Below are 230,686 nucleotides of genomic sequence, written 5' to 3'. Positions count from 1 at the left end.
TCCGTTTGTTTCGAATCACGGCCTCTAATTTATTTGGCCAGCTTGTCGAAGTAAAAACAACTGCAACTACAACCTGCAAGTATGGCGAGTTGTTAGCAAGACATAGCCAACCTAGCAATATTAATTTGATCAAATTGAAACCACTGCGTGGTACAGGTTTGTTGATCATGGATCCCAATTTGGTGTTGTACACCGTTGATAATCTCTTTGGTGGTGGTGCACGTTTTCCAGTATCAATCGAGGGTCGTGAATTTACGGCTACTGAGATGCGGATTGTAAGTACATTGTTGAAAACTTTCTTTGGTTCCTATAAAGAAGCATGGGCCCCAGCATACCCTCTTGAATGCGAGCACGTTAGCTCAGAAATGAATTTATCATTCGTCAACGTTGCGATGGCAAGCGAGTTGATGTCAACCACCACTTTCACAATTGTGATTGGTGAAACGAATTACGAGATTGAGTTGTGCGTTCCCTACATGACGCTCGAACCAATCATGGATGTCTTGACATCACAGACTCAGGGCATGGTCTCTGAGCATGATCATATCTGGGAACTGAGTTTGCTAGAGCAGGTACAAGCAGTTGAAGTAGAGGTAGTTGCTAATTTAGGTAATAAAACCATGTTGATGGAAGAAATTATTGCCTTAAAGAATGGCGACGTTATCCCCTTATCTTATTTAGCAGAAATTCCTGTGACAGTAGATAACGTACCTGTATTGTCCTGTCGCTATGGGATATACAACAACCAATACTCATTGCGAGTTGAAAAACTCTTAAAACCTGACGCATCTGAATACATTAAAGGAGCCAATGATGGCAAATGAAATTGAATCCGGCAATCAAGAGGGCGCCGAAGTGTTTAATGAACTGGAAGGGGGCGAAAAGTCCCAGCCACAGGAAAAGGATTTGGAATTTATTAAAGATATTCCAGTCCAGTTGTCTGTAGAAATCGGCCGCACAAAAATTCCAATTAAGACACTGCTGCAGTTGACGCAGGGCTCTATTGTTGAGTTAGATGCTGCTTCAGGTGACCTGATGGATATTCTGGTCAATGGCACGATGATTGCTAAAGGCGAAGTAGTGGTGATTAATGAAAAGTTTGGTATTCGCTTGACTGAAATCATTACACCAATTGAGCGCATTCGTAAACTCAATAAGTAAGCGATCTACATAAGCCGGAAAATAGGAATATGACACTCTTCAAAACACGTAACTGGGTAATACTATTAAGCCTCTTTTTTGCCGAAGTGGCGATCGCTCAGACTGCTCGTGTGCCAGAGTCGGATGGTAGTCCGTTTAGGGTGATTCTGGGCCTTATTTTAGTATTGGGCTTGATTGCTGGGTTAGCTTGGGCGATGAAAAAACTCAATCATGCCAAAATTGGCAATCAATCTGTCGCAAAAATTGTTGGTGGTGTGAGTGTGGGGCCGCGTGAGCGTGTGGTGGTTGTTGAAATTGGAGGCAATTGGGTGGTTGTTGGCGTGGCCTCAGGCCAAGTCAATAGCTTGGCTAATTTCAAGGTATCGGATCTTGATTTTAGCGATGGTTACGAAGAGACGCCATTCTATGAAGATGAGGCTATGCCAAACTCTCAGCAGAGCAGTCGTGCGCAACGCCAACCAGAACCCCGTTTTCAATTCAGAGCTGAATTTGATGAAGAGCAATCTTATGATGCATCTAAATCTCCAGAAGATACTCGCAATTTTCAAAGCAGCTTTAAACCACAAACCAATGCTGCCAAATTTCACAAAGAGAATGTGAAGCGGTTTTTACGAAAAATCTTAAAAGTGGGTGATGGCAATGAGTGATTTAACAGAATTCAAACCCATTTCTCTTAACGCAAAGACAATATTTTGGGCGCTATGCTTAGGTTTTGCATTGGCTTGTATTTTTTACACAATTCCAAGTTATGCAGCGAATAATTCATCCCTGAATGTTTTATCTAGCTCTGCTGGACCTGGCGGTAGTCAGAACTATAGCTTGAGTCTCCAGACTCTGATTCTGCTCACTTCTTTATCTTTTTTACCAACCGTTTTATTAATGATGACCAGTTTTACGCGCATCATTATTGTGCTCTCTCTTTTGCGTCAGGCGATTGGTGCACAGGCAACCCCACCTAACCAAATCTTGTTGGGCTTAGCTTTATTTTTAACCTTTTTTGTGATGGGGCCAGTATTTGATCGAGTCTATAACGAGGCGTATCAACCGCTCAACGACAACAAGATCACCATGCAGCAGGCTCTAGAAAAAGGTTCCGTACCGATTCGAGAGTTCATGCTTAAGCAAACCCGCGAAACTGATCTGGCTTTGTTCTTAAATATGTCTGGCAAGAAAGTCGCTTCACCGGATGACATTCCGATGAGTGTTTTGGTGCCTAGCTTTATGACTAGCGAACTGAAAACCGGCTTTCAGATTGGCTTTAGTATTTTTATTCCTTTTTTGATCATTGATATGGTGGTCGCTAGTGTGCTGATGGCCATGGGCATGATGATGGTCTCACCAGCGATTATTTCATTACCGTTCAAACTCATGCTGTTTGTGCTGGTTGACGGGTGGCAGCTCTTACTGGGCTCCTTAGCAGCCAGTTTTGCTTCTTAAATAATGGTAGTAAAAACTAAATAAACAGATAAAAATAGATAAATAAGACTAGGACTACAGTCATGACTCCAGAATCAGTAATGAATATCGGACGCCTTGCAATGGAGACAACCCTCATGGTTGGCGCACCTTTGCTCTTAGTATCGCTAGTATTAGGTTTGATTATTTCAGTCTTTCAGGCAGCAACCCAAATCAATGAAGCGACTTTGTCTTTTATTCCAAAACTACTGGGTATATTGCTAACACTTTTGATAGCAGGGCCTTGGATGATTTCTGTTCTAGTGACCTATATGCGCGGTATGTTTAGTAATTTCTCGCTCTTGATGGGCTAAAACCATTTATTTCTACCCATGCTGACGCTCAATAGCGAACTCATCCAAGCTTGGGTTGTCATGATCCTAATACCGCTCACGCGGATTCTGGGCTTTGTGGCCATCGCTCCCTTTTTTGGTAATCAAGCAGTCTCACCGCAAATTAAAGTGGCTATGGGTATTTTGCTCGCCATGGTGATTGCCTCCGCAGCACCAGCAATGCCCAATATTGACTTACTCTCCTTGAGTGGTGTTTTGATTGTTATCGAGCAATTAATCATAGGCTTGGCAATTGGTTTTATGGCACAGATTATCTTTAGTGCCATTGAGTTTGCCGGGCAAGTGAGTGGCATGACTATGGGATTTGGTTTTGCAACCAATTACGATCCTCAATCGGGCGGCACAACCGTGGTGATTAGTCAACTGATGGGTATCTTAGCGCTGCTAGTCTTCTTAAGTATGAATGGTCACTTGATTATGATTTCTGCGCTACTGCAGAGCTTCTATGACTTTCCTGTCACTCCGCAAGCCCACATGATAGATGGCATGATGATTGCTCTATGGGGTGCTAAGCTATTTAGTATCGCTTTGCAACTCTCACTGCCCATCGTTGCAACTTTACTCATTACTAACCTTGCCTTAGGTATTTTGACAAGGTCTTCTCCACAGCTCAATATTTTTGGCATAGGTTTTCCGTTGACCCTATTAGTCGGATTCTTAGTAATCATGTTGATGCTGCCTACTCTAGCTGCCCCTTATCAAATCGTGATTGAGCAGGGGATTGAGGCTAGTAAAAATATGTTGAAACTTAGATAAGGATTAAATGATGCCTTCCACAACTAGTCAGAATACTGAAGAAATCTTTCAAGCGGCCTTTGATCTTCACCAGCAAGGAGATGTTGAACGGGCTAAGAGGATCTATGAGAGCATACTTCTTGTCGAGCCTAATCATTTTAATAGCTTGCATATGCTCGGGGTAGCCCTTATTGATGAAGATCCATCATTAGCGGTTGCGATGCTTAGTAAGGCAATTGAAATTGACCCCACTTTTGCCGAATGCTTTAACAATGCTGCAACTGCGCTCATTAAGCTTGAACAATATTCATTGGCTATTGATTGCTGCGATCAGGCAATTGCCCTTAAGGGCGACTATTGGGAGGCTTATGCTAATCGTGGTGAGTCTTTAAGAGGCATGCAGCTCTGGACCGAAGCTTTAATTAGCTATGACTTGGCAATTGATTTAAAAAAAGATGAAGCCAGGCTTTACTCCAATCGAGGTAATGTTTATGGTGAATTAGGAGATCTAGACAATGGGCTAATGGATCTTAATAAAGCCATTACGCTAGATTCTGCTAATTCTGAGGCTTATTTAAACAGAGGAAATTTATACCAAGACCTTGGTATGTTGGATTTAGCCTCCCAAAATTACACTAAAGCAACTGAATTAAATCCCAATCTAGCTGATGCACACTTTTGTCTTGCCTTATTGCAACTTCAAAAAGGCAACCTTGAAGAGGGATGGACAAATTATGAATGGCGTTGGAAGCGAAAAAAACTGGATAGTAAGCCAATTGTTACTTCAAAACCAAAATGGCAGAAGGATAGTGAATGCCAAAGGGTTTTAATTTGGGCGGAACAAGGAGTGGGAGACCACATCTTTTTTTGCAGCTTATTAACCGAAATGAGTAAATTGGTTCCAAATTTGCTATTACAAATTGACGAGCGCTTAATCCCAATATTCGAGCGATCTTTCCCAAAAATCAATTTTTTCCCAACAAGCTCCATAATTGATGAGTCTCTTTATGACTTACAGATACCAATTGGCGATCTAGGGGCAATATTTTTATGTAAAAAAGAGAATTTTGATAATGAGAAAAGCGCCTATTTGTTTGCTGACAAGGATCGGGCAAGCAAAATTAGACAATCTCTATGCCCCAATGAGGAGACTTTGATTGGCATTTCTTGGAAGAGTAAGAATAAATTATCTGGATTGAAAAGATCAATAAATCTCTTAGAGTTGGCAAAAAATCTTCATGCACCTGGCGTGAAGCTCGTTAATCTTCAGTATGGAGATGTGAAAGATGAGCTAGAAGAATTAAAGCGAAATCATGGAATAGAAATTATTCAATGCCCAGAGATCGACAATATGAATGATTTGGATGGCTTGGCTGCACTAATAGAAGCCTGCGATAGAGTGGAGACTGTTGATAATACGACGGTTCACATCGCAGGGGCAATTGGAAAAGAAACTGTACTACATCTAAACAGCCGAAGTAATTGGAGATTTTCAACTGCAAGAAATCATTTCTTCTACAGCAGCGTAAAAATTACTTAATAGAAAATTTAACAAACAAAAAAATAAACTATCTTTCACGTGAATCAGCCTTGAAGCATTATAGCTAAATGGATATATAAAAGTGTGGCTATTGAGGTTTTGAATGATCTCATTAGAGTCAGTAATTTTCTTGTAATATATATTTAGAATCCAATTCGTATTCTTTTTTAGAGCCGCCTAAATATGGCTGCCAACCTTTAATGCTTATGTCATTAGACATCAATGATGCTACAAATCGATAAGCTGATTCTCGAATCCTTTCTTCAGGCACTATAGAATTAATAAATTCTAGAAGTTTATTGGGATCATCTGTTATTGGCTGGTATAGCAAAACCCCTGGTAAATTTGCAGAATAAAGCGAATAGTCTATTAAGCAGACTACCTTTTTACCTAAATTCATAGCTTCTAGTCCAGTAGCGCTTCCCAATGTAATAACTAATTCTGATTTTTTCATACACTCGTAAGTATCAATGCTCGATGTAGGTGAAAAATATAAGACATTGTCGAATGGAGAAGATAAATTTTTATAAGTTTCCTCTTGTAAATTGAAAGCTGAATTTGGATGATCTCGAATAATTAGTAGATACTTGTCAAAATCTTTCAATTGAAAATTTAAAATAAGTCGAGAAATTACTTGAGAAAATTTTGGTGACATTTCCTGATCTTGAATACTTACATTTTCATCCTCAGTGCTCAAAAATAATGTAATGATTTGCTTACTTGTTTCAGGGATAAACTCACCTTTTTTTTGCATATTTGTGAATGACACGCCAGGCATAGATCTAAGGGGGTGATCTAAATAATTCCTTATATCCTCAATATCTTTTCTAGAATAAATATCGGACTTATCATTAAGAGCATTCCTTGCATCATTTTTCCAGTGATGTGGCAGTCTATTAGGAAAAAGACCAATTTTAAGAGGGCTGGTCCCTCTCTCGTGGGTTGCATAATCTAAATTTAAATCCTTAAAAGCTTGTATAAATGCCGCCTCATATGGGTGTCTTCCATTAAAAACTAACCCATAGTCATATTTCCCTGTTTTAATAAGTTCTGTTACACTTTCATAGAAACAAATGCTCAATACATAGTACATCTGAATTTTTGCAAAAATACTAGGCTTTGTTACATCCAAATCCTTGGTGTAATAATCTATTAGCGTCGAATAAATTGCTTTTCCACATTCAAAATTTTTATACTTTAATTGAGTTAGCTGATCAATATCATTTACCGTTGGGAATGACAGCCCAAGGTTATTGTAAGCAGTTTCTATAGTTTCAAATATGAAATCAAGTTTTTTAATTCTATGTGAAATTTTTTGAAACGTAGCGTTACTATAGGAAATACAACCATCACATTTTCTTACATCCGAGTCTTGATTAAGTTTACATATCTTAAAAGCTTTATTACAGACTAACATAGTCACTCTATTTTTATTTTTAGATAGGTAATCCATTATTGCAAGTTCCATCTCAGTATGGAGCGGCCATAATCTCATTGAAGAAAAGCTGAGAACAGACTTGTTCGTTAAAGTTTCTAATACTTCTTGAGATGACATGGCTAATATCCTTAAATAGCTGACTAATTATTAACTGAAAAAGAGGTGGCCGGAAGTCCTGCGTTATATATTTCATGCATCCTAAAAAATGCGCTTTCAAGGTTTCTTGTATATCTCTCTGTATTAAATAATGGCTTGGTTTCTTTTTCGTGAAAAAGCAGCTTCTTAAGTTTTTGTATTTCTTCTGGGTTGTTTCCTAGGCGAATCGCCAGTTTTTTATACTCCTCTATGGAATCTGTAATTAACTCGTCAAGTCCCACCGAATGAAGTAGGCTAGATGCTACCCTACTGGCAAAAGATTTGCCGCGGTAAGTAATTATTGGTAGACCCATCCAGAGAGCATCACTTGCTGTTGTGTGGGCATTATATGGCCACGTATCAAGAAATATATCAGCACAATTATGCCTTGCTAAATGAAGACTACTGCTTGTACGTTCTGCAAAGACAATTCTATGTGGGTCAACACCACATTTAATAGCCTCTTTATGGAGATTTAAAGTTGCTATTTTATTGTCTTCTAGTAGCCATAAAACACTATTGGCTACATTTTTTAATATATCCATCCACGCTTCAAAAATGACCGGAGTAATTTTAAAGCTATTATTGAAGCAGCAAAAAACAACTCCTAACTCAGGGAGCTTCAACTCCTCACGAGTGAAGATATGTTTTGATATTTCTTTCTTTCTATCGTTAGGCTGATAGGAATCTGGAAGATATGCAATTTTCTCATCGTAAAAGCATGCACTTTCATCGGGAATGATCATTTTGTCCGCAATAATATAGTCAATATTTTCATTACCCATCGTTCCTGGGTATCCTAAATAATTAACCTGAATGGGTGCGGCTCCATAGGCAAATACTCTTGTTCTATTGCCTTTAGTGTAGCCCGATAAATCTATTGCAATATCTATTGAATTTTCTCTTGAAAGCTCAGCAATTTTTGTGCTACTAGAATTTTCCACCTCAAAAAAATAGTCAAATGTATTTTTGAGCCTTATTGTCATTTGATCAGCAACTTTAGGACCAAATGAAAATGCATAAATTTCAAATAACTCCCGATTGTGAAGCTCAAATACTTCCGCTATTAATCTGCTGACAGCATGATCATTGAAATCTGCTGAAAAATAGCCTAATCTAATTTTACTTTTAGCTAATTTAGTACTTGGTTGATTACATGCTGATCTTTCGCCATTAAATTTCTTTGAAAATTGTAAAGCAATTTTTTGATGAATTTCTGGTTCATCAATTAAAGATAGCACTCCAAAAGCTCCAAAATCATCACTATTTTTATCAATGCTCTCATTTAATTTACTAATAGCTTCTGATAAGTTATCCCAATTACAGCAATGCATACTATGGTGAATAATCAAACCTTTAACGTATATAGAGTTAGGATTTATTTCAAGCGCTTTTCTATAGAAAATAATTGCGTCTTCTAATAGCTTATTCTCTGCAAGAATATCCGCCAATGATTTGTATATATCATCATTCCTTGGTTCTAGCTCAATAGCCTTATAGCAATATTCAATTGCTGCCTTAATATTCTGATTTCTTTTGTTGAGCATTGCAAGCTTAATATAGCTCTTTACATATTTACGATCTAATTCTTGCGTCTTTAAATAATCTCGAATCGCAAATTCATACTTACTAAGAGCCTCATTAGCAATACCCCTTTGAAAGAATGCATCTGTATATTTATCATTTAGAGTAATTGCTTTATTGTAATGAGTAATTGCCTTATCAATTAATTCTAATTTTAAAAAAATATTGCCAAGATTATAGTGAGCTGCACTGTAAGATGGATCAATTTTTATTGCAATATTTAATGCATCTATTGCCTCTTCGTATCTTGATAACTCTTTATAAGACAAGGCAATGTGAGAATAAGCTTCTGCCCAATCTGGTTTAATAATTATTGCTTTTAGAATCCATTGAATTGCAGTTTCATAATTTTTATTTTGGTATTCAATGAGGCCGAGATAATGTATTGCTTCAGCATTTTTATCATCTAGATTCAATAATTTTTCATACAAGCATTTAGCTTCCTGGATTTTTCCATTTTGGTGTAGCCGAATTGCTTCGTCTCTTATTGCTGAGACTTTTTGATGTTTCATGGGCATAAAAGCTCAGGCTCTAACTTAAACTTATTAATTAGCGCCTTTTTTACGTCTTGGATTACTGAATCCCAATTCTCTGGACTATTTTGTCTGAAAATTGTTGCGCTGGGATACCAGGGGCTATCAGAGCGCTCAAGCATCCAGCGCCAACAATTGTCGTATCGATTCAATATCCAAACTGGTTTATTTAAGGCTCCAGCTAAATGAGCTGTTGATGTATCAACGGCAATTAGTAAATCAAGATTCTCGATAAATGCTGCGGTATCAGAAAAATTATTGAGTTCACTTGTATAGTCTATTACCTTAGGGCCATCCCAATTTGATAGGATTAGATCTTTTAGCTCTAAAACTGCATTATCCCCTTTTTGTAGGCTGTAAATTTCAATATCTAAGTCTTTTAATCTTGAAAATTTTTCTAATGGAATATTGCGTCTTTGATTCACTAACTTTAACTTCGGATCATTTGGTCTGAAACCTCCCGACCAAACAAGCCCAATTCTTGGTTTGTTTTTAAGGCCTAATTTTTTATGCCATGCCTGCTTTTTATCTTCATTACACTTCAAATATGGCACTTCATTAGGTATAGTTTCAAGCGTAGTATTAAAAATGAACGGAAGGCTTAGAAGCCTGCAATAGAAATCATGCTGCGGAATATCTTTGCCGCCTTTCACAATCACTTTGAATACATCAGCAGACTCTCTAAATAATTCTATTAGTGGCTCATCAACTGATAGTATGATTTCAGCCCCAAGTTCTTTTATCTTTTTTATATATCTAATAAATTGAAGGCTATCTCCTAGGCCCTGTTCACTAAGTATGAGGAGAGTTTTGTTTTTTAAATCCTCTCCAGACCACTGTGGAGTATAAAATTGCTCAGGAAACACTCCAGCTAGTTTTGGATTCTTGTATCTCCATTCGTATTCACTGAATCCTTTTTGATATTCCCCTGCTTGTAATAATGCTTGAGCGTATCCCCAGTGAGCGTTAGGATCGTTTGGGTTTAATAAAATAGACTTTTCAAAGTTTGCCAATGCGTCATCCAATTTATGTTGGGCATACGAGACATTGCCTTTATTGGTATATATTTCGCATTGGTTCGGATTTAGTGCGATTGCTTTATTGACATCAACTAGTGAATCATTGATCCGATGCAATTCAAATAATATAGCCGAGCGATTATTAAATACATTCCATTCAATGAAATTTAAGGCGATTGCCTGATCATATTGAGCAAGAGCTTCTTCTAGAAAATTTAATTCATAAAGAGCTAGGCCTAAATGGTACATAACTCTACCATTTTTGGAGTTTAATTTTATTGAGCGTTCGTAATATTGTATGGCAGTTTCAAAATCTTTTATTTCGAAACAAGTGATACCAGTGAGATGTAGTAATTCAGCATTTGATGGTTGCGCCTTTAATATATCAAGAAAAATACTTTGAGCTTCGATAAATTGTTTATTTTCAAGGCACTCCAATCCAGTTACGAGTCGGCCATGAAGATCTGAAAAGTTATTTTTCAAAACTTTTAATTTGGACTTCATTTAACGTGCCTTGATTAATTGATCTTCTCGTAAGGCTTTAAAACTACCTCTAGCGAGGTAATAACTAAGGGGAGATACTCCATATTCTTCGTTTGAATGATGCCATTCAGAATTTGTATGTTGGTGCTGTAAATTGCTTTTAGCATTGTGCGATGCTGTGAATTTAGTTTTTCATTCAAATTTTCCTGTACCCACTGAATTCCTTGGCATACCTCTAGCAGTTTTATGTGCGATTCAACCTCGTTTAATTCATTTCTTTGAATTTTTTTTAAAATCATGACAACAGATTCAAACCACCTTTTTTCAAAGGCAGGGCCTTCCAAGTTATTATCAACGGCTACATAAGCATTAATTTTGTTAACATTTGTAAACATGATTATCTTCTTGGGTAGTACCTTTATGAATTATCGGAATATCGATAGAATTGCCGATGCCTCGGTATTCATTTGACTTACCAGATAATAGTCGATACTTTGTTGATTGTTCAATTGTTGTAATTTTGCCTGTAGTGCGGTTGCATCTACATTTTGAATTGCATTGACTGTGTTTGTGAGTCCATTTTTTAGAGCTATTACGTTAGCAAGCTGGGCATTTAGGCCAACTTGACCAGCGCTGATGGTTGATTGTGCAGTTGTAATGGTTGTAAGCGCTGTTGTTAAGATTTGCGTTGCATAATCTGCATTACTTACTTGTGATGCGCTAACAGCGACGGTCCCTGGAGATGCGATAGCAGTGTAGTAGGTAAAGCTAATTGTTCCAGCGCTATTAGTACCCGATGAATAATTTTGCAAAGTCCCGGCATATGCCCCATACGTTGTTGAAGGGCCTGTAGTAGCACCGTTTGACAATGAAGCAAAGGCTGCTCCAGCTTGAGATGCAGTAAGTGATTGATTAGCAACAAAAGTGAGTCCTGCAACTGTAAACGAGTCTCCTGCAGACATTGCTGTAAATGTAATGCTGTCTACTTCGGCTGTTGATCCAGCCCCTGCTGTTACTACAGTAGGGGTAGGTGTTGTCACAGTACCACGAGTGGATGCACCACTCAATACGGACAGCGCGGATAGGGTGGTTGCCAGACTAGGTATATCGACACCTGCAATGCCAGTAGTGGATGAGGCCGTACTAGCGTTTCCAGAAATTCCAGTTGTCACGGTAAAACCAGGTGTTCCGGCGAGCAAATTATTGCCATTCACTGAAGAGTTTAATTCAATACCTCTAATCTGTGCCGCTAGATTCTGAAAGGTTGTATTAAGACTATTTTTGTCAGAGGTTGTTAAACCTGCACTAGATGCCTGGGATGAAAGCTGTTTCATTTGATTTACGATGCTGACAATGGACGATAGCCCTGTTTGAGCAACTGTGATCACATTCTGAGCGGCTGTAATGTTGTCTGCAGCAACTCCCCAGCCAGTGGCTTGAGCATTTAATCGTGTTACTACCCCATTTTGAGCTGGATTTAAGGTTTTTATTCCGCTCATTAATTGGTTTTGAACAGAAACAATCTCTGTTTGAACATTGTTAACGCTGTTCGATAAGTTTGCTGCTAACGAAGTAATTGATGACATTTTATGCTCCTGAGCATGTTTTTCACAATTTGGACATCCTGCTTATTGGTTGCCCAATCCTGATATGTTGTCATCTTAAGGGTAAATTTATGCCCTCAAAGCAAGAAAAAAGCCGGGATATACCCGGCTTTTCTATAAATCAACTACTTTATTAGCGGAAAATCGACAAAATTGCTGCTGCTTCCGTATTCATCTGGCTAACCAAGTAGTAATCAATACTTTGTTGGTTATTCAGTTGTTGTAATTTTGCCTGCATCGCTGTTGCATCGATGTTTTGAATCTGAGCCACCGTATTAGATAGCCCTGTCTTCAATGCTTGGGCATTCGAGCTTTGAGCATTCAGACCTGTTGCGCTTGCACTCAGTGTTGACTGGCCAGTGGAAATAGTCGTTAGGGCAGTCGTGAGGATCTGAGTAGCGTAGTCTGCCTTGCTTGCATAGGCGCCAGACGATACAAGTGTTGCAGCAGCTGCTACCGCGGCAGCAGTAGCTGTAAACGATACGGCACCTGCTGTGTTAGCGCCAGAAGTGAACGTAGATACAAAGGTACCGCTATATGAACCAAGCGAGGTTAATGTTCCTGAAGTTGCGCCAGCAGAAAGACTTGCAAATGCAGAAGCGGCTTGTGTGTTAGTTAAAGCTCCATTAGCGGTAAAGGTTAAGCCACCAACTGTAATCGACTCACCAGCAGCCATGGCAGTAAAAGTAACTGTATCGACCTCAGCTGCAAGAGTTGTACCTGCTGTTGTCAAGGTGGGAGCAATGCTTGTAATTCCAGTGGTACCTGAGCTTATGTTTCCAGAAGTAATAGATAACGCAGCCAATGTAGTTGCAAGGCTTGGAATATTGACTCCAGCAACACCAGTTGTTGAGCTAGCTGTAGAGCTATTACCACTTATCCCTGTTGACACAGTAATACCAGTTGCATTGGCAAGTAGGTTATTACCATTAACTGAGGCATTTGTGCCAAGTGAAGCTACTTGCAACGCAAGGTTTGCAAAAGTAGTGTTAAGGCTAACTTTATCACTTGTGGTTAATCCTGCGCTAGATGATTGGGTAGACAAGGATTTCATTTGGGTAACAATGCTTGCGATAGAAGATAACGCACCTTGCGCAACGGTAATGACGTTTTGGGCTGTTGCAATGTTATTTGAAACTACACCCCAGGCAGTAGACTGAGCTGATAAACGTGTTACTACACCGTTTTGTGCTGGATCTAAAGTTTTAGTTCCTGAAGCAAGCTGATTTTGTGTATCAACAATTGCAGCTTGAATTGATGCTACAGAGTTTGATAGGGTTTGTGCTAAACCAGTTAATGGCATTGGCATGATTCTTTTCCTTTAGTTAATATGCGCAGTCAAGATGGCTGCGACAAAGATTTGTTTATGCACCATGCATAAATCAAACCAACTTACGAAAAAGCATCAGTGCGTAGTACGTAGACCACATCAACAGAGCTCTGCGCTAATCATTAGATCAGCTCATTTGAATACTTCCGCAGAAGCATTCGTTCTATATATTCTTTAACGGTTGGGTTTTGTAAAACTTGAGTCTAACTGATGCCCTGATGATTAATTCATTGGGCAGAGATTAGATCACTATCAAGAAGATGGCGTGAGTGTGACTAATTTTAAATTCTTATAGGCAATCGGATCAAGCTGGCTAATGAGTTGGTAGTTAATATTTTGCTGGCTTTGTAATTGCGTGAGTTGAGAATTTAATTTCGTGATGTCTACGTTTTGCAAAGTATCGAGTGATTGTTGAGCGCTGCTTGACAGGCTCGATAATTTGGTTGTTTGTGCTGACAAACGATTTGCTGTTGCTTTAAGAGAGGCCTGACCGCTAGTTATTTGGGCTAAAGCGCTATTTAGCGCAGACATCGCTGATTGGGCATTGCTGGGTGAGTCTAGTTTGATATTGCTTAAAAGGCCAGTAGTCATCATGCCATAGACATCAACACTGTTAACGAAAGATCGTGATGCAGAAGTTTTATCAGTACCGGTTATTACATTCATGCCGGCACTTCCACTGAGTAAATTAGTACCGTTTACTGAAGCGCTGGTAGCCAACTTACCAACTTCTGTTACCAGTTGCTGAAAGCGGTAGTTCATATTGGTGCTATCAAATGAGGATAGCTTGGGATTTGTTGCTTGGGTTGCGAGTTGCTGCATTTGATTCATCAATTTTTGAATTGATGTGATTCCGGTTTGCGCAACACTTATAGTATTTTGTGCTGCTGTAATACTCGCTTGAGGGTTGTTATAACTTTTGACTGTTTCTGAAAGTTTTGTAGCTGTATTTTGTTGGTCTGTAGTGAGCGTATTTTTCCCACTCGCTATTTCAGATTTAATTACATTTATTTTTGACTGAAAATCCTTCACATAATTTGTAAAGGTGGTGACTAGTAGACTTTTAGCAATACTCATGATGGGTAGTATGGAGTCTTGCTAGGTTTAGTTTTCATTAAGTGCATGTTGATTTTGCACTTAAAGATATATTATTTTGACTTTAAAAAGGCAATAGCATCCTGGACCATGCCATCAGCAACTTTGCCTGAGTCAACTGAGAACTGACCGCTTTCAATTTCACTGCGGATCATATCCACTTTTTTAGAATCAAACACGGGGCTATTCGCGATTGTTGCTTGCAATGCCTGAAGCTGACTAGATAGAGTAGTGATATCAGCAGCAGGGGGATTTACTGAATTAGAACTTGGCCCAATAGTTGAAGTAGGGTTGCTTTCACTCGCAGTAGGTTTTTCCACTACGGTGTTCAGCGCGGTCTTCAAGTTGTCATTAATTTTCATGGGAATACTTTAGCCTAATTTTGGTAGTCACACCTAGTTAATAAGTCTAATGACTGGTTTTAAACTACTTCTACATCCTCTTTAACGGCTGTTAATTAATTAACTTGAGCAAAATCGAGCTTTACCTCAGTTTTAACTTTATCTACTTGATCCACCAACCTCAACTATGCCGTTTTCTTTGGCGATTCCATTCAATACACTGCCATTACTGACCTTAACCTTAACTAATTCTCCTTCGGAGGCTTCATTCAGAGCCTGGCCGTCGGTGCTGATAGAGAAGCCTTTACCACCACTGGAAACTCTCACAGATTGCCCTTTTTGAACAATCAGGGGCATTTTGAGCATCTCTTTTTTGAGGACGGTGCCTGCTACCAGGGACATTCTGGCGGTTTGACCGATGATGCGGTTAAATTCCGTAAAAATGCCGGTTGGTAGGGTAGTTAAATCACCTTTTTGAAGCTGTAATTCATTGGCGGTGATGATTTGACCCTGGCCAATCGGGGCTCCAGCGACAACATAGTTGGCAATGATGCTCACATTAGCCTGGACATACACGGTCCAAGGCTTAGGTTGTCCGCAGCGCACACCCACGGTCGTTCTGCCCCAAGCAGCGCTATTGGGTGGAAAAAAGGCCTCTGGAGAAGGGCAATAGCTCAATTGGGCGCCTTCTTCCATGGGGGTCACAGTAATTTCTGGTTTACCAGGTGAACCTGCACTTTGTGTGGTCAGAAAGTCTTTAACCTTCTGATTGATCACTTTCAGGCTTTGGAAAGCGGGAGTTTGTGCCTGAGCCCAGCTAATTTTGGGGTAGAGCACTAAAAAGGCTATTAGGACGCTGGCAATCATCCCAATCATGAGGGTCTCAAAACCTTGTAAAAAAGACCCAAAAAGGGGCTTTTGAGGGTTTTTCTCAAGTTGTAAGGGCGATTTATGTGATGTGCGCATGCTTAATTCCAGTCCAAAAGGATGGCGAAAACATGATTTTAGGATTTTGGGAGCCAGTCAATGCCTCAATTAGCCTAACTATTACCCCTTTTATTGGCAGATCAAGTTTGGGGGTGGCAAATTACATTAGTGAAAATGCCGTTAATAGGTATTTGCAGTGCTACAGAACCTATTACGGCTGACTTGAGGATTTCTTTAGGGAAATTGGAGAAATAAATGGATAAATTAGACGCGCTCTTTGATTTTAATGCAACCGCCCTGCGGGTGAGGGCCCAACGCCAGGAAATTCTGGCGGCCAACATCGCCAATGCGGATACCCCGAACTATAAGGCACGGGATATTGATTTTGCCACTTCCCTTAAAAAAGCCTTGGAGGCCAATGTGGCAAGCGCAGCCAATAATGCTGCGGTGAGTTCTAACGGCAATATGTCGCTCGTTACTACTCATGGCAAACATATTCCAGGTGGTAATAGCGGAGTTAATGAAGCCGATTTACTATATCGCCCCTTAATTCAGGGAAGTGTGGACGGTAACTCGGTCGACGGTGAGGTAGAGAGAACGGCATTCGTGGATAACGCAATCCATTACGAAGCCAATATCACAATGCTTAATGCCCAGATTAAAGACATGGCTGCAGCACTCAGCCCTACAACCTAATACATTTCGATAGAACGGTAAATTCACATGGCCTCTTTACAAAACGTTTTTAATATTTCTAGTTCAGCGATGAGTGCGCAGTCTCAGCGTTTGAATACAGTCGCCAGTAACTTGGCAAACGTAGATAGTGCAACAAGCTCTAACGGTCAGCCTTATAAATCTAAGCAGGTTGTGTTTGAGGCAACCCCGGTTGGTACGTCAGGTCATCAAGGTGTCAAGGTCAATAAGGTAATTGAAGACCAGTTACCACCGCGTATGGTGCACGATCCAGCAAATCCACTGGCAGATAAAGATGGTTTTGTAGCAATGCCAAACGTCAATGCAACACAAGAGATGGTGAATATGATTTCAACCTCACGTTCATATCAAAACAACGTTGAAACAATGAATGCTGCAAAGTCAATGTTGCAAAGAACTTTAACCATTGGTCAAAACTAATAGGATTTCAATATGAGCACAATACAAAATAATACGGCAACTAACGGTTCGAATAAAGCAGCATTAAGTGGTAGTGCTAATGCAGCCTTAAATGCAACTGCTAGTTCCGCGGCGCAGATTCAGGATCAGTTTATGACCTTGTTAGTTGCGCAAATGAAATATCAAGATCCTACTGATCCGATGAAGAGTGCAGAGATGACCAGTCAGATGGCGCAGATCTCCACAGTAGAGGGCGTTAATAAACTCAACGGCTCTATGAATTCTCTATTAGCTCAAATGCAATCGAGTCAAGCATATCAGGCCTCTAGTTTGGTAGGTAAGAGTGTTTTGGCTCCTGGTAATACGCTCAGCTTACTCAAAGGTCAGGCTGCATTTGGCGTGCAGTTGGATGCACCTGCATCATCCTTAAAGGTCAATATTTTGAACAGTGCCGGTCAGTCTGTTGATGTAATTACATTGGGACCACAGCCAGCGGGTACAGTGCCATTAGCTTGGGATGGTAAAGATAGCAATGGCAATAAATTACCTGATGGTAAATATACCTTCCAATTGGCGGCAAGTATCGCTGGTAAAAATGTAAACCCAACTGGCTTAGCGGTAGCTAACGTAACCGGCATTATTAATCCTACAGCTAAAACCAGCACTCAAATCATGTTGGATAACAACACGACCACCAATATTTCTGATGTGGCTCAGATACGCTAATTGCTTACTATTACAACTATTCATCATTAAAGGATTCGTATGTCACTGATTGAAGGATTAAGTGGATTAAATGCTGCTTCTGAACAATTGAGCGTGTTAGGTAAAAACATTGCCAATAGTGCAACTGTTGGCTATAAGTCTGCAAGTGTCGATTTTACAAACGTACTGGCATCGCATTTGAATTCAGCTAATTCCGGAATGTCTACGCAAACTGGGGGTGGAGTACTTGCATCCAACGTCACGCAATCATTCTCTCAGGGTGCTATTAGTAAAAATACCTCACCCTTAAATGCAGCTATTAGTGGACAAGGGATGTTTGTTTTAAAAGATCCAGTTCTTGGTAACACTGTTTACACCCGCAATGGTCAATTTACAGAAAATAGTACCGGCTATTTAGTGAATGGCTCAGGCTATAAAGTTTTGGATATCACAGGCACTGCTATTCAGTTACCCGTTTCTCCTAATGATGTTAGCCCTACTTCAACACAAACCTATCAGGTTGATACCGTGGCTTTTACTTCTTCATTGTCACCTTATGGTACGGTTACATTTGGTGGTCTGACTTATACCAATACAGATGGTTCAACACTTACTGCTGCAGAGGTTGCGGCTATATTTACTGGTTTATCTGCGGGCGATACTTCAACGACGATTGCTGCCCGATCTGCTGCTGCTGTAGCGGCAGGTGGTTCAGCAAATGCAGCAATTAGTAGCGGAATCTTTTCCGGGGTCTTGGGTAATTTCAACACCACAACTGGCACAGTTCCTGATACTTACTTAGGCATGCAGCTATCGGCAGCAACTCAAGCAAGTGCGCAGCCCATTGCTGTTACCTATGATAGTTATGGACCACAAACTACAATTAGCGTGAGTTCATCAGGCTTTTTAACCGGTTCAGATCCCATTGTAGAGACTACAACAGCTGGTACTGATTATGGTTATTTAAACTCGATGGCGATTGATACAGAGGGCAATATTGTTGGCACTTATAGTGATGGCAGCACTTACACTCTAGCCCAAATTGGTGTTGCAATGATCCCAAGCAACACTGGTTTAAAGCAAGTCGGTAACGATACTTGGATGCAAACCTCAAAATCTGGCGTACCTGTAATTGCCGCTGCCAATTCGCTCGGTAGAGGCACTATTGTTGGCTCTGCTTTAGAAGACTCCAACGTAAACCAAACCACCGATATGGTGGCTTTATTGGCCGCTCAACAGGCTTATCAAGCAAGCGCCCAAGTAGTCAAAATTGAAAATCAAATCTACCAAACTCTCATTGGTATGAACGGCTAAGACCAATAAACGTGACTAACAGAGATAGAAGCTAAGGAGCATATATGGATCGTGTAATTTATACCGCAATGACTGGAGCCCAACATATTTTGGACCAGCAAGCAACGAACTCCAATAATTTGGCTAACGTATCTACTACTGGTTTTAAGGCGCAGATCGATGCATTTTTATCTGTACCGATTCAAGGTGGCAGTCTAGATACACGCTCCTTTGTAGTAAATGCATCTGGCGGCACTGACTTTTCCCCTGGAGCTATTAAACAAACTGGTCGCACCTTAGACGTAGCCATCGAAGGTAAGGGTTGGTTTAGCGTGCAACGCCCTGATGGATCAGAGGGCTTGACTCGTAATGGTTCATTCAAGATTAGTGAAAATGGTATTTTGCAAACTGCCGGTGGCCGCAACGTATTAGGCGGTGGCGGACCGATCACGATTCCTCCGAACGTCAATATTTCGATTGGTGCTGATGGCACGATCTCAAGTGTTGATCCTGCAATCAGTGGCGGTCCTTCTACCCCAATTGATGTCATTAAGCTTTCAAATCCTGATGAAAAAAGTTTGGTACGTGGTGACGATGGCTTATTTAAGTCTGCTAGCGGGGCTGGTTTTGTAGCCGATCCTACAGTCAAGGTAGTTAATGGTGCTTTAGAAGACAGTAATGTGAGCGTCATTCATAGCATGGTCAATATGATTTCTTTGGCACGCAGTTTTGATATTCAAATGCAACTGATGAAGAATGCTGAGAATAGCGACCAACATGCCGCTCAAATCTACAATTTAAGTTAATACTTTATGTGTCAAGATGCACCTAAATTAAAGGAAACAAGATGATACGCTCGCTCTGGATTTCAAAAACTGGCCTAGAAGCACAACAAACCCAAATGGACGTAATCTCCAATAACTTGGCGAACGTCAGTACTTCAGGCTTTAAAAAGTCACGTGCGGTATTTGAGGATTTGCTATATCAAACCCTACGTCAGCCCGGTGCGCAGTCATCACAACAAACGCAACTACCTTCTGGTATGCAGATTGGTACTGGCGTAAAGCCTGTTGCTACTGAGCGTATCTTTACCCAAGGTAACTTGCAGCAAACTAGCAACAATACCGATATCGCCATTAACGGCAGCGGTTTTTATCAAGTCTTGATGCCTGATGGCACAACCCAATATACCCGTGATGGTAGTTTTCAGATTAATAGTACTGGTCAGTTAGTGACTTCTAGTGGTTACACAGTTCAGCCACCGATTACGATTCCAGCAACCGCCCAAACCGTGACGGTTGCAGCTGACGGTGTGGTTTCCGTCACCTTGCCAAATACAGTAGCACAGACCCAGGTTGGTCAAATTCAGTTAGCAACTTTTATTAATCCAGCAGGTTTGAGTGCCAAAGGCGAGAACCTCTATGCTGAAACTGCTGCTTCCGGTACACCAAACCCATCGAATCCTGGCGCCAATGGCACTGGTGTTTTAGTTCAAGGTTTTGTGGAAACTTCTAACGTGAATGTCGTTGAAGAGATGGTCAATATGATCCAAACTCAACGGGCTTATGAGATTAATAGTAAAGCGATTACAACATCCGATCAGATGTTGCAGCGCTTGGCACAATTAGGTGGTTAATTCAAATGCGTTCACCATTTAATTCTCACTTGAGCGCTTTATCTTGCGGCTCTACTATCAGAATGATCAGTGCTATCTCGGCACTATCGATCTTGGGAGCTTGTGCAGTAACGCCCTCGACAATCACGCAAAATCCGGGTCCAGGAACTACCCGTTCTTACTCTGGACAGTCTGCGCCTGGAACCATTTATAGCACTGGGAACTATCGACCTATCTTTGAGGGTAATCGTGCGCGTGCTGTAGGGGATATCGTGACTGTGGTTGTTGCTGAAAGCACTACATCTAAAACGACTTTAAATAATTTATCCTCTAAAACCTCTGCATCTACTGCTACTGCAAAAGATCAGTTTGGCAATACGGTTAGTCCAACTTGGAGTTGGGCTAACGATCTTTCGAATGAGAATAAAGGTGGAGGCCAGCAAGACAACACCTTCACAGGAAGTATTGCTGCGACTGTGCTTGAAGTGTCACCAACAGGTTACTTAACCGTAGCGGGCGAGAAGCAAATCGGCTTTGATGAAGGCGCTCAGTTCATTCGTTTTTCTGGAACTGTGAATCCAAAAATGATTACTGTTAACAATACTGTGGATTCCAATACAGTAGCTGATGCCCGTATCGAGTATCGCACTAACAACACTATGGATAGCTCTTACATGGCAAGTTCGATCACCCGTTTTTTCAAAACTATGATGCCTTTCTAATTGCTTATGCTATTGCCAACCAGAACCCACCGTTTTTCATTATTTAGAGCAGAGAAAACTCCGCAATGGCAAAAAAGCCTAGTGGCGTTTTTAGTCGTCTGTGCTGGTGTTTTGGCAAGCATGGTGATTGCTCCTACTGCACATGCAGAACGTATTAAAGATTTAGCCAATATTCAGGGCGTCCGTAGTAACCAATTAATTGGTTACGGCTTAGTAGTGGGCTTGGATGGTACTGGTGACCAAACTACCCAAACACCATTTACTCTTCAGACTACTTTGAATATGTTGCAGTCCTTAGGCGTCACTCTGCCTCCAGGTACCTATTCACAAATTCAGTTGAAGAACGTTGCTGCGGTCATCGTGACTGCCAACTTGCCACCATTTGCACAAATTGGTCAAAACTTAGATGTAACTGTTTCTGCTATGGGTAATGCAAAAACATTACGTGGCGGCACACTCCTATTAACACCTCTAAAAGGTGCTGATGGACAGGTTTATGCCATGTCGCAGGGTAACGTGGTGATTGGCGGCGCAAGTGCATCTGCTAATGGTAGCTCTGCTACTATCAACCAGCTCAATGCTGGTCGTATTTCTGCGGGGGCGACTGTTGAAAGAACTATTCCTAATAATTTGTTGGGCATGGAAATGGTGAGCCTTGAGCTAAGACATTCTGATTTTTCTACTGCCAGTATCGTTACCTCTGCAATTAATAAGCGTTTTGGTAAACCCATTGCGTTTGCTCAAGACTCTAGAGTGATTCAGATTGACCCGAATACCGTAGAAAACGGTAACCGCGTGCAATTTTTAGCCGCCCTAGAAAGTATTGATGTGATTCCGGCCAAGGGTGAGGCCAAGGTCATTCTGAATGCGCGTACTGGTTCGATTGTGCTTAATCAAACAGTGGAGTTAGAGAACTGCGCAGTTGCACATGGTAACTTGACTGTCGTTATCAGTACAACACCGGTGATTAGTCAGCCAAGCGCATTCTCGAATACGGGTAGAACTGTTGAGTCTGCGGTATCGCAAGTAAGCTTGAATCAAGACCCTGGTAATGTGATTCAGTTGGCTGGTGGTGCATCATTATCTGATGTGGTTCGCGGACTCAATGCTGTTGGTGCCACGCCACAAGACTTGGTTGCTATCTTGCAGGCCATCAAAGCAGCTGGTTCGCTACGTGCTGAACTTGAGATTATTTAAGTCACAGCACAATGGCATTGCCTAGCAACTCTATTTCGGCGTCTGATGCTAGTAATCAGCTGGCATTAGATACCAATAGTTTATCTAGCCTCAAGAAATCCGCCAAAGAGAACTCCCCTGAAGCCATCAAGGGTGTTGCTAAGCAGTTTGAGGCGATCTTTATCAATATGATGCTCAAAAGTATGCGTGAAGCCAGCCCACAGGATGGCCCCTTTAATACTGAGCAAAACAAACTCTACACCTCGATGTTCGATCAGCAGTTGAGCCAAAAGCTCTCATCGGGCAAAGGTATTGGATTGGCAGATGTATTGGTCAAACAGCTTACTAAAGCCGCAGGCATACCAACGGATACACTGAAGCCAGGGGATGAGCCTATTAGTTCTAAAGCTTTAGGTCTAAATCGCTTTGATCCTAATACCAGCTCAAAAGTGGCTGCCTATACCTCAATGGCATCCATGTCTAGCGCTAAAGCGAGCCCGTCTTTCATAGATAAGGTCTCCAAACTCTTTACTTCGCTAGAGGATGCAGGTGAGGCAATGGCTTCTTCTGTGGGTAGCACTCTGAAAGAAGCAGTTAGTTCCTTTACGAGCAAAATGGCTAGCCATGCACAGCAGGCTAGCAATGCTTCTGGACTACCGGCACACTTTATGTTGGGTCAAGCTGCTTTAGAAACAGGTTGGGGTAAAAAAGAAATTAAAGGGGCTGATGGCACCCAGAGTAATAATCTATTTGGCATAAAAGCAACCGGTGGTTGGACAGGAAAAACAGTTTCAGCGGTCACCACTGAATATATCAATGGTGAAAAGCAACAAAGAGTCGAAAAATTCAGGGCCTACGATTCTTATGCGGATTCATTTAAAGATTTTGCAAACTTGATTTCTAGTAATCCACGCTACCAGAACGTTCTCAACAACCTCGGTAACATCAATAGCTATGCTGATGCAATGGCAAAAGCAGGGTATGCAACGGATCCTGATTATGCTAAGAAGTTGGCCAGTGTGATTAAGAAGATAAATAATTTATAAAAGATTATAAGATAAAGAAATCACACTCTATGCCACGAGCGCTCAATATACCTCAACGTAAATTACCAGTTTTTAATAAACCAGCTAAAAAAGTGTCAGACTCAGATGCGAGTAAGTTATTTAGTGATGGGATTGCATTTGCCCAACAAGGAAAATTTCAGGAAGCCGAGATCAATTTTCTGAAAGTTCTGGAGATGCATCCACTCCATTTAAATACTTTGCAAATTCTTGCAGAAATTATGGTGCAGACTAAGCGATATGATTTGGCGACTGAAATGTTATTGAAGGCTGCGACGGTTGACCAGGGAAATCCGCAAATTTTCTATAATCTAGGATTAGTTTATCAGTTACAGCGTAAGCTAAAAGAGTCGATTGCAAGCTACAAGCAAGGTCTAGCTATATATCCAGAGAATAAAGAGGCTCACTCAAACCTCGGCCTTGCTTTAGCTGATTTAAATGATTTTACTGGCGCAATTACTTATTATGATTATGCGATAACCATTGATCCAGATTTTGCACAAGCTCATAATAATCGTGGTGTAGCATTAGCTGAGCTTAAGCGATTTGACGAAGCTATTGCAAGCTACGATAAAGCAATTCACCATAAGCCTGATTACGCTGAAGCATATAACAATCGGGGTTTGGTATTGCACCGACAATCTTTTTATGATTTAGCCATTGCAAGCTACGATAAAGCTATTCATTTAAAGCCAACTTATGCTGAAGCACACAATAACCGTGGCGTAGCTTTTGCAGAGCTTAAAAATTTCGATTCAGCCATGCTAAACTATGATGCTGCCATATTGATCAATCCAACATATATGGAGGCTTACTCAAATCGAGGCACTGCTTTAGCAGAAAGAAAAGATTTTGAGGGAGCCATTGCAAGCTACGATAAGGCTATTCATCTAAAGTCTGATTATGCTGAGGCATACAATAATCGCGGCTTCGCATTTGTAAAGCTAAAAAAATATGTTGATGCCATAGCAAACTTCGATAGGGCAATCGAATTAAACCGCAATTATTCTGAGGCTTATAACAATTTTGGTATTGCATATTTAGAGCAGCATCAGTATGACCTTGCGCATTTAAAATTTGATAAGGCTATTGCTCTTAATCCGCAATATGCTGACGTATATTCAAATTTAGCAATGTTATTTACCCTACAGAAACAATATGATCTTGCTATTAAGAATTACGATATAGCTATCAATTTAAAGCCTAATTGCGAAGATTTTATTGTGCATAAATCTTTTGTAATGTTAGTTAAAGGTAATTTTGATGAGGGATTAAAGCTTTATGAGAATCGAAAGATAAGATTACCCTCAGGTATAGATGAATCAAGATTCCGCAGTAAAGCATGGGATGGCACTCAACCTTTGAGTGGTAAAAAGATTTTGATTCATTTTGAACAAGGTTATGGAGACACAATTCAATTCTGTCGATTTTTACCACTGATTACTAAGCTTGGTGGAGAAATTATTCTTGAAGTCCAAAAGCCATTGAGAGAGCTGTTCAGAGGAATGGAAGGCGTTAGTTTAGTAATAGGGGAGGGTGAACCCATACCAGATTTTGATTATCAATGTTCACTCATGAGTCTGCCATTTATCTTTAATCAAAATTTAGAGTCAATTTCAGGGCAAGCCCCGTACATAAGTAGCATTGAGTCAAGGGCATCACATTGGCAAAATAAGTTAGGCGAAAAATTGAAGCCAAGGATTGGCTTGGTTTGGAGCGGTAATCCTGAGCATAAAAATGATAGCAATAGAAGTATTCATCTTAAGGACTTAATTCCGTTCTTACCTGATCAATTTCAGTACTTCAGTTTACAAAAAGACATTCGGTTGGCAGATGCTTTAACGTTAAATTCAAGCCCTCAAATTTTAAATTTGACCTCTGAGTTGAGTGATTATGCTGAAACGGCTGCACTAGTTCAATGTATGGACATCGTTATTACAGTGGATACCTCAGTAGCGCATTTGGCTGGTGCTATGGGTAAAGAGACCTGGGTACTCCTGCCGTATGCGCCTGATTGGCGCTGGTTATTAGACAGAGAAGATAGCCCCTGGTATTCATCAATGACATTGATAAGACAAGATACTCCTGGAGATTGGAGCTGTGGCTTACAGAAGGTAAATAATATGCTGTCTATGATCTCTGGGAATTAGTATTTCAATTTTCTGCGAGATCAGTTCTAACATTTTCTAAAACAGTTTGCCAGTCTCCAGTATTTACTTGGCGGTATAACTTCACGCAGGAATACCAAGGGCTATCCTTTCGATCTAGTTGCCAACGCCAGCAAGAATCTAAGCGATTTAAAATCCAAGTTGCTTTGCCTAAAGCTGCTGCCAAGTGAGCTACCGAGGTATCCACTGTAATTACCAGGTCAAGCGTCTGGATTAATGCTGCGGTATCACTCATATCACTTAAGTCATCACCAAAAAAACGAATAGCAGGGTTGGATTTTAGGATGGCAATATCATCCTCTTTAACTATTTTTTGTAAACAGATATATTCGTATTTATCTGGCAGCACGATTGTTATAAATTGAGATAAGGGAATACTTCTTGCCAAATCTTTTGTGAAAGCCGATACGCTACTCCAAACAATCCCAATTCGTGGTTTTAGTTTGGGCCCCAGGATTCTCTCCCAATGTTCAATTATCTGGGGATCAGCAATTATGTATGCTCCAGGACTGGGAATAGTTTCTATAGTAGTTTTAAAGAGATGAGGCAAGCTCATTAGGGCGCACTCATAATCTACGTCGGGTCTTTGTTCGCCTTCAGTCAGTACTTGCGAGCAACCTTCGAGGTTGCTTAAAAGCCATTTCAATGTCTCTGGGACCTGCAGAATTACTTTTGCCCCATGCCTTGCAACCAAGGGTACATAACGGCAGAATTGAATGATGTCACCCAAGCCTTGCTCACCGTGGAGGAGTATGGATTTATTTGCCAGAGATTGGGTTCCATCCCATATGGGATTGGTGAAGCGGATATCTTGTAACTCTTTAACGCCACCTCTAAAACGCCACTCATAGAGCTCAAATCCTCCCAATAAGTCCCCCTTCATCAATAAGGCTAGACCCTTGTTAAACAGCGCTTCTGGATTGTGACCCGTGATCTTTAGGGCTTGATCATAGTTGACAATTGCTTGGTCTGGGAATTGCTGAAGATAGTAGGCAATACCTCGGTTGACATAGGCTGCTTCATAATGAGGATCAAGATTAACTACTTTCGTGTAATCCATAATTGCTAATGCGTATTCTTCAAGTGACTGATAGGCGATTCCTCTGTTGTAATAGGCATCAATAAAATCTGGATTTAACTTAATTGCTTGATCATAGTTAGAAATAGCTTTGGATAGTTCTTCAATGGTGTGATAAGCAATGCCTCGGTTGTAATAGGCGTCTACATAGTCAGGCTTAAGGAGTATGGCATGGTCATAGTTTTCAATTGCCAAGGGTACCTGATTCATTTTATTGAAAAGTACGCCTAGGTCAAAATAGGCGACAACAAGATCAGGTTTGAGTGCGATCGCCTGGCTAAAAGACTCTAAAGCATCAGGAATTTTCTCTAATTTTTGCAATATGCGCCCATGGTTTTGATAGGCGAGTGCATTTTTAGGCTCTAATATGATTAATTGCTTAAAGTTATCGGATGCTAAAGATAGTAGACCTAAGTTATGCAGGGCGATACCTCGATCGTGATAAACGTTGCTGTAGTTCGGATTTATAGCAATGGACCGATTAAAGAGATCTAATGCTTCTCGCGGTGCATTTTCTTGTAAAAAAATATTGCCTAAAAGATGCAGTACATAAATGTTGTCCTCATCCTGCGCTAAGTACTCTTGATAGATTTTTTTTGCACCATCTAGGTCACCCCCTTGGTGCATTTTTATAGCCTCTTGCAATTGATCTGCTAGGCTCATTACATCCATTCTTTGAGTGGTAACAACTGTTCATCAATAAATGCTTCCAGTATGAAGCGGTCTGCTCCACCTAAATCAGGGTTGATGTACTTATACAAAAGAAAAGTAATCATTTGAATGGCATTTTTACGAAAATCATTCGGAAACATCACATTTACTTGCAAGTTCGAGGCTGCTAAGACGCTTTTGGAGTCAAGGGATCTGAGTTCTGGAATCAGCAATTTTTGACTATCCATCATTTTCGTTAAAGCAATCTTGTATTCAGCACCACTTCGCATGGCGTCATTAAAAGCCTGAGATAAAAGTCGGGCAGCTCTTTTATCTGCCACTCTGATTTTGGAGGTATTTGTTTTCAAGGAGTTTGGACCATCAGGTTCTGGAATATCACCCCATTCTAGGGGATGTTATAAAATTGTCTATATTTAAGAATTTGGGTCAAACCCCTTAATGCTATAACCATGCCTGACTTAACCGAATCGCAACTAATCGAAAGATTATGCAGAACCTTTAATACTCAGTTTTCTGGTAATCGTAATGCCATGCAAGCTCTGGCAACGACTATTGAACTCTCTACAACTTTGCATCCTGGATTACGAGGTCTGAATGGCAAGGATTTCTTGTCCGCATTCACAGATCGTATGAATGTTTGGCATCCTGATGAGATACGAGTTCTAGCGATTGATATGATGATTCATTTGATCAAAGAAAAAATCACTACGGATTCATCAAAAAAAGCCCTCGCCAGTGAGATTGACGGCTACTTATTGCCTATCCAGTTTTGGTAATCTGAGTAGGCTAATTAAGGCTGAATACTTAAAATAAATAGCTAACATTCAAGCTATTTTTTTAAAGCCATTTCTTTCATTTTGTCCCGCATGCCCTTTAGTTCAAACTCGACACTTTCTACGCGGGTGCTAACACTGACCACTTTTTCGCGGGTCGATTCAAAAGCATCAATTGCATTACGGGCTTCTGCCTGATTTTCTTCAATGATTCTAAATAATGTCTTGAAAGTTTTTTCTTGCTTATCAATAGCATCACTCAGCTTGACCACGAAAGCAGCGATACCGATCACCATGATGATCAAAATAACGAAGAGGAGGGGGCCGAGAAGATCGAGGAATGACATAGGGTGAGGATTATAGCGTCAGTATGTTTAAGTAGTTACAGGCGGTACTCAAATCACTATTTTATTGGCTCTTTGTTTCCATGGGCTGAGTCTGGGGCTGCACCGCTGGTTGCACTAACTTAGCCGGTGCAATGTCTGAACCGGGCTGTTGGACAGAATCGTTCAATAGCAAAATTGAAACCCTTCTATTTTTTGCTTTCCCTGCCACAGTGTCATTTGAATCTATAGGTCTGGATGAACCAAAACCGGTTGCACTCAAGCGAGACTCGCTAATACCTTTTTGATTCAAGATATTCAGAACAGTAGTGGCCCTGATAGCAGAGAGCTCCCAGTTGGAGTTAAAGGCTTTGGTATTGATGGGTTGATTATCGGTATGACCTTCAATATCAATTGCTTGATCACTTTTAGCCAAAATAGGGGCAATTTGTGCCAGCGTATTGAGCGCAGCAGGGCTAGTGACACTGGCTGAGCCGGGGCTAAATAAATAGCTATCAATGATGTCAATACGCACCCCTTTAGAGGTTTGCATTACCCCGATTTTACCGTCTTCTATCAGTGGTTTTAATGCCTTAGTCAGGTCTTTCTCAACCCGATTCATCTTCTCACGCTTGATAAAAGCCATGTCACGTTTGAGCCTGATCAGACCCAAGGGGTCAATGAGGATGGGGCTTGCGTCAGTTTGAGTCCCTGCAATATCACCGTTAGATTTAACTTTGGTAGCTATCTTGTTATCCCCTTCGGTGGCTTGCAATGGAGCAAAGGCGGATATTAGGGAATTAGATAAGGCGTCATACTTTTTTTCATTAATGCTGGAGCTGGCATACATCACTACAAAAAACGCAAAGAGCAGGGTAATGAAGTCGGCATAGGATACCAACCAGCGATCATGGTGTTCGTGATCTTCTGGGCGCTTACGTCGCTTGAGGGATGGGTTTTTAAAGGAGGTATCCAGACAAACGGTCCTCTATCACCTTGGTATGTTCGCCATAAGCAATTGATGCCAAAGACTCAACAAGCATCTCGTATTTAGAAACTTCAAGTTGTAAAAGCGTTTTGAGCTTGTTAGCAATCGGAATGAAAACCAGGTTTGCCAATCCCACGCCATAAATCGTCGCAACGAAGGCAATGGCAATGCCGCTTCCTAGTAAGGTCGGGTCAGAGAGGTTTTCCATTACATGGATCAAGCCCATAACTGCTGCCAAAATACCAATCGTGGGGGCGTAACCACCAGCAGAGTCCCAAATCTTGATGGCATTGCGCTCATGAAGTTCATATTGGTAAATATCGTTAGCGCCGATTTCTTTAATGGTTTGCGGTGGCGCACCGTCGATAGCTAAACGCAGGATCTTCTTAACAAAAGGATCGGGAGTCTCAACCATAAAGTTCTCGAGCTTTAAGACGCCTTCTTTTCGGACGACCATGCTCCAGTGAGAAATCTCCATCGCCAAAGCCGTGCGTTGATCAACAGGTTCAACAAAGACATATTTGAGTTTAGCAATTCCGCTCCGAAAATTCACAGGGCGACTTTGCAGTAATACTGCGCCAAATGTACCAAAGGTCACAATGAAAAAGGCTGAAGGCTGCAGGAGTGATCCAATTCTGCCGCCATCAATCGATTGACCAATCAAAATTCCGATTAGCGCAAGTGCAATACCGCCTAGGCTGGCCCAGTCCATAATTTCTCTTTTAAGGTTGCGCGTATCCGAGCGACTGCTTGGCTATGCATTTGGGAAACACGAGATTCGGTGACACTCATCACAGCGCCAATTTCTTTTAAGTTCAGTTCTTGTTCGTAATATAGGCCCATCAATATTTTTTCACGTTCTGGCAAGGCGTCGATCGACTCTTTCAGAGCCTCTTTAAAGTCCCTGGATAGTAGGCCGTTGATGACATCACTTTTATTATTCTGAATAAAGCGATCGAGAAAGTGATCCTCTTCTTCATTCTTATGAACATCTTCAAAGTAGATTAGCTGGTGTCCACCACAGTCCGTCAGAATCTGGAAATAATCGGCAATGTCGATCTTGAGCTTTTTAGCTACTTCGCTTTCGGAAGGGGCTCTGCCAAGACTATGTTGTAAGCTGGCAATCGCTTTTTCAACATCACGCATCTGTTTGCGAATATTGCGCGGCAACCAGTCGGCACTGCGAAGCTCATCCATGATGGCGCCATGAATACGTTGAGTCGCATAGGTCTTGAACTGGGCACCTTGGTTATCTTGGTACTTACCGGCGGCATCTAGTAAACCCATCATGCCTGCTTGGATCAAATCATCTGCCTCAACACTAGCCGGTAACTTGGCCTTGATTTGATAAGCCATTTTTTTGACTAGGTCGGCGTATTGGTGGACCAGTGTTTCTTTTTGGTCTGTTTTTCCGTCGGCCTTATACATAATTTTATTGAGTGGGGGTTACACCAAATTGGGGGGTAAAAAGAGGGTCTCTAGTTATCGTTTGCGTCATTGCTGGGAACAAGTCTAAAACTACTGGACTTACCCAATTGTTACTAAGTGTACTAAAACCAATGATTTCCAGTTGAATCTGTGAAAAAGTCCGGCTGGCATGCTTTAAGTTACGAAAAACCGTCTTTGCCGTCTCCGCATTTTGGGCGCTGACGATAATGCCAAAAACCCGGTTTTCAGGACTTTTGGCTAGCAATTTAATGATCCCAAAAGCCCGTTTTATAGACTCAGAGCTTTGCGCCAATTTGAGTACGATTTCGTGTTGATTTAAGAGCGCCAAGGGGAGCTCCTGAGCCTGGTCTAGGCTCATATCGATAAAGTGGATATTGCGTCCACTGATATCCTTAGTCAGATCTTGGAGGAGCTGACCTTTACCTTGGGCCAGTTTTCCACTTAAGCTTTTAATAGGGCAAGCCTTGGTAGGCATCAAAATCCGCCTGAGACCTTCTGCTTGATCGCGTGGATTAAGCATATTGAACATGCCCTTGTGTTATCGCTGTAGATTTACTAAAAAAAGCAGGCAAGTCTTCTGGTCTGACAATCGAGAGGGGATCGCTAGAGTCTTCCTGCTTGAATGCCTCTTCAATCAAAGCGATTTTATCGACTAGAGTAATGTCTTCTGGAACACGTTGACCATTGGTGAGATACAGGACTTTCAGTTTATTTTGCAGAATCACATTAATGACGCCGCCTAAACCAATCGCTTCATCTACTTTAGTGATAATGCAGCCATCCAAACCTCTGCCGGCAAACGCCTTGCTGACGTTATTGAGTGTATCCAAGGTACCACTAGCATTTAGGCAAATGATTTTTTTGATATCACGTGATGCCTCGCACAGCATGTCAAGCTGACTATTGACCATCTTGTCTTTTTGGCTTAAACCAGCCATATCGATGAGGACAAGTTTCTTGTCTTGTAATTTCTCAAGAGTCTGTTGTAATTCTTGAGCATCTTTTGCAGCAAACACTTCAACACCCAAAATCTTGCCATAAATACGCAATTGCTCATGACCGCCAATACGATAGGTATCAGTGCTTACCAAGGCAATGTCTTGATTGCCATGTTTAAGCACAAAGCGTGAGGCAATTTTGGCAATCGTCGTAGTTTTGCCCACGCCAGTAGGTCCAAGCAAAGCATAAATACCATGTTGGTTCATGATTTCTGCTTCATTTTCTAGGGCTTGCATATTCTTGGCCAGTAAATTCATTGCCCAAGGCTTGGCTTCTTTAGCCGAAAAATCAGAAGGGAGTTTGCTTATCACGCGTTTAGCCAGATCTAGATTAAAGCCAGCAGATAAAAATTGGCTCATCAAATCTCGTTTATTAGGGCTGAACTCAAGGGTGCTATTAGAGAGAGTCTCCAGTTGTGCCTGGAACTGATTGCGCATCTCGCGCATTTCTTTAAGCATCCCCTGAATCTGAGGATGATTGATGATCTCGACGGGCTGCTCTTTAGGCGCCATGACTTCTGCATGAGTGGTAGTCAACTCTACAACAGGGGCAGCTTCCTTAGAACTAGATCTACCATTGAGTAAATCGACAGTAGCCTGCACTTTTTTAGCTTGCAATACTTTTTCTGCTTGTTCCTTAGCGGTAGGCGCGCTACCCAGCAGGTTTGACCCAGGAAGAACGCTGGATTCACTGCGCGCCAAAATTTCTGTCCAGCCGTTAATCGAGCGATTAGAAATAATGGTAGCGTCTTCACCAAGCTCTGCTTTGACTTGCATCAAAGCCTGACGAGTCGTTTTGGCTAGAAATTTTTTCATGGTCATACTGAACCTCCAATTAAGTTGGCAACACGGATAGTTTTGGAATCGGGTAATTCTTCATGAGAGAGCACACGTAAGTTGGGCGTAACTCTCCTCAAAAATTTGGCTAAGGTCGCGCGCAAGGGTGAGGCAACGAGCAATACCGGGGAATGGCCGTTTCTCTCTTGTGCTTTAGCTGCTTCATTCGCTTCATTGGCAAGGGTTTTAGCAATACCAGGCTCAATTGAGCTGCTTTCGCCAGAGCCGGTCACTGCTTGCATCAATAAACGCTCAAGGTTGTTTTCTAATGAAATCACTGACATCTCATTACCATTAGGGAAGAGCTGTTGCGTGATTGCGCGACCCAATTTGATTCTGACTTTTGCAGTCAGATCGGCAGGATCTTGTGTGTGGGGTGCATATTCAATGAGCGTTTCCATGATGGTGCGCATATCGCGGATCGTGACACCTTCAACCAAAAGATTTTGGAGTACTTTTTGTACTACTGATGTCGTCAACAACTTGGGAATGAGGTCTTCAACCAATTTTGGCGACTCTTTAGCAAGTAGAGTGACTAATTGCTGAACCTCTTGATGTCCCAGTAATTCTGAGGCATGCATACCAATCACATGATTGAGGTGAGTGGCGATCACTGTACTTGCATCGACTACGGTATAGCCTTTGCTTTGGGCTTCTTCGCGTAGTGTGTTGTCAATCCAGGTGGCAGGTAAATCAAATGCAGGATCAGAAGTGACCGGGCCTGGTAGTTCACCAGTCACATTACCAGGATTAATAGCTAAAAATTGACCGTAGTGAGATTCTCCTTTGGCAACCTCTACGCCCTTAAGCTTAATGACATAAGCTGAGGGCTTGAGCTCAAGGTTATCGCAAATATGCACTGGTGGCGTTAAAAAACCCACATCTTGTGCAAACTTTTTACGTAGTGCCTTAATGCGTTTAATGAGATCACCGCCGTGACGTGAATCAACTAAAGGAACTAGGCGAAAGCCTACCTCAAGACCCAATGCATCGACTGGCATGACATCATCCCAAGTGGCATCAATAGACTCTTGAGCCACATCTTGGCTTGCATTTGCTTCTGACTCCAGTAATTTTTTAGTTTGATTCTTTAATGAATAGGCAATACCGGCAAGAGTGGCTGCAAGTAGCAGGAAGGCCAAATTCGGCATACCTGGAATGAGGCCCATGCCACCAATAATAATGGCCGTGATATTGAGAATCTTTGGATTGGTAAAGAGTTGCTTGGTTAACTGCGTGCCAATATCTTGATTATTCGCAACGCGTGATACAACAATACCGGCCGCAACTGAAATGATGAGCGATGGAATTTGGGCTACTAAGCCATCACCAATAGCTAGTAAGGTGTAATTTTTAACCGCTTCATTAAAGCTTAAGTCATGCTGGAGCATACCGACAATCAGGCCGCCCAGAATATTAATGACGATCACCAGAATGCCGGCAATCGCATCGCCACGAACATATTTCGAGGCACCATCCATGGCGCCATAAAATTCAGCTTCTTGACCAATTTCTGCACGGCGGCTACGCGCCTCATCTTGACCGATTAAGCCTGCATTGAGATCGGCATCAATTGCCATCTGCTTACCGGGCATCGCATCTAAGGTAAAACGGGCGCCCACTTCAGCAATACGGCCAGCACCTTTAGTTACTACTGTAAAGTTAATGATGGTCAAGATAATAAAAACCACAATACCAACAGCGTAGTTACCGCCAATCAGGAAGTGTCCAAAAGCTTCGATTACCTTACCGGCCGCAGCAGGGCCTGTATGGCCTTCCGTTAATACTAAGCGGGTAGAGGCTACGTTTAAGCTCAAACGTAGCATCGTGGTGACTAAAAGCACTGTCGGAAAGGCTAAAAAATCCAGCGGCTTAGCAGTTTGCAGTCCGATCATCAAAACCAAGATGGACAGGGCAATATTGAAGGTGAATAAGAGATCCAAGCCAATTGCCGGAATCGGCAAAATCATCATGGCCAGTAACATCACGATGATGATAGGACCTGCAATCGTCTTGCTATTGAGGTTTTTGAGGGACTCTAAAAATTGTGTGAAGTTCATGATGCAAGCTCAAGTTGCTTAGTGTTAGATAGCGGGTCTAATTCATCTGGCACAACAATATTGTGTGGTTGAGTTGGGTAAGCGCCACTGCGACCGTTGAAGTTCTTGACCTGGAATACAAAGGCCAAAATCTCAGCAACAGCAAGGTATAGAGATTCTGGTATTTCTGCATCAAGTTCAGTATTAGCGTAAATAGCGCGCGCAAGTTTGGGTGATTCCAATATCAAAATTTCATGCTCTTTAGCAATTTCTCGAATACGTAACGCCAAGGTATCTGTCCCTTTAGCTAGGAGCATCGGAGCTCGCATATCACCTTCTTTGTATTGAATGGCAACAGAGTAGTGCGTAGGGTTGGTGATAATGACATCTGCCTTTTGTACATTCGACATCATGCGGCGACGTGACATCTCTCTTTGTTGTTGGCGAATCTTGGCTTTGATTTCAGGGTTACCGTTACCTTCTTTAGATTCTTGCTTTAATTCTTGGCGGCTCATCTTGTGCTTTTCAGCATAGCGATAGAGTTGATAGGGCACATCCACTAAAGCGATGACTACCAAAGCACCCACAATAAAAATGAATGCCTTGACAAGAAATAAGCCAGTCTTTGCAAGACCTACTTCAACTGGAACCAGGGATAGGGTAATGAGTTGAGGAAAATCCGCAGAAATCACAAAGTAAGCCACCACACCAATGAGTGTTGCCTTGGCAATAGATTTAACGAGCTCCACTAGGGAGTTTTTAGAAAAGAGATTGCCCATGCCTTTGATGGGATCAAGTCTTTCTAAATTGGGCGTGAGTAATTGAGTGCTAAAGTTCCAGCCGCCAACCAATACTGGCGCTGCAAGGGCGGCAATCATTAGTGCAAAGCCAAGCGGTGCAAAGGCGATTAATAAGTCAATTACCTGGTCCGATATGCGACCAAGACCAGCTTCTGTATTGAATGCCAATTTGCTATCAAAAGTTAGTCCACTACTGAGTAGATCTTTTAATGCGGAGTTAAGGTGATAACCCAACCCCCAGACTGACATGCCGGCAGTAAACAGCAAGACGCAAGTCGCCAATTCCTTGGAGCGAGGAACGTCACCCTCTTCGTACGCTTTTTCTAGTCGCGTCGACGAGGCCTGTTCTGATTTTTCTAAATCGCTTTCTTCTGCCACCGCTACACCTTAAAAAGGGATTAAATTGCTGATAAATGATTTTCAGCGAGCGGGGCTTAAATGAATTGCTGGAAAAGGGGGGTGAACCCCCCTTAATTCAAGCTTCTAAAACCCAGTTTATTGGTAATGGAAGGCCAAAAACATCCGATTTAGAGTGATTTTTGGGTATAGCGACGACCCAAAATGAGGCTTAAAACAGCTTCCAGTCAGGGTCTTTTTCAGCAGGATTTGCTGCGGGATTTTCAAGTTCTGGACTCTTTGGCGCATCAAGTGAAGCAGTCTTGACGGGGGTATTTTGAGGTGCTGAAACTGTCAAATGACCAAAAGTCTCGGCTAAAGCATTGGCATGTTGCAAGAGCATTTCTCCGCTGAGAGCCGTATCTTTCATGGTTTCGACATTTTTCTGGGCAATTTTTTCGACCTGGGACACGGCGCCATTCACCTCGTAGAGGTTCAGGCTCTGATCTAAAGAGGCAGTCGTAATGTTGGCGCTCATATCAGCAACATATTGCGTGGAGCTGGCAATACGCTCAACGACCTTATTAATGCCATCTATTTTCTCAGAAGGAATTCCTGCTTGAGCTACTTCAGTACTTAGGGCGTTAGCCATTTCAGTACTGGATACTGCCATGAGCCGAACTTGCTTAGCGTTTTCAGCATTTTGTTTGGTGCTTTCACCCAAACCTTGCATCTTCAGGTTGGAGGTTTGCAAGACTTGAGCCTGCTCTTCAGCGCCTTTGATCAGGCTTGCATGGTAAAGCGTTAATTCCTTAGCTAGCTTCTGAATTTCTACCCCTTGAACTTGGGCAATACTACTGAACTCTTCCATTTTATCTAGCAGTTGATTCATGGTCTTGTTGAGTAAATTGACTTCTTCCAGTTCGCTATCAACTGATAGCCGTTTACTTAGATCATGGTTTTGCAACGCTGCTGGGATTGTTTGAGCTTGCGCTAAGGCTTTTTGAAGAGCTTGCTCAATAGTGCGCTGCGCAGATTCAGATGCTTGACCTTTTTGCATTGCCAGATCAATAGTAGTGTTGAGTTCTTGAGCGAATTCATAAAAAGCACCACGATGTTGATCTGCATCTCGACGACCTAAAAGCTTGCCGTCTTGCAGGGCAGTATTCAAAATGCTGGTATCTAGTATGAATTGCTTCCACTCGCCCTGAATCGCCTTGATAGCTGCCATTGCACTGCTATGATCACCTGCACTCAATGCAATGCGGTAATCTAATTGGCCGCTAGCGATATAGCCTGCAGCCTTCGTTAATTCTTCAGGACTAGCGCCTAAACTATGTTTGAGAGTTCGAGAGATTTGAGCAGCCAGGCTCAGCATGATTAGCATGCCGACAGCAATAATTATCAGCTTGTCAGTTGGCAAGCTGTTATTGGAAGAGGGGACGCTTGATTTTGCTGAGGGAGCATCTAAGGAAGCTTCGTTTGGCCGATTGGCTGGCTCACTTACAGAAGTTACGGGAACCGAAGGGGCTGCAGGATTTACTTCAGAAACACTTTTCTTTTGTAAGGCAATCAGTTTTGCGCTCGCTTGTGCCTTGATAAGGGCATCTAGATCTGTCATCACTTGCGTTTGCAAGCCTTGAGTGCGAGCAAGTAATGCGCTGGCTTGCGATAAATAATTGACTTGCAAAAGGTCAACGGCAGGTTTGATAGATTGGTTAACCAGCTTGTCAAAATCGCTTGTAAATTGGCTTGCTACCGTTTTTTCTTCAGCGCTTAAAGGCTGCGCTAAGAAGGACTGCCACATAGCATTCATCTGTGCAAGATCTTGAGTGACGCGTTCCGCTAGATTACGCACTTCTTCTGAGACGGGATCGGGGGATTTTTTCTCTGCGTATGCGGTATTTAAGAAGATACGATTTTGTGCAATCAGCTCTTTGAGCTTATTTAAATCAACGGGTGCAGGCGTATCCGCTTTTGGTGATTCAGATGCAGTGTTGGTTGATGATGAGGAGCTTGACGACTTTAAAGTTATCTTGAATTCTGGAGTCCAGCTTTGGGTATTGATTAAGAGCAAGCCTGCCATAACAAGCGCGGTCAATAACATGCCGAGCAGGCTAACCTTGACTGGCAAGTAAGGAAGTTTCGAAAGTCCGGTATTGAGTTTGATCATGATTTACATTATTACAAATAAACGGAAGGGTAAATAACTCAATTGAAGTGGCTAAGCCTCAGGGTTTAACTTCTGTCTTAGCCGCTGGCTTCACATCTGGCTTGGCGTCTACCTTAGTGGTTGGCTTTGCCTCAGGAGCTGAAGTTGGGGCGCTTTTAGGGCCTGAAGCTTGTATACCTTTTTGTACCCCTTCAGCATTACCAGCTTCAATGGACATATTTTTCTCTATGCGCTCTTGCGCTTTTTTGTTCATCACAATAATGGAGATGCGGCGATTAATGGGGTTTAGTGGATCTGTCTTGTCATATAAAACTGCAGAAGAAAGACCAATCACTTGGAGTAATTTAGTTTCGTCCATACCGCCGTTAACCAATTCTCGCCTTGCAGCATTCGCTCTGTCGGCAGACAGTTCCCAGTTGCTATAAGACTTTTCTTTATTAGGGAAGGGCAATGCATCGGTGTGACCAGACAAAGTAAGTTTGTTCTCAACACCATTGAGTGACTTGCCAATCGTTTTCATAATCTCCCGCGCATAAGGCTGGAGTTCATCATCGGATAAGGCAAACATGGGTCTTTTCAGGTTATCCACAATCTGAATGCGTAAACCGTCATCAGTAATATCAATGAGAATTTGTTTTTTCAAGCTTTGCAGTTGTGGGTTATCTTGAATAACAGATTCCACTTTGGTTTTCAGCTGCTTGAGGCCTTCCTCATCCAGCATCTTTTGCGGAGATTTATCGCTGTTGTCATCTGCTTTAGAAACTTCACCGTCTTTACGCGTCAGATCTTTACCGCCGCCAACGAAAATACCGCTTGAACCAGTAGTGCTAGGTCCGGTAGATACGATTTTTTCAATCGGCATCTTGAAGTATTCAGAGATGCCTTTTAACTCTTCTTTTGATACCGATGCTAAGAGCCACATCAGCAAGAAGAAGGCCATCATGGCGGTTACGAAGTCTGCATAAGCAATCTTCCATGCACCTCCGTGTGCCCCACCAGCAACTTTTTTAATACGTTTTACAACAATGAGGGGCTTATCTTCTTTGCCGGCCATGAATTAACGCGTTTTAGCGCCCTTAATATATTCTTCGAGTTCAAGAAACTCAGGACGCTCAGTTGAAGTCAATACTTTACGTCCAAACTCAACAGCAATGGTTGGCGCGTAACCGTTTAAGCTCGCTAGCAAAATCACTTTAGCGGTTTGGAGCATCTTGGAAGATTCATTCAGTTTTTGTTCTAGGATGGTTGCCAGTGGGCCAACGAATCCATAGCAGAGCAAAATGCCCAAGAAGGTTCCGACAAGGGCGTGTGCAATCATGACGCCCAGTTCATTGTTTGACACTTGACCTACTGATGACATGGTGTGAACCACACCCATCACAGCAGCCACAATACCAAAGGCCGGCATACCGTCAGCCATTTTTGCAACAGCATGACATACTGCGTGACCTTCGTTGTGGTGGGTCTCAATATCCACATCCATAAGGTTTTCAATTTGAAATGGCTCCATATTGCCGGAGAGCATCATGCGTAAGTAATCGCATAAAAAGTCCATCAAATGATGGTCTTTCATAATCTTTGGGTATTTGGAGAAGATGGCGCTGTTCTCTGGATTCTCAACATCCTTTTCGATGGCCATCATGCCGTCTTTACGAATTTTGGTCAAAAACTCAAACATCATGGCTAGCAAATCTAAATAGAGCGCTTTGCTGTAGCTCGATGGAGCCAGCACAGTTGGCAAGGCTGCGACCGTTGCTTTAATTGTTTTGAGATCATTGCCAACCAGAAAGGCGCCAAATGCTGCGCCGCCAATCATTAATAGCTCGATTGGTTGAAGTAGGGCTGCAAGATGGCCGCCGGCCATCATAAATCCGCCGAAGACTGAGAAAATAACGACTACGTAACCAATGATGACAAACACAAGAAGCCCCTTTTTGCCTGAATAACAGAAGAATACCTGTAATTACGACATTTAATTGCCTGAATAAAGCAAGATTATGGTGCCTGTCTTTCCGTTACGTGGGGCGATATTGACCCATTTGGTAGACGAAGCATTGGCGCTGATCGGAGCTAAAGCGTATTTTCTGGGATTCAGCAATGCCAGGCACAGGGAATTCATGGCTAATTAAGAGACTTTCACCATCCATCTCTATTAGAGCTTTTTCCCAAAGCTCAGGCATAGCAGCGGGTGAAAGATAGGCAAAAATCAGATCATAGTTAGCAAAATCCACTTTTTCATAGTTGCCAAGGCGAAAACGAACCCGTGAAGCGAAGAATTTAGACTGAATGACGCTAATCAGCCAGGGTAAAGGGGCTATTTCAATGCCTTCAACGCAAGATTCTGGTCGCAGCTGAGCCATGCGGATGGCAAAGTTGCCTAGGCCGCTGCCAATTTCTAAAATTCTGAGCTGTTTGCCCGGCAAAAGCTCAGAAACGGCATTCCAAACCTCTGGTTTGGAGGGGTAAAAAGGCACTTGAGTTAAAAAAACCGACCAAAAAAGGGCTCCAGTGAGAATAAAACCAAGCAAAAAGTAGCTAGTCGGGATTTGCAGAGCGAGCGCCGCCCAGATGGCCAAGGGAAAAAGCAGGTGAATATAGCGCCACCAGTGCGCCATTTTCAGTCGAATGCTTAAAAAATAGGCAAATGTACCTTGCGCTATGAGCAAGGTTCCAAGGCTAGGGAAAAAAAGAGGTAACAAATCTGGGAAATGAAGAGTTATCTGTATTAGTAGCCAGCACAGGCCGGCAGCCATTACAAAAGCGCAGCCTTGTATGAGCAGGGCGATTAGCGCAGGCGGAAACTTGCTAAATGAAAAATGCTTTGCCATCAAATCAGAAGCTTCTGAAAAATCATTTCGCTAAATCCTCATCAATCGCAATTTTGAGCCGTAAAGGGGATATAGGATCCATACAAGCGGGCTGTATTAATAAGTGCGGCATCTAAACGTTTGTGGGCATTGAAGTATTCAAGTGAAGCAGTGTAGGAATTTTGGATTAGGGTTATGTTGCGCTTAAATTATCTTTCATTATTGATTGTGAGTCTTCTGATTTGTTCAGGATGCACTCCTGCGAGCTCGCCTTACGCAGTCAATTGCGATAACTGCAACTCACAGCCTTACTACTCAGTCATGATTATTCAACCAGGGATGTCCAGTGATTTTCCGGTGAGTTATCGCGTTCGATTGCCAGAAAGCAATGCCAAACTCAATAAAATGGCGCCAACTGAGACCGTTAGCTCTAGATCGGTTGCGCAATGAAATTACATTTGAATCCTTTCGTATTTTTAGTTCGTGTTGCACTTACATGCGCCGTGTTTTCCTTGGGTGTGCATGCACAAACCCAAGCTGGCCAAGAAAAGACTGTCTCGCCTTACCCATTTCGTTATGAGACTATTTCTCTTGTGCCCAGCACCTCCTCGACAGGGGCACTAAATACAGCATCGATGTTTATTGCTGAGCAGTTAGAACGCAATCTTTCTCCGGAGATGAGAAGCCGCGCCTTAGTGGTAACTGATTTTGTGGCGCTCAATACTTTGAATGAGACTTCTCAATTGGGTCGACTCTTGGCGCAAAACTTAATGCATGAAATGCAGTTAAGAAATTGGTCTGTCACAGACATTACCTTCAGAAAAAATATTCTGATTGAGGCTAGCGGTGAATTTTCTCTGAGTAGGGATGTTAAGCAGCTGAAGCCCCCTGTTCAAACTGGCAGCATTATCACTGGTACTTATGTGAACACTGCCGAGGGCTTAATATTGAATGTCAGAATGATTCAAGTGATTAGCGGCGCAGTCGTTTCTACGGCGCAAGTGAAGTTACCCGCTGATCGTCTGATTTCGCATTTGTTGGATGGCCCCCCAAGACCACCAACCATGCCAGTTCTAAATCTTACTAATTAATTGTTCTAGCACCCACTAGTAGAATACGACTTTTATTGATATTCTGAATCGATATGTCTATTCGCCAACAACCTCACCAAATTCTTCGCCTTACCAATCTTCCGCTCGCTATTGTTTTGCTCTGTGCGCTTCTGGGCCTTTCAGCCTGTGGAACTACCAGCCGCAGCGATGCACAATGCCTTACTTTTGAAGATAAGCTGCAGGCAACTGATTTGACTGTCTTGGTATCTGGTATGGCAACCGAACTCAATACCTCCTTACCTAAATTTGATCCTAATGGCCCGGATGAATACGGGGTTCTGCTTGTTGCCGATTTTGTGAACGTCAATACCCTCAAAACAGAACCTAATGTTTTGGTGATGAGCGAGATGATGCGTAGTTATCTTGCGCGCATTCCTGGTAAGAAGGTGGTGCAGGTTGAATTTGGGAAAGATATTCGGATTAGTGATACCGGCATTGTGTCTTTGACTCGCAAGATTGGCCAAACTGGCAATACGAAAGTTGGTGCAAGTCAGGTGATTGTTGGAACTTACCTGAATCTGCCTAATAAGTTGGTCATTAATGTCAAAGCTATTGATCCAAGCAATCAAATTATTAGTGCAGCTATTGTGCGAGAGTTGAACTACTCATGCAGCGGCGGTAAATTAAGGCTAGATAAATAGTCTGCTATTTAATCCATTGAGAGAGCTGATTTACCAGCTCTCTAGGGTCAACAGTCTTAGAGATGCAGCCATTCATGCCATGATCAAGGCATTGCCGAGAGGTATCTGCGCATACTCTGGCACTCAACCCAATAATCGGTAAAGACTTTAGATGTTCTTGTGCTCGAATTTGTTTGCAGGCTTGCAAGCCATCTAATACCGGCATCTGAATATCCATTAAGACTGCATCATATTGCTTGGTCTTTAATAGCTCTAAAGCATCTTGGCCATTACTGGCAACATCGATACGCGCACCAAAGATTTCTAAGAATTCTTTGAGTGCTTCTTGAGCGATCACGTTATCTTCAGTTAATAGAATCATCCGGTCTTGCAAAGGCTTAGCCTGAAGATCTTGCTGTAGAGGTTTTCTATTTGGGTTTGATTCAGTATTTTCAAGGTATTGCCTCAAGCGAATGCGAGTTGATGCAAGCATCTCTAAAAAATCATGATAGTTCTGAGTTTGCAGTTGACCAAGCCTTAAGTCGGCTTCCAAAAATTCGCTGGCGGCAAATACTTCTTCGGCGCCGATAGCGCTGGCAGACCCTTTAAAAGTATGAATACGACTTGATGCAGAATGGTAATCATTCATGGCAATGTCATGTTGCAGACCTGCGCTGCAATCGCGGCAATCCAATATAAACAGATTAAGTAGTTTATGAGTCAGTGGGATATCGGCCAGTAAATGCACTAGGTTTTTGAGCTGAAAGCCTGGCAAATCTTCCAGCGATGTACCGGTGGTGCTTTGCTCATGCGCAATATCCCGGAGGGAGATGTTTGAGTCAGAGCTAGAGACCTGCAATTGAAAAATCCAATTTGCTAATACTTGGTACAGTTTTTCTGGATCGATAGGCTTACTAATGAAGTCATTCATCCCATGATCAAAGCATTTCTGAACTTCATCAGCAAATACGCCCGCACTCAACCCAATAATCGGTAAAGACTTTAGATGTTCTTGTGCTCGAATTTGTTTGCAGGCCTGCAAGCCATCTAATACCGGCATCTGAATATCCATTAAGACCGCATCATATTGCTTGGTCTTTAATAGCTCTAAAGCATCTTGGCCGTTACTGGCAACATCGATACGCGCACCCGCACGCAATAAAAATTGCTTAATTACTGTTTGGTTGATGAGGTTGTCTTCAACAATCAGGACTTGAGATTTTGCCAACACCAAATGGGGGTGATGTTTTAAATCTCCGGCAGATGTTGTGTTGTTTATATTCACAGATTCACCCTAATTTCTTGTGAAATCAGCGCGGTACATCTTGATATCTTGATCTGCTGTGTCAGCAGTGGGGCGGTGTAATGGTTGATCCATGCCCATGACATCGCCTAATGTTTGAATGCTTTGCGGTGCTAACAAATCTAGTCTCCGTTTGTACTCAAGCCTTATAACTTGGGCTTTTGCTGGCCATTTGAATGGCTACTTTTTGATTGCTTGCCAAGATCTACAGCAGGATTTTGAAGCTGAACAATTACTCTTTGAGAAGCATTCTATACGCTCTTGTAAGTAATTTCCTTACTAAATTTGTAGCATTTATCTCATTTAGAAAAAAATTGGGTCGGGCAAACTACATCCATCGCGAAAGTACTAAATCGCACAAATTAAGTGAGATAGAACATGCAACTGATTGATAAATCACAAGAAAGCATTATGACAGAAATTCGTGAAGCGAATCTGAATTATTTGATGCTGGCTCAACAGATGATTCAAGCAGACAAGGATCAGGCTGTTTTCCGCCTTGGTGTCAGCCAGGATATCGCTGATTTAATTGGGGATTTAAGCAATTCTCAACTGATTAAGCTGGCTAGCTCCAACATGATGTTGATGCGCTTTCGCTTTGATGATGCTGCTATGTTGGGTATGCTGACCAAAAATACTAAGGGTTTATCCCAATCTATCGTCCACAGTTCAATTTTGATGGCTGGCCAAAAAGCCGAAGCCATTGCCTAAGTTCTGCAATATCCAATATCTTTAGCGAAAGCGGAATTTAGAATATGAAAGTCAAAAGCATTGTTGGTGAAACTGAGCAGCTGCAATTAGCGATTCAGTTAATTAATTTAGGTGCTCGCTTACAGTTGCTGGAGTCACACACCTCTTTATCCCGCGAGCGTTTGACGAAGCTTTATAAAGAATTAAAAGGGATTTCGCCGCCAAAAGGCATGCTGCCATTCTCAACCGACTGGTTTTTGACTTGGCAACCGAATATTCATTCTTCTTTATTTCTCAATATTTACAATTTCTTAAAAGAAAATACTGGTGTTACTGGTATTCAGGCGCTGATTAAGTCCTACCAACTTTACCTTGAGCAGTACCACATCATTGAGCAGGCAGACGACCATCCGATCAGCGATGAGCCAGTTATCAGCTTGATTCGTGCATGGACGCTCATTCGTTTTGTAGAGCAAAAACTGCTCAAAACTGAAACGTGTTCTTGCTGCAAGGGTAAGTTTGTAGTTGATGTGTATGACCTACACGAAGACTACGAGTGCAATCTATGCAACGTCCCCTCAAGAGCAGGTAAGTACCAGAAGAACAAGAAGTATCTGCTAGCTGCCTAAGACTTTTGAATTAATAGGCTTTACCAAGCTGTAAAGCCTTCTCAAAGCAGCATTCCTCGTGGAGATTTGGAAATAAGGCTATTAAGTGCCTTTTTTCTACCCATTAAAAAAACAATCCTAAATTAACATGGTTTAGTCATCGAAGCCTTTAATTTTATTGTGTTTTTTAATATGTATGAATAATTCGATTGCTTCCTTAGCATCTCACCTGCAAAGTGCAGTCAGTGATGTTCAAGCTCGCTTAAACACAACGCATAATCAACTTGCATCTGGTAAAAAGGATTTATCTGATCAAGACACTAGCATTGTTGCAAGATTATCTGCGCAGGCATCCAGTCAAACAAGTGTCCAAGGCAACATCAAAAACGCCAATAATATTGTTGACGTCGCCCAAAGTGGACTAAGTTCCATTGCATCCATTTTGACCCAAATGCAATCTCTAGCTACTCAAGTATTGAACGGAATAAATAGTGATGCAGATCAAACGATGCTGTACAACACGTTCTCAAATTTAAATTCACAGATAACAAAAATAGCCGATACCACGAGCATTAATGGCAATAATCTTTTATCAGGTAATCAAACCATATCGGTTGTGAGTGGATCTGATGGTGTAAACAGTAAAACGACTTTAATACAGGGTATCGATATCTCGACCTTGCAAACGGCTCTCAATGATTTATCTTTTGCAGTTGAAAGCATTGATACGACATCTACGTCAACTGTGACAGGTGCTATCGTAGGTTCTGGAACCTACGCCCAACAAAGCATCAGCTTTAATGCGATGGCTAATGGTGACTCTGCCACAGTAGGTGGCCTTACCTTTACAGCCAACTCTGATTTAACTGCAGCACAAGTCGCTAGTATCTTTTATCAAAAGATTGCCAATAGTACTGATAATGCTGCCGGTACCTTTACGAATAGTTTTCAGGGCGGTTACAACCTGGCAAGTCCAGGATCGGGTAGTAGCGTTACGTTTACTGCCTCAGCAACGGGTGCTAACTCGATTGCTGCCAGTGGCAATATTGGCAGCTTAACGACACCTATTACTTCATCTAACGTTGCTAGTACTCGAACTGGCGTAACTTATGTAGCACCAACCTACGCCCAACAAAGCATCAGCTTTAATGCGATGGCTAATGGTGACTCTGCCACAGTAGGTGGCCTTACCTTTACAGCCAACTCTGATTTAACTGCAGCACAAGTCGCTAGTATCTTTTATCAAAAGATTGCCAATAGTACTGATAATGCTGCCGGTACCTTTACGAATAGTTTTCAGGGCGGTTACAACCTGGCAAGTCCAGGATCGGGTAGTAGCGTTACGTTTACTGGATCAACTACAGGACCCATGAGCTCCATTGGTGTCAGTGCAGCCCTATCCACAAGAACCCCACTAAGCTCATCAAGTGTGTCAACGATATCGTCCGGCAGCCCTTCGTCAGTAGCTCAGTATTCAGTAACATTTCCTGCTGTTGTAGCAGGTGATACTGCCACAGTGGGTGGTTTGACATTCACAGCAAGTGTTAATTTAACGCCAACTGAAATTGCAAGTATCTTTGCAGCAAAAATTAACTCCAATACAAGTAGTAGTTACGGCAGTTTTAGTAATTCCTTTGTGGGCGGGTTTACAGCTTCAGCATCTGGAACCTTAACCTTAACGGGTAACTCTAATGGGGCTAGAACTTTGGATGTAAGTGGGCGCACTGCTAATGCAACAATTACCCAAGCCTCTGATGTCAATACTTCAGCGACGGGTAGCTACTCTAATTCAGGCACTTATGCTCAGCAGTTAATTCAGATGCGCGCTTTATCTGCTGGCGAAACTGAAACTTTAGGGGGGCTCACCCTTACTGCCAATTCATATATGACAGCAACTGAGGTTGCTATTGCATTTTTAAATAAACAGCAATACAACTCAAATCCCCCCTCAAGCGCAGGCTCCTTCAATGGAACTAGCTTTAGTTATAGCGGGCAGTTCTCTTTAAATGCCTACAACATAACCAGTGGCCAACTTTATGCCTATGGTACTAGTACGGGATCTAGAGATTTAATTCCTGCTTCTGGTAGCGTGGTCGGAGGTAGTGGCAATACTGCTTTAAGCACCTCAGATGTGACGACACTTGTAACTGGAACTGCTAGTACAGCCGGGGCTTATGCGCAACAAACCGTCCAATTTCACGATATGTTTCCTGGAGAAACAGTCACACTTGGCGGAAGTCTGACATTTACGGCGAATACTTTTGTTAATGCAACTACGGTTGCTAACAATTTCTCGGCGCGTATGAGCAACTCCTATAGCTCTCCATCGGGAGGATATTTCAGTGGCTACTTCTACAATAGTTTTAGCCCTAGCACTATCTCTAACGGTGCTTTATCAATCATTGGGACATATTACGGACCACAAAGTGCTATATCAGTAAGTGGAAGTTCTGGTTCGATTACCGGCAGCAGCGCCTATTTATCCTCCTCCAACGTCACTACAGTAGCTGCTGGCTCTGCTGGTACTACCGGCGTTCTTGCTCAACAGACCGTGTCTTTGAATGCGCTAAATGCAGGCGATACCGCCACGATTGGTGGTCTTACCTTAACTGCAGCTGCTGATTTAACCAGTACCCAAGTTGCTGCAATCTTCGCTAGCAAGATTGCAGGTACTAATCCATCGGCTAGCTTAGGATCGTTTAATAGCACTTCATTTATTGGCGGCTTTACTGCTGCAAGCTCTACTAATGTCCTCACCCTAACAGGCTCAACTGATGGACCGATGAGTACAGTAAGTGTGAGTGGTGCTGTGACTAATCGAGTAGCTTTATCCTCCTCCAACGTCACTACAGTAGCTGCTGGCTCTGCTGGTACTACCGGCGTTCTTGCTCAACAGACCGTGTCTTTGAATGCGCTAAATGCAGGCGATACCGCCACGATTGGTGGTCTTACCTTAACTGCAGCTGCTGATTTAACCAGTACCCAAGTTGCTGCAATCTTCGCTAGCAAGATTGCAGGTACTAATCCATCGGCTAGCTTAGGATCGTTTAATAGCACTTCATTTATTGGCGGCTTTACTGCTGCAAGCTCTACTAATGTCCTCACCCTAACAGGCTCAACTGATGGACCGATGAGTACAGTAAGTGTGAGTGGTGCTGTGACTAATCGAGTAGCTTTATCCTCCTCCAACGTCACTACAGTAGCTGCTGGCTCTGCTGGTACTCCTGGTGTTTATGCGCAACAGACAGTGAGTGTGAGCGCAATGACTTCTAGTGACACTTTTACTATAAGCGGTCTTACCTTTACCGCTGCATCAGCATTAACAGGCGCAGAAGTGGCTGCGCTCTTTGCAAGTAAGATTACTTCAGGCAGCGATCCATCGTCTAGCATTGGATCCTTCAGTGGAGATTTTGTAGGAGACTTTAGCGCGGCAAGCTCTAGCAATATTCTTACCTTAACGGGCACTTCGTATGGACCGATGAGCACAGTGAGTGTGAGCGGGTCAATCTCTGGTGCAGATAATGCAGATACTGCTATTGGGGTGATCAACACATTTTTATCACAGGTAACTAGTGCACAATCATCTTTATCAGCAGCCACTGATAAACTTGATCTTGCCTATACCTCTAGCACTGAAGTAGCCGAGAGCTCAAAAAAATCGGCAGATGCTATTGAGGGCATTGATTTAACTGCTTTGCAAGCTAATCTGCAAGCCCTTAGCGTCCAACAGAGTCTTGATTTTCAGGTGATTGCTCAGATGAATGCAGCCGCATCTTCATTGCTATCGATCTTTAGATAATTGCCTGCTAAAAATCTACGATAGACAAAAGCCGACAACTTACTTACCCGGGCTTATTTTCATCATTTTCATCTTGATGGGCCTCAAACTGTTCGGGTAGGCCTGCGATCTTCAGAATGGCATTAGCAGTATGGTGCGAGAGTATTTTGCTATCAAATGGAAAATAAATCCCTGTAATTGGTGAGAACCAAATATCGTGGTTACCACGGTGAGCTGGCGCATGATAGTTGCAGCCAGCCTCTTTCAGTATTGCCAGTAAATCTGAAGAAAAAGAGTTGCCTCGATAAGATCCGATAACTTTAGTCATGGTGACGCCTCAGATGGTATGTGAGCTATTGAGGATTTACGGGCTAGCACTTCATACACAATTTCAGCTTGGTCAGTCAGTTTATTCAAAAGCATGAGTTCTGGAATCATGGAAGAGAGCTTATTAAAGAGGATTTCAATCGAGTCAGCCTCGGTTGCTAATCCCTGCACATCATCTGAGGTCGCAGACCAGATACTCGCATCGTTGTCCCATTCTGCGCGGATAAAAAATACTTTTTGCATGTGCTCCTCCAGTAACCAGATTGGTGCGACTTCAAAACATTCAATAATGCTGCAAAGATAATATAATAGAATGAGGTGAAAATCGCCTATTCGGTCTAAATTTCCTATATAAATCAGTCACTAAGCTATGAAACCTACCAATATCCTAATTGTTGATGATACTGCCGAAAATATTGATTTATTAAAGGCTGTATTGGAGAGCCGTGACTACGCTGTAAAAGCGGCATCTAGTGGGGCCGAGGCTCTTAAGTCAATAGAGGAATCCATTCCAGATCTCGTGGTGCTAGATGTGATGATGCCGGAGATGTCTGGATATGAAGTGTGCCAAGCTATCCGTCAGAAACCACAAACTGCATTGCTGCCAGTGGTCATGCTGACAGCGCTTGATCCTTCCAGTGAGAAGGTCAAGGGCATAGAAGCTGGAGCAGATGACTTTTTAAGCAAACCGATTAATCAGGCCGAGTTACTGGCGCGCGTCGATTCCTTGCTGCGCATTGCCGGCTTGCAAAAAGAGATTGCTGATAAAAATAGTGAGTTACTGCAACTCAATCAAGATTTAGAGAAGAAAGTAGCGCAGCAAGTACAAGAAATCGAAAGCTTGAATAAGTTAAAGAGATCCTTGCCCACTGAAGTCGCCACCAAAATTGTGGCTGATAAACAAGAAGATATATTACAGCCGCATCGTAAAGAAATCACCATTGTGTTTTTTGAGTTGCGTGGCTTTGGTAATTTGGTAATGGAAAGAGAGCCTGAAGAGGTCATGATCATTCTGAGTGAGTTTCATCAAATTCTAGGCAAACTCATTAGTCAATTTAACGGTACGGTACAGCGTTTTTCATGCGATGAAATCGTTATCTTTTTTAATGATCCCATTCCAGTTGATAACGCCCCAATGCAGGCAATCAATCTTGCAAAACGATTTCAAACTGCTTTTAGTAATCTCAAAACTCGCTGGGTCCAAAAGGGCTACAACCCATCTCTATCACTAGGGGTTGGTGTTGCAACCGGCTTTGCCACCTTGGGTATGATGGGTTTTGAAGGGCGGGAGGACTATACAGCGATTGGCGCAGTCACTGAAATTGTTTCTCGGTTATGCCGTGAAGCCAGGGCTGGTGAAATCCTCTTGGATATGCGGACTCAGTCTCGCTTAAATGCAGATTCTGGTGTTAAACCCCGTGGGTCTATTATGTTTAAAGATATTGATAAATCCATTGAGGCTTTCAAAATCGCTCAGTAGCAATCCACTTCAATCCATTTGATTGGGAGTAAGAAATGCAGACACCCGAAAATCCGCAAAATGAAGCAGAAAGACTTGCCGGCTTGCGCCAGTTAGAAATTCTAGATACTGAACCTGAAGAGCGTTTTGATCGGGTTACTAAATTAGCGCGATCCGTATTTAATGTACCGATTGCACTCGTTTCATTGGTTGATAAAGACCGGCAGTGGTTTAAATCTAGTTGCGGTTTAGATGCCTCAGAAACCCCGCGGGATATTTCTTTTTGTGGGCATGCGATTTTAGGTGAGGGTATTTTTCTGATCCCTAATGCACTAGAGGATAGCCGCTTTAAAGATAACCCTTTAGTGATTGGCAAACCATTTATCCGTTTCTATGCTGGAATACCGCTTTATCTACCCGGCGGTTTGGCCGCTGGCACGCTCTGCATTATCGATACTGAGCCAAGAATATTTTCTGAAAAAGAGCAGGAACATTTGAAAGATCTTGCACTGGTAGTTGAGCAAGAGCTCATATCTCACTTTGCCGGCTAAGCGTGATAGTCCCAAAAAATTCTCTGAATTGCAGGCGATCAATTGAAAAGTAACCGCTTAGTTATTATCGCCTCTGGTGTAGCGCTGGGTTTGTTAATTGTTGCGATTGCTGTAGCCGCCAGTTTTTATTTGAAATTCAATGCGGAATCAGACTGGAAGAAACAAACAGATAATATCTCCCTGACATTATCAGAGCACGCGGCGCAAACGTTTATCTCGGCAGAAGTTGCGCTCAAGAGTATTTATAGTGCCTTGCCGCAAAGTAGCCTTACTAGTGAGGCAGCATTAAAGCAATATGCCTCCCAAAAATCAGTGCACTTATTGCTTGCGGAAAAAATTAGCTCAAACCCCTTAATTGATGTGGCCTCAATTGCTCTAGTAGATGGAAGCGTGGCTAATTTCTCAAGATCTTATCCGCCACCATCAATTAACTTATCGGAGCGTGATTATTTTCAGTGGCTTAGAGACCACCCAGAAGCGAAAATTTATTTCAGTATCCCTGTTAAAAATAAAGGCACCGGTAAATGGGTATTTTATGTAGCTAAGAGACTGCAGTCTCCCAATGGAGATTTTATTGGCACTTTGCAAATTGGAGTCTCAGCAGAGAATTTTTCTGAATTCTATAAGAAGGTGATTAGCAATCTAGGGGATGGTGCCTCGGTTGCCTTGTATCGCGACGATTTCTCTTTAATGACCTCATATCCCTTTAAGGAAGATTTAGTTGGTAAACAAATTTTGACCAGTAGCACTAAGAAACTGATGTCAGAACAAGGGATTGATCACGTGGTTGCAGAAGTGAGTTCTCAGAGGGTCATTCAAGATGGACTTTCTGAGGTTCGCATCGTGGCTCCAAGGCGCGTAGCCAATTTCCCTTTTATTGTTACGCCCGTAGTTGCTGACACTATCTACCTCAAGACCTGGCTCAGAGCGCTCTATTCAATTTGGCTGATCGCCATTCTCAACTTAATCTTGCTATTCATTTTTATCAAAATGATTTTGAATCGGAATCAGCAAATTCATAATGAGCTGATTCAAATTAGTAAGGCTGAAAGTGCTCTAAGAGAGTCCCAGAAAATTATTGAGAATCAGAACTTGGAGCTTGATAGTAAGGTGCGTGAGCGCACTTTGGAGCTTGAGAAAAATCAAATTCGCTTACAAGAAAGTAATCTTTTATTAGAAAATGCAAATCGACATAAATCTGAGTTTTTAGCCAACATGTCGCATGAGCTGAGAACCCCCCTCAATTCCATTATTGGATTCTCAGAGCTTCTCAAAGAAAAAATCTTTGGTGATATCAATCCCAAACAGACTGAATATGTCAAAAATATTTATAACTCAGGCAAACATTTGCTGGATTTAATCAATGATATTTTGGATCTATCTAAGATTGAATCTGGTGAAGTCAATGTCTTCAGGGAAATTTTTTCACTCAATAAAGCCATTCAATCTTGTGTCGCGATTGTGTCTGAACGAGTCAAGAAGAATAAATTAAAACTCTATGTTTATATTAGCGAAGGTGAAAACCTGATCTATGCTGATGAGCGAAAAATGAAACAAATCTTGCTCAATCTTTTAACTAACGCTGTTAAATTTACCCCTGAAGGTGGCGAGATTGTGGTGCAAGCAGAAAGTACTGAGGCTGGCATCCAAGTCATAGTTAAGGACTCTGGTATTGGCATTGATCCTAAGGATCAAGAGAAGATTTTTGAAGAATTTAAGCAGGTTGAAAATCATTACACCAGAAAGCTTGAGGGTACTGGTCTTGGCTTAGCGATTGTGAAGCGCCTGATTGATCTACAACATGGTTGGCTCAAGCTTGACTCAGCATTGGGTGAGGGCTCGAGCTTTACATTCTTTATTCCTAAAGTGGAATCAAAGGCTTCAGAATGACCCATGTATTAATAGTCGATGACAGCCTGTTAAATTTGAGTTTGGCTAAAGACATTTTGCAGTCTTCAGGTTACGAGACCAGTGAAATTGACTGTGGCGAGGATTTACAAGGACAACTTGAAAAGCAAGTTCCAGATTTGGTATTAATGGATATTCAGCTGCCTGGTATGAGCGGTTTTGATTGCTTGAAGCTTATGCGCTCTGATAATCGCTATGCTGCCATTCCTGTGATTGCTTTTACTGCTTCAGTCATGCAAGAGGACAAGCAAGCCATTATGGATGCTGGTTTTAATAGCCTAATAGAGAAACCCATCGGTTTTAAAGACTTCCTCAGCACGATTGCATCTACACTGCAAAAGTCCGCTTCCTAAATGATCAATTCCCTAGAATAAAGTTTTACCAAATTGATAGGCCAACCTATAATTTGACAGTATGACTAGCTCTAATCATTCTTCAGATATCACCGTTCCAGCGGCAAAGTTAGCCGAAGAGCAATCTTTTTCTATATTGGGTCGTGAGGAATTTGCAAAACTAGCTGGGGTTGTTATTGCAAATACCAACGATATTGTTGTCATTACTGATATTCCTACTGACAACCAAGAGCCACGAATTGTGTATGTGAATGAGGCTTTTGTGCGGGAAACAGGATATTTGGCAAATGAGGTGTTGGGAAAAAATCCTCGCATTCTTCAAGGCCCAAGATCTGACCCAGAGACGAAGGGCAGAATTTTTGCAGCTCTTAAGGAGTGGAAGCATATACGTGAAGAAATAATCAATTACAGAAAAAATGGTGAAGAGTTTTGGCAAGAACTCAATATTTTTCCCATTGCCAATGAAGCGGGTTGGTTTACCCATTGGGTATCAATTCAGCGGGACATTACTGAGCGCAAATTATCCGAGCAGATCATTATTGAAACCAAGAATCGCCTTGAGCTGGCGGCCCGGGCTGGCGCTGTCGGTATTTGGGATTTTGACTTTTTTAATAACCGCTTGGTTTGGGATGACCAAATGTGCATTTTGTATGGCATTACCCAGGATCAGCTTACTGGTTCTTATGCTGACTGGGCTGATAGGCTTCATCCGGATGACAGGGCAAATGCTGAGTTACGTATAAATAAAGCCCTCGAAGGCGCCAGTGAATTTAATACCCAATTTAGAGTTGTTTGGCCTGATGGCAGCATTCACTTTATCCGAGGCTTAGCTGTTGTTAAAAGAGATGCTGACAATAAACCAGTACGCATGGTCGGTACCAATTGGGATATTACTGAACTGCTCAAGGCGAGGATGGATGCCGAAGCTGCCCTGAATGTCAAAACTCAATTTCTCATGAATATGTCTCATGAGATACGTACTCCTATGACTGGGATTATCGGTCTATCTGCTTTGGCCTTATACGAGCCATTAAGTCCAGTGGTGCGAGAATATCTTCTTGGAATTGAATCTTCCGCCAAGCTCTTGCTTGAAATTGTGAATGAGATCCTCGATTTCTCTAAATTAGAGGCTAATAAAGGGCATATCAATACTGCGCCATTTTCTATTGAAGATCTTTTCTCTAGAGTGCGCAGTCTGTTTTTAGAAGGTGCCAAGGCCAAGGGTTTGCAGTTGAATCTTACTTGCGACTTAAAATCCAACGCTCAACTAATTGGCGATTTTTTTAATCTGAGTTTGGTGATTAATAATCTGATTGGTAATGCGATTAAATTTACCGAATTTGGTTCAGTAGATTTATCGATTCAGAAGCTCAAACTAGAAAATTCCACTCTAACGCTGCGCTTTACTATCAAAGATAGCGGAATTGGTATTTCGCCAGAAGCTCAGGAGCAAATACTAGAGCCATTTGCTCAAGCCGATGGCTCAATTTCTCGGCGTTTCGGTGGCACTGGATTGGGTCTGACAATTAGTAATCGCATTTTGGAGATGATGGGCAGCAAGCTCGATATCCAAAGCGCTGAAGGGCATGGTTCAACATTTAGTTTTGATTTGGTGCTAGTTCAAGAGCGTCGCAACTAAACCATAGCCAACCAGGCTTAGTGGCTTATTTAGGCCGGCACAAATAATTAAACACTTTGAAATTTAATACGTTGGGTGGAATGCTCAGCCAATTTTCTGGTTTGTTGGATGAAAAGATTCGATCGCCCTGGCCATTTTTTTCAGTGTAGGCATATTTTTCTAGAAAACGCGCCTTATTCTCGGTGCAATCGTATTCATAAAACGCCACCCCAGAATACACATCTCGATCACCTTCAAAAATTTGTTGCGGTTTTTTAAGGTCAAATAAAACCCATGCTTGAATGGAGTAGGGGCCACGTTTAATCGTACTTGTATCAACTTTGACAACAGCAATATCATTGCTACCAAGTTCGAGCCAATTGGCCATAGCCACAGAGCTAAAGAAACACAGAATCATTGCAGCTAATTTTTTCATTGATGTACTTTCATTTACCGTCAGAGCGTACGACTAAAAATATTCTATTCTGTATTTTATGATGAATATGAAATACAGAATTCTCAATAGCTTGGGTTATCGTTAAACTTATACTCTTATTTTCCCCTATATAAAAAGTGGGTATACAAGATCACCTAGAAAGACTCTCATGGGGGCCTTAGCGTCTCGTTTTGGTGCGGATCAGGGGTTAAAGCTGCATATAATTGTGGTAAAAATGATGCGATCGCATCACTTGTTTGACACCCCTTTTTGCCATGGCACTCTTTAAGAAAAAAGCACAATCTGCACCGATTCAGGCCCCTAGAGGTCCTGAGAAAATTGTGCCTGAAAATCCTTATCTTGGACGTGAGCCGATTATTAATAGAGAGCAGGCGATTATTGGCTATGAACTTTTCTTTCGACCGGGCACCACTCTGAAAGCTAAACGACTGAACGATCGCGCTGAGGTCTTAGCGCAAATTGCTAAGCGCTTAGCGGATGACCCCAAGGCAGAAGTTAGCTATCCAGAAGAAGTGACTGATGTCAATCTCAGGGATGATGATGGCAAGGAAGTGACTCAAGTTACCCTCTCCGAAATCTTTTATTCTTTAAAGACCAAGGGGGTAACTCAATCTCTGGGACAACATTTGGGTTTTATCAATATTCGTGCAGACCAGCTGGGTGATGAGCTTAGAGGTTTTCCGGCAATGAAGTTTCCCTTGCAAATTGATCTTGCAGAAATTTTGGGTGCTATTGACGCTGAAGCGAAACAGATTGAAGAGACTGCTCAAGCTTCTGAGGCCAAAAAAGAACTTGACGACGCTGAGGGTCCTCCGGTTCCTGAAATTCTGCAAAAGCTTGAGAGATTGAGAAGTGCTGGCTATAAATTCGTTTTAACCGGCTTAACGGAAGTGGTTGATGGTCTAGATGATATTTTGCCCAAATTTCGTTATGTCAAATTAGACCTGCAAAAGGTTGCCAAGCCATCTAGTCTGATTGATTACTGCAAAGGTATACCTTTGCCGCGCGATGAAAAATCAAAGGATGGTAGCAAGGTTTTGCAAATCATTGCGACCAATGTCCATGTGCCAGAGGATTTCCATCAAGCAAGAGATTTGGGATGCGATGCATTTCAAGGCTTTTACTTTGTGAAACCCGACCCTGAACTTTCTTTGCATCGGGGTGAGGAGTATCGCAAGTTATTGCAGCTATTAACTTTGCTGCTGTCATCCCCGGAACTTAAAGACTTGGTAGCCTCAATTGAGTCTAACCCAGTCGTCGCTAAGCATCTGATGGTTATTGCTGAGATTGATTCACGCAGGAAACGTGAAAAGCCTGAGAATGTCCGAGATGCTGCAGTCATCTCTGGCATCAAGCGTATTACCCGCTGGACTCAGCTCTTGCTCTATGCGGATGCTAAAGCTAAGGTGGCTTTAGATGCGACGCCCTTGTTACAGCTCGTTTGTGTTCGAGCCTTCTTTATGGAGTCCTTATCCACCAAGTTGGGTGCGGGTGGGGGTTTGGGTTCTACTGATTTAGCTTTCTTGGTTGGTGGACTATCTTTAATTGACAACCTCTTTGATGAGCCAGCTCGCGAACTGCTATCCCACTTCAATCTCCCCGGTGTCGTCGTAGATGCGATTGTCGATCGTTCCGGTATTTTGGGGCAACTGCTATCCCTAGCTGAAGCTGCGGAAGTGGGCGATTTAGAGAAATGTCGCCATCTATGCTCTGATGAGTTAAAGACGGTGACCTTGGATGATGTCGCCCAAGATTCACTATTGGCAATTAAAAACTTTGTTTCCCAAACCCAGTTTGCGCCTGAAGAGGATGTTTGGGAGAGTGCTAATTCGGCAGATGAGGAGTTGGCTTAAGGGCTAGCGGGGCCCAACGCTTGTAGACGGCTGCTTAATTGGCCCGAAATTGTCATCCAATTGAAATACTTGCATTGTGATAATTAGTGTATACACTATCCTAAGTTCATGATTATTATGGGCAATGTCCAGTAGGCTAGTATTTCAGGGCCAACTATTCATCGTCGATACTGCTCATAAAAATGATTCGATATTGTTTGGTTAAGTAATGGCGTTGTTGGGTATGCAATTCATTTTTTGCTAACCCTTTTAGGAGATTTTGGTGTCCGACAAGCAGAATAATCCATTGCCAAAAATACTCGGCGAGAACTTTAAAGTTGCTAGAGAAAAGCGTGGCCTATCTATCGAAGAGTTAGCAAATCAAGCCATACTTTCGAATAGTCAAATTCGGCAAATTGAAGGCAAAGAGCAGGGCGCGTTTTATTCGCCCATGATTAAATATTCAAGCGCTCAAAAGGTTGCCAAAATCCTGGGACTGCCGGATGACCAAGCATTTGATGCAAGCCAAGCAGTAGTTGATGATGACATTCAAGCGCTCAGGGAGCAAAAAGAGCTCAAAGAGATTGAAGCCATGCTGGCTCAAAAAATGATCAATGAGCTAAAGTTTGAAAAACCAAGCTTGATTCAAAAGATTATTCGCAAAAAAAGCTCTGCGCAATTACCAATTCAAGGTATTGAGCTGCCGCAAACTAGCCGACCCAATTCAATCTTCAAACGCATTGCTGTTTTATTGGTTTTGATTGCGGCGCTCGGACTCGGATATTGGCTGCTCAACCCATACCTCAATGTTGCTTAAACTGAAGCTAAACTGAGATTTATGTCCAGCACCCTCAGCACAATGAATTCGCAGAAAAATTGCTGCATGATTAAGCAACTTGTTTTATTTTGGATGCTTTTGCTTGCTGGTCAGGCTAACGCTGATTGGACCAAGGTGACGGCCAATCAAGATATTTCTGTTTATATTGATGCTCAGGCTATTCAAAGAAATAAAAGCCTTGTCAAGGTCAAGGTATTGGTCAATGAAAGCAAGGAGTTGGTTGTTGATAAAGATCGTTACCCTTATCAATCCTTCAGAACTTATATTGAGTACAACTGCAAAAAAGAGCTCCAAAGAGCTCTTTCTAGTAAGTGGTTTTCAGAGTCGATGGGTGAGGGCAATGTGGTTTATCAAGATAAACACCCCTATTCCTTTGCTCCGGTTGCAGAGGGCACACTTGGCCTGGTTGTGATGAAGCGCGTTTGTAAGGGCGCTTCATGACTAGCTTTATGCAAAATATCGCTCAAAGTTCACAATGAATCTATCTTGTAACATCTCTTTATTCTTTTAATTTCCGCTAAACCATGCAAACACCAGTCAATCTATACCTACCCATCGGCATTGCAATTGGTATTCTTCTTGTAGCTGCTTTTTTGTACTGGTCTTGGTCAAAAGTAATATTCCAATCTAGTGCTCAAATTCAAGACCTTTGTGGTGGGCTCAATGGCAAAGAAGCGGATTACGGAGATATTTTTACAGCGGCTATTGGATCCACAACAAACAATCGAATTATCGATTTACTTCAAGAGAGCGCAAGAAATCTTATTACCATTCGAGGGGATTCGGGCTCTAAGCAATACTGCTTAAAGCCTTACTCAGATATTTGGACAGCCAGAAATATCCTGGCTGGCAAAATTAATCTCTCGCTGTATGAAACCATGCCGAATATTTTGATCGGTGTAGGTTTGATGTTCACCTTCATCTTTCTGGCATTAGCATTAAATGACGCAGGTCAGGCGATGACGGGTAATCAAGAGTCTCGCGATGCCGCTCTCAAGGGTTTGATTGCAACAGCAGGTGGCAAGTTCATTACCTCGATTGCGGGCTTATTCACTTCCTTAGTTTGGAACTGGGCCGCCAAACTTACACTTGAAAAGCTAGAAGCAGCAATTGATGATTTACAGACTCAGCTCCGAGCAATGATTCCTGATAATGCTCCACAAGCAGTCATTCAAGCGCAGCTTGGAATGTTCCATGAAATGCTGTTGCAAAACCGTGAACAAGTTAATCAATTAAAACGATTTGAAACAGATTTTGCACTGTCCATCTCCAAGGCGATCGGCAATGCACTCGAGCCTTTATTTAATGATCTTAGCGTGAAGTTGATTGATGCATTCGATAATTTAACGGAGCGGATTAGTCGTATTAATGAAGAAGCCTTGAAAAATATCATGGAGAAATTCTTAGAAGCGATTAAGGGTGACTCTGCAAAAGAAATGGAGCAATTCAGAAAAACCCTGGTTGAGGTCACTGAAAAACTCAATATTGCTGGGGTAGGGGCTGGAGTCTCTCTTGCGCATGCGGGCGATTCTTTTGGTAGTGCTATTAGCGCCCTAGAAAAGACAGTTACCAAGACCAATGAAACTATGCTTGGCTTAGAGTCTGGTTTGCAAAGGGCGAAAGAGTTCACCAGCGAAGGTGCTACCAAATTGGAGTTTGTATTGGGTGGATTGATTGGCTCTGTAAATGGTATTGATAAAGTGATTGTCAATGTTGATTCCTTTGTGCAAAAAATCCAATCTAGCACTGAGTCTCTTGGTTTGATAGCCCGCAGTTTGGATGGCACTGTGGCTTCTCAAGAAATAATTAGCAAAGAGTTCGGGGTAGGCATTCCTGCAATGTCCAGCGCCCTCAAAGACGCTGTAAATGAAATTAAGCTTGGAACCGATGCTTCTCGTGCGGCGCTCAGTTCTTTAAGGACCGAGTTTGAATCAACCAAGAGCTCGATTGATCAAACTGTCAATCATTTGACGACGGGTGTATCGGATTATTCCAATAAGGTAGTGCAATTGCACTTTAAATTAGATGAAAAATTAGCCCAGGCGATTTCTTCAATTCACACAACAATCACGACCTTAGAGCAAACCATGGATGATTTTGTTGAGTCACTGCCAAAGACTTAAACGGATATCTCCATCAAAGTTAGAACAGCACCATGATTTTTTTACCATCAAGCCACAATAAACAATCTGAAAAGGTTGAAGAAGCTGGCTATCTTGCTTCGGCAAGTGATCTGATGATTGGCTTATTGTTTGTTTTCATCATCATGGTGGTGATGCTCTCTCAGCGGGTCGATTCTATTCAAAGAGGCGAGAGTGTGAATGATCCCCTTGCTAGCGCCGTGTTGATCATCGGGCAAAAGTTTAAAGAGGCCGGTCTGAATGTAGTGATTGATCCACAATCGGGCGTCATTGGTTTACCAGCAGATGCTTTGTTTGGGTTTAACAGCGCTGTTCTGAATGACAATTCCACTCAGACATTAAAAAAGGCAAGAGAGTCTTTAATTAAGATTCTGCCTTGCTATGTCCACTCAGAAAGAGCAGCCAGACCATTAGATTGCCCGCCCAATGATGAGGAGGCAGAGATTGAAACTATTTTTATTGAAGGCCATACTGATTCTAAGCCGCTTCAACAGGGTAATTACACCAACTGGCACCTGGGTTTAGATCGCGCACGTGCAGTTTACGAAGTGCTGACTGAGGGCAAGCCTCAGTCCTATCAAAATGAGCGCAAGTTAGATGTTTTTGGTATTAGCTCTTATGCCGATAAGCGGGTAGTCAAAAGCTTCGGCTTAGAAGATGCGGAAAAAAGCCGGCGGGTAGAGTTGCGCTTTATCTTAGCGTTCAAGCCGGATTCTAAAAAAGGCAAAGCGGCGAGAGAGGCTTTAGATGCTGCTAGCACTCCAACAGCCCCAACAATGCCTGCAGCTACTCTTACACCAAGCAGTAATGCAATTCAGGCTCCGAATAGCAAGCCTATATTGTCAAAATGACCTTAGCGGTATTACCAGAAGATTTTCCCCTGCTAGCTAGTGCTGTGCAAAGGATTGCTTCACAAAAAATATCGATTGAAAGAATGGGCCTCCCACCCGATATTTTTGCGGTAGGTGAGCGTACTTTTATTCGCTTCTCATTGGCACAGCTTTCGGGTCATCAAGTAGATCAACGCTATTGGCGTTATTTTCCCTATGCCATTTGGCTTGAGCCAGAGCGTAGACTATCCAATCGATCTGATTATTTAAATGAATATTTTGAGATGCATCTGCCACGCTCTCTCAAGATCGCCAAGAGGGCTATGAAATGGGCTGAGCCCCTTTTCTATGTTTATCTCTATCACTTTAAGCCCAATGACCCTGTATTTGAAAAGCTAGCGCACGTAGCGCAAGGTTTTTTTACCGGTGGTGCCATTAAATCTGGCACTGCCCTCAACTCCTTGACCCATGATTTAAATCTCTTCAGTACTGCGGATGGACCTAAATGCATTGCTGAATCCATCCTCAAAACAAAACGGGGGTTGATGGGGTGGATTAATCAATTTGATCTATGGTCAGGATTTCCAGCAACTGTCTTTGCCCAAAGTGCCTTAATTGAATTGTTGAGGTTCCCTAAAGAAAAAAGACGACAGACAGACTATATCCACCTGGCATTTGATTGGGGCATTCAAGCCCAAAATCAATTTCGCTATCCCGAAACCAAAATACTTTTTACCGATGCCTTGCTGCTGGCCTGGAAAGGGCTTAAGCCACCAGAGGACCTCAAAACAGCTATGAGCGCAAAACTGACGAGTGTCCTTGGTGACCCCAGGGTTGATCAAGAGCAGTGGCAGGGTATCAGTAGTGAAGCGGTTCAGGTGTTGGTGGGCTGGCTCAATACAAAATCTAGTGAGTAATTTTCTAGTGATTTAAATCAACTCTTGAGATGTTTTTTCCTCATAGCAGGAGTATGCTGGCCCAGTAGCTTATATATTAATAAGGCCAAAATTAGGATCACCCATAGGAAGAATATGTCATTAAATCATGCAGTTATTTGGATCGACCATCAAGAAGCGCACGTGATGTTTTTAAGTGAAGCTGCTAGCGAGGCAGAAATCATTCACAGCAAATCAACGCATACCCACTTACATCACAAGGCAAATGAGATGGGTAGCGGAAAAGTAGCGCTAGATTCCAAATATCTTCACTCGGTGCTTCAAGCCGTAAACGAATCCAAAGAAATTCTGATTCTCGGACCAGGCTCTGCTAAGCTAGAATTAATCAAGCATGCACATCAACACGACGCCAAGATTGCTGAAAAGATTGTTGGCGTAGAAACCGTTGATCATCCTAGTGATAAAGAAATTCTGGCATATGCACGCAAGTTTTTCTACAAAGTAGATCAGATGCTTTAAGCAAGCTATACAGGGGGCAATATGACTAAAGAATCAAATACAGAGCTGGGTCCAGATGGCCTTCCAGGTCACGACTATTTCTTAGACGCTGTGAACCATATTGATGAGGCGGTTTCCAACAAGTCAATTGCCATTGGTGCAGCAAAAGGCATTGTCTATAGTCTAGTGGAGACGCTTGGGACTATGGTGGGCGACCCTGATTTGCCAGCCCACCTGAAGTCTGGCTACATGGGAGCTCTTGATCTAGCCGTGGAGTTAGAAACAAAGCTTAGTAAGTTTTAGTAAGTTCTGAAAGTCCCATCTAGTGATGAGCCACTACGGCACAGATCTCTAAAACCTAAACTACTCTTCAGGCGGGTATTTAGAGATGAATGAGACATCACCTTTTTAAAATATAGATAGCATCATCTGAAAATTCTTAATTCTTCAGATGCCGCCGCATTCATTTGGCCAACCAAGTAGTAATCGATGCTCTGCTGATTATTGTAAGTTTGCAGGCTATTTTGTAAGGCAGTTGTATCAATTCCGTGCAAGTCGGAAATATACGAAGTTAGTCCGTCAGCGGTTGAGGTTGCTGCAGTTGCTGTTGCCGATAAAAGATCGCTATAGGCGCTTAATGATGTTTGTACTGTGGACAGGGTAGTGATGTAGCCACTTAATGTTGTCACTTTGGCTGCGGCGTCAGCTGCGGTACTGAAGGTATAAGACCCTGCTAGGGTTGTGCCCACAGTTGCAAAGTTATACCCATAAATGGTTGAAGTGGTGTAAGAACTTAATGCCGGATAAATGGTGATACTAGAGCTCGTGTTTAGAAGGTTGCTGCCATTAACAGAGGCGCTATTTGCAGTTGATTGTATTTGTGTAGCTAGGCTTAAATAGGTTGCACTAAGACTAGCGAGATCGCTTGCTCCAGTAGTGGTTTCAGCCAATGTAGCAATATTCTTCATCTGATAAAGAAGAGTGGATATTGAGGTAAGGCCTGTTTGAGCGACGCTAACAATATCATCGACCAATTTAAGATTGGTTGACCTGGTTTTCCAGGTCGTGATATCCGACGATAACGATAAAATTACACTTGCTTTCGTGCCACTGATCTCAGGATCCAGGCCAGTAGCAAGCTTGTTTTGTGTTTTGCTAATGTTTTCCTGAACCGTGTTGATGGCATTCGTCAGAATTGGGGAAAGCTTAGGAATTAAGGTGGACATGAGATACGCTCCTATGAAAATGGCCTAAAACCATTAAATCATAAATTTCGCTTAAAACCATGCCTCTACATATCGAATTACGGAAAACTTAAGGAAAACTTGAGGTTTTAGATATGTTTATTTAGCAAAGTGCCCGTTACGGGGCCTTAGGTCTTTCCATTTAAGGGGCTTCTTTGGATTATTTGCCAAAAATTTACTTCAGTAAGTAAGCTTAGCGTAGGCAAAATAACTTCAAACTTTTCTCATAAAATTAAGTAAGCAGTAATCATTCAATAATTAAAAGAGCACGTGGAAAATACAGTAAAAAAAAGATTAGCAGTCGCCCCCATGATGGAGTGGACCGACAGACATTGCCGTTCTTTTCATCGAACACTTACTAAAGATGCAGTGCTCTATAGCGAGATGGTGACTACTGGCGCACTGATGCATGGTGATGTGCCACGCCATTTAGATTATTCGCAAGATCAGCATCCAGTTGTTCTCCAGCTAGGCGGTTCAGAGCCAAATGACTTAGCAAGATCAGCAGAGCTAGCGCAGCAGTGGGGCTACGACGAGATCGATCTCAATTGTGGTTGCCCCTCAGAGCGAGTGCAACGTGGTGCCTTTGGCGCTTGCCTCATGGCTGAACCTAGCTTAGTTGCTGACTGTGTTAAAGCAATGAGGAATGCGGTGGATATTCCGATCTCGGTAAAACATCGTCTCGGCTTAGACTCGATGGATGCATCTAGCTCAGAAAAAGATTATCAATTTACGTTGGATTTCATATTGGCAGTAGCGGATGCCGGTGCGAGCCAGGTTACGATTCATGCGCGCAATGCTGTGCTCAAAGGGCTTTCACCAAAAGAGAATCGCAGTAAGCCGCCGCTACGTTATGAAGTGGCTGCAAGACTAAGGCTGGATGCGCAAAAACAATTTCCAAATCTCAAAGTCTTGCTCAATGGGGGCTTAGAAACTAATGAGCAAATTGCTGGCCATTGGGATGACTTTGATGGTTTCATGATTGGTAGGGCGGCATACCATTTCCCGGCAATGCTATTGGGCTGGGATGATTTGATCAACACCAATGGTGATGCAGCAGGCTATCTCTTTAGTGAAACTGAGTGGCACCGAATTCAGATCGCCTTGGTGACTCAAGTACAGAACTGGTTTGATGAATGCAGAGCCAAAGACAAACCCTTTTATATTGGCGCATTCACAAGACACATACTGGGATTGGCTCACGGTAGAGCAGGTTCAAGATATTGGCGCCAGCGCCTTTCAGATCACCACGCTCTAGCTAAAGTTCAGAGTAAAGCAGCGATTGTGGATTTCTTCATTGATGCCAGCCTTACCCTAGGGAATTGGGCAGCTTTTGAGTATGAAAGTGCTTAAGTAAGGGCCTAGAAACAGCGTTTTTGACAGGTTTTTGGGCAAAAAGCTATAATCTAATTCTTCAGAGGCGGACGTAGCTCAGTTGGTAGAGTCCCAGATTGTGATTCTGGTTGTCGCGGGTTCGAGCCCCGTCGTTCGCCCCATCAAATTCAGTTAATAAAAGCTCCCGATCTGTATTGAGGACCTTTTTTATTGCCTCTAAGTATTAAATATATATTTTTGAAATAATCGACTTGATTTCCCTTAAGGGTTTATCCTGAATTATTGATATTTAAAATAGATACTATTTTGTATTTTTCAGTTAGAACAAAGTTTTTTACTTCCCTCGGATTCTCCCTATCTTGGATGGGATTCTCCTTTTGGTATTCCCAGCCCTGGTATGAAGATTTGAGTCATGAAATAGGCATTTATCTTGCTTATTTCCTGATTACCTTTATTGCGATCATCCCAGGATTCATGAATGCCTTTGTCGCAATGGCTTTATTCTTAGATAAACGACCTAAGGTAATAGATCAGCAAAGGTATCCACCCGTAACGGTATTAATTGCTGCGTATAACGAAGAAAAATCAATTGCCTCAACTTTATCAGGAATTTTTTTACAGGACTATCCAGAGACTATACGCATTATTGTTATTAATGATGGCTCAAGCGATAAAACCGTTGACTCAGTTCTTACTCTAAAGGCTTCACATCAAAACTTAGAATTAATTGATTTAGGTCACAACGGGGGTAAAGCCTCCGCACTCAATCATGGTTTAAGAGAATGTAAAACAGACATCATTATTTCAATTGATGCTGACAGCTATATTCTGAAAGATGGAGTGAGACATCTCGTTGGCCGCTATCTTTCTGATCCAGTGAATACTAAAGCCGTTGCTGGCGAGATCTTAATTAGAAACTCCAGAGAAAATTGGATTACCAAAGCGCAGGAATGGGATTATTTTTTAGGCATTGCTACGATCAAGCGAATTCAGTCCTTATTTCAAGGGACCTTGGTTGCTCAAGGCGCATTCTCTTTGTATGATCGAAAAACAGTCATGGACTTAGGTGGGTGGCCTGAAATGGTTGGTGAGGACATTGTGCTCACCTGGAAAATCCTTTCTGCAGGCTATAGAGTAGGACATGCTGAGGATGCATTAGCATTCACCGATTGCCCAGATACGCTCAGTAAGTTTATCCATCAGAGGCGCCGTTGGTCTCGAGGCTTAATTGAAGCTTTTAAAGAGAATCCATCCATCTTATTCAGGGCAAGATATTCCACGCTCTATGTGTGGTGGAACACCTTATTTCCATTCATGGATATTGCCTTCACCTTTGGGTTTATACCCGGAATTGTTTTAGCGTGTTTTGGTGTTTACTGGATCGTCGGTCCTATGACTTTATCTTTGCTGCCTATGGCATTTCTTCTCAATTGGCAAATGTTCTTAAAGGGTAAGAGGATGTTTAGTGATGAGCACCTCAAAGTGAGAGCCAATATTTTAGGTTTTATTTTCTATGTATTAGCTTATGGCTTAATTTTGCAGCCAGCATGTGTGTACGGTTATTTTTCTGAAATTTTCAAGCTGCGTAAATCTTGGGGCACCAAATGAAATCTCTTGTGATGGGTGTCCAATCATATTTGAGTATCTTGTTATTCATATCTATTGCTCAGGCTGAAGAGTTACCCCCAAGCAAAATGGCAATATCAGCTCCCAATGTATATATTGCCTCAGATAGCGAAGGGTTCTCTACCTATAAATACAATGCGGGATTTTTACCTCTCTATGAGCATGGTGAAAAATATACTGGTGTTAGCTATCAACATAATTACTTTACACAAAGCGGCTGGGACTCCTCAGCGGAAGTTTATACGCTGTTAACGAAAGCAATCAATCCGCGAACAGGCTTGGGTTATAACGCGAATATTGGCTATAACCTAGAGAACGGTCACAAACTCATTACTACAGATAGTAACTATGGCTTTCGCGTAACAGACTCTACGAAAGCAGAGTTGATGCTCAATCGTGATCGTGTTGAAACGCAGAACTCCTTAAATAATGGCATCTACTACACATTGGGCGCTGCAAGTGTTGAACAACAAGTATTAGAGCGTGTGACAGCCATAGGAATGGTAGGTAATATGTATTTTTCAGATACCAATACAAGGCCAATAGTGCGTGCCAAGCTCATCTATGATTTGGTACCCGATTATGGATTAACTGCGCAATTACGGTTTAGGCAATATCGAGATACCAATATCACCGTGCCGAATAATTATTTCAATCCAGATCACTATACCGAGACGATGATTGCGTTTGGGGCAAGAAAAAGGATTTCAGGGTGGATGCTCAGTGGTACAGCAGGAGTGGGGCGCCAAAAAGTCAATCAAGATGGCAGCACTACAACCCAGCTCTATGAGTTTGCGGCTACAAGCCCTGTAGCTTCCACTAGTTATTACTTTAAAACCAGGGTGGGTTATGGTAAGTCAGCAGGTTTCTTGGGGCCAAATTACTTCTATCGTTACGTGATGGAAGAAATAATCTTCCCATTTTAGTTTCAGCAGACTACTTACTGTTTTTTCTTGCGTTTCGTGCCGATTCTGCTGCTGCATTAGACATTCGAACTGCTTCTGCTGCCGCTTCAGCAGCGCGCCTTGTGGCTTCTGCTGCTTCAGCTGAAGCATGCATAGAAGCTTCCTCAGCTTGAGTGGCGACTGCAGCAGCTGCGGCCGAGGCTGCTGCAGAGGCTGCAGCAGCTGCCTCTATAGAGGCCTCTGCTGATGCTGCTGCTGCATCTGCTGCTGCTTCTGCAGCAGCAACAATTGCTTCTGATGCCGCTAGCTTGGCCGCTAATGCGGAATTTTTTGCAGCTAATAAAGCCTTTTCTGCTGCTATTGCAGAACGTTTAGCGGCTTCGAGAGCGCTATTAGTGAGCGATTTTAGTCCAGCAAGCGCCTTTGTATACTGCTGATTCACCAAAATATAGCCCTGGCGTAGGTTGCTCACCTCAGACTCCAGGCTAACTAGCTTCGCATAAATCTTGTCTATATCTTCTTTCATTTCTCACCCAATTGTTGTTTATCCATAATCCTCTGCTTTGACTTTCAAAGCAAGGCATTTAGCAGTATTGATGCTTCTTTATTTAAGAATATTTCTATTAAATTGATTTATTCACAATGATTCGATTGATAATAAAAGGATGATTGACAAAAAGCCGAGTAGCCAGGGTGGTTCTGAAAGTGAGCTACGCCTTCAACTTGAAAAGCGTAGTTGGGCCCTTTCTGCGCTATCAGAAGCAGCGGCAGCATTAGCCAGGGCGGACTCTACTGACAGGCTGATCGAAGAGGTTTGTAATGCTATTGCGGCGCAAAGCCCTTATGCTGTAGCTTGGGTTGGTCAAGCTCTCGATGATGAAGAAAAAACCGTCAAAGTTTTAGGTGGCGCTGGCTCAGCCGTTGCTTATATTCAAAATCTAGTTATGAGTTGGTCTAATCAAAAACCATCCGGAATGGGCCCTGCTGGAAAATGTATTAGATCTAATCGGTCGGTCGTACTGGCTGATGTCGAAATGGATGTTGGATTTGCTCCATGGCGTGAGCTGGCTCATCAATATGGCATTCGTTCTTCTATCGGCTGTCCAATACCCGATGGCCAAGCCCATCCCTTTGGCTGTCTCTTGGTTTATTCAACTGTACCGAATGCATTTGGGCCGGATGAAGTTATGCTTTTCGAAAGTCTTGCGCATGAGATAGGCTTTGGCTTGCGTGCTATTGAGCGTCAACATCAATTAGATATACAGATTCATGAAAAAGAGCAGACCCAAGAGCGATTAGCGGGAGCCTTACGCTCTACGATTGAAGCTATGTCTAAAACCATGGAGTGGCGTGACCCCTATACCGCTGGACATCAAAAGCGGGTAGCTCAAATTAGCATTGCTCTAGCTAGAAAGTTGGGCATGGATAACGATACTATTCAAGCTTTGTATATGGCTGCCATGGTTCATGACATTGGGAAAGTGGCTGTACCAGCGGAAATTTTGACCAAACCAACACATCTGACGGAGTTAGAAATGAAGATGGTGCAAGAGCATGCTGAAACTGGATTTCAGATCCTTAAAGACATTCCATTCCCGTGGCCGATTGCAGAGATGGTTCATCAGCACCATGAACGCTTGGATGGGAGCGGTTATCCCAAAGGTCTGATTGGTGATCAAATTATCCAAGAGGCAAGAATACTTGCAGTGGCCGATACTATTGAGGCGATGGCTACCCACCGTCCATATCGCCCAGCTCGTGGGCTTAATGCGGCCATGGAAGAAATTAGTGCCGAAGCAGGCATCAAATTAGACTCCAAAGTAGTTGATGCTGCACTGGAATTAATGAAAGAGGGTAATTCTTTGCAGGAAATTATTGAGTCTATCTAGATCATGATTTTTGGTTTATTTCTTTACTCTGTTAGTTTGCTCTCGCAAGTTCTTGCCGCTATTTTTGCGATTTCTCTGTTCCTTCGATCTCACACTTATCGCTCGGTTTGCGGATTTTTAGCGATTGGTCTGGCATTAATGGTTGGTAGACGCATCACGCCATTGGTTCAAGCTTTTAACAATGGTCATATTAACCTTATTGATGCTGCGCTTGCTGTTTCGATCTCGCTATTTCTGATGCTTGGAATGATTCATTTGAAAAAGCTATTAATTGACATTGAAGATAAAAGTTTTCTTTTGGAAGAGATTTCTAAATTAGATTCATTAACTCCAGCAATGAGTCGTGTAGAAACCCTTTTTAGGACTGACTTAGAGATTAAAAAAGCATTTAGAAGCAAAAAGCCTATTTCTTTTTTAATGCTTGATATTGATCACTTCAAGATTGTGAATGATGCCTACGGACATCCTATTGGGGATGAGGTATTAATTAGTCTTGTCAATAAATGTCTTGAGGAGTTGCGCGAAATAGATATTTTAGGACGAGTAGGAGGTGAAGAATTTTTAGCCATACTGCCCCAAGCTGATAAACAAGAAGCTATGAATGCAGCGGAGCGATTGAGAGCTCACATTGAAAATACTTCATGTCGCACTTCAACGGGTCGGGACATATTCATCACAATCAGCATTGGTATTGCTGTCTTCAATCCAGAGGCTGAAGAAGGTATAGATTCTGGATCTATTCTCAGAAAATACTATGCTGCCTGTGATAAGGCGATGTACGAAGCTAAGAAAGCAGGAAGAAATCAGATTTGTGTTGGTTAGATTTCATATTGACCTTTCAGGACCATCTAATCATCTAATATATTTCGGCAAATTTAAATCTTGAAAGCTTCCACATGTTTTTGATTGTCATCCAGAAAAATTGCGCGTTGTCGTTGAGGCGCTAGATCTGTATTTAATTTAGACGCAGTTCGGGCATCAATCAGAATCTCTCCAGAATCAGCCCCATGACAAAGTTTCAAAGCAAATTCTCTGACATCTCCAAGGACGGTATAAAACTCTTTGTCGTGAATTTTTGTCATCCTTAACGAAGCATAACCTGTCGCTATTCCTATGCTCAGAAACAACGGCTCGCTATAGCCTTTTTGATTCCAGCGAACCTTGAGATTATTAAATGCAGTATTAAATCGTTTAGCTAAACTGGCTGCATTTAGCATTGGGTTATCTATTGGGGTAGGGTCGTTAAAGAGGATCACGAATTCATCGCACGAGAAGCGTTGAACTTTACCAAAAAATTGACCAATAAGCTTGCCCAGAACTTGATGCACTTCGCTTAGAATGATTGCCACTTCCTCTGTTTGTCTGCCTGTTACAAACTGACTGAAGCGATGTAATTGAATGACAACCATCGTAATTTCGCTACGATGGGATTCCTCGGTATTGACTTGATTTTCATCAATCATGATGTCTGAGGCATCAGTAGATAAAGATAGTTTGAGATTATTCAAATTGATAATTTCATTTTCTTGTTCTAAAAGTTTTGCTTCTAGTTCTTTGCGGATACTAGCAATCCGAAGTAAAGAGTCAATTCTGGCAAATAATTCGGCTTGATTGAGGGGTTTACCTAAAAAATCATCTGCTCCAGCTTCTAAACCCTTTACCTTTTCGGCGACAGGATCTAACGCTGATAGCATAACCACAGGCAACAGCTTTGTGAGCGGATCTTGTCGAATTGCTTGGCATACCTCGTAGCCTGACATCTCAGGCATCATCACATCGAGCACTACTAAATCGGGAATTGATTCCTTAATGGATGCAAGCGCTTGAGAACCACTAGAAGCTGTTTTAACTTCGTAGCTATGGCTTTCTAGTACCGCTTTTAATAAATCAATATTTTCAGGTGTGTCATCGACTATCAAAATAGTGCCAAGCTTCATATCGTATCCGTTCTTTTTTAAAATTAAATTCAGGTAGCTATTTGATTGCGACCGTTTTGTTTCGCTGTATACATCGACATATCAGCCTGATTGACTAGATCATTGAGTAGGATATTTTGAGGATTATCTAAATGTTCTTTTGGATTAAGTATGGCTATCCCAATACTGATCGTAACTTGAATTGGTATTGATGAGCTGGTTTCATATGTGGCTATAGCAATATCATTTCTGATGCGCTCGGCAATGTCTATTGCACTCTCAAGCTCGGTATCTGGCAAGAGAATCAAAAATTCATCTCCACCAATACGACCTATAGAGTCTGTTGAGCGCAGAGTTTTTTGAATTTTCCTGACAAGACTCGTTAAAACCTCGTCTCCTACTTGATGACCATGCTGATCATTAATGTTCTTAAAGTAATCAATGTCTGCCGCCATTAAAGCCAAAGAGCGTTTATTTCTTTGTGAGCGATCAATCTCAATACAGAGTTGATGAAGGATTTCGGTACGACTGAATGATTTTGTTAATGGATCATATTTGGTGAGAGTTTCTAAAAGGCTTAGATTTTTTACTGATTCTTTATGGATATTAGCAATTCTCAACAAGGACTCAATTTTGGCAAATAATTCGGCTTGATTTAGGGGCTTACCTAAAAAATCATCTGCTCCGGCCTCCAAACCCTTGGTCTTTTCGACGGCGGGATCTAATGCCGATAACATTAACACTGGCAATAGTCTTGTCTTTGGATCTTGTCGTATAACTTGGCAAACTTCATAGCCTGACATCCCAGGCATCATCACGTCGAGTACTACTAAATCTGGAATAGATTCTTGAATCGCTGCAAGGGCTTTGAGGCCGCTAGAGGCAGTTTTGACATGAAAGTCATGACTTTCCAGCACTGCTTTTAGTAAATCAATGTTTTCGACAGTATCGTCGACTATGAGAATAGTAGCGTTTTGCATATACTTCATATCGCCTTCAAAAACTTATATTAATTGTATTAATACTAGCTTATATATGCGTTTCATAATTTTATATTGATGTAGTACCTACTCATGTTTTGCAGAGATAGTCGATAATCTTGTTTTTACCTTGAAAATAGCATCAATATTCCTTGCCAAAGCAGCCATTGGGAAGAAATATTGCATTCGTAGGCTTAGAATCGGTTCAAATTTGTAAAATTGCATTCTTGTAAAAAGGGTAACCCTTGATTGACTTACTGTTGATATTTTTATGAAAAAGTATGATTTCACGGCCATTCTGTTTGGCCTGCTGCTAACTGCTATTGCAGCTTATTTCATGTTGCGCCCATCTACTGGTCAAAGTACCCCTGCATCCTCTATTCCAACAGTGCAAATTGGCAATCTGATTTGGGATCGAACTGAGATGAATATTGCTGATGTCAAAGGCTTTGCTGCTACTGGTTTTGTGAGTGCTGCCGAGAAAAAGGGTGGCGGCCTTTCTTATGAAGGCGGCTTTGTGCAAAAGCCGGGTTGGACTTGGAAGACTCCTTACGGAGTTCCTGCAGGGGATTCTGAGCCTGCAGTGCATCTCAACCAAAAAGAAGCCGAGTCTATTTGTCGTTACTACGGCAAACGTTTGCCGACTGATGCTGAGTGGACCTCAGCTGCATTCTTAGAGCAAAGAGCCAATCCTCCTGCTGGCTATGTCAAAGGACAACGTTACCCATTTCCTGGTGGTAATACTCCAGCGGTTTCTCATTGCTTAAGTGGTTGTGGTGACTACAAAGGTTTGGCTCCTGCTGGAGCCTTAAATCGTGGCACAGGGCACGTCACCACAAAGACTACGAAGCCCGGTGTCAATGGTATGTTCGATATGGGTGGCAATGTTTGGGAGTGGACGGCTACAGAGCGTAACGGTGGGTACATTACCCGTGGTGCCTCATGGTGGTATGGTCCAGAGAGACAGCAAGAGTCTGATGTGGAATCTAAAGCAGGTGATATCGCGGTGGTGTATATCGGATTTCGGTGTGTGGCTGATGCCGTGAAACAATAGGGCATGACTAGTCCTGCAGTAGATTCATCCGATATCGAAGTTACGCCTGATTACCAGGCAGTTATTGAGGCTATTGAGCGTCACGACCCCTATATCTTTGTCAGCGGTAAAGCAGGTACGGGCAAAACAACGCTCATTGGCCATCTTCGAGAAACCATTCCTGGGAATGTTGTCGTTGTAGCGCCAACTGGTGTAGCGGCATTACAAGTGAAGGGCGTTACCATTCACTCTTTCTTCAGATTACCGCCTCGGTTGATCTTTCCAGAAGAGGATATCAAGCCATTACGCGATAAGCGCCTTTATAAAGATATACGTCTACTCATCATTGATGAGATTTCGATGGTGCGCGCAGACGTAGTCGATGCAATGGACTTGTTTTTGCGCGAGAACGGGCCACAAAAAGGTAAACCCTTTGGCGGTATTCAGGTGATGTTTGTGGGGGATTTGTTTCAGTTGCCACCAGTAGTGTCGAGCAGTGATATGCAAGTACTTGCTGATCGTGGTTACGAGGGGCCTTATTTCTTCTGCGCCATGGCTCTGCATCGTAAAGATGTCACCATGGTGGAGTTATCCAAGATCTTCCGTCAAAAAGATGAACACTTTGCTGATCTTCTCAATCGTATCCGTATTAATCACGATGTAGATGAAGCCATTGAGATTCTGAATGCCCAGTGTTATCGCAAAGATATTGAGGCAGATGAAGAAACCATCACACTCACCACTACCAATGCCAGAGCAGATCAAATCAATGGTGCTGGATTGCGTGCTATTACGAATGAAGTCAAGGTTTATGCAGGCAAAACGACTGGTAAGTTCAATGTCGATGAGCGTAACTTACCTTCAGCCAATAATCTGGCCCTCAAGGTGGGCGCAAAGGTGATGTTTACCGCCACAGATCCAGGTTTTCCGAAACGCTGGGTGAACGGCACTATTGGTGTTGTGCGAGAGATGCTCCCAGATAAAATAAAAGTGATGGTGAAGAACGGCCCTTATTCCAATACCGTTGAAGTCACCGGACATCAATGGGAATCCTATCGTTACGATCACGACATGATGTCTGGCAAGATCTCGCCTAGCATTATTGGTACTTATGTGCAGATTCCCTTAATGCTAGCTTGGGCGGTCACCATTCATAAGAGTCAGGGCAAGACGCTTGATAAAGTCAAAGTAGATCTATCGTCTGGCGCATTTGCCTCAGGCCAAGTCTATGTGGCGCTGAGTAGATGTAAAACCATTGAAGGCATATCACTGCAAAGGCCGATTGAGCCCAGGGATGTGAGCTGTGATCAAGAGATCAAGCGTTTTTATATGAATTGCTTGCCAGCCAAATAAAGCTTAAGCAGCCTTTCTCATTTTTCTAATCGGGTTGACTCTTGGTTTGACCCCCTTTTGCCTTTCAAGCGCTGCGCTAGCAATTAACTTAAATTCACCTTCAACAAATCTTTTTAAAGCCTCACGCATGAGGGGTTGGTATCCCATGTCATATTTTGTACCCAAGAGCTTATATGACTCAATTAAGTCTTTTTCAAGTCGAATGGAGATCATTTGCAAGCCTAGTGCATCATCGATTTGGATGCCAATTTTTTTATCTACAGCTTTGGCGTACTTGATGTCCCTGCCAACTTCACCGCTTTCCCAGGAATCAGCAGTATTTTGAATCTTTACCTTCTTCATTTTTTTTGCGATCATCGCTTTCCTCGCTTGTAAGCTTTAATATTTCGTCAATTCCACAGATATGACACTGTTAGTAAGGTATTGATATTGTATTGTATATATGAATTTCTGATGAATTTGGTGTAAATGCAGTTTTTAGATAGATCATTCCATCGTCGAATAGGAAAACGACCTTAATCAATACTCCACGATCATTTTCTGAGATAAACCATTCGGTTGGAGGCTCTGTTTGATGATCTAGCCTATTATCTATCAGGTATGAGTGGGTTCTATTGCGAAAACACTGCTCAACATCGCTACGGCTTATGCCGTGCTTTAGTGCCAACTTTTCTTGAATCGCTGGACTGATGATCAGATTTTTCATGCACTCACCTTAAAATAGTATATACAAATTTTATCAAACAGGTGGCCCAATACATGGATAAGCGCTTTAATCTCCCCAAGCGAAACAGTGGAATTTATTGATGAACTTTTAAGTAGAGTTATTTACAAAATGAACTCTTTACTACCCAGTCCTGCTCTGATGAAAAATGATCTCACTCATGTGATTGAACACATTAGCCAGATCAATAAACAAGTACTTCGTCTACAGCGATCTAAAAAGGAGGTCAGAGTAGGGTGGCGAGAATACACTCAGCGCATAGAAAAAGATGGCGCTGATGATTTGCTACCGTATGAATTTCTCAAGATTCATGACAAAGATTGGGTTTGGTGGGTAACTAAATTAACGGTTAGTTTTTGACTTAAAACCCAGCCGCCAATCCATCTCTGCGGTGATCACTACCAGCAATATAAGCAGAGTCAGCTTCATCACTAATTTTGGCAATGGCCTGGGCACTACCAAAATCTAAGCTGTTCGCAGGCATCACCATGACTTCGTGACCCATATTTTTGAGGCCCTCAACAATATTCGCTGGCATTCCTGCTTCTACAGTGAGCTTGCCTAAATCATCGATTCGCCAGCGTGGCGCATCTGAACAAGCTTGCGGGTTGAGATATTCGTCTACAAAGCGCATGACTACTTGAATATGGCCTTGCGGTTGCATATTGCCACCCATCACTCCAAACGCCATAGTGGGCTTTCCATCTTTTGTTAAGAAGGCCGGTAGTATGGTGTGGAAAGGACGCTTACCAGGAGCAACTTGATTGGGATGTCCTGCTTTGAGGCTAAAGCTCATGCCGCGGTTGTGAAAGGCAATGCCACCAGGGGCAACAACACCAGAACCAAAGCCTTTAAAGTTCGACTGAATATACGAAATCATCATGCCAGATTCATCTGCGGCGCAAAGATAGACGGTGCCACCAGAGTGCGGATCACCAGGCCCATAAGTGCCGGCTTTAGTGTGATCAATGAGGGCAGCGCGGCTGCTTAAGTAATCTCGATCTAATAAGCTCGATACCGGAACTTGCATTGAGTGCGCATCGGATACATATTCATATACATCAGCAAAAGCAATTTTCATCGCCTCTACTTGCAAATGAATACGCTGTGCAGAATTGGCTGGATATTGCTTAACATTAGCAGCCTCTAAAATGCCTAATGCGATTTGTGCAGCAATGCCAGAGCCGTTAGGCGGAATTTCATGAAGGGTGTAGTCGCCATAATCAAACGCTAGTGGCTCAACCCAGTCTGGTTTGTTATCTGCAAAGTCTTGCATAGAAAAGCAACCACCTGAGGTTTTAGCAAAGTCAACCATGCTTTGGGCAAGAGCACCTTTGTAAAAAGACTGTCCTGCAGTGGCAGCAATCTCTTTGAGTGTTTTTGCTTGCGCAGGGAATTTCCAGATTTCACCCGCTTGAGGAGCCTTGCCATCAATCAGAAATGATTCTGCAAACCCCGGTTGATTTTTGAGAACTGGAATTGCTTCACGCCATTGACGTGCAATCACCGGAGAAATTGGAAACCCATTTTCTGCATAATCGATTGCACGTTTAAAGAGTTGCGCAAACGGTAGCTTGCCAAATTTTTTCGATAGTTCAACCCAGCCGGCCACCATACCAGGAACAGTGACCGTATTCCAGCCAATTAAATCCATCGCAGTCTTGCCAGCAAAATATTCTGGTGTCCAAGCAGCAGGCGCTCGTCCAGAAGCATTTAAACCATGGAGTTTTTTACCATCCCAAAGAATCGCAAAGCCATCGCCACCAAGACCATTCATGGTGGGCTCAACAACCGTTAAGGTAATGGCAGTAGCCAGCGCAGCATCAACGGCATTGCCACCATTTTGTAGTGCCTCAATGCCCGCTTGCGTGGCAAGGGGCTGTGAGCTAGCAACGGTATTCCTGGCAAGAACAGGGGCGCGACCGCCACCAAAGGGAGGGGAAATCAACATAGGGACTTATTTATTGGGTTATTGAATGCGTCAATCAACTTTGACATTCGCTGACTTTACTACTTTCTCCCATTTAGCATGCTCATCCGTTGTGATCTCTGCTAATTTCTGTGAGTTAGCAAATTGCGGATGAATACCTTGATTTGCCATACGCGCTTTGAAATCAGGATTGGTCAGAATCTTGCGAATTTCTTTTTCCAACTTACTAACAATCAATGGGGATGTGCCTTTAGGTACGTAGACTGCATAAAAGTTTTCTACATCAAACTGCTTCATGCCATCTTGCCCCAGTGTCGGAAGATTAGGCATCAGTGGTGAGCGCTCTGCTGCTGCAATCGCAATAGGGCGCAACTTACCGCTCTGAATATGCGGTAAAGAAGCCGTAACGCTATCAAACATCATTAGCGTATTACCAGCAATTAAATCGGGGAGGGCAAAGCTGCTGCCCTTATAAGGAATATGAGTGCCAGTGGCGCTGATTCTTTGCATAAAGAGTGTGGACTCTAAGTGCGAGAGACTGCCATTACCTTGAGAAGCATAATTGAAATCCCCCTTTTTAGATTTAATGAATGCAATTAACTCGGGTAAGTTTTTTGCTGGAACGGTTGGATTGACAACAATGAGGTGGGGAATGGTTCCTACTAAGGCAACTGGTTCAAAGTCTTTCCGTAAATCTGCTGGTGGATTTTTAAATAAGGCCTGAGAAATCGTTTGATTCGTTAAGGCGCTGAAATGAATCGTATAACCATCTGGCGCAGCCTTTGCTGCAGCTTGTAAACCAATCATGCCGCCAGCACCCGGTTTATTTTCAACCACAATGGATTGACCTAAAGCTTCGCCAAGTGGTGCCATGACGGCCCGCGCAAATACATCGGTTGAGCCACCAGCAGGGAATGCCAGAATAGCGATGATGGGTTTCTTGGGCCAATCCGTATCAGGCGCAGCTAATGCGGATGCAGCCAGGAGGAGGCCAATAAAACTAGATAGTAGGAGTTTTAGTACTTTCATTGCGGGTTCCATTCAGTATCTCAAAGGTAATCAGTTATATAGTATTAGATATTCATCATCGGTTCATTGATATCAGCAGAAAGATTTATGGCAGCTTCCGGTTCAAACAATATTGATATGTCAGCCTATTGGCTGCCCTTCACTCCCAATCGTTACTTTCATCAAAATCCAAAAGTAATGCAGTCTGCCAAGGGAGCTTACTACTTCGACAATCAAGGGCGTAAGTTGTTTGATGGTCTTTCTGGGCTCTGGTGCTCCCCATTGGGGCATGCTGATCCACGTATTGGTGCAGCAATTAGTAAGCAATATGAAACCATGGACTATTGCCCTGCGTTTCAGATGGCAAGCGAAGCTACTTTTAGTCTCGCAACTCGAATTGCTAAGATGGCGCCTAAGGGACTGGATAAAGTATTTTTCACAAACTCTGGTTCTGAGGCGGTAGACACAGCACTTAAGATTGCCATTGGATATCACCGCGTGATGGGCAATGCTTCCCGAGTTCGCATGATTGGTAGAGATCGCGCATATCACGGCGTAGGAATGGGCGGTATCTCAGTGGGGGGCATGGTTGCCAATCGTAAAATGTTTACGAGCCTAATGATTCCTGGCGTTGATCATTTGCCGCACACCTTAAATCTTTCTCAAATGGCCTTTTCAAAAGGGCAGCCCACTTGGGGCGCTCATCTGGCAGATGAATTAGAAAAGATCGTCGCTTTGCATGATGCCAATACGATTGCCGCAGTGATTTTGGAGCCGGTACAAGGTTCAACCGGTGTGATCGTGCCACCAGAAGGTTACTTGCAAAAGATTCGCGAGATTTGTACGAAGCACGGCATCCTTTTAATTTTTGATGAAGTCATTACTGGCTTTGGTCGCTTAGGTGCTAACTTTGGAGCCGATCGTTTTGGTGTGCTGCCAGACATGATCACTTTTGCCAAAGCAATTACCAATGGCGTGATCCCCATGGGCGGCGTACTTGTGCGAGGCGATATTTATGACAATATCATCGGCAATGGTGGGCAAGAACAAGCGATTGAGTTCTTTCATGGTTACACCTATTCAGGCCATCCAATACCAACTGCAGCAGCCCATGCAGTCCTCGATATTTTTGAATCAGATGACTTAGTCAAGCGCGCCAAAGCATTAGAACCAGTTCTCGAGAATTGCCTACATGCCCTAAATGGTAAGGCTGGAATATTAGATATCCGAAACTTTGGTTTATCTGGCGCGGTCGATCTAGACCCTGTACCAGGAAAGCCTGGCCTACGTGCTTTAAAAGTTCTAGAGGCTTGCATCGAGCGCGGAGCACTTGTGCGTGTAGCGGGTGACTGCATTGCAGTAGGCCCTCCATTTATTTCAACACCAGAAGAAGTCGAGTTCTTGTGCAGCGTGCTGGGTGATGCAGTAGATGCTGCGATGAAAGTGAATTAATTACTGATTAAATAAGTGATAGATCACAGGTATTGCAACGGCACTGATTACGCCGTTCATACCCATAGCTAGGCTTGCATAAGTTCCTGCTTCAGGATGGATGCTAAATGCCCTGGAGGTGCCAATGCCATGAGCGCCTATACCAATCGCAAAACCTCTTTGCCACCACGCCTTCATACCCAGTACATTCAAAACAAAGGGCGCCAAGATTGCCCCCAATATTCCGGTGCAAACAGCAAAGATGGCGGTTAGTGTTGGCGATACACCAATGCGCTCTGCAATACCCATGGCAATTGGTGCCGTGACTGATTTGGGATACATAGCCCCAGTAATATTAGAATCCGCTCCCAAGAGGGTGGCAATGCCAACAGCACTCGCTATCGAAATCAAGCCGCCTGTTGCTAAAGAAAAAATCAAAGGAATGGAGCGGCCCTTAAGGCTAGCCAGCCCGCGATAAATCGGTATTGCTAAAGAAACGGTTGCTGAGCCCAGCAGGAAGTGAATGAACTGCGCACCCTCAAAATAGGTGGAGTAGGGCATTTCAATGAACTGAATCATGCTGGCAACCAAGATAATGGCAATGGCCACAGGATTGGCCAATGGATTTTGCTTTGCATGCTTATAAATAGTCAGCCCCACCTGATAGGCGGCCAGTGTAAGAAAGAGCGCAAATAGTGGGCTGCCCGATAGGTAGACCCAAATCTCAACAATAGAATGCTGCTTAGTCATGAGAATCTTTGCTACTCAAAAGACGGACAACTAGAGCGCTAGAGCCTATAGTCAAAATCACACTGCCCACAAGCGCGCTAATAATAGCCAATGCATTAGCCTGCAATTGAGGCAGAAATAGCACTACGCCAACAGCAGCAGGCACAAACAGCAAACCTAGATACTGGCTAAAGCCATCTGCGACCATCGCGAGTTCAGTATTGATGCCTTTGCGTAGGACTAGCCATAGAACCAATAGAACTAGTCCAATCACTGGGCCAGGCAAGGTGGGCAATAGAAATTTGGAAACTAGCTCACCAATGCTTTGGAAGAGCAGAATTTGTACAAGGCCCGAGATCATGATCTGATCTTACAGGCTCGGATTTATGTTGCAAAGCAATATATTCATTCTTGTTTAATATAGGCACAACAAAAGTAAGGTATAAAAACCATCACAAGGGACCCCTTCCAGAAGGAAGAGTCCCTGCATAACAATATCTTTAGGAGATCACTCATGGCTGAGTTAAATGTCAATGGTAAGAAATACAAGGTGGACGTTGATCCAGATACCCCATTGTTATGGGTGATTCGTGAACAGATTGGCTTGACCGGCACCAAATATGGTTGCGGCATTGGCGCATGTGGTGCCTGTACGGTTTTATTTGAAGGTCAAGCGATGCGGAGCTGTTCATTGCCAGTTGCAGCAGCAGAGGGTAAGAAAATTGAGACGATTGAGAGCTTAGAAAAGAGCGGTCAACTCTCGAAAGTGCAAAAAGCATGGGTTGATAACCAAGTGCCCCAGTGTGGCTACTGCCAATCTGGCATGGTAATGGCAACAACTGCTTTGTTACGCAACAATCCAAAACCAAGCGATGCGCAAATTGATGAATCCATTACCAATATTTGCCGTTGCGGAACATTCCAACAAGTGCGCGCAGCAATTCATGCTGCTAGCAAGGCATAAGGGGATAAAGATGACTACAAATACAAATACTTCCCGTCGCCACTTTATTGTTGGCTCCAGTGCAATTGCTACTGGTCTAGCTATTGGCTTTGATTTTTCACTCATGTCCGACGCAAATGCTGCAATGGGCACTGGTACTACCGCAATGACACCTCTGGCTTCACCAGAAATTGGTGTGTGGGTAGTCATTAAGCCAAATGATGATGTCGTTGTTCGTATCGTCCGTTCAGAAATGGGTCAAGGCACGATTACTGGTTTATCACAAATGGTTGCAGAAGAATTAGAGTGCGACTGGAAAAAAGTTTCTTATGAATACCCATCACCAGCTGAAAGCTTAGCGCGTAAACAGGCTTGGGGTAGTTACTCCACTGGCGGTAGTCGCGGGATTCGCACTTCTGAGCAATATGTTCGTAAAGGTGGTGCAGCAGCACGCATGATGTTGATTCAGGCAGCTGCAAACCAATGGAATGTGCCTGCTTCTGAGTGTGTGGCGAAAGATAGCATCATTACTCACACACCGTCTGGTCGTAAAACGACCTTTGGTAAGGTGTCTGTTGCCGCTTCCCAATTAGAGGTTCCAAAAGAAGTTCCACTCAAGGATCCAAAAGAGTGGAAATTAATTGGTAAGTCAGTCAATCGTATTGACGGAGTTGCAGATAAGGTTACTGGTCGCCAGATCTATGCAATCGACTTGAAAATGCCTGGTATGTTGGTTGCTAACATTAAAGAATCTCCCGTATTTGGTGGTAAGGTAAAAAGTTACGATGCTGCTAAAGCCCAGAGCATGAAAGGTGTTAAAAAAGTAGTGCAGGTGGGTGATTCTGCAGTTGCTGTCGTCGCGGATACATTCTGGCAAGCCAAGACTGCTTTGGAGCAAGTGAATATCGTTTGGGATAATGGTGCCAATGGCAACGTCTCTAGTGCCTCAATTAAGAAGATGCTGGAAGAGGGTTTGACTGCGGATGACGCATTTACACACAACACCAATGGCGATGTGAAATCTGCACTTTCGAATGCATCGAAAAAAATCGAAGCTACTTACTTCTACCCTTACCTGAACCATGCCACCTTAGAACCGCAAACGGCTACTGCAAAGTGGACAGCGAATTCTTGTGAAGCGTGGGTTCCAACACAAGATGGTGAAGCATCCTTGGCGGCAGTAATTGCAGCTTCAGGCTTACCTGCTGATAAATGCAATGTTTATAAAGTAAACCTTGGCGGTGGTTTCGGTCGTCGTGGTGCATTCCAGGACTACACAACCCAAGCGGTCAACATTGCTAAGCAAATGCCTGGTACGCCGATCAAATTGATTTGGACGCGTGAAGAAGATATGACTCAAGGTCGTTACCACCCGGTGATGATGTGCAAGATGACGGCAGCCATTGACGACAAGAAAAATGTCACCGGTCTCAATATGCGTTTATCTGGCCAGTCTATTTTGGCAGCGGTTCGTCCTGCTGTGGTTGCGGCAAACAAAGGTAAGGATCCTTTGGCTTTCCAGGGCGTTGAACCCTTGGGTGAGCATGGAATTACATATAGCTTCCCAAATCTGAATATTGATCACGCAATGCGAAATACTCATGTTCCACCAGGATTCTGGCGGGGGGTGAATGTAAACCAAAATGCCATTTTTATTGAAACCTTTATGGATGAGTTGGCTGAGGCTACAGGTATGGATGCGGTGGAGTTCCGTCGCAAGCATATGCAAGAGTTTCCGCGTGCAGTAGCAGTATTAAATGCGGTGGCTGATGGTATTGGATGGAATAAACCTGCTGCACCTGGCGTATTTCGTGGTGTGGCACAAATGCGCTCTTTCGGCAGCTATGTTGCTGCAGCGTGTGAACTCTCCGTTAAAAATGGAAATGAAGTGAAGATTCATCGTATCGTCGCTGCTACCGATCCTGGCTACGCTGTGAATCCTGCGCAGATTAATCGCCAGGTATCCGGTTCCTTTGTCTATGGTCTATCTGCATTATTTGAAGAAGAGATCACGATCGAAAAAGGCGCTGTTGTTCAGAAAAACTTTGATACTTTTGGCTCGATTCGCCTATCTCAAATGCCTCCTGTGGAAACCATCATCATTCAAGGTGGCGGCAAAGAATGGGGTGGTGTAGGGGAGCCAACGATTGCGGTAGCGGCGCCTGCAGTGCTCAATGCGTTTTATCGAGCAACCGGTAAACGCTTGCGTACAGTGCCATTGAAAAACAGCGGCATCAAGTTGGTTTAAAGTGCAATTGTGAAAATGCAGGAATGAGAATGAGGTCTGTATTAGCAGCATGCGTGCTAGTCTTCCTCAATCTCAGCTGCGCAAACGCTCAAACGATATTGGGGGATTCGGTTTTCGAATCCCTTTCTTCTGCTCCCGGTGACGCAACTCGAGGTAGGGGAATCGTCGCCAGTCGTCAAACTGGTTTGTGCCTCTTGTGTCATAGCGGACCATTTCCTGAGGAGCGTTTCCAGGGAAATTTGGCGCCAGAGTTAGGGGTCAGCGTTGCTCGCCTTACTATCCCTCAATTGCGGGCGCGCATCGTTGATGCGAGTCACTTTAATCCGACTACGATCATGCCGGCTTATTTCAAAACTGAACACTTAAATCGAGTTGCACCAAAATTTGCAGGACAAACCATATTGAATGGCCAAGAAATTGAGGATGTTGTCGCTTTCTTGGTAAGCTTAAATAAGTGAAACGCATCATCATGATCAAACACCAGCTCCCTTTCACAATAAAACGCCGTGCTTGGATAAGGCAAATCCAACGGATTAGCCTTTTCACTTTGGGTGCTTGGTTTAGTCCCTCATTTGTGTTTGCTAAAAAGGAAGAGGCTGAAGAGGCGATTAAGAAAATCGCTGGTAATGCAAAAATTCAGGAGGGACGCGTAACTTTGACCATCCCACCCTTGGTTGAAAATGGCAATCTGGTTGTGCTAAAAGTCAGTGTCGATAGCCCGATGACCGCTAATGATTATGTAAAGTCTATTCATGTGATTGCCGAAGGTAATCCGTTGCCAAATATCTTTACTGCTTATTTAACGCCTCGATCAGGTACTGCCAACATTACGACGCGAGTGCGTTTGGCCGATAGCCAACGTGTTTGGGCTATTGTCCAAATGAACAATGGAAGCTTTTGGCAGGGATCAGCTGAAACTTTGGTAACGCTTTCAGCTTGCACGGAGATGGTATGAGTAAAACATCACGTACCCAAGTGACAGTCCCAGCAACCGCGAAGAAGGGGTCTATTATTGAAATTCGCGCCATCGCTCAGCATGATATGGAATCGGGCTTTCGTTACACCGAGTCTGGAAAGTTAATTCCAAGAGATATTATTCGCACCTTTACTTGCAGCTATAACGATGTCGAGGTATTTAAGGCGGACTTTTATCCTGGTATAGGCGCTAATCCTCTGATTATCTTTACAACTATTGCAACGGAATCAGGAGTCCTCGAATTCAAGTGGCTTGGTGATGATGGGTATGAGGCTGTACATCAAGCGCGTATCACCGTTTCATAGGGGTCTTGTGAGCAAGGGTATTTATCTCCAACTTATAGCACTTGCTTATTCATCATTGTTGCTAGCATCAAACTGCTTGGCTGCTCCAAACGAAGCTGGTAATAAAAAAAAATCTAGTTACGAACTAATGTCTGCTGAGACTAAAGCGATGCAGGATGACGCATCGCTAAACCCTGCCATGTTTTGGGTTGCCGAGGGCGAAAGCTTATGGCAATCTAAAGCGGGCTCAAAAAATATTGCCTGCGCTAGTTGTCATGGTGATGCAAAAAAGTCGATGCGCGGTGTAGCAACACAATACCCCAAGATGGTTAAAGGAAAGTTACAAACTCTCGAAGGACAAATCAATCAATGTCGGTCAGGAGCTCAAGGCTCGCCAGCGCTGGCTTATGAGAGCAAAGAATTGCTAGCAATCACAGCCTACATTGCCCTTCAGTCCAAAGGCATGCCTATCGCCGTGAGAGAAACCTCAGCTAATAAAGCAGAGTTAGAAAAGGGGCGACATTCATTTAACGAAAGAATGGGGCAACTCAACTTGTCCTGTGCTCAATGCCATGAGGATAGGGCAGGATTAAAGCTTGGCGGCAGTCCAATACCACAAGGCCATCCTAATGCTTATCCCATCTACCGCTTAGAGTGGCAAACCTTGGGATCACTACAGCGCCGCTTACGGAATTGCATGAGTGGAGTCAGGGCGCAGCAGTTTGAGTATGGTTCGCCAGAAATGGCCCAACTAGAACTCTTTCTCATGTGGCGAGCCAAGGGCATGCTCCTGGAAGCCCCAGGGGTCAGGCCTTAATACCTTTAGTCGGAGAAGACAACTGAGGTTGCGCCATTAATTAAGACGCGATCATGCAAGTAATAGCGCAGGGCTCTAGAAAGAACGGTGCGCTCTAGGTCTCGACCTTTGCGGACTAAATCGTCAGGTGTATCGCCGTGAGTAACGCGAGTCACATCTTGTTCAATGATGGGCCCTTCATCTAAATCGCTAGTCACAAAGTGCGCAGTAGCGCCAATTAATTTAATGCCACGTGCATGAGCCTGGTGATAGGGTTTAGCGCCCTTAAAGCTTGGCAAGAAGGAGTGGTGAACGTTGATGCAGCGACCAGATAACTTGGTGGACAAGTCATCCGACAAAATTTGCATATAACGAGCCAGAATCACCATGTCAACCTTAGCGTCAGCAACGATCTCCAGAAGCTTGGCTTCTTGTGCAGATTTCGTTTCGGGGGTGACTGGCAAGTGGTAGAAAGGAATGTCAGCAAAATCAATACTGGCATACACCTCGCGTGGATGATTAGAGACGATGCCGCAGATGATCATTGGTAATTCACCAATACGCCAACGATAGAGTAAATCGACTAAGCAATGATCTAGCTTCGAAGCCATGATCAAGACGCGTTTGAGATCTTTAACGGCGCGCAAATCCCAAGTGAGCTCAAAGCGTTTTGCGATTTCTACAAAGCCTGACTTGAGAGTCTTACCCTCTGTAGGGCAGCTAAAGCTAACGCGCATAAAGAATCGCTTAGAAGCTTTGTCATCAAACTGTTGAGCTTCTTCAATATCTCCACCCGCCTGAAAAATATAAGTTGAAACTGCAGCAACAATGCCTGGTTTGTTCGGGCAGGTCAGTGTGAGGTAATAGTTTTCTGTGCTCATGTCTAATCAAAAAAATGCTGATAAATACAGATTTTAGTCTCTTGGGAGCAAGAGGCGGTATGTTTTACTGCTGAGCGGTATCAACAGCTTTATCCGCAGGACCTAATAAGGGGGTGCTGTTATCAGTCACCGTGGGCACTGCAATCTCTATGCAGATTGGCTTTGATGAGAGCGGGTTAAAGAAGTTGCATTCTTTTTTAGTGGCGGCCGAGGCAGCATGCTCTAAAGGTGATTTGCCCGTAGCGGCAGTGGAGGCCAGACTCGTGGCGGTTACCGGGTTAGCGGCTGCCATACTCACCACGGCACCACCTGCCGAGCTAGCGGCAGCAGAGCCTGATGCGCCAACAGCGGCAATCGGGGCAAAGCACCCTTGTAAACCTAGACAAGAATAGATGATGAATAGACAAACCCAAAGATTGAGCTGGGTTTGCGTATGCAATCTACCGTTTCTGGCAGACAACATTAAATACTCCAGCTGTCCAGGATTCATTAATGACAGGTTCAAACTTACTGTCAGGGGTATTGTTATCAGAAACTACTTTGCCTGTACCTTTTTTGCCTGAAAATTCTTTAAAGGCAATCGGACGGTAACTAATTTCAGGACAGTTGTATTCATTTAAGCCAACAATAGAGTTCACGGTTTGTTGGTTGCTTGGATTTTTGCCAGGTTTTTTAAAATCTAGCATTGACATGATTTGGGCTTTCTCGCCGCTGTCACGAATCGTTTCTAAGTCTACATAAACAACCATGACTGCGTTAGATCCTAACTCTTTCCATTCGGCATAAGCACTGCTGATTGGTAACATCAGAGACGTTAGTAGGGCGGCAGTAATAAGCGGATTTATTTTTTTCATAGCTATAGTCCTCAATAGTGACTGTTTTATATCAATAAGACATTCTAAACGCCTTCATGTGACTATTTAGAAGTGCTATTTGCTAACAAGTTCGAGCTGGCGTTTGCTGTTCTCTGGCTTCATCTGCAGGGGAAGGTATTCGTTCTTGGCCCAAAGAGGGTTCATATTTCTATATAGCTTGCTTTGCACCCAACCTGATTGGCCGGTTTGATAGATAAAGAGGGAATTTTCTAAATCAGATAAGTCGTAAATAGTTCTCAGACTGGGGGCTTGCTTAGTCTCGTAGGGGTTACTTGTACGCAATAGCTCTAATCTACCAACGTTAACGGTGTTACTGTCACCGGGGAAGGGCGCTTCTAAATTAAATAGCTTCCTAAGCAAAGGAACCTTACTCATCGGTCGATGTTCTGAAATGGCAATATGAGCATTTCCCCAGGACCATTTTTTAGGGTCATCGCCATATTCCTTGCTCAGATATTGGAGGGCCTTATCAAAGGCATCGTTGGAAGCGTCAAGACAGGTTTCTACAAGAGCAGTTTTTGGGTTGTCACACCATGGGCTATTGGGATTGCGAATCTGTGCCAGCAGCGCGCCTCGATAATTTCGGTCTCCATAGGTTTCAGAAAATATATAACCGAGCCGAGAAAATAGGTTGCGCGTCAGCTGGTCTGCCCAGGCATTGAAGACGAGAGCGGCGGCACTATCCACTTTCATATCGCCATTGAAGTCTTTGGCAAGCTCTAAAGCTTTAGCCCCCAATGGATGACTTGGGGTGCTCGTTTTAAAGAGCTCAAGCAGTGGAATTGACGAGAGAGACAGGGTATCTGCTTGCATTGTTTTCATGTATTCCAAATCATGAGAATCTCGAGATTTGATGAGATCAACAATGCGGTCATAGCGTGCTGATAAATCCCAATCAGCCGTTAGGGGGTTAGGGTCGTTGCTGGCAATAATTCTCTGATTGGCTGTGGCGAGCCATCCTTGCTCTGGATTATTGCTAGCTGGTAATTGCTCAAAAGGCACATAGCCGTTCCAGTCGTACTGCTTTTCCCATCCCAGTGCGGGCGCAGTACCATAGAGTCCATGGTGTAAAACGCGTTTAGGGGCAACACCAGCGGCTTGATATGCAATATTGCCGTCGGTATCGGCCATCACCACATTTTGCATTGGGGCATAGTTCTTGCGAAGAGCCTGTTTAAATGAGTCGAGGTCCTTGGCGCGATTCATCTCTAGCAAACTGACAACGGATTGGTTTTCAATATCCAAGGCAGTCCAGCGAAATGCTAGAGCAAATCGATCCGTATTAATGGCGCGTTTAGCGCGCTCGTAGGAGTCTGAGATTACTGGCCCATGACGAGTTTCTTTAACAATAAAATTGATTGATGCCGCGCCTTTGATATCGATAATCTCTTGGCGAACTTTGAAGGGTAACAAGCCATCTGGCCCACGGTACATACCAGGATTGATTGAGTCAATTTGCTCTATGTAGAGATCTTGTACATCAGGATTGGTGTTGGTAAAACTCCAGGCAAATTTGTCTGTTCTACCCAGAATGACTGCCGGAATCCCGGGAAGAGTGCCGCCAATGACATTCATGCCCGGGGCATCTAAGCGGGCAAAATACCAAATTGCTGGCGCAGATAAACCCAGATGCGGGTCATTCGCTAATAATGGCTTGCCACTCACAGTGAGTTTGCCGCCAATAGCCCAGTTGTTGGAGCCAATGCCATCCTTGCCACCTGGAAGATCCATTGCCAAGTGTTCGGTTACAGGCAATGCATTGGAGTGGCGATTGCTGGAGTCGGAGTGGGGATTAAAGAGATTGATATCTCGATAGATTTTTGCAAAATCTACATTCGTGACTGGCTCATCGGGCTCAAAAGGTGGCAATACTTCCCAAACTTGCTTAGTCGTTAAAAATTGAGACAGCTCAAGCCTTTGTAATTCTTTATGCCAATTACCGCCGAGATCGAGTGCCATCATCAGCATCCAGGCAACACTATCCGTTGGCGACCAATGCCCTGGTTTAGAGCCGGTTAAAAAATACTCAATTGGTAGAGCCCAGCCCAAATTAGCGTTACCAGCATTGACACCATCTGCATAGGCCTGCAATAAACGCTTAGTAGAAACCGGATATTTGTCGAATTGTTGTTCGGCAGCGTGTTTAATGCCAAGGGTTCGAATAAAGCGATCAATTTTGAAGGTCTCATTACCTAAAATTTCGGAGAGGCGACCACTGGCAAGGCGACGATTGATTTCCATCTGCCATGAGCGCTCAGATGCATGCAAATATCCCAGGGCAAATAATGCATCAGATTGGCTATTGGCTTTAATGTGCGGGATATCAGCCTCATCAAATGTGATGACTACCGAGTCCCCAATGCCTTTAATAACGCGCTTACCAGAAGGGGAGCTTTGTGCTGAATATAAATAGGCAATAGTGGTAACTAGGCAGATGGCTAGGGTAATGCCAATAAGCAAAACGAGCGGGCGCAAGAGTTTGCCGAGTCTGACCAATTTGCGATTCAATTTCATGGCAATAGTTTAGTGGTTTTGGGCTATCCAAGCCCCAAGTCTGCCCAAGGCCTCCATCCTGGGGCTTTCTGGGCTTGCATGCTAAAATTTCAACTGTCTTGATTTATTTAGCGCAGCAGTTTCTGTTTGTGCGAGCCCGAGTGGTGAAATCGGTAGACACAGCAGATTTAAAATCTGCCGACTCAAAAAAGTCGTGCCGGTTCGATTCCGGCCTCGGGCACCATCAATTCAGTCTTTTCCTCATTAAGATCTTGAGAAAAATATATTCAATCCTCTTCTTACTGCTTTCTGGTTCGGTCACTCCGGTGCTGGGGCAATCTATTTTCTTTGATTGCAAACGATCCGAAAAAGATTATGTTGAAGAGTATGCAATGCAACTCACGCTAGCCTCTAAGACTCAAAAAGCAAAGATGTATTTAGATGAGCGAGACTTAGATCAGTCTGACGCTTACGGAACGCAAGTTGTTAAAAGTGTCACTCTGGCTCGCCCAAATATTTTCATCGTGGTAGAGGCCAGTTTTGCTCCAGAAGAAATCATGGGGGTTGCTTATCCTGCAGGGAGCGTATCAACGCACATCACCCTTGACCCGGTAACGGGTAAGCTAAAAAAAGTGGAAAAAATTCAAGGTGGCATTCTGGGCGCATCCCTGGGAAACGGAACTCACGTCAGTGAAGAGACTTGCTTCCCAGCCAAAATACCTTTCAAGCCACAGTAGCGCAGAGGTTTGCGCTAGGCAACGTTTAGCCGGGTTTAGTCAGGCTCGGTTACAAAGCCCAGTTTCGTCAGTCCAGCACGACGTGAGGCTGCAAGGACTTGAGCGACATACTCATATTTCACAGACTTATCGGCGCGTAAATTGATTTCTGGCTGAGGCTCTTTTTGAGCCGCTTTCTCTGCATAGCCATGAAAGGTCTTTAAATCAATTGCGGTGCTATTCCAAAAGATTTGCCCCTTGCCATCAATGGTGAGTTGCACAGATTCTGGTTTGACCTCATTGCGGACGCTATTGGCTTTTGGAAGTTCAATCTTCACTGCTTGCTGAATGACTGGTAGGGTGATGATAAAGATGATCAATAAGACCAACATCACATCAACCATCGGCGTCATATTGATCTCAGACATGATGCTGTCTTCACTCTGATCATCTTGGATATGAAAAGCCATACTTATTCTCCAGATTTCACACGAGCGCCAGTGACGAAATAGGCAAGAAGGTCGTTGCCAAAGCGATTGAGATCGGCAAGCATTAATTTATTAGCGCGGTTAATTGCATTAAAAGCCAGTACCGCAGGGATTGCTACTGCCAGACCCAGGGCAGTCATGATGAGCGCCTCACCAATAGGACCTGCAACTTGATCAAGCTGGGCGCTACCAGAGCTGCTGATAGCGATGAGGGCGTGATATATACCCCAGACGGTTCCAAATAAACCAATAAATGGGGAAATCGCACCAGTAGAACCTAGAAATGTCAGCCCCTTCTGAAAACCTGCAGCAATTCCATCAACGCTATTCTTCAAGCTTCTGGCCATCCACTCAGAGTAGTTGAGTGTTTGCAATAGTTCACGATGATCATGAGCCTGGTTCTGGTGATGGGCTGAAGCAGTGGCGGCTGATTTGGCAAGTAGGTAGTAAGGGTTGAGGGTATGGTCACTGAAGGATTGCAGACCTTGCTCATACGATGTGGCGCGCCAGAATACATCTAATTCAGGCTTGAGTTTGCGAAGATTGCGTAGTTCCCAAAAGCGCGTCAGCAAAATTACCCAGGTAATGATTGAGCAGGTAAGAAGTGCGATGGCCACAAAGCGCGTAATGAAATCGCCCTCCATCCAAAGATTTGCTATGCCAAATGGTGTATTCATAATGAGTATTTACTTGAGATTAAATTTAATTAAAAGATTAGTGGAAATTCTTTGTGGTGAACCATTTACTACAAAAGGTTTGAAGCGATAGCGTCTTCCGATTTCACTAGCAGCACGATCAAGCCTTGGGAAGCTGCTCGATTGCAGAAGAGCAATATCATCAACGTTACCAGCCTGGTCAATAATTAAACGAACTATTACCGTGCCTTGCTCACCAGATCGTTTCGAAAATGATGGGTAATAAGCATCTGCATCAGGTTGGTAGAGTACTTCCAGTTTACCAATGTCGGTCTGAATTGGCGTGCCACTAACTCCGCCAGCACTTGAAGGCGCAACAGCAGCGTTTTGGGCTTGAGACTCACTTTTAGACTCAGCTTGCTTCTGGGGCGCGCTGGATTGTTTGGGTGGTGCAGGTGCTGGTTGCGGAGTTGTCTTTTCCTCCACCTTTTTCTTGAGCTCTTCTTTGGGTTTTGGTGCTGGCATTTTAGGGGCAGCTGGAGCTTCTTGGCTTTTGGCTGGAGAAGGGCTAAGCAAGTTTGCCATCACACGATCATCATCCATCTTGGGTGGGCGTGCACTTAAATGAATGAACTCTAAAGCGGGTAGAGCGTGCAAGAGCAAAACAATGCCAATGATGATTCGCTCTGATTTAGTAAATGGTAGGCGAGAATCCAGTTTTTGCAAGAAAGCGCTCATGACACTTTACCTAACAATGACGAATGAATCGCATGTAAATTCAGATCACTAGCCATAAGGTCTTTTGCTATCTCGAGAAGTGATATTTCATTCTTGCTACTGATAAATAGCACCGCACCGCGATCATCGGAATTGCCTGATTGATCTAAAGACTCTAACTGTCGCTTCAGTTGTCTTACTACTGCATCACTAGTGTCGATCAAGGTGATGGTGTCACCTAAGAGTTTGCGGATCGCTTTTCTAAGAAAGGGGTAGTGTGTACAACCGAGCACCAAAGTGTCTGAGCCCTCATCCAAAATCGGTGCAAGATGTTTACCCAAGAGATCTAGAGCTTCTTCGCTATCTGCTTTGCCAGCTTCAATTAAGGGTACAAGACCTGCGCCAGCTTGTTTAATGAAACGGCAGTTAGGTGGTAAGGTTGCCAATAGCGCATTGAACTTATCACTCTTAAGGGTTGCTTCTGTAGCGAGTACGCCAACAATGCCATTTTGAGACTGCATTGCTGCTGGCTTGATTCCAGGTTCAACCCCAATAATCGGAATACTTAACTCGCTACGGATTTGTTGAATTGCTTCGGCAGTGGCAGTATTGCAAGCTACAACAATCGCATCACAACCCTTACTTGCTAGATATCTGCATAAGACTAGACTACGCGCTGCAATCCAATCACTGGATTTTTCTCCATAGGGAGCGTTCGCAGAGTCTGCAAGATAAATATAGTCGTGCTGGGGAAGCTGACGCAGAGCCTCATCCAAAACGGATAAGCCTCCGACGCCAGAATCAAAAACTCCTATGAGTGACAATGCGGTGCCAATGTTTGCTTAAAGATGGCGTATCAAATGATTAGGCAATGTTGACTGGAATGCCAGCAATTTTTGCTTGCCATTCTTTAGGGCCAGTATCGTGCATTGAGATACCTTCAGAGCTCACGGCAACAGTTACTGGCATATCTTTGACATCGAATTCATAAATCGCTTCCATGCCGAGATCAGCAAAGCCAACAACCTTGGCTGTCTGAATTGCCTTAGATACCAAGTAGGCAGCGCCACCGACCGCCATGAGATAAGCTGATTTATGTTTCTTGATTGCTTCAATTGCAACAGGACCACGCTCAGCTTTACCGATCATCGAAATCAGGCCAGTCTTCGCAAGCATCATTTCGGTGAACTTATCCATACGGGTTGAAGTGGTTGGGCCTGCAGGTCCAACAGCTTCTTCACGCACCGGGTCAACTGGCCCAACGTAGTAAATGACACGATCTTTAAAGTTGACTGGTAACTCTTCGCCTTTGGCCAGCATATCCTGGATACGTTTGTGGGCAGCATCACGACCAGTCAAAATTTTGCCATTCAATAACAAGGTATCGCCAGGTTTCCAGCCTGCAACTTCTGCTGCTGTGAGGGTATCTAAATTAATGCGTTTTGATTTTTGAACATCGGGTGTCCAGGTAACATCCGGCCAATCAGATAAGGAAGGCTTTTCTAATTTAGCAGGACCATCACCATGCAAATGGAAGTGGACGTGACGGGTTGCTGCACAGTTTGGGATCATGGCTACAGGTAGAGATGCAGCATGCGTTGGGTATTCCATGATCTTAATGTCGAGCACTGTTGTCAAACCACCAAGCCCCTGCGCACCGATGCCTAATTTGTTTACCTTGTCATAGATTTCGAGGCGGAGTTCCTCGGCGCGTGTTTTAGGACCGCGAGCGATGAGCTCCTGAATATCTACTGGGCCCATTAAAGATTCTTTTGCCATCAACATGGCTTTTTCAGGAGTGCCGCCAATCCCAATGCCAAGAATGCCAGGAGGACACCAACCTGCGCCCATTGTAGGAACGGTTTTGACAACCCAATCTACTATCGAGTCCGATGGATTTAGCATCACCATCTTTGCCTTGTTTTCAGAGCCGCCACCTTTGGCTGCACATATCACTTCAACGCCATCGCCTGGAACGATTTCGTAATGGATTACGGCAGGGGTGTTGTCGCCAGTATTTTTACGTTTGCCGGCAGGGTCAGCCAATACTGAAGCACGGAGCGTATTTTCTGGATTAAGGTAAGCGCGACGCACGCCTTCATTGACCATTTCAGAAACGCTCATCGTGGCATCTAGCCATTGCACATTCATTCCAATCTTTAAAAACACCACAGCAATACCAGTGTCCTGACACATCGGGCGATGGCCTTCGGCACACATCCTGCTGTTGGTCAAAATTTGCGCTAATGCATCTTTAGCAGCTGCCCCTTGTTCAAGTTCGTAAGCCCTGCCCATAGCGTCAATAAAGTCTTTAGGGTGGTAGTAAGAAATGAACTGGAACGCATCTGCAACGCTTTGAATGAGGTCGTTTTGTTTGATATTTGTCATGGTTTTTTAGTTAATTTGGCGGGTTTGGCTTATTTTAAGGGTTTGCCATAGAGCAAATCCCGGGTGTTTTCACTTATCTTCTAAGGTCTTGAGGGTCTAAACCCATTATTTTGCGACATTTTGGCAAAAATAGATTATTGATTATTTGATAGAGGGCTGTGAAGCATGGAACCATTAAAGCAAGAAAACCGCGTTTTTAACCCGCCAGCTGAGTTTGTCAAGGGTGCTGCGATAGCGGGTATGGAAGCCTATAACAAGCTCTGTGAAGAGGCTAACAAAGATTATGACGGTTTTTGGGGGCGTCTTGCTAAAGAAAATATCTATTGGAAAAAGCCATTTACCAAAGTGTTGGATGAGTCCAAAGCTCCCTTCTACAAGTGGTTTGAAGATGGAACGACCAATGCTTCATATAACTGTTTGGATCGTCAAGTAGAGGCTGGCTTAGGCGATAAGACCGCCATCATTTTTGAAGCCGATGACGGCACCGTGACTAAAGTCACTTACAAAGAGATGCTGGAGCGCGTTTGCAAAATGGCAAATGCATTGCGCAAGATGGGTGTCAAGTCTGGTGATAGCGTCATTATTTATATGGCGATGACCATTGACGGCATTGTTGCCATGCAAGCGTGTGCCCGCATCGGCGCAATTCACTCTGTCGTGTTTGGCGGCTTTTCTGCTCAAGCATTGCGCGATCGCATTATGGATGTTGGTGCAGTTGCAGTGATTACTTCTGATGGACAGTTCCGAGGTGGCAAAGCATTGCCATTAAAAGCAATTTGTGACGAAGCACTTTCCACTGGTGAGTGTCCTAAGGTGAAGCATGTGATTGTTAGTAAGCGTACTGGCGCTGATATCACGATGACAGCTGGCCGCGACGTTTGGATGCAAGAAGTTGTAGCTAATGAAGCTACTACTTGTGAGCCAGAGTGGGTCAGCGCAGAACATCCTTTATTTATTCTCTATACATCTGGTTCAACAGGTAAGCCAAAGGGTGTTCAGCACTCAACTGGTGGGTACCTCTTGTGGGCGATTCTCACAATGAAGTGGACTTTTGATATCAAGCCAAATGATGTGTTCTGGTGTACCGCCGATATTGGTTGGGTAACTGGCCACTCTTACATTACCTATGGCCCCCTCGCAGTAGGCGCTACTGAGATTGTATTTGAAGGTGTGCCAACCTATCCAAATGCTGGCCGTTTCTGGGACATGATCCAAAAACATAAAGCCAGTATTTTCTATACGGCACCAACTGCCATTCGTTCTTTGATTAAAGCGTCAAGCAATGATGAGGCAGTGCATCCAAAAAGTTACAACTTATCTTCCTTGCGTCTCTTGGGTTCGGTAGGTGAACCAATTAATCCTGAAGCATGGATGTGGTACTACGAGAATGTGGGCGGATCGCGTTGTCCAATCACCGATACTTTCTGGCAAACCGAAACGGGTGGCCACATGATTTCACCATTGCCCGGTGCGACACCCATGATTCCAGGTTCATGCACATTGCCATTACCTGGTATTCAAGCAGCCATTGTTGACGAAGCTGGTGTAGATGTTCCAAATGGCCAGGGCGGCATCTTGGTTGTCAAACGTCCATGGCCTTCCATGATTCGTACGATTTGGAATGATGCCGATCGTTTTGTGAAGTCTTATTTTCCGGAAGAATTGGGCGGCACTTTGTACCTAGCGGGCGATGGTGCAATTCGTAACAAAGATACTGGTTACTTCACAATTACTGGTCGTATCGATGACGTGTTGAACGTTTCAGGTCACCGTATGGGAACCATGGAAATTGAATCTTGCCTAGTTGCTAATCCGTTGGTTGCTGAAGCGGCGGTTGTAGGTCGTCCAGATGAACTTACTGGCGAAGCGATTTGCGTATTCGTGGTTCTGAAGGGCGGACGTCCAACAGGTGAAGAGGCTAAAAAGCTTGCGACTGAATTGCGTAATTGGGTTGGTAAAGAAATCGGTCCAATCGCTAAGCCAAAAGATGTGCGCTTTGGCGATAACTTGCCAAAGACTCGCTCCGGCAAGATCATGCGCCGTCTCTTGCGAGTGATTGCTAAAGGTGAAGAGGTGACTCAAGACACCTCTACCTTGGAAAACCCGGCGATTTTGGACCAGCTGAAGGAGTCTTTGTAGGCTTTTGAAGCTAAACCCTTTTAGGAACCGTATAATTGTGGGTTCCGGAAGGGTGGATGAGCGGTTTAAGTCACACGCCTGGAAAGCGTGCGTAGGTTAATAGCCTACCGCGGGTTCGAATCCCGCCCCTTCCGCCAAGCAGTATCTAAACCACCTTCGGGTGGTTTTTTATTGCCAGCCTACCTGCTACTTGATGTAATCAAAATCACAGTCATCATCAAATATTTTGTACTCCAGGTAGATTTCTTTGCGAGTATGGTGCTGCCAAACCAGGCGATCTTTTAACAAAGGGTACTTCAGCGAATCAGCATACTCATCAAAATACTCATCATCTTCAGCAACGTAATGGTGGATCTTCATCATTACCTCCAAGGAGTTTAGGTTTTTGGCCCAAGGACTCAGAGAGCGATTTCATTGATGTGGTGATTAACTATGTCGCTCCATTTATCCGCAAGTTGTGCGCAGTCTGATGAATTTCATTTGACATGTCTATCGCCAACGTTAAAAAAGCTGCAATTGATGGGGAAAAGCAACAGCCTTATTGCTTAGCGTAATATCAACAAAACTGATTAATGATTGGAGGCAGTATGATTTTTGCTATCTTATTAATGGACCGTCCAGGTACATCTGAGTTGCGGGTGCAAGTCAGGCCAGAACATCGTGCTTACCTGGCAAAACTTTCTCATCGTATGGCCTTTGCTGGTCCTTTGACATCGGAGGATGGACTCACTGTCGTTGGCAGCTTATTGGCAATCGACTTTCCAAGTAGAGCAGATGTTGATTCTTGGTTAAAGGATGAGCCATTTACCAAGGCAGGGGTATATGAAAAGCCTGTCATCCATGTCTTTAATAATATGTGGGAACAGAAGGTTGGATTTCCACCGGAAAAATAAGTCTGTAATTTAGAATTAAAAAGCCACCGATCGGTGGCTTTGTGTTTAGGTATTCGTAAATTAAAGCGGCTTAATTTGGAGTTTCCTAAATTTCACTACGCCGCCTGCCGATTGAATGGCAATAGGGCCACTGGCATATTTACTGTCTTGCCCGTCGGCCACAGTAACCTCACCATTGAGGACGACCTTAAAGTGCGAACCATTGGCAACGATCTCCATTACATTCCACCGCCCACCAGCCTTGGGCACAGGATTTACCTTAGCAAGGTCTACGATCGCACCAGTAGCATAGGCTTGCTCTGGGCGCGTATCCCAGATATTGATTTCATAGCAGGTGTATTGAGAGGGTTTATTGGGGTCTTGGCAGCGTATAAAAATACCGCTGTTGGTATTTGACTCTGCCCAAAATTCGGCTTTGATGATGAAGTTTGTATAGGTCTTATTGCTTACTAAAAAGCCCGATGGTTTATTTCCCACAATGAGCCCGTTACCAATAGTCCAGCTTGCAGTGCCAACAATGTTCCATCCTTCTAGGCTAACGCCATCAATCAGATCTACAAAGCCATCTGCATTTTGGGCAAAAGCAGAATTTGTGCTCAAGAGGGCGGCGCAACAGATGCCTAGGGCTGCGATAGATTGTTTTAGGTTTTTCATAAAGTCTCCTGCGGGTATATGGAATGTTCTCTAATCTTTTTGATTGTTATGGATATTGCTCGATCAACACAAGTAGATATTTCCCAGGGTTGGCTAAGGGGTGCGCTCCTCTCGATGTTGAGGTCAGAATCTAGTAGACTTGAGCTATGAATTCAAGAAAACAACTCATTTTCATTGCTGCTATTACTTTGACCATGCTTTCAGGCTGTGGCTCTGTTGAATCTGCAGCCCAAGACGACTGCACCTCAATTGGCTGGCAGATTGGTAGCAAAGGTTATCAAGATTGCTTTAAAGCCCGCGTGTATGAGCGTAAGCTGGATTACTCCAACCCTCCAGGCGACAAACCTTCCCCATCGGTGATTTAATACTAGGGTAAACCCTTAATTCATTCCCTTGAGCGCCGTCAAGGACTTGAGGGGTGAAATAACCCAAAATCAAAAGATTATTTGCATGTCTAGCAGGGCAAAATCTTTCTTGTCCGGGTATTCAACGCATAACCCCAAATAGCATTACAAGCATAAAAATTAGAGACTACAAACTATGAATCACCCAAAGCCTTCCGGAGAAGTCAAAGCAGTTGCTATCGCTACTGCAGATGATTTGAGGGAGACCATTCGGCGCAAGAGCAAACTCAAAGGTCGTCAAGCGGACGATGCTTCATTGGCAGAAGTGCGACAACTCATTGGTGCCGCAGCAGAACGTCGCGATTTGCTCATCGAAAATCTTCATAAGTTAAATGATGAGTACCGCGCTTTGCATGATCGTCATTTAGTAGCCCTGGCAAAAGAGATGAATTTGCCGATGGCTGAAGTATATGAAGTAGCCACTTTCTATCACCATTTTGAAGTGGTGCGCGGCAATGATGCAGTTGCGAATATCACTGTCCGAGTTTGTGATGGCATTGCCTGTGAGTTAGCTGGCGCCCAAAATCTATTAGCAAAGTTGCCGGCTATTTTGGGCAACCCAAATGTCAAAGTGATTGCAGCACCATGCGTGGGTCGCTGTGAGCAGGCTCCTGTAGCGGTAGTGCACCAATATCCTGTGCTTTTTGCAACAACCGACAAAGTGCAAGCGGCAGTGAACAATAAAATGACTACTCAGCCGATGGCAAAAGATGATGCCATTTTTGATCCAGCATCTCTAGCAGAGCAGGGCGTTTCTCCACAAGGCGTAAATCAAGCATTATCCCCTGACTATGTTGGCTATGAAGTCTACCGTGCTCAAGGCGGTTACGCGCTTGCAAAAGAAATTGTCGAAGGTAAGCGTGATGCAGAGAGCATCATTAAAGCTATGGAGAGCTCAGGCTTGCGTGGTCTTGGTGGTGCAGGCTTCCCAGCAGGGCGCAAGTGGCGTATTGTGAAAGATCAGGTGGCGCCTAAACTGATGGCCGTCAATATTGACGAAGGTGAGCCAGGCACATTTAAAGACCGCACCTATTTAGAGCGTGACCCACATCGTTTCTTAGAAGGATTATTGGTTGCCGCTAATGTTGTGGGTATCGATGCTTGCTATATTTATTTACGCGATGAATATCACGGTTGTCGTGAGTTGCTTGAAAAAGAATTAGAAAAACTCAAAGCCAATCCTCCATTTAAGTTGCCCACGATTGAATTGCGCCGCGGTGCAGGTGCCTATATCTGCGGTGAAGAGTCCGCGATGATTGAAAGTATTGAAGGTAAGCGTGGTGAGCCACGCATGCGCCCTCCGTATATTGCACAAGTTGGTTTATTTGGACGCCCAACCTTAGAGCACAACTTTGAAACCTTGTACTGGGTGCGCGATATTGTGCAGCGTGGACCTGAATGGTTTAGCTCCTATGGCCGTCATGATCGTAAGGGCTTGCGTAGTTATAGCGTTAGTGGACGCGTCAAGAAGCCTGGAGTCAAATTGGCCCCAGCTGGTATTACGATTCAAGAACTGATTGATGAGTATTGTGGCGGCATGCAAGATGGCCACCAGTTCTACGGTTACTTACCAGGTGGTGCATCGGGCGGCATCTTGCCTGCCACTATGAATGACATTCCCTTGGACTTCGATACTCTGCAACCCTATGGTTGCTTTATCGGTTCAGCGGCAGTGATGGTGTTTGGTGATCAAGACAAGGCGCGCGATATGGCGCTGAATGTGATGCACTTTTTCGAGCACGAGAGTTGCGGTCAATGTACTCCATGCCGTGTTGGCACGGGCAAGGCAGCAAAACTCATGCAAGCCAAATCTTGGGATCAAGATACCTTAGAAGATTTAGCGGCCGTAATGGTTGATGCGTCCATTTGTGGTCTAGGTCAGGCAGCACCAAATCCGATTCGTTGTATTCATAAATATTTCCCGAATGAAGTTGCATAAGGAAGTAGCTTAAATAGGGAAACACGAGAAAAACATGAACGCACCAACTAATCCAAAAGAACTTGAATTGCAAACTGTCGAGTTCAAGCTAGACGGCAAGACTATCGTTTCCTATGAAGGTGAGACGATTCTGAAGGCGGCTAAGCGCCATGGCATTGATATTCCACATCTTTGTTTTAAGGATGGCTATCGCCCTGATGGTAATTGCCGTGCGTGTGTAGTAGAAATCAACGGCGAACGTACATTGGCTCCGAGCTGCTGCAGAAGCGCCACTCCAGGCATGGAAGTGAAGGCTAATAGTGAACGCGCTTTAAAGAGTCAAAAGCTAGTTCTGGAAATGTTGTTATCGGACATGCCAGACGAAGGATTTAAGTGGGTTGGAGACAGCAAAGAAGAAGAGCAAAAAAATCAACATGGCGAACTCAGCACCTGGGCAGCACGACTGGATGTGGCGGTTCGACCAGAGCTCAAAGCATTACGTCGTGAGAAAGTAGCAAATGACGTATCGCATCCGGCGATGGCTGTAAATCTGGATGCTTGTATTCAATGTAATCGTTGCGTGCGCGCTTGTCGTGAAGAGCAGGTGAATGATGTGATTGGTTACGCTATGCGTGGCGGCCATAGCGAAATCGTGTTTGACCTTAATGACCCAATGGGTGATAGTACCTGCGTTGCTTGTGGTGAGTGTGTGCAAGCCTGCCCGACTGGCGCATTGATGCCCAAAGGTCTAATTGGTTCGCAGACTGTTGATCGTAAGGTCGATTCTGTTTGCCCATTCTGTGGTGTGGGTTGCCAGATCACTTACAACGTTAAAGATGAAAAGATTGTGAGCGTAGAAGGTCGTGATGGACCCGCTAACCATAATCGCCTATGCGTGAAAGGTCGCTTTGGCATGGATTACATCCATAATCCTCAGCGCTTAACAAAGCCATTGATTCGTAAGACCGGTGTTCCAAAAGATGAGGCTCTCCTCGAAGGCAAACAAGATTGGTCCAATATCTTCCGCGAGGCAACTTGGGAAGAGGCGCTTGAGTTTGCTGGCGGCGGCCTGAAAAAACTCAAAGACAAGCATGGCCTAAAAGTGTTGGCTGGATTTGGTTCTGCTAAGGGCAGTAATGAAGAGGCTTATTTATTCCAAAAGCTAGTTCGCACAGGATTTGGCAGCAATAACGTAGACCATTGCACCCGTCTGTGCCATGCCTCATCTGTAGCTGCGCTTTTAGAAGGCGTTGGTTCTGGTGCAGTAAGTAACCAGGTAAATGATGTTGAGCATTCCAGCTTAATTATGTTGATTGGATCTAATCCAACGGCAAACCATCCGGTGGCTGCGACTTGGTTTAAGAATGCCGCTAAACGTGGTGCGAAAATTGTATTGTGTGACCCGCGTATGACTGAGATTAGCAAACATGCTTGGCGCACGATGCAATTTAAGCCAGACACTGATGTAGCAATGCTGAATGCCATGATCTATACGATCATTGAGGAAGGTTTAGCAGATCAAGAGTTTATTCAGAACCGCGCCAATAACTATGAAGCTTTAAAAGAAAATATTAAGGGATATAGCCCTGAAGCCATGGCGCCAATATGCGGCATTCCGGCAGAGACATTGCGCGAGGTTGCTAGAGAATTTGCCACCACCAAGTCAGCAATGATTTTATGGGGCATGGGTGTTAGCCAGCACGTTCATGGCACTGATAATGCGCGTTGCTTAATTGCCCTTGTCAGCATTACAGGTCAAATTGGTAAACCAGGTTCTGGCTTGCATCCATTGCGCGGTCAAAATAACGTCCAGGGCGCCAGTGATGCTGGATTGATTCCGATGATGTTCCCGAATTATCAGCGTGTTGATAATCCAGAGGCACATGCTTGGTTTGAGAAGTTCTGGGATACACCGCTTGATAAAAAGCCTGGTTACACCGTTGTAGAAATCATGCACAAGATTACTGCGCCCGATAGCGATCCCGATAAGATTCGTGGCATGTATGTCGAGGGTGAGAATCCTGCAATGAGTGATCCAGATCTGAATCATGCTCGTCATGCTTTGGCATCTCTTGAGCACTTGGTGGTGCAAGATATCTTCATGACTGAAACCGCTTTACTTGCTGACGTTGTATTGCCAGCGAGTGCTTGGCCAGAAAAGGTTGGTACTGCAAGCAATACTGACCGCATGGTACAGATGGGCAAGAAGGCCATCAATCCTCCGGGTGATGCCAAGCCTGATCTGTGGATCATCCAAGAAATTGCTAAGCAGATGGGTTTGAATTGGAATTACCAAGGCGCTGATGATGGCGTTGCTGAGGTTTATGAGGAGATGCGCCAAGCCATGCATGGTGCAATTAAGGGAATCACTTGGGAGCGCCTCGAGAAAGAATCTAGCGTCACCTATCCATGTCTTTCTGCAGAAGACCCAGGTCGTCCTATCGTCTTTGATGATAGTTTTGCCACACCAGATGGTAAGGTGAAGCTGGTACCGGCTGATATCATCCCTGCCAATGAAAGACCTGATGGTGAATATCCATTTGTTCTCATTACTGGACGTCAATTAGAGCATTGGCATACCGGCAGTATGACTCGCCGTGCGACAGTGCTTGATGCGATTGAGCCAATGGCTACTGTATCCATGAATGGTGAAGATATGACTCAATTAGGCGTCATTGCAGGTGATGTCATTACCGTTCAGTCTCGTCGTGGTGAGGTAGGTATTCATGTGCGAAGAGATGATGGCACTCCAAAAGGGGTGGTCTTTATTCCATTTGCCTACTATGAAGCCGCAGCAAACTTGATTACCAATCCCGCTTTAGATCCGTTTGGCAAGATTCCAGAGTTTAAGTATTGCGCAGTTAAGCTCGCTAAGGGCGGCGAGGCGGCAAAGATTATGGGCTATGGAACCAATGCTCCAGGTGGATCGAAGCTAAGCGTTAATATCTAAGCGCGATTGATCACAGTAAAAAAGCTCCCAAAATGGAGCCTTTTTACTGTTGCCTCACCAAATTGATTTGCCCAGTAGAATCAACCCTCTATGGCCAGTTCAAAACCAACCCCTTCCCAGGCGCAAGCTGAGTTACCCGTCCTCATTATTGGAGCAGGACTTGCTGGCTTAACAGTGGCTTTGCACATGGCTGAATCCCAGCCAGTGATCTTAATGGCTAAGCGTGGCTTAGGAGAGGCTGCTACCGCATGGGCGCAAGGCGGCATTGTTGGGGTGGTAGACAAAGAGCATGACAGCATTGATTCTCATGTGGCTGACACTATTGACGCAGGCGCTGGTCTTGTTGTTGAATCAACCGCACGCTTTATCGCAGAAGAAAGTGCTGACGCGATTAAATGGTTAGTAGAGCAGGGCGTGCCATTTACAGCAGATGAGGCGGGGCCAATGGGCTTGCATTTAACTCGTGAGGGTGGCCACAGTCATCGTCGTATCGCACACGCTGCTGATGCTACTGGTAAGGCGATTCATGAGGTGTTACTAGATAAAGCGAGAGCCCATCAAAATATTCGTATTTTGGAACATTGGATTGCTCTGGATCTCATTACAAATCGTCAACTTGACGCGAAGATGCAGCGTAATAAACCCAATCGTTGTTACGGCGTGTATGCCCTAGATATTAAAAATAATCGCGTTGAAACCATCCAGGCGAAGTCAGTAGTTCTAGCGACAGGTGGCGTAGGTAAGGTCTACCGTTACACCAGCAATCCCGATACCGCTACGGGCGATGGTATCGCGATGGCCTGGCGAGCGGGCTGCCGTGTGGGCAATATGGAATTTATTCAATTTCATCCAACCTGTTTGTATCACCCTAGTGATCGCACCTTCTTGATTACTGAAGCTATGCGAGGTGAGGGTGGGTTATTAAAATTACCAGATGGCACTCGCTTCATGTCAGAGCATGATGAGCGGAAAGAATTGGCGCCACGCGATATTGTTGCTAGAGCAATCGACTTTGAGATGAAAAAACATGGCCTAGATTACGTTCATCTCGATGCAACCCACTTAGGTACAGACTTCATCAAAGAGCATTTCCCAATGATTTATGCGCGCTGCTTAAGTCTCGGTTTGGACATCACAAAAGAGCCAATACCAGTGGTACCTGCTGCGCACTATACCTGTGGTGGTGTTGTCACTGATTTAAAAGGCAGAACCGATCTACCAGGCTTATATGCCGTTGGTGAGGCTACCTATACCGGTTTACATGGCGCTAACCGTCTAGCAAGTAATTCATTGCTGGAGTGCGTAGTCATTGGCAAGGCAGCAGCAGAAGATATCTCCGAACTTAAAACACCTGTGATGCCGACATTACCGCTTTGGGATGAGAGCCAAGTTGAGGATGCCGATGAGCAAGTTGTCATTGCTCACAATTGGGATGAGTTGCGCTCCTTGATGTGGAACTATGTTGGCATTGTGAGAACCAACCGCAGACTGGAGCGTGCTTTACATCGCATCAAACTGCTAAGATATGAAGTGCAAGAGTATTACGCTAACTTTAAAGTGACGCGAGATCTGATTGAATTGCGTAACTTACTAGAATGCGCCGAGCTGATTGTGAGATCAGCACTGATGCGAAGAGAAAGCAGGGGGTTGCACTATAGTCGCGACTATCCAGGCACTTGGGCAGTTTCTTATCCGACGATATTGACTCCTCAGGCAGAAGGAAATTCTGAAAACCCAGAAACCTAGGTTGATCTAAAGAGTCCCCTTTAACACTGCCTCTTTGATATGCTTGCCTAAACGAGTTTGCCAGCCCTTACCACTCGCACGTAATTTTTCTAGAACATCAGAATCAAGCCTAATGCTTAACATTTCTTTAGCATTCTTAATTGGCGGTCGACCAACACCTCTTTTAATAAGAGTATCGCCAATATAGACGTGGGCATTTTGGAACCACTCTTCGTCAACCTCTGGCGCATCATCCGGATCAACCCATTCTTCTTTCATATTTTTTAACTTCACGTTCATTTGCTCTCCTAATGCTAATAATTCTTCTTACCCTACCTCTGTATGTCCATGCTAAAAATACTGGCTGATCATCAAGATATCCAAACGTTGTAATTCGTGCTTCCCCATAATCTTTTCTGCAGTCAATTTGATTCATGTGAGGCGCATCAAACACCTCATTTGCTCTCGCCATGTCTAGGCCACGCGCAAATAAAGTGATCTCGCGTTTTGCTTTATCAAACTCAATCAACAATCCACCTAATTAATGTAAATACATCAATAATTAATGTCAATACATAAATTGAGAAAAAAGTGGCATTTAACCCAATCAATATATGGGTTTGAGTCTAGAAACAAAAAACCCCACTGAATATCAGCGGGGTTTGAAAAGTTTGTCAGCCAAGTACTGGCATGGAGAGCGTTACAAAATGCGCATTGAAAAATCTACAGCATGGACATCCTTGGTAAGTTTGCCAAGAGAAATGCGATCCACCCCAGTGGCAGCAATGGAGCGCATTTGATCAAGATTAATGCCACCAGAAGCCTCAAGTAAGGCGCGGCCATTAGTCATTGCGACTGCTTGCTTCATTTGATCATTGGTGAAGTTATCAATCAGAATACTCTTCGCTCCAGCCGCTAGCGCTTCTTCCAGTTCAGCAAAGTTCTCGACCTCAATCTGTATATCAACGCCAGCATTCAGAGCTTGAGCATTTCTCAGGGCAGCAGTCACGCTGCCAGCTGCGGCAATATGATTTTCTTTAATGAGAATGCCATGCCACAATGCAAGGCGTTGGTTCTGGCCGCCACCAACACGTACAGCGTATTTTTGGGCCTGTCGTAAACCCGGAATGGTCTTACGAGTATCCAGTACAGCACAACCTTTGGAGTTAGGGCTAACACCTGCAATTGCCTCCACATGTTGACGGGTAATGCTGGCCGTCCAAGAAAGCGTCTGTAAAAAATTGATACAAGTACGCTCAGCAGAGAGTAGGGCTTGTGAGTCAGCTTCAATATCGCAAACTTTGGTATCGGCTTTCATCAGATCGCCTTCTATGTAATGCCATGTAACTTTAGCATTGGGGTCTAGCTTTTTCAAAGTCCCCTCAAACCAATCTACCCCACACAGTACCGCATCTTGGCGTACGATCAATTGTGCTTGAACTGTTTTATTGGGCACCAGCCTTGCAGTCCAGTCACCTTTGCCAATATCTTCCATTAGGGCATCATGAATGTTGCGCTGACGGGCCTGCTCTAGAGATTCGTTGTATTCAAACATGCAAGACCAATATAAAAAGATATTTTCAAGAAGAGGCTATCAAAAAGAGACTAAGCGGCACCAATATTTTTTACAAAGCCATGCTGTGCTTTGGCAAGGAGATCGGGGTGACTCTTAGTGAAGTCGAGCATGCGATCAATGCAGGTTAATGCCTTTGCTCGAACAAGCTCTTCAATGAAGATCTCACCAGAGGCATTCTCAAGACAATCTAAGATCCCTTGTAAACCATTCATGGCCATCCAAGGGCAGTGAGCACAACTCTTGCAGGTAGCGCTATTGCCAGCTGTGGGTGCCTCAATCAATTTCTTGTTTGGGGCTAATTGACGCATGCGATGCAATATTCCATTGTCGGTAGCAACAATATATTCAGTGGCGCTACCTTCAACGACTGCTTTGATCATGGCTGAAGTAGAGCCAACAACATCAGCCAAATCGACTACTGCTTGTGGAGACTCCGGATGAACTAACACCATGGCATTTGGATGTGATGCCTTTAAGACTTCTAGTTCAGCAGCTTTAAATTCATCATGAACAATACAAGCGCCGTTCCACAACAGCATATCTGCGCCAGTCTGTTCCTGAATATAGCGACCCAGATGGCGATCAGGTGCCCACAAAATCTTTTGACCTTCGACTTTAAGTTGATGCACGATAGCAAGTGCACAGGAGCTAGTTACCATCCAATCAGCTTGTGCTTTCACTGCAGCGCTTGTGTTGGCATAGACCACCACTACGCGATCAGGATGCATAGATCTAAAAGCAGCAAATTCTTTTGCATCACAACCTAAATCTAAAGAGCAAGTGGCTTCTAGGTCGGGCATGAAAACACGTTTCTCAGGACTGAGAATCTTAGCTGACTCCCCCATGAAACGGACACCCGCAACGATTAAATTCTTGGCGGGGTGATTCTTGCCAAAGCGTGCCATTTCTAAGGAGTCAGCAACAAAACCCCCAGTCTCCATGGCTAGGTCCTGAATATCGCCGTCGACATAGTAGTGAGCAACCAAAGTAGCATCTTTCTCTACTAGCAATTGCTTAATACGGGTAATCACAGCCGCTTTTTCAGGGTTAGCTAAGTGGGGCGGGACTTTTGCCCAGGCTTGGGCTGTACAAGTTATCCCCGCAGAGTCTTGCTGAGGGTAATCAAAGGCTATTGGACTGCTAACGGTTGAATTCATACGAAATCTTAATCGAACCTTCGTATTTATGTGGAGGAGCTAAAACGGCAACTTCGCATCTGGCTTGGCAGCCAACAGAGCAGCTTTAAATTCCGCCTGAATGCGCGCAATCGCTGCTTCACTATCTGCTTCAAAGCGCATGACAACAACAGGTGTGGTGTTAGATGGCCTTGCGAGGCCAAAACCATCGGCATATTCAACGCGCACGCCATCAATGGTATTGATGGATTCCGAGCTGGGGAATTTGGCGTTGGCTTTAATGCTCTCCAGTAATGCAAAAGGTTCGCCCTCAGCGCAAGGCAGCTGCAATTCAGGGGTGCAAATGGCATTAGGTAAGTCATTCAAGGTTTTATTTGGATCTCTCTCTTGAGAGAGGATCTCCAATAAACGCGCTCCTGTATATAGCCCGTCATCAAAACCAAACCAACGGTCCTTAAAGAAGATGTGGCCAGACATTTCCCCAGCAAGTGGAGCACCAGTTTCTTTGAGCTTGGCTTTAACTAAAGAGTGGCCTGTTTTCCACATCAGCGGCTCGCCACCGTGTTCTTTAATGTAAGTTGCTAGATTACGGGTGCACTTGACGTCATAAATAATCTGCCCGCCAGGGTTGCGCGAGAGTACGTCTTTGGCAAAGAGCATCATTTGGCGGTCTGGGAAAATCACTTGACCATCTTTGGTCACAACCCCTAGGCGATCGGCATCGCCATCAAAGGCAAGGCCTAACTCATTATCTGTAGTCCGTAGGTTCTGAATCAGATCTTGTAAGTTCTCAATATGTGCGGGATCTGGATGGTGATTTGGAAAATGACCATCGACTTCACAAAAGAGCTCTTGCACTTCGCAGCCTAAAGCTCTGAATAGTTTACCGGCAAATGCGCCACCCACACCATTGCCACAATCAACTGCAATCTTCATGGGGCGGGCTAATTTCACATCGCCAACAATCCGTTCTAGATACATTGGGAAAATATCAAAAGTAGAGCGACTGCCAAAGGTACTAGAATCGCCATTTACAAATTGCTTGGCTTCAATGCGTTTTCGTAATGCCTGAATCTGATCTCCGTAAATCGCGGCGCCACCTAAAACCATTTTGAAGCCGTTGTAATTTGGTGGGTTATGGCTACCGGTAATCATGATGCCGGACTTGGGCTTTTTGCCATCTAGGGTTTGGTTGGCGCCAAAGTACACCATAGGCGTCGCAACCATTCCTAAGTCAATGACATTAATGCCCGTGGATAGCAAACCTTCAGTGAGGGCTTCGATTAAAGATGGGCCAGATAGGCGACCATCTCTACCAATGACGACCTCGGTTTCACCAAGCTCGCGCATCTCCGAGCCAAAAGCTTGCCCAATGAGCTTCGCAATCGATGGATCTAAGGTCTCATCAATAATGCCGCGGATGTCATAGGCCTTAAATATGGATGGCGATAGTTGCACGGTAGATCCTAACTGTTCAATAAATTAATACGCGCGGCGGTGACAGCATCAATATTGTTATTTGCTGCCACAGGAGAGCCATCAAGCAGCGCCTTTTCAATCGGCTTTGCTAACACCTTGCCGTACTCAACACCTGGTTGATCAAAACTATTGATATTCCAAAGAGCCCCAAGACTCACAGCACGGTTTTCATAAAGAGCTAGCATTGCTCCTAAATAGAACGCATTGAGTTCTGGCAGAAGCAGTAAGTTGCTTGGTCGATGACCAGGGTACACATCGTTTGGATTTTCAGCTTTTTTGCCATGCGCCAGAGCCTGGGCTTGAGCCAGGCAATTGGATAGCAAGATACGGTGATGTGCAACAGCCTCAGCACGATTGCTCATCGGTTTACGTACCGCAATGAAATCAATCGGAACGACATCTGTTCCTTGGTGCAGAAGTTGAAAGTAGGAATGCTGGGCATTGCTGCCTGCGCTACCAAAGACTATTGGTGAAGAGTGCTTGACTGGCTTGCCTTCACGATCAACAGACTTACCGTTACTCTCCATATCAAGCTGTTGCAACCACTTCGGAAACCAATCCAAGGCATCCGCATAAGGAATGGCTGCATACGCCTTGATATTGCAAGTTTCTTGTTGATGTAATAAAGCCAAAGCCATAATGACTGGCAGATTTTGTTCTAGCGGCGCATTCTTAAAATGCAAATCCATTGCATGAGCACCAGCCAAAAATTCTTCAAAGGCCTTAAAGCCATATTGCAAAGCGATGGGTAGACCAACGGCAGACCATACTGAATAACGACCGCCAACCCAGTCCCAAAAAGGGTAAATATTGTCAACCTGGACACCAAACTCTTTGGCAGCAGGAACATTAGCAGTGACTGCAAACAAAGAATTGGAGATTTGACCCTTGGTGCAGTCATTATCTTTTAACCAGTTGACTACGGCCTTGGCATTCATGGTCGTTTCTAAAGTGGTAAATGATTTAGAAACAATAATGACGCGGGTGCTGTTGGGCTGAGCGCGATCCAGAATGCGTGCTAGCTCAGCAGTATCAATATTGGCTAAGAAGTGCATCCTCATACCGCGGCTTTCAATACCGGGAACGTGGGCTAAAGCCTCTATTGCTAAACGCGGGCCAAAGTCAGAGCCACCAATGCCAATATGAATGACATCAGTGACACCCACCCATTTGTTGCAAAGGGCTTCAATCCGGTGCCACACATCCGCAACAGCCGGCATGACATCTTTGCCATCCAACATGACTGGTGACTTGGAAAGATTGCGTAATGCAGAGTGAAGCGCAGGGCGATCCTCGCTGAGATTAATATGCTTGCCGGAAAACAGATCAGCAATAAACCCTTCAAGCTTGGATTTGCGAGCAAATGAGAACAGCTCATCCCACTGTGCCGTACTGATATTTTGATAAGCGGTATCTAGCACCACATCAACGGCCACATGAACACCTTCTGGGGTGTTTTTTAATGAATTTACTGGTCTAGAGGACATTCTTGGATTTTATCAAGAAGGACCCCCTAAATTCCTCAAAACACTGAAAATGCCAGGATTTCGGTATATTCCTAGTAATGAGTGGAAAGCAAAACAAATAAATGGAGCAAGTTGACTGTGTCGTGATTGGTGCCGGGGTGGTTGGCCTGGCTGTTGCGCGAGAAATGGCCCTTCAAGGCCGTGAAACGATCCTGCTAGAGAGAGAAGGCTCTTTTGGGACGGTTAGTAGTGCCCGTAACAGTGAAGTCATTCATGCTGGTATCTACTATCCAAAAGACTCTCTCAAAGCAAAGCTATGTGTTGAGGGCAATCGACTACTCTATGAGTATTGTCGTAGCCATCAAGTAGCAACGCAGCCTTATGGCAAGCTCATCGTCGCTGATGATTCTCAGATTGATGATCTTCAAGCAATTCTCTATAAAGCACAAAATAATGGTGTACCAGAAATTAAGATGATTTCCGGTGAAGAGGCAAAGCAACTGGAGCCCAAGCTCAAATGTTCTGCGGCAATACTCTCTTCAAGTACAGGCATTGTTGATAGTCATGGCTACATGCTCTCGCTCCTCGGTGGCTTTGAAGATGCTGGTGGCATGATTGCCTATCACTCACCGCTGATCAGTGCAAAGCCGATTGGGCCTGGTGCAGAAGGTGGTTTTGAGTTGGAAATTGGCGGTCCTGATGGTATGAAGCTGCAAACCAAGCTCTTCATCAATTGCGCGGGCATGAGCGCGCCGGCAGTTGCCCAAAAAATTGCAGGCCTAGAGCAAGATCACATACCCAAAGCTTACTTTGCAAAAGGGAATTATTTTTCACTTTCGGGTAAATCGCCTTTTACCCATTTGATTTATCCGATTCCAGAACCTGGCGGTCTTGGTGTGCACCTCACTTTAGATATGGGTGGGCAAGCTAAGTTTGGCCCTGACGTCGAATGGCTTGATATTGAAAACGAAGAGCAAATTGATTACACCGTTGACCCTAAAAGAGGTGAAGATTTTTATGAGGCAGTCCGCCGCTATTGGCCAGAACTCAAAGATGGTTCTTTGCAGCCCGATTATTCAGGGGTGAGGGCGAAAATAGTGCCGCCAAATACCCCGGCTGGAGACTTTTGTTTCAATTCACCCCAAGACCATGGCCTCCAAGGCCTCTATAACTTATATGGCTTTGAGTCCCCAGGTTTAACCTCCAGCATTGCCATAGCTAGGTATTTAGAAGAGAAAATCAAAAGTTCTTTATAATCTGGGGCTTGGATCCAACCGAGATTCACACTAATGGAAGAGTGGCAGAGCGGTTGAATGCACCAGTCTTGAAAACTGGCGAGGATGAAAGTCCTCCGTGAGTTCGAATCTCACCTCTTCCGCCAAAATAAGTATCCAAAACCACCTTAGGGTGGTTTTTTCTTTATCTGTGTTTCATTAGCCTAAGGGCTAATTGACTGGCTCCAACTTGGGGCAGAGGATAGAGGCCTGTATTTGTTGAGGCTTTTATGAACTTAGCAGAAATTCAATCCTTCAGGGCGGTTGGTAAGCGTCTTCGTAATGCACGAGAGAGGCGTGGTCTGACCTTGGCCGCACTTTCAGTTTCAAGTGGATTAGGTATTCATGATCTCGTTCGCATTGAGAGTGGTGAGCTGCTTGGATTTAAGCAGGTAGCAGCAGATACATTAAGTCATGCTGATAAATATGCAAAGGCCTTAGATGTTGAGTTAGAAGAATTGAATAGACCTCATTCTGCTTCGACAAGAATTAATCACCATGAAGAAGATGTCTACATCCCAGTTTTTTTAAGAAAAAAATAATTGTGATTGAGGTATTACAGCAAGGTTTAAAGCTTAAAGTGGTTTTTTCTTCAGAGTCATCTTTTCACCATCAGTATCAAATGCACCATTAAATCCTGGTGGATACTTGCTCCATTGATAACCTTTCAGGCCATGCTCATAGCCATATTGAAATAGAGCATTCATATACTTAGTATCGAACTCTTCCTGATGTGGCTCATTAAAGTCCGAACCAATGTATGCAAGGTTAAAGCCAACATGATCGAACTTGGTCATGGCATAAATACGATAGAGGTCGCCAATACCTTGGGTCTGAATCAGTTGAGAGATCGCGCGACCTGCAACGCTTAAAGTGCGGCGTTCAGTTTCATTCCAGCGAGGATCTAATCTCGAATTTCGAATGATGTAGGCCTGTCGATTGCTGCGGCGCTTGAGGCCCAACTCATTGGCTCTTTGCACTGCTGCAGAGGGGTATAAAAATACCTGCGTGCTTGCGCCTCCATCTACATGCATTTCTTGAAATGCTTGTGAGTCCACCAGGAAATCAAACATCACTGGAGAAAATGCTCCCGGGATTGATGCAGATGCCAACATAATGCGGCGAAAGAGTTCGATGGCTTCTGGTGTACCTACGCTAGCAATACGCCCCATATTCCAGGCAACAGGTACACCAGCGTCAATATTCGTTGTACCAATCAACAGCCAGCGACCATTCGTGTTGTATTCATAAGCAATTTTCTTGAGAAAATTTGCATCAACATATTTGGCTATCAATTGATAGAGTGGAGTGGAGTCCGCTAGGCCATCGCTAAATATTCCCGATATGATGCCGCGATTAATAAAGATATCTTGGGGGTTGATGTTCGTGTAAACCTGCTTCAGGGCCGGGTCATAATCTTTGCCAAGATAGGCAAATGGGGCAATTAATGCGCCAGTACTGATGCCGGTGACTAAATTAAAAGACGGTCTAGATCCTTGTTTGGACCATCCAACTAAAAGACCAGCGCCAAAGGCTCCATCATCACCGCCGCCAGAAAGAGCCAAGTAGTTGGCATCGCCCTGGAATGCATTTTTACCTCGACCGGCCTCAACTTGAGTGGCATCAGCCACTAGCGCATCTACACCCGCCTGTGTTGATATCAGGTAGCGAACGCTTGGTAAACCGGCTATTTCAGCTTTGCTTAAGGATTGGGCTGGGACAGCAGATTTGCGTTCCAGAGCAGAGCAGCCCAAAAGACTAAGAGACACTACGATGCAGGCTGCAAATGAAGATAAACGCATATATTTTTCTAAAATAAATTGATTCTCTTTATTGTAAGGGCTTCTTATTTCAGAAAGGTCATATAAGAATCTATAAGTATTTATCTCGGAATTAGGCTAGTCGTTGTACGATTCGGTTATGAAGACCTCAAAATTTGGTTCAGCTAAGTCATAGGCTTGCCATTTACCAATCCTATTATTGAATCTATATTGATCGCTAGGCTTACAAAATGAAAACTACCTTTACGAAACTCGCTCTTGTAGCATCTCTTTTAACTTCGGGATTTGTTTTTGCTGCTGGTGGCGGTGGAGTGGTGGCCGATCCAGGTGCAATGCAAGGCAAGCATTTTGATGCTAAAGGCATGGCGCCATCAAGCTATACAGTAGAGCTTCAGAATGGCTTGCGCAAGTCATTACCTTTTGATGATCAGCGTGACTTTGAGGAGTCTAAAAAAGGGTTCATAGCTGCTCCTGCCTATAAGACCATCATGGCGGACGCTGGGAATGTTGCCTGGGATATGGGTAGCTATGAGTTCTTATTGCAAGGCAAAGATTTTGATAGCGTTCATCCATCATTGCAACGCCAGGCGATCCTCAATATGGGCTACGGTCTCTATGAAGTGGTGCCCGAAAAGATTTATCAAGTTCGCGGCTTTGACCTGGCAAATATTAGTTTTGTTAAAACCAATACAGGTTGGATTGTGTTTGACCCACTCACCGCCAAAGAAACTGCTAGAGCTGCGATGGAGCTTGTAAATGAAAAGCTTGGTAAACGTCCTGTAGTGGCTGTGGTGTATTCCCATTCCCATGGGGATCACTTTGGTGGCGTGCGTGGAGTAGTGGATGAGGCTGATGTCAAAAGTGGTAAGGTTAAAGTAATTGCACCTGCTGGATTTATGGATCACGCCGTTGCTGAAAACGTGTATGCCGGTAATGCAATGACCCGCCGGATGTACTTTCAATATGGAGTGTTGTTGCCCCGCAGTCCCTTTGGGCATGTGGATCAATCGATTGGTAAGAATACTGCTGCTGGCAACTTAGGTTTGATTGAACCAAACACCTATGTTAATCAGCCATTTGAAAAAATGATGGTTGATGGCATTGAGATGGAATTCCAAAATACGCCAGGCACTGAAGCGCCCGCGGAGATGAATACTTATTTCCCCCAATTTAAAGCATTCTGGGCCGCTGAAAATATCACTGGGACGATTCACAATATTTACACCTTACGTGGCGCATTGGTAAGGGATGCCTTAGCTTGGTCTAAAAATATTAATAACGCTCTATATCGTTACGGCAACGAAACTGACGTGATGTTTGCTTCACACAGCTGGCCGCGTTGGGGCAATGAGCGCATTCAAGAAGTGATGCGCACTCAACGGGATAGTTATGCCCATTTAAATAATGAAGTACTACACCTTGCAAATAATGGCGTGACTATTAACGAAGTCCATAACATTTACAGGCAACCAGAAAGTCTAAAGTCGCAATGGGCTGCTCACAGCTATCATGGCTCAGAGGAGCACAATAGTCGGGCAGTGATAAATCGTTATCTCGGTTACTGGGATGCGAATCCTGCTACCTTGATTCCTTTATCACCTAAAGACTCTGCCCCGCTTTATGTTGAGATGATGGGTGGATCGGCCAAGATCATGGCCAAGGGAAAAGAGCTCTATAAACAAGGCAAGTATCGCCAAGCCATGGAGATCGTTAACAAGTTAGTTTATGCACAACCCAATAATGCTGCGGCAAAAGATTTGCTAGCCGATATCTTTGAGCAAATTGGCTACCAAAAGGAAAGCCCTAGCGTACGCAATAGTTTCCTTGGTGCTGCCTATGAATTACGTCATGGTATGCCTGGCGGCGCCTCTCCAAAATCCAATGGTCCGGACATGATTAAGGCAATGACAACAGAGCTGTGGCTCAATTCTTTGGCCATTAGTATGGATAGTAAAAAAGCCGCTGGTATGAAATTCATCATTAACCTATCCACACCAGATAATGGCGAGCAGTTCGTCATTGAGATGAGTAACTCCACCCTTACCAACATCAAGGGTCAACAAGCTAAAAATCCCAATCTCAGCATCACCCTAAACCGCAGTGATCTTGAGCGTGTGATGGGTGGCCAAACTACTTTTGAAACTCTGCTGTCCGAGGGTAAGGCGAAGTTTGATGGCGATCGCAAATCCTTTGATCAACTCAAAAGTACTCTGACTATCTTTACCCCCGATTTTGAGTTAATGCCTGGTACTAAGGCCAATAAACCAGAGGCAAAGCCCTTGCCAAAGACAGCAAAAGATCCTTTTGCCGCTCAAGAGATGGCGATTACTGCAGGTGAATAGTCTGCGGTAAATTAGAAGCGCTTACGGTGCAAACGCACCACCAGCCTCTAGTGCCTTCAGCTCATCGCCTGAGATTCCCATTTCCGCCAACACTTCACTGGTATGTTCACCCAATAGAGGGGGATGTTTGCGTACTTGCTGTGGCGTACCCATCAGCTTGACTGCAAAGCCAATATTAGGAACAGTTCCTTCAATCGGATGATCAATTTCCATCCGCATTTTTCGATGACGACCATGTTCGCTATCAAATGCCTCTGGGTAGGTGTTAATAGGGCCAGCCGGAATGCCTGCCGCTAGAAGATCATCAACCCACTCATGACTCGCTTTAGTAAGGAAGGTTTTCTCTAGTTCGGCTGCAAGTTCTAATCGATTGGCCAAGCGCAGCGGATTTGTTTTGAAACGCGCATCTTCAAATAATTCGGGGCGGGCAGTCTTGTCACAAAGAAGTTTCCATAACTTCTGATTGGTAGCACCCATCACAAAGTAGCCGTCAGAGGCCTTCATGGCTTGGTAGGGTGCGCTCATATGATTTGCGGTACCTAATTTGTACGGCTCAACTCCAGTCCCCCAGTATTGCGCTGTATCCCAGATTGAAAATGCCAAAGCAGAGTCAAATAAAGAAGCGTCAATAAATTGACCTTCACCGGTTTTGGTTTTGCCAATATACGCAGATAAGATTCCGTAAACAGCAAAGAGGGCGCAACCAATATCCGCTACTGGAACACCCGCTTTTACTGGGGGCCCATCGGGATAACCAGTCACACTCATTACGCCTGACATTGCTTGGGCCATTAAATCAAAACCAGGTCGATCTGCCCACGGACCTGTTTGACCAAAGCCGGAGATACTGGCATAGACTAAGCCAGGATTAATGGCTTGCAGAGAAGGGTAGTCAATACCCAGTTTTTTCATGACACCTGGTCGATAGTTTTCAACTAGGATGTCTGCAGTCTTTACCAACTCAAAGAAGACTTTTTTACCTGCATCGGTTTTGAGATTAAGCGTTAGACTCCGCTTATTGCGGTTCATGTTGAGAAAGCCCATGCTATCTGAGCCTTTCATCTTGAATCCCATCGCTCCTCGGGTTTGATCACCCGTACCGGGGGGTTCTATCTTGATGACATCGGCACCTAAGTCGGCTAGAAGCATGCAGCAGTAAGGGCCAGCCATGACTTGACTAACGTCCAGCACACGCACGCCAGCAAGAGGCAGAGGTCTAGTGGACCCAGTTAAATCAGGTTGAGTAGGTGTTTTCGTCATTGTCTCGTTTGTTTTTATATGTTTAGAATGAATGTCTAATAGTATCAAAGACAATTAAAACTAGATTTGGAGACTGTATGTTGCTTCGATTGCCAAAGTGGGCCCTTCAAGGTCTGATTGCTACTGCGCTTTGCTGTGTGCCATTCTTTGCGTTAGCTCAACAAGCTTTTCCTACTAAGCCAATCCGTCTCATTGTGGGCTTTGCTCCAGGTGGCGGCACCGATATTGTGGCTAGAGCCATCGCACCAAAGATGGGCGAGCTCTTGGGTCAAAGCGTGATCGTAGAAAATAAGTCTGGTGCTGCGGGTACTATTGCTGCCGATCAGGTTTCTAAATCCAATCCCGATGGCTATACCTTGCTAATGGGCCACTCCAATTCAAATGCGATTGCACCCTTTGTATTAACCAACGTGCAATACAATCCTGCGACAGATTTCACACCGATCACTTATTTGGGCTATGTACCAAACGTATTGGTTGTAAAAGCATCTTTGCCTGTGAACTCCGTTGCGCAATTAATTTCACTGGCTAAAGCAAACCCGGGGCAGATGACTTATGGCTCATCGGGTATTGGTAGTACACAACATTTGGCTGGAGCACTCTTCTCAAAAATTGCTGGCATTTCAATGAATCACGTTCCTTATAAAGGTAGTGGCCAAGCTATTATTGATTTGCTCGGCGGTCAGATCACAATGAACTTTGATACTTTGCCACCCAACTTGCAGCAGATTAAAGACGGCAGCTTAAAAGCATTGGCGATATCGACCCCAAAACGCTTGGCAATTCTTCCGAATGTGCCGACCTTTAATGAAGTGGGTATCACAGGGTTTGACGTAACCAACTGGTATTCCGTCATGGGTCCAAAAGGCATGGATCCAGCGGTAGTGAATAAGATTGATCAAGCTGTGAAAGCAGCGATGGCCGATCCGCAGATTAAAAAGACTCTAGATGCACAAGGTTTACAACCAGAAGGCCCCGCAACTCCTGCCGCATTCAGTCTGTTCTTGGCCGGCGAACTTGCTAAGTACCAACGCTTGGTTAAAAGCTTGAACATTAAGGCGGAATAAGTTTTAACAATGACGCAAATAGATCAAGAGGCTAAGGTGGCCCAAGTAACGATAGAGCTTCAGGGTAAGTTTGCTTACGTTACTTTCGACCATGTTGCGGCACGCAATGCCATGACTGTTGGCATGTACGAGAGCCTTAAATCTATTTGCTTAGATATTGCCAATAATTCTAATATCCGCGTTGCAATTTTTCGCGGAGCAGGTGGCAAATCATTTGTCTCTGGAAGTGATATTGCGCAATTTTCTAGCTTTATAAATGGCGAGGATGGCGTGCGTTATGAAGAAGCCATACACGACTATTTAAATCCTTTGGCATCACTCCCAATTCCAACGATTGCGGTCATCGATGGCATGGCGGTGGGCGGTGGTTTGGCAATTGCAACTTGCTGTGATTTTAGGATTGCTACGCCAGATGCAAAGTTTGGCGTACCTATTGCAAGAACTCTCGGAAATTGCTTATATCCTGGCAATATCGCTTGGTTAGCTGCTCACATGGGTATGAATATTGTGAGGCGCATGCTGCTCTTGGCTGAAATGATTCCTGCCAGCGAGTTACTCGCTCAGGGTTATTTACTGGCTACATATGATCAAGAGCAACTCGGCAAAGAGGCGGATGCTTTGGCTGAGCGTTTAGGAAAGCTGGCTCCAATTACGCAAAAAGCCAGCAAGCTTACAATGGCCAGAATGATTGCAAGCCAATTACTGGATTGCCAAGACCTCATCCGTGAAACCTATGGCAGTGACGATTTTAAAAACGGAGTTGCTTCTTTCTTAAAAGGTGAGCCACCGGTTTGGAGTGGCAAGTAATAGCGAATCAGTAAGTACCAGCAAGCTACCTAGTCCAAGAACATTTCTTGAAGATTATTTAAGTAGCGCAGCCCCAAAGCAGTCGCCTTGAGCTTGCTCGGGTTCTCATCTAATAAACCCTTTTTACAGGCTTCATCAAGGCCTTTACTGATAACGCTCAAGGGTAAGCCAGTCCGCTCACTAAAGGTATTGGTATCAACACCATCAGAGAGTCTTAAGGCATTGAGCATAAATTCAAAGGGGAGATCTTTGGAAGTAATTTCACGAGACTCAATCAGGGCATTGCCTTTAGTCTCCATCGCCTGCATATAGGTTTCTGGATGTCGTTCACGAACCTGGCGAGTAATTTTTCCCGGATAAGAAATCTTGCCATGGGCGCCGGCACCAATACCGATGTAATCACCAAAGCGCCAGTAGTTCAAATTATGTTTGCACTCTTGATCTTTCTTGGCATAAGCAGAAACTTCGTAACGCTTGTAGCCTGCCTTGGTAAGCAGGTCTATGTTTTGCTCGAAGATGGCATCGATCTCATCATCGCTGGGTAAGCTTGGCGGAAAGTTAGCAAAATAAGTATTGGGTTCAAGCGTGAGGTTGTAGAAAGAGAGGTGAGGAGTCTTAAATGAAAGTGCAGTTTCAACATCGGACCTTGCAGCCTCAAGACTTTGATTGGGCAATCCATACATGAGATCTAAATTCACAGACTTAAAGTGATCTAAGGCAATCTGGACAGCGCGCTTAGCTTCAGCACCACTATGAATGCGGCCTAGCGCTTTAAGTTGTTCATCCTGAAAGCTCTGGATTCCCAAAGAGACCCGATTGATTCCCGCTTTGGCAAAGCCGGCCAATTTGTCTGCTTCAACAGAACCAGGATTGGCTTCCATCGTAATCTCAGCATCGGGTTCTAAATTGAGTCGGGCACGAACAGCGCACAATAATTGATCCATGCCTGCAGCTGACAGCAGGCTAGGCGTACCACCGCCGATAAAGATGCTATGAACTTGACGTCCCCAGATATTGGGTAATTCAGTTTCAAGATCAGCAATTAAGGCATTGATATAACGCTGCTCATCAAAGCCGTCTGCAAGGTCCGAGGAAGGATCTTTCGTTTGATGTGAGTTGAAGTCACAGTAAGGACACTTTTTCTCACACCAAGGAAAGTGAATATATAAAGCCAATGGAGGCAATGCAGTTAAGGAAGGTTGATTCAGCACGGCAATGAATTACGAATCTTCAATTGACTAATGAGTTCGCACAAGGCTTGACCGCGATGACTGATGAGATTCTTTTGACTGGGATCGAGCTCTGCGGCTGTCTGATTCAGTTCGGGTAAGAAAAAATGGGGGTCATAGCCAAATCCATTGCTTCCCCTTGCTTCGTTGATGACGACGCCATACCAGCTGGTTTCGACAATCAGAGGCTTGGGGTCATCAGCGCTATTGACGAGGGCTAAGGCACAAACATAATGCGCGCTGCGATCGGATTGATTGCTTAATTCAAAGATCAGCTTTTGATTATTGGCAGCATCATTTGCATGCTCACCGGCGTAGCGCGCAGAGTAAACACCGGGCCTATTGTCTAGAGCATGAGCACAAATACCAGAATCATCCGCTAGGGCTGGTAAGCCGCTAGCACTACTGGCATGACGCGCTTTAGCAAGGGCATTCTCAACAAAGGTGTGGTGTGGCTCCTCTGCTACAGGAATGCCGAGCGTGCCTTGCGGTATGACTTCAAAATTCAAAGGCGCCAAGAGCGCTTGAATCTCTTTGACCTTGCCAGCATTATTGGAGGCGAGAACGAGCTTTTGCATGAACTGTTAATTAAGGCAATAGTTACTTCAATGCTTCAATTTGCAATTGGGTCAATTCACGAATACCTTCTTCTGCTAAATCAAGCAGTGCAGTTAGCTCACTTCTTGAGAATGCCGCCCCCTCTGCAGTGCCTTGTACTTCAATCATGCCGCCCTTACCAGTCATCACGACATTCATATCGGTATCGCACGATGAGTCTTCTGGGTAGTCCAAATCTAAAACAGGGCTACCCTGATAGATGCCAACCGAAATCGCGGCTACGCTATCAATCATTGGGTCTTGAGTGAGTGCGCCACTCTTGAGTAATTGATTAACAGCATCACGAGCAGCAACATAAGCGCCCGTAATGGAAGCGGTACGTGTACCACCGTCAGCTTGTAAGACATCGCAATCTAAGTGAATCGTGCGCTCACCCAAAATTTCTAGATTAAAAATACTGCGCATAGCCCGACCAATTAGGCGTTGGATTTCTTGTGTACGACCAGATTGTTTTCCACGTGCAGCCTCTCGATCGCTACGAGTATGGGTAGAGCGAGGGAGCATGCCATATTCCGCAGTAACCCAACCTTCGCCTGAGCCACGTTTATGCGGCGGCACCTTATCCAGGATGCTGGCAGTACACAGTACTTTGGTATCCCCAAAGGCGATCAGCACAGAACCTTCGGCATGCTTGGTAAAAGCCCTAGAAATCGTGACGGGGCGTAAGTCTTTGGGCTTACGGCCGCTTGGACGGGTGATAGGTTGGTTGCTCATCGAATTTTGCCTAAAGGTTTGGGTTGGAACAAATAAAGAATCTACAATGTCCATATGATATCGAGCATGACTGGTTATGGCAGCGCTTCTCGCCAAGTCTCCCTAGGAGCTGGTGTAGTTGCTGATCTGCAGGTGGAATGTCGGGCTGTTAATAGCCGCTTTCTGGATTTGGGTTTTCGTCTTCCTGATGAATGCCGTGGGGCTGAGCCCGCATTAAGGGAGCTGGTGACCCAGAATCTTTCCCGGGGCAAGCTTGAATTTCGGGCGGCTTGGCGTATTAATAACAGTGGCGGGACAACAAAAGCCAACCCCCAAGCCTTGGGCACCCTAAATCAGGATCGTCTAGTTGCGCTCAAAGTTTTACAGGCCAATACCCAAGAAATCTTTCCCGATGCTAGAGAGTTCAGTATTTCGGATGTGTTGCGCTGGCCGGGTGTAGTTTCTGAGCCGCGCGGCGAGGAAGAAGGGTGGATTGCAGCAACTTTAGAAGCTGGCAAAGCAGCTTTGGCAACTCTGATGGAAAGCAGGCAGTCAGAAGGTAAGGCTTTGGTTGGCATCCTTACCAGTATTACGAGCAAGATGCGTGAGATCGTCAAGACGATTGAACCCAAGGTTCCAGAATATGTTGCGCAGTATCAAGCAAAACTCACGGAACGCTTATCAGAGGCTTTGGCAGCCCAAGAGCAAGGAAAAAATTCTAGCGGGTCTGGAACTGAGTTGATGGAGCGTATTCGTCAAGAAGTTGTTCTGTATGCAGTGCGTATTGATGTAGCTGAAGAGTTTGCGCGTCTCAAGACTCACTTACAGGCTGTAGACACTGCTTTGCTTGGTAAGGGGCCAGTTGGTAAGCGTTTAGACTTTCTCATGCAAGAGTTGAACCGTGAAGCCAATACCTTAAGCTCTAAATCCGTTTCTGAAGAATGTACGCAAGCTGCTTTAGAACTCAAGCTCTTCATTGAACAAATGCGCGAGCAAGTACAAAACCTAGAGTAATCCGTACAATTGATTTATGACTAGCCCAAATCACAATCTATCCTACCAAGGCAGCATGTTAATGATTGTCGCTCCATCGGGTGCAGGGAAGTCTTCTTTGGTGGATGCGTTGTTACAAGATGATCCAGGCTTGAAATTATCCCTATCAAGCACAACACGTGCACCGAGGCCTGGTGAGGTGGATGGCAAAAATTATCGCTTTGTATCTCAAGAAGAATTTATTCGCGAGAAAGATCAAGATCTCTTTTTGGAGTGGGCACAAGTGCATGGTCATTTTTATGGTACATCTAAACCTTGGATTGAATCTCAAATGCAAGCTGGTAGTGATGTCGTACTTGAAATTGATTGGCAGGGTGCACAACAAATTCGCAAACTCATTCCATCAGTGCAGTGGATATTCATCTTTCCCCCTTCAATTGAGGCCTTGGAAGAGCGTCTGCGCAAACGGGGGCAGGATGATGAAGCAACAATCCAAAGACGCTTGGCTGCAGCTCACGTCGAGCTCCTGCATGCCCATGAGGCAGATTACATCGTCGTCAATGATTCTTTTGATCAGGCCCTGGTGGATCTAAAGCACATTTTGGCCTCCAGCCGCCTTCGTTCTGAGCCTAGCATGGCAAGAAATCCAGCCCTTTTAAAGCGGCTTGGGGTCTAATCAGTTATCCTATAGGTATTGAAGCTAAATTTAAGTGAGTTCAGCATGGCCCGTATTACTGTAGAAGATTGTCTTAAAACCATCCCAAATCGTTTTGAACTTGTGTTGGCTGCGACTTATCGTGCTCGTCAATTGGTTCAAGGTCACTCCCCACGTGTTGAGTCCAGAGATAAAGCGACTGTCGTTGCATTACGTGAAGTTGCTGCTGGTGTAACTGACCGTGACATGTTGACCAAAGTACCTTTGTAATTTAGGAGTTCCGGTGTGGAGCTCCCTTTAGGAACAGCCAAAGCATCGGAATTAGTAGGAGGACTTTCGTCCAGAGAGACCTCCCTTGGAAGCACTGCAGTTGATCTGTTGAGTACACCAACAGATACCTCAAAGCCATTCAGTAAAGATAGCGGTAAAAAATCGATCCTAGCGTCATTGCTAGCGCAATCGAGCCGTCATTTGTTTGGGCCAACCTCTGCGCCCAGTACACCGTTAAAACACCAAGTAGTTTCGATAGAAAACTTACTTTCGAAGCTGGCTTACCTTAAACCTGATGAAGTTGCGTTAGTGAAGAAGGCGTTTCAGTTCTCGGATGCTGCGCACTTAGGTCAATACCGTCATAGCGGCGAGCCTTACATTACTCATCCTGTCGCTGTCGCTGAGCTCTGCGCCACTTGGCGCTTAGATGCACCCTCGATTATGGCTGCCTTATTGCACGATGTTATTGAAGATACCGGATCAACCAAAGCCGACTTGGTAGAAAGGTTTGGCGCCAAGGTGGCTGAGTTGGTAGAGGGCTTAACCAAGCTTGATAAGTTAGAGTTCCAAAGTCACGCCGAAGCGCAAGCAGAGAGCTTTCGCAAAATGTTCATGGCAATGGCGCGCGATGTTCGAGTCATCTTAGTAAAGCTGGCCGATCGTACGCACAATATGCGCACCTTAGATGCAGTTCCCATGGAGAAGCGTCGTAGGGTTGCCGCAGAAACGATTGAGATATATGCCCCAATTGCGCATCGCTTAGGCTTAAACATTATTTACCGCGACTTACAGGACCTCAGTTTTCGCTACTCGATGCCAATGCGCTTTCGTGTCATTGAGGGTGCAGTAAAAAGGGCGCGCGGTAATCGCAAAGAAATCATTGAAAAGATCTTGCAAGCATCACGCATGTCCTTCGCTAAGGCCAATCTCGATGTGGATCTGCGTGGTCGTGAAAAAACGCTGTACAGCATCTATAACAAGATGCGCACTAAGCATGTCAGTTTTTCACAAGTCCTGGATGTTTACGCTTTTCGTGTCACGGTGGGCAGTATTGACGAGTGTTATCGGGCATTAGGTATTTTGCATGCTCTTTATAAGCCAATGCCTGGCAAGTTTAAGGATTACATTGCGATTCCGAAGTTGAATGGCTATCAATCACTTCACACAACACTGTTGGGGCCATCAGGTGTCCCGGTTGAGTTTCAGATTCGTACTGCTGATATGCATGCCGTTGCGGAGGCGGGTGTTGCTGCACACTGGGCCTATAAGGACGGTTCGCCAGATATGAGTGAGGTGCAAAATCGTGCCCATCAGTGGCTGCAATCTTTGATTGATATTCAGGATAGCAGTGGTGATTCCCAAGAATTCTTAGAGCACGTCAAGATTGATCTTTTTCCTGATGCAGTTTATGTCTTTACGCCTAAGGGACAAATTAGGGCGCTACCAAGAGGGGCAACTGCACTTGATTTTGCATACTCTATTCATAGCGATCTGGGCAATACCTGTGTTGCCGTGAAGATCAATGGCTTACAACTACCGCTACGCAGTGAACTGAAAAACGGCGACATTATTGAAGTGATCACTTCCGCCAATTCACAACCAAATCCTGGTTGGCTCGCCTTTGTACGCACTGGTAAGGCACGTGCCTCCATTCGACATTCTTTAAAAACTAAACACTATGCCGAGTCATTACAACTGGGTGAGCGTTTATTAGCCAATGGCCTGCGCCAGCAGGGGGTTGATGCAGCATTGTTGTCTCCTGAGATCTGGGAGAAGCTCATGCATTGGACTGGTGATAAAACCCGTGAAGAAGCCTGTGTCAATATTGCTCTAGGTCGCCGCTCACCTCAAGAGCTGGCTATTCGTTTGAAGATATTGATTGATGATGAAGGTGGCGGCGATCAAATGCGTTTAGGTGCAGCCGACTGGATTGCATCCACACCAGAAGTGAGTCACCATCAGCGTCAGGCTATTTTGGTCGACGGACGTGAAGGTAACTCGATCAGTTTTCAGACTTGTTGCCATCCAATACCGGGTGACAATATTATTGGCTACCTAGGTAAGGGTGAGGGACTTCAAGTTCACACCAATGACTGTCCGGTTGCCTTGCGCATGTTATCCAAAGATGGTGAAAAGTGGGTTGAAGTCGAGTGGGGCAAAGAAGTTCATCGTGAATTTGAAGTAGATTTAGCGATTGATACCCGTCAAGGTAAAGGAGTGTTGGCAAGGGTTGCTAGCAGCGTTACTTCTGCAGATTCAAACATCATGAATGTATCGATGGATGATCGTTATAAGGAAGACTCTGTCACCATTCGTTTTACGATCCAGGTATACGATCGCTTGCATCTATCAAAGGTCATGCGCAGTCTTCGCACTAATCATGATGTGATGCGAGTGACCCGAATCCGATCGCTTTAAAGATATTGAACGTCCAGTATTTCAATTTCACAAGGTCCAGTTGGTGTTTGGATTGCAACACAATCTCCCAGTCTTGCTTTGATTAGCGCTTTAGAGATTGGCGATACCCAGCTCACGTGACCCTTTTCAAGATCTACTTCGTCGACTCCTACGATAGTGATTACAGTCTTCTTTCCAGCCTCTAGCCCCTCGACTGGCGAGTAGGTTACCGTAGCTCCGAAGAAGACTTGTTCGGCATCGCTATCCCCATTTTTTCGGGCTAAATTGTCGACAACTACGGCAAATTCAAGGCGCTTGTTCAGAAAGCGTATGCGGCGGTCTATCTCCCGTAGACGCTTTTTCCCATAGATATAGTCCCCATTTTCTGAGCGATCACCGTTGGAGGCAGCCCAGTGAACTACCTTTACGACCTCGGGCCGATCAAGGTTCAAGAGCTGTAGAAGCTCGGTTTTGATGCGTTCGTGACCAGCAGGTGTAATGTAGTTTTTCTCTTCCATGGCATAATTATGGCTGTTGCGGCTGTAGCTCAGCTGGATAGAGTACTTGGCTACGAACCAAGGGGTCGTGGGTTCAATTCCTGCCAGCCGCACCATCATATTGAGGGCCTAGTTGAGAAACTAGGCCCTTTTCACTTTCTACTGCCCTTCATCAAGATCCCTTATAGTTGGGATAAGATGATTTTGAGCCCTTGGTTGAAATCCTATCATCACGAGTATCAGCACTTCACAGGCCTGCCAAACATTTTTTGATAATGACCATCAGTAAAGATAACCCCAGCGCAGATGCTTCCATTGCAAAGTGGGTACCGGTTAATGCAGAAACGGCAAAAGTTGTTATTACTGGCATGGTGGATGTCTATTCATTGGCAAGTGTATGGACCCAGGTGCGTGAACAACAAGATAACTGGCTAAAAAGCTCAGGCAATCATTCTTTGATATTTGATGCTTCCAATATCTCTTCGCTTGATGGTTCGGGCATTGCATTTTTAATTGATATTGAAAAAGCCCAACAAACAGCTGGCGGTAAATTTTCAATCGTAGGATTAAATCCTCGCTATGAACCTTTGCTCAAAGAGTTTGATCCAATCACTGATTTATTCCCGCTACCAGTGGCTAAGCCTAAGAGAAGTTTTGTGGTTAGCACTGGAATGGCTGCGCAAAACTTAATCGATGACGCAAAAGGCTTGATTACATTTACAGGGCATTTATCTGACGATCTTTTTTGGTCCTTGCGACATCCAAGGGAAGTACGTTGGGGTGATTTTGTTGATGCCGCTGTCCAGGCTGGCATCGCTGCCTTGCCAATTGTCGGGCTAGTTTCTTTCCTGATTGGGGTCATTCTGTCCTTCCAGGCAGCGATTGGTATGCAGCAATTCGGCGCAGTTTCTTTTGTCGGCCCATTAGCAGCGCTTGGTATTGTGCGTGAGATGGGCCCCTTAATTACCGCCATCTTACTTGCGGGTCGTTCCTCTGCAGCATTTGCTGCGGAGATTGGCACGATGACTGTGAATAGTGAAGTAGATGCTCTGGTAACCGGAGGTCTTAGTCCAATCCGTTTCTTGGTTGTTCCTCGCGTACTCGCCGGAATTTTGGTAATGCCAATTCTTACCTTGTTTGCTGACATCGTGAGTATTTTTTCCTCAATGGTGACTATGTTGGCTTATGAGGTTCCATTTATTAACTTTTGGAATGGCATGTTACAGACAGTATCCATTGAAGATATCGGCTCTGGACTCATTAAGGCTACCTTGTTTGGAGTGGTGGTCTCAGCTGTTGGCTGCCTTCGTGGCATGCAAACAGGTACTGGTGCTGCAGCAGTAGGCATCTCTGCTACGCGTGCCGTAGTCAGTAGTATCGTCATGATTGTTTTGGTCGATGGCATCTTTGCATACATCTCTTATAAGACGGGCTTTTAATGGATCAGAACGCACTCGCGATTGATGTTCAGAATCTGACTGTTGGGTACGGTGCAAACATTCTTTTGCAAGATCTTAATTTCTCAGTAAATTACGGCGAGATTTTTGTGATTTTAGGTGGCTCTGGTTGTGGCAAATCTAGTCTGCTCAAGAACCTTTTTGGTTTGTATCAGCCCATATCGGGGAATGTTTTAATCGAAGGGGAAAACATTACTACTGCGCTTGGCGCAGAGCGCCAAAAGATCATGACGAGTTTTGGGGTAATGTATCAGCAGGGCGCTCTGTTTGGATCCATGAGTCTGTTAGATAACGTGACGCTGTTTATGCAGGAGTACACCAATCTGACCCAAGATCAGATGGACTTATTAGCGCGTTGTAAGTTGGATTTAGTGGGACTCTTGCCTTACGAGACTTATATGCCCAGTGAAATTAGTGGCGGCATGCAAAAGCGTGCTGCGATTGCTCGGGCCATGGCGCTAGATCCTAAGATTTTATTCTTGGATGAGCCCTCAGCAGGTCTTGATCCTATTACTTCAGCAGATCTCGACAGCACGATCCTCGATCTCTCTAAAAATTTAGGCATTACTTTTGTGATTGTGTCGCATGAGTTGGCGAGTATTTATGCCATTGCAGATAAGGTAATTATGTTGGATAAAAGCGCAAAGGGCATTATTGCTCAAGGCGACCCCAAAGTATTACGAGATAGCAGCCCTGACCCACGAGTACATCAATTCTTTAATCGCATGATGAGCAAGGAAGTAGCATGAGCAATAATTCAAACCCAAATTATTTCCGTTTAGGCGTTTTTGTCCTTGCCGCAGTCGGAGTGCTGATAACCATTATTTTGATCTTTGGATCAGGGCAGCTGTTTGAAAAATCCTTTATGGTCGAAACCTATATTAAGCAGTCCGTGACTGGCTTAGATACAGGAGCTGCAGTCCGTTTTAGGGGGGTGAAGGTTGGCCAAGTAACCATGATTGGTTTATCTGGCGATATTTACGAAAAAGACGTTCCCTTTGAAAAGCGTCTGCAGTATGTGGTTGTGCGTATGCAGATTTTTGGTGATAAGTTAACCGAAGATCAGATAGAAGAGTTTGTAAAAAATAATTTGCGCGCGCGCGTTAAATCTATGGGGATCACGGGCGTTAATTATGTAGAGTTCGATTTCTCCACCGGTGCTTCAGGCTACACTCCGCTGCCGTATAGCTGGATACCTGCTGAACCAGTTATTCCGTCTCTCCCAAATCAAGCCGATGAAATCATTTCAGGCGTTCAAAAATTTGTTACCGCTCTCAATAATGCCAACATTGATGAGACTCAGAAAAAATTCGATCAACTTCTGGCCAATCTAAACTCATTAATGGCTGGTGATGGCAAGGGCAATCAGGGTCTGATACGTTCAGTTCAATCCTTGAATGTCATTATCGAGCGTATCACCAAAGTAACAGATCAGGATGAGCTCAATATTTTGATGCGAGAGTTAATTGGCACTATGGTGGCCTTACGGCAAACAGTTACTAGTATTCAAGGGGACACTAGTGCGACGATTGAAAATCTCAGGCAAACCACCGAGAATCTAAATGAATTTAGTCGCATTGCCAGTCAATCGCCATCGAGTTTGATTTGGGGCGAACCCCCTCCAAAAATAGTGCTGCCCATGAATGGCACGCAAGGACAAGCTGGAGTTCAAAAATGATCAAACGCATTCTTCTATCTTTTGCGGTCTTAGCTTTATTCGCCTGCGCATTACCATCCCGCGCTCCTGTGGTCCCTAACAGTTTTATGGTGAATCCTGAGCGCAGCGGAGATGCTCTCAAGGCTCGCACTGCCTATTGGCTGAAGATTGGCTCTGTTTCTGTAGCGCCACCATACGATGGCCGGTCTTTGGTTTATCGCCTGGGTGATCAACGTTTTGAAAAAGATTTCTATAACGTATACACGACACTACCTGCAGACATGATTTCAAATGCGGAGCGTCAATGGATTAATAAGTCTGGCATTTTCTCGGCTGCAGTTGGGCAGAGCAATAGCTTTTTCCCTTATTACACATTGCAAGCTTCAGTAAATGAGTTCTACGGCGACTATCGTGTAAGGCCTGAGGCAGTTGTCAGTATTGAATTTTTCCTCACCGTAGAAAACGGGGCTAAGGTCAATCCACTAATTGGCTCTAATCGTTACACTAAGCGCGTGGTACTGAAAGACAATACACCCGAGGCGCTGGTATTAGGTCAACAACAGGCATTGGCTGAGATTTTTAAGGAATATGAAGCTCAGTTGGATCAATATGCAGCCAATCTACCCAAGCCTTTAGGACATTAAGGCTAAGATAAGCTGTCTAGGAGAAAAGATGGATTTAGGAATCAAAGGTAAAGTTGCATTAGTTATGGCATCAAGTCGCGGTCTAGGCCAAGCCATGGCTGTATCGTTGGCGCGCGAGGGTGTCAAGGTGGCAGTGACGGGACGCAATCCAGAGGGCCTACAAAAATCAGTTGAGTTGATTCAAGCTGCTGGCGGTGAAGCCCTAGCGCTTAGCTGGGATGTTTCTGATGCATCTGTCATTGATAGTATGGTCTCCCGGGTTGAGCAAGAGTTGGGTCCAATCGACATCCTAATTAATAACACTGGTGGCCCACCTCCTACCTTGGCTGCTGGACAAGATCCTGCGCTCTGGCAAAAAAGTTTTAACGATATGGTTCTTTCGCTCATCGCTATTACCGATCGTGTTTTGCCCGGCATGCGCCAGCGTAAATGGGGCCGCATTATTACTAGCACTACCTCAGGCGCAATTGCCCCAATCAAAAATTTAGCAATCTCTAATACTTTGCGGGCTGCACTACTGGCATGGTCAAAAACATTGTCTGCTGAGGTTGCTAATGACGGTATTACAGTCAATGTCATCATGCCGGGTCGGATTGCTACTGATCGTCTACGTCAATTAGATGAAGCGAAAGCAAAGCGTGAGGGCGCCAACTATGATGATGTTGTGAAAGAGATGCTGAAGCAAATTCCAATGGGTCGTTATGGTGACCCCAAAGAGTATGGAGATGCTGCAGCCTTTTTGGCTAGTCAAAATGCATCCTTTATTACGGGAACCGTCATGCGCGTTGATGGCGGTCAGATCCAGGCAATTTGAAGCGCTTAATCACAAGGTTCTTTAGGGGTTTGAGACAAGAGCTACGCTCTCAAGAGCTGGTCTGGTTGTTTGTGGCTCTTACACTTTCAGTAACCGCCTTATCTAGCGTGAGTTTTCTAGCTGATCGAATGCAAAGAGCATTTCAGTTTGATGCCCGCCAATTACTTGCTTCAGATATTCTGATTGCTGCAGATCAGCCAATACCAGAAGACTTTCTTCTAGAAGCGCGCGGCAGAGGACTGCAAATAGCGCAAACGATTGTGTTCCCGAGTATGGCAACTGTTGGGACCCTTAGCAAGCTGGCTTCACTGAAGGCGGTGAGCCCATCATATCCATTGCGAGGTGCGCTACAGGTTCTATCGGGCAATGTAAGGTTTCATTCCGGGCCGCCTCCTGGTTCTGTTTGGCTTGACCCAGTCATGCTGGCAAGTTTGCAGGCAAAGCTCGGTGATCAAATGGTGCTTGGGCAGAAAACATTTCTGATTGCAGGCGTGATCGAGCGTGAGATTGACCGCGGCGCAGGCTTCATGAACTTTGCACCTCGCGTCATGATGTCATTGGACGACTTACCCACAACAGGCTTAATTGGTCTTGGTAGCAGGGTAACTTATCGTTTACTGCTTGCTGGTGCTGACGAACAAGTCCAGTCTTATGAAAAGTGGGTAAAGACCTATATTGATTCAGAAGGACTGCGGGGCTTACGGATTGAGACGCTAGAAAATGCCCAGCCCTTGATGCGCAAGACCTTGGAGCGGGCAGAGCGCTTCTTGTCTTTAATTGCTGTATTGACGGCTATGGTTGCAGCAGTAGCGATTGCGCTATCAGCGCGGCGTTATGCCATTAAACAAGCAGACGGGTGTGCCGTCCTGAAATGTTTTGGTGCTACGGCTGCTACTATTCTCAAAAAACAACTCATGACTTTACTGAGTTTAGGGATCTTGGCGGCCGCCCTTGGTTCAGTATTGGGTTATCTAGTGCAGCTGGCCCTCACTTTTTTATTAGGCAATTTAATTCTTACTAATCTGCCCGGCGTCTCGATATGGCCGGTTATCTGGAGCTCACTTTTTGCCTGGTTCTTATTAATTGGATTTGCTGGACCCCCGCTATATGCATTAGTGAAAGTTTCACCGATACGATTGATTCGGAAAGAGTTTGAGGCTATCAATCGCTCCGCAATCTGGGTAGCGATTATTGGTTTGGGGACCGCCGCCATTTTAATTGCACTAGCAGCACGCGATTGGAAGTTGGCCTTTTGGGCTGGCCTGAGTTTTGGCGGGGCAATTATTCTCTTTTCTGGATGTGCTTGGATGATTCTGAAGTTATTGTCCAAAATTCAGACACGGAACTTTGCCATTCGCTTTGCGATTACTGTACAAAGCAGGCGTTCAGGCTTTGCGGTGATGCAAATTACCGCGTTAGGCATAGCCTTAATGGCGCTATTAATGATCTTGTTGCTGCGTCAAGACTTGCTGAGTACCTGGCAAGGCAATATTCCACAAGATGCCCCGAATCGTTTCATGATTAACGTCCAGGGCGAGCAAAAGTCTGCCATTACCCAATCTTTGGTAAATGCAGGAGTGCCAACCCCAGACTTTTATCCCATGATACGAGGTCGCTTAATTGCAATCAATCAGCGTGACATTTCTCCTAGTGATTTCGTAGAAGATAATGCTAAGCGTTTAGTAGATCGGGAATTTAATCTCTCTTATACAGAGCAACTGCCGCCAGGCAATCGCATTACTGACGGTAAATGGATCGCAGGCGATAGCCCACAAATCTCGATAGAGACCGGCATTGCTAAAACGTTAAAACTGAAAATGGGTGACCAGCTCACTTTTGAAGTAGCAGGAGAAAAAATCACAGCACCCATAACCTCGCTGCGTAAATTAGACTGGGGATCAATGCGGGTGAATTTCTTTGTCATTATGCCGCCTGCCCAATTAAGTGTTTTGCCACAGTCATGGATTACTTCTTACTATCAAACGCCAGATCAAGAGATGCTTGATTTTCAAATGAGTCAAGCTTATCCCAACCTTACGGTTGTGGATGTCTCGGCCTCATTGAGGCAGATACAAGATGTTTTAAATAAACTTTCTGCTGCATTGGGTTTACTTTTCACATTTACGATTGCTGCAGCGGTATTGGTTCTGATGGCTGCTATTGCGGCAACTCAGGATGAGCGATTCAGAAACGCTGCCTTGCTAAAGGCTATCGGGGCCTCAAGAAAGACCTTGGCAAGTATTGCGCGTGTTGAGCTTCTCGTCATTGGTGTCGTTGCGGGTACATTGGCAGGGTTTGCAGCAGGTGCGGCTGCATGGGCCTTAGGCCGCTATGTCATGGAGATTGAATTTAATGCCTTTGCGCAATCACTCTTCATGGGCATTTGTTTTGGGATGACTGCTTGCCTAGCGGCGGGCTATCGATTTGGCCGAAGAATTCAGACTGCGACTGCAATCGAATGCTTAAGAGAGAGTCACTAATTGCTTAGGTAGCTCTACTAGGCGAGTGCCTGCAAAGCGATCCGCTAAACCTTGTCTGTGCATCGGCTCTCTTCGATCTAAATAAATGGTGAGTGGCCAAAAAAAGAGGGCTACTGTAAAAAGCATTTCAATGATTTGCCACTTCTCCAAATGAAATGCCCACTGCAATAAAACGCAAGGGATGATCCACAGAGAGCCATAAATGTAGCGCCACAAGGCTTGACGTCTATTGAGGGTATTACCCTGCTGATCAATCATTCGAACGCGCCAGGTTTGCATGGCTAGTGTTTGGCCTGATTTTGTCCAGTACCAAACAAAGTAAACGCCTAATACTGTGTAGAGATATAAAAAGGTTAACCAGCTTGGTAGTGAGACGCCGAATAAGATGCCAAGGCCAAGATTAGGCAATAAAAAAATGAATGCGATAACTCCAAGAAGTACGAGTTGCTCATATAGAGAGCATGAAACGCGCCGCCAAAACTGGGGTGAGGGTAATGCACTGAGTTCAGCAGGCGTCATAGTGCTGCTTCAGAGTAAAGACGGCTAGTTAGTAGGGGCGGTTGTCTCAGCAGCTGGCGGAACACCTTCGGCTGGAATGCTTCTGGGTTTTGGCGCTGGAGGTGGTGGTGTGGTGTTTGGGTTAATTGCATGCTGTTGAAGTGTAGGCGCATTAATGGCATTAGGTTTTTTCTTGGCTTCCGTGTCAGCCAATTTTTTCTTTTGTTCATCACTGAGCTTTTGATATGCAGTCCAGGCCTCAGCTTTTTTCTCGGCAGGGAACTTTAGGCTACTAAGGTAGTTCTCCCGTGCAATCCGACGCTCTTTCTGAGATAAGTTTGACCAGCTGGTCATGCGGGATTGCAAACGCTGTTGGTCTTGCGTACTCATTTTTGGGTAGATGTTAGCAACCTGAGTCCATTTTTTACGACTATCGGGAAGCATATAGTCCCAATCACTCTCGAGTGGTGCCAGAATTTGTTGTTGTGCAGGCTTTAAGTTTTCCCAAGTGCCATCTGGTTTTTTTTCTGGAATCGCGGCTGCTTTTCCATGGGCAGCAGTAGCTGCCGGTTCCGCCTGCGCTTGAGAGCTAACCAAAAGAGAGGTGCACGTTAGCAGCGCTATGGAAACGCTAGCAATGAATAACTTCGGTATACGTGACATCTATAAGGGTGTAGTTATTTGCTTTGAACTGAGTCTGAAGCGTTGTCACCAGAATCAGATAGGGGGCCATTTTTAAGAAAGGCCAAAAAGCCGCTATCTGCATAAGCATCTGGTGGCACATCATCGGACAATAGCGCCGCATCTACCTCTGCAATGTCGTTAATGCGCGATTCATCCTGCCATTGAGCAATGCCAATGAGCCCAAATACTAGGACTGCTAAAGGTGCTACCCAACCCACTGTGTCCCAAATCCCATTAGATCCAGAACTCCAGCTACCCGCTGTGCCTGCAAATACTGGTTTTTGAACAAGTATTTTTTCTGCTTTTCTAACAGAAAGCGCTTTCATACGGGCCGCATGGAGGCGACCTTGAATGCCGGTAGGCAGATTCTGGGCTCCCTGACTAAGTAAGGCAGCGCTAGCACGACCAAATTGGTCTGCTTGGGTCTCGGTTAGCGGGTCATTTAGGTATTTCACAGCGTAATTCCTTTTAATTTCAATGCTTTAGCTAGAGTCTGAGTGGCTCTAGAACAATGGGTTTTGACACTTCCTTCGCTACAACTCATTGCTTTAGCGGTCTCAGTAATGCTTAGCTCATCCCAATAACGCATCAGGAAGGCTTCTCGTTGACGTACAGGTAATTTAGCAATTTCTGACTCCAAAGCCTGTAAAAGCTGACTTTGTTCAAGCTTTTGGGCCCCGTCTTGGTGAATTTCGCTGTCATCAGGCGCAGCAAGAGACTCCAGGGGGTCAAAATCATCACTTTCATCGCTTTTCTTGCCCATATTGGAGAAGAGGGTCACCCAGGTGTTTCTAACCTTTTGTCGACGAAACCAGTCATGGATTCGGTTTTGCAAGATTCTGGTGAAAACTAAGGGAAGCTCTGCAGCTGGACGATCGCCATATTTTTCTGCCAACTTAATCATTGCGTCCTGAACAATATCCATCGCTGCATCATCATCACGCACGGCATACACCGCTTGCTTGAAAGCGCGATGCTCGACACTACTCAAAAAGTCAGATAGTTCTTGGGCTGATGCCATGCAATGGATTAGACCTGAATCGGTAAGAATTGGGATATTTTAGGGGATTGCTATAGAATATAAGGCTTACTACCTAGATTCTCATTCAAGAAGTGGTTTTTCCGGTAGCAGCGCCGTTCGAACTCAGGCCACAAGCAGGAGATAGAACAGACCAAACAATTTTTTGCCGAAAATTGCAAAGGACGAAAGAAAATGAATACAAGCAGCGCCGAATTTTTAGCTACTAAAGCTAACAAAGACACAGTAAATCCAAATGCCGTAGCGGCACCTCCAGAAATAATTGGTGCAGAGATGCTTGTGCAAGCTTTGCACAAAGAAGGGGTTGAATTTGTTTGGGGTTACCCAGGCGGTTCTGTTCTTTTTATCTACGATGAAATTTTTAAGCAAGATAAGTTTGAACATATCCTCGTTCGCCATGAGCAAGCAGCAATTCATGCGGCCGATGGTTATGCGCGTGCAACCGGTAAGGTTGGCGTTGCATTAGTCACCTCTGGTCCTGGCGTAACCAACGCGGTTACCGGAATTGCTACGGCTTATACCGACTCGATCCCGATGGTGATCATCAGCGGTAACGTTCCAACTTATGCAATTGGTGAGGATGCATTCCAAGAGGCTGACACTGTTGGTATTACTCGCCCAATTGTGAAGCATAACTTTTTGGTAAAGGACGTTAAAGATTTGCCATTAGTTTTGAAGAAGGCTTTTCATATTGCGCAGACAGGTCGTCCAGGCCCTGTGTTGATCGACATCCCTAAGGATGTGTCAGCAGCAAAAGGCCCATTCGCTTATCCCGAAACTCTGGAGATGCGCTCATACAATCCAGTAGTAAAAGGTCACAGTGGTCAGATTCGTAAAGCGGTAGCTTTGCTGCAAGAAGCAGAGCGACCATATATTTATACCGGCGGCGGCATCATTCTGGCCGATGCAGCACCAGAGCTCAAAGAGTTTGCTGACCTATTAGGTTATCCAGTCACCAATACCTTGATGGGTCTTGGCGGCTTCCCGGGCACAAGCCCACAGTTTTTGGGCATGCTTGGTATGCATGGCACATACGAAGCCAATATGGCAATGCAACACAGCGATGTATTGATTGCCATTGGTGCGCGTTTTGACGACCGCGTAATCGGGAATACGCAACATTTTGCAAGTCATCCGCGCAAAATCATTCACATTGATATTGATCCTTCCGTCATTTCTAAGCGCGTGAAGGTTGATGTTCCGATTGTTGGTAATCTCAAAGAGGTATTGGTTGAGATGACCGCGCAACTTAAAGCTGCTGGTCCACGCAAGAACGGTGAAAAAGTTGCCGCATGGTGGGAGCAGATTAATGAGTGGCGAAAAAAGGATTGCTTGAAATACGATCAAGCGTCTCAAATTGTGAAACCACAGTATGTTGTTCAGAAGTTATGGGAACTGACAGGCGGTGATGCATTTATCACCTCTGACGTTGGTCAGCATCAGATGTGGGCCGCTCAGTTCTATAAATTTAATAAGCCACGTCGTTGGATTAACTCGGGTGGTCTTGGTACCATGGGCGTTGGTTTGCCATATGCTATGGGTATTAAAAAAGCATTTCCAGACCAAGATGTTTTCGCCATTACTGGTGAAGGCTCTATTCAGATGTGTATTCAGGAACTTTCTACCTGTAAGCAATACAACACTCCAGTGAAGATTGTTTCGTTGAATAACCGTTACCTAGGTATGGTTCGTCAATGGCAGGAGCTCACCTATAACAAACGTTATTCCAGCTCTTATATGGATTCATTGCCTGACTTTGTGAAGTTGGCTGAAGCCTATGGTCATGTTGGTATGCGCATTGAGAAGAAGTCTGATGTTGAGGGCGCACTCAAGGAAGCCATTCGCTTGAAGGATCGCACTGTGTTTATGGATTTCCAAACTGATCCAGAAGAAAACGTTTGGCCTATGGTTCAAGCGGGCAAAGGAATTACAGAAATGCTTTTGGGTAGCGAGGATCTCTAATGCGACACATTATTTCTGTATTGATTGAGAACGAACCTGGCGCACTATCGCGCGTAGTGGGCCTGTTTTCAGCTCGCGGTTACAACATTGAAACCTTAAGTGTTGCGCCTACCGAAGACTCTTCTTTGTCACGTATGACGATTGTTACCATTGGCTCAGATGATGTGATTGAGCAAATCACTAAGCATTTGAATCGCCTTGTTGAGGTAGTGAAGGTGTTTGATCTCAGCGAAGGTCCTCATATTGAGCGTGAGCTCATGATGATTAAGGTTCGTGCCGTTGGTAAAGAGCGTGAAGAGCTAAAACGTACGACTGATATTTTTCGAGGCCGCATTATTGATGTGACGGATAAGAGCTACACCATTGAATTAACTGGTGATAGTGCTAAGTTGGATGCATTTATTGATTCGATTGATCGTGCATCGATTTTGGAGACTGTTCGTTCAGGCGGATCTGGTATTGGGCGCGGCGAACGCATCCTCAAGGTTTAATTTTTTTAACTGATTCATTAAGCAACAAAATACATTTTCAACACAAGGAAAGAGCATGAAAGTTTTTTACGATAAAGACGCTGATTTGTCCCTGATTAAGGGCAAGAAAGTCACCATCATTGGATATGGCTCACAGGGCCACGCACACTCATTGAATCTTAAAGACTCTGGCGTTAATGTGACCGTCGGTTTGCGCAAAGACGGCGCTTCTTGGAGCAAGGCTGCTAATGCCGGTTTAACAGTAAAAGAGGTAGCTGAAGCCGTTAAAGATGCTGATGTTGTCATGATGTTGTTGCCAGACGAGCAAATTGCTGATGTGTATAACAAAGAAGTACATGGCAATATCAAACAGGGTGCAGCCCTTGCTTTTGCACACGGCTTTAACGTTCACTACGGTCAAGTTCAGCCACGCGCTGATTTAGATGTGATCATGATTGCTCCTAAAGCACCTGGCCATACTGTGCGTGGTACTTACTCACAAGGCGGCGGCGTTCCGCATTTGATCGCTGTGTACCAAGATAAATCTGGCTCTGCACGTGATGTTGCCCTCTCTTATGCAACAGCCAATGGCGGCGGCCGTGCCGGCATTATTGAAACCAACTTCCGCGAAGAAACTGAAACTGACTTGTTTGGTGAACAGGCTGTTCTTTGTGGTGGTGCAGTTGACCTTATCAAAACTGGCTTTGAAGTATTGGTTGAAGCTGGATACGCTCCAGAAATGGCTTATTTTGAATGCTTGCACGAGCTTAAGTTGATCGTTGACTTGATCTACGAAGGCGGTATTGCTAACATGAATTACTCCATCTCTAACAATGCTGAATACGGTGAGTATGTCACTGGTCCGCGCGTTATAACGGCAGAAACTAAAAATGCGATGCGTCAGTGTTTAAAAGATATTCAAACTGGCGAATACGCAAAGAGTTTTATCTTGGAAAACAAAGCAGGTGCCCCAACCCTGATTTCTCGTCGTCGCTTGAACGCAGAGCACGAAATTGAAATTGTTGGCGCTAAGTTGCGTGCGATGATGCCTTGGATTGCTAAGAACAAATTAGTTGATCAAACCAAAAACTAAGCATTCAAACAAAAGCAGTTAAACAAAAGGCTCAGAACAAAGATGATGTATCCGCACCCCATTATTGCGAAAGAAGGTTGGCCGTATTTAGCGCTAGTGGGGGCTCTGACTTTGTTGGTTCACTTTCTAGGTGGCATTGCATGGTCATGGCCACTTTGGATCATTTTTATCTTTGTTCTGCAGTTCTTTCGCGATCCACAGCGCATTCCTGCTTTAGGTCGTGATTTGGTTTTATCGCCAGCTGATGGACGGATTGTGGTGGTCGAGAAAGCCAATGATCCGTATGCTGGTCGTGAAGCGCTCAAAATTAGTGTTTTCATGAATGTATTTAATGTCCACTCCAATCGCAGCGCAATTAATGGCCTGGTGAAAGAGATTCAATATTTCCCAGGTAAATTTGTTAATGCGGACTTAGATAAGGCATCAACCGAGAATGAGCGTAACGCCGTTGTCATTGATGCTAATGGGCAGACTGTGACCTTGGTTCAAGTCGCAGGCCTTATTGCGCGTCGTATTCTTTGCTACATCCATGTTGGTGATCGCCTTAAAGCGGGCGAACGCTATGGCTTTATTCGTTTTGGTTCAAGGGTTGATGTTTATTTGCCGCTGACTGCTGTGCCAATGGTCAGTGTTGGTGATAAAGTATTTGCAACAAACACTGCCTTAGCCCGCTTGCCAGGCTTGGACTGATTAGAACTTATCACCAGGACACTCATTGACAACATTTCGCCGCCGTGGCCGTATTGATCGCAGTCGCCTTTCGCAGAGACGTTTAGGGTCTGCAGAAGAACAGTGGGCCGAAGATTTGGGCGATGGGATTGATTTTGATGTAGAAGAGTTGCATGAAAAACCTCGCCCCCGCGGTAAAGGTATTTACTTGCTCCCGAATGCGTTTACAACAGCTGCCTTATTTAGCGGCTTCTTCGCTATCGTAAACGCCATGAACCATCAGTTTGAAGTTGCAGCAATTGCCATTTTTGCTTCTTTAGTATTGGATGGCATGGATGGCCGTGTAGCGCGCATGACAAATACACAGAGTGCGTTTGGTGAGCAATACGATTCATTAGCTGATATGGTGTCATTTGGCGTTGCACCTGCCTTAGTAGCATACGAGTGGGCTTTAAAGGATTTAGGTAAGTGGGGGTGGTTGGCTGCCTTTACTTATTGCGCTGGCGCAGCGTTGCGCTTAGCACGTTTTAATGTGAACACTGGTGTTGTCGACAAGAAATTCTTCCAGGGTTTACCAAGTCCAGCGGCTGGTGCATTGATGGCTGGGTTTATATGGTTGGCTGATGACAACAAGATTCCGGTGCGCGACACCGCAATTCCTTGGGTTACCTTCTTTATCGCGGTTTATGCTGGTTTGACTATGGTTTCAAATGCGCGTTTTTATAGCGGCAAGGCGCTTGATGTTCGCTACCGCGTGCCATTTGGCGTGATGGTCTTAATGATTCTGACATTTGTTTTAATTTCTTCGAATCCGCCATTGACCTTATTTGGTGTATTTGTGGTGTATTCCATCTCCGGCTATGTCATTTGGGCCTGGGAACACCTCAGTGGCAAGCGTTTTAGCTAATTTTAGAATTTTCGGGTATATTAATTCTATGTTGATGAACTTCTCTTTAAACAGCCTCCTTCTGCTAGCACTAAGCCTAAAGCTTGGGGCGGGTATGGCCTGAGTTAATGAGATCAAAATAATTCATTAACCACCATATACCAGCCCCAGCTAATTGCTGGGGTTTTTGTTTTTAAGATTTAAATTGAGTAGTTGTTAATAAAGCATTCAAAACCGGAGAGTAGTAATGAGCGATAAAGTAATCATTTTTGACACGACCTTACGTGACGGTGAGCAATCCCCTGGTGCTTCTATGACCAAGGATGAGAAGGTTCGCATTGCTCGTCAGTTAGAACGCCTTAAGGTAGATGTGATCGAAGCAGGTTTCGCTGCCAGCTCTGAAGGTGACTTTCAGGCGATCTCTGCGGTAGCTGCTGCAGTAAAAGACTCTATCGTCTGTTCATTAGCTAGAGCAAATGACAAAGACATTACACGTGCTGCTGATGCATTGAAGGCCGCTAAAGCAAAGCGTATCCATGCATTCTTGGCTACCAGCCCTTTACACATGGCCGTCAAATTGCGCATGTCTCCAGAAGAGGTTCTAGAGCAAGCTAAACGCTCCATTCGCTTTGCCAGAAACTTAGCGGAGGACATTGAATTCTCCGCTGAAGATGGCTACCGCTCTGAGATGGATTTCTTATGCAGGGTGGTTGAAGGCGTCATCAATGAAGGTGCTACTACTATTAATATCCCTGATACCGTAGGTTATGCAACGCCTGAGTTGTATGGCGAGTTTATTAAGACCTTGCGTACCCGGGTTCCCAATTCTGATAAGGCCGTTTGGTCAGTGCATTGCCATAACGACTTAGGTATGGCGGTTGCGAATTCATTGGCAGGCGTGAAGATTGGTGGAGCACGTCAGATTGAGTGCACTATTAATGGTTTAGGTGAGCGCGCTGGCAACACTGCATTAGAAGAAATTGTGATGTCCTTGCGTACCCGCAAAGATTACTTTGACATGGTCTGCAATATCGATGCAACCCAAATTGTTCCTGCGTCTAAATTGGTTTCTCAAATTACCGGATTTGTTGTCCAACCCAATAAAGCAGTAGTTGGTGCAAATGCCTTTGCCCATGCGTCGGGCATTCATCAGGATGGTATTTTAAAGAATCGTGAGACTTATGAAATCATGCGTGCAGAGGATGTGGGCTGGTCTACTAATAAGATTGTCTTGGGCAAGTTGTCTGGCCGTAATGCTTTTAAACAGCGCTTATTAGAATTGGGCATTACTGTCGAAGCCGAGGCAGATTTGAATGAAGCATTTGCGCGTTTTAAAGCCTTGGCTGATCAAAAATCCGAAATTTTTGATGAAGATATCATCGCCATCATGTCTGATTCTGCGGCTGCAGAAGAGGGTGAGCATTACCATTTTATTTCTTTGAGTCAACACTCTGAAACGGGTGAGCGCCCTAAATCACGGGTGACTTTCCGTATGGGTGAAAAAGAAGTGAGTTCTGAGGCAGAAGGGAATGGACCGGTGGATGCAAGTTTGAATGCCATTGAAGAAATCGCCAAGAGTGGGGCTGAACAATTGCTCTACTCAGTTAATGCGATTACTTCAGGCACACAATCCCAGGGCGAGGTAACAGTACGCTTGGCGAAAGGCGGTCGGATTGTGAATGGCGTTGGCACCGATCCAGACATTATTGCTGCCTCTGCTAAGGCCTATTTGTCTGCTTTAAATAAGCTTCACGACCCTAGTCAGGTCAAATTAAACGCCCAAATGACCCCATAAATACTATAAGTTATTGATTTATATGAAAATATCTAGAAAAGCTACCTTGCGGTGGCTTTTCTGCCATCAAAGCCTTGGCGATTCTCAATCTGCTACAATTCGAGGGCTTTGATTTATAAAGCTTTTTTGTTTTATTTTGTAAATTTTGTTAACAACGCACGACACTAATTGGGTGAAAGCTCAAGTGTTCGCAAGTAAGGAGTATTAAAAATGGCAGTTGCTGATATTAAAACGGCGGAAATCGTCAAAGAAAACGCGCGCAGCGCAAACGATACGGGTAGCCCTGAAGTTCAAGTTTCATTGCTAACAGCCCGCATCAATGAATTAACCCCCCATTTCAAGGCTAACGCTAAAGATCATCACAGCCGTCGTGGCTTGTTGAAGATGGTTTCACGTCGCCGTCGCCTCTTGGATTACCTCAAGGGTAAAGATTTGGATCGCTATCGCGCATTGATCGACAAATTAGGTCTCCGTAAGTAATTCTTATTAGTATGCAATGCCATCTTTCTTAGGGTTGTTTCTTCGCAGAATCAGTCTTAAGCAGATGGCATGTTTTTTGGGCTTTTCAAGTTCACTTGTGTAGGGGATCGTGTCATTCCAATGAGTTTCTGAATGGATCAGAGCCTCCCTGGAATGGCATCCCTTGTGACCTTAAATCGCTCCAGTGTTGTCGTGACACTGCTTTATCCCACGACAAGCGCAATGCTCATGTGAGTTTTGCGTGAACAATTTGGAGAAGATCAGAATGACTATGTTTAATAAAGCAGTAAAGAGTTTTCAATGGGGCAACCATCAAGTAACGATGGAAACAGGCGAGATTGCTCGCCAATCTGGTGGTGCTGTCATTGTGAACGTTGATGACACCGTTGTAATGGGTACTGTAGTTGCCTCTAAGTCTGCAAAGCCAGGCCAATCCTTTTTCCCATTGACAGTTGACTATTTAGAGAAGACTTACGCTGCAGGCAAGATCCCTGGCGGCTTCTTCCGTCGTGAAGGCCGTCCTTCTGAAGGTGAGACATTGATCTCCCGTTTGATCGATCGCCCATTACGTCCTTTGTTTCCAGAAGGATTCTTAAATGAAGTTCAGGTTGTGGTGCATGTGTTGTCTATCAACCCGGATGTGCCTGCCGATATTCCTGCTTTGATCGCAGCTTCAGCAGCCTTAGCTGTATCAGGCATTCCTTTTGCTGGCCCAGTTGGCGCAGCCCGCGTTGGTTACGCAAATGGTCAATACCTCTTGAATCCAACCCGTACAGAACAAGCTACTAGCGAGCTCGATTTAATCGTTGCTGGCACACAAGCTGCTGTGTTGATGGTTGAGTCCGAAGCAAATCAACTTTCTGAAGAAGTGATGTTGGGCGCTGTTGTCTATGGCCACGACCAAATGCAAACTGCGATCAATGCGATTAATGAATTAGTGCGTGAAGCTGGTAAACCAGAATGGGATTGGGTTGCCGCTCCTAAAGATGAGCCATTTATTGCTAAGGTAACCGCCTTGGCTGAAGCGCCATTGCGTGAGGCATATCAGATTCGTCAAAAGGGCGCACGCTCAGACAAGCTTAAAGAGATTTCTAAAGAAGTCATGGCTAAGTTATCTGAAGAAGGTGACGTTGATGCAGTTGCTGTCAGCGACATCATGTTTGAAATCGAAGCGAAGATTGTTCGTAGCCAGATTTTGAATGGCGAGCCACGGATTGACGGTCGCGATACTCGCACTGTTCGTCCAATTGAAATTCGTAATAGCGTATTGCCGCGTACACACGGTTCCGCATTGTTTACCCGTGGTGAAACACAAGCCTTGGTAGTTGCTACTTTAGGTACTGCCCGCGACGAGCAAATTATTGATGCTCTTGAAGGTGAATACCGCGATCGTTTCATGTTCCACTACAACATGCCTCCGTTTGCTACTGGCGAAACAGGCCGTGTAGGTAGCCCTAAGCGGCGTGAAATTGGTCACGGTCGTTTGGCTAAGCGCGCATTGATCCCAGTATTGCCAAGCCCAGAAGATTTTGCATACAGCATCCGTGTTGTTTCAGAAATTACTGAGTCCAATGGATCCTCATCTATGGCTTCTGTTTGCGGTGGCTGTTTAGCAATGATGGACGCTGGTGTTCCAGTAAAAGCTCACGTTGCCGGTGTGGCAATGGGCTTGATTCTGGATGGTAATCGTTTTGCTGTGTTAACCGATATCTTGGGTGATGAAGATCACTTGGGTGATATGGACTTTAAAGTAGCAGGTACTGCAAACGGCATTACTGCGCTTCAGATGGACATTAAAGTTCAAGGTATTACGAAAGAAATCATGCAAGTGGCTTTGGCGCAAGCTAAAGAAGGTCGTTTGCATATCTTGAGCAAGATGCAAGAAGCAATGGGCTCAGTTCGTACAGAATTGTCTGCTCATGCTCCACGCATGGTGTCATTCAAGATTCATCCAGATAAGATTCGTGAAGTTATTGGTAAGGGCGGTGCAACTATTCAAGCTCTGACCAAGGAAACGGGATGCAGCATTGATATTAAAGATGACGGCACCGTAACCATTGCATCTACTAGTGCCGAAGGCATGGCAGAAGCAAAAGCACGTATCGAAGGCATTACTGCAGAAGCCGAAGTAGGCAAGATCTATGAAGGCCCAGTGGTGAAGTTGCTCGAGTTTGGCGCTTTGGTAAATATTCTTCCAGGTAAAGATGGACTCTTGCATATTTCTGAAATCTCTAACGAGCGCGTTAAGGAAGTAAAAGACTATTTGCAAGAAGGCCAAGTGGTTCGCGTGAAGTTGCTTGCTGCTGATGAGCGTGGTCGTTTACGCCTCTCTCTCAAAGCTGCAATGGCTGATGAAGGTGGCACGATTGCTCCTTTGGCTGGCGCTTCTGATGCTGCGGCTGAAGTTGCTCCAACTGACGAAACAGCTTAAGTCATACACGTCTACTACTGCGAGAAGCTCTTATGCGTGTAATGGAAATCAAAGAATTTGGCGCACCAGAAATGTTGGTGGCTGCCACTCGTCCGGATCCAGTGGTGCCTACTTCTGGTTCCGGCGAGATTTTGATTAAGGTGATTGCTGCTGGTATTAATCGCCCAGACGTATTGCAGCGCAAGGGTCATTATCCAGTGCCTGCAGGGGCATCCGATATTCCTGGTCTTGAAGTTGCTGGAGAAGTTGTTGGTGGCGATTTATCGCATGCCGACAATCTGTTTGGTCTCAAGCTTGGCGACAAGGTTTGTGCTTTAGTGCAAGGTGGTGGTTATGCTGAGCTCTGCACGGCACCGATTGCTCAATGCTTGCCATACCCAACAGGTTTTACCGATCAAGAAGCCGCTTCCTTGCCTGAAACGTTCTACACCGTATGGAGCAATGTCTTCATGCGTGGTGAACTATCTGAAGGCGAAACACTGCTGGTTCAGGGTGGCTCTAGCGGTATTGGCGTCACCGCTATATTGATTGCCAAAGCTTTGGGTCACAAAGTATTTGTGACTGCCGGAACCGATGAGAAGTGCGCCGCTTGCCTTAAGTTAGGCGCTGATCTGGCTATTAATTACAAAACTCAAGACTTTGTTGAAGAGATTAAAAAGGCAACTGGTGGTAAGGGCGTTAACGTTGTGCTCGACATGGTTACCGGCACTTATGTCCAAAAAGAAATTGACTGCTTGGCCGATGATGGCCGGATTGTGATCATTGCCATCATGGGTGGGTCTAAAGCCGAAGTAAATACTGGACAAATTTTGCGTCGACGCTTGACCATTACTGGTTCAACATTGCGTCCACGCCCAGTCTCATTCAAAAAGCAGATTACTCAGCAGCTGCATGATCGTATTTGGCCGTTGCTCAATGCCGGCAAATTAAAGCCAGTAATTTACAAAACATTCACACTGGATCAGGCCGCAGATGCCCATCGCTTGATGGAATCCTCTGAGCATGTTGGCAAAATAGTTTTAACAGTCTAGAAGCTTCTCCTGAACATGCGCCCACTCATCGTCATTGGCAACTGGAAAATGAATGGCAATCTTGCTAGCAATGAAGATTGGATCAAAACTGTTGCCCGCGGGATGGAAAGTGGTATGCCTTCTGGTCGTCAGTTTGCAGTGTGCCCACCGTTTCCATATTTAATTCAATGCGCCTCATTGATTAAGGAGCATTCTTTGGCCTTTTTGAGTCTTGGTGCGCAAGATGCATCAGCTGATGTTTCTGGCGCTTACACTGGAGAGGTTGCTGCTTCCATGCTCAAAGAAATGGGTTGCAGTTACGTTATCCTTGGCCACTCGGAACGCCGTCAGTTTCATCAAGAGGTTGATGAACTAGTGGCGGCCAAAGCATTGCAAGTCTTAGACAGCGGGATGACGCCCGTAATATGTGTTGGTGAAACTGCTGATGAACGAAATTCTGGTAGGGCCGTTGAGGTAGTGCGTGGTCAAGTGGCAAAGCAATTAACGGTCTTGCAAGATCGTTTGGCTGATTGCCTAATTGCTTATGAGCCAGTATGGGCAATTGGTACCGGCAAGGTTGCTAGCGCTCAAGTTGCCCAGGATATGCATCGTGCTATACGTCTGCAATTGGCTGAATTTGATGAGGATGTTGCTTCCCACGTTGGAATTTTGTATGGCGGCAGTGTCAAACCTGACAACGCCGTCGAGTTATTTGCAATGCCTGATATTGATGGTGGATTAGTTGGGGGTGCTTCTTTAGATCCTCAAGACTTTTTGGCTATTTGTAAGGCATAGATTTTTTATTTGGAGATAAATTGTGGAATGGCTTAAGACTTTATTGATCGTATTGCAGGTGATTTCAGCATTGGCTGTGATTCTGCTAGTCCTTTTGCAGCAAGGTAAGGGTGCTGATATGGGCGCTGCTTTTGGCTCTGGTGCTTCAGGTAGCTTATTTGGTGCCAGTGGTTCTGCTAACTTCTTGTCTCACGCAACCGCTATTTTTGCCGCAGTTTTCTTTATATGCACCCTAGGCATTACTTGGCTTGGTAATCAGAGGGAAGTAAATCCTGGGGTTCTCTCTGGAACGGTCGCACCTACGGTAGCGCCAGCTGTTCCTGCAGCCCCAGTCCAAGACCCTACTAAACCTGCTGTTCCTAAGTAAAAAAGTAGGTTTTTACAGATTTACCTGCCTCAAATTTGGGGTTGTTTAGTGGTGCAATGCAGTAGAATTGATGAGTTTTGCAAGATGCCGACGTGGTGAAATTGGTAGACACGCTATCTTGAGGGGGTAGTGGCTTAGGCTGTGCGAGTTCGAGTCTCGCCGTCGGCACCAATATGTAGAATTTGTAGGGTTTTTGCTTTATATCAAGAGTATTTGTAGTGGAATAATTGACAATTCATAGCTGTAAGAATCACCAGACGAACGACTCAGGACCATTTTGAATCTTGCTAATTACTTTCCTGTTCTGCTTTTTATCCTCGTAGGTATTGGGGTGGGATTAGTCCCCATGTTCCTCGGAAAAATTCTGGCTCCTTCGAAGCCTGATGCTGAAAAACTTTCTCCATATGAGTGTGGTTTTGAAGCTTTCGAAGATGCGCGTATGAAGTTCGACGTGCGTTACTACCTGATTGCCATTCTTTTTATTCTGTTTGACCTAGAAACTGCATTCCTATTTCCATGGGGTGTTGCTCTACGTGATATTGGCTGGTTTGGCTACGCCTCTATGGTGATCTTCCTTTTGGAATTCATTGTGGGATTTGTGTATATCTGGAAAAAGGGCGCTCTCGACTGGGAGTGATAGATATGGCATTAGAAGGCGTTCTCAAAGAAGGATTTGTTACCACTACTGCGGATCAGTTGATTAACTGGACGCGCAATGGATCTTTATGGCCGATGACCTTTGGTCTGGCTTGCTGTGCGGTCGAGATGATGCATGCAGGCGCATCCCGATACGACTTAGACCGTTTTGGCGTTGTGTTTCGTCCATCTCCGCGCCAATCTGACTTAATGATTGTTGCCGGCACCTTGTGTAACAAGATGGCGCCAGCACTTCGTAAGGTTTACGACCAAATGCCAGAGCCACGTTGGGTTATCTCGATGGGTTCTTGTGCCAATGGTGGTGGTTATTACCATAACTCCTATTCAGTAGTGCGCGGTTGTGACCGTATCGTGCCAGTTGATATTTATGTTCCTGGCTGTCCTCCAACCGCAGAAGCCTTGATTTATGGAATTATTCAGTTGCAATCCAAGATTGCGCGTACCAGCACGATCGCGCGGAAGGCATAAGCTATGTCAGATCGTTTAGTCCAATTAGCAGCTAACCTCGAGAAGGTTCTTGGTAAGCGTATTCAATCTGTTCAAATTGCCTTAGGTGAAGTAACGGTGGTTGTGAATGCAGATACTTATTTTGAATCTGCCATGCTATTGCGTGATGACCCATCGCTCGCATTTGAGCAATTGATTGATTTGTGTGGCGTTGATTACCAAGACTTTCGTGATAGTGCCTGGAGCGGTCAGCGTTTTGCTGTTGTGAGTCACTTGTTGTCATTGCAACACAATTGGCGTTTGCGTCTACGTGTTTTTGCATCTGATGACGGCTATCCTTTGGTAGCTTCAATTACCCCAGTATGGAACTCGGCTAACTGGTTTGAGCGCGAAGCATTTGATCTCTACGGCATCTTATTTGAAGGTCACGATGACTTACGTCGCATTTTGACCGACTATGGCTTCATTGGACATCCATTTAGAAAAGATTTTCCTATCAGTGGCAATGTAGAAATGCGTTATGACCCAGAGTTAAAGCGCGTTGTGTATCAGCCGGTGACGATTGAGGCTCGTGAGATTACCCCACGTATTGTGCGCGAAGAGCAGTACGGAGGTCCGGTTTAAGTCATGACAAAAATTAAGAACTACACCCTCAATTTTGGCCCTCAGCATCCTGCGGCACACGGCGTGTTACGCCTAGTGCTTGAACTTGATGGTGAAGTGATTCAGCGTGCTGATCCGCATATTGGTTTATTGCATCGCGCTACAGAAAAGTTAGCCGAGACTCGAACTTGGATTCAAAACGTTCCCTATATGGATCGCTTGGATTACGTCTCAATGATGTCCAATGAGCATGCTTATGTGATGGCCATTGAGAAGCTGTTGCAAGTGGAAGTTCCACTTCGTGCTCAATATATTCGTGTGATGTATGACGAGTTGACTCGCTTGCTTAACCACTTACTCTGGATTGGCTGTCATGGTCTGGATGTTGGTGCAATGGCAGTGTTCTTGTATGCATTCCGCGACCGTGAAGATATTTTTGATATGTACGAAGCCGTTTCAGGCGCTCGTATGCATGCTGCCTACTATCGTCCGGGCGGCGTTTATCGTGACTTGCCAGATCAAATGGCTCAATTTAGTAAGTCCAAGATTCGCAGTACATCGGCTGTTAAGCGCTTGAATGAAAATCGCAGTGGTTCTTTGCTGGACTTCATTGAGCAGTTTGCAAATGGCTTTGATGCGAACGTAGATGAATATTGCAATTTATTAACTGATAACCGTATTTGGAAACAGCGTCTAGTAAATATCGGTATCGTGACTCCTGAGCGTGCATTGCAACTAGGTTTTACTGGACCAATGTTGCGCGGCTCTGGAATCGAGTGGGATTTGCGCAGGAAGCAGCCGTACGAAGTCTATGACCGCCTTGACTTTGATATTCCGGTTGGCGTGAATGGCGATTCCTATGATCGCTATTTGGTCCGCATGGAAGAAATGCGTCAATCCAATCGAATTATTCAGCAATGCGTGGCTTGGCTAAAAGCGAATCCGGGTCCTGTAATGAGTGATAACCACAAGGTTTCTCCGCCCAAGCGTGTGGACATGAAAACCAATATGGAAGAATTGATTCACCACTTCAAACTCTTTACCGAAGGTATTCACGTTCCCGATGGTGAGGCTTATTCTGCTGTTGAGCATCCAAAGGGTGAGTTTGGTATTTACTTAATTTCTGATGGCGCTAATAAGCCATATCGCATGAAGATTCGTGCACCAGGATTTGTGCATCTTTCAGCAATGGATGAAATGTCACGTGGTCATATGTTAGCTGACGCAGTGACTATTATTGGCACGCAAGATATCGTGTTCGGGGAGATTGACCGCTAATTAGGCGCGCCAAGGATTATTTAATGACAACAACTCTTCAACTATCCGATAAAACGCTGGCAGATATTGCCCGCAACGTTGCAAAATATCCTGCTGAGCAAAAGCAATCTGCCGTGATGGCTTCTTTAATTGCCGCTCAGTCCGAAGTAGGTTGGGTATCGCCCGAAGTGATTGCAACTGTTGCTCAAATTCTAGAAATGCCAACCATTGCAGTAGAAGAAGTGGCTACTTTCTACAATATGTACAACACCAAACAGATTGGTAAGTATAAGTTAGTGATTTGTACTAACTTGCCTTGCCAATTGACGCATGGTGAGACCGCAGCAAACTACTTAAAAGAAACTCTGGGTATTGGCTTTAATGAAACAACCCCGTGCGGCACCTTTACTCTGAAAGAGGGTGAGTGCATGGGCGCTTGTGGTGATTCACCAGTGATGCTTGTGAATGACAAGCGTATGTGTAGCTTTATGAGCAAAGAAAAAATTGATTCACTCTTAAGTGAGCTCCGTGCAGAAGGGAAAGTGGCATGACCAGCTTGCACGATCGCCACATTAAACCTTTGATCCTCGCTGGATTAAATGGCAATAACTGGCGTTTAAAAGATTATGAAAGTCGCGGTGGCTATCAACAGCTCCGTCGTTTAATTGATGACAAAGTAGCACCTGATGCCATCATCGCTGAATTAAAGGCTTCATCGCTTCGTGGGCGAGGTGGTGCAGGCTTCCCAACAGGATTGAAGTGGAGCTTTATGCCGCGTCAGTTCCCGGGACAAAAATATTTAGTTTGTAATAGTGATGAAGGTGAGCCCGGTACTTTCAAAGACCGCGACATCATGCGTTACAACCCACATGCGCTGATTGAAGGCATGATTATTGGCGCATACACCATGGGCATCACCACTGGATATAACTATATCCATGGCGAAATATGGGAAGTGTATTCACGCTTTGAAGAGGCTTTAGAAGAAGCGCGTGCTGCTGGTTACCTGGGTGACAAGATTCTGGGGAGTGATTTCTCCTTCCAATTGCATGCTTCGCCAGGTTGGGGCGCATATATTTGCGGTGAAGAAACTGCATTGTTGGAATCTTTAGAGGGCAAAAAAGGCCAACCGCGCTTTAAGCCCCCATTTCCAGCTAGTTTTGGTTTGTATGGCAAACCGACAACCATCAATAACACCGAAACATTCGCTGCTGTGCCCTTCATCTTGGCTATCGGTGGTCAAGCTTATTTAGAGCTCGGTAAGCCGAACAACGGCGGAACCAAGATTTTCTCTGTTTCTGGTGATGTAGTTCATCCTGGTAATTATGAGATCCCATTGGGCACGCCATTTGCTGAGTTATTAAAACTCGCCGGCGGTATGCGTGATGGCAAGTCCTTGAAGGCGGTTATTCCCGGTGGTTCATCTGCGCCAGTAGTTCCTGGTGCGCAGATGATGGATCTGACCATGGATTACGATAGCATTGCCAAGGCAGGCTCTATGTTGGGATCTGGGGCTGTGATCGTGATGAATGAAACGCGTTGCATGGTTCGTGCATTAGAGCGTTTGTCTTACTTCTATCACGAAGAGTCATGTGGTCAGTGCACCCCATGCCGTGAAGGTACCGGCTGGTTATATCGTATTGTGCATCGCATTGAACATGGTCAAGGACGTCCTGAGGATTTAGATTTACTCAATGACGTAGCGGCAAATATTCAAGGACGTACGATTTGTGCCTTGGGTGATGCTGCTGCAATGCCAGTACGCGGGATGTTGAAGCATTACATGGATGAATTTGCATATCACGTAGAACATAAGCGCTGCTTAGATTCTGCGCAACCTTTATAAGTTATTGAGCACGGGGCATCTTAAAGTGAGCATGGTAGAAATCGAATTAGATGGTAAGACGGTAGAAGTTCCGCAAGGTTCGATGGTGATGCACGCTGCGAATAAGCTCGGCACCTACGTTCCTCATTTCTGCTATCACAAGAAATTATCTATCGCTGCTAACTGCCGTATGTGCTTGGTGGAAGTTGAGAAGGCTCCAAAGCCATTGCCTGCTTGCGCTACTCCTGTTACTCAGGGTATGAAGGTGTTTACCCATTCTGCTAAAGCAGTAGAGGCACAACGCTCAGTGATGGAATTTTTGCTCATTAATCACCCATTGGATTGCCCAATTTGTGACCAGGGTGGTGAGTGTCAATTGCAAGACTTGGCTGTTGGTTACGGTAAGTCAAACTCACGCTACAACGAAGAGAAGCGTGTTGTATTCCACAAGAATGTCGGCCCATTAATCTCTATGCAAGAGATGACCCGCTGCATTCATTGCACCCGCTGCGTCCGTTTTGGCCAAGAAGTTGCTGGCGTGATGGAGCTAGGCATGATCAATCGTGGCGAGCATTCAGAAATTACTACTTTTGTTGGACAAACAGTGGATTCAGAGCTATCTGGGAACATGATTGATATTTGTCCTGTGGGCGCATTAACGAGTAAGCCATTCCGTTACGAGGCCCGTACCTGGGAATTAGGTCGTAAGCGTTCTGTCAGTCCACACGATAGCTTGGGTGCTAACACCACCGTGCAAACCAAGGCTAATAAAGTAATGCGTGTTGTTGCTTTGGAGAACGAAGCGATTAATGAATGCTGGATTAGCGACCGTGATCGCTTTTCATATGAAGGTTTGAATAGCGCCGACCGCGTTACTACACCAATGGTGAAGCAGGGTGGTCAGTGGCTAGAAACAGACTGGCAATCCGCATTGGATTACGTAGCCCATTCATTGAAAACAATTGCTGCTGAAAATGGTGTGGAGTCAATTGGCGCTTTAGCTCATCCAATATCCAGCATAGAAGAGCTACACCTCTTGCAAAAATTAGTTCGCGGTTTGGGTTCCCATCAAGTTGAAACACGTTTACGGCAAATAGACGTCAAGGCTGCCGCAAGTGCGCCTTGGCTAGGTATGCCAATTACCAAGTTAAGCGAACTAGATCGCGTTCTCATCATCGGCAGCTTCTTGCGTAAGGACCAACCTGTTATTGCAGCGCGTATTCGGACTGCTGCTAAGCGTAGCTTACAAGTGATGCGTATTGATGCTGGTGGCGATGATTGGCTCATTCCAAGCGGCGGTATTTCTACTGAACCAAGTATTTGGCTAAATGCCTTGAGTGAAATCGCTCTAGCCGTAGCAAATGCAAAATCGGTTTCCGCTCCTGGAGGTACCGCTAATTTACCGGTTTCCCCAGCAGCACAGAAGATTGCCGATGGCTTAATTTCTGGCTCAAGCAAAGCCGTGCTCCTAGGATCAGCCGCAATTGCACATCAACATTCCTCCGATTTGCATGTCATGGCGCAATTTATTGCTGAACAAACTGGTGCTACTCTCGGTTTCTTACCTGTGGGTGGTAATGCTGTCGGCGCTGCATTAGTCAATGCAAATGGTGCCGGGGTCGAAAGCGTTCTGTCTGGTGATCGCCGTGCTGTCTTCTTGATGAACATCGAGCCTGATGCTGATTTACCTGATCCCGCCAAGGCGCGAGCAGCCCTAGCTAAAGCCAATACAGTGATTGCACTGAGTGCTTACAAGAATTCTGATTTGCTGGAGGTGGCGGATGTCATTTTGCCGATCACACCATTTACTGAAACAGTTTCAACCTTTGTGAATGCTGAAGGTAGAGCGCAAACGGTACAGCCTTCAGTGAAGCCTTTGGGCGACTCCCGTCCAGCATGGAAAGTCTTGCGTGCACTTGGTAGCCTCTTAAATCTGGATGGTTTCTTATTCAACTTGCCTGAAGAGGTTTTAGGTGAGGCTCTCAGAGAAAACTATTGCACTCTTTTAAACAATAAAGCCACAAGTAACTCTATTGTGAATGGCAACCTTGCACCATCTAATTGTCTTGAGCGCTTAGCTGACGTGAATATTTATGCTGGCGACTCAATTGTGCGTCGTTCAACTGCATTGCAATTAACGCGCGATGCAAAACGTGGCAATCAGGCCGGTTTAAGTCAAAAGTTATTTGTAGAACTGGGTTTGAACGAGGGTGATGCAGTACGCGTCACTCAAGGTAATCATTCTGTGGATATGCCAGCAACATTAGAGGCGAATCTAGCACCTGGTGCCGTCAGAATATCTGCTGGCACCATGGCTAGCGCGAAATTGGGATCGATGTTTGGTCCTATTACTGTTAGCAAGATATAAGGTAAGAGATGGATAATTTCTTGAACCTCATCACCACTCAGGGAGAAGCTTTCTTTGGTTCTCTATGGCCTCTGGTTTGGGCATTAGTACGCATTGTGATCATCGTATTACCCATGTTTGCTTGTGTAGCCTATTTAACCCTCTGGGAGAGAAAGTTAATTGGCTGGATGCATATTCGTCTTGGACCAAATCGTGTTGGTCCATTAGGTTTGTTGCAGCCGATTGCCGATGCATTGAAACTCCTGATGAAGGAGATTATTGCTCCTGCTCAGGCTTCAAAGGTTCTGTACTTTATTGCACCAATTATGGTGATCATGCCTGCGTTTGCAGCATGGGCAGTGGTTCCTTTCCAAGCCAAAATGGTTCTTGCAGATGTGAATGCTGGCCTGCTTTACATTATGGCGATTTCATCAATTGGTGTGTACGGCGTCATTCTTGCTGGTTGGTCCTCTAATTCAAAATATCCATTCTTAGGCGCAATGCGTGCATCAGCGCAGATGATCTCTTATGAGATTGCGATGGGATTTGCTTTGGTCACTGTATTGCTGACTTCTGGCTCTTTAAATCTGAGTGCGATTGTTGCGTCCCAAGAGCAGGGCCTATTTGCAAGGATGGGATTGAATTTCCTATCCTGGAACTGGTTGCCATTGCTGCCAATGTTCTTGATTTACTTCATTTCTGGTGTTGCAGAAACCAACCGACACCCATTTGATGTGGTTGAAGGGGAGTCTGAAATTGTTGCCGGGCATATGGTTGAGTATTCAGGAATGTCCTTTGCGATGTTCTTCCTGGCTGAATATGCCAATATGATCTTGATTGCAGCAGTAGCTTCAATTATGTTTTTAGGCGGTTGGTTGCCGATTCTGGATTTGCCTATCTTGCGTGATATTCCTGGTTTCTTTTGGTTATTTGGCAAAACCTTCTTCCTCTTGTCTTGCGTTATTTGGTTGCGCGCGACTTTACCGCGCTATCGCTACGATCAAATCATGCGCTTGGGCTGGAAGATTTTTATCCCCATCTCAGTATTTTGGGTGGTTGTCGTTGGCGCATGGGTTGTTTCTCCATGGAATATTTGGAAATAAGTTGATCAATCATGTTTAAGAAAATTTCCCAATTCCTCGATAGCTTGATGCTCAAAGATATCTTGACTGGTATGTCTATTACTGGTCGCTATCTCTTTAAGCCAAAAATCACTATTCAATACCCAGAAGAGAAGACTCCGCTTTCACCACGTTTTCGCGGGTTGCATGCCTTACGTCGCTATGAAAATGGTGAAGAGCGTTGCATTGGCTGTAAATTGTGTGAAGCCGTATGTCCTGCTTATGCAATTACCATTGAAACAGCTCAGCGCGATGACGGAACTCGCCGCACAACCCGCTATGACATCGATTTAACTAAATGTATTTTCTGCGGTTTCTGTGAAGAGGCTTGTCCTGTTGATGCAATTGTAGAAACCAATATTTTTGAATACTTTGGCGATAAGCGTGGTGACCTTTACTTCACAAAAGATATGCTTTTAGCTGTAGGTGATCAGTACGAAACTGATATTGCAGCCAATCGTGCAATCGATGCACCTTACCGCTAATCGGATAGAGCACACATCACTATGACATTTGATCCAGCCACTTTATTTGCTATCTTTTTTTACGGATTTGCAGGCCTATTGGTGATTTCTGCAATTCGGGTGATTACCGCTCGTAACCCTGTGCATGCCGCATTGTTTCTAGTCTTATCTTTTTTCTGCGCTTCTGGCCTTTGGATGCTGCTGAAGGCTGAATTTTTAAGCTTGGCACTTATCTTGGTTTATGTTGGCGCTGTGATGGTTCTGTTCCTCTTCGTCGTCATGATGTTGGATCTTGATTTAGAACATTTACGCCGCGATTTTAGAAAATTCTTACCAGTGGCTTTCTTGATGGGTGCTGTGATTGTCCTGGAGTTATCAATTGTGATCATACGCAGCTTTATCGGCACCAATGCGCCTGTGCAGCCAATGCCAGAAGAGGTTGCCGCTAACAATACTTTGGCTTTAGGTAGATTAATTTTCGTTGATTATGTTTATGCCTTTGAAGTGGCTGGCGTGATTTTATTGGTTGCCATTATTGCTGCTGTTGCTCTGACCTTGCGTAATCGCAAAGATTCCAAATCGCAAAACATCCATGAGCAAGTGAATGTGGTTGCCGCTGACCGGATGCGTGTTGTTAAAATGGACTCGGATATGGCTGCAAAGCAAGATACTAGAGGGGAGAAGAAATGAATATCACCCTAGCTCACTATTTAGTACTTGGTGCAATCCTATTTGCAACCAGCGTGATTGGTATTTTCTTGAATCGTAAGAACGTCATTGTGCTCTTGATGGCAATTGAACTGATGTTGCTTGCTGTCAATATGAACTTTGTTGCCTTCTCTCATTACTTGGGTGATATGGCAGGTCAAGTATTTGTATTCTTTATTTTGACTGTGGCAGCTGCAGAGGCAGCTATCGGTTTGGCAATCTTGGTTGTGCTCTTCCGTAAGGTTGACACCATTAATGCCGAAGATCTTGACCACCTAAAAGGCTAGTCATGCAATTGACCTTAAACATTCCCGTTCTCTGTGCCATTCCTTTGGCGCCATTGTTTGGCTCCATGATTGCTGGCTTCTTTGGTACCAAATTAGGCGGTAATCGCATTGGTCATGGTGCTTGCCAATTTGTTACCATCTTGGGCGTGGCAATTGCATTTGCTTTGTCTTGCAATGTATTGGCCCAGGTAATGGATGGTTTCTATTTCAACGGGACTGTATATCGCTGGATGCAGTTAGGCGAATTAAACCTGGATATTGGTTTCTTAATTGATCCATTGACAGCTATCATGATGTGCGTGGTGACCTTTGTGTCTCTGATGGTTCATATCTATACCATTGGTTATATGCGCGATGAAGAGGGTTATAACCGTTTCTTCTCCTATATTTCTTTATTTACCTTCGCGATGCTGATGCTGGTAATGAGTAATAATCTCTTGCAACTCTTCTTTGGCTGGGAAGCGGTGGGTGTGGTCTCATACCTCTTAATTGGTTTCTACTTTGAGCGCCAATCTGCTGTGTTTGCCAATATGAAGGCCTTCCTGGTAAACCGAGTTGGTGATTTCGGATTCATTTTAGGGATTGGCTTGTTACTGGCTAGCACAGGCTCTATGCAATACGATGTGATCTTTTCTCAAAATACGGCTTTAGCGGCACAGACATTGCCAGGAACTAGCTGGAACTTAGTCACCGTAGTTTGCATCTGCTTATTTATTGGTGCGATGGGCAAATCAGCACAATTCCCATTGCATGTTTGGCTACCAGACTCCATGGAAGGCCCAACCCCAATTTCTGCATTGATTCACGCGGCAACAATGGTTACCGCAGGCATCTTCATGGTGTCACGCATGTCCCCATTATTTGAACTTTCTGATGTTGCTCTGAGTTTCATCCTGGTAATCGGTTCAATTACAGCCCTATTTATGGGATTCTTAGGTATCGTGCAAAACGATATCAAACGTGTAGTTGCTTATTCGACTCTGTCTCAACTGGGTTATATGACGGTAGCGCTTGGTGTATCAGCTTATCCAGTAGCGATCTTCCATTTAATGACTCATGCATTCTTTAAGGCGCTACTGTTCCTTGCCGCTGGTAGCGTAATTTTGGGTATGCACCATGAACAAGATATGCGGAAGATGGGCGGACTTTGGAAATATATGCCACTTACTTGCCTCATGATGTTGCTGGGTAATTTGGCTCTAATCGGAACACCGTTCTTTTCGGGTTTCTATTCCAAAGATTCTATTATTGAAGCGGTTGCCGCTAGCCATATTCCAGGCTCAGGTTTTGCTTACTTTGCGGTGATGGCTAGCGTCTTCGTCACAGCGTTGTATTCATTCCGTTTGTACTTTTGGGTATTTCACGGTAAAGCCCGTTGGGGTCACGCAGATTCGCACGCACATGATCACCATGCTCACGCAGAACAGGGTGACGACCACGCTCATCATGGTTTAGCACCAGGCGAAAAGCCACATGAATCCCCAGCGGTGGTAACCATACCCTTGATTCTCTTGGCGATCCCTTCTGTGATTATCGGTTTCTACACCATTACTCCTCTCTTATTCGGCACATATTTCGGTGACTCCATCTTTATTGATGTAGTGCGTCATCCGATCATGAAAGAACTCGAAGATGAGTTCCATAGCCCTATAGCTATGGCAATCCATGCATTTACATCACCAGTACTTTTATTGGTTGTGCTTGGTGTATTAACTGCCGCAATTGGCTATCTTTGGGCTCCAAAGCTGCCGGCCAAGTTTGCAGAAGCTTTCGCTCCAATTAAAAAATTATTTGATAACAAATACTATCTCGATGATTTGAATCAAGCAGTATTTGCCAAAGGCCTGATTTGGATCGGTAGTTTCTTATGGCACCGTGGTGACCAGAAGGTGATTGACGGCTTCTTTGTTAATGGCAGCGCCCACATAGTAGGGCGTTTTGCCGGCGTAATTCGCCATTTGCAATCCGGTTATCTTTATCACTATGCCTTTGCAATGATTGCAGGCTTAGCGGTATTGTTAGCTTGGGTTTTGTATGCTTACCTGCCTTTTGTTCGCTAGGCCTTTGTTACTTAAGTAGCCATCATGATTCTTTCTTACGCCATCTGGACCCCGATTGTTTTTGGACTCATTATTTTGTTTTATGGGTCTGAGAAACCTTCAGCGGGAGTTCGCTGGTTAGCCCTGATCGGCTCAATCATCGGTTTCATTGCAACACTACCTCTCATCATTCAATTTGATATTGCCAATCCAGGCATGCAGTTTGTTGAGAAGCTCAGTTGGATTCCACGTTACGACATTAACTATTACCTCGGTATCGACGGTATCTCAGTTTGGTTCATCGTACTCACTGCATTCATTAATATTTTTGTAGTGATTGCAGCATGGGAAGTAATTGATACCAAGGTATCGCAGTACATGGCCTCTTTCATGATCCTTTCAGGCTTAATGATTGGCGTATTTTGTGCGCTTGATGCTTTATTGTTCTATGTCTTCTTTGAAGCAACTTTGATTCCGATGTACATCATCATTGGCGTATGGGGCGGACACAACCGCATTTATGCGGCATTTAAATTCTTCTTGTACACCTTGCTTGGCTCACTACTCACTTTGGTCGCCATGCTTTATTTGTACAACGTCACCAATAGCTTTGATATCTTGGTCTGGCAAAATGCCCGTCTTGATATCGTTGAGCAAATTTTATTGTTCTTCGCTTTCTTCATGGCATTTGCTGTGAAGGTACCAATGTGGCCATTACACACTTGGTTACCAGACGTTCACGTGGAGGCGCCTACTGGTGGCTCCGTTGTCTTGGCAGCGATTATGTTGAAGCTAGGTGCTTATGGCTTCCTACGCTTCTCCTTGCCGATTGCTCCGGATGCAAGTCAATATCTTGGCCCGTTTGTAATCTTCTTGTCTTTAGTGGCGGTCATTTATGTTGGTGCAGTGGCCTTAGTCCAAAAGGATATGAAAAAACTTGTAGCGTATTCATCTGTTGCCCACATGGGCTTCGTTACACTAGGTTTCTTCCTTTTTAGCCCATTAGGCATTGAGGGCGGAATTGTGCAAATGATTTCACATGGCTTTGTAGCTGGCGCCATGTTCCTGTCGATTGGTGTGCTCTATGACCGCATGCATACTCGTCAGATTGCGGATTACGGTGGTGTAGTGCATCGCATGCCTGCGTTTACTGCGTTTGCGGTATTGATGGCAATGGCGAACTGTGGTCTACCAGCTACCTCAGGATTTGTTGGTGAGTTCATGGTCATCTTGGCAGCCGTGGATTATGACTTTTTGATTGGTATCTTGGCTGCAACTGCTTTGATTCTTGGTGCAGCGTATTCGTTGTGGATGGTCAAACGTGTTTTCTTTGGCGCCATCGCCAACGCTCATGTTGAGGCATTAAAAGACCTCAATGCCCGAGAATATTTCATGATGACTGTATTAACGATCTGTGTGATTGGTATGGGTGTTTATCCAAAACCATTTACAGACATCATTCATCCTGCCGTGATTAATCTGCTACAGCATGTTGCTGTGAGCAAACTCTGAGTAAAAGCAAATGCAAGCATTCGACCTATACGCCGTCCTGCCGGAACTCGTTTTACTTGTTTTAACCTGCTTATTGTTGGTTGCTAGCGTTTATGTTCCTGAGAGAGTGATATCTACTCCTGGTGTAGAGCAAGATATTTTCCACACCCCGCGTGGAGTTGGCTTTGTATATTTCTTCTCGATTATCTTGTTGGTTTATTTGATTTTTGCATTCATTGGTCGCATGGGAGATCCAGCGCTCATAGCAATGAATGGCCTGTTTCAATCTGATCCATTTTCAAATTTGCTTAAAGCGTGTTCTTGCGTTGCAGTATTGGTCAGTTTGATTTACTCAAAGCAATACCTCACTGATCGCGCGATGTTCCGCCCAGACTTTATTGTTCTGGCCTTGTTGGCGCTCTTGGGCCAAATGGTCTTGATTTCTGGGGCAAACCTCTTAACCTTGTATCTTGGTTTGGAATTGATGGCTTTGCCAACCTATGCACTAGTAGCGATGCGTCATAGCAATGAAAAAAGTGTAGAAGCAGGTATTAAGTATTTTGTTTTGGGTGCCTTGGCCTCAGGATTCTTGCTCTATGGTATGTCTATGCTTTATGGCGTTACTGGCTCTTTAGACCTAATCGAAATCTTTAAAACAGTTGCTGATCCTCGTGTAAATCATTTGGTGATGGCTTTCGGCTTGGTTTTCATTGTTGCTGGTTTAGCTTTTAAGCTTGGCGTAGTCCCTTTTCACATGTGGGTTCCGGATGTGTATGAAGGTGCGCCAACGGCAGTGACCCTCATGATTGCTGCGGCACCTAAGCTCGCTGCATTTGCCTTGTTATTCCGTTTATTGGTTAACACCTTATTGCCACTCTTAGGTGATTGGCAGCCCATGCTTGTATTACTAGCGGTATTGTCCCTGGTGCTTGGAAACGTTACTGCAATTGCGCAAACAAATGTGAAACGGATGCTGGCATACTCTGCGATTGCGCAAATGGGCTTCGTCCTCTTGGGTATGTTATCTGTATTTGATGAACACGCTTTTAGCGCCTCGATGTTTTATGCTATTACCTATGTATTAACAACCCTGGGTACATTTGGTCTATTGATGGCGCTCTCTCGCAAAGGGTATGACTGCGAGACTTTGGATGGGCTTAAAGGTTTGAACAAGAGGCATCCATGGTTTGCATTTATTGGCCTTGTGATGATGTTCTCTTTGGCTGGTATTCCGCCAACCGTTGGTTTTGCTGCTAAATTGGGCGTACTAGAAGCATTGGTTGATGCTGAACATACATTCTTGGCGGTCATTGCCGTTATGGCCTCTTTGATTGGCGCCTTCTATTACCTGCGAGTAGTGAAGGTAATGTACTTTGATGAACCATTGCATGAGACTAGCGTTAGTGGCTCTGGCTTTGCTAAGGGAATCCTAAGTCTGAATTGCATCTTGGTATTGGCGCTCGGTATTGTTCCCTCGGGATTAATGAGCCTTTGCCTTGATGCGATGCGCCGGACATTGTTGGGCTCTTAAATTGCTAAGCTAGCTCTAATAAAGGCTCCAATATGGAGCCTTTATTGTTTTAAGTTTCCTGGCTAGACAGCAATCTAAATGACACGTAACTTTTGTATGATTAGCCAGTACTCATAGATGAAAGCTTGATTCAATGACCGAAAAATCGTTTAAAGATTTGCCAAGTAGCGATCAACATTTGCGTGAAGAGCGAATTTCAGGGGAAGATATTTACGGCGGTATCTTCCTGAATATGAAGAGGGACAAAGTTTCATTGCCCGATGGACAAGAAGCGGTTCGAGAATATTTAACGCATCCTGGAGCAGTAGCGATTCTAGCCATATTGGACGATGGTAGAGTCCTCTTGGAGCGTCAATACCGTTACCCAATCGCTAAGACTTGTATCGAGATTCCTGCAGGTAAACTGGATCCAAATGAAAACCCATTGGTTTGTGCGCAGCGAGAGCTTGAAGAAGAAACTGGCTATTCAGCGAAAAAATGGAGTTATATACGTCGCATTCATCCAGTCATTTCTTATTCAACAGAATTCATTGATATCTATTTAGCTGAAGGTCTTGAGCCGGGTTCCAGTCACTTAGATGAAGAAGAGTTTTTGGACGTCTTTGCAGCACCCCTGGAGCAGCTTCTCTCCTGGGTAGAAGAAGGTGAGATCACAGACGTTAAAACCACCATTGCTGTTTACTGGCTAGATCGCTATCGTCGCGGTTTAATTAGCCCTGAGCCGATTCAATAGGATTTGTGCAAACCCGATTAAAATAGGGGTATTGAATTTAGCACTTTTGCCCTTATATAGGTTTTATGAAAGTTTACAACCTCGCTTGCCCTTTGGATCATCGCTTTGAAGGGTGGTTTGCCTCAGAAGAAGATTGTCTTGCTCAACAGGATAAGGGAATGCTTGCCTGCCCAGTGTGTGACAGCACAGAGATTACTCGGATGCCGTCTGCCCCTCATATTGCCAAATCTTCCTCTACAGAGCTAACAGTATCTAAGGCGGATACTGTTAGCGTCAGCGGTGATGTTGTTGCTTTAACTGGCTCAGACCATTCTCATTTGGAAGCCCAGGTTCAGGCCGCCTTCTTGAAGGGTATGCGTGAGTTAATGGGTCGCTCCGAGGATGTTGGCAATTCTTTTGCTGAAGAGGCCAGAAAGATTCACTATAAAGAATCTCCCGAGCGCAGCATTCGCGGTCAAACTACGCTTGATGAAGCTGAGGCTTTAAGGGAAGAGGGCATTGATATTTTGGCCATGCCAATGATGCCTGCATTCAAAAACACACTGCAATAACAAGAGCTGTAAAAATTACGGTTAAAAAAATAGCGATCCGAAGATCGCTATTTTTATGGGCACTGAAGCAGGTTGATTATTTTGAAGTTGGCATCACAAACTCTGCGCCTTTGGCAATGCTCTCCGGCCAACGTTGCATCACACTCTTTTGCTTGGTGTAGAAACGAACACCTTCTTTGCCGTAAGCATTCATATCACCAAAGATGGATTTTTTCCAACCACCAAAGCCATGCCATGCCATGGGTACTGGAATAGGTACGTTGATGCCAACCATGCCAACTTGTACACGACGCGCAAATTCTCGGGCGATGTTGCCATCACTGGTAAAGCATGCGACACCATTGCCAAATTCACAGGAGTTGACTAGATTCAGTGCGTCAGTAAAGTTTGCAACTCGCAAGCAGGAGAGCACTGGACCAAAGATTTCTTCAAGGTAAATCTTCATATCTGGTTTAACGTTGTCAAATAATGTGCCGCCAATAAAAAATCCATCTTCATTGCCAGGCACCTTTAGGCCGCGGCCATCCACTAAGAGTTTTGCGCCCGAAGCCACGCCACTGTCGATATAGCCGGTAATACGCTCTAAAGCTGCTTTACTCACAATCGGACCCATTTCGGCATCCAGCTCCATGCCGTTCTTGACCTTCAGCGTCTTGGTGCGCTCAATGAGTTTTGGCATGATCTTATCGGCAACGTCGCCAACCAAAACAGCAACTGAGATTGCCATGCAGCGTTCGCCTGCAGAACCGTAGGCAGCGCCAACGAGGGCATCAATTGCTTTATCAATATCGGCATCTGGCATGATGACCATATGGTTCTTGGCACCACCTAAAGCCTGAGAGCGTTTGCCGAAGTGTGCGCAACGTTCATAAATGTAATTGGCAATCGGGGTAGAGCCAACAAAGCTGACCGCTTTAACATCTGGGTTCTCAATCAAGGCATCCACTGCTTCTTTGTCACCCTGAACGACGTTAAATACACCATCCGGTAAACCAGCCTCTTTAAGGAGCTTAGCCATAAATAATGATGCTGATGGATCAGTAGGGCTTGGTTTTAGGATAAAGGTATTGCCACAGGCTATGGCCACTGGAAACATCCACATTGGTACCATGACTGGGAAGTTAAATGGCGTGATGCCAGCAACTACACCCAATGGCTGGCGCATGATCCAGTTATCGATATCAGTAGACACTTGTTCGGTGTAATCACCTTTCAGCAGCTCTGGAATGCCAGTAGCAAATTCTAGTATTTCAATACCGCGGGTAACTTCGCCCTGAGCATCTGTAAATACTTTGCCGTGTTCTGCAGTAATAATGGCTGCTAACGCATCGCGATTGGCATTGAGCAACTCTAGGTATTTGAAAAGGATGCGTGCGCGGCGCAATGGGCTGGTTTGCCCCCAGGTTTCAAAAGCCTTTTGCGCAACCGCTACAACTGCGTCTACTTCTTTTCGGCTTGCTAAAGCAACACGTCGTGCTACGACCCCTTTGGCGGGGTTATAAACATCAGCAAAGCGACCATCTTTTGGGTTCACTACATTGCCGCCAACATAGTGGCCAATATCTGCTTTTGAATCAAAGGCTTGGGGTGCGTTCATAGTCTCTTGAGTGGTATAAATTCTTCGGTTTTAAGTTACTAAAGCTAGCGGACCGATGGGTCAGCGGGCCTTCCTTGTCTTGTATATTCAGCTTTTTGAGTATTCTATCGCTTAACAGCAATTTTCGTATTTTTGACCCCTTTTGGGTCTCTAAAGGCATCCTAATGAGTCTCTTATTTTCTAGCTATATCTTAAATGCACCACGCGGCCCACTAGAGCTGGCTAATCGCATTGTGGTTGCTCCCATGTGCCAATATTCAGCTAGCAATGGTGAAGCCACCGACTGGCATTTGATGCACTGGGGCAATCTTTTAAATAGTGGTGCCGCCTTATTTATCATTGAGGCAACCGGCGTTACTCCCGAGGGCCGAATTACGCCAGCCTGTTTAGGTCTATGGGATGACCGGACGGAAGCTGCGCTTCAGGATAAATTGCATCGTGCCCGCGCTCTGGCACCAGCAACCCCAGTATTTATTCAGCTTGCACATGCAGGACGTAAGGCATCTAGCGCCACACCCTGGGATGGTGGCCAGCTTTTAGCTGCCGATAAAGGTGGTTGGGAAACCTTGGCGCCTTCAGCAATTCCCCAGTTGGATGGCGAACGTCTGCCGCATGAATTGTCAAAGTCTGAATTCAAGCAATTAATCGATGATTTCGTGATGGCAGCAAGGCGTGCTGACAGAATTGGTATAGATGGTATTGAGCTGCATGGCGCCCATGGTTATCTCTTACATCAGTTTTTATCGCCGATTGCGAATCAGCGTAAAGATGAATATGGTGGCTCGTTTGAGAACCGGATTCGTTTTCCTTTGGAGTTATTTGCTGCTGTAAGAGCGGCTTATCAAGGAGTTCTGGGTATTCGTATTTCTGCAAGCGATTGGATCGAGGGCGGCTGGACTCCAGAAGAGACTGCCGACTTTGCAAAACAACTAAAACCTTTAGGATGCAACTTTGTTCATATCTCTTCTGGTGGAATTTCACCGCAACAAAAAATTGCACTTGGGCCTCGTTATCAAGTGCCATTTGCAAAAATTGTTAAAGAAAAATCTGGTTTACCAACGATGACAGTTGGTTTAATCACAGACCCACATGAAGCTGAAGCGATTTTGCAAGATGGCGACGCTGATTTAATCGCTATGGCTAGAGCCTTTTTATATAAACCGCGTTGGGGGTGGGAAGCTGCTGCCGCCTTAGATGGTAAGGTGACAGCTAACGAACGCTATTGGCGCTGCCTTCCTAGAGAGGCTCAAGCTGTATTTGGAAGTGTCAAAATAGGGCAGAGATGAACTATGCAAATCCATCAAGAACAAAAATATTTTTAGGAGACCGTTATGACCAGATTGCACAAAGTCTGTAAATTATTCGCGACGCTTGTATTCGCTGCGACAGCCCAGCTTGCTGGTGCACAAGCCTTTCCAGATCGTCCCATTACACTGGTAGTGCCTAATCCACCAGGTGGTCTGGTAGACACTTCAGCGCGCCTCCTAAGTGAGCCTCTAACACGCGTCATTGGGCAGCCAGTAATCGTTGATAATAAGCCTGGTGCTAGCGGTAATACAGCATATCAATATGTTGCAAAGGCTAGGCCAGATGGCTATACCTTATTGATTTCTTATTCTGGTTATCACGTTGGTAATCCAGCCTTGATGGATAAATTGCCTTGGGATCCTATTAAGGATTTTTCACCGGTAGCTTTGTTGACGGTTTCCACCAATGTGATCGCTGTTCATCCTTCAGTGCCCGTGAATAACCTAAAAGAGTTTATTGCTTACGCTAAAGCCAATCCTGGTAAATTAAATTACGCTTCACAAGGCAATGGTTCAGTCTCTCATATCGGTACAGAGATCTTTAAACAGACTACTGGTGTTGATATGGTCCACGTGCCTTACAAGGGCTCTGGTCCCGCAGTTCAAGACGTACTTGCAGGGCAGGTGCAGGTTTTTATTAGCACGCCACCATCTTTGATGCAACATGTGCAAAGCGGCAAGCTGAAAGGATTGGCAGTAACCGGAAAAAATCGTCACCCTGGTATGCCTAACGTGCCAACAACGGCAGAGGCTGGTCTACCTTCATTTCAACTGGAATCATGGGTGGCTTTGTATGCGCCTACTGCTACACCTAAACCGGTTATTACTAAACTAACCGATTCTGTAAAACAGAGTTTGGCTTTGCCGGAAATTAAAGAGCGTGCTGATGCAGCTGGTGTTGAGTTGCGTTATTACAATCCTGCACAAATGGATGCCTTGCTCAAGAAAGAACTGCCTTATTGGCATAAGGCAATCAAAGCTGCCAATATCACTCTCGACTAATCGTGTTCTTAGGCCTGATCTCGCAACACGGGGTCAGGCAATGCTAGTGCAAACGCTCTAGCAGCACTGAGTAGGAATTGATCTTTGCCTGGGCCTGCAATCAACTGTACACCTACAGGCAATCCACTGGGTCCGCTAGCGACGTTGATGTTAATGCAGGGTAAGCCTAGCATGCTCCAGTCTCTACAAAAAATAGGATCGCCTGTTCCATCTTTTATTAATGGGGCTTCACCAGTGGCACTGGCTGCTATCAGGATATCGACTTCATCATTAAATAGATCTGCTATTGAAGCTTTAGCGCGCTGAACCATTAATAAATCTTTGGCATATTGTTCATAGCTTATTTTGCCGCCCTCATTGAGCAACTTGCTAATTTGAGGATTAATTTGCTTTGGGAAATTCATGCGCTCAAACATAAGGCTGCGAGACATCTCCGACAGCATAATATTAGTTTGGGCTTGCGTTAAACCATCGCATGCCTTTGGCAGCTTTTGATTGCCAACGCTGCCTTTGCAAATCGACTCGGCTGCATGTCGCGCTACTGCCAGGGCTGCAGCAGTTTCTTTTTGTGCGCTTGACCAATTAGCGGTTTTGCAAAGTCCAATGCGAGGTTTGTTATGCAGATCAATGACTGTAGCTAATCGATGGTCACCGCTCATGGCGGCAATCCCTAGAGCAACATCCTCTACGCTGCGGCCAAAGCATCCCAATGTATCCATCGAGATCGAAAGGCTTTTGGCGCCAGCAATGCTGACTTTTCCAAGACTGGGTTTGAAGCCAACAACGCCACAATATGATGCAGGGCGAATAATTGACCCAGCAGTTTGACTGCCTGTTGCCAAGGGCACCATGAAGTCAGCAACTGCAGCAGCTGAGCCACTCGATGATCCCCCTGGACTATGTTTACTGTTATGGGGATTGGTAGTCACACCACCCTTAAAGGTAGCAAATTCTGTGGTGACTGTTTTTCCTAGAATGATGCCGCCAGCTTGGCGCATGAGGGCGATTGAAACGGCATCAGCGCTGGGATAGTTATTTTGATAGATGGGTGATCCATAAGCGGTCGGCAGGTCATAGGTATCGAATAGATCCTTTACCCCAATTGGTAGGCCATGTAATAGCCCCTGTATTGGCCCTTTATCAAGCGCTTTAGCTCTGGCTAAGGCATTTTCTTTGCCAAGGCTGACCCAGGCTTTTATAGAGCTCTCTCGCTGGCCAATTCGGTCTAGACAGGAAAGGAGTAAATCGGTTGCCTTAATGTCTCTTTTGGACAAGGCTTTTGCAGCTTGGGAGGCGCTCAGGCTTTCTAGATCTTTCATAAGTTCTATTCTACGTTTGGTGGCGTATGATCGCAATTTACCGTTTTACCATTCCTAATTAGTCAAGATAGATCAATGAAGCAACATTCAGTCCGTGAAGCATGGCTGGAGGACGCCGTTAGGCACCTTGAGCCCGTATTTTCAAAGGCAGGCTATGCCATCCCCCCAGTAAGAGTTTCCTGTGGATTTCCGGCCTCTAGTAGCCCTAGAACCACCTTGGGGCAATGTTGGCCTCGTGAGCGCTCAGGAGGCGGGGTCAATGAGATTTTTATCTCACCCAAATTAGACGATCCAGTGCAGTTATTGGATACCTTGGTTCATGAGCTCTGTCATGCAGTCGACGATTGTTTTAGCGGCCACGGCGAGGATTTCAAGGGCATTGCTCAAACAGTAGGGCTAGAGGGGCCTGCGAGGATGGCTCATGCCACTGAAGAGCTAACAGTGAGGCTGATGATGATTAGCCAAGAACTCGGCCCATATCCTCATCAGGCGATTGTCTTTCCACCGCCCCGACCCAGCAATGCGAGTCGTAACAAGGCAAAGTGTGGCCAATGCGGTTATGAGGTTACTCTACTAAAAAAATGGGCTAGTTATGGTGCACCCATCTGCCCAAAGGATAATGTTCGAATGGAGGAAGCCGTGCCAGAGACAATCGAAAATACCAGTGATTACGACAGTGAGTCAGTTGCTAAGGGTGGCAAGTCAGCCCCAGATGAAATCCGGCGCGCTATCAGCTAGTGTATAAATCAACCTAATTGCAGTAAACAGAACCATTCATTATTTGAGACAAAAACCATGAACGCAAAAAAAATATTTAAGAATCCAAAAATCGCAGTGATCCCTGGTGATGGTATTGGCAAGGAGGTCATGCCAGAGGGTGTACGCGCATTAGAAGCTGCTAACCGCAAATTTAATATCGGAATGCAGTTCGACCATTTTGATTTTGCGAGCTGTGACTACTACCTTAAGCATGGCAAGATGATGCCGGATAACTGGTTCGAAACGCTTATGCAATACGACGCCATCTTTTTTGGCGCTGTTGGTATGCCAGACATTCTTCCGGACCACGTCTCTTTGTGGGGCAGCTTAATTCAGTTCCGTCGTGGCTTTGATCAATATGTAAACTTGCGTCCAGTGCGTTTATTGCCGGGCATTCCATGCCCCTTAGCAAATCGTAAGCCTGGCGATATCGATTTTTTTGTGGTCCGTGAGAACACTGAAGGTGAGTATTCTAGTGTTGGCGGCAAGATGTTCCCAGATACTGACCGCGAGATCGTCATTCAAGAATCTGTCTTTACAAGACAGGGCGTTGATCGTATCTTGCAATATGCATTTGATTTAGCGCAAAGCCGTCCTAAGAAGCATTTAACTTCAGCAACAAAATCCAATGGTATTGCCATCACAATGCCATACTGGGATGAGCGTGTTGAAGCGATGTCAAAGAAATTTGCTGACGTGCGTACCGATAAATATCACATTGATATTTTGGCAGCGCACTTTGTGATGAATCCCGATCGTTTTGATGTTGTTGTTGCAAGTAACTTGTTTGGAGATATTCTTTCTGATCTGGGCCCAGCATGTACTGGCACGATTGCGGTGGCACCATCAGGAAGCATTAATCCAGAAGGTAAGTTCCCATCATTATTCGAACCGGTTCATGGTTCAGCTCCAGACATCTTTGGCAAGATGATTGCGAATCCGATTGGCCAAATTTGGAGCGGGGCGATGATGTTAGATCACCTCGGTTATCCAGAAGCGGGTAAAGCCATCTTCAATGCCATTGAAAAGGTCTTACTGGCGGGTCCTGGCCATGCGCCTCTGACACCAGATGTTGGTGGTACTGCGAAAACTGATGATTTGGGTAAGGCGATTGCAGCTGCAATCTAAATTGAATTAAGGGGTAGCATTTAAAGGACTCCATACGGGGTCCTTTTTACTTGCCTTAGCAATTTCCGCAAGAATCTTTTCGTGTTGGGCGAGGTCATCATCGCTGGCAGTCAATATCTGTAGATCTGTTGGGAGTGCCCTGGTATGTCCTGACGCATCTGCACCAACGGTATAGTCAATGAGATCAATCGAGAGATCTTCTTGACCCCTTGTCATCGCAACATAAACCTCGGCTAGGAGCTGGGCATCTAAAAGCGCGCCGTGCAAGGTGCGGTGTTGGTTGCTAACAGAAAAGCGTTCACATAGTGCATCTAAAGAGTTACGCTTCCCAGGAAACATTTGGCGAGCATCGAGTAATGTATCGGTAATCTTTGCTGCTAGATTGCGGAACGGTGGACGTTTGAGAAGTGCAAATTCATTATCTAAGAAGCCTAAATCGAAGGCTGCGTTATGAATCACAATTTCAGCGCCGTCTACAAACTCAATCAGTTGATCAACAATATGTGCGAAGACGGGTTTGTCAGATAGAAATTCGCGTGACAGGCCATGAACAGCAAAAGCGCCAGCATCGATATCACGCTCTGGATTGATGTAGTAATGAAAAGTTCTGTCAGTCAGGCGACGACCAACCATTTCTACGCAACCAATTTCAATAATGCGATCACCTGTAGCTGGATTTAAGCCAGTGGTTTCAGTATCGAGAATAACTTGACGCATTAGGTTCCTTCGAGTACTGACGGCGGTATATCCATTGGACCATTGCCTGCATATTTATCGAGGTAGAGATAAATCACTGGAGTAATAATCAAGGTCACGAATTGAGAAAAGATCAGGCCGCCAGCGACGCTAATACCAAGTGGTTGGCGTAATTCAGCGCCGGCACCTAAACCAAAGGCGATTGGAATGGCGCCCATCAGAGCAGCAAAGGTCGTCATCATGATTGGGCGAAAGCGCAAGATACAAGCTTCACGAATAGCCGCTTCTGGAGACATGCCTTGATTCCGCTGAGCGTCTAGAGCAAAGTCAATCATCAAAATCGCATTTTTCTTGACGATACCAATCAGCAGCAAGATACCGATAGAGGCAATGATGGTGAGTTCAAAGCCAAAGATCCGCAGAGCCAAAATAGCGCCAATGGCTGCAGACGGAAGTCCAGCCAAGATTGTCAGTGGGTGGATATAGCTTTCGTACAGAACACCGAGCAAGATATAAATAACGCCTAGCGCCGAGAAAATCAGGATTAACTGACCCGATTGATTGCTCTTAAATACCGCAGCATCACCACCATAGCTGGTGATGATGGATGGCGGCAAATCGATCATCTTGGTGTACTCCTCAATTTTCTTGGTGGCATCACCCAAGAAAATATCTGGGGCCAAGTTGAACGAAAGGGTAACCGCAGGAATTTGACCTTGATGGTTTACCGCAGTAGGTCCAACAGTACGAGTAAAGCTAGCAACACTAGATAAAGGAATAAGCTTATCTGTAGCGCGTCCGCGCACAAAGATCTTATTAAGATCCGTTTCGTATTGACGGTCTTCAACGGCAGCTTCCAAGATGACGTAATAAGTATTGACTGGTGTGTAGATGGTCGAAACTTGCTTTTCACCAAAGGCAGAATAGAGCGCGGTTCGTATATCAGCAATAGTCACCCCAGCACTGGCTGCTTTCTCTCGATCAATATTGATTTTGACGTTCAAACCTTTAAGCTGAGAGTCACTGGTGACATCTCTAAACATGGGGTCAGCACGCATTTTTTGCATGAGCTTATCGGCCCATTCATTCACACCTTCAAAGCCAACGCTTTGTAAAGTAAATTGATAGCGACTCTTACTGCTTTTGCCGCCCAGTTGTAGGTTTTGCACAGGGCGCATGTACACCTGCAGGCCAGGGATCTCTTTAAATTTAGTACGCAGCCCTTCCATGATTTTGGCCATCTTGGCCCGATCACTTTTGGGCTTCAAGATGATGAAAATACGGCCAGTGTTGTAGCCGGAGCTATTGCCACCACCAATGACTGATATTGAGCTGGCAACGTTCGGATCGGCATTGACAAGTTCAGCTGCTTGATCTTGTAGGGTTAGCATGGCCTTAAAAGAAATATCTTCAGAAGCTTCAGTGGTTGCTAGAATTTGCCCAATGTCTTCCTCCGGGAAGAATCCCTTGGGACTGCTTACAAACAATGCGATAGTGATTACGAATGTTGATACAGCACCCCACAACACAATCTTGCGATTTTTTAGGGCAAGATCAAGGTAATGAATATAAGTCTTGAGCATCCAATCAAAGAAGCGATCAAACTTTTTATTGATGGCATATTCTTTAGCATGCTGACCAGGTTTAGGTAGGAAGCGACAGCATAGCATTGGTACAACCGTAAGGGACACCACCGCAGAAACTAAAATGGAGAGCGAAACAACGACAGCAAATTCTCTAAAGAGCAAGCCAATAGGGCCCGGCATAAAAAATAAGGGGATAAATACCGCTACCAGCGAAATGGAGATCGAAATAATGGTGAAGCCAACTTCTTTACTTCCTTTTAATGATGCTTTGAGCGGATCCATGCCTTGCTCAACGTAGCGCATGATGTTCTCGAGAACAACGATTGCATCATCCACCACTAAACCAACCGCCAAGGTAATGCCCAGCAAGGAGATGTTGTCTAGGCTATACCCCATAAAGTACAGCAGAAAGAATGCGCCAATCAATGAAATCGGCAGGCTTATAGACGGAATAATGGTTGCTGAAATATGCTTCAAGAACAGGAAGATCACAAGCACTACTAGCAGGACGGTTAGCCCCAAGGTGAGATTGACATCATGAATCGCCTCAATGATGGAGAGGGAGCGGTCATTTAACAAAGTAAGCCGTATAGATTCAGGCATTTGTTTTTGCAGTTGCGGCAATAGTTGTTTTACTGCTTTAACAACTTCTACAGTATTAGCACCTGGTTGGCGCAAGATGGCAATTGCAATTGAACGTTCGCCATTTGAGCTAGCGAGAGTTTTGACATCCTCGTATGACTCGATTACGTCAGCAACATCCTTGAGATAAATTGGTAAACCATTTTTTTGACTCACAATTAGGTTGCCGAATTCTTCGGCACGGACCAATTGGGGATTGGCATAAATTGTGATTGCTTGCCGGGGCCCATCTAAAACGCCCACTGGACTATTAGAGTTCGCTTTATTAATTGCAGTTGCGACATCGTCCACCGTCAGGTTGCGATTTGCTAAAGCATCAGGGTGAACTTGTACTCTGACGGCATAACGCTTTGCTCCATAAACCAACACCTGTGCAACACCGCTAATGGTGGATAAATTTGGAGAAAGTAAATTCTCGGCGTATTGGTTGATGTCAGATAGGCTAATAGAGGGTGAACTCATGCGCACCACTAGTACCGGGGTATCGGAAGGATTAATCTTGCGATACGAAGGTGGCACGGTCATTTCGATTGGTAGACGCTTTTGCGCGCGTAGTAGAGCGGCTTGAACATCAACTGCTGCTTTATCAATGTCTCGATCGTTATTAAATTCGAGCGTAATGCTGGTGCTACCTAATGAATTTGTAGAGCTAATGATGGTGATGCCATCAATCGTTGAAAATTCCTTTTCTAGCGGCAGAGCAACCGCTGACGCCATATTTTCGGGCGATGCACCTGGCAATGAGGCGCTAACGGAGATAATTGGAGTGTTAAAGCTCGGTAGAGCAGCTACTGGAATCTTGACATAAGCAACTGCACCAGCAATCACGGTGGCTACTGACAGTAGCACCGTCATTACCGGACGCCGAATACATAATTCGGAGAGCGTCATTTTTTCTCTACGGCTGAAGGCGTTGCAGGAGCGGGTGCTGGTTGTGCATTCGCAGTGCTCGCTGGAGTAGATTTTGCTTCGCGCACTTTGCTACCAGGACGTAAGTTTTGCTTACCTTCAATAACTACTCTGTCTCCAGCTTCTATACCAGTCACTACAGAAGAACCTTGATACTCGTAGATCACCTTCACTGGTTTGGATGCTGTTTTGCCATCTTTATCGACAACATATACTAATTTTCCACGAGGATTGATCACAACAGCCTGCGATGGAATCGCTAGGGCATCTTTTAGTGTATTGGCAATGAGGGATACGCGGGCAAACTGACCTGGTAATAGTGTTTTGTTTTCGTTCGGGATTTGTGCTTTTACACGGACAGCTGCAATAGAAGGATCCACTTGGTTATCAATGACGATTACCTTACCTTCATAGGTTTGCTTGCCACTCTCACCGACTGTGACCTTGACAGCCATGGCATCGCCATCCAATTGATTCTCAAGCATCACTGGGATATCTTTTTCAGGAATGACGAACTGAACGTTGATCGGGTTGAGTTGTGTAATCGTGACCATGGAACCTACGCTGGAGGTTGCCGTGGAATTAGTGGAAGTAGAAACTACATTACTTGCTTGAACCAGTGAACCGGGGAAAACATTTACGATACCCGCACGCCCATCAATAGGTGAGCGAATATAGTCAAAAGATAATTGAACTTCAGCAGCCCTGGCTGCGGCTTGAGCCGATTTGGCATTCGCTAAAGAAGTTTCGAGTCCCGCTTTGGAGATGAAGTTCTTATCTACCAGTTCTTTGGCTCGCAAATATTGCTTCTGGGCATCGTCAGCTAAAGCCTTGAGTTTTTCATAATTGGCTTTGTCATTGCGATCGTCCAAGACAAACAGGAGATCGCCCACTTTTACTTCTTGACCATCTTTCACTTCAATTTTGGCAACGGTATTGGTCACCATCGGGCGTATATCCACTATGCTCGCAGAAACAATAGTGCCAGTAGCTTCAATAATGAGGGGGGTATCTTTTTTCTCAACTACGAGGGTGGTCACTGTTACGGGACCACCAGCTTTTTCGGATGCTGGGAAAAAGTAATCATAGGCTTTAGATCCAGCGTAGAGAACGAGGAGCACTAGCAGAATGCGCCACTTAAACCGAATTACGAAAGATTTGGCTGTTGCGTAATCGATTTTCTTGAGTTGACTCATTCTCTGCATTGCTTGGGGAGAATACTTTTGCCAGAGAGCGCAAAGACGCGCCTTAACCGTATCTTTGATTTGCACTAATTTGGCAAATAATTTGTCGAGCGTAGATTCTATTTTTGACACAGTCTCGTTTTCTTGATTTTATAGGGTTCTAGTGCTGTTTTAGCGCTTTTTTGATCAAAGCCATTCTCTCATAAGACTGCCAAAATAGTGCTTTTGCAACGATATTGGCTCTAGGGTAGAAACTCTTCAACACCCTTATTTGCAAGCTGGTCTGCCAGCTCATTACCAGGGTGACCGTTATGACCTCTGACCCAATGCCAAGAAATATCGTGATCAGGCAGCAGGGCATCTAATTCTTGCCAAAGATCGGCATTTTTGACAGGGTCCTTGCTGGCAGTCTTCCAGCCCCGTTTTTTCCATCCCTCAAGCCATTCTGTGACCCCTTTTTGGACGTATTGAGAGTCGGTCCAAAGTTCGACTGTACTTCTTTGTTTTAGGGCGCGGAGGGCAAAAATCACGGCGCAAATTTCCATGCGGTTATTCGTGGTGAGTTGTTCCCCGCCATGGATGTGTTTTTCATGGCCGCCTGAGCGCAATACTGCACCCCAGCCACCGGGACCGGGATTGCCTTTGCAAGCGCCATCGGTATAGATCACGATATGTGGCGTAGGTGAGGTTGAATTAGTGTGCGACATTGCTTTAATTTACTGTGTCCTGAACTTCTTTAAGTTGACTACGCTCTACAGCAGGGGCAAGTTGTTGTATAGCAGGAATACGTACCGGTGAAATTTGCCCAATCAAACGGATGCCTTGCTGACGCTTGATGGCTGACACTAAGAAAACTGCACCAAATATTGGCCACCAGCGGTTACCCATGGATTCTAAGAAATCCATGCGGCCCATAGAGGAATGCCCTTGCAGGGGAAATTTATAGCAGCCAAAGTGACCGCGGTCTAAGGAAAAGTTTAGTAATTGCAACCAATCTTTAACGCGTATCAGGCTGATAAATTGACCGTCGCGAGGCAAATAAGGGTTGCCAATCAGCCTGCTGAGATATTGGCGTGCCCCCCATAAGCTTGCTGGATTAAAGCCGGAAATAATGAGGCGGCCCTCGGGACGTAAGACGCGATCAACCTCTCGCAAAATCTGGTGAGGATCAGTCGCAAATTCGAGAACATGGGGAAGCACCACTAAATCCAGACTTTCACTTGCAAATGGCAATTCAGAATAATTACCTTCAATCAGATGCCAATTAAAACGGGCTGCATATTCATGACTGTCGTTGGGGTGCATTAGGAGCGCTTGCAAAGGCATGCGATTCTCGGTCAAGGTATTCATTTGAGGCATGCCAATTTGAACCGCATGGAAGCCAAAGACATCGGCAACGATCTGGTCGCAGCATTTTTGCTCCCAGCCCAGCACATAGCGTCCTGGTGGGGATTGCAGCCATTTCTCCCATGAGCTCCATGGGGGTGCAGGCATCTGCGAGGGGATGGGTGGGGTTGGTATCATCGGTTTATGGATAAGAATACTTTATTGCAAGTTTGGCCTATTCCGGCCTTTGATGACAACTACATCTGGTGCATCCATGATGGTAGGTCGGCCTTAGTCGTTGATCCGGGTGATTTTGCCCCGGTAGAAGACTATCTTTTGCAAAACGACCTGGTGCTTACGGGCATCCTGATAACCCATCATCATGCCGACCACACTGGCGGAATACTCAAGCTATTGAATAGCTTTGGTAAGCATATTCCGGTTTATGGGCCAGCTGGCACTGATATTCCTGGGCGCACAGTAATCGCTAAGGAGGATGACAAGCTAGAAATCACGTTGCCCAGAATTAGCCTTAAGGTTATCGAGGTTCCAGGGCATACGCTGAGTCATATTGCCTACTTCGCCAATATGCAGGCCAATGTCGTGGAGCCGATGCTGTTTTGTGGTGATACCTTATTTGCATCTGGATGTGGTCGCTTGTTTGAAGGCACCCCAACACAGATGACGCAGTCATTAGCCAAGTTTGCAGCCTTACCTAAAAACACCTTGGTGTTTTGCACCCATGAATACACTTTATCCAATATTCGTTTTGCTTTAGCCGTGGAGCCGAATAATTTGAACTTGATTTCTTGGTCAGAAAAAGCTCAGGCACTCAGAGCGCAAAATCTTCCGACATTGCCAAGCACGATTGGGCAAGAGCTTCAGGTTAATCCCTTTATGCGCTGTGATCAGGCTGAAGTCATTGCAATGGCCAAGGAAGTTTCAGGTCAGCAAGAATTGCCAACGCCAGCCCATGTTTTAGCGGTAGTGAGGGCTTGGAAAGACCGATTCTGATGCGTTTGTATGCAGCGGCAATTCTGCTTGCCGTTTTTCTATCTGGTTGTGCTGGAACCGGTGATTGGTCATCTGATACCCCCACCAAGGCAAATCCGAAATCATCCAAGGCTGCGCGCGTCAATCTCAAGAGTCAATCGGTTAGCAAGGTTTATGCGCCATCCGATAACCTATGGTTACGGATTCGAGATGGATTCCAGATGGAGCCCATGAATACTCCCTTAGAAATTGAGCAGGTACGTTGGCTCAGTGCAAGGCCAGATTATGTAAATCGCTCTATGGCGCGCTCTTCACGATATATGTTTTACATCGTTCAAGAAGTCAATGCCCGCAACATGCCAACGGAGATTGCATTGCTACCATTTGTGGAAAGCGCTTTTGTTACTAATGCCAAGTCCAGTGCAAAGGCGGTGGGGTTATGGCAGTTCATGCCAGCGACGGGCAAAGACTTTCGTTTAACACAAAACGTTTTTAGGGATGAGCGGCGCGACGTAGTGCAATCTACGGATGCTGCCCTAGATTATCTGCAGCGTTTACATAATCAGTTTGGTAGTTGGGAGCTAGCATTGGCGGCATATAACTGGGGCGCTGGAAATATTTCTAGGGCGCAGAAACGCAACCAAGCCGCAGGCTTGTCTACGGATTACGAGAGCCTCACCATGCCAAGGGAAACTCGTAACTACGTACCCAAACTTATGGCTTATCGTCAAATCGTTCTTGACCCAGAAGCTTACGGAATTGTTTTACCAGAGCTTGAAAACCATCCATACTTTATAGCCTTGGATATTGATAGTGATATTGATGTGGCACTCGTGATTAAGCTTGCTGAAATTCCGACAGAAGAGTTTCACAATCTCAATCCTTCTTTTAACAAGCCAGTCATATTAAGCAATGCTAATCAACAGATCCTCTTGCCATTTGCCCATGCTGAGATCTTTCAAGCAAATCTCAAGGGTTACAACAAACCACTATCTTCTTGGACTGCAGTGAAGGTGGCAAAGACCGAAAATGTTGATCAAGTTGCTAAAACTTTGGGCGTAGATGTTGATACCTTAAGAACTGTGAATGGCATTCCTAGGGGCATGCGTATTAGGGCTGGCTCAACAGTGCTCATACCGAAAACCAGTCGAAGGCCCGGGGATGTTTCCACAGCAATGGCTGAAAACGCCAGCTTGAGCCTTGAGAAGCCTCCACCTCCAGCCTTAAAGTGTGCAAAGCCAGCTAAGGGTGGAAAAAATACTAAGTGCTCTAGCTCAAAAAGTGGATCTAAGGGTAATTCTTCTGCAAAAAATGCTGCATCTCAGCATAAATCCGCATCGACAGGCCTTGCAAAATCTGCGAAAAATGCTAGCTCAGCGACTTCTGCAAATAAGGGGGGCGCTAAAACACCGTAATTTCAGTAACTTTTTTATTAGGTTGACTATGTCCTATAAAGCCCATCATGAACGCTCAGTAAAAGATCCAGATGGTTTCTGGGGTGAGCAGGCAAAGTTAATTCATTGGGAAAAACCATTTAATCAGGTTCTAAATTACGATAACCCGCCATTTGCAAAATGGTTCCAAGGGGGTCTTACTAACCTTTGCTACAACGCAGTCGACCGTTATGCAAAAGATCAACCAGATCAAATTGCCCTGGTTGCGGTTTCCACTGAAACCAATTTAGAAAAAGCATATACATATCAAGAGCTCTACGAAGAAGTGAATCGTATGGCTGCTATTTACCAGGCGAACGGCATTCAAAAGGGTGATCGTGTCCTGATTTACATGCCAATGATTGCTGAGGCTTGCTTTGCAATGCTTGCTTGCGCTCGTATCGGTGCAATTCATTCGGTTGTGTTTGGCGGCTTTGCTTCCCATAGCCTGGCATCGCGCATTGATGATGCAAAACCTAAAATGATTGTGACTGCAGAGGCGGGCGCGCGTGGCGGTAAGGCCGTTCCTTACAAGCCCTTATTGGATGAAGCAATTAGTTTGGCCGGCTATAAGCCTGAAAAAGTATTGATTGTGAATCGCGGTTTAACGGAGTTCACTACTGTTGCAGGTCGAGACTTGGACTATGCGGCTGAGCGTCAAAAACACCTGAACGATATTGTTCCAATTGAATGGGTAGATGCAACCCATCCTTCATACATTCTGTATACCTCTGGTACTACTGGTAAGCCGAAGGGTGTCCAACGAGATACCGGAGGTTATGCGGTTGCTCTAGCTTCGTCCATGAAACATATTTTTACTGGTAAAGCTGGTGAAACTATGTTCTGTACTTCGGATATTGGTTGGGTAGTTGGTCATAGCTACATCATCTACGCACCATTGCTCAGCGGTATGGCTACGATTATGTATGAAGGCACACCATTACGCCCTGATGCAGGCATCTGGTGGGAATTGGTTGAGAAGTACAAAGTTTCAGTTATGTTCTCAGCGCCAACTGCCGTCCGCGTTCTCAAAAAACAAGATCCTGCTTTCTTAACCAAATACGATCTATCTTCATTGCGTGCATTATTCTTAGCAGGCGAGCCATTAGATGAGCCAACCGCAAGCTGGATTCATGATGCAATTCAGAAGCCGATTGTCGACAACTACTGGCAGACCGAAACTGGCTGGCCAATGCTGGCAATTCAGCGCGGCGTAGAGGTTATGCCGCATAAGTTTGGCTCACCTGGTGTGCCATCCTTTGGATACAACATGAAGTTGCTCGATGATGCTACTTCTGCAGAATTAGGTCCTGATCAAAAGGGTGTTATCGCCATTGAAGGTCCACTGCCTCCAGGTTGCATGCAAACCATTTGGGGTGATGACAAACGGTTTATCAGCACTTATTGGGAAACCATTCCTGGTAGATTGATTTACTCCACATTTGATTGGGGTATTAAAGACAAAGATGGGTACTTCTTCATCTTGGGTCGTACTGACGACGTCATCAATGTAGCTGGTCATCGCCTTGGAACTCGCGAAATTGAAGAAAGCATTTCTAGTCATCCCAATATTTCTGAAGTGGCTGTTGTGGGAATTGAAGACAAACTTAAAGGTCAGGCCGCCATTGCATTTGTAATACCTAAGGATGCCTCTAAAGCAGAAAATTTAGAAAAAGAGTGCATGAAGACAGTGGACTCCCAGTTGGGCGCAATTGCACGTCCCGGCCATGTTTATGTTGTGACGGCTTTGCCTAAGACTCGCTCTGGAAAAATTGTGCGGCGCGCATTGCAGGCTGTTGCAGAAGGCCGAGACCCAGGTGATATCAGCACTATGGAAGACCAGACTGTTTTGGCTCACATTAAGACCATTATTGAACAAGGTAAGCAAACCTAAGTCTGGATAGAAATCCTCCTCCGGCTAAGAGTCTGAGGAGGAAATCCCGCCTGGAGCGCCAATTGGCTGTTATTTAAGGGTTTACGAGCAAAACTGGTATCATTGCAAGGTTCGAAACTTAATAAATACCCTAGCGCTTAAAGACACTCACCTCCCGCATAAACAAGCCCCGGGTTGGTCTTTTTGGGGGTTTTGAGCGTCGGATGGAGCAGGGACTGGAGATGGTTTGTCACCCTTGCTTCCTTCTTTTCCTCCTGCCGTGTTGGCCCTAGCCGACGGCACTATATTTCCCGGTTTTAGTATTGGCGCCCAAGGCGAAACTACTGGCGAAGTTGTTTTCAATACCGCTTTAACTGGCTATCAAGAGATCATTACGGATCCTAGTTACTGCCGTCAAATTGTTACGCTTACTTATCCCCATATCGGCAACGTTGGCGTTAACGCTCAAGATGCAGAGTCTGATCAGATTCATGCCGCTGGTTTAGTAATTAAAGATTTACCCAAGCGTGTCTCCAGCTTTCGCTCAGAAGGAAGTCTTGATGCTTATCTGACTAAAGCGGGTGTCCTTGGCATTGCTGGAATTGATACCCGTAAGTTAACTCGCATCCTGCGCGACAAAGGGGCTCAATCCGGAGCAATCGTGGCTGGCAAATTGGGTGATAGCTCTGAAGCTTTGGGCAAGAAAGCCCTAGAACTTGCAAAAGCTTTTCCAGGTATGTCTGGCCTAGATTTAGCTAAAGTAGTTACTACGAAAAAATCTTATCCATGGCGTGAAGCAGAGTGGTTATTGCACGGTCCTGAAGACAAGCCTGCCTATAAAACCTTGGATATCAGCAAGCCGACTAAGAAAGTGGTCGCTTATGACTTCGGCGTAAAACATAATATTTTGCGAATGCTGACTGAGCGCGGTTGCGAGTTGACTGTGGTGCCAGCGCAAACCAGTGCCGCAGAAGTACTTGCCATGAATCCAGATGGTGTATTTTTTTCAAACGGCCCTGGAGACCCTGGTCCTTGCGATTACGCTATTGCGGCAGCAAAAGAAATCATTGAAAAGGGTATACCAACGTTTGGCATCTGCCTAGGCCATCAAATTATGGGTTTAGCAGCCGGAGCCAAAACTTTAAAGATGAAGTTTGGTCACCACGGTGCTAACCACCCAGTGAAAGATTTGGATACTGGTCGTGTAGCGATTACCTCGCAGAACCATGGCTTTGCAGTCGATGCAAACTCTTTGCCGGATAACATTCGCGTAACGCATGTTTCTTTATTTGACGGTTCCTTGCAAGGTCTTGCCTGGAAAGATAAGCCAGCTTTCTGTTTCCAGGGTCATCCAGAGGCCTCACCTGGGCCCCATGACATTGCCTATTTATTTGATCGTTTTGTGGAGCTCATGAATGCTGCCAGCCAGAAGGAGGGCAAATAATGCCTAAGCGTAGCGACATTAAGAGCATCCTGATTATTGGTGCAGGCCCCATTGTGATTGGTCAAGCCTGTGAGTTTGATTACTCTGGCGCACAAGCCTGTAAAGCTTTGCGTGATGAAGGCTATAAAGTCATTTTAGTAAACAGCAATCCAGCTACCATCATGACCGACCCTGAGATGGCGGATGTGACTTACATCGAGCCGATTACCTGGGAAGTAGTTGAGCGCATTATTGCCACTGAAAAACCTGACGCTATTTTGCCAACCATGGGCGGACAAACCGCTTTGAATTGCGCATTGGATCTTCATCGTCACGGTGTATTAGAAAAGTACGGGTGCGAATTGATTGGCGCCTCACCAGAAGCAATTGATAAAGCGGAAGATCGTCAGAAATTTAAAGAGGCGATGACCAAGATTGGCCTAGGCTCCGCCAAGTCTGGTATTGCTCATTCAATGGATCAGGCACTCGAAGTGCAGCAGCATATTCAGCGAGAGACCGGCAGCTCAGGCTTTCCTGTGGTTATCCGTCCTTCTTTCACCATGGGTGGATCAGGTGGTGGCATTGCTTACAACCGTGAAGAGTTTGAAGAGATTTGTAAACGCGGTCTTGATTTATCGCCAACGCGCGAACTCTTGATTGAAGAGTCTCTTTTGGGGTGGAAAGAATTTGAGATGGAGGTGGTGCGTGATCGGAACGATAACTGCATCATTGTTTGCTCAATCGAAAACTTGGATCCAATGGGTGTCCATACCGGTGATTCCATTACTGTTGCCCCAGCACAAACGCTGACCGATAAAGAGTATCAAATCATGCGGAATGCATCGATTGCCGTTCTGCGTGAGATCGGTGTAGACACCGGTGGATCAAACGTGCAGTTCTCGATCAATCCCGTTGATGGCCGCATGATTGTCATTGAGATGAATCCGCGGGTATCTCGCTCATCGGCATTGGCTTCTAAAGCAACGGGTTTCCCGATTGCCAAAATTGCAGCCAAGTTAGCGGTTGGCTATACCTTAGATGAGCTGAAGAACGATATTACTGGCGGTGCTACACCGGCATCATTCGAGCCTTCGATTGACTATGTTGTCACAAAAATTCCACGCTTTGCTTTTGAGAAATTCCCGCAAGCAGATTCACGTTTGACAACTCAAATGAAATCGGTTGGTGAAGTAATGGCGATTGGTCGCACTTTCCAGGAGTCTTTCCAAAAAGCACTGCGAGGTCTAGAGGTTGGAGTTGATGGCTTGGATGAAGTATCTACCGATCTTGACGACATCATTAATGAAATCAATGAGCCGGGCCCTGATCGTATTTGGTATCTAGCAGATGCTTTCCGAATGGGTATGGGCTTAGATGAGATTTATGCTGAAACTAAAGTTGACCCATGGTTCTTGGAGCAAATTGAAGAGCTCATCACCATTGAAGCTGAACTGAAGCAACGCAAGATTGATAGCCTTTCAGCAGCTGAGCTGCGTGCCGTTAAGCAAAAAGGTTTTTCTGATCGTCGCTTGGCCAAATTACTGGGTGTTGATGCCTCATCAGTACGTGCAGTACGTCACCGGCTCAAAGTGCTTCCTGTCTACAAGCGTGTTGATACTTGCGCAGCTGAGTTCTCTACTAATACTGCCTATTTGTATTCCACCTATGAAGCAGAGCATGGCGAATGCGAATCCAATCCAAGCAATAGAGACAAGATCATGGTCTTAGGTGGTGGCCCTAACCGTATTGGCCAAGGTATTGAGTTTGACTACTGCTGCGTTCATGCTGCTTTAGCAATGCGTGAGGATGGCTATGAAACCATCATGGTTAACTGCAATCCAGAAACGGTCTCGACTGACTACGATACATCTGACCGTTTGTACTTTGAGCCACTCACTCTTGAAGATGTCTTAGAAATTGTTGCCAAAGAGAAGCCAAAAGGTGTAATCGTTCAATACGGCGGTCAAACCCCTTTGAAACTTGCCTTGGATCTTGAGCGTAATGGCGTGCCGATTATTGGCACATCACCAGACATGATTGATGCTGCTGAAGATCGAGAGCGCTTCCAAAAACTTCTGCAAGATCTAGGTTTGCGTCAGCCGCCTAATCGGACTGCGCGTGCTGAGGATGAGGCTTTAAAGCTTGCTGAAGAAATTGGCTATCCATTGGTAGTACGTCCTTCCTACGTGCTTGGTGGCCGCGCAATGGAAATTGTTCATGATGGCCGTGATTTAGAGCGCTATATGCGTGAGGCCGTGAAGGTATCTCATGATTCACCAGTGTTGCTAGATCGCTTCCTCAATGATGCGATTGAGTGTGATGTTGACTGTATCAGCGATGGCACTAAAGTCTTTATTGGTGGAGTGATGGAGCATATTGAACAGGCCGGCGTCCACTCGGGTGACTCAGCGTGCTCATTGCCACCATATTCTTTATCTGATTCAACCGTTGAAGAAATTAAACGTCAAACTGCAGCGATGGCTAAAGGCCTCAATGTGATTGGCTTGATGAACGTACAGTTTGCGATTCAGAATGTTGATGGCAAAGATGTCATCTTTGTATTGGAAGTGAATCCGCGTGCTTCACGTACTGTTCCATTTGTATCAAAAGCCACTGGTCTACAGTTGGCCAAGATTGCTGCACGCTGTATGGTTGGCCAAACATTGGAGCAGCAGGGTATCAAGGCAGAGGTAAAGCCACCTTACTTCTCTGTTAAAGAAGCTGTATTCCCGTTTAATAAGTTCCCGGGCATTGATCCAATCCTTGGGCCTGAGATGCGCTCGACCGGTGAAGTGATGGGTGTAGGCAAAACCTTTGGCGAAGCCTTATTTAAATCTCAACTGGGCGCAGGCATTAAATTGCCTAAGAGTGGCACTGTGCTGTTGACGGTTAAAGATAGCGACAAGCCTAAAGCCATTGAGGTCGCTAAGCTTCTCCATCAATTGGGCTTCCCAATGGTTGCTACTAAAGGGACCGCTGCTGCAATTGAGGCAGCAGGCTTGCCGGTGCGTGTGGTCAATAAGGTCAAAGATGGTCGTCCGCATATCGTGGATTTCATCAAGAATGGTGAGATTTCCTTGGTCTTCACAACTGTCGATGAGACCCGTACTGCCATTGCTGACTCTAGATCTATCCGAACTACAGCTCAAGCAAATGGGATGACTTACTATACGACCATCAGTGCTGCCCGTGCGGTAATGGATGGCTTATTAGCCTCCCAAAACGGCAGTAAAGAGTCTCTAGAGGTTTATTCCTTGCAAGACTTACATCGGAAGCTCATTTAATCTAAAATTAAGTTTTGTACGCGCAATCGAGCGCAAGAATTTAAGTTAGGTTGGCAGTATGAGCACAATTCCAATTACCAAGCGCGGTGCAGAACTCCTCAAAGAAGAGCTGCATCGCCTCAAGCATGTTGAGCGTCCATCAGTTATTAACGCTATTTCTGAAGCGCGTGCGCAAGGCGATCTCTCTGAGAACGCTGAGTACGATGCTGCTAAAGAAAAACAAGGTTTTATTGAAGGGCGTATTCAGGAGCTAGAAGGCAAGTTATCCGCTGCCCAAATTATTGACCCTGCTTCACTAGATGTTTCTGGCCGTATTGTTTTTGGCGCCACTGTTGATCTTGAGGATCTCGAAGACGGCACCAAATTTACCTATCAGATCGTGGGCGATGATGAAGCAGATATTGCATTAAATAAAATCTCCATTAGCTCTCCAATTGCCCGCGCATTAATTGGCAAAGAAGAAGGCGATGTCGTTGCTGTCCAAGCTCCAGGCGGTAATCGTGAAGTTGAGATTTTGGCAGTTCGCTATATCTAAGATAACTTCGATGCACGCTGGCGCACAACGCCTTTTTATATTGATAGCCGGTGTTTGGGTTGGCAGCATCCTTGCTGTAGGTTATCTAGTTGCTCCAACCATTTTTAGCACCCTCACTGATCGTCAAGTGGCTGGCATGGTAGCTGGTAGTATTTTTAAAGCTGAGGCATACCTTAGTGCGACTGTATGCATTGTGCTCATGGTTCTTGCAAACCTTCTCGTTACACGCGGTCTTGGACACTACAAAACGATTCGCTTGATCTTATTGGGAATGTTACTTTGCTCAGTGGCTGCTGTATTTGTATTCATCCCTTGGATGAATACACTCCGAGACCAGGCATTGTTACATGGCATGCCAGTGATGCTATCCCCATCTGCCGACCTATTTGGCAAGCTTCATGGTGCATCTAGCATCGTGTTTACCATTCAAAGCGCGCTGGGTATTTATTTGGTTTGGCGCCTGACAAAACCAGTTTAGTACCAAGCCCTGGACAATAGAAAAACGCCGACTAGCGGCGTTCTTCGAGTTAATGTAATCTATTAAGATCCGAGCGATTTTTTCTTATTACTGCTCATGCGAACCTTACGCTTCTTGATGGGAGCAGGGGCAGCAGCAGCCTTACGGTAACCTGGTGATGACCAACCAATTTTGGACTCAGCAGCTTCAGAGCGAAGAACACGTTTCTTAGGTGTGGCGGATTTTACGGCTGCAGCGCGTGCGAATGGTGCTGCATTCGAAGCAGAGCGACGATCTGATCTTTCTGAAGTGCTGGTACGTACACCAGATTTTGCGGGTGCGCGGTTCGGCTGGCGTTTAGTGCGCGGTGCTTGCAGTGACTTTTTCGTTTGCTTGGATGATCTACTGAGATTCGAGAATGCCTCATCAACTACATCTTTTGGCTTCCACAGAACAAGTAGCTTGCCAATGTGTTGAACTGGTGCTGCGTCGAGTTTGTCGCAGAGCTCTTCATAAATTGCAACCCGGGCTTCACGATCATCTCCAAAGACCCGAATCTTAATAAGCCCGTGGTGATTGATCGCGAGCTTAGCTTCTTTAATAACCGCCGGTGTTAATCCATCTCCGCCAACCATGACAACAGGGCTGAGATCGTGGGCATCGGCTTTAAGGGATTTGCGTTGAGCGGGGGTAAGAGTTAGAGCAGTCATGGCCTCGATGATAGAGCATCGAGCACTTAAAAAGCCTCTTTAGACAGGATATGACACTTTTTAGAGCGATTCCTTTTGCTTTAGGGGTGTAAAACTAGGAAAATGTGAGGTGAAAGTGGGTAAGTTGTGGCAAAGAATAAATTTAATAAAAGTTGGTTGCAGGATCATCTAACCGATCCCTATGTGAAGATGGCTCAGAAAGAGGGCTATCGTGCTAGAGCGGTTTACAAGCTTAGTGAAATTGACGAGCAAGATCACCTCATACAAGCAGGCATGACTATTGTCGACCTTGGAAGCGCCCCTGGGAGCTGGTCTCAATACGCGCGTAATCGCTTAACCGAACTTGGTAAAAGTAACCCCAAGATCGAGTCTGGTAAACCAGATGGCCTAATCATCGCTATTGATATTTTGCCGATGGAAGATATCGCTGATGTCTCCTTTATCCAAGCTGACTTTCGTGAAGAAGAAGGTCTTCAGGCGCTTGAAGCTTTACTGCCCAAAAATGCCGAAGGAAAGGTCGATCTCGTTTTATCCGATATGGCGCCAAACCTTTCTGGTGTGGGTGTTGCAGATGCTGCCCGCATGGCCTTTTTGGCAGAAATTGCACTCGACTTTGCGGTAGATCACCTTAAGCCTGAGGGCGCTTTATTGATTAAATGCTTTAACGGTAGTGGTTATAGCCAGATTGTCGAATCCTTTAAAAAGGTCTTCAAAACGGTTGCTTCTCGAAAGCCCAAGGCCTCTCGGGCCAGATCTTCTGAGATTTTCCTTTTGGGTAGAAACTTAAAACCACCCAAATAGAGTCTCCAAGATGGCTGAATCACCGCAATAACCCCCTGTAATACATGGGTTTATTAAATAAATATGCCATTAGCCCTTGAAAAAGGGTGGTAGTAGAATCAAATACTTAGAAAGCAAGTGGCTTTAACTCCTGGATAGATCCAGTAAAGGAATCAATTTGAACAGCAATATGTTCCAAAAAATCGGCGTGTGGCTCATCGTGGGCTTGGTACTTTTTACTGTTTTCAAACAGTTTGACAAGCCCAAGGAGCAGACACAAGTCACGTACTCCCAATTCATGGATGACGCTAAAGCGGGAAAAGTGAAGCGCGTTGACGTGCAAGGTCGTACCTTACAAGTCACTCCTGCTGATGGCAATAAGTATTCCATCATCTCTCCAGGAGATATCTGGATGGTTGGCGACTTAATGAAATATGGCGTGCAGGTCACTGGCAAGGCGGACGATGAGCCGAATATGTTGGTATCTGCCTTGTACTATCTCGGACCTACTTTATTAATTATTGGTTTTTGGTTCTTCATGATGCGTCAAATGCAAGGTGGCGGAAAAGGCGGGGCATTCTCCTTTGGTAAATCGAAGGCTCGCCTCATTGACGAAAATAGCAATACAGTTACTTTTGCTGATGTTGCTGGTTGTGATGAAGCTAAAGAAGAAGTCTATGAGCTGGTTGATTTCTTAAAAGATCCACAAAAGTTTCAAAAGCTTGGCGGCCGTATTCCGCATGGTGTTTTGCTTGTGGGTCCTCCTGGCACTGGTAAAACCTTGTTGGCACGCGCCATTGCTGGCGAAGCCAAGGTTCCTTTCTTTTCTATCTCTGGCTCTGATTTTGTAGAGATGTTTGTTGGTGTTGGTGCATCCCGTGTACGCGATATGTTTGAGAACGCCAAGAAAAATTCACCATGCATTATTTTTATTGATGAGATCGATGCTGTCGGTCGTCATCGTGGTGCAGGTATGGGTGGCGGTAATGATGAGCGCGAACAAACCCTGAACCAAATGCTGGTTGAGATGGACGGTTTTGAAAGCAATAGCGGTGTCATCGTTGTAGCCGCTACCAACCGTTCCGATGTATTGGATAAAGCTTTATTACGCCCAGGTCGCTTCGACCGTCAAGTCCATGTAGGCTTGCCTGACATTCGTGGTCGTGAGCAAATCTTGCAAGTCCATATGCGTAAAGTTCCAATCGATCCCGATGTCAATGCTGCAGTATTAGCGCGTGGCACTCCGGGTTTCTCTGGTGCGGACTTAGCCAACCTAGTAAACGAAGCTGCACTATTTGCTGCGCGTCGCAATAAGCGCTCGGTAGATATGAAAGACTTTGAGGACGCTAAAGACAAGATTTATATGGGTCCTGAACGCAAGTCTGCGGTGATGCGCGAAGAAGAGCGTCGCAATACTGCCTATCACGAGTCTGGTCATGCAGTAGTTGCTAAAAGCCTACCCAAAGCCGATCCAGTGCATAAAGTCACCATCATGCCGCGTGGCATGGCCTTGGGTGTGACATGGCAGCTTCCAGAATTTGATCGAGTGAATCTGTACAAAGATCGCATGATGGAAGAGTTGGCGATTTTGTTTGGCGGCCGTGCTGCTGAAGAGTTATTTTTGAACTCCATGAGTACTGGCGCTTCAAATGACTTTGAACGTGCGACTAAAATGGCGCGCGATATGGTGACGCGTTACGGCATGAGCGATAGCCTGGGCACCATGGTTTATGTTGATACAGAATCTGAAAGTATCTTTGGTCGCAACAGCACCAAGACTGTTTCTGAATTGACCCAGCAAAAGGTGGACTTTGAGATTCGCACCCTGATTGATAGTCAATACAATCTAGCGAGATCCATCCTAGAGCAAAATCGCGATAAGGTAGAGGCGATGGTTGCTGCACTCCTCGAATGGGAAACTATTGATGCAGAGCAAATTAATGACATCATGGAAGGTCGCCCGCCAAGAGTTCCTAAGCCACCCCCTGCAACGCAGTTTGGAAACTCTGCTGGTTCGCCAGGACCAGCGGCTGGTAGCGCTCCAGCGACAGCTTAATCTCCAACTATCTTGATGGATAGTCAAGGCATACAAGAGCTGCCCACAACTTGGCGTTGTGGGCGTTTTCTTTTTGACTTCAATAAACGTCAGCGGCCTATTGTGATGGGCATTCTTAACGCCACTCCAGACTCATTTTCGGATGGCGGCAAATTTAGAACGCCGCAGGACGCTATTGCTCATGCAGAGTTGATGATCGCGAGTGGTGTTGATTTAATTGATATTGGTGGTGAATCTACCCGCCCTGGTGCTGAACCTATAGAGCTCCAAGAAGAGCTTGATCGCGTGTTGCCAGTGATTGAGGCTTTGAAGGATTGCGGTACGCCGCTATCGATTGACACCTATAAAGCGGAAACGATGCGCCAAGCATTAAGGTCGGGCGTGGATTGCGTCAATGATATCTGGGCGCTTAGACAAGAGGGTGCGCTTGATGCGGTATCCGAAAATAATCACTGCGGAATTGTTTTAATGCATATGCAACGTGATCCATTAACGATGCAATTTAAACCTGAATACCAAGATGTTATTGCTGAGGTGATATTGTTTTTGGAAGAGCGCGCAGAGCTGCTGACAACCAAAGGGATTGATACAAACAGAATAGCTATCGACCCAGGCTTTGGTTTTGGCAAAAGCCTTGTGCACAACCTCGATATGCTCAAGAATTTTCAGCAATTCTCCAAGCTGACTTATCCAGTCTTAGCCGGTATTTCCCGTAAATCGATGATCGGCAAAATCACTGGTAAAGACACTAACGACCGAGTAAGCCCAAGTATTGCTGCTGCCATCATGGCGGCTGATCGTGGTGCCAAGATCGTCAGAGTTCATGATGTACCCGAAACGGTTGATGCTTTAAAGCTTTGGGAAGCCGTAAATAGCTAGGGTATTAGATTTAAGTCTCTCAGTTTTATAATGAACCATATGAAAAAACAATACTTTGGTACTGATGGCATACGTGGTGAAGTGGGGCAATTTCCGATTGTTCCAGAATTTATGACTCGCCTTGGATATGCCGCAGGTAAAGTGCTATCCAAACACGCAAAACCTAGCCAACGTTGCAAAGTATTAATAGGAAAAGATACGCGTATCTCAGGCTATTTGCTGGAGGCTGCGCTCGAGGCAGGTTTTGCTGCTGCAGGCGTTGATGTCATGCTTTGTGGTCCAATGCCAACCCCGGGAGTAGCTTACCTGACTAAAGCCTTGCGTTTATCAGCAGGCGTGGTGATTTCTGCATCGCACAATCCATATCAAGATAATGGCATTAAGTTTTTCTCAGCAAATGGCGACAAACTGGATGATGACTTTGAGTTTGCGATTGAAGCAGAGCTTGCGCATCCGATGGGTTGCGTTAGCGCTCAAGAATTAGGAAAAGCATTTCGATTAGAAGATGCTGCAGGCCGCTATATTGAGTTTTGCAAATCAACATTCCCAGGGGAGTTAAATCTGAAGGGAATAAAGCTCGTGGTAGATTGCGCTAATGGTGCTGCTTACCATACTGCGCCTCACGTATTTCATGAACTCGGTGCAGAAGTCATTTCGATTGGCGTTCATCCAGACGGTAAAAATATTAATGATGGCTGCGGAGCTACATCACCCGCAGCTTTGATTGCCAAAGTTAAAGCAGAAAAAGCTGATCTCGGTATAGCCTTGGATGGAGATGCTGACCGCCTGCAGATGGTGGACTCGTCTGGAAGATTGTTTAATGGTGATGAGTTGCTATATGTATTAGCCAAGGATAGGCTTGATCGTGGGCAAAAGATTGGCGGGGCAGTAGGCACCCTGATGACCAATCTAGCAATTGAGAATGCAATCAAAGGTCTTGGCATTGGGTTTGAACGCGCAAATGTTGGCGATCGTTATGTATTAGAGCTTTTAAAACAAAAAGGTTGGATTATTGGTGGAGAAGGTTCTGGCCACTTACTATGCTTGGATCAGCACTCCACAGGCGATGGCACGATTGCAGCCCTACAAGTGCTCGCGGCAATGAGTCAGAATCAGAAGAGTCTTGCTGAACTGCTAGAGGCAGTCAACATTTTTCCGCAGGTTCTCCTGAATGTGAAATTCAAACCCGGGTATCAATGGCAGTCAGACGAGATGCTTCAGCAGCAGATCTCTAAAGTAGAGGCAAATCTTCGGGATTCTGGCAGGGTACTGATTCGTGCATCTGGTACCGAACCAGTACTCAGAGTAATGGTAGAAACTAAAGACGGCGAAGTAGCGATGAAGGCTGCAAAGAGTATTGCTGATTTAGTGCCTGTTGCTTAGTTTTACTCAACTACCTGCTTGTTCTTTTCTAAGAAGGACTTATGTTTCTTCTTCATCTTTTTTTGCGTTAAGTGCTGCCAAATCAATCTCTTTTTGGCTTGAGTTTGCTTTGTGCTAGCAAAGTCGATAGGTAGACTTTTGCTTTGCTCATCATCGTGTTCTGTGCTCATGCAGACCTCGAGAACCTTGTTAACTGGTTACCTATGGGCTGTTAGAGCAAACTGTCCGTAACCAGTAACGGCAGAATTGCACCTCATATCCCATAAGTAGGCCTTAGTCTACATTCCGAATATGACATTCTTTCATCATGGTTATAGCTTTCATAAGCTTAAATGAGGGCTTATATGACAGAGAAGGAATGTAATAAAACTGCAATATTTCTGTCATGTGGCGCTCAAAGGTCAATAGATTCGATAGTGCAATCTATTGCTAGGCAAATTCAAAAAAGCTACCTAGAATTCCAGATAACGATACCTAAGACTGGTGTGTACGCAGATGAGTGCTAAAACGTTATTCTTATTGCGCCACGCTAAGGCTATTACTGGCGGGCTATTGGTGCCCGACCAGGATAGGCCTTTATCTGAACGCGGGCTTAAAGATGCGAATAAGTTAGGTACGAAGCTTCATAAAAAAGAAATTCACCTCGACTTAATTGTTACTAGTCCTGCAGTAAGAGCAATTACTACAGCGCAAATCATTGCAAATAAATTAGATATGAAGCATACCAATTTTTTAATTGACCCAATGGTTTATGGGGCAGAAATAAGTGCGTTACTTGAATTAATTTCTGGCGTTGCAAAAAGATATGATGTTGTAATGATCGTGGGTCACAATCCTAGCCTTACAGACTTAGCATCCCATGTTGCTGGTGAGCCCATCGCAATGTCTACTTGTGCCCTCATGAAGGCTTCTTTTGACTTTAAGGATTGGGGAAAAGTGTTGACCGAAAAGTCTAGTAAGTGTTCTTTCTTAAACTAGCAAGGAAGACTAATCTCTTGGGGCAACCATATTCTCTCTAATTAAGATGGGCTTGAAACTAAAGGGCTGCAGAGCAGATGGGTTCACCTGGATTTCAACTGCCTGGACATGTTCTGCGCCCATGACTTGTAATCGCAAGACATTTTCGAGGGTGTACTTTTGATTGTTTGTTTTTAATGGTTGATCAATGATCAGGCGATGGCTATCACCATGTACCAACAATACGGGCTTCTTAAATGCTTGCGCATGCATACTAAAGGCCTGCAATGTATCCCGATACCCGCTTGTTAAATCGGTCGTTTGATTTGGACTGTAAAACATATCGGCTTGGTAAGAAAAAACAATGCCTGCGTAATGCTTGCGATTAGCTAGATCAAATGCTTTTTCAATCCAGCTTAAATTAGCCTGATTTCGGGCATAGTATTCTTGTTTAGCGCTTTCATCACGCTCAAAATTATTATTCGATCCGGGAATATGTAAGTTCACAAAAAGGAAATGATTTTTCACCCACATTGAGTTTTCTACATACTTACTGAATTGGGGATCAAGATCTGCCTGTCTCATCAGTTGTAGCCGCTTTTTTCCTAAACTCATTTCCGAATCAAAGAACGCTTTGCGAACATTGTGAAGACGCTCTATTGGGTCGTAAGCGCCTGCGAGAGGTCTGTGGCAGTCAGTCCATTCGTTATCACCAATGCTGTATATCACTGGTGAAGAATATTGATCAAAATACTTTTTAATAATCAGGTTGTATTCATCACTACAGGGGCTTGAGCCTGATTTTGTATCGCCGATGAAGATCGAAAAGCTAGGGTTTATTTTATTGATTTCAGCGATCAATCTTTCGTAGCGGACATAATCATCTGGAATGTTGTACGGCATATCGCCAAGGGCGACGAACTTAAATGGCTGTGAAAATGCTGCACTTGTGCAAGCAATTAGTGCAGCAAAAAGGAAAGACTTTAAGAATCGCATGCTCATTTGTATGATTTTGGATTTTTATTCAATGCAATAACTTCAATCTCTCCAAATATATAGGATTCGGAGCTAATTTCTATCCACCCTAAATCATGGAAGACGTCAGCATAATTTTTGGAGTATTTTTTGGAGCTCTCGTAAAAGATGTCTGTCAATTCATCTTGCTCATCTTCTTCTACGGTATCGGAAAAGTAAATCACTTTCTCTCCACCATACGTTTCGCCCATGGTTCCACCGGGTATGTCCTGAATGCAAATTCCAATATCGGGATCATAGGCCTTTGTAAACGTAGGTTTGATATCAGTTAAAACAGATCCGAGCTTCCATACCATTCCGCACTTAATTTCTTTATTGCCGCATTGAAAAACATGACGCTCTGTAATGGAGCCAATTTCTAGAGGAATGATTTGATAGTCCATGGCAAACTCCAATAGGATTAAATAGAATTGTTAAAAATAGTGTGCATGAAAATTATGACTGGTAAATTAAAAACGCCACGTAACACCTACTTCACTTCGTGTTGCGTTTGCTTCCTTGCTACCTAGAGTGGCGCTATAAGATAGCCCTGTTCTCATATAAGACAGGCCTATATCAATATTGGCGTTTACCGAGTAAATACCAGCTACTAGAGCATAGTGACTAATGGTTTGCTCAGTTGCGGGTGGATTTGTAGAGGCACCAAGATCTAAGGCGAGCTTAATCTGTTCTGATACATTCAAAACAGGCGCGATAGATACTAAAAAAATGTTTGTGCGATTGATCTCATCTGTTTGCCCGATACTATAGTTCGTGTTGTAAGGGGATCGCATATAGGATGCGTTTATATGAACTTCAAGGCCCTGCCAATACTTCGAAGCGATGAGATTAAGGCCGTAATTGGTTGCAGCCAATCCCAGGCCGTTCACTTGTTGTTGCTTTCCGGCCGGCAGCACCACTGTTGGCTTTATTGCTAGTGCGTAACCATTACTCTGATCTTCATAAAAGCGCCATTTTGCCCCCAATACATAGTTAGCAAATTTAGAGTAATTTCCGCTAGGCTGGTTGTAATAAGTGCTTGAAAAGGATGCCTCTACGCTATCACTAAGTCCTCGGGTGTATGTAAAAGGGTAGGCCTTGGCATCAGTTCGTCCAGAGTATTCTTCCCCTGGCGTGATCAAGTCAGTTGATTGTGAGCCGCCACCATTGCGATTAATGGAAATGAAGTATTGCTCAATTTGATTTCGTCCGGCTCCCACTGTACCGGCATCATCTGTATTTAATGGCTCAAATCCTAATGCCAAGCTTGGCAATAGCAGTGCACCGAATAAAAGCCATTTCATGAAGATCTTTTGAGATTTTCTTAAGTATTAACATCTCTGTTTATCGGAGTCTTGTTACAAAATGGTGTCATTTCTTATTCAATCAACCAAGTCCTATCTTAAGTTATTGATTTGTTTGATTAAAATTCCTATAGGTACAGCCTGTCATCAAAGCGTCATAGTCCAATCGTATTGTTGGTAACTCGCAATGTTGCGTTCTTTCTACATTAGGACTAATCACATGAAATCTTTTTTGAAAAAAGCGCTAGTTATTAGTGCTATTTCACTAGCTCCAGCTGCTTTTGCTGTTGACATGACGGGTGCAGGTGCAACATTCCCATACCCAATCTACGCAAAATGGGCTGAAGCCTTCAAAGCTAAAACTGGCTCCAATTTGAACTATCAATCTATTGGTTCATCTGGCGGTATTAAGCAAATTAAAGCAAAAACTGTTGATTTCGGTGCTACTGATAATCCAGTTAAATTTGATGAATTAGAAAAAGACGGCATGGTTCAGTTTCCAGCCATCATCGGTGGTGTGGTTCCTGTGATTAACGTTGACGGTGTTAAGCCAGGCGAGATCAAGTTAGACGGCCCAACATTGGCTGATATTTTCCAAGGCATCATTTCTGACTGGGGTGATAAGCGCATTGCAATCATGAACCCTGGCGTGAAGATTCCTAGCGGTCCAATCACTGTAGTAACCCGTGCTGACGGTTCAGGCACAACTGCTATCTTTACTGATTATTTAGCAAAGACAAGTACTCTCTTTAAAGATGCTGTAGGCTCTGGTGCTAACGTCAAGTGGCCTGCTGCTTCGACTGTTGGCGGCAAAGGTAACGAAGGTGTTGCTGCAAACGTAACGCGTGTGAAAAACTCTATTGGTTATGTAGAGTATGCATACGCCAAGAAAAATAAAATGACTTTCATCTCTTTGAAAAACAAAGATGGTAATTTTGTTGCTCCTGATGACTTAACTTTTTCTGCTGCTGCAGCTGGCACAGATTGGTCTAAGATCCCAGGAATGGGCACTTTCATTACCAATGCTTCTGGTGCTAAATCATGGCCAATCACTGGTGCTTCTTTCATCTTGCTTTACAAGAATCCAGAGAACAAAGCAAATGCTGCTGAAGTGATCAAGTTCTTCGACTTTGCTTTCAAAGATGGCAAGAAGATGGCAGAAGAGTTGGATTACGTTCCAATGCCTGATGCAACAACTGATTTCATTCGTAAGAACGTGTTCACAAAGGTTGTGACTAAGTAAGGTTTGATGGTTATCTTCTTAATCATTGATTAATGAACAGCTCCACACCACTGTGGGGCTGTTTCAATATTTAAATAAGCCAATACAATGGATACTCTTCAGTCTCACTCGGCACCTACGCCCCAAGCCTTGCGGATCGCTAAATTACAGCGAATCCAAGACTTTTTGTTTCATGGCATTACCCAATTCTTTGCGCTGTCAGTGTTAATTGCTTTGATGGGTATTTTGATCTCCTTGATCATGAATGCATGGCCAGCTTTACACACTTTCGGACCTGGTTTCTTTTTCTCCCAAGAATGGGATGTCGTGAATGGTGAATTTGGTGGACTCATTGCTATTTATGGAACAGTCGTTACCTCCGTCATTGCACTGCTGATCGCCGTGCCTTTAAGTTTTGGGATCGCCGTTTTCTTGACTGAGCTCTGCCCAGGTCCATTGCGTAGACCGCTAGGTACTGCAGTTGAGCTATTGGCAGCAGTTCCCTCCATCATCTACGGGATGTTTGGTTTGTTTATTTTTGCGCCGCTATTTGCTGAGTACGTGCAACCTGTTTTAGCTGGCACATTAGGTCAGGTTCCTGGATTTGGCATTCTCTTCTCTGGCGCCTTCAATGGCATTGGTATTCTTTGCGCAGGCTTGATTCTGGCGATGATGATTCTGCCGTTCATTGCCTCTGTTATGCGCGATGTATTTGAAATTGTTCCACCAGTGCTCAAAGAATCTGCTTACGGTATTGGTTGTACTACTTGGGAAGTTGTGAAAAATGTAGTTCTTCCGTATACCAAAGCCGGTGTTATTGGTGGCGTAATGTTGGGATTGGGTAGGGCGCTTGGTGAAACCATGGCTGTAACCTTTGTAATCGGTAATGCGCACCGTTTATCAGCTTCTTTATTTTCTCCAGGCACTTCGATTGCTTCAACGCTTGCGAATGAATTTGGCGAGGCTGAAGCAGGCAATCATTTATCTTCTTTGTTTGCCTTAGGTTTGGCACTGTTCATTATTACCTTCGTTGTTTTGGCATGCGCCAAGTGGATGCTAAACAATATGGAGAAGAAGCAGGGATTGAAAACATGAACAATACCTCTAATATTGATAAAAATATTTTCGCCAAAAGAAAGCGTGCCAACAAGATTGGCCTATCCTTATCGATGGGAGCCATGCTCTTAGGCATGATCTTTTTGTTCTGGATTTTGAGTGTGCTTATGTTTAAAGGTTTCTCAGCAATTAGCTTAGATCTTTTTACACACAGTACTCCAGCGCCAGGCTCTGATGGTGGTGGACTGGCTAATGCAATTGTTGGTAGCCTCCTATTGATTGGAACTTGTACCTTCATCAGTACGCCCATTGGTGTTCTGGCAGGTCTCTATCTTTCAGAATATGGCGACCGTAGTCGAGTTGCCGCAATTACACGATTTGTTACTGACATTATGTTGTCAGCACCCTCAATTGTGATTGGCTTATTCGTTTACGCTTTTATCGTGGCGCAGGCAAGACACTTTTCTGGCTGGGCTGGTACTGTGGCGCTAGCCTTGATTGCGATACCTGTTGTAGTTCGCACTACAGAGAATATGTTGCGCTTAGTGCCTGGCAGCTTGCGTGAGGCTGCCTATGCATTAGGCACTCCAAAATGGAAAGTGGCATTCAAGATCACTTTGCGTGCAGCACAAAGTGGTGTAATGACAGGTATCTTATTGGCTCTAGCACGCGTGAGCGGTGAAACTGCACCATTATTATTTACAGCGTTAAATAATCAGTTTTTCTCAACCAATATGAATGCACCGATGGCTAATTTGCCCGTGGTCATTTTCCAATTCGCTATGAGCCCTTATGACAACTGGGTTGAGTTAGCGTGGGGTGGCGCGTTACTAATTACATTTGCCGTACTCGGCTTAAATATTTTGGCGCGAGTCGTATTCCGTGAGAAGGTCCAGGGATGATGAGCAATATGAAATCAATGTTTGACTTAAATAAGATAGATAGTCAAGGGGGTAAAGTGGAAACAACAAATCAACATTCAGAGCAGGCGGCTGTCAATGCGCTTGAAGTTAGAAACCTCAATTTCTACTATGGTTCATTTCAGGGTCTAAAAGACATCAACCTAGATATTGAGCAAGGCAAGGTCACTGCATTTATCGGCCCTTCAGGTTGCGGTAAATCTACCTTGTTGCGCACCTTAAATCGCATGTACGACCTTTATCCAGGGCAGCGTGCTGAGGGTGAAATCAATTTCTACGGTCAAAACATTCTTGAGCCTGGCCAGGATTTAAACTTACTACGCTCACGTATTGGTATGGTTTTCCAAAAACCAACACCATTTCCAATGTCTATTTATGAAAACATTGCATTTGGTGTGCGTCTATACGAAAAACTATCACGCTCTGAAATGGACGAGCGTGTAGAGTGGGCACTCAATAAAGCTGCCCTATGGACAGAAGCTAAGGACAAGTTAAATCAGAGTGGTTTATCTCTCTCGGGTGGTCAGCAACAACGCCTCTGTATCGCTCGCGGTGTTGCGGTGAAGCCATCTGTGATTTTGCTAGATGAGCCAACGTCTGCTTTGGATCCGATTTCTACCGGAAAAATTGAAGAACTGATCAATGAACTCAAGCATGAGTACACTATTGCGATTGTTACCCACAATATGCAGCAAGCTGCTCGTGTATCGGATTACACTGCTTATATGTATCTTGGCAGTTTGGTGGAGTATGGTAAAACAGATGAAATCTTTATCAAGCCTAAGCGCAAAGAAACAGAAGACTATATTACCGGTCGCTTCGGTTAATTGGAGACATTAAATGCCAGATAAACACTTATCATCACAATTCGATGCTGACTTAAATTCACTCTCAAGTCGTTTGCTTGAGATGGGTGGCTTAGTTGAATCACAGATCTCGACTGCAATGCGTGCATTCACGCAAATGGATATTGATACCTGCAATGTTGTGATCGAGAATGAAAAGCTTGTTAATGATCTCGAAATTCAAATCGACTTAGCTTGTACTGAAGTAATTGCAAGACGTCAACCTACTGCTCGCGACTTACGTTTGGTAATGGCTGTATCAAAAGCGATTACGAATCTTGAGCGGGCAGGTGATGAGGCAGAGCGCGTTGCAAAACGTACCAAGCGTCTTATTGAAGGCGGTGCTCCACACAACATCAACGTTGCTGAGATTCGTCTTTCTGGTCAAATGGCCATTAATTTATTGCGTCGCAGTCTTGATGCCTTTGCAAGATTGGATACTACTGCTGCTGCTGAAGTTGTCGCTGAAGATCGTCAGATTGACGAGGAGTTCAGAGGCTTTGTTCGCAAGCTCATTACTTATATGTCTGAAGATCCACATACTATTAGCACTGGCTTAGATATGCTAACTATTGCCAAGGCAATTGAGCGTATTGGTGATCATGCGAAGAACATTGCTGAGTTTGTAATTTACGTTGCAAAAGGTGCCGATGTTCGTCATATTCCGCATGAAGATTTGGTACGCGAAGCCAATAAAGATTAACTCGAGTTACCTACATGACTCACCGCATACTAATCGTTGAAGATGAGCCATCAATTGCAGAGTTAATCGCAATTAATTTATCTCATGCTGGTTATGAAGTAGAGAAAGCAATGCAAACCGATCTTGCTCTTGCAATGATGAAAGATCGTTTGCCTAGCATGGTTATCCTGGATTGGATGCTTCCTGGTAAGTCAGGCGTGCAATTTGCCAAAGAATTGCGCGCCAACGACCGAACTCGGGGTCTGCCTATTTTGATGCTAACGGCCAAGAGTGAAGAGGCTGATAAGGTTTTAGGCTTAGATTCTGGTGCTGATGACTATGTGACTAAGCCTTTCTCTCCTAAGGAATTAATTGCAAGGGTGAGGGCTTTATTGCGAAGGCAGACGCCTATTGAGGATACTGGCCCCCTTACCATTGGCCCCCTTAAGCTTGATCCCAGCTCCCATAGAGTGTTAGCCATTTGGCCAGATTCTGAACCTAAACCGATTTCACTGGGTCCAACTGAGTACAGGCTGCTTCAATTCTTCATGGCCAATCCAGAGCGCGTCCATTCACGCACAAATTTGCTCGACAAGGTCTGGGGTAATGAGGTTTACATTGAAGAGAGAACTGTTGACGTACATATTAAGCGCCTGAGGGCTGCATTGACCCCGGTGGACTGCGATCATTTTATTGAGACGGTTAGGGGTAGCGGTTACCGTATAACGAAAACTCCAACTGAGACCTAGGTTGGTCCTGCAGCCTTTTGGGGCTATTTCTGACAGTTTCTAGAGATAGTCTAAGATTGCACCATGATTTCTGCTTTAATACGCTTCACTTTTCTTGTTTGCCTTGCGCTCATCGCTGCATTTATTACCCTTTACAGTTGGGGTCCTGAATACGCAATTTTGATAGCTGTAGCGCTTCTCTCTATCCCCCTAATTTATTCTTACATCAACCTAGCGAGACTAGGAAACTACGTTCAATTAGATAGTGTTGAGCTGATGCCGCTACCCAGCGGTTTTTGGGAGGATATATTTTTTAAACTGCAGCGTTTAATTAAAACTCTTAAGCAGAGAATTCGGAATATCGAACAACAGCACGATCACTTTATTGAAGCGTTTCAAGCATCGCCTAATGGAATATTGATGCTTGACGAAGATGATCAAATTGAATGGTGCAATAGTATTGCTGAACGTTTTTTTGGTTTAGTTTATAAACGGGATGTTATGCAGCGCATTAATTTTTTAATCCGTCGCCCGGAATTTATTCAATATTTAAACAAACGTCATTTTGATGAATCATTGCTCATGGAGCGCATGGGGCCTTCCAGCAATTTGAGTTTGATGTTGCAAGCTTTTCCATTCGGCAATCAGCGCCATTTATTGCTGGTGCAAAACATTACGGATTTGCAGAAGGCAGATGCAATGCGACGTGACTTCGTCGCCAATGTTTCTCACGAAATGAGAACACCAATCACTGTCTTAATGGGATTTTTAGAGACAGTTCAATCTTTAGATCTTGAGAAGAGTCAACGTGATCAGTATTTCGACATGATGATGTCACAAGCGCAACGTATGAAAAGTTTAGTAGAGGATCTTCTTACTTTGGCCAATTTAGAGGCCAATGCATTGCCTGCTACTACAAATGAAGTCAACATCGTTACTTTGATGGCATTACTCAGGAATGATGCCGAAGCCTTGTCTAAAGGAAAGCATGCATTTAATTTTGACGTTGCGAATACGCATAATTTATTTGGCGATGAACGAGAAATACTTTCTGCATTTAGTAATTTAGTTGCCAATGCAATACGCTACACACCAGATGGTGGATCTATTCATGTGAAGTGGGACATCAATGCGCAAGGGCGGGGCGAATTCTCCGTCAGGGATACTGGCCCCGGCATTGCCTCAGAGCATTTATCAAGACTCACAGAGCGTTTTTATCGCGTAGACCGGAGTCGTTCGCGGGATACCGGTGGAACAGGCTTGGGTTTAGCGATTGTCAAGCATATCGCCAGTCGACATCAAGCCCAATTGAATATTGAAAGTACTCCAGGCAGAGGCAGCACCTTTACTTTGAGCTTTCCTCAAGAGCGATTAGCCCCCTAGGCTCAGTCCTTTTTCTTCTTTTTCTTCTTTTTTGATTCTTTAGGTAGCTTTTCAGGTTTGCCGCCAGCATAAAGGCACCAAACCTTGATTTCTTCAAGTAACTCTACGAGATCATCATGGGGCAGGCTTTTTAAGTCTACAAGACCAATTGCTCCACTTTCTTGTAACTGCTTTACCGCATCTTCGTATTTATAGTCACTCATGGCTTTGGCTTGTTATTTAATAATTCGAGACTTTAACAAATAAATATGACAAAACTCACTTTTTAGCGTTTTAGAGGGCATTTAGTCAGGATCAGTAGAGATTTCAGAGCTTCTTTTTACCCCATTGAGTCTTGCAAAAAGTCGCTCTAAGGGGCCCCCGACAGCCAGAATTAGCAAAATTGCACCCATAGATAATCCCCCAAGGGCAAATTGGCCGGCCCCAAAGGTGGCGCCGATGAGGGCGCAGGCCCAGAGGCTGGCAGCCGTGGTGAGGCCATGAACCCTTTGTGAGCGCTGCTCATGAATGATGACGCCGGCACCCAAAAAGCCAAGCCCTGTAATAAGACCCTGCAGAACCCGACTGACGGCCTGTGCATCATCTAGAACAAAATCACTGATGAGCATGACAGCGGTGGCAGAGCCAATGGCAACCAAAGAATGGGTACGAATCCCGGCAGATTTATGGTGTAACCAGCGGTTAAGACCCAGCACAGCCCCAACAAAAAGTGCCAGAGCCAGCCTGAGGGCAATGATGCTGTAAAGGTCCCAATCAAGCATGTTAATCCCTTGCTTATCAATTATTGATTGATTTAGTGTATCGCAGCTACATCAATTGGTCATAAAAACGCCATCACGCTGTCATTCCTGCGATTAACAATATGAATGTAGTTAATTGAAGTTTGGAAGTTTCTGCACAACAGAAATACCTAGATCAATCTTTCACCACAAGGATGCATTATGAAAAAATTTATCTTACGTTTATGGCAGGCATGGTACGAAGCGCGTTTAGCTTATGCAAATCGTTTTACGCAACATCGACTGGGTAGTTAGTCATCAGAGTGTCATGAGTCCGGTATAAATTGAACTGTCAGATCTCCTCTGACCAAGATAATGCAGCATTACCCTCCCTTTAACCCAGCCTGTGCTGGGTTTTTTCTTTCCAAGGCCTTAATAAAACTGAAATATAAAACTTCTAGCATATCAATATCCAATATCTTCTGCAAAGTAAATACTCTATGAACGTCAATCTTAGCAAGTACCTCTCTGATGTATTGCGCAATGAAGTTCAAAGCTACCCTACACAAGCGTCACCAGAATTCAATACACCGGCAAGCGATCGCTTGACAGATCCAAAAATTAACCAATTTATAGTTGATAAAAGATTTTCACTGCGTCTCGATGAGATTGTTTAATTCACCAACTGATTGCGATCTCATTTCTAATGACACGACCATACAATATTCTTTTTTTATGCACTGGTAATTCAGCCAGATCCATTATCGGCGAGGCTCTTGCGACAACGCTAAGTCACGGCCGCTTTATTGGATATTCTGCGGGCTCAAGCCCGAAACAATTTGTTCACCCCATAGCCTTAAAGCTGGCTCGAGAGATGGGTTATCCCCTCGAATTACTGAGAAGTAAGACCTGGGATGAGTTTGGTACAGAAAATGCGCCCCATATGGATTTCATCATCACTGTGTGTGATTCAGCTGCTGGTGAAGAATGTCCGTATTGGCCAGGTCATCCTACAACAGCTCATTGGGGTTTTATGGATCCTGCGGCTGTAACCAGCAGTGAACAAGATATGTGGGATGCCTTCAGAAAAGTCGAAATGGGCTTGCGCAACCGTATTGAGTTGCTACTTGATCTTCCGATCGACAAACTTGATCACTTGCAGATTAAAGATGAGCTCAACTTAATCCACAAGAAATTTAACTAGCAATACAACTGATTGGAATAGTGAAATGGCAACTTACAGCATCTATTTCGCTGGCTTGTCTTTGACAACGCACCAAAAATTTACACTGGCCAAGGCAATTACAAAAATTCATGCGGATGTTACTGGTGCTGAGGCCTATTTTGCCCAAGTTGTCTTTAAACAGTTGGATATTCATGACTGCTTCATTGGTGGTGTTTTGCTAGATGAACCCCATATCTTTCTGAGCGGGCAAATTCGAGTTGGTAGAAGCGAGCAAGTAAAAAAACAATTGCTAGTGGAGCTGGAAATTGCGATTCAAAGTACTACAAAATTAGCGGGGCATCAGATTTGGGCATACATCGATGAAATACCTCCAAGTCAAATGATTGAGTATGGCCAAATACTGCCTTCTGTGGGCGACGATTCTGTTTGGTTTTCCACCTTGCCTGCTAGCATTCAAAAGAAGCTGAATTACCTGAATTCATAGCCCAACGCCTTTTTTCTTCCTAAGGCATTAATATGGGCGGGTATATTCACCTCCTGAGTAAATCATGTTTTTAGCGAAGAAACCACAATTTGCCGTTTTAAAATCTGTAGAGTCTTTTAAAAATCCGCGTCCTAGTATTAAAAAGCGCATGGCCGATGGCAAGGCATTACGCAAGGTGGTGAGCTTTTCTGATCAGGGCATCTATACGCCGCCTAAGCATCGAATTGATCCTATTACGATATTGGAAGCTCAAGCTAAACAGCGTATTGAATCCTTAATTCCAATTCGTTATGAGCGGATGTTGCAGTCTCCATTTTCTTTTTATCGTGGCGGCGCTGCCATCATGGCACAAGACCTAGCCAATCAACCTACAACCAATATTACTGTGCAACTTTGTGGTGATATGCATGTCTCCAACTTTGGCTTATTTGGAACTGCTGAGCATCGATTGGTTTTTGGTATTAATGATTTTGATGAAACTCTTCCTGGCAGCTGGGAGTGGGATATCAAGCGTTTGGTTGCTAGTGCTCTAATAGCATCCGATAGTATGGGTGGTGATAAAGCTTTAGGAAAAAAGCTGGTGCACAACATAGCCTCTGAATACCAAAAGCGCATTGAACAGTACGCAAAAATGCCCTATTTAGATTTAGCGCAAGAGTTTATTGGTGAGAAAGATATTCGCAAGCACTTTAGCAAAGAACATGAAAAGAAGCTTGATGTTTATCTGAAGGAGACTAAAGGGCAGGGCAATATTCAGGTACTACAAAGCTTAACAACTCTGGTTGGCAAAAATCGTAAGATTATTAATAAACCGCCGTTGATTGAGCATTTCAAGAAAGATGCTTATGGCGTCTCTTTAGAATCATTGATTCACAAAGCCTTATTAAATTATTCCAGCACCTTACTAGCTGACCGGCAAATATTATTCCAACGCTACGCATTAAAAGATTACGCTAGAAAAGTCGTTGGTGTTGGTAGCGTCGGCACCAATTGTATGGTCTTGTATTTTGAGGGCGATAGTGAAGTTGATCCACTTTTTCTGCAATATAAAGAAGCCCAAAAATCTGTTTTAACGCCATATTTAGGAGAATCTATTTATCGCGATATGGGTAGACGGGTTGTTGCGGGTCAACACTTGCTACAAGGTGCGCCTGACATTTTTTTGAATTACGGTGCAGTTCAATTCGACATTAACAAGAGTCAGGGTTTCTATTTGCGTCAATTACGCGATATGAAGGGCGGTATTGGCGTAGGTACTGGTGGCGTAACCTTACAAACCTTTCCAGACTATGCAAAGTTATTTGGCTGGGCATTGGCGCTAGGCCATGCGCGCTCTGGTGACGCTGCTGTTATTGCAGGTTACTGCGGTCAATCTGAGGAGCTGAATGAGTCTCTCTATTCATTTGCCAAGTCTTATGCAAAGCAAAATCAGCAAGATTACGAAGTCTTTTGCAAAGCCGTCAAGAGCGGTAAATTAAAGACTGCTAAGAAAAAAACAGCCTGTTAGACAGGAGGCTGAAGCGGGTGTCACAGATCTGTCATCTTATTTGTAGATATTGTAATTTGACATATATCTAATCTATTTTCTTTCCCATGAATAATCTCCGCCTAGTTAAATTCTCTACATTTATTTTTAGCATCCTATCGATTGGTACCGTGTATGCGCAAGCAATTTATCCAATTGATCAGGCTGAAATCTTGGCGGGATCTAAATTTGATATCAAAATTGAGTTTAGCCAAGTGCTCAAGCCAGAAGAAGTGTTTATTGAATTAAACGGTGTGCCTGCTAATAAAGCAATCCTGTCAAAATCTGAATTCATCTCCAATGAAAATGGTAAAGGTAGTTCAATCATCTATCGAGATGTCCAATTATCAAAAGCTGGAAAATATCAAGTCTTAGCACGTACCCCTCAAGAAAAGCTACAAGTTACTTGGGATGTTTATGCAAGTGGCCCGCGCAGAGTAAAGAATGTCATTTTATTTATTGGTGACGGAATGACGATCGCTAACAGAACAGCAGCAAGGGTGCTCTCCAAGGGTATTGCAGAAGGTAAGTATCAAGGTAGATTGGCTTTTGATGACATGCCGAGCACTGCCATGATTGGCACGTCAGGTTCAGATTCACTCATCACAGACTCTGCCAATTCTATGAGTGCTTATACAACGGGTCACAAAACTGCTGTGAATGCTATGGGTGTATATGTTTCTCGTGCCAACGATAACTTATCGCATCCTAAAGTAGAAACCATTACCGAATTGCTCAAGCGCAAAACAAAGATGTCAGTAGGTATTGTGTCTGATGCTGAATTAGAAGATGCCACACCAGCTGCAATGGTGGCCCATACAAGACGTAGGGCTGACAAACAATATATTGCTGATCAATTGCTGGCAAGTAAGGCTGAAGTCATTTTGGGTGGTGGATCCGCTTACTTCTATCCAAAATCTAGCAAAGGATCAAAGCGTAAGGATGAGAATAATCTCGTTGATACATTTAAGACCGATGGTTATCAAATAGCCCTGACTAAGCAAGAATTGATTGCCGCTGCTCAAAATAAAAATACCAAAAAATTATTTGGCGTATTTCATCCAGATAATATGGATGGATCGCTTGATCGCTTATTCTTGAAAAAGAATACCGTCTCCCAATATCCAAACCAGCCAGATTTAACCGAGATGACTCAATCAGCAATTGATGTTTTATCTCGGAACCCGAATGGCTTCTTCTTGATGGTTGAGGCGGCCTTAATTGATAAGTTCAATCACCCCTTGGATTGGGAGAGAGCGGCTTTTGATACTATTATGCTAAGTAATGCGGTACAGGTGGCAAAAGACTTTGCCAAGACCCATCCTGATACCCTGATCATTGTGACGCCTGACCATACGCATAGCGGCTCCATTAGTGGCGTGGTGCATGACGATAAGCCAGGTCCTTTGCGGGAAAAAGTGGGCATATACGCTGATGCTGGCTACCCCAATTATCCTAAGGCAGATATCCAAGGTTACCCCAATCAAATTGATGTTACTAAGCGACTGGCTTTTTTCTACGGAAGCTATCCCGATCATTATGAAACTCTGCACCCTAAGCTTGATGGTACTTTTGTGCCTGCTGTAAAAGGCGAGGATGGAAAATATGTTGCTAATTCAAAATATTTGCAACTACAAGAGGATGCCATTCATGTTGGCGGCAATTTGCCATCTCACCAAGACGTAGGCGTTCATACCGCTGATGATGCTGTTCTTAATGCTACGGGTCCGGGCTCAGAGAAATTCAAAGGCTTTATGGACAATACTGAGGTGTTCAAAATCATGGTCCAGACCCTAGGTCTTGGCGCTAAATAATCTTTCAAAAGAGATCAATGGAGTCAATCAGCAATATTAATCTTTCCTCCTTGGCCGATACAGCGATCAGCTTATCAAGCGCATTTTTCTTAGGGGGATTGATTGGTCTTGAGCGTCAATACCGGCAACGAACAGCTGGCTTAAGAACCAATATTCTAGTTGCAATTGGTGCTGCAATTTTTGTTGATGCGGCCAATCGTTTAACCGGTCACGATGGCGCGGTGCACGTTATGGCTTATGTTGTCTCAGGCATTGGCTTTTTGGGTGCTGGCGTGATCATGCGCGAAGAAGGTAATGTGCGGGGTATCAATACAGCGGCTACGCTTTGGGCTTCTGGCGCCATTGGAGCTTGTGCTGGCGCTGATCTTATTCTGGAAGCGGGCTTGGCTACATTGTTTGTGTTGGCTGCCAATACCTTATTGCGTCCAGTAGTGAGTTTTATTAATCGTCAACCGCTCGATACAGATTCTGTAGAGGTCACCAACTCTGTTTACATCATCACCCCTAAACATGCTCAAAAAATTGCCCTAAAACAATTTATCGACACATTAGAAGGCGCAGGATTTCAGACTCAGGATGTTGAAGTACATCAATTTGGCAGCGATGAAGTAGAGATACAGGCTGTATTAACGGCTAGTGCTGTCAACGGCGCTGAAATGGATGCTCTGATTGCAACAATTGCGGCAAAAGATTATGTGAATCAGGCTTTCTGGAGTCCTAGTACAACCGATTAGATCCGGCCAATGATTTGACATATTCTTGAAACATCTATGGCTCAATATACGACTGTGAATCCCGCCCTAGAAAAACAACATTCGACTATTACTTGCCCCCATTGTCTGGCAACCGAGGCTCTTGAAGTCCCAAGAGGGTCCTCTCAGCATTTATACCGCTGCCGTTCCTGCAGTAATATCTTGAAACCAAAGTCTGGTGATTGCTGTATTTTCTGCAGCTTTGGCGACTTTGATTGCTCCAGTGCGGAGCAAAATTTAGCCGCATAGCCCGTTCCCTATTAGACTAGGCTGTAATTTCATGAATATGTCACGGTTTTTTCATAAAATAGACATATTTGCTTGGCGCAGCTTTTTTTAGGGAATATTTTGGCAATTCATTCTGACGACTCCGCATCTTTCTCAGACGACTTAGTTGCGGCGGTAGATCTAGGCTCCAATAGTTTTCGCATGTTGGTTGCTCAAGCAGTCAATACGCCATCCGGCACTCAGCTTCGGCCGATCGACACCTTACGTGACTCAGTTCGCTTAGCGGCTGGTCTTACAGAAAATAAGCTCTTAGGTAATGATGCTTACCAGCGTGGTTTAACTTCGATAAGACGGTTTGGAGAGCGTATTCGGGGATTCGATCCATCGAATGTGCGCGCCGTTGCAACCAATACCTTAAGGGTTGCTAAAAATGCACAACAATTTGTGGACGATGCTCAGCAAGCCTTAGGCTTTCCGATCGAGGTGATTGCCGGGGTTGAAGAAGCCCGCCTCATTTATATTGGCGCCGCCCATGAAGTTCCAGCAGTGCAAGGTAACCGCTTAGTTGTGGATATTGGCGGTGGCTCAACCGAATTTATTATTGGTAAGGGCTATGAACCTAAGCTAATGGAAAGCTTATATATCGGCTGCGTTTCTCACAGCATGCGCTTTTTTCCAAAAGGCAATGTTGATATGCATGCATTTAAAGAGGCTGAATTAGCAGCGCGACGTGAGATTCAGGTCATTTCGGGGGCTTATCTGAGGAGCGGCTGGAAGCAAGCTATTGGATCGTCCGGCACTGCCAGGGCGCTAGCAGAGCTTATTGCAGCCAATGACTTTAATGGCCATGGAGACGGCTTAACCATGGGTCGGGTGAATACTTCCAGCGGTTTAATTACTCGTGATGGCTTGGCCGCCATGAAAAAACACCTTCTCAAATATGAACATGTCAATCAAGTTGAGCTATTGGGATTAAAAGATGATAGAAGGGCTGTCTGGCCTGGTGGTTTAGCGATCATGCTCGCAGTATTTGATGAGCTTGGCATTGAAGATATGGAAGTCACCGATGCCGCCTTACGCACTGGGGTGCTTTACGACCTATTAGGCCGCTCTCAGCACCATGACATGCGTTATGTCACTGTTGAACAATTTATGCAACGCTACTCAGCCGACCGTGATCAAGCAACGCGAGTTGGCAAACTGGCTGGTGAGTTTTTGCAGCAATTACCGAAGCCTGAGTCAGAGAGCAGGGCTGATAACATCGCGCTGTTGCAGTGGGCTGCTAACCTTCACGAAATTGGACTATCCATTTCACATAACGGCTATCACAAGCATTCTGCCTACATCGCAGGCAATGCCGATATGCCAGGCTTCTCTAAGAATGATCAGGCCCGTTTAGCTGCACTTCTCATAGGCCATACCGGCAAACTGGGTAAGCTTGCCAACAACGCCGGTTTTCATGATTGGCGCATGCTGTTCTGCCTACGCTTAGCTCAAGTACTTTGCCGCGGAAGAAGTGATGAAGACTTGCCGAAGGTAAAAGTATCCGAGAAAGATGGCGCCTATCTGATAAGCATCTCTAAGGATTGGGCTCAAACACACCCATTAACAGAGTTTAGTTTATTAAAAGAAGCAGCCGAATGGGGTCGTATCGGCCGTTCTTATGAACTCAATCTGAAATAAGAACTACAGTAGTTACAAACCCAAGAAGTGCTTAGCGTAGCGCGGATTAATTTCTGACAAGCGCAACATCGTCAGCAGATCTGCTGTATTGAAGTCAGGATCCCAAGCCGGTGAACTGCAAATCTTAGCGCCAAGCTTAAGGTAACCCTTAATTAAAGGGGGCGCATCCACTTCCAGTCCGCCATTAAGCTTATCTAATGGCAATGGTAGGCGAGGAAAGGCATGGAACTCAGTTGGAGCCATTTGCTCTTCAGTGAGGGAGTTGAAGAGGCTGGCAGCAAAGTGACCACCATCAGCCATCGGTATGCTTGCGCAGCCGAGCATAATTTCATAGCCATTTTTCTGCATGTATTGTGCTAGACCGCTCCACAAAGCCATGATTACAGCACCAGAGCGATAGTCTTGGTGTACACATGAACGACCCAATTCAACTAACTTCGGACGCAAGTGGTCCAGGCGGGATAAATCAAACTCCGCGTCAGAATACAAGCGACCAATTTCTTGGGCCTTATGAGGAGGCAGAACGCGATAGGTACCAACTACTTTTAAAGTGTCTTGATCGCGAATCAACAAATGATCGCAATAGGCATCAAATTCATCGACATCTAAACCTTCAGCATTTTGAGCAAGAGTTGCACCCATTTCTTCAGCGAAAACTTTGTAGCGCAATCTTTGCGCTTCTTTCACTTCACTAGAGGAGCTTGCCCATTCAATCTGAAATGCAGGACGCTTGGATTTGGAAGTAGGGCTAACTGTTGGAGCAATTTCAACGGCAGCTAATTCTGCACGCGCTTTAGTTGCAAACTTTTTGCCAAAGAGCTTCTTAGTCAACTTCTTTGATAACTTCTTGATTGGATTTAATTTTGAGGTAGAAAGCTTCTTTACTTTTCTTACTGAGAAAATTTCAAAGGCGCCAATTGGGTTCGGAATGTCTGACATAGTTAGCCTAGGTGAATATTAATGAGACTTTAGTGGTCGTTTATTACAGTTTTAAGACAAGCGGTATACAGACCGCAGACCACATTAAAAGGGCTATTAGGAGCGCCAACATCACTGCCGCTGAGCCAAAATCCTTGGCTCTTTTGGATAAGTCATGATGCTCGAAGGAGATGCGATCGATCGCAGCCTCAACGCTTGAATTCAACAACTCCACAACTAAAACCATCATTAATGAAGAAATTAATAAGGCTTTTTCTAAGTAAGTTGTAGGTAAGATAAACGCAAAAGGCGTTAATAAGGCAAATAAAGTGAGCTCTTGCCTAAATGCACTTTCTTCTAAAAAGGCATAGACAAGACCACACCAAGAGTTCTTGGCAGCGTGCCAAGCCCTGGTTAATCCTCGGTTGCCTTTATGAGGATTTTGATTGATGTGGTATTTGGTACTCAAAGAAGGCCTTCTTTATGCCAGAGCAGTGACATGCACATCAGTTGATGGAACAGGCTTTAGGTGATTAACGAATTGCTCTGAAGCAGCTCTCCAAGAGAACTTCTCTGCATGCGCACGAGCCACTTCGCGAGGAATCTTCAATGCTGCAATACAGGCTTCACGCAAGTCTTCATTCATTGCGCCAGCAGGAGAGTTGCCCAATACATCGATCGGACCTGTCACGGGGTAAGCTGCTACCGGTGTGCCGCAAGCCATGGCTTCCAATAGCACCAAACCAAAGGTATCCGTTTTGCTTGGGAATACAAATACATCAGCAGCAGCGTAGACCTTAGCTAACTCATGTTGCTGCAATACGCCTAGATAATTGATCTCAGGGTATTTTTCTTTGATTCCTGCCATTGCTGGGCCATCGCCAACTACCCATTTGGAACCAGGCAAGTCAATTTCCAAGAATGCATTGATATTCTTTTCAACAGCAACGCGACCAACATACAAAAAGATTGGGTGGGCTGTATTAAGGGCTTTTGATTCTTGCATCTTGAAAATATCAAGGTCTACACCTCTTGACCACAAGACCACATTATTCAGACCATACTTCTCTAAATCGTCTTTTACAACAATGGTTGGCGCCATCACAGCCATGGATGGGCCATGGAACCAACGAATGAATGCGTAGGTAATGGCAAGTGGAATGCCAGTGCGCGCTTTGACATACTCAGGAAAGCGGGTGTGATACGCAGTAGAGAAGGGAAGATTGTTTTTGACTGCATAAGAGCGTGCCGATAGGCCTAGAGGCCCTTCAGTAGCGATATGCATGGCATCTGGTGCAAATTCTTTAATGCGACGAGCTACTTCTTTACCCGGAAATAGTGAGAGCGCGATATCAGGATAGGTGGGGCATGGAATGGATTTAAAGCCGTTCGGTGTGATCATTTCTACTTCGTGACCCATAGCCGTTAATTCGGCGCGGGTTTGTTTAAGGGTGCGTACTACACCATTAACCTGTGGATCCCATGCATCGGTGATGATCATAATTTTCATAGCACAGCCTCTTTTACGAGTGGTTGAATAACAGGTTGGAAAGCAATTTCTGGAGTTTCAACAGGCTCACCTTTAATGTGCGGCCAATGAATAATTTTGAGCTCTCCCTCATGGGTTTCAACTAATGCGGTCAGACTTTCTACCCAATCACCATCGTTGCAATAGAGTAGGCCATCAATCTCCCGAATCTCTGCTTTGTGAATATGTCCACAAACAACCCCATCACAACCACGCAGACGTGCTTCTCTTGCCATAATGTGCTCGAAGTCGGCGATATAGCTGACAGCATTCTTGACCTGGTGTTTAAGGTATTGAGAAAGAGACCAGTATTGCAAGCCCATCTTGACCCGCAACATATTGAAGTAGCGATTGATGTACAGAATGAAGGAATACATGGTGTCGCCCACATAGGCTAGCCACTTGGCATATTGCATGACGCCATCAAATAGGTCGCCATGGGTTACCCATAGTTTTTTACCATCTACGGTGATGTGGATACACTCCTCAACAACCTTAACATCACCAAAAGAGAGGCCGAAGAATTGTCTGGCACTCTCATCATGGTTGCCAGGGACGTAGATCACTTCAGCGCCTTTACGTGCTTTTCGTAATAGTTTTTGAACTACGTCGTTATGGGCTTGAGGCCAGTAAAAAGACTTTTTTAGTCTCCAGCCATCAATGATGTCGCCAACTAAATAGAACTGATCAGCTTCGTTGTGCTTTAGAAAATCGAGGAGGTAGTTTGCCTGACACCCTGATGTTCCTAGGTGTACGTCTGAAATCCAGATAGCTCTGTAATGCATCATGAAATCGTATTAAGCCAAGCCACTATGAAAGCTTCATGACATTTCTAAGACACTTTTGTGACTATGCCTTTATGATTTAGCATATTCAATATAAATGCCTTTTATGACCACCAGAAATCACCTTTCGGATAGAAATACCCCCATTTTTCTTTATATCGTTCTCTGGGTTTTCGTTTGGCTCCACGTCATCAGGGGGGTAATTACCTTGCTGAGCTTATTTCCGTTCATCAGCTTGGATGCTAAAAATAGACATATTCAGAGGTGGTCTAAACGCTTATTACAGATTTTTGGCATTCAATTGCTAGTAAATTCACCTGAAGCGATCCCTGGTAACGCATATTTACTTGCGTCCAATCATGTGTCCTGGGTAGATATTCATGTCATCAACGCTTTTAGGCCTATTCGATTTGTCGCCAAATCTGAAGTTGAAAAGTGGCCCATCTTCGGCTGGATGGCAAAACAACTTGGCACTGTTTTTATTAAAAGAGATAGCTCAAGACATGCCAGACAAGTTGTTAGTGATATGGCCTCATTACTCAGAACTCAGTCTATTTGTATTTTTCCTGAGGGCACCTCAACAATTGGCAAAAGTGTTCAATCTTTTAAGCCAAACTTATTCGAAGCTGCTGTGTTAGCTGAAGTTCCAGTCTGCACATTGGCTATAGCGTATTTTGATCGAGAGACTGGTCAGCATTCTGAGGTTCCAGCATTTGTCGGTGATATGGGCTTAATAGGTTCTATGGCCAGCATATTAAAAAATCGTAGTCTGCGTGTGGAATTAAGCTTTTTTCCACCCACCAAGGCAGAGGCAGACCGGAAATCACTTGCTCTTTATAGCCAAGAACAAATTGCTCAATATCTTGCAAATCACTGTCATTAGGCTCGTTGTAATATAGATGTCATAACTATGTTCTAAAAGTAATACCCTAATTGGTAAATATCATATGACTTCAAAACACAAAGAGATGGCCGAGTGGTACCAACGTGCTCAAGAAGAAATTCTGGATAGCATGGATGAAGAACTCGAAATGGAGTTAGACGATGATCGCCTTGCTTCTGAAGGTGAAGAGGTGTCTTCGGTCCCTCGTAGCGTTTACTTTAAAGAGCTCTTTCGCCTGCAGGGTGAGCTCGTTAAGCTGCAAGACTGGGTTGTTGCTAATAAAGTCAAGGTTGCTGTTCTTTTTGAAGGCCGAGATTCTGCAGGTAAGGGCGGTGCCATTAAACGTATTACGCAACGTTTGAACCCACGTGTATGTAAGGTCGTTGCCTTGCCAGCGCCAAACGAACGCGAAAAAACGCAGTGGTATTTTCAGCGCTACATTTCTCAATTGCCCGCGGGTGGCGAAATCGTTCTTTTTGATCGCAGTTGGTATAACCGTGCTGGCGTTGAAAAAGTGATGGGCTTTTGTACGGATGATGAGTACCAAGAGTTTCTGAGAACTGTCCCAGATTTAGAGCGGATGATGATTAATTCAGGAATCATCCTGATTAAATATTGGTTCTCGATTTCTGATGATGAACAGTACAACCGTTTCATGATGCGTATTCATGACCCGCTAAAGCAGTGGAAATTGAGTCCAATGGACTTAGAGGCTCGCCGTTTGTGGGAGGCCTATACCAAAGCTAAAGAAACCATGTTGGAGCATACCCATATTCCCGAAGCTCCATGGTGGGTTGTAGCTGCAAATGATAAGAAAAAAGCGCGTTTAAATTGCATCAGCCATTTTCTGAGTCAAATCCCTTATCAAGAGATTCCCCATCCTGAAATTACCCTCCCAGCTCGGGTACACAATCCAGACTACTTGCGTGGACCTGTACCGCCCGAGATGTACGTTCCAGAAATCTATTAGTTTTTCTGAGATAGTGATAACCTCTCTTTAGAAAGAGGGGTTATTTCATGAAGCTGCATTCATCCATCACGAATCGTGAATTCAAGTTATTAATTAAGCCAAGTGGCTTAGATCGCAGAAGCCGGATTACTTTATTAAGTGATCAAATTCTGGCATTTTGCAAAAAAAGTGATGTTGGATTTTTCCACTTGGATAATGCGACTACCGGATTACGCAACATTTATTTTTATGACACCCCCGGTGAAGACTTTCGTCAAAATAACGTCATTTTGCGTGTTCGCGAATCTCGACAGAATGTTTGGGTTGATGACTGGTGTGAGGTAACCCTGAAATGCAGAACCCATGATTTAAAAGAGTCGGCTAAATTTGATCCCGCTCCAGCGAAGAACATCAAACACCGGCTGCGCCTCAAAGAAGAGATCTTGCGGGGTGATGAGTTAGGCTCAAGACGTCAAATCTATTCCAACAATTCTATATTGGATGCAGTTCCTCTTGATGACTTGTTTGATCGATCCCTGAGTGGTGTTAGCAAATATTTTCCAGGTTTGGCTAAACTGAACGCTGATCAAGAAGCGCCATTAAGAATCGTTGGTGGTGATACTAATAAGATCTTAGAGGCTTGCTTGCCTATCGGTAATTTGGTGTTTGGTAATGGCGTTCAAGCACACTGCGATATTGCAATTTGGATGAAAAGCGTAGGTGAACCGATTGTTGGTGAATTAGCCTTTTCATATCGTGTTAACGACGACAATCGTACGGACGAAAAATCCCACAAGAGGGCAGACAAATTCTTTAAAAAACTGCAAATTGAACTCGCTGATTGGCTTGAAATTGGCAGTACCAAAACAGCTTTAATCTACGGTAAGCCTGAATGATTGTTGCGCCAGATCAGCAATCGCTGCGACCATCCTTAGGTGATTTATTTATCCAATTTTTGTTAATAGGCGCGATTAGCTTTGGCGGCGGAATCATTGCTTACGAACGTATTCTGATGGTTGAAAAGCGCAAGTGGTTGAGTTCTGATGAGTTTATGGCTTTTCTGGCCATTAGCCAGACTATGCCGGGATTGAATTCTGTAAACCTCGCCGTACTTTCTGGCGACCATTTACGTGGTCTTGCAGGCGTTATTAGTGCCACGCTTGGCCTCATTTTTCCGGGTTCAATTTTTGTGTTGATATTGGGCGCTCTTTATGCTGCCAATACAGATCATCCCATGGCAAATCTTGTATTAGCGGGTATTGCGGCTGGCGCATGTGGTTTGTTAGCAGCCATTACCTACCGGATTGGTGATCAACATTGGAAGCAATTGAAGTCGATTGCCATCATTGCAGTTACTTTTTGCCTCATGAGTATTGTGAAGCTATCGCTACCTCTAGTCTTCTTGATCATGGCACCGGTCGCCATTTACCTTTATCGCCCCAATCGTGATCACTGATTTATGAATGTACTCGTCAATCTTGCATTCACTTTTATGGCGCTCTCCATCATGGCAGTAGGGGGAGGCACAGCCGTCCTGCCAGAAATGCAAACCTTGCTAGCTCAACAATTTAATGTCTCCCATACCCAATTTGTTCATATATACAGTATTGGACAAGTAGCACCTGGGCCCAATATGTTGATGGTCTTGGTGATTGGCTTTCAGGTGGCTGGTTTAATTGGTGCCGGGGTGGTGTTGCTATCCTTCTTCTTACCTTCCAGCATCTTATGCCTATATGCGGGACGTCTTTGGAATCATTTCGGAGAGAGTCCTTGGCGACGCTCAATACAGAATGCTCTAGAGCCTATCTCTATTGGCCTCATGTCATCTGGTGTGTATGCGGTTGCGAAAGCCTCAATCGTGAGCCCAATTACTCTAGGATTAGCGGTCATCACGCTCATCTGCATACTGAAAACCAAAATTAACCCAGTGCTTGTTATCTTGGGCTCAGGTTTGTTTTCTTATATTTTGCTTCGGTTCTTTTAATCCTCATTAGAACGTTCCCCGCAGCCCAAGCATCAAACTTCTCCCGGGTTGTGGAGCGTAGAGCCTGACAGCCATCGGTGTCGTGGCATACCGAATCTGCTCATTAAGTAAGTTCTTCATATTGAGGTAGACGGTCCAATTTACTTGCTGAATTCTCTCTGTATAAGAGACCCCAGCATTCAGTAAGTTATAGCTTGGAGCAGGACCTTGCTCCCAACTTGCTAAACGATTTTGTTGATAGCTGTAAATATAAGTGGCATTCGTTAGCCAACCATTACGTTGATGAGCAAGTTCTGCTCCAAGTCTTGGCGCAGGTTGCAAGGGAAGATTACCTCCCGCATCAAAACTTCCCTGAGAAGCGTCACCAAAAACTCTGCCCCCAAGACCCTGCTCATGCCAGTGATAAGTTAATTCACCTTCAACCCCTTTAATCGTGGCAGCGGCTTGCTGCGAGGTGACGACACTAAAACCATTGCCATCTTGGCCGCCATTGCTAATGGAGTTACCGGTGTAATAGCCGTAAATATAGTTGTTAAAACGATTTGCGTAGATGCTCGCCTTACCACGCAACAACCCAATATTTTTTTGCAGATTGAGCTCTAAATTATTTGAGATTTCTTTATTTAAATTTGGGTTACCGATATCAAACGTTGCAGTGGATTCATGAGCGCCATAGGAATAGAGTTCTTGTGCACTAGGCGCGCGTTGCGATACTGTATAGGCAATTCCAATACCATGGCCTTTTATAAAGCTCCACAATCCACCCGCAGAATACGACAGCAAATTAAAGTTGCGGTTTAGCAAAGTAATGCTTGGAGTTTGCGTTCCCGCAGCGGTATCTTGCGACACTAGGGGCGTTGAAGTATTCGGATTTTGCGCGACATTGTTGTAACGTAACCCCAAGTTACCCTGAAGAGAATTCCACTTGCCTTCCTCAATCCAAAATAAAGCATTTGAAAGAGTTTTGGTTGGTGGAACGATGGCATAACTTCCCGTGCCGATCTGTGATGCATTCAGAGAAGCAGTCGTAACTTGCGCACCAAAGCTACCTTTCCAGCCTAGAAGAGGGTTATGCACTAGTTCAAAGCGCACCTCATTGGCAAGATTTTTCCAGAGTGCCGTAGCTTCGCCGGTGTTATTAAATTCAGTATGGTTGTAATTACTATTAGCAGCGCTAAATTTCAATGATGAAAACCCATCCAATGGATCACGTGTTTGGTGTTGTAAATCATAACGATTCTGTGATTGATTGATTGAGCCGCCCTCTGGCGTTGGTATGCCGTAGTTATTGTTTAAGCGCTCGACCGAAACACCGGTATAGCCATTCTCCCCAATATAAGAAACCCCAAGGCCTAAATTATTTTGATTACTGTAGCTATTCGGCAGTTTTCCCGTGAAGTTATTGCCACCATTACCTGCTGGAGGAACAGTCCAAGCTCCGACAGGTTCGCCTTGTGATTGAGTCGAACTGCCAGGTATGCGGTAATTATTGGCGTTGTTAATAGCGGTGTCGACATGCACAGCAACCGAGCCATGAGCGCCATCTACCTCGAGTGAACCAGCGCGGCCATTGTTGACAGTTTCATAACTGGTGTTGATTGCTCCTGTTGGTCTATCAGGAAGGTTGGTCAAAATACGATCATTTACCACGTTGACTAATCCACCGCTGGAACCTGATCCATACAGTAGGGCGGCAGCACCTCTTAAGATCTCAACCTGGTGCGCATTTTGCATATTATTGCCAACAGCATGGTCTTGGGAAATATTGGATACATCACCAACAGAAAGACCATTTTGCAAAATTTGTACTCTTGAGCCCTCAAGCCCTCGTATGACGGGACGAGAAGATCCAGCGCCATAACCTGTGGCAGATACGCCCAATTCATTTGCAAGTGTTGCTCCTAAAGTGGATCCCAGTTTGTTTAATAGCTCATCACCCTGTAAAACTTTAATTGGGGTTAGGATGCTTTGGGTTGCCTCTTGCGATCCAGTGGCGGTAATTTCCAAATTGGATGTTTGTGCGCCAACTGAACTTAGTAATAGCCCAGAAAATACAATGCACAAAAGTGCCTTATAACAAAACAAATGACGCTTGGAATACATTGATGATCTTTCATTCCCAGCAGAATCTAGAGAAGATGCTGCTTCAATCAAAAGCCCAGGGAAGTGCCCAGGCTACTATGGCGATCAGAGAATAAAAGAAGGGGGAGCGCGTGATTGGTATGCAGCAGAAGTCGATTCAATGAGAATCAGTTCTGCAGGGAGAATCATCGCTGAGGTATTGACAGAGGGGGCAACTACTTCAGAGTTGGCAACAGGAATAAATCCAGCCAATGTCAGAGCATCATATAAATGGCAGGCATCGGAACTATGAGTAATGCTGCCATCTGAATCAGCAGCAGAGCATTTTTCAATACTTAGGCTTTGTAAGCCCGAATGAGAAATGCCATGAGCAAAGCCAACCCAATGGGTTCCTAGCAGACAAAAGAGGAGTAAAGCTACTGAAAAAGTAGCTTGAAAACGCTTCACATATTTGCTGGAAAAATAGGCAACCATGCAACGAATCTTACAGGATTTGCCTGTAATTGCCCTGTCAGTGTAGAATATCGGTTCCGTCGGAGTGTAGCGCAGCCTGGTAGCGCACCTGCTTTGGGAGCAGGGGGTCCAAGGTTCGAATCCTTGTACTCCGACCACTTTCCCTTATTGTTCTAGTTACACCCAGCATATAACTGCCCATAGCTCAGCTGGATAGAGCAACGCCCTTCTAAGGCGTAGGTCGCACGTTCGAATCGTGCTGGGCAGGCCAACTATCCAATCTGTCCTCAGTAAATACAAGGCCTTAGCAGCCATTGTTGCAAATTCACTTTCCTGTACCAAATCTATTTATACAAGAATTCCTGACCAAATTGGGAAAATCCTGACCATTTCCTGACCAATTTTTGGCATGGGGGCCATTGTTTTGCGTAAAAGCTAAATTTATTTTGAGATACCTAATATTTACCCCCTATTTTTTGCATTATTGTTATTAGGTAAGAAGCGTCGGTAGGCTAGGCCGACAATAAATAAGTCTCCAGCTGAAAAAAGTCTAAAAAGTCAGGGCTGTGGGCGCCCAAGTGCAGAAGCTGGTTAAAAGTCGTACCAGTGGAGCCAAGCCCCAAAACATATCGGATGCGATTGTTTTGTATAGGTTGACGGCTCGAACTTATCTCGAGTGGGAGTCGACAAAGAATCCGAAATAGAACGACTTGGATTCATAGAGAGACTGATTAAATGAGCAATTCAAAGACTGATGTAGGAGCAGTGCGCCTCAAAAAACCTTCATACGATTCAATCCCCGAATCAATGCGGCCCCTTAAGGCTTTTGTGCCTTACAAACTAGTGCCACCAGTAGATGGAAAATCTAAATGGCGAAAGCAGGCAATCAACCCAAGAACATACAAGGCTACGGACTGGAACAACCCGAATGACTTTGTAACATTCGATCAAGCTGAGGAGTTGCTAAGCTCCCAGTCAAACCTTCATGGCATCGGGATTTGTTTTAAAGGTTCGCCGATGATTGGTGGGCGCTATCTGATTGGGGTTGATTTGGATGGAGTTTACGAATCGGGTTCATGCATTAAGTCCCACCATCTAACGCTATTAAACGGTCTTTGTGGCTTTGTTGAAACGTCGGTAAGCGGAACTGGCAAGCATATCTTCACCCTTTCGGATGAGCCAATAGAGGACTTTAAATGCCATGACTTTGGGGTTGAGGTTTTTTCTACCAATGCTTTTATTGCATTAACGGGCGATGTTGATAATCAATTTAGCAAACCATTGGATGGCTCCAGTTTAGATTTTGGTTTGTTTGATCGCTATCAACGCCTGTGGCAGCAACACTACGATGCATTTGCTGCTGATAGTGAGCGCGATCCCAATATGTCCCCAGAAGAGTTGCGTGAGTTGGTGATGTCCGTTAAGCCACCAGATGCAGGTAGGGCAAATTGGATTAAGGTGGGCATGATATGTCACCATCAAGAACGCGGTAGTTTGGATGGACTTGATATTTGGTATGACTGGTCTAGCCAAGGCCATGAATACCCTGAAATCTTTGGCGATCCTGCTAGTTATTCTGAGTTGGAGTATCAATGGCATTCATTTAAGAAGGACCCAATACGAGGCCGCAGCTTAGCAACGCATAAAACACTGCGATTTTGGGCCAATAAAAATGGCCCATGTGATAGAGCGGTCTTTGAGGATGCCGAATATGATTTAGAGGAAACATCCGCAACAGAGTATGTAGTTGATGGATTTATTGCCGAAGGAATTTTTGTTCTGTCTGGGCAAAGTGGCATTGGAAAGACGACCTTATTACTTCCATTGGCTGCTTTGGCTGCTCATATCTGCGCTGATGATCACCCTTTAAAGCCGATCCTGTGCCGCCCGGTGCTATATCTCACCGAAGATAAAAAACAAGCTGTGCGTATTCTTTCTGGTTTACGTAAGCATTATGGGGTGAAGATCGATACTACCGAGATGAACCAGCGGTTCAAGATTCGTGAAACGCATCGCATGAGCAAGGACGACATCGCTCAACTCATTATTAATTTTGCCAGTGATAACAAGATGTATATGAAGGACGTTAACGGCAATGATGTTTTGATTCCTGTACTAATTGTTGCCGATACAGTTGCTGCTAGCTTAGATTTGGATGACGAAAATAATAACTCTGAAGTATCCAAATTCATATCCAAAATTAAGTCGGCATGCTCCGATACCGGCGCCAGTCTCTGGTTAATTGCACATATCAGTAAGGCTATGAATCGGGCTAATGTAAGTGAGCTTAGTGCTAGGGGTGCCTCTGCATTTGGCGCCGATGCAAATGGCACTGGATTTGTAGTAACGGATGATAAAGCTGATGAGGGTAGACGCTTTTTAATTCTCGATAAAAAGCGATATGAGGTCGACTTCAATGAGGTCTCTTTTACTACCCAGCGCTATGAGATCAATGTCAAAAATCGTTTAGGTCAAGCTTTAAAAGAGTCATACAGAATCGGCTCAATTGAAAAATCTTCAGAGCAAAACCGAAAAGTTGCCTCACAGAATGCTCAGTTAACTCGAGATGAGAACAATGTTCTTAATGCACTGCATAAGTCCGGACATATATATATCCCTAAGACGTTAATTGGGACCCTAACCGGAATGAGTACTGGTAACGCTTATCAAAAGCTGGGCGGTATTTTGGCTAAATTGGTTGCTGATCAGAGATTAGAAATTATGAGCACTAAAGATGCAAGGGCTGATGGCGCCACCATATCAGCAAATACTAAAGAAGTTTATCGGTTGAAGCCTGCAGCTGATTTTGATGTTTTCGAGTAGTTTCTTCCCTTAAGAAATGGAAATGGAAGAAACAACCTCGAAAGAATGGGGTGCAAAGCACACCCATTCCTTATCTCTTTTTCGCTCTTTCGGAAATAACTAGAAATAGTGCGAAAGAGTGGAAATAACTCTATTTATTGAAAGAAAGATCATGAACGATCTACGTAATCCTATCTTGATACTAACCCTGAATCAGACGGCCGAGCTTAGGCAAATATGGGAGAATCAAAAACAAGTGCTGCATCCCGACGATTATTTCTTCATTAAGGTTAAGCTAAGTCGACCTGCTGCAAAGCTCAGTCAAAAGCAAGCCTATCGAATGATGATGACGCTTGCAGAAACTGACTATGAGCCAATACCAGAGTGGTTGATTGCGTTGTTTGACCCGCGAGAGGTTAAATGAGTCCAATCAACTGCCCAAGGTTCCTTCGTTGTAGCGCTGCTATTTGCCCCATGTGGCGTCCCGTCAATCAGCAAAAAATGGTTAAAGGAGAACGTGTGTGCGGCATACTTCTTGAATACCAAAAACCCCAATCTAGAGCCATACTTACAACCCACTACGGGGCTCAGATGCTTCAGGTAATGGCACAGGCTACTGATCAGATAAAAGACCGTGGCGGGTATCTGCTTCAATCAGCCATAACTAGAGCAGCAAAAACTGGCTCGCGGCTGTTATTGACATTGGGATCTTAAGTTCGATACGCGGATAGGGAGGTTTAGGTTGGACTGGACTTAGGTAAAAATGATTTGCAAGTCCTTCGCACCCCCATCTTTTTATCTATACCTCTTTAAATAAATAGAATTATTTATTGACTAAGCTAATGTCATAGCTTTTTCTGGATCTTTTGCAACTCAGCAAGACTTAGTTTCGCAAGATTGACTATCAGAGCAGCCAATACATCGCTTTCGCAATAAAGATAGGCTAACGGAACATTAAGGGCTTTTGCAAGGGCAATCGAGGTTCCAACCGCTGGTTCGTGGATGCTATTTTCATAGCGACTAATTCGAGTTCCAGCCGAACCCTCCTCCAAGCCAATAAGTACTCCTAACTTTTCTTGGGAAAAATCCTTAGCTATACGCGCAGCTCGTATTCGAGGCCCTATTGGGGATATTGTTCGGCTGGATGAGGCCTTCTTCATACCTACGATATTCGTAGGTTAAGCTTGTCTTGTCCTTACGATTATCGTAGTATTTATATATTCTATAAAGACGGGGAAATTCAAGTGAAACCTATTAAATTAGCAATGATTGGTTTGCTTGGACTTGGAATTTTTGGATGCAGTCAAATGCCACCCCAGCAATCATTCAATCAGCCACCTGAATCCGGTCAGGGTAGAGTGCTTGCTACAAGTTCTGATGCCACAGGGACGGTATCTTTATATAGCGGCTCCTGTAGGCTATCCCAGCATCGTAATAATTATCCCTATTATTGGGAGGCAAGAACCCCAAATGGCGCAATTGGAAAAGGAAATGACGGCACGCCACTAGTTGGGTGCTACGTAATGAATGCAAACACTAATCAAGTTTTGCTAATGGCAGGTACAGCATCTAATCCATATCCTTTACCATTATCGAGCTTTGTCGCGCCGGGCCAATCATCTGGCGGTGGTTTTTTAGGATTTTTACAGTCCCTTGGTGGAGGTATCACGCGGGCCGCAAACTACTACAACAATTCTGCAGCTCAAACTCAAGGCAGCACTACAAATTTGACCCCGGGTCTTACCGGAGGCAATGGCATGAACTGCACTCCGGATGGTCGAGGTGGTTATAACTGTAGATGATGAACTGCATGAAGGCGTTAATCTTATTTTCTGTATTTTTATTTACGCCTCTTGCAGCCTATTCAGAGGTATGGACGCCTGCTGCCAAAGCAGAAGATGGAACCATAATCTCATATGACAGTGCATCAGTTAAAAGATTTGGGGATGTTGTCGTGTACTGGGAAATGTCCAACTACTCTAAAAATGCAGGGCAGGTCAACCAAATCAAATCAAAGAAGACCCAAATAGAGGTTAACTGCAGGACTGGCCTCGATAGAGCAACCAAGATATTCGCATATTCTAAGCTAGACGCCCGCGGAGATATTGTTGATGCTTATATCGACGATAAGGCAAATTGGGGCCCAGCTCTAGATGGAACAGCCGGTTGGGTGATGAAAAATACTATTTGCTCTTTGAAGGTTTAGCTTCGGAGAGTGGTCTTGGTCTACAACCCTTTATTGATGGAGCCTGTGGTACCTAACGTTGTACGTTGATGGCTGTATTTATCTGAAGCGCTGATGATGTTGCTGTATTGGTGCCTTGATAAGCTTCATCAAGCTAGAACAAAAGAAACAGGCCCAATAAGAGTCACAAAGGCAGTTTGAGCTTTCTGTAGAGGGTAGGCGGCGTTCGCCTAACCACAAAAGATACAACCAAAATTTGTACGGGGATAGAATAGAAGAATGAAAACAAAACCTATAACTATTGCCCTTTTGGCCGTCTTAGCTGGGGTAGTTGGATGCGCTTCAGTAGCGCCAGTGAAGTTTGTTGGTCCCAACGGAAAGACGGCATACTCAATGCGTTGTAGTGGCATGGGTCGCAGTATGGAAGAATGCTACCAAAGGGCTGGCGAGGTTTGTCCTTCTGGCTACAACATCATCGACAACTCATCTGGCACTGTTGCCATGATGACTCAAGGAACAATGATTGCTGGCGTCAAACGCGACATGGCAATCGAGTGTAAATAATGACTGACGTCCAGCCCTACGTAAAGTCAGCTTATTGGGTTGGAGGCATCCTAATATTGCTGGCTTTCTTTGGCTTTGTTCCATCTTGGGTTGGTGTAGTGATTGTGATTTCCGCCTTTGTGCTTAATTGGCAGCTTAAGGCACACAAGAAAGCCGAAGTGGAAGCCGGAGCCCAAGACGCTCTTGCTCTTTTGTACAAACGATATGCTCCTGTTCTGACTGGAGATAACGCGATAGATCAAAAGTATTTAGAGGAAAAGATTACGGCGTTGCATGAAGCAGAAGGACCCGATCTTGCAGTTGGTTTTGCTGATATTTTTGATGGCTATATTGCAAAATGGGATAAGGATTACGGTCAGCCACTTCCACATTACATTACTTATGCCATTGTCCGAGACTTTGAGTACATTAAAAAATTCATGGGATCAGAGGACCAGCGAGCTGTTGCAACATCCAGAGCGCTGATTGATCGGTTTGAAGACTTTGATCACTGGCTTCAAGTTACTGGGACGCCAATTACAGCTGAAGAGGTTGATGTCGCTGAGGAAATACTGAGGGCTAATCAAAAAGCTAAAGAACAGCTCGGATCAGATTAAAAATATTTAGCGAAAGCGAAAAACGTTTATGGACAAGCCCAACACAAATACCGAACCTTCCGGTTGGACTTTATCTGCTGTTAACGAAGAGCTTTATCAAAAGTCTGAAAAATTAAACGACTTTCAAAGAAAGTGTGAAGCCAGACTGTCGCATGAAGATAGCTTTGACTTTCAGGCTAAGCTAAGAATGCTGAGAAAAATTTACTCTTTAAGTGTTGTCAATAACAGAAACATTGGTTGGTATAAAAAAGCCACAGATGAGTTTTCATCTAAAAATGTACCCACTAACATGTATGCAATTGTGAGTTTTGTAATTTTAAGTTGCGTCTTAATCTTTAGTGGGGCTAGTGCAACCCTATCTACCTGCTTTATGTTGGGTTTAATGCTTTATTGGTTCCTTGTGGTTTCCGATAATCACAATACAGAACAGAAGAATTTAATTAAATCGACGGCTTATGAAATTCAACAAATGAATTTGGAAAAACAGGCTGAAGAATTTAATGTAAATAGTACCTTGTTTCCGTTAAGAAATGTTTTGGAGGTAAGCGCCAAAATTGATGTCGAAGAGGATCCAATAGTTAAAGAAGAGCTAGACTTGAAAGGTCAAATCTTATTTTCACGCATGATCATAGGACTTTTGACAAGGTATTCAGCTATCAAAGAAATGGAATCTTCGGAATTTTATGAACCATTAAAGGATACTAATAACGAAATGTTGAAGAAATTTACAAACCGCCTACCTCAGAATTAAAAATGACCGATACAGCAAAAATCTATAAATCAGGGTACTGGATAGCTGGCATTCTGGCTGTGCTTTCATTTTTTGGGGCTGTGCCAACTTGGGTGCCTGTAGTTATTGGTGTGGGTGCCTTTGTTTTGAACTGGCAGTCAAACATACAGAATCGTAAGGCCAGAGAGGCTATTGATGATGATTTGTATGCAAGATATGCGCCTGACCTTAAGAGAGACTTTGTTCAAGATGGCGCAAATATCTTGGACCGTATTGATGCACTTAAGGCCAAAGACCCAGAAATGATGAAGGTGATGGCTTCCGTAATGGCTGCGTTTCAAGTTCAGTGGCAAGCCAAGTACAAAGAACCACTACCGCAGTACATGCACCACGCGCTGTTAAGAGACTTTGAGTACATCAATAAGTTTGACCAAATGGACACACAGATAGCTCGCGCTACTTCTTATGCTCTTATGAAGCGTCTTGAAGACTTTGACCTTTGGCTTAAGGTAACTGGTACCAAGATTACAGATGAAGAGGTTGAAGCTTCTGAGCGCGAATTGCGAGGTAGTTAAAAGATTTATTTATTCTTATCAGCACATTAATTGTTATAAAGTAGACAGCAATGCAAAATCCCCCGCTACATAACCTAAAGATTATTAATGATCGTTAGTACTTATGCTGAGTCATAGGGATATAAAATAGTTTCATGGCAAACCACGTAATTATTGTTGATCTGGAAACTACCGGGCTTAATTCCGGGCGGGATCAAATTATTGAGATCGGTGCGATCAAGCTAGATCTGGATGCGGGTAAAGTGCTTGACCAATTTCAAACATTTTCTAAGCCTGATGATACGTATGCTTTTTCATACGATCAGGATGATGAAGGAAATGATATTGAGAATGATGAGGAGCTTGAGCCAATTAGACTTGATCCCTTTATAACTGAGCTTACTGGAATAACCGATGAAATGCTTGAGGGGGCCCCAAGCAATCCAGATGCAGTTGATGCATTTTTTCACTTTGCGGGAGATTTGCAAATATGGGCCTATAACGCTGGTTTTGATAGTAAATTTCTAAATAACCACACTGAAGCTCATCGACCACTCAAGGACATACTTTCCCTAGCCAGAAGAGCCTTCCCAGAATTACAGAATCATAAGTTAGCTACCGTGGCAGAGCATCTTAACCTCTCTATTGACGGCGCACATCGTGCTCTAGCTGACTGTTTAATGGCAAAAGAAGTTTTAATACAAGGTATTCAGTTTCAGATAGAAAATCCAGACCCATTCCACCATGGTTTTAAGGTTTCAGACTATCTTCCGAAAGAAGAGGGTGTTTTTTATGGCAAAACCATTGTGTTTACTGGCGCATTGGAGACTATGACACGGGACGGTGCAGCAACACATGCCAGTCAGTTTGGATTTAAGATTGGTTCAAGCGTGACCAAGAAGACTGATTACTTGGTTGTTGGGATACAGGATCTATCAACTTTGGCTGGCCACGATAAAAGCACTAAGCAACGCAAAGCTGAAGAGCTCATAGCGGATGGGGTTAGTATTGAAATATTAACTGAGAATGACTTTATTAGAATATGTGGAATTAATACATGAGTGTTGATAGCTCCGATTTAATTAGACAGCAAGTTGAACAATATCTAAGCAATAAAGACTTGGAAATTGAGCTTGTTGACGTAAATAACGAATACACAATCGTTTATTCA

General features: G+C 44.5%; 233 protein-coding genes and 8 tRNA genes (2 of these 241 cut by a window edge). 155 read left to right on the top strand and 86 right to left on the bottom strand.

Annotated features, from left to right (window positions below):
* The 7 genes from fliM to AOC07_RS05920 all read left to right on the top strand — a co-directional run.
* A protein-coding gene (gene fliM / locus AOC07_RS05950) for a flagellar motor switch protein FliM (protein WP_215357090.1) crosses the window boundary here: on the top strand, positions 1–824 show its 3' portion. It extends 196 nt beyond the left edge of the window; only the last 824 of its 1,020 coding nucleotides appear in the window; its start codon lies beyond the left edge, outside the window; it ends in the stop codon at positions 822–824.
* Entirely contained in the window at positions 811–1,161 is a 351-nt protein-coding gene (gene fliN / locus AOC07_RS05945) for a flagellar motor switch protein FliN (RefSeq protein ID WP_215357089.1), read from the top strand. The genes fliM and fliN overlap by 14 nt, the downstream gene beginning before the upstream one ends.
* Positions 1,162–1,190: 29 nt before the next feature.
* Positions 1,191–1,808 carry a flagellar biosynthetic protein FliO gene (fliO, locus tag AOC07_RS05940; protein WP_215357087.1) on the top strand — a complete coding sequence of 206 codons (618 nt, stop codon included), beginning with the start codon at positions 1,191–1,193 and terminating at the stop codon, positions 1,806–1,808.
* The gene (gene fliP, locus AOC07_RS05935) at positions 1,801–2,598 is read left to right on the top strand and encodes a flagellar type III secretion system pore protein FliP (protein WP_215357085.1); all 798 of its coding nucleotides are present in this window, start codon (positions 1,801–1,803) and stop codon (positions 2,596–2,598) included. The genes fliO and fliP overlap by 8 nt, the downstream gene beginning before the upstream one ends.
* Before the next feature lie 62 nt (positions 2,599–2,660).
* Complete coding sequence (gene fliQ / locus AOC07_RS05930; RefSeq protein WP_215357083.1) at positions 2,661–2,930, top strand: flagellar biosynthesis protein FliQ; 270 nt, start codon at positions 2,661–2,663, stop codon at positions 2,928–2,930.
* A gap of 18 nt (positions 2,931–2,948) precedes the next feature.
* The gene (gene fliR, locus AOC07_RS05925; RefSeq protein ID WP_215357081.1) at positions 2,949–3,725 is read left to right on the top strand and encodes a flagellar biosynthetic protein FliR; all 777 of its coding nucleotides are present in this window, start codon (positions 2,949–2,951) and stop codon (positions 3,723–3,725) included.
* A 7-nt stretch (positions 3,726–3,732) separates the two neighbouring features.
* Complete coding sequence (locus AOC07_RS05920; RefSeq protein ID WP_371816710.1) at positions 3,733–5,244, top strand: tetratricopeptide repeat protein; 1,512 nt, start codon at positions 3,733–3,735, stop codon at positions 5,242–5,244.
* A gap of 118 nt (positions 5,245–5,362) precedes the next feature.
* Here AOC07_RS05920 and AOC07_RS05915 read toward each other — a convergent pair whose 3' ends face one another.
* The 9 genes from AOC07_RS05915 to flgA form a co-directional block, all read right to left on the bottom strand.
* Positions 5,363–6,799 (bottom strand): hypothetical protein, encoded by a 1,437-nt coding sequence (locus AOC07_RS05915; protein WP_215357077.1) that lies wholly within the window; start codon positions 6,797–6,799, stop codon positions 5,363–5,365.
* 23 nt (positions 6,800–6,822) lie between these two features.
* Complete coding sequence (locus AOC07_RS05910) at positions 6,823–8,913, bottom strand: tetratricopeptide repeat protein (protein ID WP_215357075.1); 2,091 nt, start codon at positions 8,911–8,913, stop codon at positions 6,823–6,825.
* Positions 8,910–10,457 carry a tetratricopeptide repeat protein gene (locus AOC07_RS05905; protein WP_215357073.1) on the bottom strand — a complete coding sequence of 516 codons (1,548 nt, stop codon included), beginning with the start codon at positions 10,455–10,457 and terminating at the stop codon, positions 8,910–8,912. Before AOC07_RS05905 ends, AOC07_RS05910 begins: the two co-directional genes overlap by 4 nt.
* Positions 10,458–10,471: 14 nt before the next feature.
* A complete protein-coding gene (locus AOC07_RS05900) occupies positions 10,472–10,831 on the bottom strand; it encodes a hypothetical protein (protein ID WP_215357071.1) in 360 nt (119 codons plus the stop codon).
* A gap of 30 nt (positions 10,832–10,861) precedes the next feature.
* Positions 10,862–12,022: a flagellin gene (locus AOC07_RS05895; RefSeq protein ID WP_215357069.1), complete on the bottom strand. Its 1,161-nt coding sequence runs from the start codon at positions 12,020–12,022 to the stop codon at positions 10,862–10,864.
* A 151-nt stretch (positions 12,023–12,173) separates the two neighbouring features.
* Complete coding sequence (locus AOC07_RS05890) at positions 12,174–13,349, bottom strand: flagellin (protein WP_215357067.1); 1,176 nt, start codon at positions 13,347–13,349, stop codon at positions 12,174–12,176.
* A gap of 273 nt (positions 13,350–13,622) precedes the next feature.
* Entirely contained in the window at positions 13,623–14,447 is an 825-nt protein-coding gene (locus AOC07_RS05885; protein ID WP_215357065.1) for a flagellin, read from the bottom strand.
* 71 nt (positions 14,448–14,518) lie between these two features.
* Positions 14,519–14,827, bottom strand: a complete 309-nt coding sequence (flgM, locus tag AOC07_RS05880) for a flagellar biosynthesis anti-sigma factor FlgM (RefSeq protein WP_215357063.1) — start codon at positions 14,825–14,827, stop codon at positions 14,519–14,521.
* Between the two features lie 138 nt (positions 14,828–14,965).
* A complete protein-coding gene (gene flgA, locus AOC07_RS05875) occupies positions 14,966–15,772 on the bottom strand; it encodes a flagellar basal body P-ring formation chaperone FlgA (protein ID WP_215357061.1) in 807 nt (268 codons plus the stop codon).
* 216 nt (positions 15,773–15,988) lie between these two features.
* On the opposite strand from flgA, the gene flgB reads away from it, so the two are divergent.
* The 10 genes from flgB (at position 15,989) to AOC07_RS05825 (ending at position 25,571) form a co-directional block, all read left to right on the top strand.
* Positions 15,989–16,429, top strand: coding sequence for a flagellar basal body rod protein FlgB (gene flgB / locus AOC07_RS05870; protein ID WP_215357059.1), 441 nt, complete (start codon positions 15,989–15,991; stop codon positions 16,427–16,429).
* 27 nt (positions 16,430–16,456) lie between these two features.
* A complete protein-coding gene (gene flgC, locus AOC07_RS05865; RefSeq protein ID WP_215357057.1) occupies positions 16,457–16,867 on the top strand; it encodes a flagellar basal body rod protein FlgC in 411 nt (136 codons plus the stop codon).
* A 12-nt stretch (positions 16,868–16,879) separates the two neighbouring features.
* Positions 16,880–17,572 (top strand): flagellar hook assembly protein FlgD, encoded by a 693-nt coding sequence (locus AOC07_RS05860; RefSeq protein ID WP_215357056.1) that lies wholly within the window; start codon positions 16,880–16,882, stop codon positions 17,570–17,572.
* Between the two features lie 39 nt (positions 17,573–17,611).
* Positions 17,612–18,865 (top strand): flagellar hook-basal body complex protein, encoded by a 1,254-nt coding sequence (locus AOC07_RS05855; RefSeq protein ID WP_215357055.1) that lies wholly within the window; start codon positions 17,612–17,614, stop codon positions 18,863–18,865.
* A gap of 44 nt (positions 18,866–18,909) precedes the next feature.
* Positions 18,910–19,650 carry a flagellar basal-body rod protein FlgF gene (flgF, locus tag AOC07_RS05850; protein ID WP_215357054.1) on the top strand — a complete coding sequence of 247 codons (741 nt, stop codon included), beginning with the start codon at positions 18,910–18,912 and terminating at the stop codon, positions 19,648–19,650.
* A gap of 41 nt (positions 19,651–19,691) precedes the next feature.
* A complete protein-coding gene (flgG, locus tag AOC07_RS05845; RefSeq protein WP_215357053.1) occupies positions 19,692–20,480 on the top strand; it encodes a flagellar basal-body rod protein FlgG in 789 nt (262 codons plus the stop codon).
* A gap of 5 nt (positions 20,481–20,485) precedes the next feature.
* Positions 20,486–21,181 carry a flagellar basal body L-ring protein FlgH gene (locus AOC07_RS05840; RefSeq protein ID WP_215357052.1) on the top strand — a complete coding sequence of 232 codons (696 nt, stop codon included), beginning with the start codon at positions 20,486–20,488 and terminating at the stop codon, positions 21,179–21,181.
* Positions 21,182–21,301: 120 nt separating this feature from the next.
* On the top strand, positions 21,302–22,378 hold the full coding sequence (locus AOC07_RS05835; RefSeq protein ID WP_251371740.1) for a flagellar basal body P-ring protein FlgI: 1,077 nt from the start codon (positions 21,302–21,304) through the stop codon (positions 22,376–22,378).
* A gap of 11 nt (positions 22,379–22,389) precedes the next feature.
* Entirely contained in the window at positions 22,390–23,403 is a 1,014-nt protein-coding gene (flgJ, locus tag AOC07_RS05830) for a flagellar assembly peptidoglycan hydrolase FlgJ (protein WP_215357050.1), read from the top strand.
* Between the two features lie 29 nt (positions 23,404–23,432).
* Positions 23,433–25,571: a tetratricopeptide repeat protein gene (locus AOC07_RS05825; RefSeq protein WP_215357049.1), complete on the top strand. Its 2,139-nt coding sequence runs from the start codon at positions 23,433–23,435 to the stop codon at positions 25,569–25,571.
* Positions 25,572–25,575: 4 nt separating this feature from the next.
* Here AOC07_RS05825 and AOC07_RS05820 read toward each other — a convergent pair whose 3' ends face one another.
* Positions 25,576–27,330: a tetratricopeptide repeat protein gene (locus AOC07_RS05820; RefSeq protein WP_215357047.1), complete on the bottom strand. Its 1,755-nt coding sequence runs from the start codon at positions 27,328–27,330 to the stop codon at positions 25,576–25,578.
* Positions 27,330–27,659 carry a hypothetical protein gene (locus AOC07_RS05815; protein WP_215313801.1) on the bottom strand — a complete coding sequence of 110 codons (330 nt, stop codon included), beginning with the start codon at positions 27,657–27,659 and terminating at the stop codon, positions 27,330–27,332. The genes AOC07_RS05820 and AOC07_RS05815 overlap by 1 nt, the downstream gene beginning before the upstream one ends.
* Before the next feature lie 129 nt (positions 27,660–27,788).
* On the opposite strand from AOC07_RS05815, the gene AOC07_RS05810 reads away from it, so the two are divergent.
* The gene (locus AOC07_RS05810; RefSeq protein ID WP_215357045.1) at positions 27,789–28,115 is read left to right on the top strand and encodes a hypothetical protein; all 327 of its coding nucleotides are present in this window, start codon (positions 27,789–27,791) and stop codon (positions 28,113–28,115) included.
* A gap of 53 nt (positions 28,116–28,168) precedes the next feature.
* Here AOC07_RS05810 and AOC07_RS05805 read toward each other — a convergent pair whose 3' ends face one another.
* From AOC07_RS05805 to AOC07_RS05750, 12 genes are all read right to left on the bottom strand, one after another.
* Positions 28,169–28,459 (bottom strand): hypothetical protein, encoded by a 291-nt coding sequence (locus tag AOC07_RS05805; protein ID WP_215357043.1) that lies wholly within the window; start codon positions 28,457–28,459, stop codon positions 28,169–28,171.
* A 61-nt stretch (positions 28,460–28,520) separates the two neighbouring features.
* Positions 28,521–29,411, bottom strand: coding sequence for a flagellar motor protein MotB (locus tag AOC07_RS05800; protein WP_215358487.1), 891 nt, complete (start codon positions 29,409–29,411; stop codon positions 28,521–28,523).
* Positions 29,395–30,135, bottom strand: a complete 741-nt coding sequence (locus tag AOC07_RS05795) for a flagellar motor protein (protein WP_096672496.1) — start codon at positions 30,133–30,135, stop codon at positions 29,395–29,397. Before AOC07_RS05795 ends, AOC07_RS05800 begins: the two co-directional genes overlap by 17 nt.
* Positions 30,117–30,851 carry an RNA polymerase sigma factor FliA gene (locus AOC07_RS05790; RefSeq protein ID WP_215274811.1) on the bottom strand — a complete coding sequence of 245 codons (735 nt, stop codon included), beginning with the start codon at positions 30,849–30,851 and terminating at the stop codon, positions 30,117–30,119. Before AOC07_RS05790 ends, AOC07_RS05795 begins: the two co-directional genes overlap by 19 nt.
* Positions 30,852–30,855: 4 nt before the next feature.
* Positions 30,856–31,401, bottom strand: a complete 546-nt coding sequence (locus AOC07_RS05785) for a hypothetical protein (RefSeq protein WP_215357041.1) — start codon at positions 31,399–31,401, stop codon at positions 30,856–30,858.
* Positions 31,385–32,692 (bottom strand): flagellar biosynthesis protein FlhF, encoded by a 1,308-nt coding sequence (flhF, locus tag AOC07_RS05780; protein ID WP_215357039.1) that lies wholly within the window; start codon positions 32,690–32,692, stop codon positions 31,385–31,387. The genes AOC07_RS05785 and flhF overlap by 17 nt, the downstream gene beginning before the upstream one ends.
* The gene (gene flhA, locus AOC07_RS05775) at positions 32,689–34,767 is read right to left on the bottom strand and encodes a flagellar biosynthesis protein FlhA (RefSeq protein WP_215357037.1); all 2,079 of its coding nucleotides are present in this window, start codon (positions 34,765–34,767) and stop codon (positions 32,689–32,691) included. The genes flhF and flhA overlap by 4 nt, the downstream gene beginning before the upstream one ends.
* Entirely contained in the window at positions 34,764–35,924 is a 1,161-nt protein-coding gene (gene flhB, locus AOC07_RS05770) for a flagellar biosynthesis protein FlhB (RefSeq protein WP_215357035.1), read from the bottom strand. The genes flhA and flhB overlap by 4 nt, the downstream gene beginning before the upstream one ends.
* Positions 35,925–36,114: 190 nt before the next feature.
* Positions 36,115–38,055, bottom strand: a complete 1,941-nt coding sequence (locus AOC07_RS05765) for a Tar ligand binding domain-containing protein (protein ID WP_215357033.1) — start codon at positions 38,053–38,055, stop codon at positions 36,115–36,117.
* Positions 38,056–38,113: 58 nt separating this feature from the next.
* Positions 38,114–39,109, bottom strand: a complete 996-nt coding sequence (gene motB / locus AOC07_RS05760; RefSeq protein WP_215357031.1) for a flagellar motor protein MotB — start codon at positions 39,107–39,109, stop codon at positions 38,114–38,116.
* A gap of 3 nt (positions 39,110–39,112) precedes the next feature.
* Positions 39,113–39,976, bottom strand: coding sequence for a flagellar motor stator protein MotA (gene motA / locus AOC07_RS05755; protein WP_215274078.1), 864 nt, complete (start codon positions 39,974–39,976; stop codon positions 39,113–39,115).
* Between the two features lie 94 nt (positions 39,977–40,070).
* A complete protein-coding gene (locus AOC07_RS05750) occupies positions 40,071–40,883 on the bottom strand; it encodes a bifunctional 2-polyprenyl-6-hydroxyphenol methylase/3-demethylubiquinol 3-O-methyltransferase UbiG (RefSeq protein WP_215357029.1) in 813 nt (270 codons plus the stop codon).
* 174 nt (positions 40,884–41,057) lie between these two features.
* Between AOC07_RS05750 and AOC07_RS05745 the strand changes: the two genes are divergently transcribed.
* From AOC07_RS05745 to AOC07_RS05735, 3 genes are read left to right on the top strand one after another with little or no spacing between them, the layout of a single operon-like run.
* Complete coding sequence (locus AOC07_RS05745) at positions 41,058–41,312, top strand: hypothetical protein (protein WP_215274076.1); 255 nt, start codon at positions 41,058–41,060, stop codon at positions 41,310–41,312.
* Entirely contained in the window at positions 41,309–41,953 is a 645-nt protein-coding gene (locus tag AOC07_RS05740) for a FlgO family outer membrane protein (RefSeq protein ID WP_215357026.1), read from the top strand. The genes AOC07_RS05745 and AOC07_RS05740 overlap by 4 nt, the downstream gene beginning before the upstream one ends.
* Positions 41,954–42,006: 53 nt before the next feature.
* Positions 42,007–42,615 (top strand): FlgO family outer membrane protein, encoded by a 609-nt coding sequence (locus AOC07_RS05735; protein WP_215357024.1) that lies wholly within the window; start codon positions 42,007–42,009, stop codon positions 42,613–42,615.
* 4 nt (positions 42,616–42,619) lie between these two features.
* Here the strand turns inward: AOC07_RS05735 and AOC07_RS05730 are convergent, their stop codons facing one another.
* Positions 42,620–43,879, bottom strand: a complete 1,260-nt coding sequence (locus AOC07_RS05730; RefSeq protein WP_215357022.1) for a hybrid sensor histidine kinase/response regulator — start codon at positions 43,877–43,879, stop codon at positions 42,620–42,622.
* Between the two features lie 9 nt (positions 43,880–43,888).
* Positions 43,889–44,017 (bottom strand): hypothetical protein, encoded by a 129-nt coding sequence (locus tag AOC07_RS09440; protein ID WP_256437844.1) that lies wholly within the window; start codon positions 44,015–44,017, stop codon positions 43,889–43,891.
* A 258-nt stretch (positions 44,018–44,275) separates the two neighbouring features.
* Between AOC07_RS09440 and flhD the strand changes: the two genes are divergently transcribed.
* The 3 genes from flhD (at position 44,276) to AOC07_RS05715 (ending at position 48,994) form a co-directional block, all read left to right on the top strand.
* Entirely contained in the window at positions 44,276–44,608 is a 333-nt protein-coding gene (flhD, locus tag AOC07_RS05725; protein WP_096672510.1) for a flagellar transcriptional regulator FlhD, read from the top strand.
* A 44-nt stretch (positions 44,609–44,652) separates the two neighbouring features.
* Positions 44,653–45,216: a flagellar transcriptional regulator FlhC gene (gene flhC / locus AOC07_RS05720; protein WP_215292117.1), complete on the top strand. Its 564-nt coding sequence runs from the start codon at positions 44,653–44,655 to the stop codon at positions 45,214–45,216.
* 175 nt (positions 45,217–45,391) lie between these two features.
* Complete coding sequence (locus tag AOC07_RS05715; RefSeq protein WP_215357020.1) at positions 45,392–48,994, top strand: hypothetical protein; 3,603 nt, start codon at positions 45,392–45,394, stop codon at positions 48,992–48,994.
* Positions 48,995–49,037: 43 nt separating this feature from the next.
* Here the strand turns inward: AOC07_RS05715 and AOC07_RS05710 are convergent, their stop codons facing one another.
* Both AOC07_RS05710 and AOC07_RS05705 read right to left on the bottom strand, forming a co-directional pair.
* Positions 49,038–49,301, bottom strand: a complete 264-nt coding sequence (locus AOC07_RS05710; RefSeq protein ID WP_215357018.1) for a type II toxin-antitoxin system HicA family toxin — start codon at positions 49,299–49,301, stop codon at positions 49,038–49,040.
* Positions 49,298–49,543, bottom strand: coding sequence for a DUF1902 domain-containing protein (locus AOC07_RS05705; protein ID WP_215357016.1), 246 nt, complete (start codon positions 49,541–49,543; stop codon positions 49,298–49,300). Before AOC07_RS05705 ends, AOC07_RS05710 begins: the two co-directional genes overlap by 4 nt.
* Positions 49,544–49,670: 127 nt before the next feature.
* On the opposite strand from AOC07_RS05705, the gene AOC07_RS05700 reads away from it, so the two are divergent.
* The 5 genes from AOC07_RS05700 to AOC07_RS05680 all read left to right on the top strand — a co-directional run bounded on the left by AOC07_RS05700 (position 49,671) and on the right by AOC07_RS05680 (position 55,210).
* Positions 49,671–50,780 carry a response regulator gene (locus AOC07_RS05700; protein ID WP_215292110.1) on the top strand — a complete coding sequence of 370 codons (1,110 nt, stop codon included), beginning with the start codon at positions 49,671–49,673 and terminating at the stop codon, positions 50,778–50,780.
* A gap of 35 nt (positions 50,781–50,815) precedes the next feature.
* Positions 50,816–51,310 (top strand): GAF domain-containing protein, encoded by a 495-nt coding sequence (locus AOC07_RS05695; RefSeq protein ID WP_215292108.1) that lies wholly within the window; start codon positions 50,816–50,818, stop codon positions 51,308–51,310.
* Positions 51,311–51,352: 42 nt separating this feature from the next.
* On the top strand, positions 51,353–53,200 hold the full coding sequence (locus AOC07_RS05690) for an ATP-binding protein (protein ID WP_215357014.1): 1,848 nt from the start codon (positions 51,353–51,355) through the stop codon (positions 53,198–53,200).
* Positions 53,197–53,571, top strand: a complete 375-nt coding sequence (locus AOC07_RS05685) for a response regulator (RefSeq protein ID WP_215357012.1) — start codon at positions 53,197–53,199, stop codon at positions 53,569–53,571. Before AOC07_RS05690 ends, AOC07_RS05685 begins: the two co-directional genes overlap by 4 nt.
* A gap of 61 nt (positions 53,572–53,632) precedes the next feature.
* Positions 53,633–55,210, top strand: coding sequence for a PAS domain-containing protein (locus tag AOC07_RS05680; RefSeq protein WP_215274062.1), 1,578 nt, complete (start codon positions 53,633–53,635; stop codon positions 55,208–55,210).
* A gap of 25 nt (positions 55,211–55,235) precedes the next feature.
* Here the strand turns inward: AOC07_RS05680 and AOC07_RS05675 are convergent, their stop codons facing one another.
* The gene (locus AOC07_RS05675; protein WP_215274061.1) at positions 55,236–55,625 is read right to left on the bottom strand and encodes a surface-adhesin E family protein; all 390 of its coding nucleotides are present in this window, start codon (positions 55,623–55,625) and stop codon (positions 55,236–55,238) included.
* 275 nt (positions 55,626–55,900) lie between these two features.
* On the opposite strand from AOC07_RS05675, the gene AOC07_RS05670 reads away from it, so the two are divergent.
* The 8 genes from AOC07_RS05670 to AOC07_RS05635 all read left to right on the top strand — a co-directional run bounded on the left by AOC07_RS05670 (position 55,901) and on the right by AOC07_RS05635 (position 62,984).
* Complete coding sequence (locus tag AOC07_RS05670) at positions 55,901–57,499, top strand: EAL and HDOD domain-containing protein (protein WP_215357010.1); 1,599 nt, start codon at positions 55,901–55,903, stop codon at positions 57,497–57,499.
* 262 nt (positions 57,500–57,761) lie between these two features.
* Positions 57,762–58,295: a helix-turn-helix domain-containing protein gene (locus AOC07_RS05665; RefSeq protein WP_215357008.1), complete on the top strand. Its 534-nt coding sequence runs from the start codon at positions 57,762–57,764 to the stop codon at positions 58,293–58,295.
* 66 nt (positions 58,296–58,361) lie between these two features.
* On the top strand, positions 58,362–58,757 hold the full coding sequence (locus tag AOC07_RS05660) for a surface-adhesin E family protein (protein WP_215357007.1): 396 nt from the start codon (positions 58,362–58,364) through the stop codon (positions 58,755–58,757).
* 83 nt (positions 58,758–58,840) lie between these two features.
* Positions 58,841–60,439 carry a hypothetical protein gene (locus tag AOC07_RS05655; protein WP_215357006.1) on the top strand — a complete coding sequence of 533 codons (1,599 nt, stop codon included), beginning with the start codon at positions 58,841–58,843 and terminating at the stop codon, positions 60,437–60,439.
* Positions 60,440–60,471: 32 nt separating this feature from the next.
* Positions 60,472–61,308 carry an OmpA family protein gene (locus AOC07_RS05650; RefSeq protein WP_215357005.1) on the top strand — a complete coding sequence of 279 codons (837 nt, stop codon included), beginning with the start codon at positions 60,472–60,474 and terminating at the stop codon, positions 61,306–61,308.
* An 83-nt stretch (positions 61,309–61,391) separates the two neighbouring features.
* Positions 61,392–62,204, top strand: coding sequence for an EH signature domain-containing protein (locus AOC07_RS05645; protein ID WP_215357004.1), 813 nt, complete (start codon positions 61,392–61,394; stop codon positions 62,202–62,204).
* 114 nt (positions 62,205–62,318) lie between these two features.
* A complete protein-coding gene (locus AOC07_RS05640; protein ID WP_215357003.1) occupies positions 62,319–62,702 on the top strand; it encodes a translational machinery protein in 384 nt (127 codons plus the stop codon).
* Positions 62,703–62,723: 21 nt separating this feature from the next.
* Positions 62,724–62,984: a hypothetical protein gene (locus tag AOC07_RS05635; protein ID WP_215357002.1), complete on the top strand. Its 261-nt coding sequence runs from the start codon at positions 62,724–62,726 to the stop codon at positions 62,982–62,984.
* A gap of 122 nt (positions 62,985–63,106) precedes the next feature.
* On the opposite strand, the gene AOC07_RS05630 is transcribed toward AOC07_RS05635, so the two are convergent.
* Positions 63,107–63,907: a flagellin gene (locus AOC07_RS05630; protein WP_215357001.1), complete on the bottom strand. Its 801-nt coding sequence runs from the start codon at positions 63,905–63,907 to the stop codon at positions 63,107–63,109.
* Positions 63,908–64,195: 288 nt separating this feature from the next.
* Between AOC07_RS05630 and dusA the strand changes: the two genes are divergently transcribed.
* The 4 genes from dusA (at position 64,196) to AOC07_RS05610 (ending at position 67,812) form a co-directional block, all read left to right on the top strand.
* A complete protein-coding gene (gene dusA / locus AOC07_RS05625) occupies positions 64,196–65,278 on the top strand; it encodes a tRNA dihydrouridine(20/20a) synthase DusA (RefSeq protein ID WP_251371641.1) in 1,083 nt (360 codons plus the stop codon).
* A gap of 67 nt (positions 65,279–65,345) precedes the next feature.
* Positions 65,346–65,421: transfer RNA gene (locus tag AOC07_RS05620), tRNA-His, on the top strand.
* A 313-nt stretch (positions 65,422–65,734) separates the two neighbouring features.
* The gene (locus AOC07_RS05615; protein WP_251371640.1) at positions 65,735–66,868 is read left to right on the top strand and encodes a glycosyltransferase family 2 protein; all 1,134 of its coding nucleotides are present in this window, start codon (positions 65,735–65,737) and stop codon (positions 66,866–66,868) included.
* Entirely contained in the window at positions 66,865–67,812 is a 948-nt protein-coding gene (locus AOC07_RS05610) for a hypothetical protein (protein WP_215356998.1), read from the top strand. The genes AOC07_RS05615 and AOC07_RS05610 overlap by 4 nt, the downstream gene beginning before the upstream one ends.
* A gap of 10 nt (positions 67,813–67,822) precedes the next feature.
* Here AOC07_RS05610 and AOC07_RS05605 read toward each other — a convergent pair whose 3' ends face one another.
* Positions 67,823–68,317, bottom strand: coding sequence for a hypothetical protein (locus AOC07_RS05605; protein WP_215356996.1), 495 nt, complete (start codon positions 68,315–68,317; stop codon positions 67,823–67,825).
* A gap of 139 nt (positions 68,318–68,456) precedes the next feature.
* Here AOC07_RS05605 and AOC07_RS05600 point away from each other — a divergent pair, with 139 nt between their 5' ends.
* On the top strand, positions 68,457–69,680 hold the full coding sequence (locus AOC07_RS05600) for an HD domain-containing phosphohydrolase (protein ID WP_215356994.1): 1,224 nt from the start codon (positions 68,457–68,459) through the stop codon (positions 69,678–69,680).
* 3 nt (positions 69,681–69,683) lie between these two features.
* Entirely contained in the window at positions 69,684–70,502 is an 819-nt protein-coding gene (locus AOC07_RS05595) for a GGDEF domain-containing protein (RefSeq protein ID WP_215356992.1), read from the top strand.
* A 53-nt stretch (positions 70,503–70,555) separates the two neighbouring features.
* Here the strand turns inward: AOC07_RS05595 and AOC07_RS05590 are convergent, their stop codons facing one another.
* Positions 70,556–71,617 carry a response regulator gene (locus AOC07_RS05590; RefSeq protein ID WP_215356990.1) on the bottom strand — a complete coding sequence of 354 codons (1,062 nt, stop codon included), beginning with the start codon at positions 71,615–71,617 and terminating at the stop codon, positions 70,556–70,558.
* A 29-nt stretch (positions 71,618–71,646) separates the two neighbouring features.
* Positions 71,647–72,585 (bottom strand): diguanylate cyclase, encoded by a 939-nt coding sequence (locus tag AOC07_RS05585; protein ID WP_215356988.1) that lies wholly within the window; start codon positions 72,583–72,585, stop codon positions 71,647–71,649.
* Positions 72,586–72,847: 262 nt separating this feature from the next.
* On the opposite strand from AOC07_RS05585, the gene AOC07_RS05580 reads away from it, so the two are divergent.
* Positions 72,848–73,630, top strand: a complete 783-nt coding sequence (locus AOC07_RS05580; RefSeq protein ID WP_215356986.1) for an SUMF1/EgtB/PvdO family nonheme iron enzyme — start codon at positions 72,848–72,850, stop codon at positions 73,628–73,630.
* A 3-nt stretch (positions 73,631–73,633) separates the two neighbouring features.
* A complete protein-coding gene (locus tag AOC07_RS09455; protein WP_215356984.1) occupies positions 73,634–74,962 on the top strand; it encodes an ATP-dependent RecD-like DNA helicase in 1,329 nt (442 codons plus the stop codon).
* Positions 74,963–74,965: 3 nt separating this feature from the next.
* On the opposite strand, the gene AOC07_RS05570 is transcribed toward AOC07_RS09455, so the two are convergent.
* On the bottom strand, positions 74,966–75,319 hold the full coding sequence (locus AOC07_RS05570; RefSeq protein ID WP_215356982.1) for a hypothetical protein: 354 nt from the start codon (positions 75,317–75,319) through the stop codon (positions 74,966–74,968).
* Between the two features lie 55 nt (positions 75,320–75,374).
* Complete coding sequence (locus tag AOC07_RS05565) at positions 75,375–75,668, bottom strand: ADP-ribosyl-(dinitrogen reductase) hydrolase (RefSeq protein WP_215356980.1); 294 nt, start codon at positions 75,666–75,668, stop codon at positions 75,375–75,377.
* Positions 75,669–75,797: 129 nt separating this feature from the next.
* On the opposite strand from AOC07_RS05565, the gene AOC07_RS05560 reads away from it, so the two are divergent.
* Entirely contained in the window at positions 75,798–76,046 is a 249-nt protein-coding gene (locus AOC07_RS05560) for a hypothetical protein (protein ID WP_215292065.1), read from the top strand.
* A 1-nt stretch (position 76,047) separates the two neighbouring features.
* Here the strand turns inward: AOC07_RS05560 and ggt are convergent, their stop codons facing one another.
* Entirely contained in the window at positions 76,048–77,637 is a 1,590-nt protein-coding gene (gene ggt, locus AOC07_RS05555; protein WP_215356979.1) for a gamma-glutamyltransferase, read from the bottom strand.
* Between the two features lie 30 nt (positions 77,638–77,667).
* A complete protein-coding gene (locus AOC07_RS05550) occupies positions 77,668–78,645 on the bottom strand; it encodes a tripartite tricarboxylate transporter substrate binding protein (protein ID WP_215356978.1) in 978 nt (325 codons plus the stop codon).
* 87 nt (positions 78,646–78,732) lie between these two features.
* Here AOC07_RS05550 and AOC07_RS05545 point away from each other — a divergent pair, with 87 nt between their 5' ends.
* Positions 78,733–80,076, top strand: a complete 1,344-nt coding sequence (locus tag AOC07_RS05545; protein ID WP_215356977.1) for an aspartate aminotransferase family protein — start codon at positions 78,733–78,735, stop codon at positions 80,074–80,076.
* Here the strand turns inward: AOC07_RS05545 and AOC07_RS05540 are convergent, their stop codons facing one another.
* Entirely contained in the window at positions 80,077–80,805 is a 729-nt protein-coding gene (locus AOC07_RS05540; protein ID WP_215292059.1) for an LrgB family protein, read from the bottom strand.
* Positions 80,798–81,145, bottom strand: a complete 348-nt coding sequence (locus tag AOC07_RS05535; protein WP_251371639.1) for a CidA/LrgA family protein — start codon at positions 81,143–81,145, stop codon at positions 80,798–80,800. The genes AOC07_RS05540 and AOC07_RS05535 overlap by 8 nt, the downstream gene beginning before the upstream one ends.
* 153 nt (positions 81,146–81,298) lie before the next feature.
* On the opposite strand from AOC07_RS05535, the gene AOC07_RS05530 reads away from it, so the two are divergent.
* The 6 genes from AOC07_RS05530 (at position 81,299) to soxA (ending at position 86,052) form a co-directional block, all read left to right on the top strand.
* A complete protein-coding gene (locus AOC07_RS05530) occupies positions 81,299–81,748 on the top strand; it encodes a (2Fe-2S)-binding protein (protein WP_215292057.1) in 450 nt (149 codons plus the stop codon).
* A 10-nt stretch (positions 81,749–81,758) separates the two neighbouring features.
* Positions 81,759–83,975, top strand: coding sequence for a xanthine dehydrogenase family protein molybdopterin-binding subunit (locus tag AOC07_RS05525; RefSeq protein ID WP_215292056.1), 2,217 nt, complete (start codon positions 81,759–81,761; stop codon positions 83,973–83,975).
* 29 nt (positions 83,976–84,004) lie between these two features.
* Entirely contained in the window at positions 84,005–84,433 is a 429-nt protein-coding gene (gene soxX, locus AOC07_RS05520; RefSeq protein WP_251371638.1) for a sulfur oxidation c-type cytochrome SoxX, read from the top strand.
* Between the two features lie 11 nt (positions 84,434–84,444).
* A complete protein-coding gene (locus AOC07_RS05515; protein WP_215358481.1) occupies positions 84,445–84,930 on the top strand; it encodes a SoxY-related AACIE arm protein in 486 nt (161 codons plus the stop codon).
* Positions 84,927–85,256 (top strand): thiosulfate oxidation carrier complex protein SoxZ, encoded by a 330-nt coding sequence (locus AOC07_RS05510; protein ID WP_215356975.1) that lies wholly within the window; start codon positions 84,927–84,929, stop codon positions 85,254–85,256. The genes AOC07_RS05515 and AOC07_RS05510 overlap by 4 nt, the downstream gene beginning before the upstream one ends.
* A 76-nt stretch (positions 85,257–85,332) precedes the next feature.
* Positions 85,333–86,052, top strand: coding sequence for a sulfur oxidation c-type cytochrome SoxA (soxA, locus tag AOC07_RS05505; protein WP_251371637.1), 720 nt, complete (start codon positions 85,333–85,335; stop codon positions 86,050–86,052).
* A gap of 5 nt (positions 86,053–86,057) precedes the next feature.
* Here soxA and purU read toward each other — a convergent pair whose 3' ends face one another.
* The 4 genes from purU to AOC07_RS05485 form a co-directional block, all read right to left on the bottom strand.
* Positions 86,058–86,912, bottom strand: coding sequence for a formyltetrahydrofolate deformylase (purU, locus tag AOC07_RS05500; protein WP_215292051.1), 855 nt, complete (start codon positions 86,910–86,912; stop codon positions 86,058–86,060).
* 64 nt (positions 86,913–86,976) lie between these two features.
* Entirely contained in the window at positions 86,977–87,402 is a 426-nt protein-coding gene (locus tag AOC07_RS05495; protein ID WP_215356972.1) for a hypothetical protein, read from the bottom strand.
* The gene (locus tag AOC07_RS05490) at positions 87,353–87,766 is read right to left on the bottom strand and encodes a surface-adhesin E family protein (RefSeq protein WP_215356970.1); all 414 of its coding nucleotides are present in this window, start codon (positions 87,764–87,766) and stop codon (positions 87,353–87,355) included. The genes AOC07_RS05495 and AOC07_RS05490 overlap by 50 nt, the downstream gene beginning before the upstream one ends.
* Positions 87,767–87,841: 75 nt before the next feature.
* Complete coding sequence (locus AOC07_RS05485; RefSeq protein WP_215356968.1) at positions 87,842–90,301, bottom strand: penicillin acylase family protein; 2,460 nt, start codon at positions 90,299–90,301, stop codon at positions 87,842–87,844.
* Positions 90,302–90,435: 134 nt separating this feature from the next.
* On the opposite strand from AOC07_RS05485, the gene AOC07_RS05480 reads away from it, so the two are divergent.
* Both AOC07_RS05480 and AOC07_RS05475 read left to right on the top strand, forming a co-directional pair.
* A tRNA-Leu gene (locus AOC07_RS05480) sits at positions 90,436–90,524 on the top strand.
* Between the two features lie 148 nt (positions 90,525–90,672).
* The gene (locus tag AOC07_RS05475; protein WP_251369599.1) at positions 90,673–91,017 is read left to right on the top strand and encodes a hypothetical protein; all 345 of its coding nucleotides are present in this window, start codon (positions 90,673–90,675) and stop codon (positions 91,015–91,017) included.
* Positions 91,018–91,052: 35 nt separating this feature from the next.
* Here the strand turns inward: AOC07_RS05475 and AOC07_RS05470 are convergent, their stop codons facing one another.
* From AOC07_RS05470 to AOC07_RS05450, 5 genes are read right to left on the bottom strand one after another with little or no spacing between them, the layout of a single operon-like run.
* Positions 91,053–91,466, bottom strand: coding sequence for a biopolymer transporter ExbD (locus AOC07_RS05470; RefSeq protein WP_215356966.1), 414 nt, complete (start codon positions 91,464–91,466; stop codon positions 91,053–91,055).
* Between the two features lie 2 nt (positions 91,467–91,468).
* The gene (locus tag AOC07_RS05465) at positions 91,469–92,161 is read right to left on the bottom strand and encodes a MotA/TolQ/ExbB proton channel family protein (protein ID WP_215292046.1); all 693 of its coding nucleotides are present in this window, start codon (positions 92,159–92,161) and stop codon (positions 91,469–91,471) included.
* A 9-nt stretch (positions 92,162–92,170) separates the two neighbouring features.
* Positions 92,171–92,857: an energy transducer TonB gene (locus AOC07_RS05460; RefSeq protein ID WP_215356964.1), complete on the bottom strand. Its 687-nt coding sequence runs from the start codon at positions 92,855–92,857 to the stop codon at positions 92,171–92,173.
* On the bottom strand, positions 92,854–93,660 hold the full coding sequence (murI, locus tag AOC07_RS05455) for a glutamate racemase (protein WP_215356963.1): 807 nt from the start codon (positions 93,658–93,660) through the stop codon (positions 92,854–92,856). The genes AOC07_RS05460 and murI overlap by 4 nt, the downstream gene beginning before the upstream one ends.
* Positions 93,661–93,700: 40 nt before the next feature.
* Positions 93,701–95,224, bottom strand: coding sequence for a fumarate hydratase (locus tag AOC07_RS05450; RefSeq protein ID WP_215356962.1), 1,524 nt, complete (start codon positions 95,222–95,224; stop codon positions 93,701–93,703).
* A gap of 165 nt (positions 95,225–95,389) precedes the next feature.
* Between AOC07_RS05450 and acs the strand changes: the two genes are divergently transcribed.
* Positions 95,390–97,363, top strand: a complete 1,974-nt coding sequence (acs, locus tag AOC07_RS05445; protein WP_215292042.1) for an acetate--CoA ligase — start codon at positions 95,390–95,392, stop codon at positions 97,361–97,363.
* A 46-nt stretch (positions 97,364–97,409) separates the two neighbouring features.
* Positions 97,410–97,500, top strand: a tRNA-Ser gene (locus tag AOC07_RS05440).
* Positions 97,501–97,549: 49 nt separating this feature from the next.
* On the opposite strand, the gene AOC07_RS05435 is transcribed toward AOC07_RS05440, so the two are convergent.
* Positions 97,550–97,726: a hypothetical protein gene (locus tag AOC07_RS05435; protein ID WP_215292041.1), complete on the bottom strand. Its 177-nt coding sequence runs from the start codon at positions 97,724–97,726 to the stop codon at positions 97,550–97,552.
* A gap of 224 nt (positions 97,727–97,950) precedes the next feature.
* On the opposite strand from AOC07_RS05435, the gene AOC07_RS05430 reads away from it, so the two are divergent.
* Positions 97,951–98,256, top strand: a complete 306-nt coding sequence (locus AOC07_RS05430) for a YciI family protein (RefSeq protein WP_215356961.1) — start codon at positions 97,951–97,953, stop codon at positions 98,254–98,256.
* Between the two features lie 60 nt (positions 98,257–98,316).
* On the opposite strand, the gene AOC07_RS05425 is transcribed toward AOC07_RS05430, so the two are convergent.
* Positions 98,317–98,910, bottom strand: coding sequence for a DUF1080 domain-containing protein (locus AOC07_RS05425; RefSeq protein WP_215356960.1), 594 nt, complete (start codon positions 98,908–98,910; stop codon positions 98,317–98,319).
* Between the two features lie 146 nt (positions 98,911–99,056).
* Here AOC07_RS05425 and AOC07_RS05420 point away from each other — a divergent pair, with 146 nt between their 5' ends.
* The 4 genes from AOC07_RS05420 to nadB all read left to right on the top strand — a co-directional run bounded on the left by AOC07_RS05420 (position 99,057) and on the right by nadB (position 105,928).
* A complete protein-coding gene (locus tag AOC07_RS05420; protein WP_215292038.1) occupies positions 99,057–99,275 on the top strand; it encodes a hypothetical protein in 219 nt (72 codons plus the stop codon).
* Positions 99,276–99,450: 175 nt separating this feature from the next.
* A complete protein-coding gene (locus AOC07_RS05415) occupies positions 99,451–101,253 on the top strand; it encodes an NADH-ubiquinone oxidoreductase-F iron-sulfur binding region domain-containing protein (RefSeq protein ID WP_215356959.1) in 1,803 nt (600 codons plus the stop codon).
* 34 nt (positions 101,254–101,287) lie between these two features.
* The gene (fdhF, locus tag AOC07_RS05410) at positions 101,288–104,182 is read left to right on the top strand and encodes a formate dehydrogenase subunit alpha (RefSeq protein ID WP_215356958.1); all 2,895 of its coding nucleotides are present in this window, start codon (positions 101,288–101,290) and stop codon (positions 104,180–104,182) included.
* Positions 104,183–104,272: 90 nt separating this feature from the next.
* Entirely contained in the window at positions 104,273–105,928 is a 1,656-nt protein-coding gene (gene nadB / locus AOC07_RS05405; protein ID WP_215356957.1) for an L-aspartate oxidase, read from the top strand.
* A 6-nt stretch (positions 105,929–105,934) separates the two neighbouring features.
* Here nadB and AOC07_RS05400 read toward each other — a convergent pair whose 3' ends face one another.
* The 6 genes from AOC07_RS05400 to pgi all read right to left on the bottom strand — a co-directional run bounded on the left by AOC07_RS05400 (position 105,935) and on the right by pgi (position 111,585).
* Positions 105,935–106,207, bottom strand: coding sequence for a BrnA antitoxin family protein (locus AOC07_RS05400; protein WP_215356955.1), 273 nt, complete (start codon positions 106,205–106,207; stop codon positions 105,935–105,937).
* Positions 106,167–106,436 carry a BrnT family toxin gene (locus AOC07_RS05395; protein ID WP_251371635.1) on the bottom strand — a complete coding sequence of 90 codons (270 nt, stop codon included), beginning with the start codon at positions 106,434–106,436 and terminating at the stop codon, positions 106,167–106,169. Before AOC07_RS05395 ends, AOC07_RS05400 begins: the two co-directional genes overlap by 41 nt.
* Before the next feature lie 171 nt (positions 106,437–106,607).
* Complete coding sequence (gene nadC / locus AOC07_RS05390) at positions 106,608–107,462, bottom strand: carboxylating nicotinate-nucleotide diphosphorylase (RefSeq protein ID WP_215356951.1); 855 nt, start codon at positions 107,460–107,462, stop codon at positions 106,608–106,610.
* Positions 107,463–107,512: 50 nt separating this feature from the next.
* On the bottom strand, positions 107,513–108,640 hold the full coding sequence (gene nadA, locus AOC07_RS05385; protein ID WP_215292033.1) for a quinolinate synthase NadA: 1,128 nt from the start codon (positions 108,638–108,640) through the stop codon (positions 107,513–107,515).
* 39 nt (positions 108,641–108,679) lie between these two features.
* A complete protein-coding gene (locus tag AOC07_RS05380; RefSeq protein WP_215356949.1) occupies positions 108,680–110,077 on the bottom strand; it encodes a phosphomannomutase/phosphoglucomutase in 1,398 nt (465 codons plus the stop codon).
* Positions 110,078–110,085: 8 nt separating this feature from the next.
* Positions 110,086–111,585: a glucose-6-phosphate isomerase gene (pgi, locus tag AOC07_RS05375; RefSeq protein ID WP_215356947.1), complete on the bottom strand. Its 1,500-nt coding sequence runs from the start codon at positions 111,583–111,585 to the stop codon at positions 110,086–110,088.
* Positions 111,586–111,686: 101 nt separating this feature from the next.
* Here pgi and AOC07_RS05370 point away from each other — a divergent pair, with 101 nt between their 5' ends.
* From AOC07_RS05370 to AOC07_RS05360, 3 genes are all read left to right on the top strand, one after another.
* Positions 111,687–112,820 (top strand): NAD(P)/FAD-dependent oxidoreductase, encoded by a 1,134-nt coding sequence (locus AOC07_RS05370; RefSeq protein WP_215356945.1) that lies wholly within the window; start codon positions 111,687–111,689, stop codon positions 112,818–112,820.
* A gap of 35 nt (positions 112,821–112,855) precedes the next feature.
* Positions 112,856–112,945: transfer RNA gene (locus AOC07_RS05365), tRNA-Ser, on the top strand.
* A 123-nt stretch (positions 112,946–113,068) separates the two neighbouring features.
* The gene (locus AOC07_RS05360; protein WP_215356943.1) at positions 113,069–113,380 is read left to right on the top strand and encodes a helix-turn-helix domain-containing protein; all 312 of its coding nucleotides are present in this window, start codon (positions 113,069–113,071) and stop codon (positions 113,378–113,380) included.
* Between the two features lie 33 nt (positions 113,381–113,413).
* On the opposite strand, the gene AOC07_RS05355 is transcribed toward AOC07_RS05360, so the two are convergent.
* Complete coding sequence (locus AOC07_RS05355; protein ID WP_215292028.1) at positions 113,414–114,640, bottom strand: patatin-like phospholipase family protein; 1,227 nt, start codon at positions 114,638–114,640, stop codon at positions 113,414–113,416.
* 209 nt (positions 114,641–114,849) lie between these two features.
* Here AOC07_RS05355 and AOC07_RS05350 point away from each other — a divergent pair, with 209 nt between their 5' ends.
* Positions 114,850–116,961 carry an alkyl/aryl-sulfatase gene (locus AOC07_RS05350; RefSeq protein ID WP_215292027.1) on the top strand — a complete coding sequence of 704 codons (2,112 nt, stop codon included), beginning with the start codon at positions 114,850–114,852 and terminating at the stop codon, positions 116,959–116,961.
* 21 nt (positions 116,962–116,982) lie between these two features.
* Here AOC07_RS05350 and AOC07_RS05345 read toward each other — a convergent pair whose 3' ends face one another.
* Positions 116,983–118,221: a CaiB/BaiF CoA-transferase family protein gene (locus AOC07_RS05345; protein WP_215356941.1), complete on the bottom strand. Its 1,239-nt coding sequence runs from the start codon at positions 118,219–118,221 to the stop codon at positions 116,983–116,985.
* A gap of 77 nt (positions 118,222–118,298) precedes the next feature.
* Here AOC07_RS05345 and AOC07_RS05340 point away from each other — a divergent pair, with 77 nt between their 5' ends.
* Entirely contained in the window at positions 118,299–119,288 is a 990-nt protein-coding gene (locus AOC07_RS05340; protein ID WP_215292025.1) for a tripartite tricarboxylate transporter substrate binding protein, read from the top strand.
* A 9-nt stretch (positions 119,289–119,297) separates the two neighbouring features.
* Positions 119,298–120,095, top strand: a complete 798-nt coding sequence (locus tag AOC07_RS05335) for an enoyl-CoA hydratase/isomerase family protein (protein WP_215356939.1) — start codon at positions 119,298–119,300, stop codon at positions 120,093–120,095.
* Positions 120,096–120,124: 29 nt separating this feature from the next.
* Here the strand turns inward: AOC07_RS05335 and hemW are convergent, their stop codons facing one another.
* The 3 genes from hemW to rph are packed head-to-tail and all read right to left on the bottom strand — an operon-like array spanning position 120,125 to position 122,656.
* Positions 120,125–121,306: a radical SAM family heme chaperone HemW gene (gene hemW, locus AOC07_RS05330; protein ID WP_215356937.1), complete on the bottom strand. Its 1,182-nt coding sequence runs from the start codon at positions 121,304–121,306 to the stop codon at positions 120,125–120,127.
* Complete coding sequence (rdgB, locus tag AOC07_RS05325; RefSeq protein WP_215356936.1) at positions 121,300–121,902, bottom strand: RdgB/HAM1 family non-canonical purine NTP pyrophosphatase; 603 nt, start codon at positions 121,900–121,902, stop codon at positions 121,300–121,302. The genes hemW and rdgB overlap by 7 nt, the downstream gene beginning before the upstream one ends.
* Before the next feature lie 22 nt (positions 121,903–121,924).
* On the bottom strand, positions 121,925–122,656 hold the full coding sequence (gene rph / locus AOC07_RS05320; protein ID WP_215356935.1) for a ribonuclease PH: 732 nt from the start codon (positions 122,654–122,656) through the stop codon (positions 121,925–121,927).
* Positions 122,657–122,710: 54 nt separating this feature from the next.
* Between rph and AOC07_RS05315 the strand changes: the two genes are divergently transcribed.
* The 4 genes from AOC07_RS05315 (at position 122,711) to AOC07_RS05300 (ending at position 126,971) form a co-directional block, all read left to right on the top strand.
* A complete protein-coding gene (locus AOC07_RS05315) occupies positions 122,711–123,649 on the top strand; it encodes a YicC/YloC family endoribonuclease (RefSeq protein WP_215292020.1) in 939 nt (312 codons plus the stop codon).
* Between the two features lie 16 nt (positions 123,650–123,665).
* Entirely contained in the window at positions 123,666–124,304 is a 639-nt protein-coding gene (gene gmk / locus AOC07_RS05310; RefSeq protein WP_215356934.1) for a guanylate kinase, read from the top strand.
* A gap of 45 nt (positions 124,305–124,349) precedes the next feature.
* Entirely contained in the window at positions 124,350–124,553 is a 204-nt protein-coding gene (gene rpoZ, locus AOC07_RS05305; RefSeq protein WP_011902918.1) for a DNA-directed RNA polymerase subunit omega, read from the top strand.
* A 108-nt stretch (positions 124,554–124,661) separates the two neighbouring features.
* Entirely contained in the window at positions 124,662–126,971 is a 2,310-nt protein-coding gene (locus AOC07_RS05300; protein WP_251371739.1) for a bifunctional (p)ppGpp synthetase/guanosine-3',5'-bis(diphosphate) 3'-pyrophosphohydrolase, read from the top strand.
* On the opposite strand, the gene greB is transcribed toward AOC07_RS05300, so the two are convergent.
* Positions 126,968–127,468: a transcription elongation factor GreB gene (greB, locus tag AOC07_RS05295; RefSeq protein WP_215356932.1), complete on the bottom strand. Its 501-nt coding sequence runs from the start codon at positions 127,466–127,468 to the stop codon at positions 126,968–126,970. The two genes, AOC07_RS05300 and greB, sit on opposite strands and share 4 nt — an antisense overlap.
* Positions 127,469–127,486: 18 nt before the next feature.
* Between greB and AOC07_RS05290 the strand changes: the two genes are divergently transcribed.
* From AOC07_RS05290 to AOC07_RS05260, 7 genes are all read left to right on the top strand, one after another.
* Positions 127,487–127,563: transfer RNA gene (locus tag AOC07_RS05290), tRNA-Arg, on the top strand.
* A gap of 159 nt (positions 127,564–127,722) precedes the next feature.
* Positions 127,723–128,886, top strand: a complete 1,164-nt coding sequence (locus tag AOC07_RS05285; protein WP_215292016.1) for an ABC transporter permease — start codon at positions 127,723–127,725, stop codon at positions 128,884–128,886.
* Complete coding sequence (locus AOC07_RS05280; RefSeq protein WP_215292015.1) at positions 128,886–129,653, top strand: ABC transporter ATP-binding protein; 768 nt, start codon at positions 128,886–128,888, stop codon at positions 129,651–129,653. Before AOC07_RS05285 ends, AOC07_RS05280 begins: the two co-directional genes overlap by 1 nt.
* The gene (locus AOC07_RS05275) at positions 129,650–130,582 is read left to right on the top strand and encodes an MlaD family protein (RefSeq protein WP_215292014.1); all 933 of its coding nucleotides are present in this window, start codon (positions 129,650–129,652) and stop codon (positions 130,580–130,582) included. Before AOC07_RS05280 ends, AOC07_RS05275 begins: the two co-directional genes overlap by 4 nt.
* The gene (locus AOC07_RS05270) at positions 130,579–131,205 is read left to right on the top strand and encodes a membrane integrity-associated transporter subunit PqiC (protein WP_215356931.1); all 627 of its coding nucleotides are present in this window, start codon (positions 130,579–130,581) and stop codon (positions 131,203–131,205) included. Before AOC07_RS05275 ends, AOC07_RS05270 begins: the two co-directional genes overlap by 4 nt.
* A gap of 28 nt (positions 131,206–131,233) precedes the next feature.
* Complete coding sequence (locus AOC07_RS05265; protein ID WP_215356930.1) at positions 131,234–132,019, top strand: SDR family oxidoreductase; 786 nt, start codon at positions 131,234–131,236, stop codon at positions 132,017–132,019.
* Between the two features lie 29 nt (positions 132,020–132,048).
* Entirely contained in the window at positions 132,049–134,499 is a 2,451-nt protein-coding gene (locus AOC07_RS05260; protein WP_251371633.1) for an ABC transporter permease, read from the top strand.
* Here the strand turns inward: AOC07_RS05260 and AOC07_RS05255 are convergent.
* Genes AOC07_RS05255 through AOC07_RS05240 form a run of 4 tightly spaced genes read right to left on the bottom strand, consistent with a single transcriptional unit; the run spans position 134,482 to position 136,702 of the window.
* Complete coding sequence (locus AOC07_RS05255; protein WP_215292010.1) at positions 134,482–135,018, bottom strand: RDD family protein; 537 nt, start codon at positions 135,016–135,018, stop codon at positions 134,482–134,484. The two genes, AOC07_RS05260 and AOC07_RS05255, sit on opposite strands and share 18 nt — an antisense overlap.
* A gap of 24 nt (positions 135,019–135,042) precedes the next feature.
* Positions 135,043–135,660: a DUF3106 domain-containing protein gene (locus tag AOC07_RS05250; protein WP_215356927.1), complete on the bottom strand. Its 618-nt coding sequence runs from the start codon at positions 135,658–135,660 to the stop codon at positions 135,043–135,045.
* A gap of 14 nt (positions 135,661–135,674) precedes the next feature.
* Positions 135,675–136,136 carry a DUF3619 family protein gene (locus tag AOC07_RS05245; RefSeq protein WP_215292008.1) on the bottom strand — a complete coding sequence of 154 codons (462 nt, stop codon included), beginning with the start codon at positions 136,134–136,136 and terminating at the stop codon, positions 135,675–135,677.
* Complete coding sequence (locus tag AOC07_RS05240; RefSeq protein ID WP_215356925.1) at positions 136,133–136,702, bottom strand: RNA polymerase sigma factor; 570 nt, start codon at positions 136,700–136,702, stop codon at positions 136,133–136,135. Before AOC07_RS05240 ends, AOC07_RS05245 begins: the two co-directional genes overlap by 4 nt.
* Before the next feature lie 192 nt (positions 136,703–136,894).
* Between AOC07_RS05240 and AOC07_RS05235 the strand changes: the two genes are divergently transcribed.
* From AOC07_RS05235 to AOC07_RS05100, 28 genes are all read left to right on the top strand, one after another.
* A complete protein-coding gene (locus tag AOC07_RS05235; protein WP_215356923.1) occupies positions 136,895–138,682 on the top strand; it encodes an acetolactate synthase 3 catalytic subunit in 1,788 nt (595 codons plus the stop codon).
* Positions 138,682–139,173 (top strand): acetolactate synthase small subunit, encoded by a 492-nt coding sequence (gene ilvN / locus AOC07_RS05230; protein ID WP_215292005.1) that lies wholly within the window; start codon positions 138,682–138,684, stop codon positions 139,171–139,173. Before AOC07_RS05235 ends, ilvN begins: the two co-directional genes overlap by 1 nt.
* Positions 139,174–139,228: 55 nt before the next feature.
* Entirely contained in the window at positions 139,229–140,245 is a 1,017-nt protein-coding gene (gene ilvC, locus AOC07_RS05225) for a ketol-acid reductoisomerase (RefSeq protein WP_215356921.1), read from the top strand.
* Between the two features lie 42 nt (positions 140,246–140,287).
* A complete protein-coding gene (locus AOC07_RS05220; protein WP_215292002.1) occupies positions 140,288–140,935 on the top strand; it encodes a phosphatidylserine decarboxylase in 648 nt (215 codons plus the stop codon).
* A gap of 25 nt (positions 140,936–140,960) precedes the next feature.
* Positions 140,961–141,821 (top strand): CDP-diacylglycerol--serine O-phosphatidyltransferase, encoded by an 861-nt coding sequence (gene pssA, locus AOC07_RS05215; RefSeq protein WP_215292001.1) that lies wholly within the window; start codon positions 140,961–140,963, stop codon positions 141,819–141,821.
* A gap of 226 nt (positions 141,822–142,047) precedes the next feature.
* Positions 142,048–143,595, top strand: a complete 1,548-nt coding sequence (locus tag AOC07_RS05210) for a 2-isopropylmalate synthase (protein WP_215292000.1) — start codon at positions 142,048–142,050, stop codon at positions 143,593–143,595.
* 210 nt (positions 143,596–143,805) lie between these two features.
* On the top strand, positions 143,806–144,075 hold the full coding sequence (gene rpsO / locus AOC07_RS05205; protein ID WP_068948469.1) for a 30S ribosomal protein S15: 270 nt from the start codon (positions 143,806–143,808) through the stop codon (positions 144,073–144,075).
* A 265-nt stretch (positions 144,076–144,340) separates the two neighbouring features.
* On the top strand, positions 144,341–146,506 hold the full coding sequence (gene pnp, locus AOC07_RS05200; protein WP_215356919.1) for a polyribonucleotide nucleotidyltransferase: 2,166 nt from the start codon (positions 144,341–144,343) through the stop codon (positions 146,504–146,506).
* Between the two features lie 32 nt (positions 146,507–146,538).
* A complete protein-coding gene (locus AOC07_RS05195; RefSeq protein ID WP_215356917.1) occupies positions 146,539–147,537 on the top strand; it encodes an NAD(P)H-quinone oxidoreductase in 999 nt (332 codons plus the stop codon).
* 15 nt (positions 147,538–147,552) lie between these two features.
* Positions 147,553–148,311: a triose-phosphate isomerase gene (tpiA, locus tag AOC07_RS05190; RefSeq protein ID WP_215291997.1), complete on the top strand. Its 759-nt coding sequence runs from the start codon at positions 147,553–147,555 to the stop codon at positions 148,309–148,311.
* A gap of 22 nt (positions 148,312–148,333) precedes the next feature.
* Positions 148,334–148,678, top strand: coding sequence for a preprotein translocase subunit SecG (secG, locus tag AOC07_RS05185; protein WP_215291996.1), 345 nt, complete (start codon positions 148,334–148,336; stop codon positions 148,676–148,678).
* A gap of 86 nt (positions 148,679–148,764) precedes the next feature.
* Positions 148,765–148,849: transfer RNA gene (locus AOC07_RS05180), tRNA-Leu, on the top strand.
* A gap of 106 nt (positions 148,850–148,955) precedes the next feature.
* Positions 148,956–149,315: an NADH-quinone oxidoreductase subunit A gene (locus AOC07_RS05175; RefSeq protein WP_011902892.1), complete on the top strand. Its 360-nt coding sequence runs from the start codon at positions 148,956–148,958 to the stop codon at positions 149,313–149,315.
* A 5-nt stretch (positions 149,316–149,320) separates the two neighbouring features.
* Positions 149,321–149,803: an NADH-quinone oxidoreductase subunit B family protein gene (locus tag AOC07_RS05170; protein ID WP_011902891.1), complete on the top strand. Its 483-nt coding sequence runs from the start codon at positions 149,321–149,323 to the stop codon at positions 149,801–149,803.
* A 3-nt stretch (positions 149,804–149,806) separates the two neighbouring features.
* Positions 149,807–150,406: an NADH-quinone oxidoreductase subunit C gene (locus AOC07_RS05165; protein ID WP_215356915.1), complete on the top strand. Its 600-nt coding sequence runs from the start codon at positions 149,807–149,809 to the stop codon at positions 150,404–150,406.
* Between the two features lie 3 nt (positions 150,407–150,409).
* Complete coding sequence (locus AOC07_RS05160) at positions 150,410–151,663, top strand: NADH-quinone oxidoreductase subunit D (RefSeq protein WP_215291994.1); 1,254 nt, start codon at positions 150,410–150,412, stop codon at positions 151,661–151,663.
* Between the two features lie 23 nt (positions 151,664–151,686).
* Entirely contained in the window at positions 151,687–152,193 is a 507-nt protein-coding gene (nuoE, locus tag AOC07_RS05155) for an NADH-quinone oxidoreductase subunit NuoE (protein ID WP_215356913.1), read from the top strand.
* The gene (gene nuoF, locus AOC07_RS05150; protein ID WP_215291992.1) at positions 152,190–153,488 is read left to right on the top strand and encodes an NADH-quinone oxidoreductase subunit NuoF; all 1,299 of its coding nucleotides are present in this window, start codon (positions 152,190–152,192) and stop codon (positions 153,486–153,488) included. The genes nuoE and nuoF overlap by 4 nt, the downstream gene beginning before the upstream one ends.
* Before the next feature lie 31 nt (positions 153,489–153,519).
* Positions 153,520–155,835 carry an NADH-quinone oxidoreductase subunit NuoG gene (gene nuoG / locus AOC07_RS05145; RefSeq protein ID WP_215356911.1) on the top strand — a complete coding sequence of 772 codons (2,316 nt, stop codon included), beginning with the start codon at positions 153,520–153,522 and terminating at the stop codon, positions 155,833–155,835.
* 8 nt (positions 155,836–155,843) lie between these two features.
* Positions 155,844–156,917, top strand: coding sequence for an NADH-quinone oxidoreductase subunit NuoH (nuoH, locus tag AOC07_RS05140; protein ID WP_215356909.1), 1,074 nt, complete (start codon positions 155,844–155,846; stop codon positions 156,915–156,917).
* An 11-nt stretch (positions 156,918–156,928) separates the two neighbouring features.
* The gene (gene nuoI / locus AOC07_RS05135; protein ID WP_215291990.1) at positions 156,929–157,420 is read left to right on the top strand and encodes an NADH-quinone oxidoreductase subunit NuoI; all 492 of its coding nucleotides are present in this window, start codon (positions 156,929–156,931) and stop codon (positions 157,418–157,420) included.
* A 21-nt stretch (positions 157,421–157,441) separates the two neighbouring features.
* Positions 157,442–158,089 (top strand): NADH-quinone oxidoreductase subunit J, encoded by a 648-nt coding sequence (locus AOC07_RS05130; protein ID WP_215356908.1) that lies wholly within the window; start codon positions 157,442–157,444, stop codon positions 158,087–158,089.
* Positions 158,086–158,394: an NADH-quinone oxidoreductase subunit NuoK gene (gene nuoK / locus AOC07_RS05125; protein WP_215291988.1), complete on the top strand. Its 309-nt coding sequence runs from the start codon at positions 158,086–158,088 to the stop codon at positions 158,392–158,394. The genes AOC07_RS05130 and nuoK overlap by 4 nt, the downstream gene beginning before the upstream one ends.
* Before the next feature lie 2 nt (positions 158,395–158,396).
* Positions 158,397–160,454, top strand: coding sequence for an NADH-quinone oxidoreductase subunit L (nuoL, locus tag AOC07_RS05120; protein ID WP_215356907.1), 2,058 nt, complete (start codon positions 158,397–158,399; stop codon positions 160,452–160,454).
* Between the two features lie 24 nt (positions 160,455–160,478).
* Positions 160,479–161,945: an NADH-quinone oxidoreductase subunit M gene (locus AOC07_RS05115; RefSeq protein ID WP_215291986.1), complete on the top strand. Its 1,467-nt coding sequence runs from the start codon at positions 160,479–160,481 to the stop codon at positions 161,943–161,945.
* 10 nt (positions 161,946–161,955) lie between these two features.
* Entirely contained in the window at positions 161,956–163,455 is a 1,500-nt protein-coding gene (gene nuoN, locus AOC07_RS05110) for an NADH-quinone oxidoreductase subunit NuoN (protein WP_215356906.1), read from the top strand.
* A 133-nt stretch (positions 163,456–163,588) separates the two neighbouring features.
* Entirely contained in the window at positions 163,589–164,188 is a 600-nt protein-coding gene (locus AOC07_RS05105) for an NUDIX domain-containing protein (RefSeq protein WP_215291984.1), read from the top strand.
* 65 nt (positions 164,189–164,253) lie between these two features.
* On the top strand, positions 164,254–164,739 hold the full coding sequence (locus tag AOC07_RS05100) for a DUF1178 family protein (protein WP_215291983.1): 486 nt from the start codon (positions 164,254–164,256) through the stop codon (positions 164,737–164,739).
* A gap of 76 nt (positions 164,740–164,815) precedes the next feature.
* On the opposite strand, the gene AOC07_RS05095 is transcribed toward AOC07_RS05100, so the two are convergent.
* Positions 164,816–166,336, bottom strand: coding sequence for a CoA-acylating methylmalonate-semialdehyde dehydrogenase (locus AOC07_RS05095; RefSeq protein ID WP_215356905.1), 1,521 nt, complete (start codon positions 166,334–166,336; stop codon positions 164,816–164,818).
* A 164-nt stretch (positions 166,337–166,500) separates the two neighbouring features.
* Here AOC07_RS05095 and AOC07_RS05090 point away from each other — a divergent pair, with 164 nt between their 5' ends.
* Positions 166,501–167,622, top strand: a complete 1,122-nt coding sequence (locus AOC07_RS05090) for an NADH:flavin oxidoreductase/NADH oxidase (RefSeq protein WP_215356904.1) — start codon at positions 166,501–166,503, stop codon at positions 167,620–167,622.
* Between the two features lie 45 nt (positions 167,623–167,667).
* Positions 167,668–168,645, top strand: a complete 978-nt coding sequence (locus tag AOC07_RS05085) for a tripartite tricarboxylate transporter substrate binding protein (RefSeq protein WP_215356903.1) — start codon at positions 167,668–167,670, stop codon at positions 168,643–168,645.
* A gap of 8 nt (positions 168,646–168,653) precedes the next feature.
* Here AOC07_RS05085 and AOC07_RS05080 read toward each other — a convergent pair whose 3' ends face one another.
* Positions 168,654–169,964 (bottom strand): amidase, encoded by a 1,311-nt coding sequence (locus AOC07_RS05080; RefSeq protein ID WP_215291979.1) that lies wholly within the window; start codon positions 169,962–169,964, stop codon positions 168,654–168,656.
* 75 nt (positions 169,965–170,039) lie between these two features.
* Between AOC07_RS05080 and AOC07_RS05075 the strand changes: the two genes are divergently transcribed.
* Positions 170,040–170,702 carry a SprT family zinc-dependent metalloprotease gene (locus tag AOC07_RS05075; protein ID WP_215356901.1) on the top strand — a complete coding sequence of 221 codons (663 nt, stop codon included), beginning with the start codon at positions 170,040–170,042 and terminating at the stop codon, positions 170,700–170,702.
* A gap of 57 nt (positions 170,703–170,759) precedes the next feature.
* Positions 170,760–171,851: a tartrate dehydrogenase gene (locus tag AOC07_RS05070; protein ID WP_305848894.1), complete on the top strand. Its 1,092-nt coding sequence runs from the start codon at positions 170,760–170,762 to the stop codon at positions 171,849–171,851.
* A 6-nt stretch (positions 171,852–171,857) separates the two neighbouring features.
* On the opposite strand, the gene dnaQ is transcribed toward AOC07_RS05070, so the two are convergent.
* From dnaQ to AOC07_RS05045, 5 genes are all read right to left on the bottom strand, one after another.
* Positions 171,858–172,568: a DNA polymerase III subunit epsilon gene (gene dnaQ, locus AOC07_RS05065; protein WP_215356899.1), complete on the bottom strand. Its 711-nt coding sequence runs from the start codon at positions 172,566–172,568 to the stop codon at positions 171,858–171,860.
* Entirely contained in the window at positions 172,568–175,666 is a 3,099-nt protein-coding gene (locus AOC07_RS05060; RefSeq protein WP_215356897.1) for an efflux RND transporter permease subunit, read from the bottom strand. Before AOC07_RS05060 ends, dnaQ begins: the two co-directional genes overlap by 1 nt.
* Positions 175,663–177,000, bottom strand: a complete 1,338-nt coding sequence (locus AOC07_RS05055) for an efflux RND transporter periplasmic adaptor subunit (protein WP_215356895.1) — start codon at positions 176,998–177,000, stop codon at positions 175,663–175,665. The genes AOC07_RS05060 and AOC07_RS05055 overlap by 4 nt, the downstream gene beginning before the upstream one ends.
* Before the next feature lie 110 nt (positions 177,001–177,110).
* A complete protein-coding gene (gene rnhA, locus AOC07_RS05050) occupies positions 177,111–177,575 on the bottom strand; it encodes a ribonuclease HI (protein WP_215356893.1) in 465 nt (154 codons plus the stop codon).
* Positions 177,576–177,579: 4 nt separating this feature from the next.
* Complete coding sequence (locus AOC07_RS05045; protein WP_251371632.1) at positions 177,580–178,362, bottom strand: class I SAM-dependent methyltransferase; 783 nt, start codon at positions 178,360–178,362, stop codon at positions 177,580–177,582.
* Positions 178,363–178,398: 36 nt separating this feature from the next.
* Between AOC07_RS05045 and gloB the strand changes: the two genes are divergently transcribed.
* The 7 genes from gloB to AOC07_RS05010 all read left to right on the top strand — a co-directional run bounded on the left by gloB (position 178,399) and on the right by AOC07_RS05010 (position 188,213).
* The gene (gene gloB, locus AOC07_RS05040) at positions 178,399–179,208 is read left to right on the top strand and encodes a hydroxyacylglutathione hydrolase (protein WP_215356889.1); all 810 of its coding nucleotides are present in this window, start codon (positions 178,399–178,401) and stop codon (positions 179,206–179,208) included.
* Positions 179,190–180,602 carry a transglycosylase SLT domain-containing protein gene (locus AOC07_RS05035; protein WP_251371630.1) on the top strand — a complete coding sequence of 471 codons (1,413 nt, stop codon included), beginning with the start codon at positions 179,190–179,192 and terminating at the stop codon, positions 180,600–180,602. Before gloB ends, AOC07_RS05035 begins: the two co-directional genes overlap by 19 nt.
* Before the next feature lie 28 nt (positions 180,603–180,630).
* On the top strand, positions 180,631–182,514 hold the full coding sequence (locus AOC07_RS05030; RefSeq protein ID WP_215356887.1) for a propionate--CoA ligase: 1,884 nt from the start codon (positions 180,631–180,633) through the stop codon (positions 182,512–182,514).
* Between the two features lie 235 nt (positions 182,515–182,749).
* The gene (gene carA, locus AOC07_RS05025) at positions 182,750–183,937 is read left to right on the top strand and encodes a glutamine-hydrolyzing carbamoyl-phosphate synthase small subunit (RefSeq protein ID WP_215356885.1); all 1,188 of its coding nucleotides are present in this window, start codon (positions 182,750–182,752) and stop codon (positions 183,935–183,937) included.
* Complete coding sequence (gene carB / locus AOC07_RS05020) at positions 183,937–187,200, top strand: carbamoyl-phosphate synthase large subunit (RefSeq protein WP_215356883.1); 3,264 nt, start codon at positions 183,937–183,939, stop codon at positions 187,198–187,200. The genes carA and carB overlap by 1 nt, the downstream gene beginning before the upstream one ends.
* A 58-nt stretch (positions 187,201–187,258) precedes the next feature.
* Entirely contained in the window at positions 187,259–187,735 is a 477-nt protein-coding gene (greA, locus tag AOC07_RS05015; protein ID WP_215291969.1) for a transcription elongation factor GreA, read from the top strand.
* Positions 187,736–187,745: 10 nt separating this feature from the next.
* A complete protein-coding gene (locus AOC07_RS05010; protein WP_215356881.1) occupies positions 187,746–188,213 on the top strand; it encodes a DUF4149 domain-containing protein in 468 nt (155 codons plus the stop codon).
* A 62-nt stretch (positions 188,214–188,275) separates the two neighbouring features.
* On the opposite strand, the gene AOC07_RS05005 is transcribed toward AOC07_RS05010, so the two are convergent.
* The gene (locus AOC07_RS05005; protein WP_215291967.1) at positions 188,276–188,902 is read right to left on the bottom strand and encodes a YhbY family RNA-binding protein; all 627 of its coding nucleotides are present in this window, start codon (positions 188,900–188,902) and stop codon (positions 188,276–188,278) included.
* Positions 188,903–189,028: 126 nt separating this feature from the next.
* Here AOC07_RS05005 and AOC07_RS05000 point away from each other — a divergent pair, with 126 nt between their 5' ends.
* The 4 genes from AOC07_RS05000 (at position 189,029) to glmM (ending at position 194,000) form a co-directional block, all read left to right on the top strand.
* Complete coding sequence (locus AOC07_RS05000) at positions 189,029–189,703, top strand: RlmE family RNA methyltransferase (RefSeq protein WP_215356879.1); 675 nt, start codon at positions 189,029–189,031, stop codon at positions 189,701–189,703.
* A gap of 157 nt (positions 189,704–189,860) precedes the next feature.
* Positions 189,861–191,738 (top strand): ATP-dependent zinc metalloprotease FtsH, encoded by a 1,878-nt coding sequence (gene ftsH / locus AOC07_RS04995; protein ID WP_215356877.1) that lies wholly within the window; start codon positions 189,861–189,863, stop codon positions 191,736–191,738.
* 15 nt (positions 191,739–191,753) lie between these two features.
* A complete protein-coding gene (folP, locus tag AOC07_RS04990) occupies positions 191,754–192,617 on the top strand; it encodes a dihydropteroate synthase (protein ID WP_215356875.1) in 864 nt (287 codons plus the stop codon).
* Positions 192,618–192,656: 39 nt separating this feature from the next.
* Complete coding sequence (gene glmM / locus AOC07_RS04985; RefSeq protein WP_215356872.1) at positions 192,657–194,000, top strand: phosphoglucosamine mutase; 1,344 nt, start codon at positions 192,657–192,659, stop codon at positions 193,998–194,000.
* A 2-nt stretch (positions 194,001–194,002) separates the two neighbouring features.
* On the opposite strand, the gene AOC07_RS04980 is transcribed toward glmM, so the two are convergent.
* Complete coding sequence (locus AOC07_RS04980; protein ID WP_215356869.1) at positions 194,003–194,170, bottom strand: hypothetical protein; 168 nt, start codon at positions 194,168–194,170, stop codon at positions 194,003–194,005.
* 325 nt (positions 194,171–194,495) lie between these two features.
* Between AOC07_RS04980 and AOC07_RS04975 the strand changes: the two genes are divergently transcribed.
* Positions 194,496–194,978: a histidine phosphatase family protein gene (locus tag AOC07_RS04975; RefSeq protein WP_215291961.1), complete on the top strand. Its 483-nt coding sequence runs from the start codon at positions 194,496–194,498 to the stop codon at positions 194,976–194,978.
* Positions 194,979–194,987: 9 nt separating this feature from the next.
* Here AOC07_RS04975 and AOC07_RS04970 read toward each other — a convergent pair whose 3' ends face one another.
* The 3 genes from AOC07_RS04970 to AOC07_RS04960 all read right to left on the bottom strand — a co-directional run bounded on the left by AOC07_RS04970 (position 194,988) and on the right by AOC07_RS04960 (position 197,275).
* Complete coding sequence (locus AOC07_RS04970; RefSeq protein WP_215356867.1) at positions 194,988–195,959, bottom strand: hypothetical protein; 972 nt, start codon at positions 195,957–195,959, stop codon at positions 194,988–194,990.
* The gene (locus AOC07_RS04965) at positions 195,956–196,375 is read right to left on the bottom strand and encodes a hypothetical protein (RefSeq protein ID WP_215291958.1); all 420 of its coding nucleotides are present in this window, start codon (positions 196,373–196,375) and stop codon (positions 195,956–195,958) included. The genes AOC07_RS04970 and AOC07_RS04965 overlap by 4 nt, the downstream gene beginning before the upstream one ends.
* Before the next feature lie 66 nt (positions 196,376–196,441).
* Complete coding sequence (locus AOC07_RS04960) at positions 196,442–197,275, bottom strand: hypothetical protein (protein ID WP_215356865.1); 834 nt, start codon at positions 197,273–197,275, stop codon at positions 196,442–196,444.
* 220 nt (positions 197,276–197,495) lie between these two features.
* Between AOC07_RS04960 and pstS the strand changes: the two genes are divergently transcribed.
* The 7 genes from pstS (at position 197,496) to phoR (ending at position 204,111) form a co-directional block, all read left to right on the top strand.
* A complete protein-coding gene (gene pstS / locus AOC07_RS04955) occupies positions 197,496–198,518 on the top strand; it encodes a phosphate ABC transporter substrate-binding protein PstS (protein ID WP_215291956.1) in 1,023 nt (340 codons plus the stop codon).
* Positions 198,519–198,605: 87 nt separating this feature from the next.
* Positions 198,606–199,592: a phosphate ABC transporter permease subunit PstC gene (gene pstC / locus AOC07_RS04950; RefSeq protein ID WP_215291955.1), complete on the top strand. Its 987-nt coding sequence runs from the start codon at positions 198,606–198,608 to the stop codon at positions 199,590–199,592.
* Complete coding sequence (gene pstA, locus AOC07_RS04945) at positions 199,589–200,455, top strand: phosphate ABC transporter permease PstA (RefSeq protein WP_215356863.1); 867 nt, start codon at positions 199,589–199,591, stop codon at positions 200,453–200,455. The genes pstC and pstA overlap by 4 nt, the downstream gene beginning before the upstream one ends.
* Before the next feature lie 56 nt (positions 200,456–200,511).
* Positions 200,512–201,300, top strand: a complete 789-nt coding sequence (gene pstB, locus AOC07_RS04940) for a phosphate ABC transporter ATP-binding protein PstB (RefSeq protein ID WP_215291953.1) — start codon at positions 200,512–200,514, stop codon at positions 201,298–201,300.
* A 13-nt stretch (positions 201,301–201,313) separates the two neighbouring features.
* A complete protein-coding gene (gene phoU / locus AOC07_RS04935) occupies positions 201,314–202,021 on the top strand; it encodes a phosphate signaling complex protein PhoU (RefSeq protein ID WP_215291951.1) in 708 nt (235 codons plus the stop codon).
* 14 nt (positions 202,022–202,035) lie between these two features.
* A complete protein-coding gene (gene phoB, locus AOC07_RS04930; protein ID WP_215356861.1) occupies positions 202,036–202,749 on the top strand; it encodes a phosphate regulon transcriptional regulator PhoB in 714 nt (237 codons plus the stop codon).
* A gap of 63 nt (positions 202,750–202,812) precedes the next feature.
* A complete protein-coding gene (gene phoR / locus AOC07_RS04925; protein WP_215291949.1) occupies positions 202,813–204,111 on the top strand; it encodes a phosphate regulon sensor histidine kinase PhoR in 1,299 nt (432 codons plus the stop codon).
* A gap of 2 nt (positions 204,112–204,113) precedes the next feature.
* On the opposite strand, the gene AOC07_RS04920 is transcribed toward phoR, so the two are convergent.
* A complete protein-coding gene (locus tag AOC07_RS04920) occupies positions 204,114–204,314 on the bottom strand; it encodes a hypothetical protein (RefSeq protein WP_215291948.1) in 201 nt (66 codons plus the stop codon).
* A gap of 81 nt (positions 204,315–204,395) precedes the next feature.
* Positions 204,396–204,872: an MgtC/SapB family protein gene (locus tag AOC07_RS04915; RefSeq protein ID WP_215356860.1), complete on the bottom strand. Its 477-nt coding sequence runs from the start codon at positions 204,870–204,872 to the stop codon at positions 204,396–204,398.
* Positions 204,873–205,330: 458 nt separating this feature from the next.
* Between AOC07_RS04915 and AOC07_RS04910 the strand changes: the two genes are divergently transcribed.
* The 8 genes from AOC07_RS04910 (at position 205,331) to AOC07_RS04880 (ending at position 212,502) form a co-directional block, all read left to right on the top strand.
* Complete coding sequence (locus AOC07_RS04910) at positions 205,331–205,507, top strand: hypothetical protein (RefSeq protein WP_215356859.1); 177 nt, start codon at positions 205,331–205,333, stop codon at positions 205,505–205,507.
* A gap of 29 nt (positions 205,508–205,536) precedes the next feature.
* Positions 205,537–206,034 (top strand): arsenate reductase ArsC, encoded by a 498-nt coding sequence (locus AOC07_RS04905; RefSeq protein WP_215291944.1) that lies wholly within the window; start codon positions 205,537–205,539, stop codon positions 206,032–206,034.
* 25 nt (positions 206,035–206,059) lie between these two features.
* Positions 206,060–206,500, top strand: a complete 441-nt coding sequence (locus AOC07_RS04900; protein WP_215291943.1) for a tautomerase family protein — start codon at positions 206,060–206,062, stop codon at positions 206,498–206,500.
* A gap of 64 nt (positions 206,501–206,564) precedes the next feature.
* Complete coding sequence (locus AOC07_RS04895; RefSeq protein WP_215356858.1) at positions 206,565–208,007, top strand: DUF2252 domain-containing protein; 1,443 nt, start codon at positions 206,565–206,567, stop codon at positions 208,005–208,007.
* A gap of 86 nt (positions 208,008–208,093) precedes the next feature.
* Positions 208,094–209,839, top strand: a complete 1,746-nt coding sequence (locus AOC07_RS04890) for an alkaline phosphatase (RefSeq protein WP_215356857.1) — start codon at positions 208,094–208,096, stop codon at positions 209,837–209,839.
* 17 nt (positions 209,840–209,856) lie between these two features.
* A complete protein-coding gene (locus tag AOC07_RS04885) occupies positions 209,857–210,573 on the top strand; it encodes an MgtC/SapB family protein (RefSeq protein ID WP_215356856.1) in 717 nt (238 codons plus the stop codon).
* A 36-nt stretch (positions 210,574–210,609) separates the two neighbouring features.
* Entirely contained in the window at positions 210,610–210,840 is a 231-nt protein-coding gene (locus tag AOC07_RS09450; RefSeq protein ID WP_305848893.1) for a GDCCVxC domain-containing (seleno)protein, read from the top strand.
* Between the two features lie 180 nt (positions 210,841–211,020).
* The gene (locus AOC07_RS04880) at positions 211,021–212,502 is read left to right on the top strand and encodes a Ppx/GppA phosphatase family protein (RefSeq protein ID WP_215358477.1); all 1,482 of its coding nucleotides are present in this window, start codon (positions 211,021–211,023) and stop codon (positions 212,500–212,502) included.
* A 12-nt stretch (positions 212,503–212,514) separates the two neighbouring features.
* On the opposite strand, the gene AOC07_RS04875 is transcribed toward AOC07_RS04880, so the two are convergent.
* From AOC07_RS04875 to AOC07_RS04860, 4 genes are read right to left on the bottom strand one after another with little or no spacing between them, the layout of a single operon-like run.
* Positions 212,515–213,441, bottom strand: a complete 927-nt coding sequence (locus tag AOC07_RS04875; protein ID WP_371816709.1) for a GNAT family N-acetyltransferase — start codon at positions 213,439–213,441, stop codon at positions 212,515–212,517.
* A 43-nt stretch (positions 213,442–213,484) separates the two neighbouring features.
* A complete protein-coding gene (locus tag AOC07_RS04870) occupies positions 213,485–213,889 on the bottom strand; it encodes a diacylglycerol kinase (RefSeq protein WP_215294239.1) in 405 nt (134 codons plus the stop codon).
* A gap of 12 nt (positions 213,890–213,901) precedes the next feature.
* A complete protein-coding gene (locus AOC07_RS04865) occupies positions 213,902–214,930 on the bottom strand; it encodes a glycosyltransferase family 1 protein (RefSeq protein WP_215294238.1) in 1,029 nt (342 codons plus the stop codon).
* Positions 214,927–215,736 (bottom strand): UDP-2,3-diacylglucosamine diphosphatase, encoded by an 810-nt coding sequence (locus AOC07_RS04860; protein WP_371816708.1) that lies wholly within the window; start codon positions 215,734–215,736, stop codon positions 214,927–214,929. The genes AOC07_RS04865 and AOC07_RS04860 overlap by 4 nt, the downstream gene beginning before the upstream one ends.
* A gap of 205 nt (positions 215,737–215,941) precedes the next feature.
* Here AOC07_RS04860 and AOC07_RS04855 point away from each other — a divergent pair, with 205 nt between their 5' ends.
* From AOC07_RS04855 to AOC07_RS04835, 5 genes are all read left to right on the top strand, one after another.
* Complete coding sequence (locus AOC07_RS04855) at positions 215,942–216,616, top strand: 1-acyl-sn-glycerol-3-phosphate acyltransferase (RefSeq protein WP_251371627.1); 675 nt, start codon at positions 215,942–215,944, stop codon at positions 216,614–216,616.
* A gap of 64 nt (positions 216,617–216,680) precedes the next feature.
* Entirely contained in the window at positions 216,681–217,586 is a 906-nt protein-coding gene (gene ppk2 / locus AOC07_RS04850) for a polyphosphate kinase 2 (RefSeq protein WP_215294236.1), read from the top strand.
* Positions 217,587–217,633: 47 nt separating this feature from the next.
* The gene (locus AOC07_RS04845) at positions 217,634–218,461 is read left to right on the top strand and encodes a hypothetical protein (RefSeq protein WP_215356854.1); all 828 of its coding nucleotides are present in this window, start codon (positions 217,634–217,636) and stop codon (positions 218,459–218,461) included.
* Positions 218,458–219,021: a chromate transporter gene (locus AOC07_RS04840; protein WP_215356853.1), complete on the top strand. Its 564-nt coding sequence runs from the start codon at positions 218,458–218,460 to the stop codon at positions 219,019–219,021. The genes AOC07_RS04845 and AOC07_RS04840 overlap by 4 nt, the downstream gene beginning before the upstream one ends.
* Positions 219,022–219,024: 3 nt before the next feature.
* Positions 219,025–219,549 carry a chromate transporter gene (locus tag AOC07_RS04835; protein ID WP_215294233.1) on the top strand — a complete coding sequence of 175 codons (525 nt, stop codon included), beginning with the start codon at positions 219,025–219,027 and terminating at the stop codon, positions 219,547–219,549.
* Between the two features lie 6 nt (positions 219,550–219,555).
* On the opposite strand, the gene AOC07_RS04830 is transcribed toward AOC07_RS04835, so the two are convergent.
* Both AOC07_RS04830 and AOC07_RS04825 read right to left on the bottom strand, forming a co-directional pair.
* Complete coding sequence (locus AOC07_RS04830; protein ID WP_251371626.1) at positions 219,556–221,556, bottom strand: TonB-dependent receptor; 2,001 nt, start codon at positions 221,554–221,556, stop codon at positions 219,556–219,558.
* A gap of 180 nt (positions 221,557–221,736) precedes the next feature.
* Positions 221,737–222,105 (bottom strand): hypothetical protein, encoded by a 369-nt coding sequence (locus AOC07_RS04825; protein ID WP_215356849.1) that lies wholly within the window; start codon positions 222,103–222,105, stop codon positions 221,737–221,739.
* A gap of 60 nt (positions 222,106–222,165) precedes the next feature.
* Here AOC07_RS04825 and AOC07_RS04820 point away from each other — a divergent pair.
* From AOC07_RS04820 to AOC07_RS04805, 4 genes are all read left to right on the top strand, one after another.
* Positions 222,166–222,242 (top strand) — tRNA-Pro (locus AOC07_RS04820).
* Positions 222,243–222,278: 36 nt separating this feature from the next.
* A tRNA-Arg gene (locus AOC07_RS04815) sits at positions 222,279–222,355 on the top strand.
* Between the two features lie 464 nt (positions 222,356–222,819).
* The gene (locus AOC07_RS04810) at positions 222,820–224,907 is read left to right on the top strand and encodes an AAA family ATPase (protein ID WP_215356847.1); all 2,088 of its coding nucleotides are present in this window, start codon (positions 222,820–222,822) and stop codon (positions 224,905–224,907) included.
* A gap of 151 nt (positions 224,908–225,058) precedes the next feature.
* Complete coding sequence (locus AOC07_RS04805; protein WP_215356844.1) at positions 225,059–225,310, top strand: hypothetical protein; 252 nt, start codon at positions 225,059–225,061, stop codon at positions 225,308–225,310.
* A 421-nt stretch (positions 225,311–225,731) separates the two neighbouring features.
* Here AOC07_RS04805 and AOC07_RS04800 read toward each other — a convergent pair whose 3' ends face one another.
* The gene (locus AOC07_RS04800; RefSeq protein WP_215356843.1) at positions 225,732–226,046 is read right to left on the bottom strand and encodes a helix-turn-helix domain-containing protein; all 315 of its coding nucleotides are present in this window, start codon (positions 226,044–226,046) and stop codon (positions 225,732–225,734) included.
* Between the two features lie 84 nt (positions 226,047–226,130).
* On the opposite strand from AOC07_RS04800, the gene AOC07_RS04795 reads away from it, so the two are divergent.
* From AOC07_RS04795 to AOC07_RS04760, 8 genes are all read left to right on the top strand, one after another.
* The gene (locus AOC07_RS04795; protein WP_215356842.1) at positions 226,131–226,688 is read left to right on the top strand and encodes a hypothetical protein; all 558 of its coding nucleotides are present in this window, start codon (positions 226,131–226,133) and stop codon (positions 226,686–226,688) included.
* 8 nt (positions 226,689–226,696) lie between these two features.
* Positions 226,697–227,092 carry a surface-adhesin E family protein gene (locus AOC07_RS04790; RefSeq protein ID WP_215356841.1) on the top strand — a complete coding sequence of 132 codons (396 nt, stop codon included), beginning with the start codon at positions 226,697–226,699 and terminating at the stop codon, positions 227,090–227,092.
* A 258-nt stretch (positions 227,093–227,350) separates the two neighbouring features.
* Positions 227,351–227,635 carry a hypothetical protein gene (locus AOC07_RS04785; RefSeq protein ID WP_215356840.1) on the top strand — a complete coding sequence of 95 codons (285 nt, stop codon included), beginning with the start codon at positions 227,351–227,353 and terminating at the stop codon, positions 227,633–227,635.
* Complete coding sequence (locus tag AOC07_RS04780; RefSeq protein WP_215356839.1) at positions 227,635–228,231, top strand: hypothetical protein; 597 nt, start codon at positions 227,635–227,637, stop codon at positions 228,229–228,231. Before AOC07_RS04785 ends, AOC07_RS04780 begins: the two co-directional genes overlap by 1 nt.
* Before the next feature lie 28 nt (positions 228,232–228,259).
* Positions 228,260–228,982: a hypothetical protein gene (locus AOC07_RS04775; RefSeq protein ID WP_215356838.1), complete on the top strand. Its 723-nt coding sequence runs from the start codon at positions 228,260–228,262 to the stop codon at positions 228,980–228,982.
* A gap of 2 nt (positions 228,983–228,984) precedes the next feature.
* On the top strand, positions 228,985–229,536 hold the full coding sequence (locus AOC07_RS04770) for a hypothetical protein (RefSeq protein WP_215356836.1): 552 nt from the start codon (positions 228,985–228,987) through the stop codon (positions 229,534–229,536).
* Positions 229,537–229,670: 134 nt separating this feature from the next.
* Positions 229,671–230,576: a 3'-5' exonuclease gene (locus AOC07_RS04765; RefSeq protein WP_215356834.1), complete on the top strand. Its 906-nt coding sequence runs from the start codon at positions 229,671–229,673 to the stop codon at positions 230,574–230,576.
* Positions 230,573–230,686, top strand: the 5' end (the start) of a protein-coding gene (locus AOC07_RS04760; protein ID WP_215356833.1) for a hypothetical protein. It continues 315 nt past the right edge of the window; the window shows 114 of its 429 coding nt (coding positions 1–114); its start codon is at positions 230,573–230,575; its stop codon lies beyond the right edge, outside the window. The genes AOC07_RS04765 and AOC07_RS04760 overlap by 4 nt, the downstream gene beginning before the upstream one ends.

Source organism: Polynucleobacter sp. UB-Raua-W9 (genome assembly GCF_018687435.1).
Taxonomy (GTDB): Bacteria; Pseudomonadota; Gammaproteobacteria; order Burkholderiales; family Burkholderiaceae; genus Polynucleobacter.
The sequence above is the reverse complement of the archived record's forward strand: the minus strand, read 5'-3'. Positions and strand labels throughout refer to the sequence as shown.

Bases quoted from the DNA above. Each gene is read 5' to 3' on its own strand.
- fliN (WP_215357089.1), top strand. From the start codon at position 811: ATGATGGCAAATGAAATTGAATCCGGCAATCAAGAGGGCGCCGAAGTG.
- fliO (WP_215357087.1), top strand. From the start codon at position 1,191: ATGACACTCTTCAAAACACGTAACTGGGTAATACTATTAAGCCTCTTT.
- fliP (WP_215357085.1), top strand. From the start codon at position 1,801: ATGAGTGATTTAACAGAATTCAAACCCATTTCTCTTAACGCAAAGACA.
- fliQ (WP_215357083.1), top strand. From the start codon at position 2,661: ATGACTCCAGAATCAGTAATGAATATCGGACGCCTTGCAATGGAGACA.
- fliR (WP_215357081.1), top strand. From the start codon at position 2,949: ATGCTGACGCTCAATAGCGAACTCATCCAAGCTTGGGTTGTCATGATC.
- AOC07_RS05920 (WP_371816710.1), top strand. From the start codon at position 3,733: ATGATGCCTTCCACAACTAGTCAGAATACTGAAGAAATCTTTCAAGCG.
- AOC07_RS05915 (WP_215357077.1), bottom strand. From the start codon at position 6,799: ATGTCATCTCAAGAAGTATTAGAAACTTTAACGAACAAGTCTGTTCTC.
- AOC07_RS05910 (WP_215357075.1), bottom strand. From the start codon at position 8,913: ATGAAACATCAAAAAGTCTCAGCAATAAGAGACGAAGCAATTCGGCTA.
- AOC07_RS05905 (WP_215357073.1), bottom strand. From the start codon at position 10,457: ATGAAGTCCAAATTAAAAGTTTTGAAAAATAACTTTTCAGATCTTCAT.
- AOC07_RS05900 (WP_215357071.1), bottom strand. From the start codon at position 10,831: ATGTTTACAAATGTTAACAAAATTAATGCTTATGTAGCCGTTGATAAT.
- AOC07_RS05895 (WP_215357069.1), bottom strand. From the start codon at position 12,022: ATGTCATCAATTACTTCGTTAGCAGCAAACTTATCGAACAGCGTTAAC.
- AOC07_RS05890 (WP_215357067.1), bottom strand. From the start codon at position 13,349: ATGCCAATGCCATTAACTGGTTTAGCACAAACCCTATCAAACTCTGTA.
- AOC07_RS05885 (WP_215357065.1), bottom strand. From the start codon at position 14,447: ATGAGTATTGCTAAAAGTCTACTAGTCACCACCTTTACAAATTATGTG.
- flgM (WP_215357063.1), bottom strand. From the start codon at position 14,827: ATGAAAATTAATGACAACTTGAAGACCGCGCTGAACACCGTAGTGGAA.
- flgA (WP_215357061.1), bottom strand. From the start codon at position 15,772: ATGCGCACATCACATAAATCGCCCTTACAACTTGAGAAAAACCCTCAA.
- flgB (WP_215357059.1), top strand. From the start codon at position 15,989: ATGGATAAATTAGACGCGCTCTTTGATTTTAATGCAACCGCCCTGCGG.
- flgC (WP_215357057.1), top strand. From the start codon at position 16,457: ATGGCCTCTTTACAAAACGTTTTTAATATTTCTAGTTCAGCGATGAGT.
- AOC07_RS05860 (WP_215357056.1), top strand. From the start codon at position 16,880: ATGAGCACAATACAAAATAATACGGCAACTAACGGTTCGAATAAAGCA.
- AOC07_RS05855 (WP_215357055.1), top strand. From the start codon at position 17,612: ATGTCACTGATTGAAGGATTAAGTGGATTAAATGCTGCTTCTGAACAA.
- flgF (WP_215357054.1), top strand. From the start codon at position 18,910: ATGGATCGTGTAATTTATACCGCAATGACTGGAGCCCAACATATTTTG.
- flgG (WP_215357053.1), top strand. From the start codon at position 19,692: ATGATACGCTCGCTCTGGATTTCAAAAACTGGCCTAGAAGCACAACAA.
- AOC07_RS05840 (WP_215357052.1), top strand. From the start codon at position 20,486: ATGCGTTCACCATTTAATTCTCACTTGAGCGCTTTATCTTGCGGCTCT.
- AOC07_RS05835 (WP_251371740.1), top strand. From the start codon at position 21,302: ATGGTGATTGCTCCTACTGCACATGCAGAACGTATTAAAGATTTAGCC.
- flgJ (WP_215357050.1), top strand. From the start codon at position 22,390: ATGGCATTGCCTAGCAACTCTATTTCGGCGTCTGATGCTAGTAATCAG.
- AOC07_RS05825 (WP_215357049.1), top strand. From the start codon at position 23,433: ATGCCACGAGCGCTCAATATACCTCAACGTAAATTACCAGTTTTTAAT.
- AOC07_RS05820 (WP_215357047.1), bottom strand. From the start codon at position 27,330: ATGAGCCTAGCAGATCAATTGCAAGAGGCTATAAAAATGCACCAAGGG.
- AOC07_RS05810 (WP_215357045.1), top strand. From the start codon at position 27,789: ATGCCTGACTTAACCGAATCGCAACTAATCGAAAGATTATGCAGAACC.
- AOC07_RS05805 (WP_215357043.1), bottom strand. From the start codon at position 28,459: ATGTCATTCCTCGATCTTCTCGGCCCCCTCCTCTTCGTTATTTTGATC.
- AOC07_RS05795 (WP_096672496.1), bottom strand. From the start codon at position 30,135: ATGGACTGGGCCAGCCTAGGCGGTATTGCACTTGCGCTAATCGGAATT.
- AOC07_RS05790 (WP_215274811.1), bottom strand. From the start codon at position 30,851: ATGTATAAGGCCGACGGAAAAACAGACCAAAAAGAAACACTGGTCCAC.
- AOC07_RS05785 (WP_215357041.1), bottom strand. From the start codon at position 31,401: ATGTTCAATATGCTTAATCCACGCGATCAAGCAGAAGGTCTCAGGCGG.
- flhF (WP_215357039.1), bottom strand. From the start codon at position 32,692: ATGACCATGAAAAAATTTCTAGCCAAAACGACTCGTCAGGCTTTGATG.
- flhA (WP_215357037.1), bottom strand. From the start codon at position 34,767: ATGAACTTCACACAATTTTTAGAGTCCCTCAAAAACCTCAATAGCAAG.
- AOC07_RS05765 (WP_215357033.1), bottom strand. From the start codon at position 38,055: ATGATCAAACTCAATACCGGACTTTCGAAACTTCCTTACTTGCCAGTC.
- motB (WP_215357031.1), bottom strand. From the start codon at position 39,109: ATGGCCGGCAAAGAAGATAAGCCCCTCATTGTTGTAAAACGTATTAAA.
- AOC07_RS05750 (WP_215357029.1), bottom strand. From the start codon at position 40,883: ATGGCAAAGCATTTTTCATTTAGCAAGTTTCCGCCTGCGCTAATCGCC.
- AOC07_RS05745 (WP_215274076.1), top strand. From the start codon at position 41,058: ATGTTGCGCTTAAATTATCTTTCATTATTGATTGTGAGTCTTCTGATT.
- AOC07_RS05740 (WP_215357026.1), top strand. From the start codon at position 41,309: ATGAAATTACATTTGAATCCTTTCGTATTTTTAGTTCGTGTTGCACTT.
- AOC07_RS05735 (WP_215357024.1), top strand. From the start codon at position 42,007: ATGTCTATTCGCCAACAACCTCACCAAATTCTTCGCCTTACCAATCTT.
- flhD (WP_096672510.1), top strand. From the start codon at position 44,276: ATGCAACTGATTGATAAATCACAAGAAAGCATTATGACAGAAATTCGT.
- flhC (WP_215292117.1), top strand. From the start codon at position 44,653: ATGAAAGTCAAAAGCATTGTTGGTGAAACTGAGCAGCTGCAATTAGCG.
- AOC07_RS05715 (WP_215357020.1), top strand. From the start codon at position 45,392: ATGAATAATTCGATTGCTTCCTTAGCATCTCACCTGCAAAGTGCAGTC.
- AOC07_RS05710 (WP_215357018.1), bottom strand. From the start codon at position 49,301: ATGACTAAAGTTATCGGATCTTATCGAGGCAACTCTTTTTCTTCAGAT.
- AOC07_RS05705 (WP_215357016.1), bottom strand. From the start codon at position 49,543: ATGCAAAAAGTATTTTTTATCCGCGCAGAATGGGACAACGATGCGAGT.
- AOC07_RS05700 (WP_215292110.1), top strand. From the start codon at position 49,671: ATGAAACCTACCAATATCCTAATTGTTGATGATACTGCCGAAAATATT.
- AOC07_RS05695 (WP_215292108.1), top strand. From the start codon at position 50,816: ATGCAGACACCCGAAAATCCGCAAAATGAAGCAGAAAGACTTGCCGGC.
- AOC07_RS05685 (WP_215357012.1), top strand. From the start codon at position 53,197: ATGACCCATGTATTAATAGTCGATGACAGCCTGTTAAATTTGAGTTTG.
- AOC07_RS05680 (WP_215274062.1), top strand. From the start codon at position 53,633: ATGACTAGCTCTAATCATTCTTCAGATATCACCGTTCCAGCGGCAAAG.
- AOC07_RS05675 (WP_215274061.1), bottom strand. From the start codon at position 55,625: ATGAAAAAATTAGCTGCAATGATTCTGTGTTTCTTTAGCTCTGTGGCT.
- AOC07_RS05670 (WP_215357010.1), top strand. From the start codon at position 55,901: ATGGCACTCTTTAAGAAAAAAGCACAATCTGCACCGATTCAGGCCCCT.
- AOC07_RS05660 (WP_215357007.1), top strand. From the start codon at position 58,362: ATGATTAAGCAACTTGTTTTATTTTGGATGCTTTTGCTTGCTGGTCAG.
- AOC07_RS05655 (WP_215357006.1), top strand. From the start codon at position 58,841: ATGCAAACACCAGTCAATCTATACCTACCCATCGGCATTGCAATTGGT.
- AOC07_RS05650 (WP_215357005.1), top strand. From the start codon at position 60,472: ATGATTTTTTTACCATCAAGCCACAATAAACAATCTGAAAAGGTTGAA.
- AOC07_RS05645 (WP_215357004.1), top strand. From the start codon at position 61,392: ATGGGCCTCCCACCCGATATTTTTGCGGTAGGTGAGCGTACTTTTATT.
- AOC07_RS05640 (WP_215357003.1), top strand. From the start codon at position 62,319: ATGTCATTAAATCATGCAGTTATTTGGATCGACCATCAAGAAGCGCAC.
- AOC07_RS05635 (WP_215357002.1), top strand. From the start codon at position 62,724: ATGACTAAAGAATCAAATACAGAGCTGGGTCCAGATGGCCTTCCAGGT.
- AOC07_RS05630 (WP_215357001.1), bottom strand. From the start codon at position 63,907: ATGTCCACCTTAATTCCTAAGCTTTCCCCAATTCTGACGAATGCCATC.
- AOC07_RS05615 (WP_251371640.1), top strand. From the start codon at position 65,735: ATGAATGCCTTTGTCGCAATGGCTTTATTCTTAGATAAACGACCTAAG.
- AOC07_RS05610 (WP_215356998.1), top strand. From the start codon at position 66,865: ATGAAATCTCTTGTGATGGGTGTCCAATCATATTTGAGTATCTTGTTA.
- AOC07_RS05605 (WP_215356996.1), bottom strand. From the start codon at position 68,317: ATGAAAGAAGATATAGACAAGATTTATGCGAAGCTAGTTAGCCTGGAG.
- AOC07_RS05600 (WP_215356994.1), top strand. From the start codon at position 68,457: ATGATTGACAAAAAGCCGAGTAGCCAGGGTGGTTCTGAAAGTGAGCTA.
- AOC07_RS05595 (WP_215356992.1), top strand. From the start codon at position 69,684: ATGATTTTTGGTTTATTTCTTTACTCTGTTAGTTTGCTCTCGCAAGTT.
- AOC07_RS05590 (WP_215356990.1), bottom strand. From the start codon at position 71,617: ATGAAGCTTGGCACTATTTTGATAGTCGATGACACACCTGAAAATATT.
- AOC07_RS05585 (WP_215356988.1), bottom strand. From the start codon at position 72,585: ATGAAGTATATGCAAAACGCTACTATTCTCATAGTCGACGATACTGTC.
- AOC07_RS05580 (WP_215356986.1), top strand. From the start codon at position 72,848: ATGAAAAAGTATGATTTCACGGCCATTCTGTTTGGCCTGCTGCTAACT.
- AOC07_RS09455 (WP_215356984.1), top strand. From the start codon at position 73,634: ATGACTAGTCCTGCAGTAGATTCATCCGATATCGAAGTTACGCCTGAT.
- AOC07_RS05570 (WP_215356982.1), bottom strand. From the start codon at position 75,319: ATGATCGCAAAAAAAATGAAGAAGGTAAAGATTCAAAATACTGCTGAT.
- AOC07_RS05565 (WP_215356980.1), bottom strand. From the start codon at position 75,668: ATGAAAAATCTGATCATCAGTCCAGCGATTCAAGAAAAGTTGGCACTA.
- AOC07_RS05560 (WP_215292065.1), top strand. From the start codon at position 75,798: ATGAACTCTTTACTACCCAGTCCTGCTCTGATGAAAAATGATCTCACT.
- ggt (WP_215356979.1), bottom strand. From the start codon at position 77,637: ATGTTGATTTCCCCTCCCTTTGGTGGCGGTCGCGCCCCTGTTCTTGCC.
- AOC07_RS05550 (WP_215356978.1), bottom strand. From the start codon at position 78,645: ATGAAAGTACTAAAACTCCTACTATCTAGTTTTATTGGCCTCCTCCTG.
- AOC07_RS05545 (WP_215356977.1), top strand. From the start codon at position 78,733: ATGGCAGCTTCCGGTTCAAACAATATTGATATGTCAGCCTATTGGCTG.
- AOC07_RS05540 (WP_215292059.1), bottom strand. From the start codon at position 80,805: ATGACTAAGCAGCATTCTATTGTTGAGATTTGGGTCTACCTATCGGGC.
- AOC07_RS05535 (WP_251371639.1), bottom strand. From the start codon at position 81,145: ATGATCTCGGGCCTTGTACAAATTCTGCTCTTCCAAAGCATTGGTGAG.
- AOC07_RS05530 (WP_215292057.1), top strand. From the start codon at position 81,299: ATGGCTGAGTTAAATGTCAATGGTAAGAAATACAAGGTGGACGTTGAT.
- AOC07_RS05525 (WP_215292056.1), top strand. From the start codon at position 81,759: ATGACTACAAATACAAATACTTCCCGTCGCCACTTTATTGTTGGCTCC.
- soxX (WP_251371638.1), top strand. From the start codon at position 84,005: ATGAGGTCTGTATTAGCAGCATGCGTGCTAGTCTTCCTCAATCTCAGC.
- AOC07_RS05515 (WP_215358481.1), top strand. From the start codon at position 84,445: ATGATCAAACACCAGCTCCCTTTCACAATAAAACGCCGTGCTTGGATA.
- AOC07_RS05510 (WP_215356975.1), top strand. From the start codon at position 84,927: ATGAGTAAAACATCACGTACCCAAGTGACAGTCCCAGCAACCGCGAAG.
- purU (WP_215292051.1), bottom strand. From the start codon at position 86,912: ATGAGCACAGAAAACTATTACCTCACACTGACCTGCCCGAACAAACCA.
- AOC07_RS05495 (WP_215356972.1), bottom strand. From the start codon at position 87,402: ATGAATCCTGGACAGCTGGAGTATTTAATGTTGTCTGCCAGAAACGGT.
- AOC07_RS05490 (WP_215356970.1), bottom strand. From the start codon at position 87,766: ATGAAAAAAATAAATCCGCTTATTACTGCCGCCCTACTAACGTCTCTG.
- AOC07_RS05485 (WP_215356968.1), bottom strand. From the start codon at position 90,301: ATGAAATTGAATCGCAAATTGGTCAGACTCGGCAAACTCTTGCGCCCG.
- AOC07_RS05475 (WP_251369599.1), top strand. From the start codon at position 90,673: ATGCAACTCACGCTAGCCTCTAAGACTCAAAAAGCAAAGATGTATTTA.
- AOC07_RS05470 (WP_215356966.1), bottom strand. From the start codon at position 91,466: ATGGCTTTTCATATCCAAGATGATCAGAGTGAAGACAGCATCATGTCT.
- AOC07_RS05465 (WP_215292046.1), bottom strand. From the start codon at position 92,161: ATGAATACACCATTTGGCATAGCAAATCTTTGGATGGAGGGCGATTTC.
- AOC07_RS05460 (WP_215356964.1), bottom strand. From the start codon at position 92,857: ATGAGCGCTTTCTTGCAAAAACTGGATTCTCGCCTACCATTTACTAAA.
- AOC07_RS05450 (WP_215356962.1), bottom strand. From the start codon at position 95,224: ATGACAAATATCAAACAAAACGACCTCATTCAAAGCGTTGCAGATGCG.
- acs (WP_215292042.1), top strand. From the start codon at position 95,390: ATGGAACCATTAAAGCAAGAAAACCGCGTTTTTAACCCGCCAGCTGAG.
- AOC07_RS05435 (WP_215292041.1), bottom strand. From the start codon at position 97,726: ATGATGAAGATCCACCATTACGTTGCTGAAGATGATGAGTATTTTGAT.
- AOC07_RS05430 (WP_215356961.1), top strand. From the start codon at position 97,951: ATGATTTTTGCTATCTTATTAATGGACCGTCCAGGTACATCTGAGTTG.
- AOC07_RS05425 (WP_215356960.1), bottom strand. From the start codon at position 98,910: ATGAAAAACCTAAAACAATCTATCGCAGCCCTAGGCATCTGTTGCGCC.
- AOC07_RS05420 (WP_215292038.1), top strand. From the start codon at position 99,057: ATGAATTCAAGAAAACAACTCATTTTCATTGCTGCTATTACTTTGACC.
- AOC07_RS05415 (WP_215356959.1), top strand. From the start codon at position 99,451: ATGAATCACCCAAAGCCTTCCGGAGAAGTCAAAGCAGTTGCTATCGCT.
- fdhF (WP_215356958.1), top strand. From the start codon at position 101,288: ATGAACGCACCAACTAATCCAAAAGAACTTGAATTGCAAACTGTCGAG.
- nadB (WP_215356957.1), top strand. From the start codon at position 104,273: ATGGCCAGTTCAAAACCAACCCCTTCCCAGGCGCAAGCTGAGTTACCC.
- AOC07_RS05400 (WP_215356955.1), bottom strand. From the start codon at position 106,207: ATGAACGTGAAGTTAAAAAATATGAAAGAAGAATGGGTTGATCCGGAT.
- nadC (WP_215356951.1), bottom strand. From the start codon at position 107,462: ATGTTTGAATACAACGAATCTCTAGAGCAGGCCCGTCAGCGCAACATT.
- nadA (WP_215292033.1), bottom strand. From the start codon at position 108,640: ATGAATTCAACCGTTAGCAGTCCAATAGCCTTTGATTACCCTCAGCAA.
- pgi (WP_215356947.1), bottom strand. From the start codon at position 111,585: ATGTCCTCTAGACCAGTAAATTCATTAAAAAACACCCCAGAAGGTGTT.
- AOC07_RS05370 (WP_215356945.1), top strand. From the start codon at position 111,687: ATGGAGCAAGTTGACTGTGTCGTGATTGGTGCCGGGGTGGTTGGCCTG.
- AOC07_RS05360 (WP_215356943.1), top strand. From the start codon at position 113,069: ATGAACTTAGCAGAAATTCAATCCTTCAGGGCGGTTGGTAAGCGTCTT.
- AOC07_RS05355 (WP_215292028.1), bottom strand. From the start codon at position 114,640: ATGCGTTTATCTTCATTTGCAGCCTGCATCGTAGTGTCTCTTAGTCTT.
- AOC07_RS05350 (WP_215292027.1), top strand. From the start codon at position 114,850: ATGAAAACTACCTTTACGAAACTCGCTCTTGTAGCATCTCTTTTAACT.
- AOC07_RS05345 (WP_215356941.1), bottom strand. From the start codon at position 118,221: ATGACGAAAACACCTACTCAACCTGATTTAACTGGGTCCACTAGACCT.
- AOC07_RS05340 (WP_215292025.1), top strand. From the start codon at position 118,299: ATGTTGCTTCGATTGCCAAAGTGGGCCCTTCAAGGTCTGATTGCTACT.
- AOC07_RS05335 (WP_215356939.1), top strand. From the start codon at position 119,298: ATGACGCAAATAGATCAAGAGGCTAAGGTGGCCCAAGTAACGATAGAG.
- rdgB (WP_215356936.1), bottom strand. From the start codon at position 121,902: ATGCAAAAGCTCGTTCTCGCCTCCAATAATGCTGGCAAGGTCAAAGAG.
- rph (WP_215356935.1), bottom strand. From the start codon at position 122,656: ATGAGCAACCAACCTATCACCCGTCCAAGCGGCCGTAAGCCCAAAGAC.
- AOC07_RS05315 (WP_215292020.1), top strand. From the start codon at position 122,711: ATGATATCGAGCATGACTGGTTATGGCAGCGCTTCTCGCCAAGTCTCC.
- gmk (WP_215356934.1), top strand. From the start codon at position 123,666: ATGACTAGCCCAAATCACAATCTATCCTACCAAGGCAGCATGTTAATG.
- rpoZ (WP_011902918.1), top strand. From the start codon at position 124,350: ATGGCCCGTATTACTGTAGAAGATTGTCTTAAAACCATCCCAAATCGT.
- greB (WP_215356932.1), bottom strand. From the start codon at position 127,468: ATGGAAGAGAAAAACTACATTACACCTGCTGGTCACGAACGCATCAAA.
- AOC07_RS05285 (WP_215292016.1), top strand. From the start codon at position 127,723: ATGACCATCAGTAAAGATAACCCCAGCGCAGATGCTTCCATTGCAAAG.
- AOC07_RS05280 (WP_215292015.1), top strand. From the start codon at position 128,886: ATGGATCAGAACGCACTCGCGATTGATGTTCAGAATCTGACTGTTGGG.
- AOC07_RS05275 (WP_215292014.1), top strand. From the start codon at position 129,650: ATGAGCAATAATTCAAACCCAAATTATTTCCGTTTAGGCGTTTTTGTC.
- AOC07_RS05270 (WP_215356931.1), top strand. From the start codon at position 130,579: ATGATCAAACGCATTCTTCTATCTTTTGCGGTCTTAGCTTTATTCGCC.
- AOC07_RS05265 (WP_215356930.1), top strand. From the start codon at position 131,234: ATGGATTTAGGAATCAAAGGTAAAGTTGCATTAGTTATGGCATCAAGT.
- AOC07_RS05255 (WP_215292010.1), bottom strand. From the start codon at position 135,018: ATGACGCCTGCTGAACTCAGTGCATTACCCTCACCCCAGTTTTGGCGG.
- AOC07_RS05250 (WP_215356927.1), bottom strand. From the start codon at position 135,660: ATGTCACGTATACCGAAGTTATTCATTGCTAGCGTTTCCATAGCGCTG.
- AOC07_RS05240 (WP_215356925.1), bottom strand. From the start codon at position 136,702: ATGGCATCAGCCCAAGAACTATCTGACTTTTTGAGTAGTGTCGAGCAT.
- AOC07_RS05235 (WP_215356923.1), top strand. From the start codon at position 136,895: ATGAATACAAGCAGCGCCGAATTTTTAGCTACTAAAGCTAACAAAGAC.
- ilvN (WP_215292005.1), top strand. From the start codon at position 138,682: ATGCGACACATTATTTCTGTATTGATTGAGAACGAACCTGGCGCACTA.
- ilvC (WP_215356921.1), top strand. From the start codon at position 139,229: ATGAAAGTTTTTTACGATAAAGACGCTGATTTGTCCCTGATTAAGGGC.
- AOC07_RS05220 (WP_215292002.1), top strand. From the start codon at position 140,288: ATGATGTATCCGCACCCCATTATTGCGAAAGAAGGTTGGCCGTATTTA.
- AOC07_RS05210 (WP_215292000.1), top strand. From the start codon at position 142,048: ATGAGCGATAAAGTAATCATTTTTGACACGACCTTACGTGACGGTGAG.
- rpsO (WP_068948469.1), top strand. From the start codon at position 143,806: ATGGCAGTTGCTGATATTAAAACGGCGGAAATCGTCAAAGAAAACGCG.
- pnp (WP_215356919.1), top strand. From the start codon at position 144,341: ATGACTATGTTTAATAAAGCAGTAAAGAGTTTTCAATGGGGCAACCAT.
- AOC07_RS05195 (WP_215356917.1), top strand. From the start codon at position 146,539: ATGCGTGTAATGGAAATCAAAGAATTTGGCGCACCAGAAATGTTGGTG.
- tpiA (WP_215291997.1), top strand. From the start codon at position 147,553: ATGCGCCCACTCATCGTCATTGGCAACTGGAAAATGAATGGCAATCTT.
- AOC07_RS05170 (WP_011902891.1), top strand. From the start codon at position 149,321: ATGGCATTAGAAGGCGTTCTCAAAGAAGGATTTGTTACCACTACTGCG.
- AOC07_RS05165 (WP_215356915.1), top strand. From the start codon at position 149,807: ATGTCAGATCGTTTAGTCCAATTAGCAGCTAACCTCGAGAAGGTTCTT.
- AOC07_RS05160 (WP_215291994.1), top strand. From the start codon at position 150,410: ATGACAAAAATTAAGAACTACACCCTCAATTTTGGCCCTCAGCATCCT.
- nuoE (WP_215356913.1), top strand. From the start codon at position 151,687: ATGACAACAACTCTTCAACTATCCGATAAAACGCTGGCAGATATTGCC.
- nuoF (WP_215291992.1), top strand. From the start codon at position 152,190: ATGACCAGCTTGCACGATCGCCACATTAAACCTTTGATCCTCGCTGGA.
- nuoG (WP_215356911.1), top strand. From the start codon at position 153,520: ATGGTAGAAATCGAATTAGATGGTAAGACGGTAGAAGTTCCGCAAGGT.
- nuoH (WP_215356909.1), top strand. From the start codon at position 155,844: ATGGATAATTTCTTGAACCTCATCACCACTCAGGGAGAAGCTTTCTTT.
- nuoI (WP_215291990.1), top strand. From the start codon at position 156,929: ATGTTTAAGAAAATTTCCCAATTCCTCGATAGCTTGATGCTCAAAGAT.
- AOC07_RS05130 (WP_215356908.1), top strand. From the start codon at position 157,442: ATGACATTTGATCCAGCCACTTTATTTGCTATCTTTTTTTACGGATTT.
- nuoK (WP_215291988.1), top strand. From the start codon at position 158,086: ATGAATATCACCCTAGCTCACTATTTAGTACTTGGTGCAATCCTATTT.
- nuoL (WP_215356907.1), top strand. From the start codon at position 158,397: ATGCAATTGACCTTAAACATTCCCGTTCTCTGTGCCATTCCTTTGGCG.
- AOC07_RS05115 (WP_215291986.1), top strand. From the start codon at position 160,479: ATGATTCTTTCTTACGCCATCTGGACCCCGATTGTTTTTGGACTCATT.
- nuoN (WP_215356906.1), top strand. From the start codon at position 161,956: ATGCAAGCATTCGACCTATACGCCGTCCTGCCGGAACTCGTTTTACTT.
- AOC07_RS05105 (WP_215291984.1), top strand. From the start codon at position 163,589: ATGACCGAAAAATCGTTTAAAGATTTGCCAAGTAGCGATCAACATTTG.
- AOC07_RS05100 (WP_215291983.1), top strand. From the start codon at position 164,254: ATGAAAGTTTACAACCTCGCTTGCCCTTTGGATCATCGCTTTGAAGGG.
- AOC07_RS05095 (WP_215356905.1), bottom strand. From the start codon at position 166,336: ATGAACGCACCCCAAGCCTTTGATTCAAAAGCAGATATTGGCCACTAT.
- AOC07_RS05090 (WP_215356904.1), top strand. From the start codon at position 166,501: ATGAGTCTCTTATTTTCTAGCTATATCTTAAATGCACCACGCGGCCCA.
- AOC07_RS05085 (WP_215356903.1), top strand. From the start codon at position 167,668: ATGACCAGATTGCACAAAGTCTGTAAATTATTCGCGACGCTTGTATTC.
- AOC07_RS05080 (WP_215291979.1), bottom strand. From the start codon at position 169,964: ATGAAAGATCTAGAAAGCCTGAGCGCCTCCCAAGCTGCAAAAGCCTTG.
- AOC07_RS05075 (WP_215356901.1), top strand. From the start codon at position 170,040: ATGAAGCAACATTCAGTCCGTGAAGCATGGCTGGAGGACGCCGTTAGG.
- AOC07_RS05070 (WP_305848894.1), top strand. From the start codon at position 170,760: ATGAACGCAAAAAAAATATTTAAGAATCCAAAAATCGCAGTGATCCCT.
- dnaQ (WP_215356899.1), bottom strand. From the start codon at position 172,568: ATGCGTCAAGTTATTCTCGATACTGAAACCACTGGCTTAAATCCAGCT.
- AOC07_RS05060 (WP_215356897.1), bottom strand. From the start codon at position 175,666: ATGACGCTCTCCGAATTATGTATTCGGCGTCCGGTAATGACGGTGCTA.
- rnhA (WP_215356893.1), bottom strand. From the start codon at position 177,575: ATGTCGCACACTAATTCAACCTCACCTACGCCACATATCGTGATCTAT.
- AOC07_RS05045 (WP_251371632.1), bottom strand. From the start codon at position 178,362: ATGCCTGCACCCCCATGGAGCTCATGGGAGAAATGGCTGCAATCCCCA.
- gloB (WP_215356889.1), top strand. From the start codon at position 178,399: ATGGATAAGAATACTTTATTGCAAGTTTGGCCTATTCCGGCCTTTGAT.
- AOC07_RS05030 (WP_215356887.1), top strand. From the start codon at position 180,631: ATGTCCTATAAAGCCCATCATGAACGCTCAGTAAAAGATCCAGATGGT.
- carB (WP_215356883.1), top strand. From the start codon at position 183,937: ATGCCTAAGCGTAGCGACATTAAGAGCATCCTGATTATTGGTGCAGGC.
- greA (WP_215291969.1), top strand. From the start codon at position 187,259: ATGAGCACAATTCCAATTACCAAGCGCGGTGCAGAACTCCTCAAAGAA.
- AOC07_RS05010 (WP_215356881.1), top strand. From the start codon at position 187,746: ATGCACGCTGGCGCACAACGCCTTTTTATATTGATAGCCGGTGTTTGG.
- AOC07_RS05005 (WP_215291967.1), bottom strand. From the start codon at position 188,902: ATGACTGCTCTAACTCTTACCCCCGCTCAACGCAAATCCCTTAAAGCC.
- folP (WP_215356875.1), top strand. From the start codon at position 191,754: ATGGATAGTCAAGGCATACAAGAGCTGCCCACAACTTGGCGTTGTGGG.
- glmM (WP_215356872.1), top strand. From the start codon at position 192,657: ATGAAAAAACAATACTTTGGTACTGATGGCATACGTGGTGAAGTGGGG.
- AOC07_RS04980 (WP_215356869.1), bottom strand. From the start codon at position 194,170: ATGAGCACAGAACACGATGATGAGCAAAGCAAAAGTCTACCTATCGAC.
- AOC07_RS04975 (WP_215291961.1), top strand. From the start codon at position 194,496: ATGAGTGCTAAAACGTTATTCTTATTGCGCCACGCTAAGGCTATTACT.
- AOC07_RS04970 (WP_215356867.1), bottom strand. From the start codon at position 195,959: ATGAGCATGCGATTCTTAAAGTCTTTCCTTTTTGCTGCACTAATTGCT.
- AOC07_RS04965 (WP_215291958.1), bottom strand. From the start codon at position 196,375: ATGGACTATCAAATCATTCCTCTAGAAATTGGCTCCATTACAGAGCGT.
- AOC07_RS04960 (WP_215356865.1), bottom strand. From the start codon at position 197,275: ATGAAATGGCTTTTATTCGGTGCACTGCTATTGCCAAGCTTGGCATTA.
- pstS (WP_215291956.1), top strand. From the start codon at position 197,496: ATGAAATCTTTTTTGAAAAAAGCGCTAGTTATTAGTGCTATTTCACTA.
- pstC (WP_215291955.1), top strand. From the start codon at position 198,606: ATGGATACTCTTCAGTCTCACTCGGCACCTACGCCCCAAGCCTTGCGG.
- pstA (WP_215356863.1), top strand. From the start codon at position 199,589: ATGAACAATACCTCTAATATTGATAAAAATATTTTCGCCAAAAGAAAG.
- phoU (WP_215291951.1), top strand. From the start codon at position 201,314: ATGCCAGATAAACACTTATCATCACAATTCGATGCTGACTTAAATTCA.
- phoB (WP_215356861.1), top strand. From the start codon at position 202,036: ATGACTCACCGCATACTAATCGTTGAAGATGAGCCATCAATTGCAGAG.
- phoR (WP_215291949.1), top strand. From the start codon at position 202,813: ATGATTTCTGCTTTAATACGCTTCACTTTTCTTGTTTGCCTTGCGCTC.
- AOC07_RS04920 (WP_215291948.1), bottom strand. From the start codon at position 204,314: ATGAGTGACTATAAATACGAAGATGCGGTAAAGCAGTTACAAGAAAGT.
- AOC07_RS04915 (WP_215356860.1), bottom strand. From the start codon at position 204,872: ATGCTTGATTGGGACCTTTACAGCATCATTGCCCTCAGGCTGGCTCTG.
- AOC07_RS04910 (WP_215356859.1), top strand. From the start codon at position 205,331: ATGAACGTCAATCTTAGCAAGTACCTCTCTGATGTATTGCGCAATGAA.
- AOC07_RS04905 (WP_215291944.1), top strand. From the start codon at position 205,537: ATGACACGACCATACAATATTCTTTTTTTATGCACTGGTAATTCAGCC.
- AOC07_RS04900 (WP_215291943.1), top strand. From the start codon at position 206,060: ATGGCAACTTACAGCATCTATTTCGCTGGCTTGTCTTTGACAACGCAC.
- AOC07_RS04895 (WP_215356858.1), top strand. From the start codon at position 206,565: ATGTTTTTAGCGAAGAAACCACAATTTGCCGTTTTAAAATCTGTAGAG.
- AOC07_RS04890 (WP_215356857.1), top strand. From the start codon at position 208,094: ATGAATAATCTCCGCCTAGTTAAATTCTCTACATTTATTTTTAGCATC.
- AOC07_RS04885 (WP_215356856.1), top strand. From the start codon at position 209,857: ATGGAGTCAATCAGCAATATTAATCTTTCCTCCTTGGCCGATACAGCG.
- AOC07_RS09450 (WP_305848893.1), top strand. From the start codon at position 210,610: ATGGCTCAATATACGACTGTGAATCCCGCCCTAGAAAAACAACATTCG.
- AOC07_RS04880 (WP_215358477.1), top strand. From the start codon at position 211,021: ATGTTGGTTGCTCAAGCAGTCAATACGCCATCCGGCACTCAGCTTCGG.
- AOC07_RS04875 (WP_371816709.1), bottom strand. From the start codon at position 213,441: ATGTCAGACATTCCGAACCCAATTGGCGCCTTTGAAATTTTCTCAGTA.
- AOC07_RS04865 (WP_215294238.1), bottom strand. From the start codon at position 214,930: ATGAAAATTATGATCATCACCGATGCATGGGATCCACAGGTTAATGGT.
- AOC07_RS04860 (WP_371816708.1), bottom strand. From the start codon at position 215,736: ATGATGCATTACAGAGCTATCTGGATTTCAGACGTACACCTAGGAACA.
- ppk2 (WP_215294236.1), top strand. From the start codon at position 216,681: ATGACTTCAAAACACAAAGAGATGGCCGAGTGGTACCAACGTGCTCAA.
- AOC07_RS04845 (WP_215356854.1), top strand. From the start codon at position 217,634: ATGAAGCTGCATTCATCCATCACGAATCGTGAATTCAAGTTATTAATT.
- AOC07_RS04840 (WP_215356853.1), top strand. From the start codon at position 218,458: ATGATTGTTGCGCCAGATCAGCAATCGCTGCGACCATCCTTAGGTGAT.
- AOC07_RS04835 (WP_215294233.1), top strand. From the start codon at position 219,025: ATGAATGTACTCGTCAATCTTGCATTCACTTTTATGGCGCTCTCCATC.
- AOC07_RS04825 (WP_215356849.1), bottom strand. From the start codon at position 222,105: ATGGTTGCCTATTTTTCCAGCAAATATGTGAAGCGTTTTCAAGCTACT.
- AOC07_RS04810 (WP_215356847.1), top strand. From the start codon at position 222,820: ATGAGCAATTCAAAGACTGATGTAGGAGCAGTGCGCCTCAAAAAACCT.
- AOC07_RS04805 (WP_215356844.1), top strand. From the start codon at position 225,059: ATGAACGATCTACGTAATCCTATCTTGATACTAACCCTGAATCAGACG.
- AOC07_RS04800 (WP_215356843.1), bottom strand. From the start codon at position 226,046: ATGAAGAAGGCCTCATCCAGCCGAACAATATCCCCAATAGGGCCTCGA.
- AOC07_RS04790 (WP_215356841.1), top strand. From the start codon at position 226,697: ATGAAGGCGTTAATCTTATTTTCTGTATTTTTATTTACGCCTCTTGCA.
- AOC07_RS04785 (WP_215356840.1), top strand. From the start codon at position 227,351: ATGAAAACAAAACCTATAACTATTGCCCTTTTGGCCGTCTTAGCTGGG.
- AOC07_RS04780 (WP_215356839.1), top strand. From the start codon at position 227,635: ATGACTGACGTCCAGCCCTACGTAAAGTCAGCTTATTGGGTTGGAGGC.
- AOC07_RS04775 (WP_215356838.1), top strand. From the start codon at position 228,260: ATGGACAAGCCCAACACAAATACCGAACCTTCCGGTTGGACTTTATCT.
- AOC07_RS04770 (WP_215356836.1), top strand. From the start codon at position 228,985: ATGACCGATACAGCAAAAATCTATAAATCAGGGTACTGGATAGCTGGC.
- AOC07_RS04765 (WP_215356834.1), top strand. From the start codon at position 229,671: ATGGCAAACCACGTAATTATTGTTGATCTGGAAACTACCGGGCTTAAT.